At 38.5% G+C, this 230,686-nt stretch carries 212 protein-coding genes, 2 tRNA genes, 1 other RNA gene, 1 pseudogene and 4 riboswitches (2 of these 220 only partly in view); of the genes and pseudogenes, 30 read left to right on the forward strand and 186 right to left on the reverse strand.

Annotation, left to right across the window (positions count from 1 at the left end; genetic code table 11):
• From rpe to dapF, 16 genes are all read right to left on the reverse strand, one after another.
• Positions 1–92: the 5' end (the start) of a ribulose-phosphate 3-epimerase gene (gene rpe, locus LJD61_RS00625; RefSeq protein WP_255225566.1), read on the reverse strand. The gene continues 568 nt to the left of window position 1, outside the view; the window shows 92 of its 660 coding nt (coding positions 1–92); it begins with the start codon at positions 90–92; its stop codon lies beyond the left edge, outside the window.
• 1 nt (position 93) lies between these two features.
• A complete protein-coding gene (gene rsgA, locus LJD61_RS00630; RefSeq protein ID WP_255225992.1) occupies positions 94–963 on the reverse strand; it encodes a ribosome small subunit-dependent GTPase A in 870 nt (289 codons plus the stop codon).
• A gap of 15 nt (positions 964–978) precedes the next feature.
• Positions 979–2,868, reverse strand: a complete 1,890-nt coding sequence (gene pknB, locus LJD61_RS00635) for a Stk1 family PASTA domain-containing Ser/Thr kinase (protein WP_255225567.1) — start codon at positions 2,866–2,868, stop codon at positions 979–981.
• The gene (locus LJD61_RS00640) at positions 2,858–3,628 is read right to left on the reverse strand and encodes a Stp1/IreP family PP2C-type Ser/Thr phosphatase (RefSeq protein WP_255225568.1); all 771 of its coding nucleotides are present in this window, start codon (positions 3,626–3,628) and stop codon (positions 2,858–2,860) included. The genes pknB and LJD61_RS00640 overlap by 11 nt, the downstream gene beginning before the upstream one ends.
• 153 nt (positions 3,629–3,781) lie before the next feature.
• Complete coding sequence (gene rlmN / locus LJD61_RS00645; protein ID WP_255225569.1) at positions 3,782–4,810, reverse strand: 23S rRNA (adenine(2503)-C(2))-methyltransferase RlmN; 1,029 nt, start codon at positions 4,808–4,810, stop codon at positions 3,782–3,784.
• Between the two features lie 14 nt (positions 4,811–4,824).
• A complete protein-coding gene (gene rsmB, locus LJD61_RS00650) occupies positions 4,825–6,171 on the reverse strand; it encodes a 16S rRNA (cytosine(967)-C(5))-methyltransferase RsmB (RefSeq protein WP_255225570.1) in 1,347 nt (448 codons plus the stop codon).
• Positions 6,172–6,373: 202 nt separating this feature from the next.
• Complete coding sequence (locus LJD61_RS00655) at positions 6,374–7,066, reverse strand: zinc metallopeptidase (RefSeq protein WP_255225571.1); 693 nt, start codon at positions 7,064–7,066, stop codon at positions 6,374–6,376.
• An 11-nt stretch (positions 7,067–7,077) separates the two neighbouring features.
• Positions 7,078–8,010 carry a methionyl-tRNA formyltransferase gene (fmt, locus tag LJD61_RS00660; protein WP_255225572.1) on the reverse strand — a complete coding sequence of 311 codons (933 nt, stop codon included), beginning with the start codon at positions 8,008–8,010 and terminating at the stop codon, positions 7,078–7,080.
• Between the two features lies 1 nt (position 8,011).
• Positions 8,012–8,473 (reverse strand): peptide deformylase, encoded by a 462-nt coding sequence (def, locus tag LJD61_RS00665; protein WP_255225573.1) that lies wholly within the window; start codon positions 8,471–8,473, stop codon positions 8,012–8,014.
• Positions 8,474–8,504: 31 nt separating this feature from the next.
• On the reverse strand, positions 8,505–10,934 hold the full coding sequence (priA, locus tag LJD61_RS00670; RefSeq protein ID WP_255225993.1) for a primosomal protein N': 2,430 nt from the start codon (positions 10,932–10,934) through the stop codon (positions 8,505–8,507).
• Positions 10,935–11,217: 283 nt separating this feature from the next.
• Positions 11,218–12,429, reverse strand: coding sequence for a bifunctional phosphopantothenoylcysteine decarboxylase/phosphopantothenate--cysteine ligase CoaBC (gene coaBC, locus LJD61_RS00675; protein WP_255225574.1), 1,212 nt, complete (start codon positions 12,427–12,429; stop codon positions 11,218–11,220).
• Complete coding sequence (gene rpoZ, locus LJD61_RS00680) at positions 12,416–12,646, reverse strand: DNA-directed RNA polymerase subunit omega (protein ID WP_255225575.1); 231 nt, start codon at positions 12,644–12,646, stop codon at positions 12,416–12,418. Before rpoZ ends, coaBC begins: the two co-directional genes overlap by 14 nt.
• The gene (gene gmk, locus LJD61_RS00685) at positions 12,646–13,263 is read right to left on the reverse strand and encodes a guanylate kinase (protein ID WP_255225576.1); all 618 of its coding nucleotides are present in this window, start codon (positions 13,261–13,263) and stop codon (positions 12,646–12,648) included. Before gmk ends, rpoZ begins: the two co-directional genes overlap by 1 nt.
• Positions 13,264–13,286: 23 nt before the next feature.
• Positions 13,287–13,571 carry an extracellular matrix/biofilm regulator RemA gene (gene remA / locus LJD61_RS00690; RefSeq protein ID WP_255225577.1) on the reverse strand — a complete coding sequence of 95 codons (285 nt, stop codon included), beginning with the start codon at positions 13,569–13,571 and terminating at the stop codon, positions 13,287–13,289.
• A 15-nt stretch (positions 13,572–13,586) separates the two neighbouring features.
• Positions 13,587–14,465: a YicC/YloC family endoribonuclease gene (locus tag LJD61_RS00695; protein ID WP_255225578.1), complete on the reverse strand. Its 879-nt coding sequence runs from the start codon at positions 14,463–14,465 to the stop codon at positions 13,587–13,589.
• A gap of 337 nt (positions 14,466–14,802) precedes the next feature.
• Positions 14,803–15,654 carry a diaminopimelate epimerase gene (dapF, locus tag LJD61_RS00700; RefSeq protein ID WP_255225579.1) on the reverse strand — a complete coding sequence of 284 codons (852 nt, stop codon included), beginning with the start codon at positions 15,652–15,654 and terminating at the stop codon, positions 14,803–14,805.
• Between the two features lie 257 nt (positions 15,655–15,911).
• Between dapF and LJD61_RS00705 the strand changes: the two genes are divergently transcribed.
• Positions 15,912–17,678, forward strand: a complete 1,767-nt coding sequence (locus LJD61_RS00705; RefSeq protein ID WP_255225580.1) for an Rqc2 family fibronectin-binding protein — start codon at positions 15,912–15,914, stop codon at positions 17,676–17,678.
• A 46-nt stretch (positions 17,679–17,724) separates the two neighbouring features.
• Here LJD61_RS00705 and LJD61_RS00710 read toward each other — a convergent pair whose 3' ends face one another.
• The 18 genes from LJD61_RS00710 to LJD61_RS00795 form a co-directional block, all read right to left on the reverse strand.
• Entirely contained in the window at positions 17,725–19,134 is a 1,410-nt protein-coding gene (locus LJD61_RS00710) for a sodium-dependent transporter (protein ID WP_255225581.1), read from the reverse strand.
• A 263-nt stretch (positions 19,135–19,397) separates the two neighbouring features.
• Positions 19,398–19,973: an orotate phosphoribosyltransferase gene (gene pyrE / locus LJD61_RS00715; protein ID WP_303740613.1), complete on the reverse strand. Its 576-nt coding sequence runs from the start codon at positions 19,971–19,973 to the stop codon at positions 19,398–19,400.
• Entirely contained in the window at positions 19,966–20,880 is a 915-nt protein-coding gene (locus LJD61_RS00720) for a dihydroorotate dehydrogenase (protein ID WP_408614661.1), read from the reverse strand. The genes pyrE and LJD61_RS00720 overlap by 8 nt, the downstream gene beginning before the upstream one ends.
• A complete protein-coding gene (locus tag LJD61_RS00725) occupies positions 20,864–21,631 on the reverse strand; it encodes a dihydroorotate dehydrogenase electron transfer subunit (protein ID WP_255225582.1) in 768 nt (255 codons plus the stop codon). Before LJD61_RS00725 ends, LJD61_RS00720 begins: the two co-directional genes overlap by 17 nt.
• An 11-nt stretch (positions 21,632–21,642) precedes the next feature.
• Complete coding sequence (gene pyrF / locus LJD61_RS00730; protein WP_255225583.1) at positions 21,643–22,575, reverse strand: orotidine-5'-phosphate decarboxylase; 933 nt, start codon at positions 22,573–22,575, stop codon at positions 21,643–21,645.
• Positions 22,576–23,862, reverse strand: coding sequence for a dihydroorotase (locus LJD61_RS00735; RefSeq protein WP_255225584.1), 1,287 nt, complete (start codon positions 23,860–23,862; stop codon positions 22,576–22,578).
• Between the two features lie 42 nt (positions 23,863–23,904).
• Entirely contained in the window at positions 23,905–24,444 is a 540-nt protein-coding gene (pyrR, locus tag LJD61_RS00740) for a bifunctional pyr operon transcriptional regulator/uracil phosphoribosyltransferase PyrR (RefSeq protein WP_255225585.1), read from the reverse strand.
• Between the two features lie 171 nt (positions 24,445–24,615).
• Complete coding sequence (locus LJD61_RS00745; protein WP_255225586.1) at positions 24,616–25,533, reverse strand: RluA family pseudouridine synthase; 918 nt, start codon at positions 25,531–25,533, stop codon at positions 24,616–24,618.
• Positions 25,534–25,543: 10 nt separating this feature from the next.
• Positions 25,544–25,990, reverse strand: coding sequence for a signal peptidase II (lspA, locus tag LJD61_RS00750; RefSeq protein WP_255225587.1), 447 nt, complete (start codon positions 25,988–25,990; stop codon positions 25,544–25,546).
• Between the two features lie 58 nt (positions 25,991–26,048).
• On the reverse strand, positions 26,049–26,657 hold the full coding sequence (locus LJD61_RS00755; protein ID WP_255225588.1) for a TraR/DksA C4-type zinc finger protein: 609 nt from the start codon (positions 26,655–26,657) through the stop codon (positions 26,049–26,051).
• An 11-nt stretch (positions 26,658–26,668) separates the two neighbouring features.
• A complete protein-coding gene (locus LJD61_RS00760) occupies positions 26,669–26,932 on the reverse strand; it encodes a DUF5665 domain-containing protein (protein ID WP_255225589.1) in 264 nt (87 codons plus the stop codon).
• Positions 26,933–27,028: 96 nt separating this feature from the next.
• Positions 27,029–27,844, reverse strand: coding sequence for a 3-deoxy-7-phosphoheptulonate synthase (gene aroF, locus LJD61_RS00765; protein WP_255225590.1), 816 nt, complete (start codon positions 27,842–27,844; stop codon positions 27,029–27,031).
• 80 nt (positions 27,845–27,924) lie between these two features.
• Positions 27,925–28,374, reverse strand: a complete 450-nt coding sequence (locus LJD61_RS00770) for a DivIVA domain-containing protein (RefSeq protein ID WP_255225591.1) — start codon at positions 28,372–28,374, stop codon at positions 27,925–27,927.
• Positions 28,375–28,390: 16 nt separating this feature from the next.
• Positions 28,391–29,152, reverse strand: a complete 762-nt coding sequence (locus LJD61_RS00775; protein ID WP_255225592.1) for a YlmH family RNA-binding protein — start codon at positions 29,150–29,152, stop codon at positions 28,391–28,393.
• A gap of 5 nt (positions 29,153–29,157) precedes the next feature.
• Positions 29,158–29,409 carry a YggT family protein gene (locus LJD61_RS20640; protein ID WP_255225996.1) on the reverse strand — a complete coding sequence of 84 codons (252 nt, stop codon included), beginning with the start codon at positions 29,407–29,409 and terminating at the stop codon, positions 29,158–29,160.
• Between the two features lie 44 nt (positions 29,410–29,453).
• Positions 29,454–29,897 (reverse strand): cell division protein SepF, encoded by a 444-nt coding sequence (locus tag LJD61_RS00785; protein WP_255225593.1) that lies wholly within the window; start codon positions 29,895–29,897, stop codon positions 29,454–29,456.
• Positions 29,898–29,908: 11 nt separating this feature from the next.
• Positions 29,909–30,607 (reverse strand): YggS family pyridoxal phosphate-dependent enzyme, encoded by a 699-nt coding sequence (locus LJD61_RS00790; RefSeq protein ID WP_255225594.1) that lies wholly within the window; start codon positions 30,605–30,607, stop codon positions 29,909–29,911.
• Between the two features lie 15 nt (positions 30,608–30,622).
• The gene (locus LJD61_RS00795) at positions 30,623–31,873 is read right to left on the reverse strand and encodes an HlyD family efflux transporter periplasmic adaptor subunit (RefSeq protein WP_255225595.1); all 1,251 of its coding nucleotides are present in this window, start codon (positions 31,871–31,873) and stop codon (positions 30,623–30,625) included.
• A 191-nt stretch (positions 31,874–32,064) separates the two neighbouring features.
• On the opposite strand from LJD61_RS00795, the gene LJD61_RS00800 reads away from it, so the two are divergent.
• Positions 32,065–32,141 (forward strand) — tRNA-Pro (locus LJD61_RS00800).
• Positions 32,142–32,245: 104 nt separating this feature from the next.
• Here the strand turns inward: LJD61_RS00800 and LJD61_RS00805 are convergent.
• From LJD61_RS00805 to polX, 60 genes are all read right to left on the reverse strand, one after another.
• Positions 32,246–32,914: a hypothetical protein gene (locus LJD61_RS00805; protein ID WP_255225596.1), complete on the reverse strand. Its 669-nt coding sequence runs from the start codon at positions 32,912–32,914 to the stop codon at positions 32,246–32,248.
• 46 nt (positions 32,915–32,960) lie between these two features.
• The gene (locus tag LJD61_RS00810; protein ID WP_255225597.1) at positions 32,961–33,779 is read right to left on the reverse strand and encodes an EFR1 family ferrodoxin; all 819 of its coding nucleotides are present in this window, start codon (positions 33,777–33,779) and stop codon (positions 32,961–32,963) included.
• 155 nt (positions 33,780–33,934) lie between these two features.
• Positions 33,935–34,783: a hypothetical protein gene (locus LJD61_RS00815; RefSeq protein ID WP_255225598.1), complete on the reverse strand. Its 849-nt coding sequence runs from the start codon at positions 34,781–34,783 to the stop codon at positions 33,935–33,937.
• Between the two features lie 34 nt (positions 34,784–34,817).
• Entirely contained in the window at positions 34,818–35,783 is a 966-nt protein-coding gene (locus tag LJD61_RS00820) for a putative nucleotide-diphospho-sugar transferase (RefSeq protein WP_255225599.1), read from the reverse strand.
• Positions 35,776–36,717 carry a hypothetical protein gene (locus tag LJD61_RS00825; protein ID WP_255225600.1) on the reverse strand — a complete coding sequence of 314 codons (942 nt, stop codon included), beginning with the start codon at positions 36,715–36,717 and terminating at the stop codon, positions 35,776–35,778. The genes LJD61_RS00820 and LJD61_RS00825 overlap by 8 nt, the downstream gene beginning before the upstream one ends.
• A 117-nt stretch (positions 36,718–36,834) precedes the next feature.
• Entirely contained in the window at positions 36,835–38,193 is a 1,359-nt protein-coding gene (locus tag LJD61_RS00830) for a UDP-glucose dehydrogenase family protein (RefSeq protein ID WP_255225601.1), read from the reverse strand.
• 67 nt (positions 38,194–38,260) lie between these two features.
• The gene (locus tag LJD61_RS00835; RefSeq protein WP_408614664.1) at positions 38,261–39,028 is read right to left on the reverse strand and encodes a sugar phosphate nucleotidyltransferase; all 768 of its coding nucleotides are present in this window, start codon (positions 39,026–39,028) and stop codon (positions 38,261–38,263) included.
• A 205-nt stretch (positions 39,029–39,233) separates the two neighbouring features.
• A complete protein-coding gene (locus tag LJD61_RS00840; RefSeq protein WP_255225603.1) occupies positions 39,234–39,638 on the reverse strand; it encodes a polysaccharide biosynthesis C-terminal domain-containing protein in 405 nt (134 codons plus the stop codon).
• Positions 39,639–39,665: 27 nt separating this feature from the next.
• Positions 39,666–40,730, reverse strand: a complete 1,065-nt coding sequence (locus LJD61_RS00845; protein WP_255225604.1) for an NAD-dependent epimerase/dehydratase family protein — start codon at positions 40,728–40,730, stop codon at positions 39,666–39,668.
• 1 nt (position 40,731) lies between these two features.
• Entirely contained in the window at positions 40,732–41,730 is a 999-nt protein-coding gene (locus LJD61_RS00850; RefSeq protein WP_255225605.1) for an NAD-dependent epimerase/dehydratase family protein, read from the reverse strand.
• A gap of 128 nt (positions 41,731–41,858) precedes the next feature.
• Positions 41,859–43,337 carry a stage IV sporulation protein A gene (spoIVA, locus tag LJD61_RS00855; RefSeq protein WP_255225606.1) on the reverse strand — a complete coding sequence of 493 codons (1,479 nt, stop codon included), beginning with the start codon at positions 43,335–43,337 and terminating at the stop codon, positions 41,859–41,861.
• 92 nt (positions 43,338–43,429) lie between these two features.
• Complete coding sequence (locus LJD61_RS00860; protein WP_255225607.1) at positions 43,430–44,464, reverse strand: NAD(P)H-dependent glycerol-3-phosphate dehydrogenase; 1,035 nt, start codon at positions 44,462–44,464, stop codon at positions 43,430–43,432.
• 16 nt (positions 44,465–44,480) lie between these two features.
• Positions 44,481–45,074, reverse strand: a complete 594-nt coding sequence (gene plsY, locus LJD61_RS00865) for a glycerol-3-phosphate 1-O-acyltransferase PlsY (protein WP_255225608.1) — start codon at positions 45,072–45,074, stop codon at positions 44,481–44,483.
• A 13-nt stretch (positions 45,075–45,087) separates the two neighbouring features.
• On the reverse strand, positions 45,088–46,407 hold the full coding sequence (gene der / locus LJD61_RS00870) for a ribosome biogenesis GTPase Der (RefSeq protein ID WP_255225609.1): 1,320 nt from the start codon (positions 46,405–46,407) through the stop codon (positions 45,088–45,090).
• Between the two features lie 15 nt (positions 46,408–46,422).
• A complete protein-coding gene (locus LJD61_RS00875; protein WP_255225610.1) occupies positions 46,423–47,742 on the reverse strand; it encodes a DUF512 domain-containing protein in 1,320 nt (439 codons plus the stop codon).
• A 127-nt stretch (positions 47,743–47,869) separates the two neighbouring features.
• A complete protein-coding gene (gene phoU, locus LJD61_RS00880; protein WP_255225611.1) occupies positions 47,870–48,526 on the reverse strand; it encodes a phosphate signaling complex protein PhoU in 657 nt (218 codons plus the stop codon).
• A gap of 22 nt (positions 48,527–48,548) precedes the next feature.
• Positions 48,549–49,301, reverse strand: a complete 753-nt coding sequence (pstB, locus tag LJD61_RS00885) for a phosphate ABC transporter ATP-binding protein PstB (RefSeq protein WP_255225612.1) — start codon at positions 49,299–49,301, stop codon at positions 48,549–48,551.
• Positions 49,302–49,307: 6 nt separating this feature from the next.
• A complete protein-coding gene (pstA, locus tag LJD61_RS00890; protein ID WP_255225997.1) occupies positions 49,308–50,153 on the reverse strand; it encodes a phosphate ABC transporter permease PstA in 846 nt (281 codons plus the stop codon).
• A 10-nt stretch (positions 50,154–50,163) separates the two neighbouring features.
• On the reverse strand, positions 50,164–51,012 hold the full coding sequence (gene pstC / locus LJD61_RS00895) for a phosphate ABC transporter permease subunit PstC (RefSeq protein ID WP_255225613.1): 849 nt from the start codon (positions 51,010–51,012) through the stop codon (positions 50,164–50,166).
• A 120-nt stretch (positions 51,013–51,132) separates the two neighbouring features.
• Positions 51,133–52,017 carry a phosphate ABC transporter substrate-binding protein gene (locus tag LJD61_RS00900; RefSeq protein ID WP_408614666.1) on the reverse strand — a complete coding sequence of 295 codons (885 nt, stop codon included), beginning with the start codon at positions 52,015–52,017 and terminating at the stop codon, positions 51,133–51,135.
• 107 nt (positions 52,018–52,124) lie between these two features.
• Positions 52,125–53,897: a two-component system histidine kinase PnpS gene (pnpS, locus tag LJD61_RS00905; RefSeq protein WP_255225615.1), complete on the reverse strand. Its 1,773-nt coding sequence runs from the start codon at positions 53,895–53,897 to the stop codon at positions 52,125–52,127.
• Positions 53,897–54,613, reverse strand: a complete 717-nt coding sequence (locus LJD61_RS00910; RefSeq protein ID WP_255225998.1) for a response regulator — start codon at positions 54,611–54,613, stop codon at positions 53,897–53,899. Before LJD61_RS00910 ends, pnpS begins: the two co-directional genes overlap by 1 nt.
• Positions 54,614–54,625: 12 nt before the next feature.
• On the reverse strand, positions 54,626–55,426 hold the full coding sequence (gene pgeF, locus LJD61_RS00915; RefSeq protein ID WP_255225616.1) for a peptidoglycan editing factor PgeF: 801 nt from the start codon (positions 55,424–55,426) through the stop codon (positions 54,626–54,628).
• Between the two features lie 70 nt (positions 55,427–55,496).
• Positions 55,497–56,147 carry a serine O-acetyltransferase EpsC gene (epsC, locus tag LJD61_RS00920; protein WP_255225617.1) on the reverse strand — a complete coding sequence of 217 codons (651 nt, stop codon included), beginning with the start codon at positions 56,145–56,147 and terminating at the stop codon, positions 55,497–55,499.
• A gap of 429 nt (positions 56,148–56,576) precedes the next feature.
• The gene (nrdG, locus tag LJD61_RS00925) at positions 56,577–57,080 is read right to left on the reverse strand and encodes an anaerobic ribonucleoside-triphosphate reductase activating protein (RefSeq protein WP_255225618.1); all 504 of its coding nucleotides are present in this window, start codon (positions 57,078–57,080) and stop codon (positions 56,577–56,579) included.
• 4 nt (positions 57,081–57,084) lie between these two features.
• Positions 57,085–59,106: an anaerobic ribonucleoside-triphosphate reductase gene (gene nrdD, locus LJD61_RS00930; protein WP_255225619.1), complete on the reverse strand. Its 2,022-nt coding sequence runs from the start codon at positions 59,104–59,106 to the stop codon at positions 57,085–57,087.
• Positions 59,107–59,115: 9 nt separating this feature from the next.
• Entirely contained in the window at positions 59,116–59,571 is a 456-nt protein-coding gene (gene nrdR / locus LJD61_RS00935; protein ID WP_255225620.1) for a transcriptional regulator NrdR, read from the reverse strand.
• Positions 59,572–59,798: 227 nt separating this feature from the next.
• Positions 59,799–60,035 (reverse strand): YlmC/YmxH family sporulation protein, encoded by a 237-nt coding sequence (locus tag LJD61_RS00940; RefSeq protein ID WP_255225621.1) that lies wholly within the window; start codon positions 60,033–60,035, stop codon positions 59,799–59,801.
• 114 nt (positions 60,036–60,149) lie between these two features.
• On the reverse strand, positions 60,150–60,923 hold the full coding sequence (sigG, locus tag LJD61_RS00945; protein ID WP_255225999.1) for an RNA polymerase sporulation sigma factor SigG: 774 nt from the start codon (positions 60,921–60,923) through the stop codon (positions 60,150–60,152).
• Positions 60,924–61,047: 124 nt separating this feature from the next.
• Positions 61,048–61,797: an RNA polymerase sporulation sigma factor SigE gene (sigE, locus tag LJD61_RS00950; protein WP_255225622.1), complete on the reverse strand. Its 750-nt coding sequence runs from the start codon at positions 61,795–61,797 to the stop codon at positions 61,048–61,050.
• The gene (gene spoIIGA, locus LJD61_RS00955) at positions 61,775–62,701 is read right to left on the reverse strand and encodes a sigma-E processing peptidase SpoIIGA (protein ID WP_255225623.1); all 927 of its coding nucleotides are present in this window, start codon (positions 62,699–62,701) and stop codon (positions 61,775–61,777) included. The genes sigE and spoIIGA overlap by 23 nt, the downstream gene beginning before the upstream one ends.
• A 152-nt stretch (positions 62,702–62,853) precedes the next feature.
• Positions 62,854–63,411: an N-acetylmuramoyl-L-alanine amidase family protein gene (locus tag LJD61_RS00960; RefSeq protein WP_255225624.1), complete on the reverse strand. Its 558-nt coding sequence runs from the start codon at positions 63,409–63,411 to the stop codon at positions 62,854–62,856.
• Between the two features lie 114 nt (positions 63,412–63,525).
• The gene (ftsZ, locus tag LJD61_RS00965; protein ID WP_255225625.1) at positions 63,526–64,605 is read right to left on the reverse strand and encodes a cell division protein FtsZ; all 1,080 of its coding nucleotides are present in this window, start codon (positions 64,603–64,605) and stop codon (positions 63,526–63,528) included.
• 152 nt (positions 64,606–64,757) lie between these two features.
• Complete coding sequence (locus tag LJD61_RS00970) at positions 64,758–65,105, reverse strand: small basic family protein (protein ID WP_303740617.1); 348 nt, start codon at positions 65,103–65,105, stop codon at positions 64,758–64,760.
• Positions 65,102–65,830, reverse strand: coding sequence for a DUF881 domain-containing protein (locus LJD61_RS00975; protein WP_255225626.1), 729 nt, complete (start codon positions 65,828–65,830; stop codon positions 65,102–65,104). Before LJD61_RS00975 ends, LJD61_RS00970 begins: the two co-directional genes overlap by 4 nt.
• Before the next feature lies 1 nt (position 65,831).
• Complete coding sequence (locus tag LJD61_RS00980; RefSeq protein ID WP_255225627.1) at positions 65,832–66,548, reverse strand: DUF881 domain-containing protein; 717 nt, start codon at positions 66,546–66,548, stop codon at positions 65,832–65,834.
• A gap of 15 nt (positions 66,549–66,563) precedes the next feature.
• Positions 66,564–67,274, reverse strand: a complete 711-nt coding sequence (locus LJD61_RS00985) for a cell division protein FtsQ/DivIB (protein WP_255225628.1) — start codon at positions 67,272–67,274, stop codon at positions 66,564–66,566.
• A 54-nt stretch (positions 67,275–67,328) separates the two neighbouring features.
• Positions 67,329–68,588, reverse strand: coding sequence for a UDP-N-acetylglucosamine 1-carboxyvinyltransferase (gene murA, locus LJD61_RS00990; protein ID WP_255225629.1), 1,260 nt, complete (start codon positions 68,586–68,588; stop codon positions 67,329–67,331).
• A 142-nt stretch (positions 68,589–68,730) separates the two neighbouring features.
• Positions 68,731–69,837: an undecaprenyldiphospho-muramoylpentapeptide beta-N-acetylglucosaminyltransferase gene (gene murG, locus LJD61_RS00995; protein WP_255225630.1), complete on the reverse strand. Its 1,107-nt coding sequence runs from the start codon at positions 69,835–69,837 to the stop codon at positions 68,731–68,733.
• Positions 69,838–69,842: 5 nt separating this feature from the next.
• Positions 69,843–70,955 carry a stage V sporulation protein E gene (spoVE, locus tag LJD61_RS01000; RefSeq protein WP_255225631.1) on the reverse strand — a complete coding sequence of 371 codons (1,113 nt, stop codon included), beginning with the start codon at positions 70,953–70,955 and terminating at the stop codon, positions 69,843–69,845.
• A 13-nt stretch (positions 70,956–70,968) separates the two neighbouring features.
• Positions 70,969–72,315 carry a UDP-N-acetylmuramoyl-L-alanine--D-glutamate ligase gene (gene murD / locus LJD61_RS01005; protein ID WP_255225632.1) on the reverse strand — a complete coding sequence of 449 codons (1,347 nt, stop codon included), beginning with the start codon at positions 72,313–72,315 and terminating at the stop codon, positions 70,969–70,971.
• Between the two features lie 24 nt (positions 72,316–72,339).
• A complete protein-coding gene (gene mraY, locus LJD61_RS01010; protein WP_255225633.1) occupies positions 72,340–73,314 on the reverse strand; it encodes a phospho-N-acetylmuramoyl-pentapeptide-transferase in 975 nt (324 codons plus the stop codon).
• The gene (locus tag LJD61_RS01015; protein ID WP_255226001.1) at positions 73,307–74,689 is read right to left on the reverse strand and encodes a UDP-N-acetylmuramoyl-tripeptide--D-alanyl-D-alanine ligase; all 1,383 of its coding nucleotides are present in this window, start codon (positions 74,687–74,689) and stop codon (positions 73,307–73,309) included. The genes mraY and LJD61_RS01015 overlap by 8 nt, the downstream gene beginning before the upstream one ends.
• Positions 74,690–74,697: 8 nt before the next feature.
• Positions 74,698–76,155, reverse strand: a complete 1,458-nt coding sequence (locus LJD61_RS01020) for a UDP-N-acetylmuramoyl-L-alanyl-D-glutamate--2,6-diaminopimelate ligase (RefSeq protein WP_255225634.1) — start codon at positions 76,153–76,155, stop codon at positions 74,698–74,700.
• A gap of 173 nt (positions 76,156–76,328) precedes the next feature.
• Positions 76,329–78,302, reverse strand: coding sequence for a stage V sporulation protein D (locus LJD61_RS01025; protein WP_255226002.1), 1,974 nt, complete (start codon positions 78,300–78,302; stop codon positions 76,329–76,331).
• A gap of 31 nt (positions 78,303–78,333) precedes the next feature.
• Positions 78,334–78,828 carry an FtsB/FtsL family cell division protein gene (locus tag LJD61_RS01030; RefSeq protein WP_255225635.1) on the reverse strand — a complete coding sequence of 165 codons (495 nt, stop codon included), beginning with the start codon at positions 78,826–78,828 and terminating at the stop codon, positions 78,334–78,336.
• Positions 78,829–78,846: 18 nt separating this feature from the next.
• Positions 78,847–79,791, reverse strand: a complete 945-nt coding sequence (gene rsmH, locus LJD61_RS01035) for a 16S rRNA (cytosine(1402)-N(4))-methyltransferase RsmH (RefSeq protein WP_255225636.1) — start codon at positions 79,789–79,791, stop codon at positions 78,847–78,849.
• A gap of 244 nt (positions 79,792–80,035) precedes the next feature.
• Positions 80,036–80,467, reverse strand: a complete 432-nt coding sequence (gene mraZ, locus LJD61_RS01040) for a division/cell wall cluster transcriptional repressor MraZ (protein ID WP_255225637.1) — start codon at positions 80,465–80,467, stop codon at positions 80,036–80,038.
• Between the two features lie 366 nt (positions 80,468–80,833).
• Positions 80,834–81,556 (reverse strand): prolipoprotein diacylglyceryl transferase, encoded by a 723-nt coding sequence (gene lgt / locus LJD61_RS01045; protein WP_255225638.1) that lies wholly within the window; start codon positions 81,554–81,556, stop codon positions 80,834–80,836.
• 192 nt (positions 81,557–81,748) lie between these two features.
• A complete protein-coding gene (locus LJD61_RS01050; RefSeq protein WP_255225639.1) occupies positions 81,749–82,390 on the reverse strand; it encodes a V-type ATP synthase subunit D in 642 nt (213 codons plus the stop codon).
• Complete coding sequence (locus LJD61_RS01055) at positions 82,391–83,779, reverse strand: V-type ATP synthase subunit B (RefSeq protein WP_255225640.1); 1,389 nt, start codon at positions 83,777–83,779, stop codon at positions 82,391–82,393.
• Positions 83,772–85,535 carry a V-type ATP synthase subunit A gene (locus tag LJD61_RS01060; protein ID WP_255225641.1) on the reverse strand — a complete coding sequence of 588 codons (1,764 nt, stop codon included), beginning with the start codon at positions 85,533–85,535 and terminating at the stop codon, positions 83,772–83,774. The genes LJD61_RS01055 and LJD61_RS01060 overlap by 8 nt, the downstream gene beginning before the upstream one ends.
• An 18-nt stretch (positions 85,536–85,553) precedes the next feature.
• A complete protein-coding gene (locus LJD61_RS01065) occupies positions 85,554–85,862 on the reverse strand; it encodes a V-type ATP synthase subunit F (protein ID WP_255225642.1) in 309 nt (102 codons plus the stop codon).
• Positions 85,855–86,856, reverse strand: a complete 1,002-nt coding sequence (locus tag LJD61_RS01070) for a V-type ATP synthase subunit C (RefSeq protein ID WP_255225643.1) — start codon at positions 86,854–86,856, stop codon at positions 85,855–85,857. Before LJD61_RS01070 ends, LJD61_RS01065 begins: the two co-directional genes overlap by 8 nt.
• Positions 86,857–86,866: 10 nt before the next feature.
• Positions 86,867–87,424, reverse strand: coding sequence for a V-type ATP synthase subunit E (locus LJD61_RS01075; RefSeq protein ID WP_255225644.1), 558 nt, complete (start codon positions 87,422–87,424; stop codon positions 86,867–86,869).
• A gap of 21 nt (positions 87,425–87,445) precedes the next feature.
• Positions 87,446–87,925 carry a V-type ATP synthase subunit K gene (locus tag LJD61_RS01080; RefSeq protein ID WP_333783032.1) on the reverse strand — a complete coding sequence of 160 codons (480 nt, stop codon included), beginning with the start codon at positions 87,923–87,925 and terminating at the stop codon, positions 87,446–87,448.
• Between the two features lie 17 nt (positions 87,926–87,942).
• A complete protein-coding gene (locus LJD61_RS01085) occupies positions 87,943–89,889 on the reverse strand; it encodes a V-type ATP synthase subunit I (RefSeq protein WP_255225646.1) in 1,947 nt (648 codons plus the stop codon).
• Entirely contained in the window at positions 89,876–90,202 is a 327-nt protein-coding gene (locus LJD61_RS01090) for an ATPase (protein WP_255225647.1), read from the reverse strand. The genes LJD61_RS01085 and LJD61_RS01090 overlap by 14 nt, the downstream gene beginning before the upstream one ends.
• Positions 90,203–90,570: 368 nt before the next feature.
• Positions 90,571–91,179, reverse strand: coding sequence for an endonuclease III (nth, locus tag LJD61_RS01095; protein ID WP_255226003.1), 609 nt, complete (start codon positions 91,177–91,179; stop codon positions 90,571–90,573).
• Positions 91,180–91,192: 13 nt separating this feature from the next.
• Positions 91,193–92,911 (reverse strand): DNA polymerase/3'-5' exonuclease PolX, encoded by a 1,719-nt coding sequence (polX, locus tag LJD61_RS01100; RefSeq protein ID WP_255225648.1) that lies wholly within the window; start codon positions 92,909–92,911, stop codon positions 91,193–91,195.
• 226 nt (positions 92,912–93,137) lie between these two features.
• On the opposite strand from polX, the gene LJD61_RS01105 reads away from it, so the two are divergent.
• Both LJD61_RS01105 and LJD61_RS01110 read left to right on the forward strand, forming a co-directional pair.
• Positions 93,138–94,889, forward strand: a complete 1,752-nt coding sequence (locus tag LJD61_RS01105; protein WP_255225649.1) for a B12-binding domain-containing radical SAM protein — start codon at positions 93,138–93,140, stop codon at positions 94,887–94,889.
• A 64-nt stretch (positions 94,890–94,953) separates the two neighbouring features.
• On the forward strand, positions 94,954–95,373 hold the full coding sequence (locus LJD61_RS01110) for a ferritin-like domain-containing protein (protein WP_255225650.1): 420 nt from the start codon (positions 94,954–94,956) through the stop codon (positions 95,371–95,373).
• A 23-nt stretch (positions 95,374–95,396) separates the two neighbouring features.
• On the opposite strand, the gene LJD61_RS01115 is transcribed toward LJD61_RS01110, so the two are convergent.
• Complete coding sequence (locus tag LJD61_RS01115; RefSeq protein WP_255225651.1) at positions 95,397–96,101, reverse strand: zinc dependent phospholipase C family protein; 705 nt, start codon at positions 96,099–96,101, stop codon at positions 95,397–95,399.
• A 130-nt stretch (positions 96,102–96,231) separates the two neighbouring features.
• Here LJD61_RS01115 and LJD61_RS01120 point away from each other — a divergent pair, with 130 nt between their 5' ends.
• Positions 96,232–97,347 carry an aminopeptidase gene (locus LJD61_RS01120; RefSeq protein ID WP_255225652.1) on the forward strand — a complete coding sequence of 372 codons (1,116 nt, stop codon included), beginning with the start codon at positions 96,232–96,234 and terminating at the stop codon, positions 97,345–97,347.
• Positions 97,348–97,415: 68 nt separating this feature from the next.
• Here LJD61_RS01120 and LJD61_RS01125 read toward each other — a convergent pair.
• From LJD61_RS01125 to LJD61_RS01155, 7 genes are all read right to left on the reverse strand, one after another.
• A tRNA-Val gene (locus tag LJD61_RS01125) sits at positions 97,416–97,492 on the reverse strand.
• A 50-nt stretch (positions 97,493–97,542) separates the two neighbouring features.
• Complete coding sequence (gene mocA / locus LJD61_RS01130; protein WP_255225653.1) at positions 97,543–98,133, reverse strand: molybdenum cofactor cytidylyltransferase; 591 nt, start codon at positions 98,131–98,133, stop codon at positions 97,543–97,545.
• On the reverse strand, positions 98,130–98,876 hold the full coding sequence (gene yqeC, locus LJD61_RS01135) for a selenium cofactor biosynthesis protein YqeC (protein WP_255225654.1): 747 nt from the start codon (positions 98,874–98,876) through the stop codon (positions 98,130–98,132). Before yqeC ends, mocA begins: the two co-directional genes overlap by 4 nt.
• A gap of 72 nt (positions 98,877–98,948) precedes the next feature.
• Positions 98,949–99,353, reverse strand: coding sequence for a GerW family sporulation protein (locus tag LJD61_RS01140; RefSeq protein ID WP_255225655.1), 405 nt, complete (start codon positions 99,351–99,353; stop codon positions 98,949–98,951).
• Positions 99,354–99,401: 48 nt separating this feature from the next.
• On the reverse strand, positions 99,402–100,070 hold the full coding sequence (locus LJD61_RS01145; RefSeq protein WP_255225656.1) for a hypothetical protein: 669 nt from the start codon (positions 100,068–100,070) through the stop codon (positions 99,402–99,404).
• A 13-nt stretch (positions 100,071–100,083) separates the two neighbouring features.
• Complete coding sequence (locus LJD61_RS01150; protein WP_255225657.1) at positions 100,084–100,503, reverse strand: anti-sigma factor family protein; 420 nt, start codon at positions 100,501–100,503, stop codon at positions 100,084–100,086.
• 2 nt (positions 100,504–100,505) lie between these two features.
• Positions 100,506–101,075 carry an RNA polymerase sigma factor gene (locus LJD61_RS01155; RefSeq protein ID WP_255225658.1) on the reverse strand — a complete coding sequence of 190 codons (570 nt, stop codon included), beginning with the start codon at positions 101,073–101,075 and terminating at the stop codon, positions 100,506–100,508.
• A gap of 132 nt (positions 101,076–101,207) precedes the next feature.
• Here LJD61_RS01155 and LJD61_RS01160 point away from each other — a divergent pair, with 132 nt between their 5' ends.
• The 3 genes from LJD61_RS01160 (at position 101,208) to LJD61_RS01170 (ending at position 102,934) form a co-directional block, all read left to right on the forward strand.
• Positions 101,208–101,627, forward strand: a complete 420-nt coding sequence (locus LJD61_RS01160) for a CBS domain-containing protein (protein WP_255225659.1) — start codon at positions 101,208–101,210, stop codon at positions 101,625–101,627.
• 234 nt (positions 101,628–101,861) lie between these two features.
• Positions 101,862–102,557, forward strand: a complete 696-nt coding sequence (locus LJD61_RS01165) for a DUF421 domain-containing protein (RefSeq protein WP_255226004.1) — start codon at positions 101,862–101,864, stop codon at positions 102,555–102,557.
• Entirely contained in the window at positions 102,554–102,934 is a 381-nt protein-coding gene (locus LJD61_RS01170; RefSeq protein WP_255225660.1) for a DUF4363 family protein, read from the forward strand. Before LJD61_RS01165 ends, LJD61_RS01170 begins: the two co-directional genes overlap by 4 nt.
• Before the next feature lie 3 nt (positions 102,935–102,937).
• Here LJD61_RS01170 and LJD61_RS01175 read toward each other — a convergent pair whose 3' ends face one another.
• From LJD61_RS01175 to clpB, 7 genes are all read right to left on the reverse strand, one after another.
• A complete protein-coding gene (locus LJD61_RS01175) occupies positions 102,938–103,825 on the reverse strand; it encodes an RluA family pseudouridine synthase (RefSeq protein WP_255225661.1) in 888 nt (295 codons plus the stop codon).
• Positions 103,822–104,709 carry an RluA family pseudouridine synthase gene (locus LJD61_RS01180; protein ID WP_255225662.1) on the reverse strand — a complete coding sequence of 296 codons (888 nt, stop codon included), beginning with the start codon at positions 104,707–104,709 and terminating at the stop codon, positions 103,822–103,824. The genes LJD61_RS01175 and LJD61_RS01180 overlap by 4 nt, the downstream gene beginning before the upstream one ends.
• A complete protein-coding gene (locus LJD61_RS01185) occupies positions 104,690–106,090 on the reverse strand; it encodes a Na+/H+ antiporter NhaC family protein (RefSeq protein ID WP_255225663.1) in 1,401 nt (466 codons plus the stop codon). Before LJD61_RS01185 ends, LJD61_RS01180 begins: the two co-directional genes overlap by 20 nt.
• 127 nt (positions 106,091–106,217) lie before the next feature.
• On the reverse strand, positions 106,218–106,382 hold the full coding sequence (locus LJD61_RS01190) for a hypothetical protein (RefSeq protein WP_255225664.1): 165 nt from the start codon (positions 106,380–106,382) through the stop codon (positions 106,218–106,220).
• 410 nt (positions 106,383–106,792) lie between these two features.
• The gene (locus tag LJD61_RS01195) at positions 106,793–107,761 is read right to left on the reverse strand and encodes an RluA family pseudouridine synthase (protein ID WP_255225665.1); all 969 of its coding nucleotides are present in this window, start codon (positions 107,759–107,761) and stop codon (positions 106,793–106,795) included.
• A gap of 16 nt (positions 107,762–107,777) precedes the next feature.
• The gene (locus LJD61_RS01200) at positions 107,778–108,119 is read right to left on the reverse strand and encodes a cupin domain-containing protein (protein WP_255225666.1); all 342 of its coding nucleotides are present in this window, start codon (positions 108,117–108,119) and stop codon (positions 107,778–107,780) included.
• Between the two features lie 116 nt (positions 108,120–108,235).
• Positions 108,236–110,830 (reverse strand): ATP-dependent chaperone ClpB, encoded by a 2,595-nt coding sequence (gene clpB / locus LJD61_RS01205; protein ID WP_255225667.1) that lies wholly within the window; start codon positions 110,828–110,830, stop codon positions 108,236–108,238.
• Between the two features lie 270 nt (positions 110,831–111,100).
• On the opposite strand from clpB, the gene LJD61_RS01210 reads away from it, so the two are divergent.
• A complete protein-coding gene (locus LJD61_RS01210; RefSeq protein ID WP_255225668.1) occupies positions 111,101–111,301 on the forward strand; it encodes an alpha/beta-type small acid-soluble spore protein in 201 nt (66 codons plus the stop codon).
• 57 nt (positions 111,302–111,358) lie between these two features.
• Here LJD61_RS01210 and LJD61_RS01215 read toward each other — a convergent pair whose 3' ends face one another.
• The gene (locus LJD61_RS01215) at positions 111,359–111,982 is read right to left on the reverse strand and encodes a GNAT family N-acetyltransferase (RefSeq protein WP_255225669.1); all 624 of its coding nucleotides are present in this window, start codon (positions 111,980–111,982) and stop codon (positions 111,359–111,361) included.
• A gap of 133 nt (positions 111,983–112,115) precedes the next feature.
• A riboswitch (cyclic di-AMP (ydaO/yuaA leader) is annotated at positions 112,116–112,251 on the reverse strand.
• Positions 112,252–112,525: 274 nt separating this feature from the next.
• Between LJD61_RS01215 and LJD61_RS01220 the strand changes: the two genes are divergently transcribed.
• Entirely contained in the window at positions 112,526–113,239 is a 714-nt protein-coding gene (locus LJD61_RS01220) for a helix-turn-helix domain-containing protein (RefSeq protein ID WP_255225670.1), read from the forward strand.
• A 106-nt stretch (positions 113,240–113,345) separates the two neighbouring features.
• Here the strand turns inward: LJD61_RS01220 and LJD61_RS01225 are convergent, their stop codons facing one another.
• Positions 113,346–113,765, reverse strand: a complete 420-nt coding sequence (locus LJD61_RS01225) for a thioesterase family protein (RefSeq protein WP_255225671.1) — start codon at positions 113,763–113,765, stop codon at positions 113,346–113,348.
• A gap of 132 nt (positions 113,766–113,897) precedes the next feature.
• Between LJD61_RS01225 and LJD61_RS01230 the strand changes: the two genes are divergently transcribed.
• On the forward strand, positions 113,898–114,926 hold the full coding sequence (locus LJD61_RS01230) for a M42 family metallopeptidase (RefSeq protein ID WP_255225672.1): 1,029 nt from the start codon (positions 113,898–113,900) through the stop codon (positions 114,924–114,926).
• Here the strand turns inward: LJD61_RS01230 and LJD61_RS01235 are convergent.
• The 4 genes from LJD61_RS01235 to sigI form a co-directional block, all read right to left on the reverse strand.
• Positions 114,921–115,352, reverse strand: a complete 432-nt coding sequence (locus LJD61_RS01235) for an aspartate carbamoyltransferase regulatory subunit (protein ID WP_255225673.1) — start codon at positions 115,350–115,352, stop codon at positions 114,921–114,923. The two genes, LJD61_RS01230 and LJD61_RS01235, sit on opposite strands and share 6 nt — an antisense overlap.
• The gene (gene pyrB / locus LJD61_RS01240) at positions 115,345–116,280 is read right to left on the reverse strand and encodes an aspartate carbamoyltransferase (protein WP_255225674.1); all 936 of its coding nucleotides are present in this window, start codon (positions 116,278–116,280) and stop codon (positions 115,345–115,347) included. Before pyrB ends, LJD61_RS01235 begins: the two co-directional genes overlap by 8 nt.
• Positions 116,281–116,454: 174 nt before the next feature.
• A complete protein-coding gene (locus LJD61_RS01245) occupies positions 116,455–117,543 on the reverse strand; it encodes an anti-sigma factor domain-containing protein (protein WP_255225675.1) in 1,089 nt (362 codons plus the stop codon).
• On the reverse strand, positions 117,544–118,281 hold the full coding sequence (gene sigI / locus LJD61_RS01250) for an RNA polymerase sigma-I factor (RefSeq protein ID WP_255225676.1): 738 nt from the start codon (positions 118,279–118,281) through the stop codon (positions 117,544–117,546). It lies immediately after the preceding gene.
• A gap of 134 nt (positions 118,282–118,415) precedes the next feature.
• On the opposite strand from sigI, the gene LJD61_RS01255 reads away from it, so the two are divergent.
• Together LJD61_RS01255 and spoVB are read left to right on the forward strand one after the other, a co-directional pair.
• Complete coding sequence (locus LJD61_RS01255; protein ID WP_255225677.1) at positions 118,416–120,494, forward strand: S-layer homology domain-containing protein; 2,079 nt, start codon at positions 118,416–118,418, stop codon at positions 120,492–120,494.
• A gap of 106 nt (positions 120,495–120,600) precedes the next feature.
• Positions 120,601–122,154 (forward strand): stage V sporulation protein B, encoded by a 1,554-nt coding sequence (spoVB, locus tag LJD61_RS01260; RefSeq protein WP_255225678.1) that lies wholly within the window; start codon positions 120,601–120,603, stop codon positions 122,152–122,154.
• Here the strand turns inward: spoVB and LJD61_RS01265 are convergent.
• From LJD61_RS01265 to LJD61_RS01280, 4 genes are all read right to left on the reverse strand, one after another.
• Positions 122,112–123,293: an O-antigen ligase family protein gene (locus tag LJD61_RS01265; RefSeq protein WP_255225679.1), complete on the reverse strand. Its 1,182-nt coding sequence runs from the start codon at positions 123,291–123,293 to the stop codon at positions 122,112–122,114. The genes spoVB and LJD61_RS01265 overlap by 43 nt on opposite strands.
• 5 nt (positions 123,294–123,298) lie before the next feature.
• Positions 123,299–124,324, reverse strand: coding sequence for an ArsR/SmtB family transcription factor (locus tag LJD61_RS01270; RefSeq protein WP_255225680.1), 1,026 nt, complete (start codon positions 124,322–124,324; stop codon positions 123,299–123,301).
• Between the two features lie 76 nt (positions 124,325–124,400).
• Positions 124,401–125,117: a pseudouridine synthase gene (locus tag LJD61_RS01275; protein WP_255226005.1), complete on the reverse strand. Its 717-nt coding sequence runs from the start codon at positions 125,115–125,117 to the stop codon at positions 124,401–124,403.
• Between the two features lie 275 nt (positions 125,118–125,392).
• Positions 125,393–126,679: a LysM peptidoglycan-binding domain-containing protein gene (locus LJD61_RS01280; protein WP_255225681.1), complete on the reverse strand. Its 1,287-nt coding sequence runs from the start codon at positions 126,677–126,679 to the stop codon at positions 125,393–125,395.
• Between the two features lie 193 nt (positions 126,680–126,872).
• On the opposite strand from LJD61_RS01280, the gene LJD61_RS01285 reads away from it, so the two are divergent.
• Positions 126,873–127,988 carry a M20/M25/M40 family metallo-hydrolase gene (locus LJD61_RS01285; RefSeq protein WP_408614540.1) on the forward strand — a complete coding sequence of 372 codons (1,116 nt, stop codon included), beginning with the start codon at positions 126,873–126,875 and terminating at the stop codon, positions 127,986–127,988.
• Between the two features lie 87 nt (positions 127,989–128,075).
• On the opposite strand, the gene pckA is transcribed toward LJD61_RS01285, so the two are convergent.
• Entirely contained in the window at positions 128,076–129,653 is a 1,578-nt protein-coding gene (gene pckA, locus LJD61_RS01290; RefSeq protein ID WP_255226006.1) for a phosphoenolpyruvate carboxykinase (ATP), read from the reverse strand.
• 208 nt (positions 129,654–129,861) lie between these two features.
• On the opposite strand from pckA, the gene LJD61_RS01295 reads away from it, so the two are divergent.
• Positions 129,862–131,043: an MFS transporter gene (locus tag LJD61_RS01295; RefSeq protein WP_255225683.1), complete on the forward strand. Its 1,182-nt coding sequence runs from the start codon at positions 129,862–129,864 to the stop codon at positions 131,041–131,043.
• A gap of 95 nt (positions 131,044–131,138) precedes the next feature.
• On the opposite strand, the gene LJD61_RS01300 is transcribed toward LJD61_RS01295, so the two are convergent.
• From LJD61_RS01300 to LJD61_RS01335, 8 genes and pseudogenes are all read right to left on the reverse strand, one after another.
• Positions 131,139–132,203 (reverse strand): pyridoxal phosphate-dependent aminotransferase, encoded by a 1,065-nt coding sequence (locus LJD61_RS01300; protein WP_255225684.1) that lies wholly within the window; start codon positions 132,201–132,203, stop codon positions 131,139–131,141.
• A gap of 209 nt (positions 132,204–132,412) precedes the next feature.
• The gene (gene cbiB, locus LJD61_RS01305; protein ID WP_255225685.1) at positions 132,413–133,372 is read right to left on the reverse strand and encodes an adenosylcobinamide-phosphate synthase CbiB; all 960 of its coding nucleotides are present in this window, start codon (positions 133,370–133,372) and stop codon (positions 132,413–132,415) included.
• An 85-nt stretch (positions 133,373–133,457) separates the two neighbouring features.
• A pseudogene (locus LJD61_RS01310) lies at positions 133,458–134,213 on the reverse strand (cobyric acid synthase); the annotation flags it as partial.
• 108 nt (positions 134,214–134,321) lie between these two features.
• Positions 134,322–134,918: an alpha-ribazole phosphatase gene (gene cobC, locus LJD61_RS01315; RefSeq protein ID WP_255225686.1), complete on the reverse strand. Its 597-nt coding sequence runs from the start codon at positions 134,916–134,918 to the stop codon at positions 134,322–134,324.
• Entirely contained in the window at positions 134,918–135,649 is a 732-nt protein-coding gene (gene cobS, locus LJD61_RS01320) for an adenosylcobinamide-GDP ribazoletransferase (RefSeq protein WP_255225687.1), read from the reverse strand. The genes cobC and cobS overlap by 1 nt, the downstream gene beginning before the upstream one ends.
• 22 nt (positions 135,650–135,671) lie before the next feature.
• Positions 135,672–136,232, reverse strand: coding sequence for a bifunctional adenosylcobinamide kinase/adenosylcobinamide-phosphate guanylyltransferase (gene cobU / locus LJD61_RS01325; RefSeq protein ID WP_255225688.1), 561 nt, complete (start codon positions 136,230–136,232; stop codon positions 135,672–135,674).
• An 8-nt stretch (positions 136,233–136,240) separates the two neighbouring features.
• Complete coding sequence (cobT, locus tag LJD61_RS01330; RefSeq protein ID WP_255225689.1) at positions 136,241–137,308, reverse strand: nicotinate-nucleotide--dimethylbenzimidazole phosphoribosyltransferase; 1,068 nt, start codon at positions 137,306–137,308, stop codon at positions 136,241–136,243.
• 83 nt (positions 137,309–137,391) lie between these two features.
• A riboswitch (cobalamin riboswitch) is annotated at positions 137,392–137,585 on the reverse strand.
• Between the two features lie 74 nt (positions 137,586–137,659).
• Positions 137,660–138,589, reverse strand: coding sequence for a patatin-like phospholipase family protein (locus LJD61_RS01335; RefSeq protein ID WP_255225690.1), 930 nt, complete (start codon positions 138,587–138,589; stop codon positions 137,660–137,662).
• A 162-nt stretch (positions 138,590–138,751) separates the two neighbouring features.
• On the opposite strand from LJD61_RS01335, the gene LJD61_RS01340 reads away from it, so the two are divergent.
• On the forward strand, positions 138,752–139,087 hold the full coding sequence (locus tag LJD61_RS01340) for a hypothetical protein (RefSeq protein WP_255225691.1): 336 nt from the start codon (positions 138,752–138,754) through the stop codon (positions 139,085–139,087).
• Between the two features lie 57 nt (positions 139,088–139,144).
• On the opposite strand, the gene LJD61_RS01345 is transcribed toward LJD61_RS01340, so the two are convergent.
• The 5 genes from LJD61_RS01345 to LJD61_RS01365 all read right to left on the reverse strand — a co-directional run bounded on the left by LJD61_RS01345 (position 139,145) and on the right by LJD61_RS01365 (position 142,011).
• Positions 139,145–139,717, reverse strand: coding sequence for a manganese catalase family protein (locus tag LJD61_RS01345; RefSeq protein ID WP_255225692.1), 573 nt, complete (start codon positions 139,715–139,717; stop codon positions 139,145–139,147).
• A 3-nt stretch (positions 139,718–139,720) separates the two neighbouring features.
• The gene (locus LJD61_RS01350) at positions 139,721–139,993 is read right to left on the reverse strand and encodes a spore coat protein CotJB (protein ID WP_255225693.1); all 273 of its coding nucleotides are present in this window, start codon (positions 139,991–139,993) and stop codon (positions 139,721–139,723) included.
• 17 nt (positions 139,994–140,010) lie between these two features.
• Positions 140,011–140,193, reverse strand: a complete 183-nt coding sequence (locus LJD61_RS01355) for a spore coat associated protein CotJA (protein WP_255225694.1) — start codon at positions 140,191–140,193, stop codon at positions 140,011–140,013.
• A gap of 95 nt (positions 140,194–140,288) precedes the next feature.
• Positions 140,289–140,464: non-coding RNA, 6S RNA (gene ssrS / locus LJD61_RS01360), on the reverse strand.
• Between the two features lie 167 nt (positions 140,465–140,631).
• Entirely contained in the window at positions 140,632–142,011 is a 1,380-nt protein-coding gene (locus LJD61_RS01365; protein WP_255225695.1) for a uracil-xanthine permease family protein, read from the reverse strand.
• A gap of 227 nt (positions 142,012–142,238) precedes the next feature.
• On the opposite strand from LJD61_RS01365, the gene LJD61_RS01370 reads away from it, so the two are divergent.
• Positions 142,239–144,155, forward strand: coding sequence for an aldehyde ferredoxin oxidoreductase family protein (locus LJD61_RS01370; RefSeq protein ID WP_255225696.1), 1,917 nt, complete (start codon positions 142,239–142,241; stop codon positions 144,153–144,155).
• A 153-nt stretch (positions 144,156–144,308) separates the two neighbouring features.
• On the opposite strand, the gene LJD61_RS01375 is transcribed toward LJD61_RS01370, so the two are convergent.
• From LJD61_RS01375 to LJD61_RS01420, 8 genes are all read right to left on the reverse strand, one after another.
• The gene (locus tag LJD61_RS01375; protein ID WP_255225697.1) at positions 144,309–145,253 is read right to left on the reverse strand and encodes a D-2-hydroxyacid dehydrogenase; all 945 of its coding nucleotides are present in this window, start codon (positions 145,251–145,253) and stop codon (positions 144,309–144,311) included.
• Positions 145,254–145,264: 11 nt separating this feature from the next.
• Positions 145,265–146,326, reverse strand: a complete 1,062-nt coding sequence (gene mtnA / locus LJD61_RS01380; protein WP_255225698.1) for an S-methyl-5-thioribose-1-phosphate isomerase — start codon at positions 146,324–146,326, stop codon at positions 145,265–145,267.
• Position 146,327: 1 nt separating this feature from the next.
• The gene (locus LJD61_RS01385; protein WP_255226007.1) at positions 146,328–147,404 is read right to left on the reverse strand and encodes a DNA polymerase IV; all 1,077 of its coding nucleotides are present in this window, start codon (positions 147,402–147,404) and stop codon (positions 146,328–146,330) included.
• Between the two features lie 128 nt (positions 147,405–147,532).
• Positions 147,533–148,453 (reverse strand): peptidoglycan-binding protein, encoded by a 921-nt coding sequence (locus LJD61_RS20235; RefSeq protein ID WP_303740621.1) that lies wholly within the window; start codon positions 148,451–148,453, stop codon positions 147,533–147,535.
• A gap of 8 nt (positions 148,454–148,461) precedes the next feature.
• A riboswitch (cyclic di-AMP (ydaO/yuaA leader) is annotated at positions 148,462–148,597 on the reverse strand.
• Positions 148,598–148,893: 296 nt separating this feature from the next.
• Positions 148,894–149,742, reverse strand: a complete 849-nt coding sequence (locus LJD61_RS01405) for a bifunctional 5,10-methylenetetrahydrofolate dehydrogenase/5,10-methenyltetrahydrofolate cyclohydrolase (RefSeq protein ID WP_255225699.1) — start codon at positions 149,740–149,742, stop codon at positions 148,894–148,896.
• Positions 149,743–149,757: 15 nt separating this feature from the next.
• Positions 149,758–150,540, reverse strand: a complete 783-nt coding sequence (locus LJD61_RS01410) for a nitroreductase family protein (RefSeq protein WP_255225700.1) — start codon at positions 150,538–150,540, stop codon at positions 149,758–149,760.
• A gap of 63 nt (positions 150,541–150,603) precedes the next feature.
• On the reverse strand, positions 150,604–151,584 hold the full coding sequence (locus LJD61_RS01415; RefSeq protein ID WP_255225701.1) for a dipeptidase: 981 nt from the start codon (positions 151,582–151,584) through the stop codon (positions 150,604–150,606).
• Positions 151,585–151,689: 105 nt separating this feature from the next.
• Positions 151,690–152,544 carry a sensor histidine kinase gene (locus LJD61_RS01420; protein ID WP_255225702.1) on the reverse strand — a complete coding sequence of 285 codons (855 nt, stop codon included), beginning with the start codon at positions 152,542–152,544 and terminating at the stop codon, positions 151,690–151,692.
• Positions 152,545–152,824: 280 nt separating this feature from the next.
• Here LJD61_RS01420 and LJD61_RS01425 point away from each other — a divergent pair, with 280 nt between their 5' ends.
• Positions 152,825–154,186, forward strand: coding sequence for an alanine/glycine:cation symporter family protein (locus tag LJD61_RS01425; RefSeq protein ID WP_255225703.1), 1,362 nt, complete (start codon positions 152,825–152,827; stop codon positions 154,184–154,186).
• 45 nt (positions 154,187–154,231) lie between these two features.
• On the opposite strand, the gene LJD61_RS01430 is transcribed toward LJD61_RS01425, so the two are convergent.
• The 16 genes from LJD61_RS01430 to LJD61_RS01505 all read right to left on the reverse strand — a co-directional run bounded on the left by LJD61_RS01430 (position 154,232) and on the right by LJD61_RS01505 (position 183,788).
• On the reverse strand, positions 154,232–154,921 hold the full coding sequence (locus LJD61_RS01430) for a YczE/YyaS/YitT family protein (protein WP_408614549.1): 690 nt from the start codon (positions 154,919–154,921) through the stop codon (positions 154,232–154,234).
• A 113-nt stretch (positions 154,922–155,034) separates the two neighbouring features.
• A complete protein-coding gene (gap, locus tag LJD61_RS01435) occupies positions 155,035–156,048 on the reverse strand; it encodes a type I glyceraldehyde-3-phosphate dehydrogenase (protein WP_255225705.1) in 1,014 nt (337 codons plus the stop codon).
• Positions 156,049–156,235: 187 nt separating this feature from the next.
• Positions 156,236–157,585, reverse strand: a complete 1,350-nt coding sequence (locus tag LJD61_RS01440) for an ABC transporter permease (RefSeq protein ID WP_255225706.1) — start codon at positions 157,583–157,585, stop codon at positions 156,236–156,238.
• Entirely contained in the window at positions 157,578–159,956 is a 2,379-nt protein-coding gene (locus tag LJD61_RS01445; RefSeq protein ID WP_255225707.1) for a COG1361 S-layer family protein, read from the reverse strand. The genes LJD61_RS01440 and LJD61_RS01445 overlap by 8 nt, the downstream gene beginning before the upstream one ends.
• Positions 159,953–160,651: an ABC transporter ATP-binding protein gene (locus tag LJD61_RS01450; RefSeq protein WP_255225708.1), complete on the reverse strand. Its 699-nt coding sequence runs from the start codon at positions 160,649–160,651 to the stop codon at positions 159,953–159,955. The genes LJD61_RS01445 and LJD61_RS01450 overlap by 4 nt, the downstream gene beginning before the upstream one ends.
• A 106-nt stretch (positions 160,652–160,757) precedes the next feature.
• Positions 160,758–161,375, reverse strand: coding sequence for a cyclodeaminase/cyclohydrolase family protein (locus LJD61_RS01455; RefSeq protein ID WP_255225709.1), 618 nt, complete (start codon positions 161,373–161,375; stop codon positions 160,758–160,760).
• Positions 161,369–162,643 (reverse strand): imidazolonepropionase, encoded by a 1,275-nt coding sequence (hutI, locus tag LJD61_RS01460; RefSeq protein WP_255225710.1) that lies wholly within the window; start codon positions 162,641–162,643, stop codon positions 161,369–161,371. Before hutI ends, LJD61_RS01455 begins: the two co-directional genes overlap by 7 nt.
• Positions 162,644–162,655: 12 nt before the next feature.
• Complete coding sequence (locus tag LJD61_RS01465; RefSeq protein ID WP_255225711.1) at positions 162,656–164,683, reverse strand: urocanate hydratase; 2,028 nt, start codon at positions 164,681–164,683, stop codon at positions 162,656–162,658.
• Positions 164,684–164,919: 236 nt separating this feature from the next.
• Positions 164,920–165,339 carry a C-GCAxxG-C-C family (seleno)protein gene (locus tag LJD61_RS01470; protein ID WP_255225712.1) on the reverse strand — a complete coding sequence of 140 codons (420 nt, stop codon included), beginning with the start codon at positions 165,337–165,339 and terminating at the stop codon, positions 164,920–164,922.
• A 201-nt stretch (positions 165,340–165,540) separates the two neighbouring features.
• On the reverse strand, positions 165,541–168,591 hold the full coding sequence (locus LJD61_RS01475; protein ID WP_255225713.1) for an AAA family ATPase: 3,051 nt from the start codon (positions 168,589–168,591) through the stop codon (positions 165,541–165,543).
• Positions 168,592–168,734: 143 nt separating this feature from the next.
• Positions 168,735–169,640 carry a glutamate formimidoyltransferase gene (gene ftcD, locus LJD61_RS01480; protein WP_255225714.1) on the reverse strand — a complete coding sequence of 302 codons (906 nt, stop codon included), beginning with the start codon at positions 169,638–169,640 and terminating at the stop codon, positions 168,735–168,737.
• A 16-nt stretch (positions 169,641–169,656) separates the two neighbouring features.
• Positions 169,657–171,339, reverse strand: a complete 1,683-nt coding sequence (locus LJD61_RS01485; protein ID WP_255225715.1) for a formate--tetrahydrofolate ligase — start codon at positions 171,337–171,339, stop codon at positions 169,657–169,659.
• A gap of 209 nt (positions 171,340–171,548) precedes the next feature.
• Positions 171,549–172,421, reverse strand: a complete 873-nt coding sequence (sdaAA, locus tag LJD61_RS01490) for an L-serine ammonia-lyase, iron-sulfur-dependent, subunit alpha (RefSeq protein ID WP_255225716.1) — start codon at positions 172,419–172,421, stop codon at positions 171,549–171,551.
• Between the two features lie 13 nt (positions 172,422–172,434).
• The gene (sdaAB, locus tag LJD61_RS01495) at positions 172,435–173,091 is read right to left on the reverse strand and encodes an L-serine ammonia-lyase, iron-sulfur-dependent subunit beta (RefSeq protein WP_255225717.1); all 657 of its coding nucleotides are present in this window, start codon (positions 173,089–173,091) and stop codon (positions 172,435–172,437) included.
• 44 nt (positions 173,092–173,135) lie between these two features.
• Positions 173,136–181,133, reverse strand: a complete 7,998-nt coding sequence (locus LJD61_RS01500; RefSeq protein WP_255225718.1) for a GH36-type glycosyl hydrolase domain-containing protein — start codon at positions 181,131–181,133, stop codon at positions 173,136–173,138.
• A 189-nt stretch (positions 181,134–181,322) separates the two neighbouring features.
• A complete protein-coding gene (locus tag LJD61_RS01505) occupies positions 181,323–183,788 on the reverse strand; it encodes a sugar phosphate nucleotidyltransferase (RefSeq protein WP_255225719.1) in 2,466 nt (821 codons plus the stop codon).
• A gap of 168 nt (positions 183,789–183,956) precedes the next feature.
• Here LJD61_RS01505 and LJD61_RS01510 point away from each other — a divergent pair, with 168 nt between their 5' ends.
• Positions 183,957–185,513, forward strand: coding sequence for an ABC-F family ATP-binding cassette domain-containing protein (locus tag LJD61_RS01510; RefSeq protein ID WP_255225720.1), 1,557 nt, complete (start codon positions 183,957–183,959; stop codon positions 185,511–185,513).
• A gap of 98 nt (positions 185,514–185,611) precedes the next feature.
• Here the strand turns inward: LJD61_RS01510 and LJD61_RS01515 are convergent, their stop codons facing one another.
• A complete protein-coding gene (locus tag LJD61_RS01515) occupies positions 185,612–187,102 on the reverse strand; it encodes an ArnT family glycosyltransferase (RefSeq protein WP_255225721.1) in 1,491 nt (496 codons plus the stop codon).
• Positions 187,103–187,286: 184 nt separating this feature from the next.
• On the opposite strand from LJD61_RS01515, the gene LJD61_RS01520 reads away from it, so the two are divergent.
• Positions 187,287–188,357 (forward strand): DUF3810 domain-containing protein, encoded by a 1,071-nt coding sequence (locus LJD61_RS01520; protein ID WP_255225722.1) that lies wholly within the window; start codon positions 187,287–187,289, stop codon positions 188,355–188,357.
• Here the strand turns inward: LJD61_RS01520 and LJD61_RS01525 are convergent.
• Positions 188,340–189,719 (reverse strand): MATE family efflux transporter, encoded by a 1,380-nt coding sequence (locus LJD61_RS01525; RefSeq protein ID WP_255225723.1) that lies wholly within the window; start codon positions 189,717–189,719, stop codon positions 188,340–188,342. The two genes, LJD61_RS01520 and LJD61_RS01525, sit on opposite strands and share 18 nt — an antisense overlap.
• A 63-nt stretch (positions 189,720–189,782) precedes the next feature.
• Here LJD61_RS01525 and LJD61_RS01530 point away from each other — a divergent pair, with 63 nt between their 5' ends.
• The gene (locus LJD61_RS01530) at positions 189,783–190,076 is read left to right on the forward strand and encodes a YmaF family protein (RefSeq protein WP_255225724.1); all 294 of its coding nucleotides are present in this window, start codon (positions 189,783–189,785) and stop codon (positions 190,074–190,076) included.
• A 54-nt stretch (positions 190,077–190,130) separates the two neighbouring features.
• Here the strand turns inward: LJD61_RS01530 and LJD61_RS01535 are convergent, their stop codons facing one another.
• The 10 genes from LJD61_RS01535 to potA form a co-directional block, all read right to left on the reverse strand.
• Positions 190,131–191,090 (reverse strand): P1 family peptidase, encoded by a 960-nt coding sequence (locus tag LJD61_RS01535; RefSeq protein WP_255226009.1) that lies wholly within the window; start codon positions 191,088–191,090, stop codon positions 190,131–190,133.
• Positions 191,091–191,111: 21 nt separating this feature from the next.
• Positions 191,112–191,480: a large conductance mechanosensitive channel protein MscL gene (mscL, locus tag LJD61_RS01540; RefSeq protein WP_255225725.1), complete on the reverse strand. Its 369-nt coding sequence runs from the start codon at positions 191,478–191,480 to the stop codon at positions 191,112–191,114.
• Between the two features lie 30 nt (positions 191,481–191,510).
• Positions 191,511–192,407 carry a glutamate formimidoyltransferase gene (gene ftcD / locus LJD61_RS01545; protein ID WP_255225726.1) on the reverse strand — a complete coding sequence of 299 codons (897 nt, stop codon included), beginning with the start codon at positions 192,405–192,407 and terminating at the stop codon, positions 191,511–191,513.
• A 122-nt stretch (positions 192,408–192,529) separates the two neighbouring features.
• Positions 192,530–193,018 (reverse strand): LURP-one-related/scramblase family protein, encoded by a 489-nt coding sequence (locus LJD61_RS01550; protein WP_255225727.1) that lies wholly within the window; start codon positions 193,016–193,018, stop codon positions 192,530–192,532.
• A 268-nt stretch (positions 193,019–193,286) separates the two neighbouring features.
• The gene (locus LJD61_RS01555) at positions 193,287–194,150 is read right to left on the reverse strand and encodes a tRNA 2-thiocytidine biosynthesis TtcA family protein (protein ID WP_255225728.1); all 864 of its coding nucleotides are present in this window, start codon (positions 194,148–194,150) and stop codon (positions 193,287–193,289) included.
• 463 nt (positions 194,151–194,613) lie between these two features.
• On the reverse strand, positions 194,614–195,879 hold the full coding sequence (locus LJD61_RS01560; RefSeq protein WP_255225729.1) for a LysM peptidoglycan-binding domain-containing protein: 1,266 nt from the start codon (positions 195,877–195,879) through the stop codon (positions 194,614–194,616).
• Between the two features lie 88 nt (positions 195,880–195,967).
• Positions 195,968–197,014: an ABC transporter substrate-binding protein gene (locus tag LJD61_RS01565; protein WP_255225730.1), complete on the reverse strand. Its 1,047-nt coding sequence runs from the start codon at positions 197,012–197,014 to the stop codon at positions 195,968–195,970.
• Entirely contained in the window at positions 197,011–197,802 is a 792-nt protein-coding gene (locus LJD61_RS01570) for an ABC transporter permease (RefSeq protein WP_255225731.1), read from the reverse strand. Before LJD61_RS01570 ends, LJD61_RS01565 begins: the two co-directional genes overlap by 4 nt.
• A complete protein-coding gene (locus LJD61_RS01575; protein ID WP_255225732.1) occupies positions 197,796–198,620 on the reverse strand; it encodes an ABC transporter permease in 825 nt (274 codons plus the stop codon). Before LJD61_RS01575 ends, LJD61_RS01570 begins: the two co-directional genes overlap by 7 nt.
• Positions 198,617–199,663 (reverse strand): spermidine/putrescine ABC transporter ATP-binding protein, encoded by a 1,047-nt coding sequence (gene potA, locus LJD61_RS01580; RefSeq protein ID WP_255225733.1) that lies wholly within the window; start codon positions 199,661–199,663, stop codon positions 198,617–198,619. The genes LJD61_RS01575 and potA overlap by 4 nt, the downstream gene beginning before the upstream one ends.
• A gap of 426 nt (positions 199,664–200,089) precedes the next feature.
• Between potA and LJD61_RS01585 the strand changes: the two genes are divergently transcribed.
• The 5 genes from LJD61_RS01585 to LJD61_RS01605 all read left to right on the forward strand — a co-directional run bounded on the left by LJD61_RS01585 (position 200,090) and on the right by LJD61_RS01605 (position 208,100).
• A complete protein-coding gene (locus LJD61_RS01585; protein ID WP_408614671.1) occupies positions 200,090–203,518 on the forward strand; it encodes a pyruvate carboxylase in 3,429 nt (1,142 codons plus the stop codon).
• 264 nt (positions 203,519–203,782) lie between these two features.
• Complete coding sequence (gene argC, locus LJD61_RS01590; protein ID WP_255225735.1) at positions 203,783–204,817, forward strand: N-acetyl-gamma-glutamyl-phosphate reductase; 1,035 nt, start codon at positions 203,783–203,785, stop codon at positions 204,815–204,817.
• Between the two features lie 22 nt (positions 204,818–204,839).
• Positions 204,840–206,051 (forward strand): bifunctional glutamate N-acetyltransferase/amino-acid acetyltransferase ArgJ, encoded by a 1,212-nt coding sequence (gene argJ / locus LJD61_RS01595; protein WP_255225736.1) that lies wholly within the window; start codon positions 204,840–204,842, stop codon positions 206,049–206,051.
• 12 nt (positions 206,052–206,063) lie between these two features.
• Positions 206,064–206,918, forward strand: a complete 855-nt coding sequence (argB, locus tag LJD61_RS01600) for an acetylglutamate kinase (protein ID WP_255225737.1) — start codon at positions 206,064–206,066, stop codon at positions 206,916–206,918.
• A gap of 12 nt (positions 206,919–206,930) precedes the next feature.
• On the forward strand, positions 206,931–208,100 hold the full coding sequence (locus LJD61_RS01605; RefSeq protein ID WP_255225738.1) for an aspartate aminotransferase family protein: 1,170 nt from the start codon (positions 206,931–206,933) through the stop codon (positions 208,098–208,100).
• A gap of 27 nt (positions 208,101–208,127) precedes the next feature.
• Here LJD61_RS01605 and LJD61_RS01610 read toward each other — a convergent pair whose 3' ends face one another.
• Positions 208,128–208,322 carry a DUF378 domain-containing protein gene (locus LJD61_RS01610; RefSeq protein WP_255225739.1) on the reverse strand — a complete coding sequence of 65 codons (195 nt, stop codon included), beginning with the start codon at positions 208,320–208,322 and terminating at the stop codon, positions 208,128–208,130.
• Positions 208,323–208,483: 161 nt separating this feature from the next.
• Between LJD61_RS01610 and LJD61_RS01615 the strand changes: the two genes are divergently transcribed.
• A complete protein-coding gene (locus LJD61_RS01615) occupies positions 208,484–209,026 on the forward strand; it encodes a hypothetical protein (protein WP_255225740.1) in 543 nt (180 codons plus the stop codon).
• On the forward strand, positions 209,026–210,507 hold the full coding sequence (locus LJD61_RS01620) for an AAA family ATPase (RefSeq protein ID WP_255225741.1): 1,482 nt from the start codon (positions 209,026–209,028) through the stop codon (positions 210,505–210,507). Before LJD61_RS01615 ends, LJD61_RS01620 begins: the two co-directional genes overlap by 1 nt.
• Before the next feature lie 50 nt (positions 210,508–210,557).
• On the opposite strand, the gene glpK is transcribed toward LJD61_RS01620, so the two are convergent.
• The gene (glpK, locus tag LJD61_RS01625; protein ID WP_255225742.1) at positions 210,558–212,054 is read right to left on the reverse strand and encodes a glycerol kinase GlpK; all 1,497 of its coding nucleotides are present in this window, start codon (positions 212,052–212,054) and stop codon (positions 210,558–210,560) included.
• Positions 212,055–212,672: 618 nt separating this feature from the next.
• Positions 212,673–212,758: riboswitch (cyclic di-GMP riboswitch) on the reverse strand.
• A gap of 178 nt (positions 212,759–212,936) precedes the next feature.
• On the reverse strand, positions 212,937–214,193 hold the full coding sequence (locus LJD61_RS01630; protein ID WP_255225743.1) for a cysteine desulfurase-like protein: 1,257 nt from the start codon (positions 214,191–214,193) through the stop codon (positions 212,937–212,939).
• A gap of 149 nt (positions 214,194–214,342) precedes the next feature.
• Between LJD61_RS01630 and LJD61_RS01635 the strand changes: the two genes are divergently transcribed.
• On the forward strand, positions 214,343–214,870 hold the full coding sequence (locus LJD61_RS01635; RefSeq protein WP_255225744.1) for an amidase domain-containing protein: 528 nt from the start codon (positions 214,343–214,345) through the stop codon (positions 214,868–214,870).
• Positions 214,871–214,993: 123 nt separating this feature from the next.
• Positions 214,994–215,296, forward strand: coding sequence for a hypothetical protein (locus LJD61_RS01640; protein ID WP_255225745.1), 303 nt, complete (start codon positions 214,994–214,996; stop codon positions 215,294–215,296).
• Between the two features lie 28 nt (positions 215,297–215,324).
• Here LJD61_RS01640 and LJD61_RS01645 read toward each other — a convergent pair whose 3' ends face one another.
• The 14 genes from LJD61_RS01645 to LJD61_RS01710 all read right to left on the reverse strand — a co-directional run.
• On the reverse strand, positions 215,325–216,092 hold the full coding sequence (locus LJD61_RS01645) for a tyrosine-protein phosphatase (protein WP_255225746.1): 768 nt from the start codon (positions 216,090–216,092) through the stop codon (positions 215,325–215,327).
• Between the two features lies 1 nt (position 216,093).
• Entirely contained in the window at positions 216,094–216,780 is a 687-nt protein-coding gene (locus LJD61_RS01650; RefSeq protein WP_255225747.1) for a CpsD/CapB family tyrosine-protein kinase, read from the reverse strand.
• Positions 216,781–216,807: 27 nt separating this feature from the next.
• The gene (locus LJD61_RS01655; protein WP_255225748.1) at positions 216,808–217,464 is read right to left on the reverse strand and encodes a YveK family protein; all 657 of its coding nucleotides are present in this window, start codon (positions 217,462–217,464) and stop codon (positions 216,808–216,810) included.
• Positions 217,465–217,516: 52 nt separating this feature from the next.
• Positions 217,517–218,161 (reverse strand): exopolysaccharide biosynthesis polyprenyl glycosylphosphotransferase, encoded by a 645-nt coding sequence (locus LJD61_RS01660; protein WP_255225749.1) that lies wholly within the window; start codon positions 218,159–218,161, stop codon positions 217,517–217,519.
• 105 nt (positions 218,162–218,266) lie between these two features.
• Positions 218,267–221,002 carry a murein biosynthesis integral membrane protein MurJ gene (gene murJ, locus LJD61_RS01665; RefSeq protein ID WP_255225750.1) on the reverse strand — a complete coding sequence of 912 codons (2,736 nt, stop codon included), beginning with the start codon at positions 221,000–221,002 and terminating at the stop codon, positions 218,267–218,269.
• A gap of 37 nt (positions 221,003–221,039) precedes the next feature.
• Positions 221,040–221,960: an NAD-dependent epimerase/dehydratase family protein gene (locus tag LJD61_RS01670; RefSeq protein WP_255225751.1), complete on the reverse strand. Its 921-nt coding sequence runs from the start codon at positions 221,958–221,960 to the stop codon at positions 221,040–221,042.
• A 51-nt stretch (positions 221,961–222,011) separates the two neighbouring features.
• Positions 222,012–222,938, reverse strand: a complete 927-nt coding sequence (locus tag LJD61_RS01675) for an LCP family protein (protein ID WP_255225752.1) — start codon at positions 222,936–222,938, stop codon at positions 222,012–222,014.
• A gap of 135 nt (positions 222,939–223,073) precedes the next feature.
• A complete protein-coding gene (locus tag LJD61_RS01680; protein ID WP_255225753.1) occupies positions 223,074–223,739 on the reverse strand; it encodes a YveK family protein in 666 nt (221 codons plus the stop codon).
• A 51-nt stretch (positions 223,740–223,790) separates the two neighbouring features.
• On the reverse strand, positions 223,791–225,116 hold the full coding sequence (locus LJD61_RS01685) for a Gfo/Idh/MocA family oxidoreductase (protein WP_255225754.1): 1,326 nt from the start codon (positions 225,114–225,116) through the stop codon (positions 223,791–223,793).
• A gap of 34 nt (positions 225,117–225,150) precedes the next feature.
• Positions 225,151–225,900 carry a LicD family protein gene (locus LJD61_RS01690; RefSeq protein ID WP_255225755.1) on the reverse strand — a complete coding sequence of 250 codons (750 nt, stop codon included), beginning with the start codon at positions 225,898–225,900 and terminating at the stop codon, positions 225,151–225,153.
• Positions 225,884–226,561 (reverse strand): hypothetical protein, encoded by a 678-nt coding sequence (locus LJD61_RS01695; RefSeq protein ID WP_255225756.1) that lies wholly within the window; start codon positions 226,559–226,561, stop codon positions 225,884–225,886. The genes LJD61_RS01690 and LJD61_RS01695 overlap by 17 nt, the downstream gene beginning before the upstream one ends.
• Before the next feature lie 537 nt (positions 226,562–227,098).
• Positions 227,099–228,139, reverse strand: coding sequence for an NAD-dependent epimerase (locus tag LJD61_RS01700; RefSeq protein ID WP_255225757.1), 1,041 nt, complete (start codon positions 228,137–228,139; stop codon positions 227,099–227,101).
• Between the two features lie 105 nt (positions 228,140–228,244).
• Positions 228,245–230,002, reverse strand: a complete 1,758-nt coding sequence (locus tag LJD61_RS01705) for a GNAT family N-acetyltransferase (protein WP_255225758.1) — start codon at positions 230,000–230,002, stop codon at positions 228,245–228,247.
• Positions 229,993–230,686, reverse strand: the 3' portion of a protein-coding gene (locus LJD61_RS01710) for a polysaccharide deacetylase family protein (protein WP_255225759.1). Its footprint extends 329 nt past the window's final position; only the last 694 of its 1,023 coding nucleotides appear in the window; the start codon falls outside the window, past its right edge — the gene reads right to left on this strand; it ends in the stop codon at positions 229,993–229,995. Before LJD61_RS01710 ends, LJD61_RS01705 begins: the two co-directional genes overlap by 10 nt.

Here is a 230,686-nt window from a genome sequence, read left to right on the forward strand (position 1 = left end):
AGCATATCGGCTCCGGCCTCTTCAACAGTTTTAACATCCAAAGACATATTGGCAAAATCAGCAGACAGTATGGATGGCGCAACTTTTATCAATTTAATACCTCCTATTTTTCATTAATTCACACAGGATTTGTATATAATGTTCATATCTTATGGAATTGATGTTTCCTTCATCAACAGCCTGTTTTACCCTACATTCAGGTTCTTTATAATGCCTGCAGGATGGAAATCGGCAATTTAAATACTTTTGGAATTCCGGAAACAGATACTGAAGCTCAGCTTCATCAATATCTACTAAATCAAAGGCAGTAAAGCCGGGTGTATCAACGACCATACCTCCAAAAGCAAGCTTGATCAACTCTGCATGTCTGGTTGTATGAGTGCCTCTTTCGGTTTTACGGCTCAAATCACCGATTTTTAAATACAAACCCGGATTGATAGAGTTTAGCAGCGAGGATTTCCCGGCACCTGAAGGCCCTGCAAAAACAGATATATTGCCCCTCAACCTTTCTTTCAGTTCAAGAATTCCGATTTCATGCTTAGCGCTGGTGCAAATAAAATCATAGGGAATACTTCTTAACATAGCCTTTATAGGTTCTGTTTCATTCTCTTCATCCAGATCAATTTTATTTATACAAACAACAATTTTCAGCCCTACATATTCTCCATATACCATAAATTTTTGCAGCAAGCTGATATTTATATCAGGCTTTTTTGCGGCGAATACAATTATAACCTGATCGATATTAGCGACCATCGGCCTTTGCAGCTGATTCTTTCTTTCATGGATATTAATAACATAGCCCTGCTTCGTCCTGTCGTCGACTTCAATATCCACCCAGTCTCCTACCATCGGGACTATATGATCTTTTCTGAATCTGCCTCGAGCCCTGCATTCAAATATATGCTCGTCTGCATCCACATAATAAAAGCCGCCAATGCCTTTTGTAATAATGCCTGATATCATAGACATCCTCCACTAGAAGTTATATACTGCGCTATCATGAAAACTGTTATTTATATACACTTCAAATTTAACTTCACCTTTACCGCTTATTTCTATCCTCAAAGGACTGTCAGAAGCCGAATGGGTATTTTCATAGATCAAGGTGCTCTTATCCCCTTCAATTTTAAATATGGTCACTTTCATCCTATCCAAATTTTTCGGCAATTCGACATTCAGATACTTTTTTATAGGTTTCTCTTCAGGCCCTTTGCTCACCACGAAATCCACCACGCTTTTTTTGCTCACTTCCGTACCGGCCTTCGGGGTTTGGTTTATAACAACGCCCTTAGGAACATCATCGTTGAATTCAGGAGTTTCATTTCCCAAAATTAAATCTAATACGATTAGCTGCTTTTTAACGTCTTCAATATTTGAACCTATGAAATTCGTCATAAAAAACTTCTCCGGTCCGCCGCTTATGACATAATCTATCTTCGTACCCTCATCAACCTCGGTACCTTCAAGAATACTTTGTCTTATAACTATTCCGCTGGGATATGGGCTGTATTCCTGTGAAGGCTCTCCTTCTTCCAGTCCAACGCTTTCTAACAATATATCCACCTCATCATAATTCTTCCCGACGAGAGCGGGCACCGGAACCTTTTTCGGCCCTTTGCTCAAAACAACTCTGACTGGATTCGTAACCTTGTTTGATGTTTCAGGCTTTGGATCCTGCCTCACTATATGCCCTTCAGGAACATCTTTATTGAAGACCCTCTCTTCGACTACTTCCATGACAAAGCCTAAGGCTTCTAACTCTTTTCGTGCTTCTTCCTCACTATCTCCGATAACATTCGGTACATTTTCTATCTTAACATTAAATATGCTGTTCACTATTAAATAGCCGCCAAAAATAAGCAAAGCAAGAAATAGACCTGACAAGATTGCAATCACAGTGATTTTTTTACTGCTCCTGGGTTGAATCTTTTTCTCCTCCGGTTTACTTTCGACAGTCAGCTTCTCCTCAACATCAATATGCTTAATAGGCTCAATAACTTTTGTATTTTCATCTACATCCTTTTTCTTTTTTACGAAATCACCGTTAGGCATGATAAGGGATTGTTTAAGATCGGCAATAATTTCTCCTACATTGCTGTATCTTTTAGACACATCCTTCTCCATTGCTTTCATGATTATGTCTTCAAGACTTTTGGGAATCCTATTATTTATTTCCCTTGGGTTTACAGCTTCCTCCTGAATATGCTTCAGGGCCACTGATATCGGTGTTTCTCCTTCGAAGGGAAGCCTTCCTGTTACCAGTTCATACATTACTACTCCCAAGGAATAAATATCTGATTTTTCATCAGTATACCCTCCCCGGGCCTGCTCCGGTGAAAAATAATGCACAGATCCTATTATATTGCCTGTATTGGTTATGGTGCAGGAGGATACGGCCCTGGCAATTCCAAAATCGGTAACCTTTACAGTATTATCATCCTTTATCATTATATTATGTGATTTTATATCTCTATGAACGATATGATTCATATGAGCATGTTCCAAAGCCGCAGCAATCTGAAGCGCTATATTTGTAGCATATTCAACGCCCAAAGCCCCTTTAGACTTTATCAATTCCTTTAAAGTCTGACCTTTTATATATTCCATGACTATATAGTATATGTCGTCTTCCATCCCCACATCATAAATCCCTACAATATTAGGATGAGATAAACTGGCCGCTGATTGGGATTCTCTTTTGAATTTTTTTACAAATTCTTCATCTCCCGTAAACTCGGATCTCAATATCTTAACTGCTACGAATCTATTCAACAAGCGGCATTTAGCTTTATAGACGAGAGCCATGCCTCCGCCGCCAATTTTCTCCAATATTTCATATCTGCCTCCAAGGACCTTACCTATCATTATCTTCACCTCCAAGTTCAACTTCAATAACAATCACTGTTACATTATCAAGGCCTCCATTGAGATTAGCCTTGTCGACAAGTTCATGGCAAACAGATTGAATTTCCCTTTCGGAGGTTGCTGTGCTCAATATTTCATCATCTGATAACATATTTGATAAACCATCGGTACACATTAGAATGAAATCCCCATTTTCTATAGCAATCTTTTTTACATCGACCTCTATGGTCCTGGAGGTTCCCAGAGCTCTGGTTATCAGATTTTTCTGGGGATGATGGTTCGCCTCTTCCGGTTTGATGGTTCCATTTTTTATTAACTCTGCTACGTAAGAATGATCCTCTGTAACCTTTGACAGGCACCCGTTTTTTATTATATACATCCTGCTGTCTCCCACATGCCCTATTATCAAATTGTTTTCTACAATCAGGGCAAGTGTCAACGTAGTCCCCATGCCTAAACGTTCTTTATTCTTCATAGAGCTATTATAAATGCACTTGTTAGCAAATAAAAAGGCTTCTCTTACTAAATTCTCATAGTCCTCTATTCCATAGCCAACAGAATTCTTTATGGCTTTTTTTAAAAAACCCTTCACTTCAGTAACCGCCATTGTGCTGGCCACTTCACCTGCATTATGTCCGCCCATACCATCTGCTATCATGCAAATATATGGTTTGCTGTACTCGTATTTTTCTTGGCAGTAAAAAGAATCTTCATTTATTTTTCTGACCAAACCAACATGAGTAGCACCAAATGACCTCATTAAAACACCTCTATTTCTGGTTGGAATAGGATTATTAACAAATTTGCTTAAAACATTTATTTTCGACACAATATGCAAAAACCCTTTAATTTTATTATAATACCATTATACGATGGCATAAAGCCTCAATAGTATATTAATCTCAGCAATATTTTATCGGGCAATATAATTTTTTCTCAATTGACCGCATGCGCCCTGAATATCTGTTCCTAATTCCCTTCTTAACGTAACTTGAAGTCCATTGTCTTCTATTATTTTTTTGAATTCTTCCACTCTCTCATGCCCTGACCTGATATGTGCTTTCCCGGACACCGGATTTATCGGTATCAGATTTATATGGCAAAGCTTTCCCCTTAGCAGCTTGACGAGAGCATCAGCATCATTCGCACCGTCATTTACATCTTTTATCAGCGCGTACTCAAACGTTATCCTTCTATTAGTTTTGCTTATATAGTAATCACAAGCTTTTATCAGCTCAGATATATTGTACTTCCTGTTTATAGGCATCAGCATGCTCCTAACCTCATCTATAGCGCTATGCAATGATACAGCCAAGGTGCACTGCAGGTTTTCATCTGCAAAGCCATATATCCTCGGTACTAAACCGGAAGTAGATATGGTTATATGTCTCATCCCTATATTTATTCCGTCTTTACTGTTAATAATATTTAAGAATTTCATCAATTCATCATAATTATCAAAAGGTTCACCTATACCCATGATCACAATATTGGAAATCACAATTTTCCTTTCCCGCGCAGCTGCCATGACTTCTTCAACCATTTCACCGGCACTCAGGCTTCTCACTAAGCCGCCTTCTGTTGAGGCACAGAAGCTGCATTGCATCCTGCAGCCAACCTGGCTTGATATGCAAATGGAATAGCCATGCTTATATTCCATCAAGACACATTCTACCGCATTTTTATCATGAAGCCCAAGCAAATATTTTATTGTACCGTCCTTGGATTGCTGCTTATCAATCAATATCGCCCTTCCGATATAAAAATTCTCCTCCAAAAACTCAATGATATCGCCGGGCAAATTTTTCATATCCTTAAAGCTTGCCACATCTTTGTATATCCATTTAAATATCTGTACTCCCCTGAATCTCGGGTATCCGTTTTTTATCATCATTCCTTCCAGTTCTTTAACAGTGAAGTTTTTTATGTCAGATTTGTCCATTATTTCCCACTCCATCATCTTTTTATCAACCTCGCAATAAAAAAGCCATCCGTATTATGAATATGCGGGAAGAGTTCTAAATAACCTTCCTTAGCATCAGGGGCATATAAATTTTGAGGTATCAGGTTTTCTATATTATCTAAATAAAAACCGTCATTGGCGGCCAGAAATTTTTTTACTATTTCAATATTTTCATTTTTATTCAGAGTACAAGTGCTGTATATCAAAGCTCCTCCCTTTTTTACATATAGGGAAGCACTTTTAAGTATTTCATATTGAATATTTGAAAGACTGTCCAAGTCATCGGGCTTTTTCTTCCATCTCAGATCAGGCTTTCTCCTGAGCAAGCCGAGCCCGCTGCAAGGAGCATCCACCAAAACACCGTCAGCAACTCCTATATAAGCCTTGTCTATGCTCAGTGCATCAAACAACTGAGTTTTAACAATATTTATGCCTAACCTGCTGCAAGCCTTATTTATCAAATCCAGTTTGTGCTGATGTATATCCCTTGCGATTATTAAGCCTTTATTATCCATCAACTCAGCCATATGGGCAGCTTTTCCTCCGGGCGCACTGCAAACATCAATTATCAATGAACCGGATTCTGGGTTCATGACCTTGCTTACCAGCATAGAGCTCTCATCCTGGACTGAAAAAAAACCTTTATTAAAAATTTCTAAGCTTTCAATAGAGGATGTTCCTCTCACGCTTACAGCCTCTTCGTTGTATAAACCCTCAGAACATGCAATGCCGTGACCTTCAAGATCATCAATGACCTCCTGCTTATTTGTCTTAAGCTTATTAATCCTTATTGTTAGGGGAGGCACATCATTATTGCTTTTCATCAATTCTTCGGTGAATTTATCTTCAAAGTCCTTTAGCCATTTTTCTACCAGCCAGGCTGGGTGAGAATATTTAACAGATAAGTATTCTGCCAATTTACCTTTATCCGGATATCCAATCGTCTCTTTATTCCTCACAATATTTCTTAGCAAGCCATTTACGAACTTGGATGATCCTATATTCCCATATTTCTTGGCTAACTCCACGCTCTCATTGCAAACTGCCGAGTCAGGAATTTTATCCAAAAACATTATTTGATAGACCCCGCACCTTAGAATATTTTTTATATTGGCAGATATTTTTTCTTCTTTAATATTTGAAAACTTGCTCAGCACCCAATCGATATAGATCATATTTCTCAATGTACCGTTTACTATTTCCGTTACCAGGGCCTTATCTAGCTTTTCCAAGCCGGAGCTGTTCAATTTTTTTCTTATCTCAATGTTTGAATAAGCCCCTCTGCTGATAACCTTGCTCAAAATCAAATAGGCTTCTTCCCGGGCCCAGCTTTTATCCATATGATGCACTCCTTATCTAAGAACCTGTTCAGCATCTTCTTGTACCTTATCTTTTGGCAGTTTTTCCGCCATACTGCGTTAAATTTTCTTGGAATACCACCGGTATTACTGCGAAAATTTGCCTTGTCTGATGAAAAATCTGCTCAAAATCTCAGCCACCCGCAGATACTAAACAGGTTCTAAAAGACTGATAGCAATGCTATCAGTCCCTTCTCCCTCTTATAAGCAAAAGTCTTAATAATTGCAGTACAGCAGTAAGCGTAGCAGCTACATAAGTAAGTGCTGCAGCGGATAGGACCTTCTTCGCACCATAGACTTCGCCGCTTCCAACAAGTCCATAGTCCTCTAATGCAATTATTGCTCTTTTGCTGGCATTATATTCAACAGGCAAAGTCACTATTTGAAATAATACCACTGCACTGAAAAGATATATCCCCAGGGTAAATAGATTCATCATCCCTAATGCCAGTGCTATTATGATCAAGAACCAGGATGCCTGTGAGCCTATGGAGGCAATTGGGGCAATCGTATTTCTCAAAGTGAGAGGCGCATAGCTTTCGCTATGCTGTATTGCATGGCCACATTCATGGGCAGCCACTCCCGCCGAAGCCAGTGAAGCTCCATTGTAAACCTCCTGGGATAATCTGAGCACTTTAGTCCTTGGATCATAGTGATCTGTCAAATGTCCTCTGGTCTGTTCAATGGGAACATTGTAAAGACCATTTGCATCCAGGATTCTTCTTGCGATTTCATAGCCTGTATAGCCATTGCTGTTTCTGACCCTTAGAAACTTATTGAATGTCGATGAAATCTTTGTTTGGGCATAAAAGGCAAAAGCCATAGCCGGAATTAGCAATATAAATGTAGGATCGTAATATCCGTATCCGTAAAACATAACCATTCCTCCTAACCAATAGAGATGTTATTTTCTATGCTGTGGCCTCTCAAGTAGTCCTCAACTTTCATCCTCTTCTGGTTTTCAAACTGAATTTCAGAGATAGATAAAAAGCCTTTGCCGCAGCTGATGACTATGCTATCCTTGTTTACTTCAACAATTTTGCCCCAAGCAGTGTTAAGCCTTTCAGCATCAACAGGCTTTGAGGCATATATTTTAAACATTTTATCATCATAATAAGAAAAGGCGCCTGGCCAGGGATATGTGCCCCTTATCAGGTCATAAATTTTCTTGCAATCCCATGACCAATCAATCTTGCCCATATCTTTTGTAAGAATTGGCGCATATGTGGCCTCTTCGTGATTCTGCTTCGTCCTTATAGAACATCCGGATAATATATCGTCTATGGTCTTAAGCAAAACTTCTGCACCGACTATGGAGAGTTCATCATGCAGCTCTTTTGCATTTGTATCTTTCCCAATCCTGACTTCTTTTCTTGCAAGCATATCGCCCGTATCAAGGCCTATATCCATATACATCGTCGTTATGCCGGTGGCTTCATCTCCATTGATTATACTCCAGTTTATAGGAGCTGCTCCCCTGAGCTTCGGCAATAATGAAGCATGGACATTGATGCAGCCGAAAGCAGGTATATCAAGAATTTCTTTGGATAATATCTGCCCAAAAGCCACTACAATTATTATATCAGGCTTAATATCTGTAAGGAATTTTACAAACTCAGGGCTTTTTATCTTTTGCGGCTGATGCACCTCCAGCCCCATTTCCAGTGCGGCTGCCTTTACCGGAGGGGCTGCAAGCTTATTTCCCCTCCCTTTGGGCCTGTCAGGCTGTGCCACCACAGAGCATATATCATATCCCTTATCATATAATGCTTTTAAACTGGGCACCGCAAAATCGGGTGTGCCCATAAATACTATTCTCATATCATTCTCTTCCTTGTTCTTTTATCGTTATAGCTTTATCCGTAAATAATATCCCATTCAGATGATCTATCTCATGGCAAAGAGCAACGGCTAATAAGTCTTCCCCGGTAATCTCAAAGGTCTCTCCCTTTCTGTTCTGAGCTCTGACAATCACCTTCTCAGGTCTTTTTACAATACCTGATTTTCCGGGAATGCTCAGGCAGCCTTCTTCTTTGCACTGCTCACCTTTTTCATATACTACTACGGGGTTTATGAGTTCTATCAAACCATCCCCCACATCAATGACAACCACTCTTCTCAGAATCCCCACCTGAGGAGCTGCCAAACCCACTCCCTCGGCTGCCTTCATAGTTTCAGCCATGTCATCCAGGAGAGTAGTAATCCTATCATCTATATTATCTACTTTTTTTGAAATTTTTCTTAATATTTCATCTGAATCTTTTCTTATCTCTCTAATAGCCATCATATTCCTCCTACAAATATCCTTAGCAATACTATAGCATATTTAGCGGGTTAATATCCATACTAACGCTTACCTCTTCTGAATTTAAAAATGCTGAGTTATTAAAATCCCTCAGTATTTTAAGCACTTCTTCTTCTTTGACCGATTTTAAAACCAATTGCCACCTGTGCCTGTTATTTATTCTTGAAAGCGGAGCAGGTGAAGGACCCCATATTTCAATATTGCTATTATCGCCACGTAATTTATTCAGCGATCTGCCTGCTTCTTTGGCGGCTTTTACCACTGCATCTTCCCCTATGCCGCTTATTACTATATGTCCCAAATGAGAAAACGGAGGATAATTCATCTCCTTCCTCATCTTTATTTCATCCTTATAAAATCCTTCATAGTCATGATTTTTAGCATATAATAAGCTGTAATGCTCCGGTGAGTATGTCTGGATTATAACCGTACCAGGCTTATCACCCCTGCCTGCTCTTCCTGCAGATTGTGTGACCATTTGAAAAGTTTTTTCTCCTGCTCTAAAATCAGGCAGGTTCAAATATGTATCCGAGGTGATAATACCTACCAATGTGACATCCGAAAAATCATGGCCTTTTCCTATCATCTGTGTCCCAATCAACACGGAGGCTTCTTTATTCCTGAATTTATCAAGTATTAATTTATGAGAATTCTTCCTGGTCGTTGTATCTGCATCCATCCTTAAAACATCTATGTCATCAAAGGTGCTTTGAAATTCCCTTTCGACTCTTTGAGTTCCAATGCCGAAATACTTGATATAGCTGCTTTTACAGCTTGGACATTCCTTAGGGTTTGGGCGGGAATATCCGCAATAATGGCAGGTAAGATAATTGCCCTTAGCATGATAAGTCAGAGAAATATTACAGTTGGGGCATTTAGCCACAAACCCGCAGCTTCTGCAGGAAACAAAGGTGGAATAGCCTCTCCTGTTTAAAAATAGTATTATTTGATCCTTCTGCCCTAATGCGATTTTTATTTCTTCCGCCAGGCTATGGCTGAAAATACTCTTATTGCCCGCCTTTAACTCCTCTCTCATATCCACTATTTTTACATTCGGCATGACTTTGTTGTTAACCCTGGTATTAATAGATACCAGAGCCATATTATTCAGCTTATTTGTTGCCTTAAAATAGCTTTCAATGGAAGGCGTAGCAGAGCCAAGCAATAACCGGGCTCCTTCAATATCACATCTTTTCATTGCAACTTCCCTGGCATCATATTTGGGCCTGGTCTCTGATTTATATGTATTCTCATGTTCTTCATCGATTATTATTATTCCAAGCTTTTCAAAAGGAGCAAATATCGCGGATCTCGCGCCGATGGCCACCTTGGCTTTCCCCTCAGCAATCCTTCTCCATTCATCATATTTCTCCCCGTTTGAAAGGCCGCTGTGCAGCACTGCTACAGTATCGCCGAACCTGCTTACGAATCGCCTGATCATTTGGGGAGTCAGAGATATCTCCGGAACAAGAACAATGCCTTGTTTGCCCTTTTTCAATTCAGCTTCTATCAATTGAAGGTATATTTCTGTTTTTCCGCTGCCGGTAACACCATGAAGGAGTACATGCCTTCCTTTTTTGAAGCATTCCTCTATTTCCCCAAACGCTCTGCATTGCTCCTTAGTAAGGATTTTCTTGCTTTCTGCCTGAATTTTCTCCGGTACCAATCTGTAGGCTTCTTTTTCCTCGATTCTGATAAAGCCCTTGCTAAGCAGGTTATCAATAGTAGCTTTACCGATCGCATAATCTTTTTGCAAAGCTTTAATGCTGATACCGGGTTTAGAACCAACTATATCCATCAGCAGCCTCTGTTTTTTTGCATTGGCTGGAATTTCTGCTTTTTCAGCATCGGGATAGACAAATCTTTCATACATTATATTCTCTTGGCTTTTTACTTTTTGATGCCTCTTGAGTACTCCAAGCTTTATGAGCTTTTTGACGGCATTCTCTAAAATATTATCGTTAAAATTATCTCTTAGTTCTTCTTTTGTAGCCCTTCCGCCATTTTCCTCCATAAACTCCAAAACATCCATCAGCGCCTGGGGATTGCCTTCCTTCAGTAAATCTATATTCTTGCTGTCCTGGTTTAACTCATATATATATGTGTTTTTAATCCTTATATTAGCAGGCAGTGCTCCATGAATGGCTTCAATATAATAGCAAAGATATTTTTCCCGCATCCATTTTATGAGTTTAAGCATATCTGCGGACAAAAATATATCATTGCTGGGCAATCCTGCTATAGCTTTGAGCTTGTTTATTTCCAGCTCAGTATTGCTTTTTAAACCTACTACATAACCTGCAATTTTTTTATTTGCTCTTCCAAAGGGCACTATTACCCTGTGCCCAATTTTAATTTCCAGGCCTTGGGGAATTAAGTAGCTATAGACTCTGTCCGTTTCTTTGCATTTATTATCTACTATGATTTGTGCAATCTTCATCTCATTCAAAATATCTCCCTACCTCCCCCTTAAAAAACTCAAGATTTTTAACCACTGAAAGGCACTGAATTTTTCACGAAAAAACACGAAAGTATTTTTTATAATCCTAGGAAAGTATAATTTTAGCTTAATATAAATTTGACCTAATGAATTACGAAAAAGGCTTCCTTGATTGTTAAAATAGTTCCAATAGAAGCCTTTCTTATTTTATATTTTTATTTTTTATTGATTTTTGTTAATTATTATCAAACTTTCAGTGATTTTTGTGAAGTTTCCGTGTCTTTTAGCGGTTGACCTCTCCCAATTGCTGCAAATACATCACTCTATCCAATATCAGATCCGCCAATTGATGCTTTGACATCTTCGGCACGCTCTCTATATTTCCGCCTCTGTCAATTATTTTTACAATATTTGTATCGGTCGCAAAACCGGCCCCTTCCGTAAACAGATCATTGGCTACTATGAAATCAAGATTTTTTTTCAATACCTTTTCCTTTGCATTCTCTATAAGATTCTGGGTTTCCATTGCAAAGCCAACTAATATTTTATCTCCTTTTATTTTACCCAGCTCATATAATATATCAGGATTTTTCACCAGCTCTATGGTTAGATTTTCATCCTTTTTTTTAATCTTCTGATCATGGGCTACAGCAGGAGCATAATCCGCCACTGCAGCGCTTTTTATTATTATCTGAGCCTCGTCGAAATGCTCCATAATCCTTCTCTGCATGTCCTTCGCAGAATTTACAGAAATCAGACGGACACCCTTTGGAGCTTTTAACGCAGTAGGGCCTGATATCAGGTATACCTTGGCTCCTCTTTCCGCAGCTTTTTCTGCAATAGCATAACCCATCTTCCCTGTAGAATGATTGGAAATAAACCTGACCGGATCGATAGGCTCCCTTGTCGGACCTGCAGTAATAATAATGGTTTTATCCTGAAGATCCTTCTTTTTGTTCAATATTTCATTTATACAAAGCTCTATATCATAAGGTTCAGCCATCTTGCCTTTTCCGATATCACCGCAGGCAAGCCTGCCTTCTCCCGGTTCTATGAAATGGTAACCAAGCTCTCTCAAACGATCAATATTGGATTGCAGGATTTTATTTTCATACATGTTGCTGTTCATAGCAGGTGCAAATACCAAAGGTGCCGTTGTTGCCATTGCTGTGGTAGTGAGCATATCATCAGCTATGCCATTTGCTATCTTTCCTATGATATTGGCTGTAGCAGGCGCAATAACAACTACATCAGCTTTTTTGGCCAAAGATATATGCTGAATCTCCCAATATTTAGGTTCTTTAAACATATCGACGATCACTTGATTGGAAGACAATGCCTGAAAGGTTAACGGGCTTATGAAATTGATAGCATTCTCAGTCATTATCACATCTACATTGGCCCCCGCCTTGACTAAACGGCTTACTAAATCACAGGACTTATAAGCAGCAATCCCGCCGGTCACACCTAAAACTATATTTTTACTCTCTAGCATTATTTTCACCTGATTGCTTATTTTGTTTACCACTGATGCATTCAAGCTTGCCTTCTGCAATCTCATGTATAGCAATGGTTACCGGCTTTATGGAATTGATATCCACCAAGCTCGGCTGGCCGTCTACCAGCTGCCTAGCCCTTTTGGCCACTGCAACAACAAGTGTATATTTGCTGTCAACCTTTTGAAGTAATGTATTTATTGTAGGACTTATCATTATAATTCCTCCTTGAATCCTGATAAATCAATATGATATCTACTTAATCTGCACTTTTCCGCTTTAATTATGCAATAAATCTTTTCTACAGCGCTGTTTAAATCGTCATTAACAACAATATAATCGTAGTATTTTGCTTGTTGGACTTCTTCAAAAGCGCAAGTCATTCTCTTATCCATATCTTTTTGAGTCTCAGTTCCTCTTTTGACAATCCTGCTCTTTAGCTCTTTAAAAGAAGGCGGCATTATGAATATAAATATGCCATCCTCATAGTTTCTTTTAACCTGTTTAGCCCCTTGGATGTCAATTTCCAAAATAACATCTTTTCCATTGCTGATCTTATCCATTACATTTTTTTTAGGAGTGCCGTAATAATTATCATAAACACGGGCGAACTCTAAAAAATCTTCTCTTTCAATCATCTTTTCAAAAACTTCTTTTTCTTTGAAATAATAATTTATGCCATCAATTTCACCCTGTCGCGGTCTTCTTGTAGTGGCTGAAACAGATAGCTCCAAATTATCTATACCTCTTTTTACCAGCTCCTTGCAAATTGTACCCTTCCCAACAGCTGAGGGGCCGGAAATCACAATTAGCAACCCTTTATTATTTACCATAGATGCCTCACCTTACACAATACTTATTCTTCAACCGGCTCTTCTTCTTCCTCTTCCTCCGATTCAACCTTGTCTACCAATCGGTGGGCTACTGTTTCGGGCTGGACTGCTGATAATATGATATGATCGCTATCGGTAATGATCACCGCTCTTGTTCGTCTGCCATAGGTTGCGTCTATCAGCATCCCCCTATCCCTCGCTTCTTGCACTATTCTCTTTATCGGCGCAGATTCAGGGCTTACTATAGCTACTAGCCTATTAGCCGATACAATGTTGCCAAATCCTATATTGATAAGTTTAATGCTCATTCTAAATCCTCCTAATTATTCTATGTTTTGTATCTGTTCCCTAATTTTTTCTATTTCGGTTTTTAAGTTTACCACATTATTGATTATGTCTATCTCAGTGCCCTTTGAACCTATGGTGTTTACCTCTCTGTTCATTTCTTGAATTATAAAGTCAAGTTTTTTTCCGACAGTACCTCTGGAATCCATTGTTTTTTCAAACTCTGATATATGACTTCTCAGCCTTACTGTTTCTTCATCTATACTGCTCTTATCTGCCATTAATGCCACTTCCGTCATAAATCTGCTTTCATCAAGAGGTATACCTTTGCTCAATTCCAATATTCTTTCCCGGAGCTTATCCATATATGCATAGACCAAGCCTTCATCTTTTGCATCTATTTCATCAACTATCTCCTTTATATATCTCAACTTGTCTTTAATATCCGTAAAGAGTCTCTGGCCCTCTCTTTCTTTCATCTGAGACAAAGCTTCAAAAGCTTTTTCTAAAGCCGCTTTCAAAATCCTCCAGAGCTCATCTTCCTCTTTCTCAACCTTTTCTACTTTAATAATGTCTGAAAACCTGGTTAACAAAGAGAGATTAATATCGTCTTTAATATTGAATTCGTCTTTTATTGCATTTAAACAATCTATATAAGATCTAGTCAAATTAGTGTCAAGTTTTATTTCTACATCCTGCCCAAAGGAATCATAATTGATAAAGATATCAACTTTTCCTCTGCCTATCTTAGAGGCTGCATATTCTCTAACCTTCTCTTCCAAACCTGATACAGTTTTTGGCATCCTTATAGAGAAATCACTATATCTATGATTTACGGTTCTGACATCAACAGTAAAGCTTATATTATCTTCGCCATACTCTCCCCGTCCAAACCCTGTCATACTTTTTATCATCATATCCATCCTTCCAGATAGTTTTAAAGAAGCTGCCAGTTCACTAAGTTCTATATAATTTTATATAATTTTATCCAAAAACACAATAGGAAGATTTTATTTGTTGTATTAACTGATAACGATTGCAAAAGCTCCGGGACTAAGACTTTGTAAAACTTGTATAGGTTTGCGTCAAAACTCGCACAGAGTGTTTATCATTACTGTTAAGACTCAAGTAATTTATGAGGTTTTCTGATTTAACAAAATATAGGCTCAAACAGTTGACGCAACTTTTCCTATACTGCGCTAACAAACTCTAAATCCCTGCGCAATGCACTCTTGTATCAGTTAGCACAACATGCTAAATTATAGTTATTGCAGTAAAATCAAACTTACCCGAAAATACCTCCTTGGCTGTGCCTTCCATATATATATTATTCTGTCCATCCCATTCAATGATTAAATCTCCGCCTCTTAAATGAACCAATACCCTGTTGTCAAGCAGATCATTAACAATACCTGCAGCTACACTGGCACACGAGCCTGTGCCGCAAGCCTGAGTGTAACCTGCACCCCTTTCCCAAGTTCTTAAAATTATCTCACTTCTGCTGAGTATTTTTACAAAATTTACATTGGTTTTAAGAGGGAAAAAGGAGCTCTCTTCTATTTGTTTTCCTTCTCTGATGATGTCGCTGTCTGCCAGTTCATCCTTAAATATGACAGCATGGGGAACTCCCATAAGCATTGCAGTGATATCATATACTGCAGAGCCAATCTTAATTTTTATATTTTTAACCGTTTCGCATTCTATATTGCATGGAATAGCCTTAGGATCAAATGCCGGCTTTCCCATGTCAACTTTAATTTTCATTACCTTATCATTTTCTGTTTGAATTTCTGGTATTATCTCTCCAGCAAGAGTTTCAATATGTATTGTTTTTTTCTTGATTATGCCCTTCTCATACAAATATTTGGCAAAGCACCTTGTTGCATTGCCGCACATTTCAGCACTGCTCCCATCCGAATTATATATTACCATTTTCACATCGAAGTCTTTGCTATTCTCTGCCAATAAAATACCATCTGCGCCGATGCCAAAATTCCTATGACACAATGCTCTTATGGTATCTTTTTCAAATTTTATTTTTTCCTCCCTGTTGTCAATGATTATAAAGTCGTTTCCAAGTCCGTGATATTTATAAAAATCTATCATAATTACCCTCCTGCCTATCTCTTATTCGTATTATAGCATATATGAAAATTGTGAAGCAATTTTTATGCCTCCAGCTTCTAGTCTTTAGTATTAGGGTATTTATAATTCTCCTGACCTACTTTTCCGTGAAAAATTCCGTATCTTTCAGTGGTTTCCGCCTCTCCATCAGCCCATTTGCCTATTTGCCTATTTTTCGCATCATGTTATAATCTTATTAGCTTTACAAGAAATTTGTATATATTCCGGGAGGTAATGATATGCCCTTTGATGGTATAACCGTGAGCTCTGCAGTATCAGAATTAAATACTGCTATCCTAAATGGCAGGGTAGAAAAAATATATCAGCCTGAAAAAGATGAAATAACATTTAACATCAGAAATAATAAATCAAATTATAGATTGCTTATCTCGGCCAGTCCTATGTATCCCAAGATACATCTTACCGAAGATAATAAAAGCAATCCGATTAATGCGCCTGCCTTCTGCATGCTTCTTAGAAAGCACCTTACAGGCAGCCGTATAATCAGCATCAAGCAGCCAAGCCTGGAGCGGGTGATCGAAATAAACTTCGACTGCATAGACGAGATGGGATACAGCATTGAAAAGTCTATCATAGCAGAGGTAATGGGACGCCACAGCAATATTATATTTATTGATAGTCAAGGCATGAACATAATCGACAGCATAAGAAGAGTGAGCAATGATATGAGCAGCATAAGAACGATTATGCCGGGCTTAAAATATGTATATCCGCCCTCTGATAATAAGAAAGACCCGCTTACGATCTGCGAAAGCGAATTTTTATCAGATATCCATTCTCTGTCTGCAAGCATCAAAGCAGATAAATATCTTGTGAAAGCCTTTTATGGAATAAGTCCTATAGTTGCGCAAGAAATATGTTTCAGGGCAAGGATTGAATCTGATCTGGATATAAAGATTCTGAATGAGGAGCAGCTTCTGTGTCTTTTCAGCGAGTTTCACAGGTTAATAGAACAAATAAAGTCCAAGGATTATAAGCCCAATATTATAATGGATGATTCAAAAAATATAGACTTTTCAGCTATTGAATTAAGCGTATATAATGATTTTAAAAAAACTTATATGGATAGCATCAGCAAAACTATCGAAGCCTTTTATATTCAAAAAGATAAAATTGACAGAACAAAGCAAAAAACCGGCGATCTCAGCAGAATAGTAAAAATAAAGCTGGAAAGAGATGAAAGAAAACTCAGTATTTTGGAAAAAGAGCTCGCAGAAGCAAGAAACGCTGAATATCACCGGCTTTGTGGGGATATTATAATGGCCAACCTCTATAGAATCAATAAAGGGGAAGAAAAAGCAATCCTGCCTAACTTCTTCAACGAACAGGAGGAAAAAATAGAAATAGCCTTGGATCCTCGTTTATCTCCAGCAAGCAATGCTCAAAAATATTATAAGCAATATAATAAGTCGAAGGTTGCTCTAAAGCTCCTTTCAAACCAGATAGAACAGGTTTTGGAGGAAATAGTATACCTTGAAAGCATACAGGATAGTTTAAACAGAAGCTTAGAAGAACAGGAGATAAATGAAATCAGGATGGAATTAGCAGAAGGAGGCTACATAAGGAGAGGGAAGGAAAACAAGAAAAACGTTAAAGCCTCCCAGAAAGCTTCAAAGCCAATGCATTTTATTTCTTCATCCGGCTTTGATATATATGTAGGTAAAAACAATACGCAAAATGATTATCTTACATTAAAATTTGCATCAGCAAATGACCTCTGGTTTCACACAAAGGATATCCCCGGCTCCCACGTCATAATAAAAACGGATGGGAAAGCTGTTGATGACAATACATTGTCTGAAGCGGCAAATCTGGCTGCTTATTTCAGCAAAGGCAAGTTGTCCTCCAACGTACCTGTGGACTACGCCTGGAAAAAGAACGTTAAAAAGCCCTCCGGTGCCAAACCCGGCAAAGTGATATATGAAAGCTACAAAACAATTTATATAACTCCTGATGAAGGGAAAATAAGCCGTATGAGAAAATAAAAGGATCTGGCTCATAAACCAGGTCCTTTTATTATACATAAATATACTAAAGCTTTTTAGAGAACGCTGCAAGCACAACAATTACTAGAAGTCCAAATATCATTAAGCCTTTTTGAGCTATTGATGTAATTCCTACAAATGCAACTATGCCTATCAAAACCGGAATTACATATTTGATCATAATATACCATGCTTCAAATAGCCCAAATTTTAGTGTTCCTCCATTTGTAAGTTCGTCTCTGAGATCTTCTTTCTTCAAGAACCAACCTGCAAATATCGCTAACAGCATTCCGCCAATTGCCAGGAATATCTTGTCAGTCAGGATATCAAAGAAATCAAAAGCTCCAACCCCAAGTACAGTGGCCTTTGACATGACTCCCAGAGATAGTGAGGAAAGCACACATAATATAAGCATAACTACAGAAGTACCATAAACAGCAGATTTCCTTGACAATTTTCTTTCATCCATTAAATATGCAACAACCACTTCTAATAAAGATACTGATGAGGTAAGAGCTGCAATCATCAATGCTAAAAAGAAGAAAGCTGAGAAAATCATTCCGAAGCCGCCCATTCCCGCAAATATCTGAGGTGCCACTACAAAAACCAAACCGGGGCCTGCTGTAGGCTCCAATCCAAATGCAAATAGCGCAGGGAATAAAGCAAGGCCTGCCAGAATAGCAGCACAAGTATCCATTGTAACTACAATCAAAGCATTTTGCGGAAGTTTTTCTTGTTTATTCAGATAGCTTCCATAAGTGATCATACATCCCATGCCTAGGCTCAGCGAGAAGAACGCCTGCCCCAACGCGGCTAAGAAAGTATTGCCGTTTACTACAGACCAATCAGGTACAAACAAAAATGAAAGTCCTGCGCTTGAGCCTGGCAGAGTAAGCCCTTTAATAATAATTATTATAAGTAATCCAAAAAGCATCGGCATTAATATCTTTCCTGCCGTTTCAATTCCTTTGGTAACTCCTCTTGCAACGATATAAACGTTGATCAGCATATAGAGAACCGTCCAAATCAATGGCTGAATAGGGTCTCCAATAAAAGCACCAAATGCATCCCCAACTGCCGCAGGATTTGAAAGTAAGCCGGTAAAGGATTTTACTATATAAGCCATAGACCATCCGCCGACTACCGGATAGAAACCCATGATCATAAATCCGCTAAGAACTCCCAGCACTCCAGCAAAAGTCCAGCTTTTGCTGTTAGTCTTATAAGCTCCTACCGCTGCAAGGTGAGTCCTTCTGCCTACGGTAAGTTCAGCAAGCATAATGCTGAGACCAATGAAGAAAACACAGGCTAAATAAATAACAATAAATGCGCCACCACCGTTCATGCCGGTCAGGTAAGGAAATCTCCAAATATTACCGAGACCTATAGCAGAACCTGCTGCTGCCATAATAAAACCAATTCGAGATCCCCAACTTTCTCTCTCTTTTTGTTCCATCACTACACCTTCCTTCCTTTTTTATGAGAAAATTTAAGCATTTTTTTCCATATATCCCCCCCTTTTAAATATTTTTTTATTTATTCTACACAAACAAGCAAAACACCTGCTATATGTCAAAATATTTTTATTTTTCAGAATATATAAGATATTCTGCGTTATTCCATAAATATTCGCTTTTGTGAATTTTCAAAAAAGATATATTGTTTGAAATTATATATGATTCTCTGCCAATTTTCAACATTTGTTATTTATTTAACTTACTATTTAAATTTTCTGCTCCCTGGTTTGTATGGTGCGGAACCCAGCTTGCATAACGGACAATTTTCGGCATCATAAGTATCCACATCCATCTCTAAAACAGAATCAAAGGGCCTGTTAAACTCTGCTCTTTCACCGCTTCTATCGATCACTGAACCGACAGCAGCTACTATGCCCCCCAAAGCCTCTACAAGTTTTATGACTTCCTTTACAGACCCGCCGGTAGTGACTACATCCTCGACGACTATTACTTTCTTTCCTTTTTCTATTTCGAAGCCTCTCCTGAGTGTCATAACTCCATTTTCTCTTTCGGCAAATAAAGCCTTTAATCCCAGCTGCCTTGCCACCTCATAAGCAAGGATTATGCCTCCTATAGCAGGTCCGACCACAATATCCGCATCATATTTTTCCATTTTTTCTGCAAGCACTCGGGAAACAGATTCACTGTACTCAGGAAATTGAAATAGCCTTGCGCATTGTAAGTATTTGTTGCTATGCTTTCCGGAGGTCAAAAGGAAATGCCCTTCTAAAAGTACCTCACATTTAATAAGTATTTCATTTATTTCATTATTATTCATAATTTTTCACTCCTCTGTTTATTTTAATTTCTTCAATTTTATTTAATCCACTATATTCCATATAATTTCGTATACCATCAAGCACTTCTATAGGAGCATAAGGGTTATAGAAGTTTGCAGTGCCTATTGATATAGCAGCCGCTCCGGCCATAATAAACTCTATTGCATCTCTCCATGTGCTTATGCCGCCCATGCCGATTATAGGGATATTAACCTTTTCAGCAGCTTGCCATACCATTCTTAATGCAATGGGCTTGACCGCCGGACCTGATAAACCGGCAACAACATTGTCAAAATATGGCTTCCTATTTTCTATGTCCATTTTCATTCCTATCATTGTATTTATCAAAGATATACAATCTGCTCCTGCCCCTTCAGCGGCTAATGCCATTTCTGAAATATCCGTCACATTAGGAGAAAGCTTGACGATCAAAGGGATTCCGATGCGTTTTTTTACCGCATTTGTAACCTGGTATATCAATTCCGGTTTTGTTCCAAATGCAATGCCTCCTTCTTTGACGTTAGGACAGGACACGTTAAGCTCAATAGCATCAACACTATTGCACAATTCCTGTGCCATTATTGAATATTCTTCTATGGTATTTCCTGATATATTAGCTATAATAGGCACTTTGTACCTTTTCAGAAATGGCAGCTCCTTTTCCATGAAGCCATATAAGCCGGGATTCTCCAGGCCCACACTATTTAATATGCCGGCAGCTGTTTCTGCTATCCTTGGAGGCTTATTGCCTTTTCTGGGCTTCAAGGTTATTCCTTTTACCGCTATGCCTCCCAAAGAGTTCAGATCATAAAAATTCGAATATTCCCTTCCAAAACCAAAGGTACCAGACGAAACCAGCACCGGATTTTTTAATCTCAGTCCGCCTATATCAACGCTCATATCGATCATCAAACTTCACCTCTCTGCTATTAAATACCGGTCCGTCTACGCATACCTTTTTGTAATAATTTTCCTCACTGCTTTCACAAGCGCATACCAGGCAAGCTCCTACACCGCATCCCATTCGTTCCTCCATCGAAAGATAGCATTCAACAGAATTTGCTTCACATAGCTCCTTTACTTTACTCAACATCATCTTTGGTCCGCAGGCATAAACCACTTCATAGCTGCTTATATTTCTTGCAAGAGCCTCTATGGGATATCCTTTGCTTCCCCTGCTTCCATCTTCCGTGTAGAGGAAAAACGCACCCGAATGCTTTATAAATTCATCAACAAAGTACACCTCATCCCTAAAGCCCATATATATATCAGGAGAATTAAGGTTTTGGCAAAGCTCCAATAGTGGTGCTATTCCGATGCCTCCACCTATAACGGCGGCTTTTTTATCTTTTAATATAGGAAAGCCTTTGCCCAAAGGGCCTATAATATCCAAGCAATCGCCTTGCCCAAGCCCCCCAAACAGCCTTGTCCCTTTGCCGCAGACTCTATATAACAGCATTATATGACCTTTTACAGAATCTGCTTTACAGATGCTTATCGGCCTTCTCAGCAAAGGGTCATAATTCAAAGAAGGTTTTATATGAAGGAATTGACCTGCTGATGCCTCCTTAATTATACTTTTTGAATTGATCACTAATTTATATATGTCTTTTGCCACTCTGTCATTAGATACTATTGAACATATTTCACGTTCCATTCATATGCCTCCTACCAAGCCACTTTATCGTTTTTTTCCAAGTGGCTGTTGATTTCATCCCTCATATCCAAAGCTGCTCTCCTGGCTGCCTTACCATAAGATTTTTCATCATAGTCCCTTTTATACTTATACAATAAATAAGCTCCGATTATACCCCTTGATGAATTAATTATTGAACCCAGCCCATCTTCATTAAAATATCCGGGCAGATCTGATGCTGAACCGCCTTGAGCACCATATCCGGGAACGAGAAAATAATTGGCTTTCATTATGCTTCTCAACTTTTCTCCTTCTTCCCTGAAAGTACCGCCCACAACTGCCCCTATCGGATTATACCCTCTTGCGCCTTTATGACCTTTTCCCAGCGAAACAACCATTTCGGCTGCATGTTCATATATCCTTTTGCCATCACAAGTCAAATCCTGTATATCTACTGATGACTTATTAGAAGTTTTCACAAGTATAAATATTCCCTTATCGCCATTTATGCATTTTTCTATAAAAGGATCGATTGAATCTCTTCCCAGATAGGGATTTACTGTTATTGCATCGCAGGCCAGAGAGCCCGGGCCTTCACCTAAATAATAATGTGAATAAGCTTCGCATGTACTTCCTATATCGCCCCTTTTTACATCAGCTATAATAAAAAGCCCTTTTCTTTTAGCATAACCGCATACCCTTTCGAAAGCCCTCAACCCTGACGAGCCGTATCTTTCAAAAAAAGCTATCTGAGGTTTTACCGCCGGCACAATATCATAGATATGATCTATTATCTCTTTGCTGAATACATAAAGCAGCTCGGCCAAGTTTTCCGCATTTTCCTCTTCACCCTTCAAGTATTGATTCTTTAAATGATCGGGAATTATATTGTAATGGGGATCTATTCCCACTATACAGTGATTTTTCATCTCTATTATTCTCTCTATCAATTTATCTGTAAACATCTAATAACCTTCCTTCTCATATACTATTCTACCCTTTGATATGGTCAACAATGTTTCTCCCCATAATTTTTTGCCATGGTATGGCATATTTTTCCCCTTTGATATAAGCTTCTCTCTATCTGCAATAAACTCAGCATCTAAATCGATAGCTGTTAAATCTGCAATGCCCCCTTCAGCTATTCTCCCTTTTTCAAGGCTCAAAAGCTCAGACGGTTTATAGCTCATTTTGCTGATCAGCTCATTCAAACTTAATATCCCGGTCTTTACCAGATATGTGTAGCATACAGAAAAAGCCAGCTCGATTCCCGAAATACCGTTAGCCGCTTTATTAAAATCCCCCGGCTTATCAGACGTGCTATGCGGCGCATGATCTGTCGCAATAACATCTATAGTCCCATCCTTTAATCCTTCTCTAAGGGCTAAGACATCCTGAAACCTTCTCAATGGCGGGTTCACCTTAAAGCTGGTATCATGAGCCAAGATATCTTCTTCAGATAGTGATAAATGGTGAGGCGTGACTTCACAGCTCACTTTAATTCCATTTTGCTTTGCCTTTCTAATGATATTGAGGGAGCCCTCCGTGCTTATATGGGCAATGTGTATTCCAGCACCTGTATGCTGCGACAGCATTACATCCCTCATCACCTGCAATTCCTCCGCCAAAGCAGGTATCCCTTTCAAGCCCAGTCTTGTACAGGCTTCACCTTCGTTTATCACCCCATCTCCGGCTAAGTCGATGTCTTCGCAATGATCTATTATAAGAAATTTTTTCTTTAAAGATTGCCTCAAGCCCTGAAGCATTATAGAATTATTCATTACGGGGCATCCATCATCTGAGAATAAGCTGATACCTTCATCGGTCATTGCCTGGAGATCACATAATTCATGACCTTTCTGGCCTAAAGTCAGTGCCCCTATAGGTATGACCTCTATCTTACTGCTCTTATCAATTATATCCCTCAATACTTTAAACGCGTTTATATTATCTATAACCGGTTTTGTATTTGGCATGCAGCAAATCGTCGTATATCCTCCCCTGGCTGCAGCCCTGCTGCCGCTTTCAACAGTTTCCTTATATTCATAACCCGGCTCCCTAAGATGACAATGCATATCAATAAAGCCTGGCACGACTGCATTTCCTCTCAGATCTATGCTTCTTTCTGCTTCAAGTGCGATGATATCCTTATCTATCCGGGTTATCCTCCCATGCTGTATTAAAACATCAAACAATCCGCAGTAATCGTTTACACCATCTGCCAGCATACAGTTCTTCATCAATATTTTCATGCCTTACCTCCATGCTTTCAAAAAAATAGAGCAGTCTATAAACTACTCATTTTCCACCAGTAAAACAATATCTCGCCCATCTATCTCATTTAAATTCACAATAACTTCCTCACTTCTTGAGGTAGGAAGATTTTTCCCAACATAATCCGCTCTTATGGGAAGTTCTCTATGACCTCTATCTACTAATACGGCTAATTGAATAGATACAGGCCTCCCATAATCCATTATGGCATCCATAGCAGCTCTTACCGTTCTTCCTGTAAATAAAACGTCATCTACCAAGACCACTTTTTTGTCCTTTAAATCTAAATTTATAGCCATAATATCTGATTTTAACTCTACTCTTTTGCTTTCTAAATCATCCCTGTAATTCGTCACATCAATCTCTGCAAAGCTGACCGCCTGGCCCTCTATAGATAAAATCTTATTTGCCAGCCTCGCTGCCAAGGGCAATCCCCTTGTTTTAATCCCTAAAAAGCATAGATTTTCTACTCCTTTGTTTTTTTCTACTATTTCATGGGCAATTCTGGTCAAAGCTCTGTTTATTGCTTTTTCATCCATCAATTCATTCTTAATGATCATATTCTCACCTCCCAACCATACCAACAGTATCAGAATACGGCCGCCGGATAAACTAAAAAAGTCTGCCTGAGGGCAGACATAGGTATACAAAGCACTATCGCTACCTTTCTTGCCTCACAGGACCAGATTAAAGGATGTTTTTATTATGTTATCATAGGTCAGTGCTATTGTCTAGATATTATGTTTTAGTTTTTCTAAAATATTAATAAAATATTCAGGAAGTGGAGCAGTAAATTCCATGTATTCACCGGTCCTGGGATGCATAAAGCCTAATATCTTAGCATGAAGCATTTGGCCTTTCAGCTTAAATCTTTGCTTTTTATATCCGTAAACCGGATCCCCTACTACGGGATGGCCCAGATATGCCATGTGCACTCTTATCTGGTGAGTCCGGCCCGTTTCCAGGCTTGCTTCTATTAATGTATTAGCCTGAAAAAATTCTATTGCCTTATAATGAGTGACCGCTCTCTTTCCATTTTTGCTTACAACAGCCATCCTCTTCCTGTCCTTTGGGTCGCGGCCTATAGGAGCGTCAACAATTCCTCTTTCCTCTTTCAGTCTGCCTTCAAGCAGTGCAATATACTTTCTATTAATAGAATGTTCCTTCAGTTGTCGTGACAAATTCATATGAGCTTCATTTGTCTTTGCTACCACTATCAATCCCGATGTATCTTTATCAATCCTATGAACTATTCCCGGCCTTATCACTCCATTGATGCCGGATAGTCCCTCACATCTGTTCAAAAGGCCGTTTACCAGAGTACCGCTGTAATTTCCATGGGCAGGATGAACTACCATACCCTGAGGTTTGTTTATAACCAATAAATCATCATCTTCATATATCACATCAATATCGATATCTTCAGCTTTTACTTCTAAATTAACAGGGTCCGGCAGTATGATCAATACATTATCTCCGGCATTTAACTTATAGTTTGCTTTCTTAGTTTTTTCTCCAACAAGAACCAACCCGTCTTCTATCAGCTTTTTTATATAAGTTCTTGAATGGCCCTCTACTCTCTCAGCCAAAAACACATCCAACCTTTTATCTTTGTCTATATCCAGGGCCTCTAAATTTATGGTATTCATAAAAACCTCTCTATAAAGTAATGTTTTTATTAAATATTAATAAGCAGCTCAATATTATGGCACCACATACGATAGCCGAATCCGCCAGATTAAATACCGGCGGGAAAAATGTGAAATGAATATAATCAACCACATATCCCAGCCTTATCCTGTCTATAAGATTTCCAATAGCACCGCCGACAATCAAAGCCAAACATATGGTAATGCCGATATACCTTTTATTCAGTTTAAAAATATAGAAGCATAAAACTAAAGAAATAATCAATATCAATATAATAAAGATTGTTCTGTTGCCTTTAAATAATCCAAAAGAGATTCCGCGGTTTTCAACATATGTTATGTAAAATAAGTTTTTAATAACCTCCAAGCTTGAATACGGCATTATTTCTTCAATAACTTTGAACTTTATAAACTGGTCTAAAGCAATTATTGCTCCGATAATAATGATAGAATACAAAAACATACCCCCTTTATTCAAAAAAGATTATAGCACAAGCCGGAAAAAAATGCGATTTTTATTCCAGCTGTTTTTTATATTGTTCGTTGCTTATGGACTCTACATCCTCCACATACCCCATGCTGTCATCTTTAGAAAAGGGGTTGTCGGAGGTTACATCATTGTATACATTTACATCCTGCCAGGCATCTTCCCCGTCAAACATTACACCATCTTCCAGTGAATTATCCCTGAAAGATCTGCCGAAAGGGGGCGTAAGTATCTGCTCTTCAATAGGCCTGCCCTTTTCCTCATCATCAGTTTTGAGCTTGAATTCATTCTCGCAGGAAATACACAGCCTTGCATATGGCAGGATATCAAGCCTTTCCTCTGCAATCTCCCCTCCGCAATGCTCACACAATCCGTAAGAACCTTCTTCAATTTTTTTCAATGCATCATTGGCTTCACCGATAACAAATTTATCATTATTTCTAAAAGAAAAATTTTTTTCGGCTTCAAAGGTTTCTGTGCCTATGTCTCCAGGATGGTTATCATAAGAGGATAATTCGCTGGTATTATCCTTAATGGATTCCCCCAACCCCAGATGATCCTCTGCAAGAGATTTCTCCCTCTCGTTTTTTATATCCATAAGCTTTTTTTCTAAATCTTCAATCTTACTCTTGTCCATAATCATGCCTCCTATAAATGATCTTGTACGATCTTGACTATTTCAGCGATAAACCCTCCTATAAAGGGTAAATTAAGCATTACAGCCATACGCAAAAAATATAAAGCAAGAGCGCCAAGTAGGGTAAAGCCTATGGCCATTCCGAATCCTCGCGCAAGCCCGGCGATAAAATTCATAAACAGCAGCTTTCTAGGCTTTGACATCATATCAACGTACTCGCCCAATTTTGCTTTTTCCAGTGCAAGAGCAATTTGCTCAACTCTTTCTTCTTTCATTCTTATTCCTCCAAAAATATTATTCCCCAAAATTTTTCTTTTAAAAAACAATAACATGATGCGCATATACATCATGTTATTGTTCAGCAATCAACATTAGTGCTCCCTTATATCCCTAAAGCAGCTTTCTACCTCCATCAGCTTCTCCATTAATCTATCAAAATCATTAAAATCCAGAGATTGTTCTCCGTCTGATAACGCCTGGCTGGGACAGGGATGGACCTCAATCATCACTCCGTCAGCACCGGCAGCTAACCCTGCCAAGGTCATGGGAAGGATAAGGCTCCTCAATCCGGTGCCATGACTGGGGTCTATAATGACAGGGAGCATGCTCAACTCTTTGAGAAGAGGAACAGCAGAGATATCAAGCGTATTTCTTGTATAACTATCGAAACCCCTTATGCCTCGTTCACAGAGCACAATATCACTATTCCCCTCTACAGCAATGTACTCTGCCGCAAGAAGAAAATCTTCAATAGTCGCCGCCAATCCCCTCTTCAATAATACAGGCTTATCATGCTTGCCTACTTCTCTAAGCAAAGCAAAATTCTGCATGTTCCTGGAACCTATCTGAAACATATCTGTATACGGATAGATCTTATCTATATCCCTGGGATCCATGATTTCTGTCACTACCGGCATTCCAGTGAGCTCCGACGCTTCTTTCATATATTTAAGCCCTTCTATTTCTAAGCCCTGGAAGCTGTACGGAGAGGTTCTTGGCTTGAAAGCCCCACCCCTCAGCATTGATGTGCTTTTGAGCTTCAGATGCTTTGCCGTATCTATCAGCATTTCTCTGCCTTCAATAGCACAAGGGCCCGCTATAACAACAAAATTTCCATTTCCAAAAATCGCACTGCCTGCTTTTACTTGCTTTCTATTACCATTTTTCTTTATGTGCTTTAACTCCATAATATGTCCTCCCGCGTGTTCCATGAGCATAACTCCCAAACAAAAACTCTCTCAACCTCTTCAGGATGAAAGAGCATAGTCTATATCTCTTTAAAATAGGAATCCAGATTATTTAATTCAGATTCTAAAAAAGTCTTGTATCGGGTCTTGAAAATTTGAAGCTGCTTCCTCATTTCTTCATATTCCTTATTAACTTTAATTACATTCTGATTTGCATCATCAATAATCTTTCTTTTGTTTTCATCTGATTCCCTTATTATTATCTCTGCTTCCTTCCTGGCATTAGCAATTATATCCTCTGAAGTTTTTTGTGCAATTATCAAGGTATTCTGCAGGGTCTTTTCAATCTCCGAATAGCTTTCAAGCCTTTCATTGATAGAGTTTAGCTTATCCTTTAATTCACTGTTCTCTCTATAAAGCTTTTCATAATCATTGACCACTTTATCAATGAATATATCGACTTCCTCCTCGCTGTAACCTCTAAAACCCTTCTTGAACTCCTTATTGCGTATGTCCATAGGAGTCATCATGCAAATAACCTCCCGTTCATATATACTTAATTATATTAACTTTGATTCTATCCTTTTTCGTTGTTCCTATAACATGGTCCAGCTTAACCCTGCCTTTACCTCTCCATGATATTACATCTCCAACCCTTACTTCTTTTGAAGGTCCTCCTTCAGGTTTCCAATTTATAAATACCTTAGAGCTTTTAATCGCTTCTGCAGCTGTTGTTCTGGATACTCCAAAGCCTGCAGCCAGCAGGCAATCCAATCTCAAAGAAGCAACAACAGCCGAAGTGCTTTTCTGTTCCTGCTCAAGCTCAGGCAGGTCGTCGCAACATTCAATATCTATATTTGTGCTGCCAACCTCTTCCAAATTATTTACCAGATAACCGGCAATGTCTCTATGAACGAATACAAAAGCCTCATCATTATTCTGTATAATATCCCCAATTTTTTCTCTTCTTATGCCGGCACCTATCAGAGAACCCAATATATCCCTATGCTTAATTTTCTTATGGGATCTCCATGAAAGATGGAGTATGGCGATAGGGTACTCGTCTTTATCAAGCTCAGCACTCTTACAATATATCCCGCAGATTTTCCTCTCGGCTTCTTTATAGCCTCCATAAAAATCTATTGAAATAGTTTTATTATTTCTAAAATAATCGCTTGTTATGATTTGCTGCTTTGGATCCAAAAAGTCAGTAAAGCTTTGAGCCATTTTTCTGTCGGAGCTTTGCACCAGGTCTTCCAGCCTTTTTATAAACAGTTGTTCGTCATGCTTTGATTTTATATTTTCCATATGCGCTATAACTTCCAGAGTATTTTTATTATCAAGGTTTCTAGAAAATTAAAAACCAAATAAGCAATCAACGGCGAAAAATCTATCATTCCAGTGTTTATCCCAAGCCTGTCTATCATCCTTTGAAAAGGATCTAACAAGGGATCCGTAAGCTGATAAATAATATTTACTGCTTTATTATATGGACTTACCCTTATCCATGATAATGCTATTCTTATAAACATGAGAATATAAATTATGCTAAAAAACTTGCCCACTGACCAAATAAGTATCTGCTTCAAACAATATCACTCACAATCCTCTATTTTAACCAATCCATGAATTTTTCAAAATCAAAGCCCTCTTCACCAATATCTCCGATGCTCCCCATTATATCTACATTTGATGGGGCTGCAATGACAATACCATTAGATACTTTCTGTATGGTTCCATCAATAGCATATACCGCGCCGCTTACAAAATCCACCATTCTTCTGGCTATGTCTTTGTCAAGATTCTCAAAGTTTATAACTATCGGCTTTTTGTTCTTCAAATTATCGCATATATCCTGTACATCATCATAATTGGTAGGTTCAATAAGGACTAATTTCATCTGCCCCCCACCTGTCGGCATATTCACGATATTGCTTTTTCTGACAGGCTCCAAAACAGGTTTTTGAACGACATTCTCTGCTTCTTCCATTTCTTCGGCGTTTTCTCCAATTCCCATAAAATATAAAACCTTGCTCATTATCTTTCCTGCCATATGTAAACCTCCTATAAATTATAAATTCGTTTTCCAAATATTCCTGTGCCTACTCTGATCATATTAGAGCCTTCTTCTAAAGCTATCTTGTAATCATTTGTCATGCCCATAGATAGGAACTTCATCTCAATATTGCCGTAATCCCGCTTAGATAGTTCATCATATTTGCTTTTAAGGTTTCTAAATATAGATCTTGCCTCCTCGGCATCTTCAAAATACGGTGCGATGGTCATTAATCCCTGTACCCTTATGCTATCCAGCTTTGAAGCATATTCAATATAGCTGTCAAGCTCTTCTATGCCGATACCAAACTTAGTATCTTCGCGGGCTACATTTATCTGTATCAATATATTGGCGATGGTTTCAGCCTTCTTCGCCCTTTTGTTTATTTCATCCATCAGACTCAAGCTGTCAACAGAATGAATAAGCTTCACTTTATCTATTATATATTTTACCTTATTTGATTGTAAATGCCCAATTAAGTGAAAATTGGAAAGTTCCTTTAAATCTTCGTACTTGTCCATTATTTCCTGAACTTTATTTTCACCGATATCATTTATACCTGATGCTATAGCTTCCTTTATTCTCATGATGCCAATGGTCTTTGTCACTGCTATCAAAGTTATTTCATCATAATTCATCCCTTTTTTATTGCAAATTTCTTTTATTTCATTTTTTATTATTTCAATGTTTTCACTGATCGAATTCAACTATGCTCCTCCTTCTCATAAGACCCTTTGATTTGGCCTGACTTTATTAGTACTTTTTACAACCTCATCAAATATTTTTATGACACCGCTGCTTTGCGTTATGGCTCCTTCTTTATTTTCTGCATTTTTTATAAGAGCAAAGCCATTTTCAACAGATATGACATCAACAGCTACAAACCTTACCATTCCTTCTTTCATAATATAAACACCCTTCTGCTTTTCCAGCTCTACAATACATTTCTCACTTACTAAAAAGCCTTCATACTCGTGAGTAATAACTCTGACATCAGTCAGTCTTGTATTATAAAAGCTTTTAATGCTGTCGGTAATCTCGAAAGAAACCAATACTTCTCCATCAGTCGATTCTGATATATATTTAACCTTTGCTCTTACGGGTCCATTTTGATAATCCTTAAAATCAAGCTTAACTTTGCTGCCTTCTTTTAAACCATTAAGCTGTTTTTCTTCAACAACCGTACATAAAAACCAGGTAAAGTTGTCTATAACCTTCAATCCTTTAAGCTTTTCATCTTTATTTTTTACACTTACCAAAGAATTGATCAGGCTCTTGATATCTTCAATACTGAATTTAGATATATTCCCTGGATTTAGGTTCTGCTCTAAACCATCTAAACTAAAACTCACTATTCCGGTACTGTTGGCAATTATTGTATCCATATTATTGTTATACAATTCTTCTAACTGGTTTTTTTCTTTGTTCAATTGCTCTAAGTTTCTCCCTGAAAAACTATTTTCCCCGGATATCAAAGATTTTTTATATAAATCTGATGATAACTCGCTTTTAACCTCTGATATTTTCTCTAAATCACCTTCATCAGATAGTTTTTTTATGTAATCAACTTTTTCAGCTATGCTGCTATTCAGCTTTTCATCATCTTTTTGAAAAAGCTTATTCTCATTATTGCTGTTTTCTATTTCCTTGATACGCTCATTTAATTTATTGATTCTGACCTGCAAATCATCTTGAAGCTCTTCACCTTTCACTATCTCTGCAAGCTTCTTGCCAAAAGGCACCCTTTCTCCTTCCTTTACCTTGTATTTTACCTCAGCGTCTCCTGTAAAATTATAAGTCCACTCATTTCTTATTATAAGCCCTTTAGCATCAAAGGAATTATCCATCCCACCATATTTTATGATCTCAGTATCAATATTCAAAAAAACATATCTAAAAATATAAGACGCAATAATGACTAAAAATAATGCGGGAAAAATATAAAGTGAAGAAACTTTCTTTCTTTTTTTCATTTTTATTACTCCTATAGGCTTAATGTAATGGTTCACATAACCTCCTAATATATTTCTCCATTTTATTTTTATATCCTTCAAAAAAAAATTAAATAATAAATTTAATCCCATAATACTAAATAAAAATAGTTTTTGAAATATGTCTTGAAATTTAAGCAAGTGTATGATATATTTTTATATGTGGTTTTCATCTGGGTGTGGCGCAGCTTGGTAGCGCGCTTGAATGGGGTTCAAGAGGTCGCAGGTTCAATTCCTGTCACCCAGACCATTATTGAAAGTTATAAGCCTGTAATCGCAATGATTACAGGCTTGTTTGTTTCCGACTTAAAATAAGCAAAACCTGAAGCATTTAAGCAATTATGTTTTAAAGCATTAAGCGGCAGATGTTGATTTTTCCGTTTTTCCCTTTTTAGCAATTGCCAGCAGCAGGCCAAGAGCGATGGATAAAAATGCTGAAACCAGGACTCTATATTGGCCCGGCAGCAGAAACACTACAGTATGAGCAGGTATCCAGAAAAAAGGGCAAGTTTTGAGCCAGCTGAATTGAACAAGAGATTGCCAGTCATTTTTTTCTACCAGCTCGCTGAGTCCAACTTTACTCCTGCTTTTCTCGTATACAGCATCGATGTACATATCTGTAAATCTGTGAAATGCCATCATCATAGGACCGAATGTAAGGTTCATAATGGCACTCCCGAAAAATGCTTGTGCTAAATTTGAACCTTTAAGCGGAAGCCTTCCCGATGCCTGGGCAGCTGCAGTACCTCCCATGTATACCGTAAATACCAATGTAACCATAAGTCCAATGATCCCCCATATTATAACCCTATAAAAAAGGCCCTTCGGGATAATCCATTTTCCTTTTAGAACTCTTGCTCCCAATAAATCTCCCATAGTTGCTAATATAGCAAATTTAATAAAGCCTCCTATGTAGGGATGTGCATCACTAGCAGAAATAAATGCCGCACGTGTACCCGGCACTACCAAAACTACTATCCATATCAATAGGGCAAGTCCCCATAAAAAGTCACCTTTCTTCATTCTTATTCCCTCCCAGAAAAATTATATGCTCATCTGAGCAATGATCTTACAAAAATACTTCCGGCTCGCGCCTAAAAATAAAGTTGATCTCCAATTCCTCCTTATGGTGCAGATAATCCGGGTCATCAAAATATTTAGCTTGATTTGGACACTTCTTTATACAGGCACAGCATTTTATACAAATCCCCTTAAAATTTGATACTTCATCAAAGCTGATGGAACCCATGGGGCAAACCTTAGCGCACAATTTACAGCTTGTACAATTGCTGCTTGTCTTTGGAGTGACCTTTCTGATATCAACAGGTTGACCCGTTTTGTCTCTGGGCATGTAATATGGCCTATAGGGCCTTTGCCCTGGAACATCATGCTTCTCAGCATGGGATTTATTCGCCAGCTTGAATGCTATTTTGTCAGCAAATCCATTGATAATCTCTAAATCTTGACTGTCAGGCCTGTTTTTAGCAAGTATATCAGAAAAAGCATGCTCACCTATGAAAGCTCCTGAAGCAACGGTATTAAAACCTTTTGACTCCAGTATATCTTTTAATTCTATGAGAGCATCATCATAATTTCGATTTCCGTACACCACCATAGGTATAGACAATGCTCCATTGCCTTCAATTGATTTGAGGTACTTCAACAATATATTCGGAACTCTTCCGGCATAAACAGGAATTCCTATAATAACTATTTCATCATAGCTAAAAGATATAGACTCCTTCCTGACCTGCGGTAATGTAAAATCAACATATTTAATCATTGCTCTATTTTGTAATTTCTCTGATATTTTATCGGCTAAACAACATACTGCCTTTCTAGTTGTGCCGGTCGCACTAAAATACATTGCATTGATTTTAAATTCCATTGAACCGCTCCCCTCAAAATATTTCAATACAATTTCGCCAGGATACAGATGTTCTTATATATTCAAAAATTGTATAAGGCTGTTCTTTTCATTATATCAAAAAAACAGCCTTATAGTGCCTTGCTAAAATAATTGTATAGATTTAGAACATATATCTACAGATCCGAAAAGAAATATTGAGAAAAGCCTGGACTTAGCATTTCAATTTCATTGATTTTCTTTCTTAACACTTCTATATAATAGTCATATACAAAACCTTTGGCATCATACTTCCAACAAGTCGTATAAGCTTCCTTGTCCAGCATCCTCAAGCCGCTGAAATGAAAGAATATAAGCCTGAAATCATTTATATATATGATGCCGTCCATTACTTTTATATCATATAGTTTTTGATTCCAGGGAGCAGTATTCATACCTGGATGTTTCAAATAGTATACATTTTTATAAAGCCTTTTTAGCTTATCAAGATGCCCTTGATCTCCGAAATTGCCATTATCATTATATGCATAACACCAACTAATGCATTGTTCCTTCCACCAGTTTAGAGCCTCCAGTCCGTTTTTATCCCTCCTGAAGCAAACAAATCCTCCGTTTGCCTTTTCATTTATCTTATGAGTGGTTAGTATTACCGACCATCTTTTTATTCTTTTAATCAACACCATGGGATCTGCAAAGAAATAAATATCCCCATCTGCATATATAATTTGATCAATGGTGCAATAATTATCAAAAATATAGAGCAATGCAACGGGCTTAAGCGTCCAGCAATATTCGTTTTGTTTTCTCTCATTCTTTATACCCTTTAATACCGCTTCTTCCGGTTCAGAGAAATCAATAATATTGGTTCCATGGAGCTCCATTTTCTTTAATATAAAATAAGAGTCTTTATCTACACAAAAAATAAACAACTGTGCCTTTATATTGCTCTTCATCATAGATTCGTACAATGCTAAAATATGATGAACCCTTGATTTAGAAGTCAGTGAACAAATAGCCGTATCCATCTCATTAATCCTTTTAATCCTTATTTATATATTTTTAGATGAGTGTAGATTTACTTCCTTCGATCTTCATATAATTGCTTGCTGAATTCACATTATAGCTTTCCGGCAGAAATTTTGACAATTCTTCTCCTTGCCTTTTTATCAAGCTCATTCCCTTTAAAATGCTTTTAATATACGGTCTATAAATTATTTCTCTAATTTCTTCATTCAACTTCGGATAATCCCATTTCCATAAATCTAATTCGCTTTCACTGATAATAAAAAAACTGCTGAAATGAAAAAAGATAAGGATATCTTCATCAAGATAAACTTTTTCCTCTTTGAGCTCAAGTTTGCGGTTTTCAATATTCCACATTGCTGCATTTGCGACCAAGGGTTTTGCTATAAAAATCCTAGCATGCTTTCTGGGGATCACCTCTAAGTATTTCTGATCTGCAAATCTATTTGGAATCACTTGGTCATAGCACCATTCAACACATTTTGCCTCCCACCAATTCAAAATGTTCAAAGCCCTGATACTGTTTTTAAAGCCAATTATTCCTGCATTATATTTTCCTTTTTGCTTATTCAGATGTAAAAATTTATCCGAAAAGTTATGACAGGTGAGCAAAGCATCATTCTTTACCAATTGCTGAAAAAGCATTGATGGTTCTGAAAATAGATAAGTATCTGCATCCGTATAGATTATTGAATCAATGCCCCTATTGTGTTTGATTATAAACTTTATAAAGCTGGCTTTCACTGTCCAGCAATATTCAGTTATGCTCCTGTTGTTTTTCGCATTCAAAAGAAAATTGTTTTCTACAGACGCTATATCAATAATCGTTGTATTAGCGAGGTTTATTTTTCGCATTACGTCATAAGATGCATTATCCATCGCGCATATCCATAGATGAAAGCCATTACGGCTATGCCTGCATATAGAATCATAAAGAGCCAGGCTCTTTATGAAATATTCCTTTGATACTATGGTGCAATAATTATTGATTGTTTCATTCATGCACTAAGTCTCCATTTAATCTATAATAATTTTTATATATACATCCTTGAAGGCCTGCGCCCTTAAAAAGATTACTCTTAAATTTATTTACATAGTTGATCATCTGTTTATAGCTATTGACATAAGGTATATACAGCAGCTTCACCACATCTTCCTGCAGTTCAATGTAGGTGCATAATTCAAACTCTTCAGCATTCAAAGGTTTAAATCCGCTATAATGATAGAATATTAGCTTTTTGCCGTCTACATATATATCATCATTAAGCTTCTTTACCATACATCCTTGGATATTCCATGGCGTCACATTTATTTCAGTGTTTTTGCTGACTCTGATCCAGCCGGGGTTTCCATGTATTTTATTAAGATACATCTGATCGCTCCACTTCCCCTTATGGACTTTATCGTAACACCATTCAATGCATTTTCTCCTGTACCAGTTTATAAATCCAACGGCATTTTTGTCTCTTCTTAGGCCTATTAGCCCTGTATTATAAACCCCATAAACATTATTAAGCTTTATATTATTTCCTTTAAATCGCTCTCTGGTCAATAAAACCGAGCACAAGCTCAATTCACTGAATATTGGTTCCGGACTTGAATAGAATATTATATCACTATCCAACCATAAAATATGATCCAGTTCAGAATAATTATTGAACAAGTATAAGAATATCGAAGCCTTTGAAGTCCATGCATACTCTTTTTCATTTCTTCCTGCCTTTACGGAAGCAAGCTTGCGGTCCTGGCCTTCCACAGCCTTTATATGAATAAATACAGCCTTTTCCTGCAAGATTTTTTCCAGTAAATCTTTAACCTCATCCTGCATGCATATAAAAAACATTTTAAAGTCCATATCATATTTCTTTATAGAATCGTAAAGCATCAATCCTTTATGGAGATAATCTTTGCTTACAATTGTGCAATAATAATGCATGCTTTTAACTTCCTTTCTGCTAAAGTCTAATATAAGGTATGAAAAACAGCTTGTGTGAGTTACGATTTATAAGCCGGAAATTCCAATAAATTACCAACTTATAATGGTTAAGTTTATTCATTTTCTAAAACCTATGCCTATATACTTGACTCCGAAAAGCTTAGCCTTATCATGATCCAATGCCCTGCAGCAATCAAAAACAGCAGGAGCTTTCATAAATTTTACATATTCACTAAAGGGTATATCTGTTATGATCTTCCAATCCGTCATCAATATTGCTGCATCAGTTCCTGCAAGGGCTTCCCTATAGTCATTGAAGAATTCCAGCCCGTCACAGCCCAATAATTCCTTTTTTGCTTTTTCCACTGCTGCCGGATCATAACATTTAAGCTTTGCTCCTGCTTCCATCAGCTCCTTTATCAGCTTGATGGACTGTGATTCTCTCACATCATCGGTGTTTGCCTTGAAAGCCAGGCCAAGGATAGCTATTGTCTTATCTTCGATTCTTAACAGTTCCTTCTTCAGAGTGCATAATATTCTTCCAACCTGCAATTCGTTTACAGCTATTACAGATTTGAGTATTTTAGGGTCATAACCGATTTTGACGGAAAAGGATATCAATGACTTTATATCTTTGGGGAAGCAGCTCCCCCCAAAACCGCGGCCCGGCTTTAAATACTTCGTTGCATCGGGTTTGATAAGCTCGCCTCTCACTTTAGGAGTGAAACGTTTATCCAGTCCCACGCTTTCCATAACCTTTAAAGCATCAATGCCACCTGCTTCTTCAGAAATCGCAGCAATTTCATTTGAAAAGGATATCAAAGTTGCAAGCAGAGAATTCGAGGCATACTTTATCATTTCTGCCGTTCTGGGATTTACTTTTATTATTGGCGCATCAAAATGATATTGATATATATTTTTAAAAACTTCATAGCTCTTCTCATCAATAGCGCCTATGATTATCCTATCAGGATTCAAAAAGTCCTGTACCGCTTCACCTTCCTTTAAAAATTCCGGATTCATTACAAGGCCGAAATCTCCCAGTTCTTTGCCCGAAGCCTGCTTTAATATAGGCAGTACTATAGTATCTGTGGTTGTTGGCACTACTGTGCTTTTTATGCATACAACGTGATAGTCCTTTTTGTTTTTCAAAATGGCTCCCACTTCATATACAGCTTTTTTTATATATGTCAAAGCTATTTGACCTCCTATATAAGGAGTTCCGACAGCTATTATTGTTATTTCAGAGTCCATGACCGCTTGGCTTAAATCTGCAGTAGCTTTTAACTCATCATTCTTTATTACATGTGCCAGCATGCTATCAAGCTGCTGCTCGTAGATAGGGGATACCCCGCGGCTTATGCTGTCTATTATGCGCTGCTGCTTATCTACGCAAAACACCTTATGGCCTTTATAGGCTAAACAAACACCTGTTACCAGCCCCACATATCCTGTACCAATTATTGATATGTTCATATATAATTAACCACCCGCAAATATTTATATTATATAGCTCTGCATTGGAGATATCATTTATTACATGCTAATACAGTTTATCCCTTATCTCTTTCCAATTTTGGCAGATGCTCACATAATCCTTATAGGTGTCTATAGAAGCCCAGATGCCTTTATGCAAATATACTGCCAGCTGTCTATCCTTAACAAGCTTTACCAGTGATTCTTCCTCGAATACGCATTTACCTCCATCATCGTTTATATAATCAAAAATCTCTTTATTCATAACAAAAAATCCGCCATTTTGAATCTGGCCTGTTTCAGGCTTTTCGGCAAACTCATATGCAATTCCGTCATTTACTTGAAGCATACCGTACGGGCTCCTTGATATCACACCTGTCATAGTCGCTATCTTGTTCTTGCTTCGATGATAATTCAGCAGAGCATTAATATCAACGTTTGCTATACCATCTCCATAGGTCAGCATGAATTCTTCTTCTTCAATGTATGGCTGGACTCTTTTTATTCTGCTGCCGGTCATCGTGTCTTCGCCTGTATCTATGAAGGTTATTCTCCACTTCTCCGGCTCTCTTAGAAGCTTTATGCTAAATTCGCTTCCTGTATTATCAAATATGCAATCGCTGTTTTTCCATTTATCATGAAAAAAGTATTCCTTTATTTGATGCCCTCTATATCCAATAGGAAGAATGAAATCATTGAACCCAAAGCTATAGTAAATTTTCATTATATGCCAGACAATGGGATAACCTCCTATGCTTATTAAGGATTTGGGCATATCCTCTGTCATCTCCTTAATCCTGGTACCCTTGCCCCCGCAAAGTATTACTACCTTTATAATACTCACCTCCGGCTGCTTCTATCTCCTACTTCAGAATATGCTTTTCCAACTTTTTTTGCTACTGTTATTAATCTTGTCCTTTACACGAATTGGTTATGTCTATTATTGAAAGAGGCTTCATTCAGGGGAAATTCAAAGCCGCTCATCCTATTCTTTCAGAACCGGGATAAGCGGCCTGGAGCTATCAAGCTTTAACCAGCTATTATTCAAGAATTTCCAACCTGTATGTGTCATCATCCGCCGGATCATACTGTTTAGTAGCAACAACTAATATTATAAGCTCCTTTTCCTTCTCATTTTTGAACGCATGAGCTATAAACGGATGCACTGCAATTACAAGGTTATCCTTCTCATCTACTTCAAGCTCATCATAAAAGCCCGTATTAATATTTTTAACTGCAACTTTAGCAGTACCATGAACCACAAAGAAGTACTCAATATTCAGCTTATGATAGTGATTTCCCCTTACTGAATCTTTAAAGCTATATAATATATAAACCTCTTCCAATTGGCTGTGCTCTTCAGCAAAGCCTTTTTTATAGATCTTTTTTAGATAACCCCTCTCATCCTCAAAGGGCTTTATTTTTATCAAATCGAAACCTTCCACAAATAATCTTCCTTTACAAATTACTCATCAAATGCTACAGTTATTCATATACCATCTCTTAAGCCTTCTCAATCCTTCATCAATCGATATACGAGGGTTATAATCAATAAGGCTCCTAGATTTGCTTAAATCTGGACAGCGTCTTTGAGGATTATCTGTCAGATAGTCATGATCTTTGCTCTTAATATAATCAATAGTAATATTGCCCACTATGCCGGCGATTTTTTGTGCAAGCTCATAAATCGATATCTCTTCTTCATCATTTCCAATATTAAATGCTTCTCCATTATAATCGGACAGCAATGCCTTTATAAACCCGCTTACGGCGTCACTGATATAACAAAAACTCCTCTTTGGAGTTCCATCACTTAACACTTCAATTCTGCCCTGGTTGATCGCATCATTAAAAAAGTCAGGTATTACCCTTTTATCATCCAGCCTTAATCCAGGCCCATATATGTTGAACGGTCTTACAATTTTTACAGGCAATCCATACTGCTTATAATAATTTATGCACAGAGTTTCGCCCAATCTCTTCGATTCATCATAACATGCTCTGGGGCCTATACAAGACACATTACCATTATAGGTTTCTTTTGTAGGTATATTATCCGGTGATGGATCTCCGTAAATTTCACTGGTTGAAAAGAAAAGTATGCTTTTTACCTCTTTAGCCTTAGATAAATCCAGTAAATTTTTCAAGCCCCAGACATTTGTTTCTATTGTTTCAATAGGATACTTCCTATAGTAAGTAGGGGAAGCGATGCTTGCAGTATGAATCACATAATCAATATCCCCGGCAATCTCAAAAGGCTTTGAAACATCCATCGCTAAGAATGAGAAGTTATCATTGCCTTCCAGATGTTTAATTCTGGCCTGTGACCCGGTCTTGTAATTTTCAATACAAATTATATTTGCAGGTTTATCAAAAGCATTTCTATTGCAATAATCTATGAAATCGAGAAGGTATGCTCCTATAAAGCCTCCTCCTCCTGTTATAAGCATTTTTTTGCCTTCAAGCAGCTTGAATACCGCCTTAACATCCTCACTTATTGCAATGACGTCTTCAAGAATTATTTTATTTATGCACAATTTATCTACCCCGCTTTTCATAATAACGGTAATTTTCCTTATACCAGCTAACAGTACTTTTTATACCATCCTCTATTGATATTTTAGGTTTCCACCCTAGGATACTGTTTATCTTCTCTACATTTGGCAGGGGATTCCATAAGTCATTTTTTCTTTGCTCTAGTACGCCGTAGTTTATCTTTGCTGCACCATTAACTTCTTTAATGATTAAATCAACATAATATTTTAATGGCTGAGTAAACCCATTACCGATATTAAAGATTTCGCTTTTTATTTGTTGAGCCTGTGCAGCTATTAAAAATCCATCTATAATGTTTTCTACATAGCAGTAATCTCTATATTGCTCGCAGGAAGTGAGATTTATCTCCCCATTACTTAGTGCCGATAAGATAACTTGGGGAAAAAACTTATGGCTGCCTTCTTTTTCACCAAAAACACCAAAGGGTATTATTGTAGCGATATCTATCCCTAAATCAGCAGCCAGCTGGTGTGCTACAATTGTTGCGGCAGCTTTTGTGCTTCCATATATGTTGCTTGGGGTATAGCTTGAATCTTCATCAACTTTTCCTTCTTTATTTCCATATTGCATACTTGTTCCGGTATTGATGAACCTTGGACAGCCTGCTTTGCCTGCTGAAATCAGTATGTTTACAGTGCCGAGCAAATTGGAATTTATTGCATTAAAGGCGTCTTTCTGTCTGGAATCAACGCCATAAGCTGCCATGTGAAAGATAACATCCGGCTTTATTTTCTTTACACATTCATATAAACAGGTAAAGTCTCTTATATCAGCATTAAATATCCTTATGTTCTTTAGATGCTCTTCAATCCTCCATAGATCGGAGCTTTCACGGACAATTACGGATAAATCCGCATTCTGGCTTATCATTCTGCCCGCAATATGGGATCCCAAAAAGCCATTTGCCCCTGTAATCAATACTCTTTTCCCATCGAAATATCTTGTCAAATAAAACTCCTCCAAATAATATACATAGCCCATTTGATGCCTTAATTCAAAGTATGATCATTATAATAAAAAGTTCCTGCTTTACTCACACAAAAGCATAAAAATCATACTTCCCATGCATAATAAAAAAGCTCGAAATCGAGCTTTTAAAAATATTGATCCTATATTATTATGCAAATGATGCTTCCCTTGGTGTCATTTACTATCTTCTCTAAGGTCAGCTGCATTTTCCCTTGTATATCATCAGGCATTTTATACAGCTTGCTTTGGAGTTCGTCTTTCACCATGTCATAGAGGGGTTTGCCAAACACATTGGTTTCCCATATTTTTTCCGGATTGCTTTCAAATTCATCCATAAAATACCTGACAAACTCTTCGCTTTGCTTTTCTGTCCCCACAATAGGCGATACCTCAGTTTCAACATTTGTTCTTATTATATGCAGCGACGGTGCGCTGGCACGAAGCCTGACTCCAAATCGCCCGCCATGCTTAACTATTTCCGGCTCTTCCAGCTTGATTTCATCCACAGAGGGAGCTACGACTCCATAACCTATTTCCTTTACATCCTTTATGGCATCCCGTACCTTATCATATTCTTTTTTGGAATGCGAAAGTTCACGCATCAAAGAAATCAGCTGGTAATCTCCCTCTATGCCGTAACCTGAAATCTCTTCCAGGACTTTATAGAACAGCCCCTCTTTAAGGTTAAACTTCACGTCCACAGTTCCTTTTGCCGGATTCATATCTCTTATGCCGGCATTTTCAAGATTTTCTAATCCTGACAATGCATCTGTTGCCGCAGCTACTTCCCTCAGCCTAAATATATCTTTAGTATTATCTACTATACCGCTTACGATCTCCTTTTTCAGCCAATGATCATTTTCGAGAGAATCGATCCATCTCGGCATATGATAATTCAGTTCTCTAACCGGGAACTCAAATAATACCTTTGATAGAATACTGTTTACATCATTGATTTCCATGTTAAGGCAATCTACCAAAATTACAGGTGTTTCATATTTTGCTTCCAATGACTGCCGCAATTCCTCTGCTTCTTGACTGTCTGCCTTTGCAGAGTTTAATATGATTACGAAAGGTTTGTTTATCTCCTTTAGTTCATTTATTACCCTTTCCTCAGCCTGTATATAATTTCTTCTCGGAAGATCTGTAATGGTCCCATCAGTTGTGATTACCAGACCAATGGTTGAGTGCTCATTGATCACCTTTTTTGTACCGATTTCCGCTGCATCTTCAAATGGAATCATATTATCGAACCATGGAGTGTTTACCATCCTCGGGTTTCCTTCCTCCAGGTGCCCCATAGCACCTTCTACCAGATAGCCTACACAATCTACAAGCCTTACCTTAAATTTTGCATTTCCTTCAAGAGTCAACTCAATAGCTTCATTGGGCACAAATTTAGGTTCTGTAGTCATTATAGTCCTTCCGTTTGCACTTTGCGGCAATTCATCCTTAGCCCGGTCTCTCTTATATTCATTTTCAATGTTCGGTATTACAAGCAAATCCATGAATCTCTTGATAAAAGTTGATTTGCCCGTACGCACCGGGCCGACCACGCCTATGTATATGCTTCCTTCAGTTCTTTCGGCAATATTTCGATATAAATCAAATTCTTCCACGATTTTACCCCCTCTCAAAGGATTATAACCTTCAAATATTGCATTATATATATATGTCAGGTACATAATAATATTACAAAAAAAGATGCTTATTAAGCATCTTTCCAATTAACGGCTTCTATTTCCGGCAAGTCTTCCATCTCATGAGTTTTATTTCTTGTCATTAAATTAATAACAGAATTTCTTACTTCATAGTCATCGAACAGGACTCCATATATTTCTTCGGTTATCGGCATCTCAATGCCAATCTTTTTTGATAATTGGTAAGCTGATTTTGTAGTTCTCACCCCTTCGACTACCATCTTAGTCGAGCTCAGCACCTCTTCCAGAGTTTTACCTTGGCCAATGGCTATTCCGGCTCTCCTGTTCCTGCTGTGCATGCTTGTACAAGTAACTATCAAATCGCCTACGCCTGACAGGCCGTTAAATGTATTTTGCCGTGCGCCCATAGCAACCCCTAGCCTTGCAATTTCAACTATGCCTCTTGTCATAAGAGCAGTCTTTGTATTGTCCCCAAATCCCAGGCCATCTGAAATACCTGCGCCTAAAGCTATTACATTTTTTAAGGCTCCGCCTAATTCGACGCCGACAATATCGGGATTAGTATAAACTCTAAATCTTGGGGTCATAAAAGTATCCTGAATAAATTCTGCAACTCTTTTATATTTTGAGGATACTACCGTTGCAGAAGGTATATTCCTTGCAACTTCTTCCGCATGATTGGGCCCCGATAAAACTGCAATCGGATTGTCAGGCAGGTATTCCTCTATAACTTCCGACATTCTGCAAAGGGTATCATTTTCTATTCCCTTGGCAAGATTCACTATTACTTGCTCTTTATTTAAATAACTGCGAATATTATGGACCGTTTCTCTCACCGCATGAGAAGGAGTGCCTAAAACGATTATATCTGATTCCCTGCAGCAATACTCCAAATCGTTCGATATATGGATCTTATCGGGAAGCATAACGTCAGGCAAGTATGTAGTGTTTTCCCTTTTTTCATTTATGGTCTCCAACAGCTCCTTATTCCTCACCCATAGCTTTACGTTTAGACCTTTGCTTGCCAAGGAAATAGCATTAGCAGTCCCCCAACTGCCGGATCCTATAACGGAAACTTTAATCAACCTCCATCGCCTCCTACTATCTCTCAACTTTATCTCCAATTTTCGCTTCTGTTCCAGCAATCAACTTGCTTAAATTCGACTTATGCCTGTATATGGCCATGGCAGAAAGCAAAAAGCTGAATAATACCAGCTTACCCGGCTGCTTAGTCATGAGCATGGTTATAGGGAAGATGCCCATTCCTATAATAGAAGCCAATGATACATACTTTGTAATAAATATTATTATTAATCCTATAGGAACAATAGCTGCAACAATATAAGGATTTATAGCGATCATGACTCCGATTGTGGTGGCAATTCCCTTCCCACCCTTGAAGCCCAGAAGCATTGGCCAGTTATGCCCTATTACAACAAATATGCCCGCCGCAATCTGCCCGTCATCGTGGCCAATCAACTTTCCTAATACTACTGCAAACACGCCTTTCAGCGCATCCCCTGCAAAAGCAAGCAAACCGGCTTTAGCGCCTAAGGTCCGTAATACATTTGTTGCCCCTGCATTTCCGCTCCCGTGTTTTCTTATATCGATGCCGCCTTTATATTTTGCGATCAGATAGGATGCAGAAATATTGCCAAGAAAATAGGATATTATGCTTATGGTAATTATAGTCATTTTCACATACCCCCTATTCTTTATCTTTGCCTCTTATCAAAAATCTAAAGGGAGTCCCCCGAAATCCAAAAGATTTTCGTATTTGATTTTCAAGATACCTTTCATAGGAAAAATGCATAAGCTCGGGATCATTAACGAATATAGCAAAGGTAGGAGGCTTCACTGAAACTTGAGTGCCATAAAGAATATTCAGTCTCCTTCCGCCGGATACTGCAGGCTGATTCATCAGCACTGCTTCGCTTATCACATCGTTGAGCAAGCCGGTCTGAACCCTCAAAGCATGCTGGTTTGAAACAATGTCAACCATTTCAAGTATCCTAGAAACCCTCTGACCAGTCAGCGCGGATACAAACATTATGGGGGCATAGCTCATGAAAGGGAGTGCTTTCATTATATCCTCCTTGTATTTATTCATGGTTTTATCGTCTTTTTCTACTATATCCCATTTATTGACTACAATTATTGCCCCTCTTCCTTGCTCATGCATATATCCTGCTATTTTGCTGTCCTGCTCTGTGACACCTGCATCTCCATCGATCACCAATATGGAAACATCCGATCGCTCTATTGCTGTTAATGATCTTATTACGCTGTATCTTTCTATTGCTTCGTTTATTTTCCCTTTTTTTCTCATTCCTGCGGTGTCTATCAGCACATATTTCTGACCCCCTGCTTCGAAAGGCGTGTCAATGGCATCTCTTGTAGTACCCGGGATATTACTTACTATGACTCGGTCCTCTCCAAGTATTCTATTAATGATGGAGGATTTTCCCACATTAGGCCTGCCTACTAAGGCTACCTTGATCGTAAGATCATCATATTCCTCCTCATCTGCTTTTGGAAAGCCGCTGACTACTTCGTCAAGCAAATCTCCCAGCCCCAATGCCTGACCTGCGGATATACCTATCGGCTCTCCCAAACCCAAATTATAAAATTCATAGATATTGTTCATGTATTTTGGTGAATCAATCTTGTTGCAAGCTAAGACGACCTTCTTGCTGGTTTTTCTCAGCATATTTGCAACCTCTTGATCAGTAGAAGTAATTCCTTCCTGTCCATCTACAACAAAAACTATGACATTCGCAGTTTCTATGGCTACCTCTGCTTGCCTCTTCATCTGCAGCATTATTATATCCTGAGAAAAAGGCTCGATCCCTCCGGTATCTATCAGAGAAAAAGTTCTGCCGGTCCATTCCGCCTCTGCATATATCCTATCTCTTGTAACACCGGGTATATCTTCAACTATCGATATGCGTTTTCCGGAAATTTTATTAAAAAGCGTTGATTTGCCAACATTAGGCCTGCCTACAATAGCCACAACCGGTTTTGACATAAAAAAACCTCCATTTCATTTGCAGTATTCTACTATATTAGAAACTAAATCGCTTCCGTCTTGCTCACATATTATGATTTTAATGCCTAATCTTTCTTCAATATCTTTTACTGTTATATCATCTAAAAAAACTGTTTCTCCGCTTCGCAGCATATTATCAGGTATAAAAACACTTTCGGAAATATTTTTACCTTCAAGCTGAGATATTATATCTCCCCCGGTTATGAGGCCTGACACTTTTACAGACGGTCCGAAAAACTCATTCCTTATAGCAATGACATCAAGCTTAAATCTGGGAAGCTTATACATTATCTTCCGGCAAGCTTCCTCAAGTATAGGCATGGCATATTCTCCGGTGAGTATGGTTCCCCTTGCCGGCATGGCTGCATTGTTTTCTATTCTATCCAGAGAGCTTGCAATCTCATGATTGAACATGGCTATTATTCCTACACCATTCTCGATTTGAGAGAATTCTTCATAATTCTCATAGGCTTGAGTTTTCCTTCCTGCTATTATGTAGAATTCATCGGAAAGAAAAACAAATCTGGTACCTATCTTATCCATGTACTGCTCTTGGAGAGCTTCTACTTGATCTATTACCTCCCGGGCTGTATGTTCATTATATTCCTTTAGCGGAAAAAGCCCATCTCTATATCGTGTTAAGCCCACAGGCACAACAGCAACGCAGTTTAATTCCGGATAAAATTCATATAAGTCTGCTATGGTTTTCTTCAATTGGCAGCCATCGTTTATTTCCGGGCATAGGACCACCTGGCCCTTCATCTCTATATGGCCTTCTTTTAGCCTTCTCATATATTCTAAAAGCTTATCTGCATTTTTATTATTCAGCATCCTCTTTCTGAGTTCCATATCTGTTGTATGAACCGAAATATTTATGGGGCTTATTCTGAACCTAATTATCTTTTCAATATCCTTATCCTTTATATTAGTCAAGCTCAGGAAGTTGCCCTGTAAAAAAGACAATCTTGTATCATCATCCTTGAAATATAAAGTTTTTCTCATGCCCTTTGGAAGCTGGTCAATAAAACAAAAAATGCACTTATTGTGACAGGATTTAGGCTCATCTATAATTCCCCCAAACAGCAAGCCCAAATCTTCATCATATTCCTTTTCTATCTCAAGCTCCCATATCTCCCCGTCAGGCTTTTCTATCTCCAAAACCAGAACTTCATCGCTTATGAGATATTTATACTCTAAAATATCTCCCACTGCTTCGCCGTTTATGCTCAATAGCTTATCGCCCTTTTCTATTTCAAGCTCATCTGCAATACTTCCTTCTAAAACCTCTTGGATGGTTACTTTGCAGTATGACATAAATTTATCCTCCTGCCTTTCCATACTATTTATATATTATAACCATTGGCAGGATTAAGCACAACATAATTTTAGCCAATAAAAAAACAGGCTTGTGCTATATAACAAACCTGTCTTTATGGGTTTCTTATTCATTTAAATCAATATGCTCGCCTGTGACCCCGTATATGGTCCACTCGCATATGTTTGTGACATGATCTGCAATTCGCTCTATATACTGGCTTATAAATAAGAAATAGGTGCTTTGATTTATTTTCTTCGGATCTTCCATCATAAGCAGGAGCAGTTCTCTGAATATCTGGGCATGTAGCCCATCCACCTCATCATCTCTTTTTGATACCTCTTTGGCCTTTTCTATATCCTGCTTAACATAGGCATCTATGCTGTCCTTTACCATGCCTGTAACTATATAAGCCATCCTGGGTATATCGATGAGTTCCTTTATATATTTTTCCTTTGACAGCCGTTTTGTTATTTTGGCTATATCTACCGCATGATCCGCGATTCTTTCTAAATCAGTTATTATCTTTAGCGCAGTGGCTATTATTCTTAAATCTTTTGCAATGGGTTGCTGCAATGCGATCAGCTTCAAGCATTTGTCTTCAATTGCTATCTCCATTTTATCTACGATATCATCTGACTCAATAACTTTTTCTGCCAAATCCGTGTCCTGCCTTTTTAAGGCATTGATGGAATTTGATAGTGCGTCTTCAACTATACTGCTCATCCTTATAAGGTCCAGCTTAAGTTCCTGCAATTCATTATCAAAATAATTCCTTGTCATCATCATACCCTCCTATTCAATTTTAGCCGAATCTTCCTGTTATATAGTCCTCTGTTCTCTTATCTATGGGTTTGTAAAATATATTCTCTGTTTTATCATATTCAATAATTTCTCCATTTAGAAAAAAAGCTGTGTAATCCGATATCCTTCCTGCCTGCTGCATATTATGGGTGACTATAATGACCGTATATTGCTTTTTCAAATCTTCCATCAAGTCTTCTATTTTCATGGTTGATGCCGGATCCAAAGCCGAAGTGGGTTCGTCCATAAGCAAAACCTCCGGCTCTACAGCCATTGTCCTTGCTATGCACAGCCTCTGCTGCTGTCCGCCGGATAGGCCGATGGCATTATTCTTCAGCCTGTCCTTTACTTCATCCCATAGAGCAGCTTCCTTCAAGCTTTTCTCCACTATATCATCCAGAACAGCCTTGCTTTTAACTCCGTGTATTCTTGGGCCATAGGCTACATTTTCATATATGGAAATTGGAAATGGATTAGGCTTTTGAAACACCATGCCAACCTTCTTTCTGAGCAGGATAACATCATACTTATCCACATTTGTTCCGGCTATCTCTATTTTCCCATTCCTCCTCACATTTGGGATAAGATCATTCATCCTGTTGAGGCATCTAAGAAAAGTCGATTTACCGCAGCCTGAAGGACCGATCAAAGCCGTAACGGCTTTTTCATAAATATCTATGTTTATATCCTTCAAAGCTTGATGATCTCCATAATATAAATTGGTGTCTTCTACCTTTATTTTTATAGTCGACATAAAATCTTATCTCCTTTTAGCTATGAAAATATTTTTTATCAATCTGTTCGCAACAAAATTTATTATAAACACCAGAATTATCAGCACTACCGCTGTTGCATAAGTGTTTTCCCTGGATAAACCCTCAGAAGCCAAAGTATACAGGTGAACCGACAAGGTCCTCCCTGGCCTAAAAATAGAATGCGGAATACCCAATGAACTCCCTGCCGTATATATTACAGCAGCGCTTTCGCCTATAACCCTTCCCACGCCCAGTATCAAGCCTGTCAATATGCCCGGCATAGCCGTTGGAATTATTATTTTTCTTATTGTTTGAAGCTTTGTAGCCCCTAATGCCAGGCTTCCTTCTCTATAGGATTTAGGCACTGCCTTTATTGCTTCTTCCGAAGTCCTTACTATTGTGGGCAGTATCATCAAGGTAAGCGTCAAGGCGCCTGATAATATCGAATATTTCAGATTCAGATAAACTACAAAGAATGAATAGCCAAATAAACCATATATAATCGACGGAATTCCTGCCAAAGATTCGGTTCCGAATCTGATGATCTTCAGCATAATCCCTTCCTTGGCATATTCGGTCAAATACACAGAAGCACCAACACCCAGGGGAGCAGCAAAAACTGTAGATAAAGCAACAATGTAAAAGGTAGAAACAATTACTGAAAATATGCCCCCGGCCTTGCCCATTTTTCTAGGCTCCTCAAGCAAGAAGCCCAAGCTGAGATGGGAAATTCCATTTATTATTATATTAGCTAAAATAAGCACCAGAATGATTATCGTCATCACAGAAAATCCCCACAGCAGTGCAAAAGCAATTTTTTCTTTATTTCTGGAACTATTTATATTATTCATCGCATCCAAATTATTCACCCACCTTCTTAGGTATGAGATTGGCCATAAGGTTTAAAATCATAATAAATACAAATAGAACTATGCCTGTTGCAAATAATGCCTTCTGATGCTCTCCGTTGGCATAACCCATTTCTATCCCGATATTTCCCGTCAAAGTCCTTGCGGTTGATAAAATGCTCTCAGGGATAAATGTGCTGTTGCCTGTTATCATGATCACCGCCATGGTCTCTCCTATGGCTCTGCCCATACCCAATATCACTGCGGATAGTATGCCTGATCGCGCTGACGGAAGTATCACTCTTATAATGGCCTGCCAATGTGATGACCCCAGGGCCAGAGAGCCTTCCTTGTATTCCTCGGGCACTGCTTCTATGGAGTCCTTGGATATATTGATTATTGTAGGCAGAATCATTATGGCCAGGATTATGCTCCCCGCTAAAATGCTGAAGCCCTGATTATTAAAGACTTTCCTTATCATAGGCACTATAACGGTCATCCCGTACAGGCCATATATGACAGAAGGTATTCCCGCCAGAAGTTCAATACCTGGTTTTATGATTTCTGAAAGCTTGGGTGATGCGATTTCAGCCAGATAAACAGCGCAGCCTATTCCAATGGGCACTCCAATGATCAAAGCACCTAATGTAACATAGATGGAGCCAAGTATCATTGGGAAAATACCATATACTCCTCTTGTGGGCGCCCATACCTTGCCCCAAAGGAAGTTCATAATTCCGGTTTTATTGATAACAGGCCAGCCCTCTGCAAAAATAAATGCGGCTATAAGAGCTACTCCCAATACTGCTATACCGGCACAGATAAGGAGTAGTTTTTCTATAATTCTCTCACTAGTTCTCATCAGGCTCTTTCCCTTCTTTAAAAATATGAGTTGCTCTCTTGATAAACAATCATGACTAAGACTCCTGCCCAGAATTAAGCAGGAGTCTTAGCTATGCTAAGTTTCTTGATAATATATCAACTATTTAACAGCTTTCAAATAATTATTTTCAGCGACAATTTCCTGCCCTTCCGCACTCAATATGAAGTCAAGGAAAGCTTTTGCAAGTCCTGTCGGCTCATCCTTGGTAAGCATCAAGAAAGGTCTTGATATTTTATAAGTTCCTGTGGCTATGTTTTCCTCACTGCATTCAGCTCCGTCAATGTTTATAAGCTTTATATCAGTTTTGTCTTTAGCGCTTCCGAAGGAAGCAAAGCCTATTGCATTGGCATCACCTGCTACAGTGATCATAACAGCACCTGTAGAACCTTGGGTTATTGCTGAGGCTAAAGTTTTATCTACTTTCTTGTCCCCTTCAGTCACTTCCAACTTTACCAGTTCTATAAATGCTCCTCTGGTTCCTGAGCCTTCTTCTCTGGTCACAACTGTGATTTTAGCGTCTTTTCCTCCGACTTCCTTCCAGTTTGTTATTTGTCCTGTATATATTTTCCTCAACTGCTCAACGGTCAAATCCTTTACACCATTTTCAGGGTGTACTATAACCGCGATGCCGTCAATGGCAATTTTAAATTCTTTCAAGGATTTTTCTTCAGGCTTTAAATCTCTGGATGACATTCCGATATCAACCACGCCATCCTCAGCCGATTTGATCCCTACACCTGAGCCGCCGCCTTGTATATCGATAGTTGCATTGGGGTTTTTAGATTTAAATGCATTTGAAAGTTCTTCAGCTAAAGGTTGAACTGAGGTAGAACCGTTGATTACGATGCTTTGTTTTTCCGGTTCCTTAGGCTGTTCCGGAGTTGGTTCATTTTGAGCAGGTTGTCCGGAGCATCCGGCCAATATTACTCCAGTCACAAGTACTAAGCTTAGGATTCCTTTAATGTTTATTTTTTTCAATTTTATTCCTCCTCTTCTTTATTACAATTAGATGATAATAGAGCTATGTTAAACCACTATAAAGGTATTGTTAAATCCATGTTAAATATATAAAAAAGCCTTGATGTTCGTCATCAAGACTCTTTTCTAACCAGCGGAAATTTTATTTTAAATTTAGTGCCTTTTCCAGGCTGGCTCTCTACTGAAATCTCTGCGCCAAAACTGATGGCAATATGTTTTACGATTGAAAGTCCTAATCCCGTGCCTCCGTATATTGCCTTTGATCTGGCTTTATCTACCCTGTAGAAGCGTTCAAAAATCCTTGGTATGCTTCCCTCGGGAATCCCTATTCCAAAATCCTGTATTGAGATGACTTTTCGCTCATCTTCAACCAGCGCTTCAATCATCACTTTGCTGTTTTCACCGGAATATTTTATTGCATTATCGATAAGATTTATTATCATCTGCTTAAATTTATCTCTGGGCCCAAATAAAAAGCCTATATCTTCTTCTATATTTTTCTCAATTTTTATATTCTTTTTTTCTGCTTGAGACTTAAAGATCATAATAACCTCATCTATTGATGTCTCTATACTAAATTTCTCTTGAGCGGTTTTTTCTTTTTTGTTTTCCAGTTCGGAAAGCACAAGTATATCGGTAATTAAATTGGTAAGCCTCTCTGCTTCATAATCAATAATATTTAAGAACTTAAGAGCTGTGTTTTCATCCTTTACAGCGCCTTCTTTAAGGGTTTCTATAAAACCCTTTATAGAAGTCAGCGGGGTCTTCAGCTCATGGGATACATTTGCAACAAATTCACTCTTTATTCTTTCCAGCTTTCTTATCTGAGTCACATCCTGCAAGGTTATTATTATGCCGATGGTATTCGTCCCTTCATGCCCCATGATAGGGTTAGTATACAGCTTTATATTTCTTTCCTGGGGATAGCTTAACATCACTTCAGTTTCTTCAAATTTCTTATTTTCAATTGAATTTTTTAGATACTGGTTGATCTGATGATTTCGCAATGCATAGATGAGATACTGGCCTTTCAGATCCTCGTCCTCAATATTCAGCAATTTTTTTGCATATTTATTTATAAAGAGTATCCTTTGGTTATTATCTATGGCTATTATTCCATTTATTACGCTGCCAAGTATGGCTTCCATTTCCTCATTTCTTCTGTTCAATCCATTAATATAGTATTGAAGCTGCTCTGCCATATTGTTTATTGAGCCTGCCAGCTTTGCTATCTCGTCTTTTCCTTCAACTGCCAGCTTCAAATCAAATTTCCCCTTAGATATTTCCTCAGACATTTGTGTGATCTGGGATAAAGGCTTGGTTATTCTCTTTGAAGTATTGTATCCGATGATCAAAGCTATTGCCAATCCAAACCCAAAAGCTATCAGCAGATTTGACAAGTACCTCTTTTTGATCGCTTCAATATCCTTTAACGGCATTGACAATCTGACAATATAGCTATTCTCTATACCACTTTTCACCGGTAAAGCATAATATAAGTAATTAGCCTTTATGGTAGAGCTATATCTTTTTTCAAGAGCGCTTAGCCCATTTATTGCTTTTTTGACTTCAGAACGTTCTCTATGATTTTCCATCTTAGACGGATCCTCATATGTATCTGCCAATACAGTACCCTCTGTATCAATCAATGTGATCCTTATTTCATCAGAAGTCTTTATTTTTTTTATATAATCATTAATATTATCATAGCCGTGTTCATTCAATCTTTGGGCAATGATCTCGGCAGTCAGATAGGCATTGGATATAAGTTTGTCTTCGACACCTTTATTGTATGTAGATTCAATGGTGGTATATGATAGTAAGCCGCTGATGACAATACCGATCAAGAGCACATAATACAGATTGAGAAAGATCTTTTTTTGCATCATAGATCACCCGGCTCATCAAATTTATATCCTACGCCTCTTATAGTCTTTATCATTCCTTCCCCTTCATCTCCCCAAAGCTTCCGCCTCAAATGCCTTATATGGACATCTACCGTTCTCGTCTCTCCGCCATATTCATAACCCCATACAGCATCAAGCAGATAATCTCTTGTCATCACCCTTCCGGGGTTTTCCGCCAATATCTTCAGCAATTCAAATTCCTTTAATGTAAGGGTTACCTTTTTACCATTATTTTTTACCTCGTATTTTTCTTCGTCAATTTCCAGCTCTCCAAATCTGATCTTGCTTTTCTCCGTTTTTCCCTCCGAAGAATCCTTGCTTTCATTAAGTCTTCTCATAATGGCTCTTATACGGGCAATAATTTCTTTGATGCTGAAGGGCTTAGTTATATAATCGTCAGCTCCCAGCTCTAAGCCTAAAATTTTATCCAATTCCTCGCTTTTAGCAGTGACCATAAGTATTGGTATCTTCTTTACTTTTTCATTAGCCCTTATCATCTTGCAAACTTCCAAACCGTCAGCACCAGGTATCATTACATCAAGTAAAATGACATCCGGCATATTATCCAGCACCTTTTGAAAGCCCTCGTTGCCATCCCCCGCAACAATAACCTCATACCCGCTGTTTTCAAGATTATATCTCAGCAGCTCCTGTATATTGTAATCGTCTTCAATAATCAATACCTTCATGCTGATAAATTCACTCCTTTAATAATTAAGCTCCATAATGGCTGAGAGACTCCCGCTCTGTCCGTTATCTCTCCTGTAAGAGTAGAATAAATTGCTATTGCATTTAGTGCACATCTTGCTTTCGGTGATGAACTCCTTCTTCACACCTGTCTTTATGAGCATCTGCATATTTGCACTCCACAAGTCAGCTAAATATTTGCCATTTTTCTTGGGAAAAACAATGCTGTCATAGTCTTCAAAGCTTTGCTTAAATATTTCTGCAGTATCTTCGCCTATTTCAAAGCAATCTTTTCCGATAGAAGGCCCAATAGCTGCAAGGCAATTCTCCGGCTTCGTTCCATAATAAGCTTTCATTTTTTCCAGGGTCCTCTCCGCAATGTGGAGAGTTGTACCCCTCCAGCCCGAATGAACCAGTCCTATCGCTTTATTGACAGGGTCAAGAAGAAATATTGGTACGCAATCTGCATAAAAGGTCATAAGAGGAATATTGGGCAGATTTGTTATTAGAGCATCATAGCCATTGACAGTGTTATTTCGTATAGAATCTTCATTTACAACCCTCACATTATCGCCGTGTGTTTGCTTTGTCATAACAAGCTTCTTAGAGTCTATGCCAATAGCACTGCATATAATGTCCAGGTTTTTATTAGTTATTTCTGCAGGCTCATCCTTATATGGAGATGTGTTCAGGGATGCATACAGGCCTTCACTTGCTCCGCCCTGTCTCGTAGTAAAACAATGCCTTACTATCCCTGTATCTGTAAAGGCAGGGATAGTAAGGTATATTAATGTTCCAATCTTGTTAACTTTAAAAGCCATATTATATTATTCACTCCAACATGCAAATATTATCGTTCAATAATATATTAGCCTTTTTCGTCATCAATAATCAACAAGTTTCTTTCAAATCATCCGAAAATCTTAATGTTTCTTCCAGGCTTTTTATTCTTTCCTCCAACTCCTTAATCCTTGCCTCTACCGGATCCGGCAAATCTGTATGGTTCAGATCTATTCTTAGCAGTTCATTATCCTTTTTGGTAGTATGAGCAGGGACTCCAACCGCTGTTGTATTTGGGGGAACACATCTTAGAACCACAGCTCCGGCACCTATTTTGGCATTTTTGCCTACGGTTATTGGCCCTAATATTTTTGCTCCTGAGCCGATAGTAACATTATTGTGGATTGTAGGATGTCTTTTCCCTTTATCTTTGCCGGTTCCGCCAAGTGTCACTCCTTGGTATAGAGTGACATCATCTCCGATTTCGGTTGTCTCCCCGATTACTATGCCCATTCCATGGTCAATAAAAAGTCTTTTGCCGATGACTGCCCCGGGATGAATCTCTACGCCTGTAAAAAATCGCCCTATTTGTGATATGAGCCTTGCTGTCAAAAAGGCGCCTTTCTTATAGAAAAAATGACTGATCCTATAAAAAATTATTGCGTGCAGCCCCGGATAGCATAACAGGGCTTCCAATTTGCTTTTTACGGCAGGATCTCTCTCCATTACAGCCGAAATGTCTTCATTAAAATTTTTAAACATTATACCTCTCCTCTAATATTTATTGTAGGGGATCATTTGAAGCCCATGCACTGATGGTACAGGCTTTTAAGTCAATGGTATATTAAAAAAACAAATCTTTCTGCACATCAGAAAAGCCTCTTAATAGGAATATATTCCTACTAAGAGGCAGTTTTATTCTGCGGTTCCACTCTTAAAATACTTCATAGGTACCATCATACCCAAGCACTTATAACGGATGCATCCGTAACAGCCTAATAAATTTCGGCCTAAAGCTCCTGGAGGCACTTTCGGCAAATGCTTTTAAGATTGCTCGCAGCCTTGACAATCTCTCTCTTTAAAAGCAACTAAATACCTACACTTTCCAATCATAGCTTTTAAATATTTAATTCCGAGTGTTATAGTATGATTTAATTATAAGTGCCTTATATTTTTTTGTCAATATAGAATTTAAAGATTCATCAAAACAATTTTTCCCTCTGTCAGGCTTTCTTTTATATCAATTATTCTTTGGTTCGATGAGCCTCTAAAACATAGTGATAAGTCCTTCTTTTCTTCAATATATGGTCCGTCAACCAATACGTCAACATTTCCCAGCAGTTCTTTCCAGAAAGGCTTTTCTTCCTTATGTGAGATGATATAGTCATATTCATAGCCTGAATATGCCCATACATCCTTACCCATGGCCTTTGTTTTCTCTGCTATAAATGCAAAAGCTTCTGCCTGTTCAAAGCATTCTCCCCCGGAACAGGTTATCCCGTCAATATAAGCATTGCTTTGTATATCTTTGACAAGCTCATCAACTTCATAAATACTTCCACCATCAAAGGAGTGAGTTATTGGATTATGGCAGCCTTTGCATTTATGGGGGCAGCCCTGGGCAAAGATAACATACCGTATGCCTTTTCCGTCAACTATACTTTCCTTCTCCAGGCCCGCTACCTTAATAAACATGCGATCATCTCCAATGCGTTCTTCTGTCTAAGAGCTCGGATTTTTTGGCATCATTAAATCTGTCAATGGTAGACAGGTAACCTGTTATTCGCCTAATCCTTCTAATTTCAATACTGCCGCAGCTTGGGCAATCCTTTTCAATAATTCCTGAATATCCGCAGTTTTTGCACTCGTCTATAGGGAAATTAATTCCTGCATATCCCATATCGCAGTCAGCCATGTGATTAAGTATTTTTTCAAAGGCTTCTCTATTGCCATTTGGTGATGATTGAAGCTCTATGTATGAAATATGCCCTGCATTGCACAACTTGTGAAAAGGAGCCTCCCGGCGTATTTTTTCAAAAATACTTATATCGTAACCGACAGGGATATGATATGAATTTGTATAATATTTTTTATCGGTTATACCGGGAATTTCACCGAACTCCTCTCTATCCTTATTGGTGAATCTTCCGCTTAAACCTTCGGCAGGTGTCGCATAGCATACAAAATTCAGGTCATATTTATCCGAATAATAATCTGTTCTTTCTTTTATCCTTTCAATAATTCTATATCCTAAATCCATTGCTTCGTCCGATTCTCCATGATGCTTTCCCGTCAAAGCGATCAAAGCCTCCGCCAAGCCTAAAAAGCCTATAGCCAGACTTCCATTTTTTATTGCATCCCTGATGGAATCCTCATCCTTCAAATTCTCAGAACCCATATAAAGCTTTTGCCCCATAAGAAACGGAAGATCCTTGACTTTTAACGCCGCAATAGTATTGAATCTATGAAGGAGTTGTTCCTTGCAAAGCTCCATAAGCTTGTCCAACTGATTAAAAAAGCTATCAACTTCTTTATTTTTAATAGCCAGCCTAGGCAGGTTTATAGTAACCGGTGTAATATTTCCTCTGCCGGAAGAGATTTCCTCGCCGTGCCTATTACTTATAACTCTTGTGCGGCAGCCCATATAGGCTACTTCATCTCCATATTTTCTATTGAAAGACGAATCCATGAAGCTGAATGTAGGGTTCATCCTTTTTGAAGCTACCGCCATGGCTCTCTGGAACATATCATAATTTGGGTCACCTGGCTGAAAATTGATTCCTCTTTTTAAGCGGAAAACGAGATTCGGAAATATGGGGCTTTCTCCTTTGCCAAGGCCTTTGTCAAAAGCAGTTAAGATAGCTCCGATCACCATTCTCCCTTCAGGTGTAATATCAGTTCCGAGGTTGATGCTGCTGAAAGGCACCTGCGCACCTGCTCTGCTATGCATGGTGTTCAGATTGTAAACCAAGCCCTCCATCGCTTGATATACCTCTTCTTCACTTGTTTGAGGACATAGCTTTCTGATTATCTCACCCATGGTCTTGTCAAAATGGGGAAAGCTCTGGCCTCCGAACATATCATTCTGATTGCTTTGCAGTATAATCGCAGCTTGTGCTGCAGCAGTTGATATTCTTTTAGGAGGTCTTATATAGCCATATCCCGTATTGAAGCCTTCTAAAAGAAGCTTTGTTAAATCTATCTGGAGGCAATTTAAGGTTTTGCCATAATAATCAAGATCATGAATATGTATCTCACAATTTATGTGAGCTCTGCTCATTTCCTCGGGAATTACATTGTTCAAATAATATTGCTTGCTGGCAGCAGAGGCTATTTGAAGCATCTTAGCGGATGGTGAATTGCCTACATTTGCATTTTCCCTGCTGGTTTCAACTAAAATATCTTTTACTATATCCATCAATTCACTTTTTGCTTCTCTCATCCTGGTTCTCTTTGATCTATGCAATATATATGCCTTTGCAGTCTTTGCATGTCCATTTTCTATAAGAACTTTTTCTACGGCATCCTGAATCGTTTCAACATCAGGAACTTCATCAGTGTTATATTTTATCAAATAGGATATAACCTTCTCTGTTATGCTCTCAGCAGTTTCATAATCCTCCCCGCCTACTGCTCTGGCGGCTTTAAATATAGCACTCGCAATCTTCTCTTTTGTGAAATCTGTTATTCTTCCATCTCTCTTTTTTATTTTTTTAAGCAAAATCCCAACCTACCCTTCGTTCATTAGTTTATTGAGCTCCTCTAAAAATGTATTGATATCTTTGAATTGTTTATACACCGAAGCAAAACGAACATAGGCAACATCATCCAGCTTTCTCAATCTGACCATGACCATCTCTCCTATCTTCTTGCTGTTAATTTCCTTCTCCATCATATTGTACAGCTCTTTTTCAATGTTATCTGCCATATCTTCAATATCTTTAACAGAAACCGGTCTCTTTTCACAAGCCTTCAAGATTCCATTTACAATTTTGTTTCTCTGATAGAGTTCGCGGCGATCATCTCTTTTTACAATTACCAAAGGCATCTCTTCAACCTTTTCATAGGTTGTAAATCTTTTTGAACAGCTTTCACATTCTCTTCTTCGCCTTATTACTGTATATTCATCTGCAGGCCTTGAATCAACAACCTTGCTTTCATTGCAACCGCAATAGGGACATTTCACAGAAATTCCTCCTCACGCATTTTATTCATAATAAGCTAAAAATGCTGTAAAAAAAAGATGAAAAAGCGCTTATTATCGTAGTACTTAAAGCTCATTTAAACAATATATAGTATATAGAATATTATACTATACATTATATGGCTATTAACTGCGATTTTAGCTTAATTTGGTGAAATTATCCCATCCTTCTTTTTTTTACTTGTTCTTACGCTGTTATGCATATTCTGCTACGGATTTTTATCTATCAATATCACATCCAGCCCTATTTTCTTAATTTCCGTCCATGGTATTAAAATATCATTGTCCTTTGATAATACGCGAAATAATTTGCCTTCCGACGGTATTATTATTGCTTCTATGATACCCGTTTCCATGTTTATTTCCACATCTGATACAAAGCCCAGCCTTTTACCGTCTGATATGTTTATAATCTCCTTTTGCCTTAGTTCCGACGCCTTAAACATCGTAATCCCCCATTTCTAATACATGTCTTATATAAATATATAAGACATGTATTAGAAATAGAACCCGTAACTATATTAATGAGATCATAAAAAAGCTGCCATTTGGCAGCCTTCTCAGATATATTTTCTCATATGGCTTAGGGCAGTTTTTTCTAAGCGGGATACTTGAGCTTGAGAAATCCCTATTTCTTCTGCTACTTCCATCTGGGTCCTGCCTTGAAAGAATCTTAAATTCAATATCAGCTTCTCCCTGTCGTTCAACCGTCTCATGGCTTCACTTAGAGCTATGCTTTGCACCCAATTGTCATCTTTATTCTTATCATCGGCTACTTGATCCATAACATAAATGGCATCACCATTATCATGATATATGGGTTCAAATAACGATAAAGGGTCTTGTATAGCATCTAATGCAAATACAACCTCCTCTACCGGCAAGTTAAGCTCCTTAGCTATCTCCGATACTGTAGGTTCCTTTGAATGCTTATTGATCAACTTATCTCTTACCTGCAGAGCTTTATAGGCTATATCTCTCAAAGATCTGCTCACTCTTATAGAATTATTATCCCTCAAATATCTTCTGATCTCGCCTATTATCATCGGAACTGCATAAGTAGAAAATCTGACATTTTGTTCTAAATCAAAATTATCTATAGCCTTGATTAAGCCAATACAACCAACCTGAAACAGATCATCCACATACTCTCCACGGTTATTGAATCTTTGTATCACGCTTAAAACTAACCGCAGGTTGCATTTTATAAATTCTTCTCTGGATTCCATGTCACCTTGACGTATTTTCTTTAGAAGTTCCATCATTTTAGCATTTGACAGAACCGGAAGCTTTGAAGTATTCACACCACATATTTCAACCTTATTAATCATAATTCAGGCACACCCTTTATTTATAGTTGACATTTAAATTATTACCATAGCTATCATTTTTATTCACATAAATGCCTTCATTGATCACCAAAAAAAAATCCAGATTTCCATCTGGATTGCGAAAGCTTTATATCATTTTATTGATCTCTTTTTTCAGCCTCTTTATTATTCTTTTTTCCAGTCTGGAAATATAGGATTGAGAAATTCCCAGCATATCTGCCACTTCTTTTTGAGTTTTCTCTACGCCATCATTTAAGCCAAACCTTAATTCCATTATCCTTTTTTCTCTTTCATTTAATTTCCTCAAAGCCAAATCCAATAATTCCTTATCCGTCTCGTCTTCCAGATATCTGTATATCAAATCATTATCAGTGCCTAATATATCCGAAAGCAGCAACTCATTTCCATCCCAATCAATATTCAAGGGTTCATCAAATGAAATTTCTGATTTAACTTTACTATTTCGTCGCAGATACATTAATATTTCATTTTCGATGCAGCGCGATGCATATGTTGCCAGTTTGATTTTTTTATCCGGGTCGAAGGTGTTTACCGCTTTGATCAGTCCTATGGTTCCGATTGAAACTAGATCCTCCACACCGACGCCTGTATTCTCAAATTTTCTTGCTATGTAAACTACCAGACGCAAATTTCTTTCTATCAGCACTGCTCTGGCATTGCTTCCTGCTTCGTTAAGCCTTGATATCCAAATTATTTCATCATCAATATCCAGCGGAGGAGGCAGCGCTTCATTACCTCCTATGTAGTGGATCCAGCCTTCATCAGTGGGCTTAATATGCTGCTTTATTCTTATAATCAATAGTATAAGTTGAAGGGCTAATAATCTAAATATTTTATGCACTGTTTTTCCCCCCATTATAATAGCTTAATATGTCTGGATGCAGTAAAGCGTTATATTCACCATCTTTGGATAATTTTTTATTATATATTGCAATAATAATATCCTTGATATTTTTTTTTGTGTTTTTATCTTCAATGTTAATAGCATCCGGCTTAAATCCGATCAGCATACCATTCTCATTGCCTAAGGATTTAAATGGTATAAATCTGAATTTTGTCATCCATTCAGATTTTGATAAGACCGATGCTATTACATTTAAATTATTATCTTTGTTTTCTTCAAAAATCCTTTGAATTTCTGCCGGTAAAAGCTCTTTTACAATTTCGTATTCTGCTATCAATACGGGTAAATTTGTTATAGGGTCAGTAAGTGAATTGCCGGTGTCCACTAATGCTACTAAATAAATTCTCTTGTTTTCTTGAAGTACGGAAACATCCATTAATATTTTTTCACGCCGGATCTTCGAGACTATATAACCCCAGGAAAATTTTATTATTATATATGCCGATAAAATAGAAGCAAAGAGAAGCTTAACCGGAAAGCTCTCCATATAAAATATACCCTGGTATGAAAACTTAATTCCATTGATGAAATAAAAAACACCAAAGGCTGCTCCGCCAAATATCAGCGAGACAATATAAAATACTGCTACTGCTCTTCCGAATTCTTTTAAGTTATATGGATTGAAAGCCAAAGCGATTATAAATAATGAGAATATAAGCTTTAAAAACCAGGTGTAAAGATATTCATAGCCGGGGAAATAGTAGAAAACAGAATAAACAGACCCTATTATAGAAGCCAAAAAAATATTCAACTTCTTATACCGGCTCCTGGTTAGCTTAGCTGTGCTAAACAGTATTATGCAGTTCATCACTAAGTTTTCCACAAATATTACATCGCCATATACATATTGGATCATATTCCCACAAACCTTTATTAACAGTATTCTTAATTTAGGTGGAGTTCATATCAGCAGTATATATTATTTGGCCGCTATAATAATTATAGAAATATGTGAGAAAAATATTTGTCATTTTTGGTAGTCGAAATAAAAAAGTACATTTTATAAATCTACATAAAAATACCTTTTGAGCTAAGAGCACCGTTAATATTTAAATATCTGCTTATACCCTTTAAGATGCCATCAGAAATAAGCTCTTTAAATTTGTCCTGTTCAATTTGTAATCTCTCATGGGGATTTGAAGAAAAGCCAATCAAAGAAACTATAGAGATCTCGTTAGCCTTTAAAAGTGTGGTTATTTCATTGTTGGTTTTAGAATCACATCCGATTATTCCTCTATTGTAAAGATTTGTAGCCTTGATCAACTCTCTTTGAACCTTTTTAGCGAGTAAATCTCCTGTCTTACTTGCCGTATTGTAATATGTTTCAACACCTTTTTGATTTGCGTTCTCAGACCAGTTTGAATCTATGGAAATCAATATTTGAGCTCGGGATTCACGGATTTTACTTATCCTTTCCTCGAGGCTTATTTTATTCATATCCTCTGGCCTGATCTCAGCTTGAATGCCTATAGCCTCAAGTTTTTTTAATACTTTTTCTCCTATCGGGTAACTGCTGAAGATTTCATCCCCCATTCCATGGCCCCAATCAATATATACTTTTTGCATAAAATACCACCACTCAAAAATTATGTATAATATATGTATATTTTTATATGACTTATTTATGCTCACAATTTATCAATTAATAGCATAAAAAAAACTGGAGCTCATCCAGTTTTCTTATTTATACCTGTTTCTTAAAAAAGGCGGTATATCAATATCATCATTTTTATAATTAGATTTCTGCGGATCGGTTTTTTTATTAACTTCAATCTCTTCTTCAACGGCTGAAAAATTTCTTGGCTCAACTTCATCAAAACCGGTTGCAATAACAGTTATTCTTATTTCATCTTTCAAATTTTCATCTATTACTGCCCCAAAAATAATATTTGCATCCGGGTCTGCGGATTGGAAGACCAGCTCCGCAGCTTCGTTCACTTCAAAAATACCTAAGTCCGCACCTCCTGTTATATTTAAGAGCACACTCTTCGCACCCTCAATAGAGGTTTCAAGAAGAGGACTATGTATAGCCTGTTTAACAGCCTCGGCACTTCTGTTTTCACCGTTGGACTTGCCTATGCCCATATGGGCGAGTCCCTTGTCAGCCATTATCGTCTTTACGTCTGCGAAGTCAAGATTAACAAGCCCCGGAACGGCTATCAGATCCGATATCCCCTGCACGCCCTGTCTCAGCACATCATCTGCAATCCTGAAAGCGTCCATTATTGATGCCTTTTTATCAACAATTTGCAGCAATCTATCATTAGGTATCGTAACCAGCGTATCTACATGCTCTTTTAACTCCAGCAGCCCTTTTTCAGCTTGCAGTTTTCTCACTTTGCCTTCAAATCCAAAGGGTTTAGTTACAACCCCCACAGTCAGTATACCTAGCTCCTTAGAAACTTTTGCCACAATAGGGGCAGCCCCTGTCCCTGTACCTCCGCCCATGCCTGCTGTAACGAAAATCATATCCGCGCCATCTAAGGCCGCCTTTATTTCCTCATAATTTTCTTCTGCAGCCTTTTTTCCTATCTCTGGATTGGCACCAGCGCCTAAGCCTTTTGTCAGCTTCTCCCCAATCTGAATTTTGTTCTGCGCTTGGGCCATACATAGTGCTTGCTTATCTGTATTAACAGAAAAAAATTCTATACCCTTAAGCCCTGCAGCAATCATTCTATTAACAGCATTATTCCCGGCGCCACCTACGCCTACAACCTTTATACGAGCAACCGAATTAGCTTCAACATCAAACTCGAGCACATTACGACCTCCCTATTACATCCGTTATTCATAAAAATAATACCTATTGATCTCAAATCGCTTCAATAGAAGCCTTTCTTACATTTTTTTGTTGGTTTTCCTTATATATTGTTCAACGCAAATATCCAATTTCCTTTATTTTTATAAAATTTTTATTTGCTATTTTTTTTCATTTTAGCCAATATATATCTTCTTATTATGGCAAAATTTTGGAACAGCCTGACACCAAAGGCGAATATTGCCGCATAATATATGGGAACCCCCAGTTGATCTCCAATATAAGCCAATATAGCGGCTAAAATAGCATTGGCAAAAAAACCCGAAATAAATATTTCAATATCAAAGGTATTTTCCAAACTGGATCTTATACCTCCAAACACTGAGTCCAAAGCTGCCAGTATTGCTATGGACATATAGGTTGAATATTGTATAGGTATCGTGACCGGAGACAGCAAGCCAAGCAAAACTCCTAATAATAAACCTAATAATGGAACTATCATTTCTTTTCACCTTCTTTTATGCTTTTCTGATATTTCAACTTTAAGCCAGACTTATATCCATCCATTACAATCTTTTCTGCTTTTTCCACTCCAACTTGGATTCCGGTATACTCCATAAAATCAACATAGCTGTCTGGAGCCAGAACTGAAGCTTCAAGAGCTTTTGGATCTCCAATCGCTTTTATTATAAAGGGAGTAGCATGCCTGTTGCCATCTATCATAATTATCGGTCCTCCACATTCAATATCTGAGGTTCCCAATACTCTCTCACCATTGATTGAAATAGCTTCAGCACCTGCAGCTCTAAGTTCATTCACCACTTCTAATACATCGATGTCGTGAATAATATATAATGATGGATCATCCGTATCCCCAAGGTTTTCACTGCTGTCGTTCAAAGTAATGATAATGCCGGGCCCTTCTACCTTTTCCAATCCGGCATAATTTCTCATTTTGCTCCATTCGTCCAACATGGAGTCATATATGCTGCCGCTTTCATTTAAACTGGCCTCATATTCCCCCAGCTTCATCCCCAGCTCATTAACGGACTTCTTAAGGTTATTTATTTCAATCTCCACATTGCTGACATCTTTTTCCATTGCAAGCAGCTTGGGAATGGTAATTATTCCTTGTGAAGGTATATTTGATTTAAGCTGGATGGTTAGAAAAAAGCCTAAAATAACTGCTGCCGCAAGCAAATAGTAATTGGATAGTCCTCTTTTCATATTAACGGGTTTCTCCTTCTTTTACTACTTTGGAAAACTTTTTCTCGATTACGCCATCATATTTTTTTACAATAATTGATTGCTCCTGAGTTATAGATATTGCTATCCCCTTGCCCTCGATCCTCTGAATAATACCATCCCTCATTCTCAAAGCAGCTTCTAAAGTCTTAGGATCGCCTATGGCTTTAAATGTAAAAGGAGGCGCAAATTTGACAGTATTTATATTAATATGGAGTCCTGCTTGTCTGATCTCCGTAGTGGATATCACTCTCTGCCCATTTATTGATATAGCTTCAGCACCTGCTGCATTAAGCTCATTGACAAGCTCCAGCAAATCCGTATAATCAATAATATTATAATTATAATGCTCGGTGAACTTTAAGTCATCTACGAGCATAGTAATGCCGGGTCCTTCTACATCCACAAGACCCGCAATTATCCTGGCTTTATTCAGCTCCTCGCTCAAAAACTTAGCAGCACTATTCCCTTCTGCTTCAGCATTTTCATAATCTCTTAATTTTTTTTCTAATTCATTTTTTAAGGCCGCCAAATTATCCTTCTCTGTTGTGACTCTTTTTAATTGTGATGCTAATTCCCTGGCCCTATATTCAGTTACAGGGCCCACATTGTTTTTCACAGTCTTGAATTGTACAGCAACCATTATTCCTAATACCAAGCAGACAACTCCTATAGCTAGCTGCATTTTTATGTTTTTCATCGATAAACCTCCTGGCTAATCTCTCTTAAAAATTGGATTTCCCTCATGCCTCATATCAACTATTCCTATTTCGTTATCCTCAGTAAGATCCTCTACAATGGTCTTAGCCACGCTTATTTTATAATCCAGCTTATTATTTCCCAAAAGAACACGTATATTATTTCTTGTTATAATTACAATATTAGATGCATCTGACATGTCTATTGTTGCAATTATTTCAGTCATTCCTACATTTTTTAAATATTTCAAAATATTCATCATTGTATCCATTTGATCCTGATTCTCGATTTTCAGTTTTTCTCCTATCTTGAAATCACCAAATGTAATGCCTGAAACTTTAGGGAGGTTTAAATCCGTCTCCAAACCCACTACTTCTATTATTGTGCTCTCTTCGTCAATATTAATAAATGAACCTAGGTAAGGTATAAGGGCTACCCCTTCCCTTTCAATGATATCCAAAGCTATGCTGGAAGGCAATACTCTCTTTATCCTCACTGCTTTAATTTTGGGATTTTCAAACATCCCTCTGATGATTTTTTTTCTGTTTAATTTAAATATGTTTTGATTGTACTGTATATTAGATATTCTGATTATATCATCTTTTTGCAAAGTCTTATTCCCTGTAACATAAATATTTTTTATATTAAATAAATCTGATACCAATAAAAACGAAATAAGTGCAGCTATTATCAGAACCAAAACAAAAAATTTAAACCAAGATTTCATGCTTTCACCCCTAAGGCTTGTACTACATATAAATTTCTTGCAGCTAGGCTGCAATCAATTTTCATCTTTCGTAATATCTGCACCAAGACTTCTAAGCTTCATATCCAAGCTGTCATATCCTCTATCTATATGAATATCTACATTATCAACAATTGTAGTTCCTTCAGCCGCAAGTCCTGCCAAAACCAATGCAGCTCCCCCGCGCAAATCACGGGAGACTACATGGGCTCCCATGAGGTCATTAACTCCTTTGACTATGGCAGCTCTGCCTTCGATTTTTATATCAGCACCCATTTTTATAAGTTCCTCTGCATGCTTATATCTATTTTCAAATATTGTTTCAATAAAAATACTGGTACCTTTTGCCGTGCACATAAGTGCCATCATCTGTGCCTGCATATCTGTCGGGAATCCCGGATAGGGCATAGTTTTCACAAATTCCACAGCATTGGGTCTTTTGCTGCAGCTTATACCTATAGACTGATCATATCGGTATATCTTGCAGCCGCTTTCGCCAAGCTTCGATATTATGGGTTTTATGTGTTCAGGTATAATGTCCCTTATAACAACTTTGCCACCGGTAATAGCTGCTGCAACCATATAGGTTCCCGCTACTATTCTGTCAGGTATGACAGTATGCTCCACGTTTTGGAATTCTCTAACACCTTGTATTCTTATGGTGCTGCTTCCTCCTCCTGTAATTTTTGCACCCATCTTGTTCAAAAATTCCTGCAGGTCGGCTATTTCAGGTTCACGTGCAGCATTTTGTATTATTGTTACCCCTTCTGCCGAAACGGCAGCCAGCATAATATTCTCCGTTGCACCTACACTAGGGTAATCCAGATGGATTTCATTCCCATATAACCTATCACACTCACATAAGATATATCCATGGGATTCCACTATTTTTGCGCCTAGCAATTTCAATCCTGCAAGATGCAGATCGATAGGTCTCAAGCCGATTTCGCATCCGCCCGGGAAACTAATTTTTACCCTTTTAAATCTCCCCAGCATAGCACCCATAAGTATTATTGAAGATCGCATCTCTCTTACAGGCTTTTCAGGAATATTAATATTCAAGTCGCCTGAAGAGTTTACTATCATCGTGCTCCCCTCGAAAGAACAGCTGCATCCAATTGTATTTAAAACATTAAACAAGGTATTAACATCCTTCAGATAAGGAACATTATGAATTATTGATTCTCCGCCATTTATTATAGATGCTGCTAAAATCGGCAGCACAGCATTCTTTGAGCCTTCAATCTTTACTTCTCCCTCAAGCCTATTGCCACCGTTTATGATATATTTGCCCACTGCTCCGACACCTCCAGGAAGTGCTTATAGTAATCACACTAACATATTATGCAATTCTTCCTAAGGTGTTACCAAGGCAATTTAAACTCTTACTAATACATTATATCATATTATCTTTCCGTTGTTTTAGCCCTGATGAAGTCTAGTTCAACAAAGTTTCAATAGCTTCAACAATATCAGAAGCTGCATTCGGCTTACCTAATCGCTTACTATTCAACGCCATATCCTTCATTTTATCTGGATTTGAAAAAAGCTTTTTTACCTGTGAAAAAAGCAGGTCTTCATTTAAGCCACTTTCAAGTATAACATTAGCTGCCCCATATTTCTCTAGGGCTCGAGCATTATATTCCTGATGGTTATCTGTTGCATAAGGGTACGGAATCAATATTGACGGCTTGCCAAGAGCCGTAATCTCTGATATAAGGCCTGCACCGCACCTGCTTATTATCAAATCGGCTGCTGCCAATGCATACGGAGCATTATGAATATACGGCATAACCTTTAGGTATGATGTATTGTAAGGAATGCCCTTTTTCTTATACAATGAAATAACACTCTCATATTGGCTTTCCCCGGTCATATGCAGCAGCTGAAACTCTCTATTTTTTTCACAATCTGCTGCAATAAGCATGATGCTCTCATTTATTTTTTTAGCTCCTCTACTGCCTCCAATTATCAATAGGAGAGGCTTTTTTTCATCAAAGCCGAAGGCCGCCATACCATCATCTTTGCCTATCGTGGTTATCTCACCTCTAAGCGGATTTCCTGTAACTGAAATTTTATACTTGCTATGAAAATAATCAGATGCTTCCGGAAATGTTAATGCTATCTTGTCTACAAATCTTGATAGAATTCTATTTGTAATCCCGGGAAAGGCATTCTGCTCATGTATTAAAGTGGGAATACCAGATAGAGCAGCAGTCATAAGCATGGTGCCGCATACATATCCGCCCGTGCCTATTACAATATCGGGTTTAAAGCTTTTAATTATCCTGCGGCATTCTATAAGGCTCAATAGATTTTCCTTTACTGCAATAACATTTTCAAATGTCATCTTTCTCATAAATCCTCTCACTTTTATCTTCCTGAAAGGGAATCCTTCTCTCGGAATTATTGAACTTTCCATCCCTTTTTCAGTTCCGATAAAAAGTATATCGGCTTTTTCATATTTTTCTAATATCCCTCTTGCGATAGCTACAGCAGGGTAGATATGTCCGCCTGTCCCGCCGCCTGCCAGAATCACCTTCATTTGCTTCAACTCCCCTCAGTTTTGACACTTCTCGATATGTTCAACAAAATTCCTATATTTGACATAACAAATAATAAGGAAGAGCCGCCAGAGCTTATTAGAGGGAGAGTTACTCCGGTTGTAGGCATAGATACCGTCACAACAGCGATATTTATAGCCACTTGAATGCCGATCATACATGTTATGCCTGTGGCCAATAAGCACCCAAACATATCAGGAGCGTGAAGAGCAATCCTTATTCCTCTCCAGATCAAAAACAAAAATAAGAACAAAACTGTAGCTGCTCCAATAAATCCTAATTCTTCACCTATAATAGAAAAAATAAAATCATTTTGTGCTTCAGGTATATAGAAGAACTTTTGTCTGCTATTGCCGAGCCCTAGTCCAAATAAACCACCCGACCCAAGGGCTAAAAGGGATTGTATAGCCTGATAGCCTGTATTTAAAGGGTCAGCCCAAGGATCTCTAAAGGATAGCCATCTGTTTAACCTATAACTTTCCTTTGTTACCAGATAGATAACTGCCGGAAGAATAGGAACAGCCCATACCAGCAGATGGCCAATCTTAGCTCCAGCGGCAAACAGCATAACAAAAGTTATGATCAATATGCTTCCGGCCATACTAAGATTGGGCTGAATTATGATCAAAGCAAAATATACTATCATTAAAAGTATGTAAGGAACTACGCCTTGAACAAATTGTCTCACCTTGTCCTTTTTATTGCTCAAGCTTTTTGCCATAAAAATTATCAAGGCTGTTTTTGCAAATTCTGATGGCTGCATGGTCCATGGGCCTATTTTTATCCATCTGACAGCACCTTTAGCTCCATAGCCGAGTCCGGGAATGAATATGGCTATCAATAAAACTAGGCTGACCAATACGAAAAGCAATGCATATCTTCCCAGTATTTTATAATCAAGCTTGCTCAACACAAGCATGGCTATTATGCTTATAATAGCATATAACCCCTGGCTTTTCAGATACAAATAGCTGTCATTGTATTTCAGATAAGAAGATGCAGCACTTGCACTAAATACCATAGTGATCCCAATGGCTAATAATACAAAAACCGTCACCATCAAAGTAAAATCAATATTACCTTTACTTTTTGCAGGCATTGACCAGCCCCCCTTATAATCCCCTTACTATACTCTTAAATAATCTCCCTCTTTGTTCGTAGCTTTTAAACATATCCCAGCTTGCACATGCAGGAGACAATAATACACAATCGCCTGACGATGCAAGCTCTTTGCTCTTTATCACCGCTTCTTCCAGATCAGACACTTGATATATGTTATAAAAGCCTGCCTGGCGTGCTGCTGCATCAATTTTAGCTGCAGTCTCTCCAAATAACACCAGAGCTTTTACTTTTCCATCAAAATAGGATACGAATTCATCAAAATCTGTTCCTTTATCCATACCTCCTGCAATAAGCACCGTAGGTCTAGTCATCGTGATCAATGCTTGAATAGAAGAATCAGGATTAGTGCCTTTTGAATCATTATAGTATATAACTCCGTCAATTTCACATACATACTCTATTCTATGCTCTACACCCCTGAAATCTTGCAATATCTTTTTGATTATATTTTCATCCACGTCCATGCAGTATGCTATCAATGCAGCCGCTAATGCATTTTCCAAATTATGCTTTCCGGGTATAAATATATCCTTTATATCTATAACCCTCACTTTTTTGCCATTCAAGGATAAGGTCAAATATTCATCCTCTACATAAGCTCCCTCAGGAAGAATTTCTTTTCTGCTGAAGAATAATACTTTGCTTTTTGCTAAGCCCGATAACTTTCTGGTTTCAGGGTTATCCCAATTTAATATTGTATAATCCTCTTTGCTTTGGTTTGAAAAAATTTTTGATTTTGCGCTTATATAGTTTTCAAGGGTTTTATGCCTGTTCAAGTGGTCAGGTGTGATATTTAAAATTGCACTCACTGCAGGCTTGAAATCAATTGTTGTTTCCAACTGAAAACTGCTGGCCTCCAAAACAAATACATCTTCCGGTGATGCATTTTTTACTTCTGCAATCATCGGGCTTCCTATGTTGCCGGTAACAAAAGTTTTTCTTCCGCTGGCCTCCATTATCTCTCCCAATAAAGCAGTTGTAGTAGTTTTGCCATTGGTACCCGTTATGGCAATTATGGGGGTCTTTGTCATTCTATATCCAAGCTCTATTTCACTTATAACCTCTTTGCCTAGTTTTCTGGCTTCTTCTACAAGAGGTATATCTGTAGGCACTCCGGGGCTTATAACTATAAAATCACAGGTATAAGCCAGGTCAAGAGGATGATTCCCTGTAATTATTTCAATTGACAGCCCTTCAAGCTCACGTATAGATTCATCAAGCTCTGATAACGGCTTATAATCATTTATAATAACGTCATATCCCATATTATGAAGCTCGATTGCAGTAGGTATTCCGGTTATAGCAGCACCTAACACCAAGACATTTTTGTTTTCCATTTCGTAACTACCAACCTTTCCATATCAATTAAAAGCCAGAATTCCAATGAGGCATAGAATAATTGCAGTAATAATAAACACAGAAACAACCTTAGTTTCAGCCCAACCCGACAATTCAAAATGATGATGCAGAGGTGCCATTTTAAATACTCGTTTTCCTGTCCTCTTAAAATGTACGACCTGAATGATATCGGATAGGGCTTCCGCTACGTATATAGCTCCTACAATAGCCAGAAAAAGCGGCAGCTTCATAATAACCGCTAAGGAGGCAACAGCACCGCCTAGAGCCAAGGAGCCTGTATCACCCATAAAAACTTGGGCCGGATGAGAATTAAATCTTAAGAATCCTAATATGGCACCTATAAAAGAACCACAAAAAACTAAAATTCCAAGATTTCTTACAGCCAGTGAAATTACTGCAAAAAATCCCAAAACCACTATAGTGATCCCACCGGCAAGGCCATCAAGTCCGTCTGTCAAATTCACGCTATTTACTGTACCTAATATAATAAATACTATGAAAGGTATATAAAACATTCCCAAATCAAAGAATTTTCCGGTGAAAGGCACCAATATCTCTGTTCCCGTCTGATTAGTGCCACCAGCTATATAGCTTAAAAACAGCGCGGCTGCAAATTGGGCTAAAATCTTTTGCCAAGCTTTTAAGCCCAGCGACCGCTTTTTAACGATCTTTATATAATCATCGGCAAATCCTATTGCCCCATAGAGCAAGGTTGTGACCAAAACCAGGAGCATATCCTTATCCTTCGAAAAGGCCATGGAAACAATCACTGCAGGAATAATGAAAATTAAACCGCCGATAGTTGGTATCCCTGCTTTTTTTAAATGGCTTTGAGGGCCATCATCCCTTATATTCTGGCCAAACTTCATTTTCTTTAAGATTGGTATCAATATCGGCCCGGCAATCAATGCAAGAACAAAAGAAGATATTATGCATATAATAAACATTTTATATTCGCTGGCAAAAAATTTATTCATCCTTTGTGAAACCCCTCTCTCTAAGAGAATCTGCTATCTCTTCCAATTTCATTATTCTTGAACCTTTTATCAAAACAGTATCATAGGGCATAAGTATTTTTCTCAAATTGGAAATTGCATCATTATTGCTGCTGAAGCAATAAATATTTTCTTCCTTCATATCGTTATCCAGTGCCCCCTGCCGGATATCCTTGACCTTTTCACCTATGGTAATCAATATATCAACCTTTGATTGGACTGCTTTCTCCCCCACTTTGCGGTGCCCTATTTCTGAGTATTCCCCAAGTTCCATCATATCAGCCAATATCAAAACCCTTCTCCCTCTACAGGACATGTTCCTCAAGACCTCAATAGCCGCTGAAACTGAATCGGGGTTTGCATTATACGAATCATTTATCACTCTGATCCCATTTTTTGATGAGAAAATCTCCATCCTCATCTTGCCCGGGATAAACCTCGCCAGCCCTTTTTTGATCTTTTCTATCTCCATTTTCATTGTCAAGCCCACTGCAATAGAGCATAAAGCATTATAAACATTATGAACCCCTATTAAAGGTACGAAAAACGGCTCAGCATTGCCGTTTATGTTTAGTGTAAACTCCATGCCCTCATCACCTCGTTGTTTTACATCCTTTGCAGATAGGTCATTTTCGTTATTAATGCCGTATTTTATGATTTTGCAAGGCAAATCATGAATTGATGCAAGCATATCATCATCGCCATTTATTATAGCTGTATTGTTTACAGTAAAGTATGTAAATATCTCTTTTTTAGCCTTTAATATATTTTCTCTGGAGCCCAAAAACTCAATATGAGCCGTACCCACATTTGTTATTATGCCAACATCAGGCTTCACAATAGAAGCCAGGCTTTCTATTTCCCCGGGCTTATTCATTCCCATTTCAAAAACACAGATAGTGTGATGCTTTTCCATGCGAAATACAGTCATGGGCAGCCCTATTGTATTATTTAAATTTCCTTCATTTTTTAATACTTGAAAGCTTTCTCCCAAAACAGATGCTATCATTTCTTTAGTTGTGGTTTTTCCGGAGCTCCCGGTAACCGCCACTGCCGGTATATTAAACTTTGATCTGTAATACGAAGCAAGCCTCATCAAAGCAGCTTGAGTATCTTCAACCAATATATAGGGAAAGTTTGCCGCATTTAAATAATTGTGAGATATTGCTGCACAGGCGCCTGCATCCATAGCCTTATAAATAAAATCATGGCCGTCGAAATTTGGTCCTTTGATAGGTATAAACAACTCACCGGATTTTACTTTCCTGCTATCGGTATTTATCCCGTTCACCATAAAGCTTTCTTTACAGTTCATTAGCTTACCGTTCAAAGCCTCTGCAATTTCGGCAATGTTCATCGGTTCCACTATATACCCTCCTTGAGAAGTTCTTTTACAATCTCTCTTTCATCAAAGTCAATGACTTTATCCTTCAAAACCTGATAAGCCTCATGACCCTTGCCCGCTAATAATATAATATCTGAAGCCTCTGCCATCATCATCGCATGCCTTATTGCATCTTTTCTGTTCTCTATACATATATAATCACAATTCGTAGTCTTCATGCCTTCTTCTATTTGATCGATGATCATATTTGGGTCTTCGCTTCTTGGGTTATCTGAAGTAATTATAGCATAATCGGATAGCCTTCCGGCAATTTCGCCCATTATTGGCCTTTTTGTCTTGTCTCTATCTCCGCCGCAGCCAAATACAGTAATTATTCTGCCTTTTGCATAATGCCTTATGGATTTTAATATGTTTTCCAGTCCATCCGGTGCATGAGCATAGTCTATGATGATCTTGTAAGGCTTATCTAAAGGAAGCACTTCTGATCTTCCCGGCACAAAACCCGCCGCTTCAATCCCCCGGCATATAAATTCTTTGCCGATTCCTTCAACATAAGCAACACTCGCTGCTGCCAGTGAATTGTATACGCTGAATTTCCCCGGAATGCTGCTTCTTATAATTGCCTCATATTCAGGTGTCATCAAAGTGAATCTGATACCCTCATCATTTATCTCTATATCCTTGGCCATAATATTAGCTTCTCTATCTATACCGAATGTGAGCAAAGGTGTATCCTGCTCTTTAATTCTGCTGCAGATTATTCTTCCGTGCTCGTCATCGATATTTATGATATTTGCCTTAGTGGTCTTATAAAATAGTTTTTCTTTTGCTCTCCTATAATTTTCAAAATTTCCATGAAAGTCCAAATGATCCTGGGTCAGGTTTGTAAATATGCCTATTTGAAATCTGCATTGATCCACCCGTCCAAACTCAAGGGAATGGGACGAAACCTCCATGATGCCATATTCTGCTCCGTTAGAAAGCATATCCCTAAAAATCCTTTGCAAATCCACGGATTCCGGTGTTGTTCTGGAAGATTCCACCTTTTTGCTGCCTACATCAACAGAAATAGTTCCTATTAAGCCAGCTTCTTTTTCTGCATGCTGCATTATTGATCTTATAAAATACGTTGTAGTTGTTTTTCCGTTAGTCCCAGTTACCCCAATAAGCTTCAGTTCATCGGTAGGGTGCTCATAAAAATTTGCCCCTATTATAGGCATAGCCGCTCTTGAATTCTCTACTTGTATCACAGCAACATCAGCTCGTTCTACGGCTTTATCCACTATAACGGCAACAGCTCCATTTTCTACCGCTTTATCGATGAAGTCATGACCATCTGAAAAACTGCCTCTTATGCATATGAAAAGAAAGTTCTTCGATACTTTTCTTGAGTCATATGCGATGCCTTCTATCTCAGCATCCAAATTCCCGGAATATCTTATAATCTTCGTGTTTTCTAAAAGCTTGATCAGCTTCAATGCTCTCACCTCATAACTATTGTTTTCACATAATGGAATATATATGTAATTATTATACATCATTTCTGCTTTTACCTTTTTATTATGCTTTACCATCTGGAAAAAGGCAACTGGAATTAAAGAATCTCTTTAACTCCGTTGCCTTGTATCTAGTTATTACAATACTTATTCTTTTATTCTTTTGGTTTTGCATATATTATTACTACAGACCCTTCATCAACCTTTGCATTAGCCCTTGGGGTCTGATCCAAGATCAGGGAATCTTCCGTAGGCTCTCCCTGCTCCTCTTCCAATCTATATTGCAGCTTATTTTCACTTAAGAGCTTTCTAGCATCTTTCAATTTCATATTTCTTATTTCCGGCACTATAACTTTTCCTTTCATCAGCTGCTTTGCCTCTTCCTCTGTATATTGAGGCTTAACATCCATATACCTCAAAGTGTCGGAAATAATACTTTTTACCACTGGAGTGGCAATGACGCCGCCATAATAGCTTCCGCCGCCAGGCTCATCGATTACCACCAACACGGTAATTTTGGGATCATTGGCAGGTGCAAATCCAATAAAGGATGCAACATATTTTCCCGGCACATATCTGCCATCCTCAGCTTTTTGTGCTGTACCGGTCTTACCCCCTACCTTGTACCCTGGAATATAAGCTCCTCTGCCTGAACCTTCCGAAACAACCGACTCAAGAATTTTTCTCATTGTCGCAGATGTCTCTTTAGAAATAACTTGGCGCACCTCACGGGGCTGAAAGTCATGAATCGTATTGCCGTCTTTATCTACAAGTTTTTTTGCAATCCTGGGCTCCATAAGATATCCATCATTTATCACTGCGGATACAGCGGTGATCAGCTGTATAGGCGTAACGGTAATACCCTGACCAAAAGAGTTATTAGCCAGCTCTACGGGACCCACAGAATTTATATTCCTTACAATACCGGAAGCTTCCCCCAGTAGTTTTATGTTGGTAGGCGACCCAAATCCAAAACCCTGTATATATTTGTAGAACTTTTCTTTGCCCAAGCGCTGGGCGACTTCAATGAAAACCGGGTTGCATGAATTTTGAACACCTTGTATAAATGTCTCACTCCCATGAGGATTATAACTCCTCCAGCATTTTAATCTTCTTCCTGCCACCAGCACAGAACCGGAACAATAGAATCTGTCCTCAGGCCTTACCACACCTTCTTCTAATCCGGCAGCTGAGGTTATTGTCTTAAAGGTGGAGCCAGGCTCATAAGTATCTGAAATCGCCGGATTCCTCCAGACTTTAAATAAGGCATTATACTGCTCTGTGGAACTCATAGAATCCCATTTATCCTTTAATTCATCGGGAATCTTTCTGGGGTCGTTATTATCATAATCCGGCTTCACTGCCATAGCAAGGACATCTCCGGTTTTAGGGTCCATTACTATTGCAGTTACCCTTTTCGCATTAGTCTCAATAAGAGCACTTTCAACCGCTTTTTCAGCGAAATGCTGTATGACTTCATCTATGGTTAAAATAAGGTTTAAGCCATCCTCAGGCTCGTAATATTTTCTATCGCTTCCCGGAAGTTCCCTTCCTTGTGCATCAGTCATCTTAATATCCCTGCCGGGGAAGCCGTTGAGATATTTTTCAAAAGTTGCTTCTACACCATCTTGACCTTGATTATCATAATTTGTAAATCCTAGTATATAGGATGCAAAATTGCTTTGAGGATAGAACCGTTTGCTATCATCAACAAAAATTAGGCCCTTGATATTTTTCTCTCTCAAAATCTTTACCGTATCAGAGTCTACCTTTTTCTTGATTATTTGTGTATCTTTCTTTGCAGAAACCTTCTCCAACAGATCCTCTTTATTCATTTGAAGAACTTCAGAAAGAGTCTGCGCCACGATTTCCTTGTCCTTTACCTCTACAGGCCTGACATAAATTTCATAAGCCGGTGCACTTGTTGCAAGCTCCTTACCGTTTCTGTCATAAATAATTCCTCTTTTTGAAGGTACCGGCACATCCCTTGTCCACTGCTCCATAGCTTTCTGCTGATATTCTGCTCCATCTACCACTTGAATTTGAAACAGCCTTACGATCAGCAGTAAAAATAATATAGTAAACCCGCCTAATAAAAATAGAACTCTTCCTTTAACCTTTTTTGCCACTCCTGCCAAGCTAATACCCCCTTAGGGAAACTTAATCTAATAAACTAATAAAACTATTGATAAGAAGTTTTGCTTTTGTTATATATTTGTTTTCTTCTACATCTTCCTTTGAAAAATAGGATTTTTCATAGCTATTGTTTTTTACGACCGGCTTCGCTGCGGCCACATAAACTATTTGGTCAGGATCGGGGTATTGCATATTCAACTCTTCTACAGCTATCTTTTCCAGCGTCTGCAGGTTAATGGTGTGCATCAAGCTTACCTTAAGAGCTTCATTTTGCTTCAATGTTTCCTTATACTCCTTCTCAAGCTTGCTGTTATTAAAATTTATTTCAGCTATATAAGCATAGCGAGATATCATCAAAATACTCATGGAAAATACCATGATAATGGGAAGAATACGTGCTCTTGGCTTTGCTTTCTTTACCTTTTTAGCTATCGGTTTCTTCTCTTCATCAAAAAGGGGTGCATCATTTATATAATTTTCTCTGCTGTAATCATATGCTCTATTATCTGCTACTAACAATTTTATTCCCCCTTACTTTTATTTAGAACCCAGTCTTTCAGCCACTCTCAATTTAGCACTTCTAGATCTGGAATTTTCGTCCAATTCCTTAACGCCGGCAACTATAGGCTTTCTTGTTATAGCCTTTATTAAGGGAACCTGTCCACAAATACATTGCGGCATTCTAGGCGGACAAGTGCACGGCTTCTCCAATTTATTGAACATGGTTTTAACTATTCTGTCCTCCAGAGAATGGAAGGTAATAATACACAGCCTTCCATCAGGTTTAAGCAAATCTACCCCATCGTTTATTGTTTTTTCGAGTATTCCAAGCTCATCATTCACCGCTATTCTTAGAGCCTGAAAAGTCCGCTTAGCAGGATGGGGGCCTTCTCTTCTGGCGGAAGCCGGTATAGCCTTCTTAATTATTTCTACAAGCTTAAGGGTGCTCGTAATCCTTGCTTTTGCTCTTTCATTACCGATAAATTCGGCGATTCTTTTAGCCCATCTTTCCTCTCCATAGTCTCTTATTATATTAAAAATATCTTGCTCAGGCCACTCGTTGACAATTATTTCTGCAGTTAAAGGATTTCTTCTGTCCATCCTCATATCCAATTCTGCATCTTTCATGTAACTAAAGCCTCTTTCTTCTTCATCCAATTGATGTGAAGAAACTCCAAGATCCAGAAGTATTCCATCCACTCCATTTATCCCTAACCCGTTTACGATGGCCTTCATATTCTTAAAGTTATCATTTATAAGCTTTATTCTCTTCCCATATTCCTTAAGATTCTCTCTCGCAGCATTTATTGCATTTATATCCTGATCTATTCCTATCAATAAGCCTTCTGAGCCTATCAGTTTTGCAATTTCCTTTGAATGGCCTGCACCACCTATGGTGCCATCTATGTATATGCCTGATTTTTTTATGTTCAAGCCATTAATACTCTCATCTAATAACACTGGAATATGCACAAAATCCAAAATATCACCTTCTTCTATTTTAAAATGGTGAACGGGGAATACAAAAAGTCACTGAAACCACACAAAAAATCACTAAATTTTTATAATATTAAAGTTGCATGAAATTATTAATTTTGATCCTAGTAAAATACCCAAATGATAGCAATCAATAGTTAAAAGCTGCTAATTAACAATCAATAAATAAAAAACCCTTTATGTTTTTTCATGAAAAATTCCGTGTCTTTCAGTGGTTTCCGTCTCTTAACTAAATCCCCAGCTGAGACATTTTTTCAGCCACATCTTCATAGCTAATATTTGCATCACTGTTAAATTTATTCCATTCTTCAAGGCTCCACAATTCCAATCTTGTAGATACGCCGATGATTACCGCATCCTTATCAATTTTCGCAAACTCCTTTAAGTTTGATGGTATCAATACCCTGCCTTGCTTATCTATCTCACATTCTGTGGCACCTGCGAAGAAAAATCTTACAAAAGCTCTGGCATCTTTGTTTGTCATAGGCAATGTCTTCAGTTTATTCTCGATATTTTTCCATTCATCTCCGGAATAAATGAATAAACAGTTGTCCAGCCCTTTAGTAATAACAAAGGTCGAACCTAATTCATCCCTAAATTTTGCAGGCATGATAAGCCTGTTTTTATTATCCAGAGTATGTCTGTACTCACCAATGAACATCCTCGCCACCACTTTGCTAAATTACTTCACTTTTCTCCACTTCGACCCACTTCATCCCACTATCAATATAATTCTCTATATTATTTAAAAATCCTTCCAAAAAATTTCAAAAAGCCATAAAAAATCAAAATGGTACGTTAGAACTATATTCCAACGTACCATTTTATTATTTTGCTTCTGGCTTCTAGCTGCTAGCCTCTGGTATCAGGGTATTCCTCTAGGGTTTGAGCATAGAACTAAGGATTCAGAACCCAGTAAATTCTGGGGGTTCCTTTGGGTTCATAGTGTAGAGCACGAATTTATATGGGAATTATTAATAATTTCCCCTCCGTGTTTTTTCGTGGAAAATTCCGTGTCTTTCAGTGGTTATCTTCTCCTCATAATAAAATATAATACTAACCCGAAAGCGATTATAGCAATGCTTATGAGCTGGGCAGTCCTCATTCCCATAAACATCAGGCTGTCAGTCCTCAGGCCTTCAATCCAGAACCTTCCCGCAGAATATATTATGGCATATAATAAGAAAATCTCTCCATTAAACTTTTTATTTCTTCTATATATGATCAAGAATATAAATAAACCCAAATCCCATATGGATTCATATAAAAAAGCAGGATGCACCTTTACACCATCTACCATAATGCCCCAGGGGAGATCTGTGGGGCCTCCGTATGCTTCTCCGTTGATAAAGTTCCCCCATCTGCCTATCGCCTGGCCAAGTGCTATAGAAGGTGCAACAATGTCGGCGGTTTTCCAGAAAGGCATATTCTTTGCCCTGGTAAAAAAGTAGCCTACCAAAACTGCTGCGATAAGGCCGCCGTGTACAGCAAGCCCGCCTTCTCTTGTATTGAGTATTTTAAGGATATCGCCTTTGTAATACTCCCATTGAAAGGCCACGTAATATAGCCTTGCGCCTATTAAAGCAGCAGGTATAACCCATAAGGACAGGTCAATAATATCATCAGGATTATACCCTTGCTTTTTTGCCTCGTAATAAGCAAGAAAAATTCCCAGCAGCATGCCCATGGAAATCAAAATGCCATACCACCTGATGGATATTCCGAAAATATCAAATGCAACAGGATTCATTAGAATTCCTCCAATACTCAATATATGTCTTTTATGCTATAAAATAAATCCGCAGCCTCTTTTAGCTAGTTTTATCAGCTTGAAAGGAGCCAATTCAGATGCTGTTCATCTATAAATTATAATTATAAATCCTCAAAAATGTCAAGCTTAAGAGAAGATAATACAAGAAACCGCAGCTTTCGCTGCGGTTTCTTAAGCTTCTTTGCTGATAATATCTTTTACCTTCATCAAACGAGTGATTGTACTTCTTTCACTCTCATCCAATTTCATTCTAATAAACCTTATAGTATCTTCCAGGTCAGGTATAGTCCTATATTCCAGGGCGTTCACTCTTCTTCTGGTCTTTTCAATCTCATCGGCCATCAACTGGCAAGCTTTTTCTACCTCAGCCAATTCCAATAGCTTAGACATTATCCCATAAAGCTTGGATATGGCATCGTCCAGTTCTGATGAAGTCTGAGCGAATCCATAAGGATAAATACTCCCCTCATCGCCTTCAAGCTTCCTGATAAAATTCATAACAGGCACATTTACACTCATTACATTTTTTTTCTTTATATCCACCGTAATATTTTCCTTTGGAAAGGCCACAGCCTCCTCCAGCATCTCAGGAGACATGACTGCACTAGCGAGCAAAAAGTCCCTAAAGGAATCTTGCAATTCCTCTTCGACCTTCATCCTAAGAGACTTATTCTTTTTAATCAACTCGATAAATCTCCTCATGAGCTCATCTTGTTTGTCCTTAAGGAGCTTATGACCTCTCTTTGCAGTTGATAACCTCTTCTTAAGCCCGGTCAGCTCCATTCGAGTAGGATTCACATTCAGCTTAGCCATCTACTCAGCCCCTTTGTCTTCTTGTGGCAGATACTTGTCAAGGAACTCATCTCTGATTCTCTTGAGCTCACTTCTTGGGATGATCTTCAATAACTCCCACCCAAGATCCAAGGTGTCGATAATGCTTCTATTGTTTTGATATCCTTGATTTACATATTCTTTATCAAATTCTTCAGCAAATTTAGCAAATGCTTTATCAGCATCCGAAAGCGCAGATTCTCCCAGTATGGTAGCCAGCTCTCTTGCTTCTCTGCCTGAAGTATAAGCAGCATACAATTGATTCATTGTGTCAGCATGGTCTTCCCTTGTTTTTTTCTTGCCAATTCCTTTATCCTTAAGTCTTGAAAGAGAAGGAACAACGTTTATGGGAGGCTGCAAGCCCCTCTTATATAATTCTCTTGATAGTATGATCTGTCCTTCGGTTATATATCCTGTTAAGTCAGGAATCGGATGGGTGATATCATCCTCAGGCATTGTCAGTATCGGTATCTGCGTTATAGAGCCTTTCCTTCCTCTGATCTTTCCTGCTCTCTCGTATATGGTTGAGAGGTCGGTATATAAGTATCCCGGATATCCACGCCTGCCGGGAACTTCTTTTCTGGCTGCTGATGTTTCTCTCAATGCTTCAGCATAGTTAGTCATATCTGTCAGTATGACAAGTACATGCATATCCTTCTCAAAAGCTAAATATTCAGCACAGGTAAGGGCCATACGCGGTGTTGCAATCCTTTCTATAGCAGGGTCATTGGCCAAATTTATAAATAATACGGCTCTGTCTATAGCGCCGGTTTTTGTAAAGTCATCAATAAAAAATTCAGCTTCTTCAAAGGTTATACCCATAGCAGCAAACACAACAGCGAATTTCTCACCAGAGCCCAAAACGTTTGCTTGTCTTGCAATCTGAGCAGCAACTTCATTGTGCGGCAATCCTGAGCCGGAGAAAATCGGGAGTTTTTGTCCTCTGACCAATGTATTCAATCCGTCTATACAAGAAATACCTGTTTGAATAAATTCATCCGGATAATCCCTTGCTACCGGATTCATGGGCACACCGTTTATATCAATCTTCTTTTCCGGAATTATCTTAGGTCCATTATCCTTGGGGCGGCCTAAACCGTCAAACACTCTGCCTATCATATCAGGAGAAACGCCTAATTCAAGAGGCTTTCCTAAGAATCTTACGCTGGTGCTCTTTAGATTTATTCCCGAAGAGCCCTCAAAAAGCTGGATCATAGCTTTGTCTTCGTTGACCTCAAGAACCCTTCCTCGTCTCTTCTCACCGGTTTGCAATTCTATCTCAACCAGTTCTTCATATTTAACCCCTTCTACCCCTTCAACTATCATCAGCGGTCCTACTACTTCTCTAACTGTTTTATATTCTTTAAGCATTGAGGATACCTCCCTTGCTTATGAGATTATCTACACTGGCAATCAATTCTGCATCAATGTCATCGATTTTATCTAAATCTTCCTCGGCTATATACTTAGCACGGGCTATTTTATTTCTTACTTCCATTTTTTCTATATCCTTTAGATAAACACCTTGCTCCAGGGCTCTCTTCCCCTGATCAAAAAAGTTCAATATCAGTTTAAGCATTTTATTTTGCTTTGCTAATGAGCAGAAGGTATCAACTTCGTGGAACGCATTCTGCTGTAGGAAGTCTTCCCTTATAGACTTCGTTGCTTCAAGCTTTAGCTGATCCTCTTCAGATAATGAATCTCTTCCTACCAGCCTTACTATCTCTAAGAGGCCCGTTTCATCCTGGAGCAGATTCATTGCCTTTGCTCTGTTAGCCGCGAATTCAGGGTCTATATTCTCATTCATCCATTCATCTATTTTTGTTTGATATAATGAATATGAATTTAACCAATTTATAGCCGGGAAATGTCTCTTGTAAGAAAGAGCATAATCCAAGCTCCAGAATACCTTAACAATTCTTAAGGTAGCCTGGGAAACCGGCTCGGAAATATCTCCTCCCGGAGGTGATACGGCGCCTATAACCGTTACGGCACCTTCCCTATTATCACTGCCATAACATACTACTTTTCCTGCCCTTTCATAGAATTCTGCAGCACGCGATGCAAGGTAAGCGGGATAGCCTTCATCTCCCGGCATTTCCTCAAGTCTTCCGGACATTTCTCTTAGTGCTTCTGCCCATCTGGAAGTGGAATCGGCCATTATAGCTACAGAATAGCCCATATCTCTGAAATATTCGGCTATGGTTATTCCCGTATATATGGATGCTTCTCTGGCAGCCACAGGCATATTGGAAGTGTTTGCAATAAGAACTGTCCTCTTCATAAGTGATTCCCCGGTAGTTGGGTCGATAATCTCAGGGAACTCCATAAGAACGTCCGTCATCTCATTGCCGCGCTCACCGCAGCCTACATATACAACGATTTCGGAATCTGCCCATTTTGCAAGCTGATGCTGCACAACGGTTTTACCGGAACCAAAGGGGCCCGGAATTGCAGCTGTTCCGCCTTTTGATACAGGGAAAAATGTATCTATTACCCTTTGACCCGTTAGCAGCGGTACTGTAGGATTTAGCTTCTTCTGGTATCCTCTGCCCTTTCTTACAGGCCATTTTTGCATCATCTGGAGTTTAATTTTCCCATCCAGAATACATACATCATCTACTACCGTAAAATCTCCTTCTTTAATATCCGTTACTTCACCGGATGTCCCATAGGGTACCATTATTTTATGAAGAACTATGGGAGTTTCTTGTACGGTTCCTATCACATCTCCCTGAACAACCTTATCTCCAACCTTAACAGCGGGTGTAAAATGCCACTTTTTTTCTCTGTCAAGACTTTTTACTTCAGTGCCCTTTGAAAGAAAATCTCCGGCAATTGCTCTTAATGGCTCAAGAGGCCTTTGTATGCCGTCAAACATTGCTTCCAATAGGCCAGGTCCTAATTCTACCGATAGAGGCTCTCCTGTTGTATATACAGGGTCTCCAGGGCCTATTCCGGTTGTTTCTTCATATACCTGGATAGAGGCTCTGTCACCTCTCATCTCTATTATTTCACCAATAAGCTTATTATTTGAAACATGGACTACATCATATACATTGGCTTCGTCCATCCCCTCAGCAATGACCAAGGGGCCAGATACCTTTATTATCTTTCCAACTTTCAAGATAAGCCCTCTCTTTCTCTATAAAATATTTGATCCTACGGCTTTTTCCACATTATTGTTTATCCGGCTCATACCTATGTTTAATGTCCCTTGATTGCTTGGTATGAGTATTACCGCAGGGATTATCTCTTTATTATATCGTTCTATGGTATCTGGAATTAAACTAGCTATCTGCTCAGTGACAAATATAATACCATAGTTATTTCGGGCAATGGTGTCGACAGTTCTCCTGGCTTCTTCATGGTCGTAAACAGGGAAAACATCTACCCCTAATGCTTTGAAGGCAAGAATTGAATCTTTGTCTCCAACAACAGCAACTTTAAACATATAAATCACGCACCCTTTCCCTCGTGGCATCCGGTGAAAGCTTGTTCAGCTTTGAAACCATAATAATTCTCAAAGTTTTTATCTCTGCTTCCTTTGCCACTATATAAGAAAAAATGGGCTCAGGTCCAAAACTCACATATTTTGAAGGCTGATTAATCTCCACGAGATAATTATCCATATACTTTTCAAGGTCTGATAAACGATCGGTTGCCTTATAAGCTTCCAAACCCTTTATCAGTTTAGAACTAATCCTGGAGTTTTTAAATCTATTGATCATATTTTCTATAGAATCATTTAAGGTAAAAAGTATAGCATCCTTATCAATATTTCCATTGGGAAGAAGCACATCTTCAAAGAATCCCATATCTTTTCCCTGCTTCTTAAGCCGAATAGAAGACTTAATATTTATAAAGTCGATCATGTCCCGGACATAGTTTATGAATAATTCAATCCCGGTATTTACAGCCATCTTATACAAATGCTCGAAATAGAATTTGTCGAAAATCAAATCTATTCTCTGCGGGTCCTTAGTAAGTTCAAAATCCTTTATAACAGCTTCTATGGCATCTTTGAACTCCGGCTGCATATCTCTTAGGTTTCCTTCTAAAAATCCATCTTTTATCTTTTGGAAATCTGCAGTTCCAATGGGTATATAAAGATCAGACAGATCTTTATTTAATTTTCTCTCCTTAACCAGTACCTTTAAATTATGGTAATCATATTTTAAAGCCATTAAATCCACTACGATTTGATTTTTAGAAATCTCCCTCATCAACTTATATACTCTTTTCAGTTCATGAGATAGAATATTTTCATAATCCTCACTTCTGCTTATTCCTGCAACTGCGTTCGAGTATTCAGTTTCATTAAGAATTTTGAAAACTTCTTCAATATCCTTAGCTTCTATCATCCTATCTATTCTTGCCTTTGATAGGAGCCTGGTTTCAAGGACTCTGGTTCTGGTTACACCTTGGATAAAATCCATTCTATCCATGAAATCACTCCTATTCCTTAAAAAGATCTTGTGCTATCTCAGATTCAAGTTCTTCTCTTAAATAATCTACCAGGGAATCAAAGGAAAAATTCATTGTCACATCCTTATCCTTCAACATAAACCCTGATTCCACCGTTTCATCGTCAGATATCATCGGAACTACTCCCATGGATTTCACTTTTGACTTCATCTTTTCAGGTACTATCAATGACTCTGTGCCTTTTAAGTCCAATACTTTTATATTATTTCTTAAAAATTTTACATAATCATCTTCATTTAAATTTTTAAGTTTCCCTTTAGATAGTGTAAAAACTTTATCCATAACTTCTTGTTTTGCCTTTAATTTCTCATCTCTAACTTTTAACTCCGCATTGGAAATTATTCTATCCTTCATCATGGCAGCTTCGGCTGCAGCTTTTTCTATCAATCTCTTCTTTTTTTCATTTGCTTCGTTAACCTTTGAGCTAACTATTTCCTCATTAATCTTAGCTGATTCTTCCATAATCCTGTCAGCTTCTTTTTTAGCATCATCAAGAATTTTATTAATAAGGTTATCTAAATTCGACATATCTTCACATCCTTAGCTTTTCTAAAAACCAACTGCATTAACAAGGATTAGCGATGTAACAAAGGACAGCAAAGCATAGGTCTCAACCATTACAGCATATATTATACCCTTTGTGGATTGTTCTTCATTCTTTGCAAGTATTGCAATACCTGCAGCTGCAGTTTTGCCCTGAGCTATAGCCGACAGCCAGCCTACGAAACCTACCGGAAGACATGCAGCAAGTATATACAAGCCTTCATTCAAAGGCATTCCGACGCTCAGCTTTCCTAATACCAAAAGACCGATAACAAATCCATAAAGGCCCTGTGTACCTGGCAATAATTGAAGAACCAGGGATTTACCAAACTTTTCAGGCTCTTCGATCATAAGCCCTGATGCTGCCTCACCAACTATGCCAACGCCCATGGCAGATCCAATTCCGGAAAGAAATACAGCTACTGCGGCACCAAGGCCTGCAAAAAATACTCCACCGTTTTGAACTATAAATTCTGAAAAATTCATTAACATTTCCTCCTAACTTATTTTAAGTTTATATATTTAGGTTCGCTTCTGAATAAATTAAATGGTTTGCCTCCGCCTTCGTAGAATTTTCCAAAAAATTCAACGAAGATAAGTCTTATCGAATGGACATATGCGCCCAATGCACTAAGGAATATATTGAAAAATTGGCCGCCGATAAATACGACAACACCTGCTATTATTCCAACTATTCCAGAATCGAAAAGCATTCCGGCTATCATATTTATGGCACCGCCAATAAATCCGCCGGACAGCCCCAGAGCCATAAGTCTGGAATAGGATACAAAATCTCCTACATAACTTGATATGCCATATAAGCTGTATAAACCACCAACAGCTTTGCCGGCAATACTTTTTGATTCTCTTCCCCCTGTAGCAACTATACCTGCCATTCCTGCTATCATAACAACCAACGATACATTCTTAATAATATCGGGCAATGCAACAAAGCTGGACACGAGGAATCCGATTCCGCCTGTCAGTGCCATATACCAAAAACCTACATCAAATAGTGCATCCAGGTATTTTTTTTCTTTTATATATAAATAAGCTTTTAATCCCAATCCGAAGTATAAATGGAATATACCAAATACAATGGATATGATCAATATATTAAAGTACTCAGTCGAAGGATTGATCAAAGCCGGCATAGGTATAATACCGCCTAAGAATGATCCATATATCAAGCCCCATACGATAGTCGGGTAGCTTAAATAGTGAAAAAATCTTATGAAATTCTTTTGACTCTCTGATAAATTGAAAAATTTAAGTGCAACTATTGTACCAATAAGCAGTGCCAGGCCATAACCAATATCGGCCAGCATCATTCCAAAGAAAATAAGATAGAACGGTGCTAAAAACGGAGTTGGATCTATCTCATTATACTTTGGTAAGGAATACATACTGGTTAAAGACTCAAAAGCTTGTGCAAATTTCGAATTCTCCAATAGTATTGGCACGTTCGGATCATCCTTATCCACTTCGTTAACTTGTAAATAGTAAACATTGTTGAGGGCTTTTTTTACAGTATCCGTAAATTCTTCAACCATTTTTGAAGGAATATAACCCATTATAACATTTACGCTTTCTGTCATTAAGAAATTTTCTGAGGATGCAATCCTTAATTTTTGATTCATCAGATAATCATATACTACTTCCAGCTTAGGCAGATCGCTCGATAATCCTGCAATCTCTTGCTCATAACCCTTTGCTTCATTCTCTATGGCATTTATTCGTTTATCCAATTCAGAAATTTCTTCCGCCGGTTTACCTTCTATATTCAGCTTACTTTTAGAAAAGCTGCTGTTTCTTAATATCTCCATAACCATTTCCGATTCCGACTTAGAGGATAAAACTAAAATATATAAATTGTCTTTATCTTCGCTTATGACTTCAAAGTATGTGTACTGAGTACCCAATAAGTCGTTTTGCAGCTTTTCTCTAAGTTTTTTAGGTATGGTCCCCATGTTTACTTCAACCTGTTCAAAAGAATTCAAGTTTTTAATGGATGTATTCAGCTTAACCCAAGGTCTTAATTCATCTATTGAGGTATTTATCTTAGATGTCTCTTGGCTCAAAGCTTCTTTCTTTGTATTCAGCTCTCTCAGCTGATTATACAAAGGGGTATAATCTATGCTTGAGCCTCTTTCTTCAAGTTCAATGAAATTAAAGCTTTCCTTGCCCTTTTGCATGGCTTTGATGCCGGTATCTTTAATATAATATTTAGATAATAAATCGATGGCATATTTTACTTTTGCAATCTCTTCATCTACCGCAACCATGCTTTCAGGTACTTTAACATTCTTCAAACCTTCATTCTTGAGAGTTTCATCCTCATCTAGGTTAGTAAAATGAACATATTCAAATTTTTGAAGCTCATGGAGAAGATTTTCCCTTTCTGAATCAAAGGCAAACAAGCTGAAGTTACTCATCTTAACTATTGCCATTTGCGTTCACAATCCTCTCGATAATAATGTTAACAGCTGAGTCTAAATCCTCGTCTTTTAGGTTATTTAACGCTTTAGCTGCTTCAATGCCTTTTTCAATGATAGGCTTTGCTATAGCCTCTCCTTCTTGTACAGCTAATTTCTTAATATCTTCTGCCTCGGCTTTTCCATCTGAAAGTATCCTCTTATGCTCCTGTTCAGCCGAAATTTCTGCCTCTTGTTTTGAATTCTTAGAAGCCAAAATCGCATCCTGCAATATTTTCTTTGCTTTCTCTTCTGCCTCTTTTACTGTCTCAATCGCATCTTTTGCCATCTAGTCACCCCCTAGATTTATAATTTTGGGTTCCCAATATACCCTATATGCTTTGCCGCAGATCAATAAAGCAATATCATGTCATATACAGCAATACCTTCACCACCTCTTTCAGATTCTACTCTGACGCTGCGGATTATTCATATTGTACAAAGTACATTGGAAATATACAGACGAATTAATACAAACATTGGTATTTATTCGTCACTAATGTATAAATTCCTGCAATATAATCTGTTCAAAAAAAGAAACAATTATTATATTATTTTAATATCTAAAATTATAACATTTATGCTTAAATAATGACAAGTCAACACTTGCAATTTTAAACGCATCTATTGCATCTAAATGCAAATTTTCTTTCTTAATTAGCGTTTTTCTTTGTTATAATAATCACAAATATCCTTGATGTTGCATATTTCACATTTTGGTTTTTTAGCATCGCATATTCTTCTTCCATGCCATATCAAAAGATGATGAGCCAATGACCAGATGTTCTTGGGCAAAGAGTCCATAAGCTGTCTTTCTGTTTCGTCTACATTCTTGCTGTCAGCCAGGCCTATTCTATTAGATATCCTGAATACGTGGGTATCCACGGCTATGGCGGGAATACCGAAGCCATTGCTCAATACGACGTTGGCAGTCTTTCTTCCGACCCCGGGCAAAGAAATCAAATCTTCCATATTACCGGGAACTTCTCCGTTATGGTCACTGACCAGAATACTGCACATGTTTAATATATTCTTGGCTTTATTTCTATAAAGTCCAATTTTTTTTATTTTTTCCTCTAATTTAGATTGATTCATTGTTAAAAAGTCATCAGGCGTTTTATAATACTTGAAGAGCTCTGATGTGACCTCATTAACTTTTTTGTCTGTTGATTGAGCGCTTAGCATTGTTGCCACCAACAGCTGGAAAGTATTTCCGAAGCTCAGCTCGCATTTAGCTTCGGGATAAAGCTCTGACAGCCTATCCATGACCAATAAAGGCTTATCGTTTTTGTCTTTCAAAGTAATCCCCCAATTCACTGCATTCCATGCAATTTATTATATCTTTTGATTCAAGCCATCCTTTGCGCGCAATCCCTACACCAAGCTTAACATTTCTCATGCCTTCGATGCTATGTGCATCGGGATTTATCGCAAACGTGACACCCCTGGCTTTTGCGTATTTTATGTATCTCCAATCCAGATCAAGCCTATGCGGATCGCAATTGATTTCAATGATTTTCCCGTTATCAGCCGCAGAATCTATAATTGAATAAATATCCATATCTGACGCCTCGCGGGCCAGAAGAATCCTTCCTGTAATGTGGCCTATAATAGTAGTATGCTTGTTTTTTATAGCATTTATTATTCTGACTGTCATCTTGTCCTTCTCCATGCCTAAGTTCGAGTGGACAGACGCAATGACAAAATCAAACAGGGATAATATCTCATCGCTGTAATCCAAAGAACCATCCGGTAAAATATCCGATTCAATCCCTTTAAATATTTTGAAGCCTTTGGACTTAAAGTTGTACTCATCAATTTCTTCAATCTGCCTTCTTATGTCATCTTCTTTCAAGCCATTTGCATAAAATGCCGAACAGCTATGGTCTGATATCCCTATATAACTAAGGCCCATTCTTTTTGCCGCATCTGCCATTTGAGCTATTCCGGAGGAGCCGTCGCTATAGGAGGTATGTATATGAAATGCTCCTTTCAAATCCTCATAAAGCACTAAATCAGGCAAAGTCCTTTTTTCCGCCATCTCAATCTCACCAGTATTCTCTCTCAACTCAGGCGGAATGAAATCCAGCCCCAGGGCATTATAAACCTCAGCCTCATTTTTGCAATCGATTAAATCATCAGCTTGAAATAAACCATACTCATTTATTTTAATTCCCTGAGCCTTAGCCCTATGCCTTAAAGCCGTATTATGTTCCTTGCTTCCGGTAAAATGGTGCAGGGCGTAAGGAAATTGAACATCCTCCACTACCCTCAAATCCATCATTATCCCTTTTTTCAGTCTTACCGAAGTCTTTGTCTCTCCCTTGGATACGACCTCATCTATCTCTTCAAAAGCAGTAAAATAATCCATAAGCTTCAATGGCTGATTTGTGCTTGCCAAGATATCTATATCCTTTACAACTTCTTTCTTTCTCCTTAAGCTTCCTGCTATATCACATCGGATGGTCAAAGGAGATTTAAGAAGCTTATCCTTTATGGATTCCGCATCTTCTATGACATATCCGTAAAGATACTGTCCGCTGAATCTCTTTATGTCCTGTATACCTTTCAGTATCTTGCTTTGAGTTTTTTCACCGAAACCCTCCAAGCTCAGCAAGCGGTTCTCCATGCAGGCGTATTCAAGCTCACCGACGGTTTCTATGCCCAGTTTTTCATACAGCACCTTTGCTTTCTTGGGTCCTATGCCTTGAATTTTTAAAATATCAAAAATTCCCGGCGGTATGCTGTTTTTTAGATTTTCATAAAACTCCAGCCTTCCTGTCCTGTGAAGCTCAATGATTTTTCCCGACAAGGCCTCTCCTATTCCTTTTATCCCTACAATTTTATCATCTTCAATATAATCATCCAGTTCTCCTTCCAGCATTTCCAAAATCCTTGCCCCGTTCACATAGGCCTTGATTTTGAATGGATTATCACCCTTTATCTCCAGCATAAGCCCTATTTCTTCCAATATCCGGCCTATTTCTTGCTTATCCATATATCCTCATCACCTCCCGATATTAATTACATTCTAACAAATTATCCTCTATTAGCAACCATGTGATATACTTTTATACATTGACAGTATTCTTATTTAAGATAAAATTTATGACTTTTTTTAAACATGAAAAGGAATAAAAGCGATTGCCTGGGGTTTAGCCATCATAATTATTAAAATTACTGTTATAATTAATATTATAACAATATTTAGACGGAGGCGTACTATGGATATACAAAAGCTCTCTCTCATAGCTTTAAATTCTAAATTTATACACTCTAACCTGGCAGTAAGATACTTAAGCAGCTATCTTCAAAAGAAAAATATAAAAGCATATATATTGGAATTCAGCATAAACGACAGCTTCGATAGCATAATAAAAAAAATATATTTGAGCAATAGTGATGTAATCGCTTTCTCATGCTACATATGGAACAGGGAATTGGTGATGAAGCTGGGGCCGAGCCTGAAAAAAGTAATGCCGGATTCCATAATTGTATTAGGAGGACCTGAGGCCTCCTACGATGTCGAATCCACTATGAAGGAAAATCCTTGGATTGACTACATTATCTCTGGGGAAGGTGAAGAAACTCTCTATGAATTTGCATCTTGCCTCAAATCAGGGCATGAGGCCGCTCAAAGTATAGATGGCCTTGCATGCAATAAAAATGGAATCATCCGTATAAACAAGCCGCGGAATCCTATATACGACCTTGACCGGCTTCCTTTCCCATATGATTCGTTCAATGGCTTGGAGAATAAAATACTTTATTATGAAACCTCAAGAGGCTGCCCGTTTAAATGCCAATATTGCCTCTCTTCTTTGGAGCCGGGTGTAAGATATTTTTCTCTGGAGAAAGTTTATAATGATATCGATTTATTTATAGAAAATCATGTAAGGCAGGTTAAGCTCGTCGATCGGACTTTTAACTGCAGCAAGGAAAGATGCCTCAAGATAATGGACTATATACTCAGTAAAAAGGGCAATACCAATTTTCATTTTGAAATCTCCGGCAAGCTTATTGACTCTGATTTTTTAGATATGGTAAGAAGGGCACCAAAAGGAATTTTCCAGTTTGAGATAGGAGTTCAGTCTACAAATGATGATACACTTGAAACCATAAGCAGGATGGAAAGCTTCGAGAGCATAAAATACAACATAATAAAGCTTATTGATATAGGAAACTGCCATGTGCATTTGGACCTCATCGCAGGGCTGCCTTGCGAGGACATAAAAAGCTTCGAAAAATCCTTTAATGATGTTTATTATTTAAGGCCCCATATGCTTCAGCTTGGGTTTTTGAAGCTCCTGAGAGGTTCAGGGTTGAGACAGGACGCTGATAAATATGGTATTTTGTACAATGCTCACCCTCCCTATGAGGTCCTGTCAACAAAAGAAATAAGTTATAAGGATATACTGGAGTTAAAAGTAATAGAAGAGCTTGTGGAAATATTCCACAACTCTGCTAGGTTTAGTAAGAGCTTGTCATATTTGATTGAAGAGCACAATATTAAGCCTTTTCAATTTTTTAAAGCCTTAGGCGCTTATTATGCTGATAATGATGGGTTTAGCAGAACTTTAAAAATATCTGACCATTATGAGCTTTTATACGGTTTCGCATCAAAAACCATAGGAAGCTCTTGCTTATTCAATGAATTATTAAAATTTGACTACTTTAAGTCAATCGGCGCCAACATGCCGGCTTGTATCCAAAGGTTCAACAGCGCAGCAATCAAGGGGCGAGTCACCAGCTTTTTGAAGAATGAAGAAAATATAGCCAGTCATATGCCTGAGCTGATCTCCATGGATGTGAGACAGAAGCTTAAATATATAAGGTTTGAAATATTTGATGCAGATATGCTGGGCGGTCTGAACCAAGGCAAGCATATCCTGTTTTCAATAAAAGACCCAAAGGGCAGTGCCGAAGACAGGCTAATGTCCTTTCCCTTGGATGAATTTATGAAAATAAGCATGTAAAGTAAACTTTTCTATGTAATTTCATATAATATACTAATGATTCTTTAAGGGGGTCATATGGTATATGGATAACTATGATGACAACAGCAAACTTTTGGACTTGCTCAGAGAAGCTATGAAAGATGAAAGGCATGATTACCTTAAATACAAAATGATGATGGAGGCGGCACCAAGCAGAGAAATAGCGGATCAAGTACGCTTTGCCCATGAGGATGAAGGAAAGCACTACAGGATGTTTCAAAAAATATACAAGGATTTAACGGGCAGAACTATAGAAATTCCCATCCCGCAGGTAGAAAAATACGAAAACTATATTGATGCTGTTAAAAGCAGCATCAATGGTGAGCTAGAAGCTGTGGAACTATACAGAGATATACGCTCCATGCTGAACTCAAAAAAGCACAGAGATATGCTTTTCGAGATTATAACAGATGAGCAGGAACACGCCACTCGCTTTGTATATGTATTTTCCATGCTTAAATAATTATTTGGCGCCACACAGGCGCCTTAGATTTTTTCTCCGACCTCGTTATAGAAATTTAAAAAGCATCCCGCTGTGGTTCTTTGAGCCATTGGAAATATCTGGCCTGCAATCCTATAGAACCTGTCCCGTCTACGCTCGATCAGAGAATATCTCCTATATATTGCGATGGCATCTTTAGCGTTTCTTTCAATATAGTCATATGGATTCTCAAGATATATGCCTCCTTGAAAAGCTGCATAATTTTCAAAACTATCATGGACTGCTTTAATCCATTGTTCAAAACGTCTATGGCTCTTTAATAAATATATATCACCGTGCTGCGGCACTGTAGAATCCTGTATAAGGTGCACTGCTGCTCCAAGATAAGTCATTGCCATCTCTTTATCCCCCGAGTCCCAGTATACCTTGGCGCAGCCATAATAACGCGCGAATCTTTGCCTTGAGTTTTTACATCCGTATAAGCCTCTATGCGTATATGGATTATAAAAATGCTCTCTGCTTCTGAAATCCTGATCTGCCCAATAAACACCTTTATTTATTTCATCCAGATATTGTAGGAAAAATTCATAAGCTTCCCTATGACCGTCATTTTTAAGTATTTCTAAGGCCCGCTTATTGATAAACATATGAACCTGGCAAAAAGTCTGAACAAAATATTTCTTAAAAGGTACAGCAAACCATAATATAGTTTTAAAGCTTCTTCCATATACTTTTTCAACAACGCTCATTTTTTCAACCCCAATCGTAGCTATTACATGTGATAATTATATGTTTTCCACATGAATATTCTATATACCTATATTATATTGTGATATAATTTGATTAATATAAAAGTGCAATCGAATTGGAGGAGAGAACTTGAAAGATCCTAGAATATCTCAATTAGCAAAAAATCTAATAAATTACTCAGTAAGCATAAAGCCCGGTGAAAATCTTCTCATTGAGCTATTTGATTCAGGCGATGAATTAGCTTCAGAGCTTATCAGAGAATGCTATAGGGCCGAGGCCAACCCATTTCTTTCAATTAAGAGCAGAAAGCTTATGAAGGATCTGATCATGAACACAAGTAAAGAACATATGCTTGCTCTATCATCCTTTGAAGCCGACAGAATGAAAAAAATGCATGCTTACATAGCTATCAGAGGTGCTCTCAATTCCTCAGAATGGTCGGACATCCCGGAAGATAAGCTGAGCATCTATATGAAAAATTGGTCGAAGCCTGTTCATTCGGACATAAGAGTCCCCCACACCAAATGGTGCGTTATGAGGTATCCAAGCCATGCTATGGCTCAAATGGCCGGCATGAGCATGGAAAGGTTTGAGGACTTTTTCTTTGATGTTTGCTGCCTTGACTATTCAAACATGGATAAGGCAATGAATCCTTTGAAGGAGTTAATGGATAAAACCGATAAAGTCAGAATTACAGGCAAAGATACGGATTTAAACTTCTCTATAAAAAATCTGCCTGCAATTAAATGTTCAGGCGAAGCCAACATTCCTGACGGAGAAGTTTATACCGCCCCGGTGAAGGATTCAGTCGAAGGATATATAACCTATAATACCCCTTCAGAATATCAAGGCTTTACATACGAGAACATCAGGCTGGAATTTTCAAAGGGAAAAATCGTAAAAGCAACAGCAAACGACACCGAAAGAATAAACAAAATATTTGATACTGATGAAGGAGCTCGCTATGTGGGTGAGTTTGCCATAGGTGTAAACCCGTATATAACAAAGCCGATGAAGGATACCCTATTTGATGAAAAGATTATGGGAAGCTTCCATTTTACCCCCGGCAGCTCTTATGATGATTGTTTCAACGGAAACAAATCTGCTGTGCATTGGGATTTGGTATTCATTCAAACTCCTGAATACGGCGGCGGAGAAATATGGTTTGACGATGTGCTGGTGCGAAAAAACGGTATGTTTGTACTAAAAGAACTGGAAGGCTTAAATCCCGAAAATCTAAAATAAGAATGGCCTATTATTCAAAAATTGCGGTGCATAACACCGCAATTTTTAATGCTCATAATTTTATGTTTTGGTGGGCGGTATTGGGATCGAACCAACGACCTCCACGATGTCAACGTGGCACTCTAACCAGCTGAGCTAACCGCCCATTAGATTTCGAATTATATTATATCATTATAAAAGGGATTTAATCAATACCTATATTATTTTTAGCGTCTCATTATATTCTTCAGGAGTATCAATGTCAAATCCTGCCATTGTGTCATAAAAGTCAACAAACATCACCCTGTCGGAATTGCCTTGTATAATCGTTCTTCCTCCGGTATCACCTGTGATGTTCATAAGCTCTTGTCTGAATTCCGCCGGGAATATTGTGGGCATTCCTTTTTTTCCGTCATAGCAAGGTACAATTATGGAGTTCTGATTTTTCTTCCAAGCATTTATAAGCGCTTCGATAATATCTTTGGTTATAAAAGGTTGGTCTCCTGCTATAAACATATAAGCCTTTGCATCCGGATCAGAATTTTTTATTCCTTCAATTACCGAGGTGCTCTGTCCGTCTTTTGCCTTTGCATTATAGACAGTTTTCACATCATATTTTTTGATCCTGTCCATCACTTCTTCAGACTGATAAACCACAAGTATCTCCCCAAATGCTTTACAGCTTTTAACCGTCTCTACTGCATTTTCAACTATAGTGCTGTTTTTCAGAGGCAAGATCAGCTTTTGTTTTCCCATACGCTTCGAACTTCCGGCAGCAAGTATAATACCCGTTATGATATCAATCACATCCAATACATCTTATTTCTAAGTGAAGCAATGACAAACCCGATATTTTCATCTTCTGCCATGCTTTTTATTTTTAATCCTGCTTCTCTTAAACCGGAATTATCCGCTTTATTAAGCAGAACTATCTTCTTTGCATTATCAGGTGCGTTTTTAAACAATCCTTGAGGGTGCCTGATCAGCTTGGCTAACATGATCGTGTCAATTTTATCACCAGGGCGGCATCCGCAGATGATGCAAAACTCATCCAATCTGTGAACTGTTTCTTCTCCCGCAGCCCTGCCCAGTGAATCCATGCCGATCACTCCGATCAGTACTGTAGTTGATTGCGGCACCGCCGGTTCCCACTCTGCCGGCGCCTTTATTGGTTTCTTTTTTCCTCCATCTGCTTCGATCAGCATAAAGTCAAAGACGCCAACGCCATATAACTCATCTGCAAAATGAATGTCTATACCCTTTATTTTATTTTCATTTGTGATTTCGCTCCCGATGACATAGACGCCTTTATCTCTAATAGCTTCAACATATCCTAACAAAGCTTTCCTATCCTTGCTTATGATCAAATCATTATTAATATCTTTTGGCGGTATGTATATATGAGTAGTAGTAGATAATAATATTTTTTTATTGAACTGCTTCAATTCTTCTGACAGATTATATAGCAGAGTGGTCTTCCCTCCGGCACCTACAATAGAAATCACATGTTTTTTATTTATATCGATATTCAAAGCCTTAATCATGTCCATAATATACTAACCCCGCTTCCATCATTAGAATATCACAAAATTCTGTTCAATAAAAGAAAAGCCCTAACGGGCTTATTCTTCTTTCTGCTCTTCTTCAGAGGTATCACTGCAGCAGTTTTTATTTGCTTTCTTTAGGTCTATCTTTTTTATTAATTCAGGTACCATCTCAATAAGCTTCTCCAGGTTATGCTTTTGCTTTATGGGTAAAATACTGACTTCTCCATCCTTAATGACCAGCATAGCATCAGGTGATACTTTAGCCCCTACTCCAAGCCCGCCGCCTGCGCCATCGGACCCTTTGGAGTCTTTGCCCTGACCGGAACCGCCGCTGCAGCCAAAAGAAACTGTGATAATTGGGATCAAGGTAATTTCTCCAATTGCAATGGGTTCACCTATCACTGTCTCAGTTTTTAAGAAATTCTCAAGTTTATTGAATACTAGCTCCAAACTGTTGTCAATCGGTAATTTATTATCCATTTTTTTCTCTCCTCTCAATCTTTATCTCAATAATATTTACACATATACCTAGCTAAAAGTTTCAGCTTTAATTAAATTTTTTAATTTATTTCTCACATCTTTTTTAAATAAAAATCTGATCAATTCAACCATAAAAGTGCCAAGAGTGAGTTTGCCGCCGGCAACCATTTCAAAATCAGCAGTTACTTCATCAAATACAGGACTAATATCATAATCTGCGTCAGGAAAAATGCTCTCCAGGAAATAGACAACCCCTGACACTGAGCCTGTAATGAAGGGATCATCAAATCCATAAACCAGCTTTATTTTTAACTGCTCCGGCTTAATGACTACAAGTATTTTTTTTAAAAATGCCATTAATTCTTCAAGGAAATACTTATCCATAATATCATTGATCTTGAATTTCCGTTTTTTATGTTTTTTACGTTCACCTGCTTTGCCTTTTTGCTTTCTCTCCTGTTTTATTTTGTTCTTTGGCTTCAGTATTATTTCCTTACCGAATATCGAAAACTTCGTTACAAATCCAGTATCATTGTTATAGATACCATTTAAGCAAAACCTCTTAGCCCACCTTACTTTCAGATCTAAGGCCATACCTTTATTATATGCCAAATCGATATGATAATAAAAGGGTACCAGCAGCAGAACCGCAGCTATTATAAGAAATAATAATACTAACAAAAGAAGCAGCTTTAACAAAAAAGTCAGTAAAATCAAATTTTTCCCCTCCTCATTTTGCTTTTTTTCTATGAGGTATTGCATAGCTTATTATCCTATCTTTATAGGTCCTCCCCATCCTTCTCAGCAATGGTATCCCGGGCATAAATTCAAGAAATCTCGATGAATTTTCAATAATCAAGCCGCTCATTTTCGCAGAATCATTGATAATGTCCTTCAGCTTCTTTTCTTCTTCTAATTGAGCAAACAGATTATCTATCACCAGTTCAGTTTTTGATGAGAGTTTATCCATATATTCATTATCTTCATTGAACAGAGACTTAAGGCTTTGATCAATAGAATAAAGCATTTTCAGTTCATCCATACAGCTTTTGCATACTTTCAAATGTTCAGATAGAAAAATCAGCTCTAAGGGTTCGATATTATCATCAATCAATGCCTGCAGCAGTGATGTATCAAATTTACACTTCATATTCATACCTCCATTTCTCTGGATAAATATTCTTTCAGCGCATTTCGTGCTCTGTATAAATCTGTTTTAACTGTCCCTATCGGTTGATCCAGAGCTAAAGCGATATCTTTATACGTCAAATCTTCATAGTATCTTAATGATATAACCATTCTTTGCCGTGGTGTCAATTCTTTTAACAGCTTCTCAATCGTCATTTTCAACTCTATCTCTTCTATCTTATATTCCAAATCCTCACATGAAGGCAATATTTCCTCAAGAGGCACATTATTATCAGCTACGGCGTTTAGGGATATGACATTGCTTTTAATCTCTCTTGTAAAATTCAGGCAGGTATTAACCGCAACCTTTCTAATCCATGGATGAAAGGGTTTGTCGATATTGTATTTATCAATAAATCTAAAAATTTTTATATATATTTCCTGTACTAAATCCAATGCATCATGTTCATTTCCTGCATATCTGAAGCATAATGTGAAAAGATATCTTTCGTATGATTTGCACAGTTCTGAAAATGCCTGCTTGTCTCTTTTCTTACAGGATAAAAGCAGTTCTTTGCTAATTTGATCGTTCACGCCATCACCTCCATGTATAAAGAATACAATATTTTCATAGAAAATGTTTCAATTTAAACTATTTTTTTATACATTTATTTAAAATTCTAATGGAAAAAATATATTCAGACTACTATTGAAAGGGTGATTGATTTGAAAATCAGAGAGATTATGAGCCGCGATGTAAGAACTATTTCATCGGATGCGACCATAAAAGACGCTGCAAATATAATGAATACAATGGATATTGGATCTGTCCCTGTCCTTGAAGACAACAAATTGGTGGGAATCATTACTGACAGAGATATTGTGCTCCGCTCTGTAGCACAAGGCCAGGACTCAAATCAGAAAATATCTAATGTTATGACGAGAGATATAGAAACCGTCTGCTCAGACACTGAAGTCCATGAAGCAGCCGATATAATGTCCAAAAAACAGATACGCAGGCTACCCGTTGTTGACGGTGACAGCTTAGTAGGCATAATAGCTATCGGAGACTTGGCTGTCGAAGGCATGTATGCGGATGAAGCCGGCGAAGCCTTGCATGATATATCAAAGGATACCTTGTCTTAGTCCGAAAAGTCTCCGGCTTAGCCGGAGGCTTATTGCTTTGATTGATATGAATATAAATCTGTTATCAGGTTAAAATGTATATGTTGAACGAGACTTCATTCAGTGGGGTATGGGAGGCCCCACTGAATGTTAGTCGAGTCCATGCTGGACTTAACCGCCCTTTGGCGCCCGCCGCCTTTAGAGGCGGGAGGCTTAGGGCGGGTTAGTTCAGTGTTGAAGATGAGGTGCTTTATAATGCTAATCGTTTTTGTTAGAACTATAATTCTATATTTTTTAATAGTATTGATAATGAGGCTGATGGGCAAAAGGCAAATAGGACAACTTCAGCCTTCAGAGCTGGTTGTGGCCTTAGTTATAGCAGATCTGGCAGCAATCCCTATGGGGAACGTCGGCATACCGCTGCTCACAGGCATAATACCAATTCTCACCTTATTTATCTGTGAGGCATTGCTATCTTACATATCCTTAAAGAGTCAGCCGGCCAGAAGGTTTATATCGGGCAAGCCCAGCATAGTGGTTGAAAAAGGAAAAATACTTGAAAACGAATTGCGAAAACAGCGATTCAATATTGACGATCTGATGGAGCAGCTTAGGTTAAAGGATGTAAGCGATATAAGCGATGTAGAATATGCCCTGCTGGAAACAGGGGGGCAAATCAGCGTAATTCTCAAGACTAATAAAAAGCCGGTAATCAGGGAGGACCTGAATATAAATGCCGCATATGAAGGTCTGCCCATATCATTGATCATAGACGGTCATATAAATTTACAAAATCTTTCTATAGCAGGCCATGATAAAAATTGGTTGGCAAAGCAGCTGGATAACAGCGACATAAAATCCTCCGATGATGTTTTATTTGCTTATATCTCCCAAGACAACAAGTTTATGTTTCAACTAAAAGACAAAACAAAAGGTGATGATGATAAATGAAACCATTATTATATACGGTCATACTGACATTGGCAATAATAGGCTCAGGCATATTTACAATAAATATGCTGAAAAAGGACGCAGAGGCATTATATAACTTCGTACTGGAAATGGAAAGCGATATAATGGCTGAAAAATGGGAGGATGCCGGCGAAAAAGGTGATAAGCTCCATAACCAGTGGAAAAAATATAAAAAGGTCTGGCCAATGCTCATTGACCATTTGGAGATAGATAATCTGGACATTCAGATTTCCGAACTGGAGTCTTTTTTGATAAGCAGGGACAAAACTCAAGCCTTATCAAAATTATCTATATTGAAGCTGCTGGTAAAACATATACCTGAGAAAGAATCCTTTACACTGCAAAATATCCTGTAAAGGCTAAAAACCCAATACATCACATAGCAGCTTTATGTCCCTGGGTATTTTTGCATGCAACTCTATATCTGATCCTGTTGCAGGATGGATAAAAAATATTTTTTCTGCATGGAGCGCCTGCCTTTGTATCATCTCTCTGCTGCCTCCGTACAACTCATCCCCAAACAAGGGATGACCGGAAGAAGACATATGGACCCTTATCTGATGTGTGCGCCCTGTGACAAGGTTGACCCTAAGCAAAGTTGCTGCTTCCTTCTTTTTAATCGACTTATAAGAAGTAACTGCCCTTTGTCCATCTTGGCTTACTGTTCGCCTTATGGTGTGACTGCCCTCCCTTTTTATAGGCAGGTCGATAATGCCGACTTCTTTTTCCATTAAGCCCTCAACAACAGCAATATACTCCTTCCGAAATGAAAATTTCTCCTTGGACATCATATACTGAACATGAGAGTTTTTTGCAAAAAGCACAAGCCCTGATGTATCCTTGTCAAGCCTGTTTATAGGTCTGATTTTAATATTCTTACCCTTATCCCGCCAGTAGTAAGCCAAAGCATTGGCAACAGTTCCCGTAAAATGGCCTTTCGTGGGGTGCACCGGCATCCCTGCTTCTTTATTTACAACAATGAGATAATCATCTTCATAAATTATATCAAGGGCAAAAGCTTCCGGTAAAATATTTTCTGATCCCTTGTCCATCAAAAAAATCTCGACTCTATCGCCCATTGTCAGCCTTGCATTGACATAAGCTGCTTCGTCGTTTAATAGTATAGCCGAATTCTTCTTCAGATTGACCAGGTTCCTATGAGAAACTCCTAATTTATTTATCAGAAAATCCTTTATGCATCTGCCTGAATATTGCTCATCAATGATATATTCATTATGCTCCTTCAATTTAATAAATCCTCCTTAAGCCCTTTCAGCAGCATCAAAATATCGGAGGGAAGCTGAGATTTAATGGCTATACGCTCATCTCTGACCGGATGTGTGAAGCTGAGTTCAGATGCATGAAGAGCCTGTCTCTTTATTCTAGCATCGTCCCCTCCATATAGGGTGTCACCTAATATAGGATGTCCCAAACCGCTCAAATGAACTCTTATTTGATGGGTTCTCCCGGTTTTTATAGATAGGGCTAAAAGCGATGCAGAAGCATACTCTTCTAATACCTCATATTCAGTAACTGCAAATTTTCCCTCATCTGATAGATATCTTTTACCGGCCTCATCCGGATGATCGCTTATAAGAGATTCTATCCTGCCTTTTTTATTCTTCGGTATTCCCGAAACCACAGCCATATATTTCTTTTCCAGGCTCCCGGCAGAATATCTGTCCATCAAGCTATGTATTCGAGAGCTCTTTGGTATAATAACTATTCCTGAGGTATTCATATCAATTCTGTTAAAAAACCTCACGGGCTCATTTATATCCTTCTCATCAAAATAGTATCTCAGCCCATTTGCCAGAGTCCCTTTCTTGTGGTTTTTTGTTGGATGAACTACCATATAAGGCGGCTTGTCGACTGCTACTATATCATCATCTTCATATAAGATGTCAATCTCCATCTTCTGTGGAGCTATATTATCTTTTTTCAGATCTTCTTCAATGAGAAGAAGGTCGCCGTCTTTCAGCCGCGAATCTCCATACGCTTTTTTCCCGTTAATTTGAATTCCTCTCCCCAATAGAGCCTTAGCTCCTCTTGAGGATAGATCCATATCTTCCTTCAAGTATGCTATCAACGATTTCCTGCTCATACCTAATTTAACTATGTGATTTTTCATTTATATTACCTCTTTTAAGCTCTAAACTATTATTTTGAAAAAATAGTATGTTTGCTGCTGATATTATAGGCATGATATAGGATAAAAATGCATATGGCAAATAGCTTATCACCGATACCCCCATAATAGATGCCGGCGTCAAGGCTGCAACATTCCAAGGTATTATGGAGCTCACCATGACTCCTGAATCTGAAAGCAATCTGGCAAACTCTTTCTTGTCGATTCCCATAGCTTTATATCTCTCCAACAGCACTCCGGATGGTATTATTATTGATATCACCTGATTGCACATAAACAATGCCGAAACAATACTAAAGCCTACAGTAAAGAGCATAAGCTCTCTTGATGTTTTGATCCTTTTCAATACAGGCTTGATTAAGGTTTCCACCATTTTGGTACCTTCAAATACTCCATTTAATGAAGTAGCACATACGATCACAATGAGCATGGTTCTAAAAGAAACAAGTCCTCCTCCTGCAAGGACAACACTGTATTCGGCAGGTATTGAGGGATGGAATCCCACAAATGCCGCCTTTACCAATTCAATAATAGAAATCCTCTGGTAGGCAATAGAGAAAATTGCTCCAATAGCAACTGATGCTGCCATAGTATACAAAGGCGTAAACTTTAAAACATAGAAAACCATCAGTATAACAGGAGGTATCAAAAGCAAAGGCGATATACGTACATATTGGGTCATCAAATTTTTATAATCTATGATATTATCCGCATTGGCGCTCATATCAGCATAATTCAGCCCTATGACAAAATAAAAAATGATGGCCAATGCCGCTCCTATAGATATAGTTTTCAATAAATATTTGAAATTTTCATGGGGATTTGTTTCGGTCATGGTTGAAACAAGATTGAATACACTTGATATAGGTGATGACCTGTCCCCAAAAAAGGCTCCGGATACTACCGTACCGGCTATAGCAGGAAGCGGGATATTCATTGCGCTTCCTAATCCGAGCAGGACGATACCAACACTACTTACCGTACCGGTAGAAGTTCCCATGAGCATAGATATTGCTGAGGATATAATAAATGAGGATACAAGAAATATCCTCTCGTTTATCATTCCAAAGCTGTAATACAGCATAGCAGGTATTACACCGCCGATTTTCCATATGCCTATCAGCATAGCTATCATTGATAGCATGATCAATACCTTGGAGCTTTTTTTCAAGCCTGCATATGCAAAATTGATCAATATCCTTATATCATATCCGTTAATAATTCCGACAATAAATGATGCAATTAATCCTATAATAAGTCCAAAATACAACGGTTTATTAAAAACAAATATATTAAGAATCAGAGAAACGCTCAAAGTTACTATTACAGCCACGCACTGAAAGTATGGTATATTTTTTTTCATATAGACTTCCCCTATTCCCTAATAGGATAAATTCACTATTTAAACAGCCATAATAATTCTAATACATATGCTATAAAATATACAAGGCAAAAAGATAAAAAGCAGATAAATCATCTGCTTTTTTAACTTAAATTATTGGATTAACTGCTGTACAGCTCTTACTTCCATTTTGCATCTGCTTTGCACGCTTCAATGTCTCGTCAGAAGACAACCGCTCTTGTAGCTTTAATAGTCTGATTATGTTTTGGTAGGCTTCCGGTTTTGAAAGTAATGCTTTATTATTATCCTTCATCATAACACCTCGCTTTAAATCCGACTTTGATAATAATAAAATGCCTTTCAACCTTGATAAACACCTCCGAAATTCTGAAAGCATTTAATTCACTTTATATATGATTTTACTGCAATAGCTCTTTACCAACAGTTTGTAAATTTCTGTTGTGTTGGCTGATAACGATTGCAGAGCTCCGAAACTAAGACTTTGTAAGCTCCTTCACAATGTACTCTTTTATCAGCCAGCACAGCAGATTGAAATCTAAATTTTGCAATAAAATTATATATTAATTATATACTATTGTTAGGATTTTTTCTCGGTGTTCAGCCTTCCATAGCCGTTGTTATAGCTCCCAATAGTCATTAATCCCTATTTATTCGAGATAGGATATTGACTTTATATGAAGTCCTCTGTAATGTTCCGTCTTCCTATAGGGTTCGCTGACCGAAGAGATGCTTAATTATTGCTTCATATTCTTCTGGCATGCTGCTGTGCCATGTCTTGTTTTTTAAATATTGCAATTCTTTAGGAGGATTATTGAAGATTAATATATGAGCCATTAGAAATTGATGGTTCAGTCCAAACCTCTTCTCAAAATATTCATTAACCCTTTTATCTCCATATTTGGCATCGCCTATTACAGGATGGCCGATGCTTGATAGATGAGCCCTTATTTGATGGAATCTCCCTGTGACCAGTTCAACCGAGAGCAAGGAATATTCAACATTATCACACTTTTTCTCATAATATGTTTTGGCTTCCTTTCCTCTTTCATCCCCTTCCCCTGCTAAAAATGCTTTTCTGCTGTTTTCATTCTTTTCTAATAGACCTATTATTTCCCCATTTGCTTCCGTAATGCCCTTTACTACACACAGATAAAGCTTTTTCAGGCTTCTCGCCCTTATCATCTCGTTGATGGCTTTGAGACTTTTGTAATTTTTTGCAGCAATAACTAAGCCCGCAGTATTTCTATCCAACCTGTTGCATATAGCAGGCGAAAATGTTGGAGAGCTACTAAGCCCTTCAGCAGATTCTAAATAGTGCTGTATCCTGTATATAAGCGTGTCCTTATCCTGGGCGCTTTGAGGATGGCTTAGCAGTCCGGCAGGCTTATCAACAATTATAATATTTTCATCCTCGTAAACTATTTTGATATCCCCGCATTTGGCCGCCTTCTTCTTAGGCAGAGGCTCGACTCCCATATCGATATTATTCAAAGTAACTATGTCTCCAACAACAAGCATATTGGCTTCCCTAGATTTCTTACCGTTTACTTTTATCTTGCCTGTTCTTATGCGTTTGTATATTTCGCTCAAGGATGCTTTTTTCAACAGCTTCCTCAGGAATCGATCCAGCCTTTGGCCTGCTTCATTTTCTGTGATCCTTATATCCCTCATTTGATCTCCGCCTTAATCAACAATTCGCCGGTGAAAACACTGCATATAAAAGTATTTCCCCTTCACCTGTGTTAATAAGCCCATGCTCTTCTCCCGGATGGGCTATGATGCAATCTCCGGCTGCGGCCTTTACCCTTTCTCCATTTGCCAAAACCAGGCCCTCGCCTTTCATTATATAAAACACCTCAAGTATTTCGTGGGTGTGAGGCACAATTTCTCCATCCTTTTCTATTTTCACTATATGAGCTGATAATCTGTCATTTTCTTTGGAAGTAGCCAGATGCCTGAGGAATACATCCCTATGCTTAGGATTCCTAATCCACTCCAGTGACTCTTGATTTCTTATTATGGTACTCATATTATCCCCTCCAGTATTATATTAATCTATATATTTTGAATTATATCATATAGAAGGAAGCAAAAATCATCTCTGCCAGAATATATCCAGTGGAGATGATCTTATCTGTAGCAGCCTTACAGCTTTTTAAAATTCAGTTTATCTCCGTCCCTGCTGATCAATACCTTTTGACCTTCTGCGATTTCGCCTGAAATCAATGCCCTGCCTATAAATGTTTCAATGCTCTTTTGCAAATACCTCTTTATAGGTCTTGCTCCATATACAGGATCATATGCATTTTCAAGAATGAAATTCTTGGCATCTTCACTCAATCGGATTTCTATTTCTCTGCCCTTCAAGCGCTCGGCAATGCGCCTAAACTGCAGATCGATTATCTTTAATACCTCATCTTTGCTTAAGGGCTTAAAGAATACTATATCATCAACTCTGTTTAAAAACTCCGGCCTGAAATGCTTTTTCATCTCAGCTACAACAGCATCTTGTGTCTTATCATCCAATGCTCCTTTTTTGTCTATGCTTTCCAATAGATATGAGCTGCCGATATTTGAGGTCATTATGATGACCGTATTCTTGAAATCAACCGCATGACCATGGCTGTCGGTGACTCTTCCATCATCCAGGATCTGCAGCAGGATGTTAAAAACATCGTGATGGGCTTTTTCGATCTCATCAAATAGTATTACGGTATAAGGCTTTCTTCTCACTGCCTCTGTCAGCTGTCCGCCTTCATCATATCCTACATAACCTGGAGGAGCTCCGATAAGCCTGGATACAGTATGCTTCTCCATGTATTCGGACATATCTATGCGGACCATATTATCTTCGGTATCAAACAATGCTTGAGCCAAGGTCCTTGCCAACTCCGTCTTCCCGACTCCTGTGGGTCCTAAAAATATAAATGAACCTATGGGCTTTCTTGGATCCTTCAGACCGCTTCGCGCCCTGATCACCGCATCTGCTACTGCAGATACCGCCTCGTCCTGGCCGATAACTCTTTCATGCAGCACCTCATCCAATCGCAAAAGCTTATCCTTTTCATTCTCCATAAGCCTGGTCATCGGGATTCCAGTCCATTTTGAAATTATTTCCGATATCTCATCATCTGTCACTTCTTCTTTCAGAAGCTGCTCTCCTTTTTGCAAATCCTCCAGCTTGAGCTTCTCTTCATTCAGCTTCCTTTCCAGTGCTGTGAGTTTGCCATATTTAAGCTCCGCTACCTTGTTTAAATCATATTCCCGCTCAGCTTTTTCTATCTGGGCCTTAACACTTTCAATTTCTTTTTTTATTTCCCTTATGCTTTTAATACCTGCTTTTTCCAGTTCCCACTGTGCTTTCATAACATCACTTCTGCCTTTCAGATCCGAAAGCTCCTTATTCAGCATTTCAAGCCTTTCCATGGACTGTTTGTCATCTTCCTTTTTTAATGCTTCCCTCTCTATCTCCAGCTGCATTATTCTTCTCATTATTTCATCGAGTTCCGCAGGCATGCTGTCAATCTCTGTCCTCAGCATAGCTGCTGCTTCATCGACCAAGTCGATTGCCTTATCGGGCAAGAATCTGTCGCTTATATATCTGTTTGATAAAACTGCAGCGGATATTAATGCATTATCCTGTATCCTTACTCCATGATGTATCTCAAACTTTTCTTTCAATCCCCTTAGAATCGATATGGTATCTTCTACGGTAGGCGGCTCAACTACAACGGGTTGAAATCTCCTCTCCAATGCGGCATCCTTTTCTATATATTTCCTATATTCATCCATGGTTGTCGCACCTATGCAATGGAGTTCGCCCCTTGCAAGCATAGGCTTCAGCAGGTTTCCGGCATCCATAGCGCCTTCTGTCTTGCCCGCTCCAACTATATTGTGTATCTCATCAATAAAAAGTATTATCCTGCCATTGGAGCTCTCGATCTCTTTTAAAACTGCTTTAAGCCTTTCTTCAAACTCTCCGCGATATTTTGCTCCGGCAATAAGCGCTCCCATATCCAGGGAAAATATGGTTTTGCCTTTCAATCCCTCAGGCACATCGCCCTTCATAATCCTCTGAGCCAGTCCTTCGGCTACAGCAGTTTTACCCACTCCCGGCTCGCCTATCAATATCGGATTATTTTTTGTTCTTCTTGAAAGTATCCTTATGATGCGCCGTATTTCAGAATCCCTCCCGATAACAGGATCAAGCTTTCCTTTCTTCGCATCTTCAACCAAATCTCTTCCGAATCTCTCCAAAGCTTCATAGGTCTCTTCGGGATTTTGGCTGGTGATCCTTTGATTGCTTCTGATCAAGGACAACTCTTTCAGAAATCTTTCTCTGTTTACACCATATTTTTTTGCTATTTTCTCTGAAGGACTATTCCTCTCATCTATAATAGCTAAATAGAGATGCTCAACGCTTATAAAATCATCCTTAAATTTTTTAGCCTCTTCCTCGGCCTTTATGAATACTTCTTCAAACCTTCTGGTGATTGAAATATTGCTATTGCTGCTATATATCTTCGGCATTTTGAATAATTCATCATTTAAATCCTTATAATAAAAATCAAATGGAATATTCATTTTGGTCAATATTTTGGAAATCAAGCTATCCTTTTGCGACAGCAAAACAAGATGCAAATGCTCTGTATCCATAGATTGATGGTTAAGCTTGATCGCCAGATTCTGTGCTTCAAAAACTGCTTCTTGGGCTTTTTGTGTCAGCTTGTTTATATCCATAATCCTCACCCCTTTGACTTTGACTTTCTTTGACTTTCATATATTATTTATATCATATTGATAGTTTAAATTAAAGATTCTTATTTCGTCTTTATTTTGATTATTCAAGGATTTATCGGGAAATATGCATAATATATCAGGTTTTCTTGGCTATGGTACTTTTTATTCTAAATATAAATACTTTCCTAAGAAATACTTAGCACCATATGCAAAATATAACACTAATATTTTAATTAAAAAAGTAAAATATAATAGCAGGAGGTGATATTAATGGCAAGAACAAATCGTAAAGTAGTACCTCAAGCTACAGCCGCTCTTGATAGAATGAAATATGAAGTAGCTTCTGAAGTAGGCGTAAATCTGAAGGAAGGCTACAATGGTGACTTAGCAGCAAGAGATGCCGGAAGAGTTGGCGGAAACATGGTTAAGAAGATGATAGAACAGGCTGAAAGAAGCATGTCTGGAAGATAATTGAATAATGAATATAATAAAAGCACTCCATATGGAGTGCTTTTATTATATTCATTATTACTCTACCTTTTTGTGGTATATCAGATCTGTATATAGATTGTTGTTATAATCTTCATATCGCATTCCAGCAAGGCTATACTTTTGTTTTTTTCTGAACTGAAGAGAAGCAAAATTGGGTTGAGGGCTTATTATTGTCTCCGCAAAGATATTGTGGATACCCTCACTTTTCAGATCAGATAATAATCTTGTATAAATAAGACTACCTATACCTTGCCCTGTCAAGTCTGCCTTTATAGCAGTTTTATCTACAACAACGAAATTATCCAGCTTGCTTTTATCAAAATCCGGCCTCCAATACACCTCTGTAAGCCAATCCGGATTATCTGCCAGCCATTGCTCTTTCGTATATGTCATCATAAAACCGTATATTTTATCATATTCAGCAACATAGAAGTGATCAAGGCTGTTGATGCCTTTCAATAGCTTCTTCTTATAAAATTTCGGATTGGATCTATAATCGTCCACCAAAAAACCCTGCTCGGATACTTTTTCTGAGCTGCCCACAGAGCAGGCGATGCCATATATTTCGTTCAAATCATTTTTGTTTGCTTTCCTCACTCTTAAAAGCTTTTTCAATATGAAGTGATTCAGTTCTACACTGGTTTTATTAACTACAACCATAGTTATACCTCCTTTATTATTAGTAAAATAAGATTGTCAGGGGAGGCAGGAGCTATAAAAAAAGCCGCGGAGGAATCCACGGCTTAAGGTTTTTCAATACACTTCATAAAGCGTATAAACCTTATACACCCAAACCTCCTCTTCCCACGCTTACGAGGTTAGCTGACGGATTCGGACCGAAAGAGAATGGCCCTACCCACAAAAGTGGGATTCACCCCATATTATTGGTTCCCCCGTTTCCTCTCAAAGGAATTCAGCGAAAGTATGAGCATTATTCAATTTTTATTATGTTATTATACTACATAGACGTAAAAAAATAAATAATGTTTCAGGCTGTTACAAAAAGTTTACAATTATTTACCAAGCTTTCATCTATAGTGATATTATGATAATATAAATAATATGCATTTACAAGTAAATTTATTTTATGGCTTATTAATTTTTTTTAACATTGAGTCTACTGCAATGACTCATTTGTGAATCTCTGTTGTTCATACCGATAACGATTGCAGAGAAATCAACATTAATAATGGAGGCTTTTAGATGAGTATCATTGGTACAAATATAAGAAACACAAGAAATAAGAAGAATTTATCTTTAAAAGAGCTTGCTAAGAAGTCCGGGGTTACTGAACAGTACCTGGCTGATATTGAGTCTGGAAAAAAGATTCCCAATCAAAAGCTCATTGAATCTATTTCCAAAGCCCTTGGTATAAGCGTTGACTTGCTTGAACCCTCATATTTTTCCCAATACTTTGAAGAAGATGATGAAAAAAACGAACCCAAAGCACCAAAACATAAAATTACTGATAAAAAGCCTATTGAAGAGGATAATGCCATATCATCAGCATTGTCCAAGGCTGTCAGGAAGATTCCCGTTATTGATAAAATGACCTCAGTAAAGGATTTTCCTAATAAAAATGATATAGTGGATTACAAATATGAGCCGGTGTTTCAGAACAAGGCAACCAATGTTCCCGTTGGAGAATTCGTTTATTATATTGCACAGGATAATGCCATGGCTAATTCAAGAATTTTAAAGGGTGATCTGGCTCTTGTCTTTATCACAGATTCCATAAGAAATGGAGATATAATATTATATACGGAGAGAAATAAATGCTATATCAGGCGCATAGCTTTTCTGGAGAAGGAAGATATTCTTCTTTATGCCGACAATTATGAATATCAGCCCATTTTATCAAGTCAGAGAAATATTAATATAATGGGCAAAGTTGTTAGAGTAGAATTCAAAATATAATCAATGAGGCTGTCGCGAAATTCCAATTTTGCCATTCTGAGCACAGTGAAGAACCTTTAAGATGTTGAATGCGTTATGCAACAGCCCAATCTTAATCTCCTTATATTTATGGCTGAGGCTGTAACTCTTCTATTCTCTTGCTGACCTTTTCTCTGAGCAGGCTATGATTGACAATATGTCGCTCATGATGTCCACTGCCAATCTCGCCTAGCTCATCGTATGCTTTAAGTTGGAAAACGATTCTGTTATTTTCAATCTCTGATATGGAAGCATTGACCGTAACCGTCATATCCTTTACCGTCGGCTGGAAATGATCGATGCTTAAAAATTTGCCGATAGTGATGTAATTGTCCGGGAGAAGGGGGTCTACTACAGAAACCGCAGCTTCGATCATCAAGGCCGATAGTACGGGCGTAGCCAGCAGATCCTTTATGGAGCCGCTGCCGAAATACAGCGCTGTGTCTTCTTCGGTTATTTTCTTTTGGATAGTTTTAGACATGCCTATATTTAGTACTGGTAATCTCATATAAAACACCCCTTTTATTTTATTATATCATATATTCGGTAATAAGTCTAAATATTCTGAACAATCATCCTGCTCCACTCTTTTCTTCCTTTATGCTATAATGATTTTGTTAAGAAACGGAGGCGATGCAAAATGAACATTGATTATATTGTGTCCTTTATGAAAAAATTATGTGAGACCCCCAGCCCTTCGGGTTTTACTCAAAATGCAATAGCATTGGTCGAAGAAGAACTGAAATCCTTTGGTATCATCACAAGCTTAACAAATAAGGGATCTTTGTCAGCCTTGATACCAGGGAAAAATTCCGTACCTCAAAAAGCTTTAGCTGCTCATACAGATACGCTGGGAGCCATGGTAAAAAAAGTCAAGGAAAACGGCAGAATTTCATTTGCAACTATCGGCGGGTATTCCATGGGTTCTATTGAATGCGAAAACTGTTCCATCCACACTTCCCAAAATACTTTGCACACAGGTACAATTTATACAATTAAGCCATCAGTACATATCCATGAGGATTGCAAAACCTTGGAAAGAAGCTTGGAAAATATGGAGATCGTAATCGATGAAAAAGTATTTTCTACCGATGAGGTAGCTGAACTAGGCATTGAAGTCGGTGATTTTATCACTTTTGATCCCAGATTTGAATATACCGAAAGCGGTTTTATTAAATCCAGGCATTTGGATGATAAAGCGAGCGTTGCCATTTTAGTAGGATTGTGCAAGCATATCACTGATAACGATATATCCCTCGAAAATTCAGTACAAATCCTTATAACCAACTATGAAGAAGTTGGACATGGGGCAAGCTCCGGTCTTATGCCTAGTGTCAGAGAGCTATTGTGCCTTGACATGGGTGCCCCCGGAACAGGACAGAATTCAAGCGAATATGCCGTATCAATATGCGCTAAAGACAGCGGCGGCCCCTATGACTTTAGCCTTAGAAGCCGCCTTGTTAAACTGGCGAAGGATAATGATATAGATTATAAGGTAGATATATATCCTCACTATGGTTCTGATGCAGGTTCCGCTCTGAGATCCGGATTTGATATCAAGTTCGGCCTTATAGGACCGGGAGTATATGCTTCACATTCCTATGAAAGGACTCATAAAGACTCAATCGCCAATACTGCCGAACTTGCATTGAAATATATCCTTTTATAGCATATAGGACGTATGCTCCTCGCAATATTCACATGAATACTCCACCGTTCCATTGACTTTAACCAATTTGAAAAGCGGGCTAATATTATCCTCCGCATTGCTTATGCAGCGGGGGTTTTTACATTTAAACAATCCATGGACTTCCTCTGGTATCTCAACCTTCATCTTTTTAGTTATTGTTTCATTTTCAACTATATTTATGGTTACATTTGGATCAATGAGGCCTAATATGGTCATATCAACATCTATGCAGTTTTCAATTTTAATGATATCCTTTTTACCGTATTTGCTGCTCGTTACATTTCTAAGCAGCACCACAGGGAAATCAGCTTCACCAAGGTTCAGCTTGTCAAATATTTTTTTACCTTTTCCTTGAGTTATATGGTCGATCACTATTCCATAATGGATGCTTTCAACTTTAAGCATTGATATTCACCCCCAATTGTGATGCCATCAGTGCCATTCTGGCATATACGCCAAATCGGGCTTGTTTAAAATAAGCAGCTCTCTCATCATCATCGACGTCATAGCTTATTTCATTCACCCTTGGAAGGGGGTGCATTACCAGCATATCCTTTTTAGAGTCCCTGAGCTTGCTTCGGTTCAATATATAACTATCCTTAAGCCTTACATAATCAGCTTCATTAAAAAATCTTTCTTTTTGAATCCTTGTCATATATAGAATATCTATGTTGTTGATTATGGCTTCTAAGTCTTCTGTTTCTAATATCTCTGCATGTGCTTCATTCTGCAGCACGTGCTTAATATGATCAGGCAGTCTCAATTCCTTTGGTGAAACAAGTATAAATTTATTATCGGAATATCTTGACAAGGTCTTAATCAAAGAGTGGACCGTTCTTCCAAACTTTAAATCACCGCAAAAAGCCACAGTATTTCCTGATATGGATCCTTTAAGCATCTTTATAGTCAGCAGATCTGTTAATGTTTGGGTCGGATGCTGATGGCCTCCGTCGCCTCCGTTTATGACGGGTATATCGGAATACTTGGATGCCAATCTTGGTGCACCTTCCTTCGGATGCCTTATTACGGCGATATCTGCATAAGAAGATATAACTCTTATGGTATCTGCCATGCTTTCACCTTTAGCTGCCGAGCTTACATTGGCATCAGAAAAGCCAAGTACCTTTCCACCCATTCTAAGCATAGCTGCCTCAAAGCTTAGACGTGTTCTCGTGCTTGGCTCATAAAATAAAGTTGCGAGTATCTTTCCTTTGCATATTTGAGAGAATTCTTCCCCATTTTCAATCATTTTTTCTGCCAGACTAAAAATTGAATCCAGCTCTGACAATGAGAAATCTCCCGGATCAATAAGATGTCTTCCTTTTAAATTCATAATCTCTCCTCCTTCTTAGTCTCACAGGACTAGTTTAAAGGTAATACAAAAACCTTCCAACATCGGCTGGAAGGTTGATAATAACATAAGTAAAACAATTATTCATCACCTTCCCAGCCTCGCAGGACTAGTTTAAAGGTACTTAAATAAAAATAACACAAATCTTTTCCCTTGTCAATTTCTATTTTTTGTATTTTTATTGCTATCGCTCTTTATTTTTTCATTACCTTGCTTGTTATACTTATCCTTTTGCTTTAATTTAGAATTATTCTTTTTAGTTTCTATGTTCATATCCTTATATTTATTTTTTATGGATTCATATTTTTTATTGTTATCCTCAAAAGCACCGGGCTTATTCTTTTTTATATTGTTATTGTTATTATTATCTTTTTTATCTTTAGCACTTTTATCTTCTTTTTCTTTTTTGTATTCAGCATCTTTATCTGCTTTATCCTTTTTATATTCAGCAGCTCTGTCTTCTTTGATTTTCTTGTATTCGGCAATTCTATCTTCTCTGTCTTTCTTATATTCGGCAGCTTTATCTGCTTTATCGTTTTTGTCTTTTTTGTATTTAGCAACCTTATCTTCTGCTTTAGTTGTCTTTGCTTTTTTAGATATATACTGTCCTACCGATACTCCCATTTTATCTGCTTTATCCTTAACCTCTTTATCAGAAACAAATGCATTGATTTTTCCATCTATGCTATGAGCCACTACTTCTTCTTTTATAGCATTTTCCATTTTTTCTATCAGCTCATTTCCGTTTTGGTTGTTTTCTTTTTCCATGATTGCGTACAAGGTTATTTCATTGCTTTCATTCTTATCCAAGTAGTTCATATCGATGGTTTTTGCAATTATCTGTTTAACACCTTCAACGCTGTCCATTTTTTTTATATTTATTTTCTCCAGCAGTTCTTTGCCTTCATCATCCAGTCCTCTGCTGCCAATAATTATTCCTTTCTTATTCAGGGCTAGCTCGATGCTTGGATTGATATCAATGCCCACATAAGCATATGCAGCTATGTTTTCTTGATAGAAGCTGAGGAAAAGGTAGCTGCAGAAGATCAAAAGCATAAAGCAGGCAGCATTGACATATCTATTGGCTTTAAAAACAAGCCTTCTTTTCAAGATATCCACGTCATTAAAGCATACCTCCATACCCTGGTACATCCCTTTAAAAGCTTTAATATCGCAAAATGTGCAATCTTCAGCCATTAAAGTTGCTTTGTCCTTGTTTAATTTAATCACCACGCCTTTTCTCATCTAATCCACTTCCTTCAGCAAGTTATACACATAGCCTTTTATTATTTCATTATTGCTCAGCAGTATAAGGCATACAGCCAGAATAAATTTTTTATTTTTATGCAACACTTTTCTGCTGATATGTAAATTTCTTTCAATCTCTGCAACCGGAATTTTTCTGCTGTCCATTATTTTTTTCATTAGAATTTCGTCCTTGACTATTTGCGAGGCAATTCTTGCTGAATTTTTTCTGGAATCTAAATGCTTTGGACTGCTTTCAACCAAATCTTCTATCGAGATCCCAAAGCCATGCAGCTTTTTTATAAAATCTTCCATCTCTTCTGAAACATCTTGGTCTTCCCACTGGCTGCTATCTACAAATAATCTCTCTTCAATATCTTCTCCTTCATAGATCTCATTTAAATATGAGATAGGAATTGTATCAAAATTCTTTTTTTCCTTTCTATAGAAATCAATAAGCCTATTCTTTATTACTCTCTCTGCAAAGCTTAAAAAAGATTTTGATCTTTCAATATCAAACCTGTCTATTGCTTCATTAAAAGCTATCAGGCCTACGCTAAGCTCATCACTGTCACCATCGGAAACAAATCTCCCGGTCTCTTTACTTACTACATTTATAATAAAAGGCTTATAATCCTGTATAAGTCCATTTCTTTCGCATAAATCACCATTTTTACTCATTCGGACTCTATCATGAATGTCCTTTTCCTTTTTAAATGGATTTTTGAGCAATATCATCACCCGACTTCTTATTATATTAATACGACTTTTTTTTTTTTTTGGAGCCTAATTTACATTGTTACCTAAAATTATACTGTGTTACGTATTGTATAGCAAATAGTTAAAAAAAACTAATAAGGAGGAGATTGACAATGAAAAATATGAAGATTACAGCCTTATGCTTATCGGCTGCCATAGCTATATCAGCGGTTACGACTCCTGTTTTGGCTTATGCAGACAATGATAAGGCGAAACTAGAAGTAAAGGGAAAAATGACTATCAACATGGGTAAAACCAGCAAATCAAAGAACTCAAAGCTAAATCCAGGGAATTTAAACTTCAAATTCTGCGACTCAAAAGATTATATGGAGAATATGGCCTGGGCAATGAAAGCTATTGAGAAGTTGGGGGCAAAAGGCATCATAAGCGGCTATTCGGACAAAAGCTATAAGCCTCAAAATAAAGTCACAAATATGGAGGCTTTGACTTTGATATTAAAGCTGACAGGCCGCGAAGACGAGTCTGAGAAAAATAACAAAGTCCATCCTATTTTTAATCAATATCAGAGCAATTGGAACCTTCAGTGGGGTTGGGGCTACCTATTTGTAGCCGTTGATAAGGGTATTTTGCTACCTGAGGAAATTAAAGGCTTCAATCCAAACCAGCCTATAAAGCGCCATGAATTAGCAAAATACTTGATAAGAGCAATAGGCAAATCAAAGGATGCTGAAGAATATATGAACAGCAAGCTTGATTTCAAAGATGCTGATGCAGTTCCTAAAGCATCCAGAGGCTATGTTTATTTGATAAATGACCTTGGCATAATGACAGGCAACGAAAACAGACAGTTTAAACCCAATGAACCTTTGACAAGAGCAGAAATTGCAGTATTGATCGACAAAGCCGGCGACTATCTTGATGATTATGAAGATAATCAAAATGAAGCAAAAGTTGTCTTTAAGGCTTATGATGATACCAATAATAAATTGACCGCCATATATAATGGTAAAACAGTATACTATAAAACTATAGATAATGTAATAGTATATAAGGACAACGAATATACAGACATATATGATTTATCTGAAGGCGATGTACTTGATATAGTGCTTGGCAGTGACAAGCAAGTCATATTCATCGAAGTAATCGGCTATACAGATGATGAAGATGACGATGATGAAGATAGGGAGTATATAGATTTTACTGATGTAAGCTATAGCAAGCTTCCTGCTTCTATACAAAGATATATCGACACTTCAAGGGCAACAAAGGGATATAAAGCTTATAAGTACAATGATGCTATATATCTTGCAGCCTTCATGGGCAGAAAGAATACCGGAGGCTACAGCATAGAAATTGAAGATATTCAAAGATATAAGCTAAACGGAAAATATATCGTTGAAGCAGTTGTCAAAGAAACAGAGCCGGATAAAGACTCATTCGTAACTCAAGCACTAACTTATCCCTATACTGTTGTTAAATTTGACAGTTTTGATAACATATCAAAAGTAAACTTTGTAGATGAAAACGGAAATGTTTTGTCTCAAAAATCCATTGAAGCTTTGAAGGATGAAGCAACTACAGCAAGTGGGATTTTCTCCAAGGCAGATGATGCCTACATATATATAAAGGCAGGAACTAATTCCGTGCTTACAAAATACGAAATGGCAGAAGACATACAAGTATATATCAACAATAAAGAAAAGTCCCTTGATGATTTAAAATCAGGTATGAAGGTAAAGCTTACTATATTGAATGATTTAGTGACTAAAATATCTGCAGATTATGAAGTGAAAGATGCCGAAGGCACTATCCAACTGGTGGACACAGCAAAAAAACAGATAAGGATAAAATATGAAAATAGATTCACTACCTATTCTATTGAGGAAGATGCAGAGGTCACTCTGGATGGCGAAGCATCAGAGCTTTCAAAATTAGAATTTGGCATGAAAGTGAATCTGGAGCTATTAAACAGCAAAGTAGTTCGTATAGACGCAGTTAATTTTGAAGAAACCTTTGAAGGAAAAATTAAAAATATTGAAATTGCAAACAAAAAAGTAAAAAGCATCACGCTATTAGTAGATAAGTCACAGATGAAATTTGACATTACTGCAGACACATCCTTTGATATGCTTGACAGTGACGCAGAACCAACGGATTTAGCCATAAACAGTGAAGTAAAAATAAACCTTCTAAATGGAAAAGCTATAGAGGTTATAGAGCTAAAATAGTTCTCGATCTGAAGCAGCCCTAGTGGGCTGCTTTTTCTTTTGCCCATTTCATTAATATTTTTGTTGAACCATAAATATTATATAGTGAAAGGGGTTGAGAAGCTTTATGACATTGGATAATATGACTTATCTTCAAGGTGCCTTTATACTTACATTGGTAAATCTTGTAACTGGAATACTATCCTTCATATATAGAATATTCTTATCAAAATCCATAGGCGCTGAGGGTATGGGCGTCTATCAGCTGATCATGCCTCTTTACATGCTTTTCATCCAGCTGGTATCCGGCGGCCTTTCTACCTCCATATCTAAGCTGGTTGCAGAAAACAAGGCCAGGCACAATTATTCTAATATTGGTAAGACTATAAAGATTGCTGTTCTGATATCAGGGTTATGGAGCGTAACTTTCAGCAGTCTTATTGCATTTAATGCCGGCTTTTTAGCAAACAATATTTTAAATGATGAGCGTACTTTTTATTCAGTAATTATATTCTCTCCCGCTATAATCTTTATTGCTTTAGCAGCTGTGCTTAAAGGCTACTTTTATGGTACCGAGCAAGTAAAGATTCCTGCGCTTATCGATATTGCGGAAAAACTGATCCGGCTTGTGGTGCTGATAATGACTACAAATTATCTTATAGATTATGGCATAGAATATATATGCGCAGGAGCTATGACGGCCATGGTGACAGGCGAACTGCTCAGCTTGTTCCTGCTCTACATAACCTATAGAAGGAAAAAAATCATAGCTGCAGCAGCTATGAGAACAGATTCCGCCATGTTTATCATAAGCAATATGCTAAAGGTCGTTATTCCCTTATCTATAAGTGGTGCAGTGAATACAATTTTAGACATGCTGGATGCGGCATTGATACCGGATCAATTGATAAAGGCAGGCTTTACCAAGCAATTATCCCTTTCATTATACGGCCAGCTGACAGGTATGGTTCTGCCTCTAATATATTTCCCCATGATAATAATCGGCTCCTTATCAATAACCCTTATACCCTCAGTGGCATTTTCTTTTACATATAAAAATTGGGCTGTATTGAATAAAAAATATAATGATTCCCTTACCATTGCTTCCATAATCGGCCTCGGTGCAACGATTGCCTTTATGCTATTTCCAAAAGAGCTTTGCAGCGTATTGTTCAACTGCCCGCAAGCGGGCAAACTGCTGTTTTGGTCTTCTATTCCATGTGTCTTGGAATATTGGCTTTTCGTCTTGATGGCGATCATGAACGGCTTAAATTTTCAAGGAAAGGTTTTAGAGTCCACTATCCTTAATATAATAATAATGGTTACAAGTATTATTATTCTCATGCCAATGCCTAGGCTGAATATCTACGGTTACGTTATTGGTCTCGGAATAAGTTCATTATCTGTGATACTAAGCTGCCTAAGGATAATAAACAAAAACACTCCAATCAGAGTCGATACGAAAAAATGCATTTTAAAGCCGATATTGTGCGCCATTCCTATGCTAGCATTTATTTCGCTGGCAAATTTTCATCTTACTTCTTACACAAACTTCAGGTACAATATGATGCTTTCTTATATATTGGGCTCAGGGATATATGCTATTATGCTGCTTGCTACAGGGACTATAAGACCAAATCAGCTTTTAAGCGTAATAGGCTTAAAAAAGCCTGATGCATAACATGCCAAACTATAATAATTCATCAGTATCAGCGTCAAAGTGGGGACCACTATAACAGCATCGATCAAGCCGTGTATCATAATGGCAACACTGGTTCCTATCGTGCCTAAAGCCGCAAATCTTTCCAAGCTGCCGCAAGCATTTTTAATCTTCTTCATCGATCCTGCCATAAGGCTATGAAATATGCTAACAAATGATACCAGTCCGATAATCCCCGTTTCTGCTGCAAAATGCAAAAAAATATCATGTGCATGATAAACAACACCCCAAAGCTTTGGGGATACTTGACTTAATGAATACCATAAAGTTCCTACACCATTGCCGACAAAAGGGTGCTCCATGAAAATACGGAGACTGGTACGCCATATCTCAATCCGGTAAACACTGCTGCTATCACTGTTTATTCTTGCAATATTTATTCTTTCATAGCCTGCTCCTTTATTGAACAGCAAAAAAAGTATGATCATCGCAGCGCTGTACAATATGAATCTGCTATCTTTTTTCAACGCATACATTATCACCAGCGCGGCAATTAAAGACACAAATGCTCCCCTGGAATAGGTGAGTATAAGGCAAAATGAACATAAAACCAGAGAAATATACTTCGAGGGCTTATAATCCATATAAATAATCCAGGATAGTATAAAACAAATATTTATGACTAAATAAGCTGCAAAAATATTAGGATTATACAAAGTTGAATAAATCCTGGTCAATGATGATAAAGATTCACTATACCCTGTCCAATGCTCATTGATTTCTAAATTTCCGGTTAAAAACTGAAATAAGCCGAATAAAGAAGTAATTATCGCCATATAATTCAGCACATTAAACAGGTTTCCGATGCCTCTATTCTTTAAATAGTATTGTGCCATAGAATAATAAAGTGATTGCAGAATTACAAATACTAAAAAAATAGCGCTTGATACAAAAATTTTTGAAAACAAGGCAGACACCGATATAGATACTATTAACAAAAAGAAAGGCTTGTTTTGTATAATCGGATCCAATAATTCTTTGATTCTATCCGAAGCAATGAATGCTATCAGCAAGCCCAATACTGCAAGATAACCTAAAGGCGGTACTATAATGCCCGCTACTAAGGCAAATAATATAAATGATGTTAAAGTTTTTCCCATATAGATTACTCTGCATTAAAAAAGTATTTATTTATATCATCAATTATTTTTTTTAGCCGATCCTTATCTGCATAGAAATATTTAATATTGCGCAGCTTTTCTTCTTTTACAAGACCTGCCTGCTTCAGTACTTCAAGATGATGGGATATAGTGGGAGTTGAAATCCCTATTATATCCGACAAAGCTTTACCATAACTTTTACCGTTCACCAAAATCCTTAATATCTCCATCCTGGATTTATCATCTATTACCTTAAGGAGACCGGAAAGTTCATCCAATAGCGCTTCCTTCTTGTCTCTTGTGACCCTGCAATCAAAAACCACGTAGAGCTTATCGTCGGAGTATATCCTAATAAGCCTGGGCGATACAAAATAAGATGGTATAATGTAATATTCCCTATAGCCGCTGAAAACCCGTTTAGGCTTTCCTGTGATCTTCTCCAATACCACTTCAATAGTATCCTTACCAATAAAATCATTGACATAGGAAACCCCTTCTCCAAGCCTGTCCGCTCCCTGGTCCAGCCTATCAAGAAAGCCCTTTTGATAGACAGCTTTCAAGATTGCTACCGCTTCATTCTTTATTTCTTCAGGATTATCGAAGAAATTCATCAGCATATCTTCTTCTACAATCCATTTAATTTTTTCCTGAATCTTATACCTTTCATTTTTGTTGTTAAAGGCTTTTTTTATTCTTTCCTTGTCTATGCTTTCATTTAATAAATAATAGAAAAAATCCGCTTTATCGGAGTTATTTATATAGTAAATAAAATTTTCTATACTCAGCAACTCTTTGCTTTCAAGCACATAATTGAGAAATTCTATGCCTCCGTTAGGATAATGCCTTATATTCTCCAAGGCCTCGAGTTCTTCTGTACCGAGCATTGATATCATTTCTTCCGCCCACTTTATCTCATATTGATGATGAGCTGGATCTGTAAGTAAATGCACTGCGCAAACCAATTCTATGACAGGTGAATAAAAGACCTTTATCTCAGGAGTCCTTAAATCACTGTAAATCTCCATAGGCATAAAAATTCCCCCTAAATTAGATAGAAATCTAATATAATAATATCAACAAATCATTTTCTATACAATACCATATATCCTATATGAGCGACCTTAATCTTTCTACTTCTTGATCTGTCAACTCTCTATACTCGCCCGGCATCAAAGCTTCATCCAATTTCAAATTGCCCATACTCAGCCTTTTAAGATAGACTACCTTTTTATCGACAGCTTCAAACATTCTTTTTACTTGATGATATTTGCCTTCTCTTACTATAATATTGACCCTTGAGATTGCAGCCTCCTCCAATATTTCCAAATCGGCCGGCAAAGCTTTGTACCCATCCTTTAAGGTTATGCCTTTTCTGAACAATTCAACATCTTTCATGCCGACCCTGCCGGCAACCTCTGCAAGGTATACCTTGTCAATATTCTTTCTGGGGGAAGTTAAACCATGATTCATCCCGCCATCATTTGTAAGTATGAGCAAGCCTTCTGTATCCTTATCCAGCCGCCCTACGGGGCTTGGGCAGAAATTCAGATGCTCTTCATCTATCAAATCTAATACTGTAGTCGATCTTGTATCTTCAGTTGCCGTTATGACACCCTGGGGCTTATTCATCATCAAATATACGTATTTTCGATAGTTTATTACAGATCCATTCACCTTTATTGCTTGTTTTTCAGGATCTACCTTAATCTCTGCATCTGTCGCAACAGCATCATCAATTTCTACTGCTCCGCATTTTATCAGCTTTTTTACTTCTTTCCTGCTGCCAAACCCCATATTTGCCAGCACCTTATCCAGTCTCTGCATATCGCCCATCTTTATCCTCCAAAGTGACTTAATACATTTAGTATATTCAACAAGATTTTATCAATTCCCTTCAATGATGAGCAGAAATATATCTCTGCAGAAATAAATTATGGAATCCAGAACTGTAAACCTTTCTAAAACGCAATTTTTCAGCAAATTAGGTAATGGTTCAACCCCGTCTGAGATTCGCAACAAAACCTCTGCAGAGATACATTAATACTTATTCCCTGATCTGTGGCCAATCATATCGCTTAACATATAGCTGTTATTCTTGCTTATAATCTTTTCACAATATTGAACATATTGTCAAGAACAGTCCAGTTTTGCACAAAAGGCTCACCCAATACCCAATAGCTGATGCCCTTTAAGCCCATACTTGCAGCCAGCATATTCTTTGCTTCCGCGCTTCGTGCATCCTCGAACCAGACTTCATGACCTACCCCGCTGCTATCAGTATAGTTAAAATGAGGGGATTGAGCTTCTTCATCATATTGGATCTCGGCACCAACACTTCCTGCCAACCTGACAGCTTCATCAGGGCTTATCCTCCTAGCCCATTCACCGCCCGGAGTATAGGGCAGCGACCAATCATAGCCATACAGAGGTGCTCCCATCATAATTTTATCTCTTGGTATGACAGAAACGGCATAATCCAGCACTTTCCTTACCTCATTAATTGGCGCAACTGCCATAGGCGGTCCTCCGGACCATCCCCATTCATAGGTCATGATAATAACAAAGTCCACTATCTCACCATGAGCCTTATAATCATGGGCGCCATGCCAAGCTCCCGTTGTTACATCAGTGGTTTTCGGAGCTAATGCGGTTGATACTACAAAATTGTTGCTATGAAGTTGGGGAGTTATTTTTCTGAGAAAATTGTTATAGAGCTCTCTATCATTTGGATCTACCCTCTCAAAGTCTATATTGAGCCCATAATAGCCCTTGTTTTTCATGGTTGTAATTATATTGTCAATAAGAGTTTGTTGTATATTCTCATTCGTCAGTATTTCATGGGCCAGCTGTGTATCAAAATTTCCGTTTCTGAAGTTTGTGACAATCATCAAGGGCGCTACTCCATTATTTCTGGCAGCCTCTATTATAGGTTCATCATTTATGCTGTTTAAAGTCCCGTCAGGATTGACCTGATAACTGAAAGGGCTTGCATAGGTCAGATATGGGGCTACTTCTGCAACATCCTGAGCTGCTTGGGCTCCGGCTTCCTGCTCTGCATATGCGTTTATTTCCATATCTCCGTACATTTTATCTTCGCTTGGTATTCTGATCTGCATACCTGGGTAAATCAAAGCGGGATTTGAAATTCCATTGTACTCCGCAAGCCTGGCAGCTGTGGTACCGAATTGATTTGCTATGCTCCACAAGGAATCTCCCGGCCTTACTGTATACACTGTTGACTCCCTTGGTATTGCCAAAGCCTGACCAACAACCAAAAAAGGTAAATCAGCAATACCATTGGCCTCAATAATTGCGTTTACCGGGACGCCAAATTGTCTGGATATGGACCAAAGGCTATCTCCCCTTTTTACTACATAAATAGTCATCTAAACACCCCTAACAAAAATACTTTTTGAATTCTTTTTAAACCTTATTATCATAATATTCATAGAAACGAAAACTGTTAAAAAGCTTGACTTTAACATTGAATGAAGTCTTCTTCAATATAAATGGAAATTTCATATAAGCTTAAGGAACTACTATATGCTATAATATGGACAATTATAATATTTGGGAGGTATGGGTTTGAATAGAGAACGCTTGATTTCAACTTTCTTTGATATTGTAAAAGTCGACAGCATCAGTAAAGACGAGAAAGCTTTGGCTCTCAGACTGAAAGCGATGCTGGAGGAAATGGGCTTTGAAACTAAAATTGATGATGCGCATATAAAAGCAGGTTCAAATACCGGCAATCTCATAGCTAAAATATCCGGAAACAAAAATGTACCGGCTATTATGCTTGCAGCCCACCTGGATACGGTAAACCCGGGGCTTAATATAAAACCTCAGATAATTGACGGCGTTATCAGAAGCGACGGAACCACCATTTTAGGAGCAGATGACAAAGCAGGCATTGCAAGCATTCTTGAGGGAGTGAGATCTATAATTGAAAAGGATATATCTCACGGCGACATTGAATTAGTATTTACGATATGTGAGGAAATCGGCCTTTTAGGTGCCAAATATCTGGATCATTCTATGTTAAAATCAAAAACCGCATTTGTTTTTGACAGCAGCGGTGACGTAGGTACAGTCATAGTTCATGGCCCTGCACAAAAATTGATAAACGCCAGAATAGACGGTAAAGCCGCCCACGCAGGCTTAAGCCCGGAAAAAGGGATAGATGCGATTGCAACGGCAGCCAGAGCCATAAGCAATATGAAGCTCGGCCGCATAGACAAAGAAACAACAGCTAACGTCGGCATAATACGCGGAGGTCATTCGACCAATATAGTGTGTGATCTTTTAAGCTTGGAGGCAGAAGCCAGAAGCCTCGATCCTAAAAAGCTGGATGATCAGGTGAACCATATGATTAAATGCCTTGAAGATGCCTGCAATGCTGCTGATGCAAAGCTGACGATCGATGTTCAGGATTGTTATACCGGATTTTCTATCGACAGCAGCGACCCTATATTGAAGATTGCCGAAGCTGCAATGAGGAGATCAAATATAACCTACACTCCAAAATCCACAGGAGGCGGCAGCGATACCAACATTTTAAACAAAGCAGGAATTAAAGCTGTGACTCTAGGCGTTGGAATGAGCAACTCCCATAGCACAGAAGAATTCATAACAGTTGACAACTTAGAGAAAGCGGTCCTTCTGGTTGAAGGCTTGATCCAGGAAATGAAATAAGAAACGATAATTATATGAGCAGCGGCTAAATAATTATCCGCTGCTCTGACATCTTACGATTAAATTAAGCTGAATTGCTTATTGAGCTTAAACTATATAATCTTCAGGCATTTTTTCCGGCTCTGCATCCAAAATATCTTCGGGTACATCTTTGAATTGCTTGAAATTGCTTTTAAAGCTCTCAGCCAGATTATTAGCCTTTCTATAATATTCATCAATACTATACCATGTATTAGGAGGATTCAGAACAATATTGGGAACATTAGGGCATTCTTTCGGAATGGCAAGGCCAAAAATAGGGTCTATATAATAGTCTACTCCATCCAATTGCCCATTCATTGCAGCTCTTACCATAGATCTTGTATATTTAAGCTTCATTCTGCTGCCTATTCCGTATGAGCCGCTCGCCCAACCGGTATTAACCAAGAATACTTTCACATCATATTTGTCAATCTTCTCACCCAGCAGCTTCGCATACACCTGAGGCCTGAGAAGCATAAAAGGTGAGCCAAAGCATGTGGAGAAAGTAGCTTTTGGATCCACTATGCCTCTTTCTGTGCCAGCTAGCTTGCTGGTATAACCGGACATAAAATGATACATGGCCTGCTCCTTGGTCAGCTTGGATATAGGAGGCAAAACCCCTGTTGCGTCTGCAGTAAGAAATATTATGGTTTTGGGTATACCGCCAACACCTTCAAGTATGGAATTATCAATATGTTCAACAGGAAATGCAGCTCTGGTATTCTCCGTATGCCTGCCATCATCATAGTCAGGTTCTCCGGTAGCGCTATCTATTACAACGTTTTCCAGCAAAGCACCTTCCCTAATAGCATTCCATATTTGAGGTTCGTTCTCCTGGGAAAGGTTTATACATTTTGCATAGCATCCGCCTTCAAAATTGAACACACCTTTATCTGTCCATCCATGCTCATCATCGCCTATAAGCCTTCTGTCATGGTCTGCAGATAATGTGGTTTTTCCTGTTCCTGATAAGCCGAAAAACAATGTCACTTCGCCATCCTGTCCAACATTTGCGGAGCAGTGCATCGGCAAAACACCCTTAAAAGGCAGCAGGTAGTTCATCACTGTAAATACAGATTTCTTTATTTCACCGCAATACTTTGTTCCGCCAATCAACACCATCTTTTTATCAAAATTAAGTACAATAAATACCTCGGAATTTGTTCCGTCTACCTGTGGATCGGCTTTAAAGTCAGGGACTACAATGATAGTAAATTCAGGTTTAAAATCACTGAGCTCTCCTTCCTTAGCCTTTATCAACATCTGTTGGGAGAACAAATTCTGATATGCAAATTCATTTATCACCCTTACCGGCATGCGGTAATCCTTGTCTGCTCCGGCAAATCCATCAAAAACATATATTTCTTTTTCCTTAATATAATCTAAAATCTTAGAGCAAAGTCTATCGAAATTCTCCATAGTCATGGGCATATTAGCCTTATTCCAGTTTATGTGATGATGTACAGACGGACTGTCGACAATGAATCTATCATTAGGTGACCTTCCGGTATATTTGCCCGTATTAATGCACAAAGCACCGTTTTTTGCTATATAACCGTCTTCTTTTTCAACTGCAATGCCGATGAGCTCTTTAATCGGCAGGTTATAATGTATTTTGCTGCATTGGATTTCCTCCGCATCCATAGAAGCATATAGCCTGTTCAAGATTTTTACCCCCTAAAAAGCTAAAATTTATGTTTTTACCTTATATATTATATCATAATATAATATTTGTGCTATACTTTTTACGCAGTTATTGTATAATCTCCCTATTTTATATTTCACTGCCATCTGTTATAATTATTTCTGGACTTGACCACTGAATGAAGTCTCGTTCAAGAGGTGATATGCTATGGAAAAAAAAAGGCTTAATAGGAATTTGTCATTTTTATTTTTTGCGGTATATTGGGTATTCGCCTGCTATACCCCATTTTTGCTGCTTTATTTGCAAGATCGCCGGCTTTCCTATATACAAATAGGCATTGTACTTGCCCTCAATTCAGCGATAAATATTTTATTTCAGCCCTTATGGGGTTATTTAACGGATAAATACATAAGCATAAAAAGGGCTGCTTACATTTCAGCGATCATAAGCGCTTTGGCTGTAATCTCATTTACTCTGGCGCATGAATTCTATGGAGTCATGTTCTCCATTGTGCTTTTCGTTATTTTTCAAAGCGGCTTGCTTCCGTTAATGGACTCTTTGTGTTATAAGATAGCTCATAACTACAGCAATATAAAATATGGGAAAATAAGATTGATGGGCTCTGCAGGCTATGCATTTTCTTCATTCTTTTTAGGCATGATTATTGCCAGAACTTCCATTGATATAATATTCTATTTATATTCATTATTCAGCCTGTTTATATTGCTTTTCCTATCTAAATTAAATTTTAGAGAAGAAAATACCGAACAGGAAAAAAGCAAAATACAACCTTTAAAAGTGCTGAAAAACACCGGTTTTATGATATTCCTTCTTTCCGTTACAATAGGAAGTATTTCTTACGGAGCCAATAACAGCTATATAGGAGTGCTTCTTCAAGAAACAGGAGGAAGCACGCAGAATCTGGGGCTGCTGTGGTTTATAGTAGCAATAACTGAAGTTCCTATTTTTTTTGTAATAAACAGGCTTATTGCCAGAATCGGCTCATTGAATACATATTTGCTGTCTCTGGCATTATTCTCAATTCGTTTCTTCTTGTGCACCCTTTGGAAAAATACTAGCATAATAATAATGATCCAGTTCTTGCAGGGACTTACTTTTCCCTTATTCATGGCAGGAGGCTTAGACTATTTATGCAGTCTGGTCCCTGTAGAAGCAAGGTCCTTCAGTATATCCTTGATGTCCGCATTGATATTCGGCTTAGGAGCTCTGATAGGCAATCTGGCAGGAGGCATCATAATAGATTTCTTCAGCATATTCTCTCTTTACAGAGTTATCGCTGCTGTATCCTTGGTTTCTCTGGCAGTGGCATTAACCTTGAGGAAACGTAAACCACTGAAAGACACGGAAGCCTCACAAAAAGACCACTGAAGGGAATGGATTAGGAGTTAAGAGTTAAGAGTAAAGAATCAGGAATGAAAAGTAGGGGACGCCGCCCTCGGCGTACTGTGTTCCCAGTTCCCTATCTATCTCGGTAAAATTCCCCTCAATGCTGAAAGCAAGGCAGTATTTGCCCCTCCATCCAAAACAGCCAATCTGAAATACTTGTTAGTGAGAAAAGAAAAGCCGTCTGGTGTCCTTATAAGTATACCACGGCCCGCCAGCGCTTCCCTCAATTTATATGCATCAAGCTCCTCATCAGATATTCTTAACAAATGGAAATTAGCTCTCGAGGGGTATACTTCTATACTTTCAAAATTGGATAAGCCCTTATAAAGAAAATCTCTCTCGGATTTTATCCACTCATGAGAATTTATAATATATTCTTTATCGCTAAATATACAACTGGCAGCTATTACGGCTCCGGTATTCACATTCCACGGATGCTGTAAATCATTGATTCTCTTATAAACTTCATCGTTGCAGGTCAATGCGTAACCCAATCTAATCCCGGGCATGCCAAAAAACTTTGTCGCAGCTCTTATAACAATAGTGTTGGGGAAGTCCAAAAGCTTTGAAACAAAAGAACTGTTAGGATAATCATCCGTGAACTCGATAAATGCTTCATCAATAATTAAAATGCATTGCTTTTCTCCAAGCTTTGAAGCAATTTGCTCCAGCTTAAGCTTATCGAGTAAAAATCCGGTAGGATTATTGGGATTGCACAAGAGGACTGCTGTGCGCTTCTCAACTCTGTCTAAAAAAGAGTCAATATCTATCTTTGAAAAATCTTGATTATATGCAAAAACCTCATCATACTCTATTCTATTATTCAATGCAGCCTTCTTATATTCAGAAAAGGTTGGCCCTATTGTAAACAGCTTATGCGCATCAAGGGCTCCCAAAATAGAATATATGATTTCTACCGCTCCGTTTCCCACAAGAATGTTTACGCTCTCAGGTACATTTATGTAACTTCTTATATTATCCTTTAAATCAGCGTAGCGGATATCAGGATATCGAGTAAAGCTATCTATGTCATCCATCAAGGCTTTCTTAAAGCTATCAGGCACCCCGAGAGGATTGATATTAGCGCTAAAGTCATATCGGATATTTTTGTAATTATAGATATTCCCTCCATGAAAATTCATCGTAAAATCCCCTTTATTAGCAGTTTGTGAATCTCTGTTGTGCTAACTGATAACGATTGCAGAGTTCCGAAACTAAGAGTTTGTAAGCTTGTATAGGGTTGCGTCAAAACCAACAAATTCTAAGTCACTTCACAACGCACTCTTTTATCAGTCAGGACAACTAAGGTGAATTACTCCGCAAGAGCAAGAGAAGATTCCCTGGAGCAAGGTTAAATTAGAATTATTCCGGTAAAATAACTATTGAAAATTGAAAAAACGATTAGCGAAATTATCCAGGCAGCATACATCAAGGAGATCATCTTTTTTATATCCTCACCATCTATATCCTTAAGCTTATCTCCAATGCTTGGTTTAACTACAAGTTTCCCGAAGTATAAGTTAGCTCCTCCAAGCATGATCCCAAGGGCACCTGCCGCTGCTGCTTCCGGGTATCCGCTGTTTGGGCTTAAATGATTCCTGCAGTCTCTTTTCACTATCCTGTGCGAATTTTTATAATCCAGTCCCAATACAAAGGCCCCGCATATCATGAATATGGAAGTAAGCCTCGAAGGTATAAAATTCGCTATATCATCCAGTCTTGCGGACGCCCAGCCAAAGAATTCATATTTTTCATTCTTATAGCCTACCATGGAATCCATCGTATTTATCGCTTTATAAGCCATTGAAAGAGGTGCGCCACCTAAAAACATATAAAAAAGCGGTGCAATTATCCCATCACTTGCATTTTCTGATACAGTCTCTATTACAGCCCTGGAAATATCATTTTCATTCATATGAGCCGTATCTCTGCCGACTATATATGAAAGAAGTTTCCTGCTTCCATTTATATCATTGTTTTTGAGGCTGGCTGCTATCTTTGAGGCTTCTTTTGCCAGGCATCTTCCTGCCAGGCATGTATACAATATGAAAGCATTTACAAAAAGCCTCAAGCTCCCTCCTATATAATAAGCTGCCCTTAGCAATGCCCAAACAGTCATATAACTTAGAAATACCGTAGATATAGTCAGGAAAACCCCTGCAAGCTTTAATGATTTATTATCCTTGCAAATCCTTCTTGCTATTTTCTCAAAGGCAGATATATATAAGCCTATCAACCTTACAGGATGAGGAAATCCGTATGGGTCTCCGAAAGCTAAATCGGCTAAATTAGCGATCCATATGCTGATCATTAATTCCTTCCTCCAATATTTTATATACCTTTGACATATCCAAGTTCTTCCTTATAACATCAGCCAGTATATCAAATTGATCTCCTATATCAATGCTGTCATCGCCCTTATCTTTTAAACTGTCACATAAACTGTCTTCTTCAGGAAGGTTATGTACAAAATAGGGAATAACGCCGAGAACCGGTATATTTATTATATCTTCAAGCATTCTCAAACCTGGCTTCAGCAGTTCATAGCTTCCTCTGAATTTATTTATTATGACTCCCTTGACCCTTCTCTTCTCATCTTCATCAAGGAGCAACATCGTACCTGCCAGTGACGCGAAAACTCCGCCCCTGTCTATGTCTCCCACCAGAACAACCGGAGCCTTGGCGATCTTGGCCATGCCCATATTTACAAAGTCCTCCCGCTTCAGGTTGATTTCCGCCGGACTCCCGGCTCCCTCAATAACTACAATATCGCTGCGGTTGGACAAATTTTCATAAATATCTGCAATCCTATGCTTTAATTGGGGTTTAAAAGAAAAATATTCTTCTGCATTCATCCCTCTAAATGCTTTGCCCGATATTACGACCTGAGAGCCTTTATCTGTTAAAGGCTTAAGCAGGATGGGATTCATGTCCACAGAAGGCTCTTTTTTGCATGCTTCTGCTTGCATGGCCTGAGCAACGGCCATTTCCAGGCCATCCTTGGTGATATAAAAGTTTGAAGACATATTTTGAGATTTAAAAGGATTTACCTTATAGCCATCCTGTGTAAATATCCTGCATAATGCGGCGCATATAAGGCTTTTCCCTACTGATGAGCCGGTGCCCTGTATCATAATAGATTTGTTTTTCATCGTATCCTCCTCTAATATCAGTTGTATTGACTGATAACGATCGCAAATGCGATGCACTCTTTTATCAGTCAGCACAACAATTTAAGCAAAGTTATTGCAGTAAAATCCCTATTCTATAGAATTAATCTTTCTTATAGTACAATGACCCTCTTCTATTTCAAACAGGCTGTACTTACCGTGTTCAAAATGAAAATTCCAAAATCCATCCATACCTAAATTGAGCAAAAAGGATGCTATGACCTTCATGGGGCCGTCATGGCTTATCAAGGCAACTTTTTTCCCTTCTTGCATTTTTAAAAGCTCTTTGCCAGCTTCAGAAACTCTTGTATAAAAGTCTCTAAAGCTTTCTCCTTTTGCAGGATGCATATCCTTCCAGTTGTTCACACCTATAGACCATTCTTTGGGATACTGCAAACTTATATCCCTATGATGCATCCCTTCCCATAAACCAAAATCCATCTCTTTGAATCCCTCTGCAATATTGATGCTTAAACTTCTTCCGGAAGCAATGCAGGCTGCAGTATCATAGCATCTTTTTAAAGGGCTTGTGATAATGCAATCCAGCTCCTTAGTCTTCATAACCTCCCTTATGGTTTTTGACTGCTCCATCCCCAGGCCGTTCAAAGCCTCATCCCGACTGCCCAAGAATACCCCTGCTTTATTTAGCTCTGTTTGACCATGCCTTATCAAATATAAAGTTACCATCAATATATTAACCTTTCCAATAAATATAAAGAAACCATAAAGCTTATCTCAGACACTTCACTTGCCGCACCCAATGTATCTCCGGTCATTCCGCCTATCTTGTCATCTACAATTTTTTTGAAAGCCAAAACAAGGATAAGGCTCGGTATTAATACAGCAAGTGTTTCCCATGAACCAATAAATAAAATTATTAAAATCCCCGAAAATATGCCTGCAATAAGCCGCTTTAAAGACATATGGGAATAAAAAAGCCCTCCCATGCCCCCATTAGGCCTTGCATATTTTGATATGCCAAACAATAGAAGAACAAAGGCTTTTGCTGCAACAGGCGCCAGTATAATAGCCGGTGCTTTCGCAGCATTGGAAAGTGTATAGAGCATGCCAAACCTCAATAGAAAATCCAGTATTATTCCGATCACTCCATTGGTGCCGACTCTGCTATCTTTCATTATTTCCAGAATTCTTTCCTTGCTCCTCGCAGAAAACAGACCGTCGCAGGAATCAGCAAGACCATCTATATGAATAGCTCCGGTTATGAAAATGTTTGAAATCAACCAGAATATAATCCCTAATATCTCATTGCTGAAGGAGCCGACCAAAATATAAATTCCATAATTGAATAAACCTACAATAAGACCTACAAAAGGCATATAAACTATACCATTTGAAAAATCCTCACCCTTTGCATTGATATTAATTTTTATCGGTATCCGGGTAAAAAATTGAATCATTAAAACTAAACTTCTCATGACATCACTTTATCCTAATGGGTATGCCCGATACTGTCAGATATACCTCATCAGCCTTTTGACCAATAATCTGATTTATTCTTCCTGAAATATCCCTAAACGCTCTGGCTACAGGATTTTCCGGTACAACTCCCCAGCCCACCTCATTTGAGACAAGTATTGCATCTGCCGGCGACTTTGATATGGCCTCCAGCATATTGCCGATCTGAACTTTTATACTCTCTTCGGCCCTGTTATAATCTTCTATCCTGACATACTCCATATCATAATTAAAATATTCCAGCATCTGATTGGTTACCATGACCGTGATGCAATCCAGCAAGAAACAATCATATTCCTCCCCATATCTATGTATTATTTCATCAATACCTTTAAAGGCTTCTATGGTAAGCCATTCCTTAGATCTGGATTCCTTATGCTTTTTTATCCTGTCTTCCATCTCACTATCAAAGGCTATAGCAGTAGCTATATATATCACCTTCTCCCCATAGCTTTTTGCCATATTCTCTGAAAAGCTGCTCTTCCCGCTTCTGGCTCCGCCCGTAACCAAAATACATTTACCCATAAATATCCCTACCTTATATCAATTAAATAATCATTTTTTATTGAGGCCTCTTCAAAAGTAGCCATGTTTGTAATAACTTTATCAGCCGCCTCCAGAATATTGAAAGCTATGGCGCAGCCGCTTCCTTCACCCAGCCGCATATCCAGATTAAGCATAGGCTTTAATCCTAATATTTCTATTATTGTCTTATATCCGGGCTCTGCCGAACAATGAGAAGTGAACATATAATCCGCAGCCAGAGGATTCAACTTATATGCCAATAACGCGGCTGCCGCAGATATCAAGCCATCGATCAAAATAGGCAATCTATAATATGCAGCCCCAATAAAACAGCCTGCCATACCGCCTATATCGAAGCCTCCAACCTTTGACAGCACATCTATGGGATCATTTTTGTCCGGCTCATTGATCCTTAATGCCTGGGTTATAATTTTCTTTTTATTTTCAAAGCCTTCTTCCGTAAGGCCGGAACCTTTGCCTACGATCCTATCTGCATCGTATCCTGTAAAAGCCATTATAATGGCGCTTGAAGTGCTCGTGTTGCCGATGCCCATCTCACCGGTGCCTAAAACCTGCGCCCCTTCCCGCACCGCTTCTTCAACCATATCTATGCCTGTCTCTATAGCCTTTAAGGCCTCTTCTCTCGTCATGGCATGGCCTTTGGCCATATTCCATGTGCTTTTCCTGATTTTTCTTTTATATAAGCCGGGATAATCAATATCTGCATTGATTCCTATATCAACAACCTTGAGCTTGGCTCCTGCATGCTTCGCCAATACCCCCACACCTGTAACCCCTCTTATGAAATTGATCGTTTGAATTGCCGTTATATTCTGAGGGCAGCTGCTCACTCCTTCTTCTACTACACCATTGTCTGCCGACATTATTATAAGCTGCTTATTGATCATGGGATTGCTGATCTTACCTGTTATGCCTGAAAGCTTTATTGCAATTTCTTCTAATTGCCCTAAGCTTCCTAAAGGTTTTGCCAGATTGTCCAATCTTTCTTTTGCTTTAATTTTAGCATGCTCGCAGCTTCCTTCTATGCCTTCCAGTATTTCATTTAAATCCTTCATTCAAACTCTTCTCCTTAAATCAAAATAAAAAAAACACACCTGCAGTGTGGGAATATGAAAAGATGATCATCCCCTCCCTCCGAAGGTTGAAACGATAATTGGCAGGTTTCCTGGCTCATGGTTCATCTTACTCTCCTGCCTTCTCGATTTCCCAATGGCATAGTCGGATTTCATCCCATATACAGTAGCGGGGGCTGCAGCAGGTTTTAACTGCTTTCCCTTTTAACCTTATGCACTTTTAATATATGCCTAAGGCACCAAAAATGATATTCTATTGCTTTAATTATAATGTTTTTAAAAAACTGAGTCAATCTATTAATTCGCTTTGCGGTTCACGCCAGCCTATCTGCATCACCCGTATATAAATTCCAATATATCATTAGCATATTTTTTTGTAAACTCATATCCCCTTTCTACCATCTCCGGGGCTCTTTTTGTTTCCAATATCGAAGCATCATATATACCGGGATTTAAAATCAGTATTTCCTTTTTATTTCCTGCATGCCTCAAATTCCTTTTTCTGAAGCTGTTCAAATCGTCAATCCCATACTTCTCTTTTTTTAGCGATGTGATTGTATAACTAAAAATACTTAGAGACTGGGATGCTATCTCGAAAATATTGTCTATGCCCTTCTTTAATTGCCCGTTATATCCCAGATCATAGCATAATATTTTATCAGCACCCATTCTCATGATTATTTCAAAGGGCAGGTTATCCTTTAACCCTCCATCCACCAATTCAAGAGAATAATCCCCAAATTTTTTTGGACAGAATATCACAGGTATTGAGATGCTTGCTCTTATAGCTTCCGATATTTTAATTCCATCGATATATAATGCCTTCTCATTCTCTTGCGGCACTTTACGGCTGACAAACATTACAGTCCTGCCTCTGTTAATATCTACAGCCGGTATAGCAAGAAATATATCTGCTTCATACATCTTCTTGCCATTCAAAATATCATCTATTGTTTTTTCAATTCTATCACCTTTGATAAAGCCGCTTAAGGTCCCCTCTGCATTTTTATTTGCAATTAAATTCTCGATGGCTTTAAATATCCCTTTATAATCTAGATCAATGATATGCGCAATATTCTTCAGTGCTAACATTTCCATATCTTTTGGAGCTATTCCTGCTGCATATAATCCGGCAATGATGCTTCCTGCGCTGCAGCCTGAAATCATCTGCGGTTTTAGTCCATATTTAATCAAACAAGTTAAGGCTCCTATATGAGAAAGCCCTCTAATTCCGCCTCCGGAAAAAACTAAGCCTAGTTTCATTTCTTAAACCCCCTGTATTTAAAATTGGTAATTTACTAATAAGTCCAAAATTTATAAAAAGACTTGTAACACTTTAGGCCTGTAAAAATATTATAGTATTAGAGGTGAACAACACCTGCATCAGCAAGTGAAGGGCGCCTACAATTAGGAGGTGAATTGTATATGGGCAAAGACTGCTGCAAAAAAGAATCTAGGGATTACGAGAGCAGAAGAGAATGCAAAGAGTTCAGAGTAAAGAATTTTCCCGATAGCATAAGAGAGCTTCTCTGCTTATTGGCAAAAGATGATGAGAATAGGGTTACTGCCATACTAAAAAATACTTGTGAAGACTGCATTTTGGAAGATGCATGCCTGGTAGCGGTAATAGGTGATTTAGCAGTATTCCGTTATCATGATAAATTCAAATTTGTAGATATGGATTGCATCTGCTCTATCATAGTAGATTGCGAAACAATATTAGATGAACTTCTGGAATCAAGCAATCAATGCAAATGCTAAAAAGATAGGCATTAATGCGACAGACTATTAGTAAATCCGGCTTTTCAGCCGGATTTATCAATAATACATCTTTCTATCCAAATATTCCTGAACCAGGCGCAAAGTCTCACCAAACCTCTGGAAATGAACAACTTCTCTCTCTCTTAAAAAGCTCAAGGTCTCAATCACACCCCTATCATTGGTGGATTGGATCAGATGCTCATATGTGGTTCTGGCTTTTTCTTCTGCTGCCAGATCTTCATGCAAGTTTGCTATAGGGTCTTCAATAGCCTGAATGTATGCTGCCGTCCATGGTACGCCGGATGCATCATGGGGATAAAGGTCCCTGCCGTGCTGAACATAATGAGCTCCCAGGCTTGCTTCCTCCAGTTGCTTTGGAGTTGCTCTTTCTATAATTTTATATATCAAGGTCCCAATTATCTCCCAGTGTGCCAATTCTTCAGTGCCAATATCTGTAAGAACTGCTTTTGCTTCAGGTATTGGCATATTATATCTTTGACTCAAATATCTTAAGCCTGCAGATAATTCACTATCAGGCCCTCCATATTGAGCAAATAGTAACTTTGCAATTCTTAAATCGCAGCTTTCAACCCAAGCCGGATACTGAAGCTTTTTTTCATATATCCACATATATTATTTTCCCCCCATCTCATAGTCGATTTGCCAGGGCCATGGTTCTTCAATCCATTTCCACTCACTGTTCGCTGCTCTATCGGGAGTCAACGGTCCATACTCATTTTCGTATTTTTCTTTCAGGTCTTTTAATCTGCAGCTATATTGTGCAAAAATCATAAGCGGTTTTTCGTCTCTTGGGTGAGTATCCAGATATAGATTTAGGTCAATCATGGAAAATTCAAGAGCCATTATTTCTTTTAAAAGCTCCAGCCTTTCCTTATTTATTTTCATGAAACACACCTCCATTATTAATCTTCTTCGGATCTCTTTTTCTTTGGATAAGGGTCATAAAGTTCCGGAAAGATCGTTCCTTTCATAAGCGCTTTTTGAGGCTCGAATATTTTACCAAATACTTGAAATGGCACATAGGCACGAGCCAACCTAAAACCAGGACCCATAGGCGGCATAATATTTATGTCATATTTTTTCATGTTCTTCCCTCCTTAATATATCTCCATACCATAGTATTCAGAAGGAAAAGGCTTTGCTACAAAAAAACAAAATCAGCAGGCAAATGCCTGCTGATCCATGCCCCAAAATGCCGTTAGATTTAACCTTACACCTGCACTCACGCAGGTGGGTGTCTTAATTCATACTTCAATCCACCAACAAGACGAAGGCTCGATTTTCATATGGATACACAGACTCCCGTATACTCATTGTAGGTTAAGGTTAAACATCCAACCAACATCTCAGGTAAAATAGTTTCCTACTTATAGTATAAATAACCGGACTCGAAAAATCAACATTGGACCAAAGGTAAATATTATTTAGATACATTTAATATAACAGATCCACCATATTTTATACTTTTTATCACTTTAGTAAAAAACGCTGCAGGCTCTAAGCTGCAGCATTTTTTCATTGGTTTATTCTTTTAATGGCTGCCCATCTTTTGGCTTAAGGACATAATTTACCAATAAATTCATCACTATACCCACTGTCACTGCTATGAAAACATTGTTGTTCATATACATTTTGGGGAAAGAACTCATTGTGCTTACCCATTTTGCACCGGTAGTAGAAGCAAAGAAAGGAACCATTACAGCAGCACCTATAGTTGTTCCCGCTATTAAGTTATTTTCAAAGCTCTGAGTCTCTGAGAATATAACTTCCAAACCTGAGAACATTATTAAGCTGGCACTTATTGCAAATACTCCGCCTACAACAGACCTTGGAATGCATGCCAACGCCATAGCGAGCTTCGGTGAAAGTCCATAGAACAAGAACATTACTGCTGCTACCTGAGTTATAAATCTGCTTGCAATACCTGTAGCTGCTATGATACCGATGTTCTGAGTATAAGAGGTAACAGGCAAAGCCCCTAAGAAACCACTGGCTATGCATCCTAATCCTTCTGCTGCTATGCCCTTGTTTATATGCTTAACTCTATAAGTTTCCCCGGATACAGCACAAGTGGCTGCATAATCTCCTAATGACTCAAACATGGAACCTATATATCCCGTAAATCCTCCAATGATTGCAATTGGTATTAGTACAAATGCATTGCTGGTTCCGTCGAATCCTTTAAATGGGAATAATCTAGGGAAAGCAAACCAGGGCGCTGCGGCTACTTTAGCCCAATCATATTGGCCTAATATAGTGGACAATACAACTCCCACTGCCACTACGGAAATAAGTATGAAGCCTTGAGACCAAACACCTTTTCCTTTATACTTCAATATTAAGGCAAGCAAAAATGCTATTAAGGCTAATAATAAATGCAAAGGTTTAGTTGAACTAAATATCCACGTAATGGATATTTTGGCGGCTACAAAGCCTATAGCTGTTACAACAGAACCTGTCACCACAGGGGGAATGAAATTACGAATCTTGCCTAAAATCCTTGATGCGCCAATAATCATTTCAAGCAAACCGCCTACCAGCACTGCGCCCCACATTGCAGGAAAGCCATATATAGCGGTCACTCCGCCCATAGCTGTCAATACTGAAGATGAAGGTCCTTGTACAATAGGAAGCCTATTCCCTATGGTTGTCTGAATTATTGTGCCTATACCCATTGCAAGGAAACAAGCACTGATCATTGTCGGTATTACTGTATCCGGCAGCCCTGCCAAGGAGACAAATGCACCCGCCCAAATAAATGGGGTAAAGTCAACCAGGGTTACCTGCCAGGCATAAAATAGGGTTTCCCACCACGTCTTAGGCCTGTCTTCTACACCATATAGAAGTTTAATCGATGATTTGACTTCTGTTTCAAAAACCGGCTGTTCTGGATTATAAGCCATAACAAAACTCCTCCTTTAAATGTTATTAATATGATGTATTCTGTTACTTTTGATATATTCTTGACAATAGCAATGAATTCCTCTGTATAAAAACTATGAAAACATTGTTGATAAATGTCGAAATTTTGTGTAATATTAATATAGAATATTATGTACAGTTCATTAATAATTAATTCATACCCGTTTTATAAATATTGCAGCTACAATTAAACTTGTGAGGTGATAAAATGGATAATATAAAAGGGAATGTCATCAGAGTAAACTTGAGCCTTGGAAGCATAAATTTTTTTACAACGGAAGATTTCTACAGATTCCTTGGAGGCAGGGGTTATGGAGACTGGGTACTTTTAAATGAAGTCTCTAAAGATGCCGAGCCTCTTTCTGAAGAAAACAAAGTTATAATAGCTACAGGTTGTTTTACCGGAACTTCTTTGCCGGGCTCATCAAGGATTGCATTGGTGACAAAGAATGCACTAAGCGGAGGTATATCCTATTCCAGTGGCGGAGGGAATTGGGGTCCGGAATTAAAAAAAGCCGGCATTGATGCCATAATAATAGAAGGAAAATCTTCAACACCAAAATACCTTTTTATAAACAACGGAAATGTTGAGCTTAGAGATGCTTCACATCTATGGGGCATGACAACCTGGGATACGGAAGATGCCATAAAAGAAGAATTGAAAGATGATGGAATCAGAGCTATATCAATCGGTCCGGCAGGTGAAAACCTGTCAAAAGTAGCATGCGTCATGATAGATAAAGCTCATGCACTTGCCTGGGGCGGAAGCGGTGCCATATTAGGCTGCAAAATGCTCAAGGCAATAGCCGTTAAAGGCGATAAGGATTTAAAGATGCATGACAAAGCTCTCTTTAATGATTTAGTAAAAAGCTACAGCCATATTTTACTCTCATCTCCGGCTTCAGCGTCATTGAGAAAAGGCGGGACCCACGGCATGGCAGGCGTAGGCGGCTGGAGCGGCAAAGTACCTACTTCGGTCAGAAATCTTCAGGAAGAATACTGGGATCCTGATAAAGCAAAAAAGGTTTCTGAAGAAGCCTATAAGCCATATGAGAAGAAAAGAACCCGCTGCTATAACTGCCCCCTTGCCTGCCTGCACTATTACGAAATGGAAAGAGACGGAGAAGTACTGTCCTGCGAAGGTATGCATGCAAATTCAGTCAGAGGCTTTGCCTCCAACTGGGATATTGATGATCCCTTTGAGGTGCTGAAGATTCACTCTTTATGCAACAAATACGGCATGGATGTAGACGGCGTTTCGGCATCAGTGGCCTGGGCAATTGAGTGCTTTGAAGAGGGAATAATAAACGAGGAGGATACTTTTGGCCTTAAGCTGAAATGGGGAAATTCAACGGATTTGATCACACTTGTAGAGCAAATGGCATTTAGAAAAGATTTCGGTGATTTATTATCGGAAGGTGTCAGCAATGCCTCAAGGATAATTGGGAGAGGCAGCGAAAAGTATGCTATGCAAATTAAAGGTGTAGGAATCAATGAACAAGGCGTTCATTCACATAAAGCTTGGTCTCTGGCCATAGCAACCAGTACAAGGGGCAGCGGTCATCTAAGCGGTGCTCCGCAAACCGAGAATCGTCAGATACCAGAGCAAGTTGGCAAATGGCTTTTTAATTGCGAAGAAGCCGGGATTCCAGGCTCCTATAAAGGCAAAGGCAAATTGGTTGCCTGGTATGAAATTTATAAAGCTATTATTGACTCAATAGGCATATGCTATTTTGATGCAGGTTGGTATGAGGTTGCGCTTGCTGACATCAAGCATTTTACCAGAATGTATCAAGCATTTACAGGAAAAACTATTACAGATAAGGAAATGTGGAATATTGCTGAAAAAATTTTAAATCTGGAGAGAGCATTTAATACAATTCATGCAGGATTCACGAGGAAAGATGACTATCTGCCTGAACGGATAATGGAAGAACCTCTCAATGTAGGCCCCTTTAAAGGTGAGTACATGGACAGAGAAAAATTTGATGCTATGTTGGATGAATATTATGAAACTCAAGGTTTATGTAAGGAAACAGGCTTGCAAAAAAGAGAAACTATTGAAAGATTAGGCATGGACTATCTGATAAAGTATTTTTCATCAAATAATGTAAGCATAGAATAGCAGCTGTGTTAGCTGATAACGATTGAGGATGCCCCGGGGCATCCTCTCTTGCTATACTTCGCTAAAAAACTCTAAGTTACTTCACTATGCACTCTTTTATCAGCCAGCACAACAAATTAGAACAAAGTTATTGCAATGGAATAAAGCATCTAATTAATACCCTTTATCTATATTAACTAGATTAACATAATCGCCCTTGCCTTTAAAAGCCGCCAAATTATGTTCAATTATTTCTAATGCTCTGTCAAAATACCTATCAGATTGTCCGCAGATATGAGGGGTTATTATTAAATTATCTGCATCCCAAAGAGGGCTGGATTCGGGCAACGGCTCCTTATAGAAGACATCTGAAACTCCAATTCTTATCTTCCCGTTTTTTAAAGCTTCTGCAAAATCCTCATCATTTACAGTGCTTCCTCTGCCCATATTTATGAAGCAAGCTCCTTCCTTCATAAGAGCAAAATATTTTTTATCTATAATTTTATTGGTATTTTTGGTGCCGGGCAAAAGATTAATTATATAATCGCTCTTTTTAAATACTTCTTCCATAGCCTCTTGGGAATAAACCTTCTCCACATAAGGAACAGCGGTCGAATCCCTTTTAGCGCCGATAACATGCATGCCTAAAAAGCTTGCTTTTTGGGCAATTTCACTTCCTATGCTTCCCAAGCCCAATATTCCCAAAGTCGCACCGTTTATTTCTCCCTGATGGACTTTTGGATCCCACACCTTGTTCCTCTGCTTCTCATACATTAAATAAAAATTCCTAGCCAGCATAATCAAAACTCCTATGGCATACTCTGCCATATGAATCTTATGTATGCCTCTGCCATTGGTCAATATTATTCCCCGTTCTTTTATCGCACTCAGCGGAAAGCTATCCACTCCGGCACTCAAAGCTTGGACCCATTTCAAATGATCTGCACTTTTCAGCATTTCTTCAGTAAATGTAAAAGATATAAATACTTCTGCAGACTCAATCTCTCTTTCCATTTCTTCTTTGTCTGTACAAGAATAAAAATTATAATCCGGAAATTTTTCTTTCAAATACTTTAAATGATGTTCAGTTATATTATGATAAATCAATACATTTGCCATTTTCATCCTCCTTATACCTGCTTTAACAATATTTCTTTTATAGCTTCGCTATAGGGGGGAGTTAATATGCCTTTCTCTGTCACGATTGCAGTGATAAGATGACAGGGCGTTACATCAAAAGCAGGATTATAAACTTTTACGCCTTTAGGTGCAGTTCTCCTCCCAAAGCCGCAGCATATCTCATCCCCATGTCTCTCCTCGATTACTATGTCCTCACCATCAGAAGTATCAATATCTATAGTTGAGCTTGGAGCAGCGATATAGAACGGTATATCATGAGCCTTAGCCAGTACCGCCAATCCATATGTACCGATTTTATTGGCAGCGTCGCCATTGGCGGCAACCCTGTCGCAGCCTGTTATAACGGCGTCAATCCAGCCTTTGCTCATAACATGGGCAGCCATGTTATCACATATAAGGGTCACATCTATTCCATATTGCATAAGCTCCCAGGCAGTAAGCCTGGCCCCCTGAAGCAGAGGTCTCGTTTCATCGGCAAAAACTTTTATGTTCCAGCCCTTGTCCTTAGCCAGAAAAACAGGTGCCAGAGCTGTGCCATATTTAGCTGTAGCCAGACCTCCTGCATTGCAATGTGTCAAAACAGTCATTTCATCCTTAAGCAAAGTCAAAAGGTTTTCTCCTATTGCCTTGCACATTTGCTCATCTTCCTGCCTTATATTATGAGCTTCCTGAAGCAAATCCTCTTTTATTTCTCCCATGTTTTTTTCTTTACTGCTCAAGGCTCTTTTCTCCATACGTTTCAATGCCCAAAACAAATTTACTGCAGTAGGTCTGGAAGATGCTAAATAATCCTCATTATTTCTAAGCTCTTCATAAAACTCTTCAAAGCTTTGTGCCTTTGAAGCTCTGACAGATATATAAAGACCATAAGCAGCAGCTATCCCGATGGCAGGGGCACCTCTTACCTTTAGCTTAAAGATTGCATCCCAGACATCTTCTACAGTTTCCAATAAAATATACTCCGTCTCCATGGGAAGCTTGGTCTGATCCAGTATTACAAGATTGCCGTCTTCCCATTTTAAGGAGAGCATGCTCTTCTTTGTTTTATCCATATTACCCCTCCTCAAGCTGTTTATCCATATGCAAATCAAAAAAAGATAACTGCTCATATCTTGCATCACTAAAGTTAGATAGTGAAAGGCCTATAAGCCTTATACTTCCATTTATATTGTAATTATCTAAAATATCAAAAGCAGTAGCTTTGATTTCTCCATAAGTATTTATATACTTCTTTAGTGTTTTGCTTCTTGTATGAGTTTTAAAATTATCAGTCTTAAATTTTACAGTAACGGTTTTGGCGAATAAAGCTTCTTCATCCAAAGCCCTTGTCAATTCTTGGGCAAAATCCGACAAAACAGCCTTCAAAAAAGATTTATCAGTCGTATCATTATCGAAGGTTGTTTCTCTTCCTATAGATTTTGTTTCTCTTTCCACGCATACAGGCCTGTTGTCATAACCTCTGATCCTATTATAGATTTCTATTCCATACTTTCCGAAATAGTAAACCATTTCATCCTCTGTAAGATTAAGAAGCTGGCCTATTGTATATATGCCTATCTCGTTCAGCTTTTCAATAGACTTTTCACCTATGCCATGCACTTTTTTTATAGGGAGAGGCTTCAAAATCTCAGGCACCATATCCTCTGTTATGACCTTTAAACCATCGGGTTTATTCCATTCTGATGCTGTTTTTGCCAGAAATTTATTATAGGATATTCCGGCCGATAGCGTAAGACCTAATAACTCTTTGACCTTTTTCTTGATCATATTAACTATCTCTACTGGCTCATCCTTTAGAGTGCTTACATCAAGATATGCCTCATCAATGGATACGGGTTCGACCATATCAGTCACTGAATGCAAAATGTCAAATACTTTATGGGATATTTCCTCATAACGCTTATGTCTCACAGCAAGATAAATGCCGCCGGGACATAATTGCTTTGCAATAAAAATCGGCATTGCAGAACGAACCCCATATTTGCGTGCCTCATAAGAGCAAGTGCTTACAACCCCCCTCGGACTATTTCCACCGACAATAACCGGTTTGCCCTTCAGTTTTGGATTATCCATTTGCTCCACAGAAGCAAAAAAAGCATCCATATCGACATGGATTATCAATCTTTGAATCAATTTTATGCACCTGCACAAATATTATTATCATTGCTTTTAGTATACTAAAATTTTCTATTTCATACAACCTGAAAAGCATTTGCATAATAAAGTTAGGACAAGGCTTAAGCCTTGTCCTAACTTTATTATTTATAAAAAACGTGATTGCCTATTCTTGTCACATAGATCTTATTCTTCACTATCCAATTTCCGGCCGACTTAGCCGGATTGAAGAAATATGTGCAGTTTCCCACAGGTTTAGATCCGCTCAGTGCTTCCTTTGCCGCAGCAATACTGTCAGCATCCGGAGTGTTGTATATTGTTCCTTCTGCCACAGGGCTGAATTGAGGTATGCCCTGATAATATTCGAATATTACACCTTTTACGGTATCAGGAAATTCGTTTGAATTCACCCTGTTCATTATAACATTGCCAACGGCAACTTTACCTTTATAAGACTCAGCGCCTGCTTCTGCGTTTATTATTCGGGACAACCAGTAAAGATCTGTAGACATTTCCTGTGTATTGCTTGTCCCTCTCGAAGGCGTTGCAGCAGCCGTCGCATTACCATTGGAGTAAGATAGTTTTGTTTGAGTTATTGGTCCGGCAATACCGTCAGGTGTTAAACCATTTGCCTTTTGAAAGCCTATAACTGCATTCTGAGTTTTGTACCCAAATATTCCATCTGCGCTACCTGCAGAAAACCCTTTATTATTCAAGCTTGCCTGCAAATTCGCGACTGAAGCTCCTCGGCTTCCAATTTTCAATGTGGAATTTATCTCCGCCATGCCGAGTTTCAGCAAAGTCCAATAACCTGTGATTCCATCTGCCACAAGCCCATTTTTGCTTTGAAAATACATTACGGCGCTTTTAGTGTTGCTGCCGTAAACGCCATCAGGAGCGGCGCCTGTATATCCCCAATTCTTCAGCTTTGTTTGAATAGTATAAACTTCGCTTCCTCTGGAGCCGGGTTTTATCAATGAATCTGCATTTACACCCATTGAAAGCATAGATATGCATCCAGCCATGATTGCACAAGCTGAAATTTTTTTCAATATTCTTTTCATAAGTATTACTCTCCTTCTATATTCGCTTCCGAAGTTAGCTGACGGGTTCGGGAAAGAAGGCTCCCTACCAAGATATTTCTCGGACTAACCCCTCTATTTGGTTCCTCCGTACCCGGCATCACCGGGATTCAGCTTAGTGTAGTTTACATAATATTTATTATAGACTGTATGTCCATCTTTGTCAAAATTTCTGTCCATGTAATACTATTTGAGTAATACCAAAGCTTAAGGCAGTTTTTAATAATAGATATCCAGATATTACATCCTTCCTATATATGTACATTCTGCTGTATTATGTTAATTTAATAAAAATTCAGCTGAAATATCTAATTTTTAGCTCTGTTGTGCTAACTGATAAGGATCGCAAAGCTCTGAGACTAAGACTTTGTAAGCTTGCATAGGTTGGAGTTTTTGCAGTAAAATCAATACAAAAATGATGCTTACCGCATCATTTTTGCTCCTTTTATTACATTTTTCAATAAAACCGCTGTTGTGACAGAGCCAACACCGCCCGGAACAGGAGTAACATAAGAAGCTTTATCTATAACAGCTTCGAAATCTACATCTCCGCACAGCTTGCCATTCTCATCAACATTTATGCCTACATCAATTACTGTTGCACCTTGCCTTATATATTCAGCTCCAATAAACCTTGCCTTGCCTATTGCAGCAACGACTACATCAGCACTTGCTGCAGCCTCCTTTAAATTTTCTGTTTTGGAGTGGCAAATCATAACAGTTGCATCTTCCTTCAAGAGCATCATTGATAATGGCTTTCCTACAACCATGCTCCTGCCCAATACAGCAACCATTTTGCCTTTGATATCAATATTAAAATGCTTCATTATCTCCATTACAGCAGCCGGTGTGCAGGGCGAATAGCCTTCCAGGTCTCCCTCAAAAACCTTGGCTAAATTAAGAGGGTTCATGGAATCCACATCTTTGTCAGGGCTTATTATATGCTTTATTATGCTTTCGTCCAGATGTCTGGGCAATGGCCTGAATATCAAAATCCCATGAACGGACGCATCTGTATTCAGTTCTTTAATAAGCCTTACAAAACTGTTCATATCAATATCTTCGTGACATTCGTGCACCTTGCCTGTTATTTCTACCTTCTCGCAATTTTTTAAGATGCCTTTTTCATAGGCGATGTCATCTTCTCTTTTCCCTACCCTGACAATCGCTAAAGTAGGGTTTATTCCTTTATTCTTAAGATCCAGACTGTCTTTTTTTATACTCTCCAAAAAGATTTTTGCTGCTTCTCTGCAATCCAGTACCTGTCCCATATATACGCCTCCATCTTACTTTATTTTTTCACTGCTCCAATTTTTTAATGCTTCCTTCACCGATCTGGCCATTTCTTTTGAAAAATCTGCGCCGGTTTTAAAAGCATAATGCAATTGCCCCATATTATCTGCACCATATTTATTCTCCGCATTGAAGCGTTTTTCTATATCTGCAAATGTCTCTTTAAAATTTTCTTTATACAAGTCAGAGTAATTATCAGTATGTACAATATATTTTTTGTCGAATCTTCCTCTTTTAACCCTGGTGTAACCTTCCGGATAATAACCCATGCAAAGCATCCCAACGGGGAATGCCCATTTGGGCAGATTAAGAAGCTCTTTGTGAGTTTCATAGTTTTCCATTATATCTCCTATATAGCATGAGCCTATGCCCAGTGCTTCACCTGCTATCACTGCATTCTGGGCTGCTATGATCGCATCGCATAATGCCAGCAGCAAATTTGCCTCACTTGGACCTTCAAAATCTATTCCTTTTGATTTGCAATATGAGTGTACATCAGAATTAACATAATAGTCATACCATCTCTGATAATCAGCTAAAAAAATAAGCACTAGCGGAGCATCAGCTATAAAAGGCTGGTCATCACAGGTTTTGCTCAATATCTCTTTTTTATTTTGATCTTCTACATTGATTATGGAATAAAGCATCATATTTCCTGCTGTAGGAGCTCTCATTGCGCATTCCAGGATAATATCTGCATGTTCCTTAGATATAGGCCTTTCATCATATTTTCTTAAAGATATCCTGTTCATTATCACATCAATGGCATTATTCATTATATATACCCCCTAAATAATTATTCTGCACAAACCTATTCAATCCTTCTGCGTTAACACACATCAATAGATGATCTCTCTGATCACTCTCAAGAAATTTCCATGTGCTATTTTTTCGATATCTGTTCCGCTGAAGCCCCTTGACTTCAAGCCTTCCAGCACCGCTCCTCCGGTTCTGACATCCTCAAGGCCTTCTACGCCTTTGCTTATCTTTTCATCAGAGCCTAATGAACCGCTCCTTAAAAAATCACAAAAATCAAATCCTATTCCTACTGCTTCCAACCCGGCTACATTTACAAAATGTTCAATGTTGTCCAGATAGCAGTTGATATGCGGCTTATTCTTATGCAGGAATTCTCCGCAGGCATTTACCCCTATTACGCCACCGGATTTGGAAATGGCTTTGGCCTGCTCGTCGGTGATATTTCTTCTATGCGGTAAAATAGCCTTGGAGTTTGAATGAGAAGCGATCATGGGTTTCTTCCATATTTCGGTTACCTCCCAGAAGCTCCTCTCATTAAGATGGGATACATCAAAGATCATGCCAAGATCATCCATAAGCTTTATAGCCTTCTCACCTAAAGCAGTAACGCCTTTAGAACCATCCTCTATGGCCGCACCGGCTGCGAGGTGATTTTCCTCATTCCATGTCAGGCTGGCATGCCTGAAGCCCAGGTCATATAGAGTATTGATTTGCTCAATATCTCCTTCTATCCCGCTTAAACCTTCGATCCCCATAATAGCAAAAAAATGTCCTGCTTCTATTGCTGTTTCTATTTCTCTATAGGATTTTACAAAATCAATGGGAGCATCCTTCTTTCTCAAAGCTCTGATCTCCCCCATTACACCGCCTATTTCCCTCCAGAGGTAGCGAACTGAGTCAACTTTTTTATCTGTTCTTGTATATACTACAAAAATTCCGCCGGATATTTTTCCTTCCTGAAGCTTGGGAAAGTGTGTATCCATAAAATAATCCATATCACCCAATCTTCTTTCTTCCACCGATTTCATCCAAATGTCTGAATGGGCATCAAATATGTACATTCTATACCTCCTATGTCCTTTTTCTCTATTTTATCACAAAAAAGTTTGCAGCCAAAAGGAATAGTTTGTATTGATTTATACATAACAATTTTATATGACAGTTTATTAAACAGAAGTCTTTTTCGAGGCCATGCTGAAATTAAAAAGCTGTTTTGCCTTTATGCTCTTCGCTGCCCTGTTCACAGGCAATCTCAATATAAATCTGCTGCCTTTTCCCTCAGTACTCTCTGCCCACAGTGTTCCGCCCAACTCCACGGCCAAGTGCCTGGAAGCATAAAGACCGATGCCCAGGCTTAACTCCGCAATATCTCCATCTCTGCCTGCCCGATAATGTTTATCGAAAGCCCTTTCTAATTCATAATGGCTCATTCCCTTTCCATCATCGATAACACTTATGTCCAGCCAGTCATCTTCACTATGCATTGATACCAGAACTTTTCCTCCATCATAGGAATATTTGATCCCGTTCATTATAATATTATTTAGAATTCTTATGACCTTCTCTCTGTCAAGTTTAAGAAGCTTTCCCTGCCATTTTGTTTCAATTTTTACATCAATATTTTTCTTTTTTGCATAATGATTATTCAATATGACGGCTTCCTCCACCAGCTCAGCTATATCTTCTTCGGTATCATCGCTCCCGGGCTTTTCCCAATGCTTTATTATCTTGGAATAGTTTTCAATAAGCCCATTCATCTCCCGGCAATTTTTGTTTATAACCTCCAAATGCTTGGACAAAACATCACAGCTGGTGCCCTTCTCTTCATTTTCTGCTATTGCTTTCAGTATTTGACCTGAAGCATCAATATTTACACTATAATTTTTTATATCATGAATCGCCATAAGAAAGCTATCATTCATAGCCTTCAATTGTTTTGTCTTTTTATAATACCTGAAAATAATACAGGCTAACATGGATATATATAACACATATAAGATAATAATACCTGCTTGTACCATTTTATCCCTCCTTCGATCATTCAAATTTATTATCTTTATATATATATGTCCATCTTTTAGCCATATATACCTCATTATTCTTTTTTTCTATACAAAGCAGCATGATCATTAATCAAATCTATAGCTATTTATTAGAAAAAATGCAGAATAAGAAAGTTGGACGAGATAATAGAGAAAAACAGCATGATCGGATTATGATATTTTTTTAACAATCGTGTATAATTTAATTATACAAATCAACAGTTTTGTATAATTAAATCAACATGAGGAGGCTTAGTCTATGGATATTATGTCAATTCTAAAACAAATCAACGGAGTATTATGGGGACCCATAATGCTATTCTTGTTATTAGGAACAGGTATATTATATACCTCGAAACTCCGATTCCCTCAGGTAAGAAGATTTAAAAACATTTTCAAGCAAGCTTTCGGCGGTATATTCAAAAAAGAAAAAACCGAAGGCCAAGAAGGCGGTATATCTTCATTCCAGGCTCTTGCTACAGCTATCGCAGCCCAGGTCGGCACAGGAAACTTAGCCGGAGTTGCTACAGCTATCGCTTCCGGAGGTCCGGGCGCTGTATTCTGGATGTGGATTAGCGCTTTTTTTGGCATGGGAACAATATTTGCAGAAGCGGTTTTGGCACAAACTTATACAGAAAACATAGACGGAGAAGTCACAGGCGGACCTGCCTATTATATTAAAAAAGGTCTGGGCAGCAAATTTCTTGCCGGTTTCTTTGCAATCACTATAGTAATCGCTCTCGGCTTTGTAGGAAACATGGTCCAATCCAACTCAATCGGAGAAGCCTTCAATTCTGCTTTTGGGATACCAAACTTATATGTAGGAATAATAGTAGCTATTTTAGTCGCAATGATAATCTTTGGCGGTATCGGCAGAATTGCATCCTTTGCAGAAAAAGTCGTACCCTTTATGGCCTTGCTTTACATTGTAGGTGGACTGGTCATTGTTCTTAAAAATGCTGATATGATATTGCCGGCATTTAAAATGATCATATATGGAGCTTTTAATCCGGCTGCAGCTACCGGCGGTATCATAGGTGTTTCAGTCAAGGAAGCCTTCAGATATGGTATTGCGAGAGGCTTATTCTCCAATGAAGCAGGTATGGGTTCAACTCCTCATGCTCATGCTGTTGCAAAGGTTAAGCATCCTGCTCAACAAGGCCTCGTAGCCATAATGGGAGTCATTATCGATACTTTGGTCATTTGCACATTTACAGCATTAGTAGTTTTGATGACAGGAGTTATAGATACAGGCCTTACAGGGATTGCGCTTACACAGGAAGCCTTTGCCAGAGGTTTCGGAGCTTTCGGCAATCCTTTTATCGCAATATGCTTGCTGTTCTTCTCCTTTACAACCATAGTAGGCTGGTATTTCTTTGGAGAAGCCAACATGAAATATTTATTTGGTAAAGGAAGCCTTACTATTTATAGAATAGCTGTATTGGCATTTATTGTCTTTGGAACTACAATGAAAGTGCCTGTTGTATGGGAATTGGCGGATATGTTTAACGGCTTGATGGTAATCCCCAACTTGATAGCATTGCTGGGGATGATTTCTCTGGTAGTTAAAACCTTCAATGACTACGAATCCAAATATGACAAGCTGGGAAATCTGAAATAGATCTTCATAAAAAATTGTGGCACTTCAAATGGAGTGCCACAATTTTTATGGTATATGCTCCTCTTGTTTTTTCTTAAAATTATCAGCCATCATCAGTAAGTTCTCATGCTCAACTGATTTGGAATCATATTTCCCCATTCTGAAAGCCAATTGAACCGAGAGACCTATCGTAAAGGCGATGATCAAAGTACCTACACCTATCGGGCCTCCGAGCAGGTATCCTATGGTCAGCACTGTGAGCTCAATAGCACCTCTTATCAACCAAACGGGCTTATTCATTTTTTTTACCAGGCCTTCCATCAAACCATCCCGGGGACCTGCTCCAAGCTGCACCTTTAGGTAAAAGAATGTGGCCCAGCCAATCATCAATATTCCAAGCATAAGCAGAGAAAGCTTACCTAAAATAGTGTCCGGAGTTTTATAGAAACCCGATCTATCTATCAAGTCAATAAAAAATCCGATAAAGTACATGTTCATTACGCTTGCCAGTCCGGGTATTACTCCAATAAAATAAGATAATGCCAGTATGCATAAGCCTGTTACCTGTGAGGCTTGCCCAAGGGTCAGGGGCGTATGGTTTACAATGCCCATATGAAATACTTCCCAAGGGCTCATTCCCAATCTGGAGTATAATGTTGCCACTATTCCTGCAGAATATAAGAATAATCCAAATAAAAGCATAGGCATCTTTTTAAGCAAAGAAATTAAATACTCCTTATTTCCCAAACGGGTCACTCCTATCAAATTTATGGGTTATATATAATTCTACCTATTATTTCTGATAAATAGAAGTGTTATATTTTTATCAAAATAAAAAGGATTATCTGCTCGGATAATCCTTTTTCAAATTACATTCTCTTTGCTATATATTCAACCAAATCAACTGTTCTGCAGGAATAGCCCCATTCATTGTCATACCAGGCAACTACCTTTGCCATCCTGTCCCCTATCACCATGGTGGACAAGGCATCCACTATGGAGGACCTGTCGTCCCCTTTATAATCTATTGATACCAAAGGCTCTTCAGAATAGCCTAATATTCCCTTCAGTTCACCTTCTGAGGCTTCTTTAAGAGCTGCATTTATTCCCTCTGCGGTAACCTCTCGGGAGAAATTGCAGACCAGATCCGTAACTGAAACCGTAGGAGTAGGAACTCTTAATGAAAATCCGTTAAGCTTGCCCTTCAACTCAGGCAATACCTTTCCAACAGCCTTTGCAGCTCCTGTAGTGGTAGGAATTATGGATTCCGCGGCAGACCTTGCTCTCCTCAAATCCTTATGGCTCTTATCCAGTATTCTCTGATCATTGGTATAGGAGTGTATTGTAGTCATAAGTCCCTGCTCTATGCCGAACTTTTCATGCAGCACCTTGGCGAAGGGAGCCAGGCAATTTGTTGTACAGGAAGCATTAGATACAATCACATGCTTCTCAGCATCATAACCCTTTTCATTTACTCCCATAACAACCGTCACATCTTCATCTACAGCAGGAGCTGTGATCACAAGCTTCTTTGCACCCGCATTGATGTGTTCCATTGCCTTTTCTCTCTTGGTATATGCGCCGGTGGATTCAATCACAATGTCAATTCCAAGCTCTCCCCACGGAATATTGGCTGCTTCGGATATTGCAAATACCTTTACTCTTTTCCCATTTATCACCAGAGCATCCTCTTCAGCTTCTATGGTTCCATTAAATTTCCCATAGGCAGAATCATACTTCAGCAGGTGAGCCAAAGTCCCGGTATTTGCCCTTGCATTGACTGCAACCAGTTCAATATCACTGTCCTTCCACTTGTCAGCAACTATACGGGTTATTTGCCTTCCAATCCTTCCAAAACCGTTTATGGCAACCTTAATACCCATTATACATCCTCCAATCACGTAGATAATAAACATATATATTAATGAGCAACATATGGTACTATTGTTTATATGTGCTATACTATTTATAACAATAAGATATACTATATGTCAAGTAGCTGCCACTCCCTATTTGTGTATTTCTTATATATATCTTACCCTATCATTAGAATCCTTTTATTTTCATTTTTTATTCTGTTTTTATTGCTTCAAGAGCACTGAGCTTCATAGCTCTTTTCGCAGGATAGTATCCGGAAACCAAACCTACAAGTGTTGCAAACAATACCGAAGCACCAGCAAGCCATAGCGGTATGACAGATATCTTGCTTCCCTCCCCCATGGGGCCAAAAAAGTTCATGAAGGATACTCCAAATTTATTTAGAATAAACGACACTAAGAAGCTAAAGCCTATACCTACAATACCGCCTGAAAAACCGATAAGCCCTGCTTCAAATAAGAATAGTCTTCTTATTGAACCCAGTTCTGCTCCTAATACCTTCATAACGCCTATTTCTCTCGTTCTTTCATAAATAGACATTATCATCGTATTCGTAATCCCCAATGCAGCGACAAGCAAAGATACTGCTCCAATGCCGCCTAAAACTGCCTGTATGCCTGCTGAGGTCTTTTGCATGGATTCCAAAATATCCGTGAGGCTATAAGCACCAAAACCCATTGCTTTGATTTGTTCTTGAATCTTTTTTACATCCTTAATATCTTTAACCTTTACCATAGCATTGTCGTAGCTGGTCTTTGAAACCTCTCTGTAACGATACCTTCCTCTCGCTTGCCTGTCTTGAACTTTATTGCTTTCCTCCTGGATTTTTTTAAGATAGTTGATATCCATATAAGCATTATAATCTTTTTCATCATTGCTTTGCTTTAATATTCCCACACCCTTAACCTTATACTCCGGTGGGGGCTTCTCGCTGCTGTCACTGGGTCCGGTTCTCCTTCTTTCCCCATATTCCTGATTCATGGTCATTATAAGCTTATCGCTGATCAAATCAGCCTTGGGCGGCGGACCGCCGTAGTAATAGCTAGCCTTGGGATTGTAAAACATTTCCGGCACATAGGAACCAAAAACCAGAGCCCCTTTATCTCCTTCGTTGAGGAGCCTGCCTTCTTCAACTTTAAAATCAAAAGCTTCCATGGATTTTGTATCTATTCCTATAACGCTTACACCGCCTATATACTTGCCTGCTCCAAATTTCCAATAAGTACGCATAATGGGTGTTACAGCATCCACCCCATCTATCGCTTTAAATTTTGCCAATGCTTTATCATCCAGGCTGACCTCTTTAGGCCTCTTGCCCATATTTCCTTCAGGGGGTACATAATATGTATTAACTTCAATGATATTAAGACTTCCCATGCTCTCTATCTCTCTCTTGAAATTCTCGTTCATTCCAATTCCCAGAGATAGCATGGTTACTATGGAAGAGGTTCCGATTATTACTCCCAAAACGGTAAGGATGGTTCTGGTTTTTCTCCTCCACATATTCCTGAGGCCCATATTGACAATATCAATACTATTCATCGAAAGTCATACCTTTCCTCTTTTTATGTATCTTTCTGGCAATAAAAACAACGGCTGCAGCTAATATAATAGAACCTGCTATAAAATACGGGCTTTTAACCATTTTCATAATTTTATTCTTTTCATTCTCCTCGGGGTTTTCTCCCATGCCGGGTTGAGGCATAGGCTCCATTGGCATTTGTATTACATTTGCTTGTATTTCCTTTACTTCTTCAAAGGCTTCGCCTACTGCGTTTTCATAGCTAAAAATTATCTTGCCGTTTATAGTCCCTTCCTCTTCCGGTGTTATTCCAACTTCATAGCTGTCTGTTTTGCCGGATTCAAAATTGCCTACATAATAATTTGAATTCTGTGTGGTAAAGTTTCCTTCTGTCTTTATCATCAGATTATACAGCGTAGTTTTACCCATGTTATAAAATTCCACCGAAGCGGGAAAGGTCTGCCCCACATAGGCTTCAGGGGGAATCATCACATCGCCTAATACCAGCTTCGCCTGCTGTATTACAGGTACGGATATCATATCCTTTGAGCTTAATTGAGTTCCCTTTTCATCCTCATAATCTATATTTACAGAGATGCCATAGGTCTTGTGCTCTGCATCTCTCTTAGGAGTCAATGTGAAAACTTTTTGCATGCTCTCCTTTGGCCCTATGCTTTCGATATATATGGTATTGCTGCTGTTAACAGGGCTAAAAACCCCATCATCACTTACAAGAGATACTTTTATATTGCTGACTGTTGCATAGGAGCTGGTGTTTAAAAGTGATATGGTAAGCTGAAAAATATCTCCTGCCTGTATCGTATAAGGCTCTATATTATACCTGTCCACTATTATCCTTGGTGTGCCCTTACCGCTGCCTCTATCGACATAGACTCCGACATATTGGCTTATGGTATTTTTGGTTTTCTTCTCTCCCACTCCATTTTCATAATCCACATTTATTTGAATGGGATAGTTCTTGGTAACTGCTTCTGAAGTAGCATAAAGCTCAAATTCCACTCTTTTTTTATCGTCCTTTACCAGCTTGCCAAGCTTCTTAATATTCAAGGATTTACATATTATTTCCTTGTCTGTGGTCAAGCTTACCTTTACTTCATCGGCCTCTATATCACTTTTATTCACTATATCAAAAGCTATAAAAAAACTTTCCTCGCTTTTTATCTCTTCCTTGGGCATTTCTATGTTCTCTATTATTATGTCGGACATGGTTGTATCCAAGCCCTTCACAGGCAGAAAAAAGCTGAATTCATCCGTAAAAGAGTTTTGCTTGCCGTCCTTGTAATCCACCTTCAGCTGTAAGTCGTGATTCCCCGTAGCCATGGCTATGGAAGGTATCAATACATAATCGATCTGCATGACCTTATTGCCGGGAATGTCCTGAACCTGCTTTACATCAGGAGAATTATGCAATGTGAAGCCATCTGTCTTAAGTCCCTTCAAGGAAATCTTCACATCCCGAGCATCAAGATTTCCGTTGTTTCTCAGTATCAGCGAAATGGTTCTCTTTTCTCCTGCTGTAAGTGGTGTATCTCCGTAACCTATAGCGGATAAAACAAGCTTTGCAGGCTTCTTGGAATTTTGGACTCTTATTGGTATAGTGAAACTTCCTTGTTCTTTGTTAATACCAGACAATGTATAATAAATAAGTTTTAAGCTTCCTGTATATACCTTTTCTGCCGCACTGTCTGATACCTTTACTACAAATACAGCTTCATCGGTTTTTTTACCATTTATCCTGTCAATATAATATGTAAGACTAAGTTTATTAATTTCAAAGGGACTATCATCTGCATCGAATTCTAGAGTCGCTTGAATATCTTTAGCTGAAACCGATGACAGGTTTTCCAGAGGAATACGTATCCTGGCTTCTTCTCCCGCATTGACTACAGGCATATCGACCCCTCCAGAAACCACAATATTGGGGCGTTTACTATCTGTATTTGGTGGAGGTGAAGTATCAGCTATAATATCCATATAAATTGGCGGTCCCGCAATTTGATTGCCATCTTCATCTTCAAATCTAGTATTTAAAGTTGTATCTTCTCCACCCTTATAATATAAGGGAATTTTCACAGTATCATTTTGTCTATATTTTTTATCTTTATATTCTCCATCTATTGCCTCACGTGACATAAAAGAAGAATTTTCTTCTAAAATTAATTTGTATTTTTTTGTCATACCTTCCAAGCTCAGCTCCAAATCAAAACTTTGATAAGGACTTACTTTTGAAATATACTCTACGCTTGAAATTTTATATTTTTGACTCGCTATTGTAATCTTATCTTCCTGGTATCCATAAGCCACTCCAATGGCTGAAATCATCTGAAACATCATCAGAAAAATAATTATACCTGCTAAACGTTTTTTCAAACTATTTCCCCCTCTGCACTAACCGTCTTTTCTATTTTTTCTATGTTGCCGTCTAATATATATACTATTCTGTCCGCATATTTTGCAATATTTACATCATGGGTAACGATGATCAATGTCTGATTGTTTTCTCTCGCAATGCCCGTAATCAGCTTCATCACCTCTATCGTAGTCTTTGAATCAAGATTTCCGGTAGGCTCATCCGCAAATATTATCTCCGGCTTTCCCACAAAAGCTCTCGCTATTCCAACCCTTTGCTGCTGTCCGCCGCTCATCTGATTCGGCTTATGCTTCAGATGCTTTTCCAGGCCTACCTGCGCCAGCAGCTTTTTAGCTCTTTCATTTCTTGTTTTTTTGCCGACACCCCTGAATATCAGAGGTAAACTGACATTTTCTACTGCAGTAAGGGCAGGCAGCAGGTTATATGATTGAAATACAAAGCCTACATAGTTTTGTCGAAACTTAGCCAAGCTGTTTTCACTCATTCTTTCAATGTTTTTACCTTTGATCTTGATATTTCCCTTTGTAGGCCTTTCAAGGCCGGCCATGAGATTGAGCAAAGTTGATTTGCCTGAACCGGAAGTGCCCAATATACAACAAATTTCTCCTTTAGGGATTTCTAAATTTATATTCTCCAGTGCAACTACCTTTTCAGTTCCTATGCGATAGATTTTGCTGATATCTGTTAATTTCATAATAGCTTCTATAAAACATCACCCCCATCAAATATATTTAGACGTATTATAAGTGGAAAAGTTTTCAGGAATTTTAAAAGCCCAGACAATCGTCCGGGCTTTTCGATTAAAGCACAACTTTCTCCAATATAGCCTTTTCCGTCTCAGCAGCCTTCTTCTCAATATCTGCCACTTCTTTGCCAAGCCTTTCAACAAACTCAGCATCTTTTATGGAGCTTAAATTGATTTTAACATTGTATAAGGCTGATAGAGACGCTGTTCTTGCCATCATCGCCGCTACAGCGCCGTCTGTCACAGCATTCTTATTGCCTTTTTCCACCGCTTTAGCAATGATATTCATCATTTGCAGTGCATTCTTCGCAACCTCAAGGGGAACTATCGCAGCATTCTTAAGGCCTGTCTGGATGCTGCCTTTTCTTGATTCTTTTTCCTCTTCCGTTTCCTTTGGAAGCCTGAAGGCAGCCATTACCTCATTGAAAGATTCACAATCCTTGTCTATATATTCTAAGAATTTTTTTCTATACCCATCTGCTTCATCAGCTATAGCTTCCATTTCGCCCTCAAGACCTTCATAGCCTTTTTTGCCTATGGTGAGATTTGCTACCATCGCTGTAAGGGCTGCTGCAAGACCGGCGCTGAGAGCCGCTACGCTCCCGCCTCCCGGCACCGGAGCGCTTGATGCGGTTTCTTCTAAAAAAGCTTTTATATTTTTATCTGCTAACATATCCTGCCTCCTTTTTTCTTATCAAAGGCTAACCTACCGTTTTTTATTACCTTTTCTACAGTGCTTACGCCAATATGATACGGAATAAACTTATATGAGGGGAACTCCAGTATAAGTATATCACCTTTTTTACCCGGGTCAATGCTTCCTATTTCATGAGCCCTATCAATAGCCGCCGCCCCATTTATCGTCAGCGCCGTTATAGCCTCTTCAATACTAATATTCATCTGCAGAGCCGCCAGAGCGAAAACCAAAGGAATGGATTCGCAAAAGCAGCTTCCGGGGTTGAAATCTGTGGCAAGAGCTACAGCACATCCCATATCTATCATTTTTCTTCCCCTGGCAAAGCTCTCCTTGAGGCTGAAGGCGGTGCAGGGAAGCAAAGTTGCAACCACTCCTGCCTTTGACATATCCTCAATACCTCTATCAGATACCTGGAGCAGATGGTCTGCAGATGTGGCGCCAAGCTCCGCTGCCAGTTCCCCGCCTCCAAATTGCACGATTTCGTCAGCATGGAGCTTTATTTTAAATCCTAATTCCTTGGCTTTATTCTGTATCCTTCTGGTCTGTTCTATAGAAAATACATTCTTCTCACAAAACACATCTGAAAACTCCGCAAGGTTTTCTTTGGCGACCAAAGGCATCATATCTTTTATGATATAATCTACATACTCGTCTGTTCTCCCTTTATATTCTACAGGCGTAGCATGAGCTCCCATAAAAGTGCCGATGATGTCCAGAGGATGGCATGAATCCAACTTCTTCATAACCTTTAATTGCTTTATCTCCGTTTCTAAATCCAGGCCATAGCCGCTTTTGCCTTCTACTGTGGTAACTCCAAAGGAAAGCATGGAATCAAGGCGGCTCATCCCAACCTCAAGCAGCTCTTCAGACGGAGCTTCCCTCGTTGCTTTTACCGAATTGACTATGCCTCCGCCCCTTTGCATGATGTCCATATAGCTGTCTCCGCGAAGCCTCCATGAAAACTCTTCTGCCCTATAGCCTCCAAAAACAAGATGAGTATGAGAATCCACAAATCCCGGCAATACGGCTTTGCCTGCAGCATCAATGACCTCATAGCTTTTCTCATCAAAGCTTTTAAGTATTTCATCATTTTTCCCTACTGCTTTAATCCTGCCTTCTTCTATAACCACCGCGCCATCTTCAATTATGTGCAGATCAGACATATCTCTTCCCTGCTTTGCCGTAAAACCACTGCAGGTAACTATTTCCTTTGCATTCTTTATCAGCATGTTATTATTTTCCATAATTATGCACCATCACTTTTTCAATGCTTTTTCCACTGCATTCTTAACCAGCTCTTCCTTTGGTATAAAGGGCAGGGTTATGTGATCCTTGCCTTCCTGAGTCTTATTGTATTCAATGGATGTGGTTATAGAATTCTCATTTCTTGCCCAGGCTCTCCTTGCTACTCCGCCCATGACATCCCAAAGCATTGCATCCTTGATTATATTGTCTATTCTTTCGCTTCCGTCTAAGACCAAACCAAAGCCGCCATTGATGGCCTTTCCGATACCTACTCCACCGCCATTGTGAAGGGCAACCAGGCTCATTCCTCTCGCAGCATTGCCTGCAAAGCACTGGACGGCCATATCGGCCATTATATTGCTTCCATCCTTGATATTGGAAGTCTCCCTGAACGGAGAATCAGTGCCGCTTACATCATGGTGGTCACGGCCAAGCATCACAGGACCTATCTCACCTTTTCTTACCATTTCGTTAAATCTTAGCGCGATCCTTGTTCTTCCCCAGGCATCCTGATAGAGTATTCTAGCCTGGGTTCCTACAACCAGCTTGTTCTTTTCCGCATCTCTTATCCATACCCAGTTGTCTCTGTCCTGAGCTCTTCTGTTTGGATCGATACAATCCATTGCAGCATGGTCTGTCTTTATAAGGTCTTCGCGCTTTCCGCTCAGGCATACCCATCTGAAAGGCCCATAGCCATAATCGAAAAGCTCAGGCCCCATTATATCTTCTACATATGATGGAAATATAAATCCATCCTTTTCATCTACTCCGTTTTTAGCAATTTCAGTAGCTCCTGCATCATAGACAGCCTTCATAAAGGAGTTTCCATAATCAAAGAAATATGAACCTCTCTTTACAAGCTCCTTTATGAGCTGGAAATGATGCTGCAAGCTCTTATCTACGAGAGTACAGAATTTCTCTCGATCTTCTTTGAGCATCTTAGTTCTTTCTTCAAAGTTAAGTCCCTGGGGACAATAGCCTCCATCATACGGCGCATGACATGAGGTCTGATCCGACAGGAGATGTATATGAATGTTGTTTTTAACCGCATACTCCAGCAGATCGACAATGTTTCCATGGTAGGCTATCGATATGGGTTCTTTCCTTCGCATATACTCGGCAGCTGTTTTGAATACCTCTCCCAAGTCTGCAGATACCTTGCTTACCCATCCCTGATCATGCCTTGTTTCTATCCTGGAATAATCCACTTCTGCTATTATTCCTACACCATTAGCAATTTCTATGGCTTTAGGCTGAGCGCCGCTCATGCCCCCAAGGCCTGAAGTGACAAATAAATATCCGCTAAGATCTTCATCTGCTCCTATGCCAAGTTTTTTTCTGCCTGCATTAAGAATGGTGTTAAAGGTCCCGTGTACTATCCCTTGAGGCCCAATATACATCCATCCTCCGGCTGTCATCTGGCCGTAATTTGCAACGCCCATCTGCATTGCATAATGCCAATCCTTGCCGTTATCGAACATTCCTACCATAAGTGCATTAGTTATGATCACTCTTGGGTCGGTAGGCTTTGAATGGAAGAGTCCCAGAGGATGCCCTGATTCTATTACCAGAGTATGATGATCCGTCAATGCTTCCAGATACTTCTTTATAAGCCTGTATTGCATCCAGTTCTGGCATACCTGCCCCGTCTCGCCGTAAGTCACCAGTTCATAAGGATATAAAGCTGTCTCAAAGTCCAGATTATTGTCAACCATTACTTGAAAGGCCTTGCCTTCTATGCAGTTTCCTTTGTACTCTTCAATAGGCTTTCCGTAAATCCTTCCTTGAGGTCTGAAACGATAACCATAAATCCTTCCTCTTGTAACCAACTCCTCCATGAACTCAGGAGCCAGTTTTTCATGAAGCTCTTCTGGAACATATCTGAGTGCATTCTTCAGAGCAATTTCTGCCTGTTCCTTTGTTAAAGTGAAGCCTCGATCCGGAGCCCTCCTTATGCCTTCAACGAAAGCAGGCATTTGGGGCAGTTCATTTTCCAGCTTTATTGTCATTGCGCCGGAAATATCATAATTTGTAAACATCAAAGTCCCTCCCATCTTTTTATTTAAAATTATTTATTAAATTCCAATATTACTACATGCTGTCAATATTATATCACTTTTATGCAATAAAGACCTCTATTGGGAGTTTTAATGAAATTATACTTCCCTATGCATCACAAAATAATCATAATATTGAGAATTTAAAAAGATTACCTTATCTATGATTATAACTGTTGAACGTCATAAAAACGTCAAATATTAAAGCAGGAGGTATTTCATACCTCCTGCTTCTTTAATCCCTCTCTGTCAACTATTTCGCTCAAAACCTCCGCAGCAGCAGAGACAATGCGACTGCACCTTATTTCATCATTCCTGTACAATTCTTTAAGCTTTTTGCAATTATCTGTTGATAGCTTGTCTTTAAATTTCTGAAAAAACTCTTTCGTGAGCTCCTTTATCTTATCACTTTCATGAGCCCTATCCTCAACATATAGTATTCCCAACACTGCCAGTGCACCTGTAAGAGCACCGCAGGTCTCTTCAATTGCCATACCGCCTCCAAAGGCTGCCATGGTCTTTAATGCTTTCTTATCAAGATTTAATCCGTAAGCTTCATTGGCTGCATACAATATTGTCTCAGCACAATTCAAGTCATAGCTTTTGTCATAGTATTTTTTCACAGCATCTGCCAACATTCTACTTCCCCCTTATATATTGCCTCCAAATTCTTATAATAAAATTAACACTTTTTTTTCTTTAGTACAAGAATATTTTTCTGCATAACCTCTCTTTCAAGAAATTATCAACCCCAGGTATTTCGAGAACTAGTGGCTTACCTCCAACTGCTACTACTTAAGAGATCAATAAAAAGAAAAGGCAGGGTATAAAGCTCTGCTCTATCTTTGCTCCGCAAACATATTGAGTATGTCTATTTGATATTTGTCATTGACTTCTTTCAGGCACCTTATGCCTTCTTCACAATAGTAGCTCCTGTTCATATTAAGATATACGATAAAAATCTGGCTTAGCTTATTGTTGGACTCCATTTTGTATCTGATCTCTGCTTTTATTCTATATATAAGACCTATCTCATAGGGATTCTTGATTTTATCCGAATATCGGTCAGCCCTTTTGAGACTTTCTAAAGCTTCCTTATAATTGCCCTCGGCCATAAGAAGGAGAGTCATATATCCTTCAGCTGTACCTCTGCCCCATATAGAATCCACCTTTTTATATGTTTCAAAGGCGCGTATGAAATAGCTTTTAGCTCTAATATAATCACCGGCATCAAAGGCTGCTTGTCCTGCATTTGTACAGAAGGTTGCTAAGCTGCTGCCCGCCATTTTACTTTCGCATAAGGATATGGCTTTGTCATAGTATTCTAAGGAGCTTTGAAATCTCATATTATACCTTCTTATATCTCCCAGATAGCTGTATGCTGCTGCAATATGCATGGAATATTTATCCTTGCAATTTTCAATGGATAAAAATCTGTTGATGCATTGTTTAAGCAATTCCTCAGCCTGTTCATATTCTTTGTTCATTATCTTGTACAATCCACAGAGTCTTAAAAACATTCCAATATCGGCATTCAAGCTATACTCTCTTGCCATTTTCAAGCCTGCTTCTATATTCTCTCCCATAATCTTCATGTCCCTGGTTTGTATTCCGTAATAAATCATCTGTCTATATCCTTTTAAGGCATAATCTATCTCGCCAACCCTAAGAGAACTGCTGATCATATCCTTTATAAGCTCTATTCCCCTCTCATATTGGCCCTGCCTTATAAGATACCTCCCCTTCATATGATAAAATGCTATTCCAAGCAGTGTTATCTGATCCATAATAGGGTAGGATTCTTTCAGCTTCACAAACTGCTCTTCAATATTATTTAAATATTTCAAGCTGTCTTCTGTAGTAAGATAAGGATGATAAGTGTCTATACTGTAATTTCCATACAGCGTTGGAAAAAGCTCATGGTTGAAATCAAGATAAAAATTCGCTGTCTTTATGTTATATTTCAAAGCTGATTCCATATCACCGCTTTTTGAAAAATGATAAATCAGCTTGGGATATAGAACAATATCCCTGTCATCACCCATGAGCCTGGTTTCAAGAATTTGTCCTATTCTGTTATGAAGTATCTGCTTCCTGCTGTCAGATTGTATATTGTATATAAATTCTCTGAGTTTTTGATGTGTAAATATTATACTTGGGGACGATTTGTCATCTATTTCTTTTATAATAAATCGATTTTTTAAATCATCGAGTATGTCTAGAAGCTTCAATTTGTCCACACCGCTGATCTCTGCTAGTATCTCAATAGATATTTCATCAAAAAACATAGATGAGATGTTTAGTATTTTTACTCCTTCTTCGCTTATTCCGATAAATCTGCTTTTCAATATGTCTGTCATTCTCGCAGACATCATGTCCATCTCTCTATTTTCACGTAAAGAGTTGATATATTCCACTATAAAAAATGTATTGCCTTCTGTTTCTTTATAGATGTTTTCATATATGTCATCTTCAAAGTTATAATCCGGCAAGGCCTTCCTTGCAAAATCAACGACTTCTTCTTTGGTGAACCTGTCAAGCTCTATTTTGTTCAATCTGTTATGCTTTACCATCTCAACAATAAAATCCTCTACCCTTTGTGAGTAGCCGTTTCTGCATGCTGCAATAACCATAACACCCTCGGTAATATGCAGCAATATGCCTGATAGAAGTGATATGCTCAAATTATCCATCCATTGTATATCATCAAATACAACAATGGTTTTTTTTAATCTTGAGATCTTGCTAAGCAAACTTATTATTGTCTCTTCCAACATTTTAAGCTTCAATGGATTCGCCTTTATATTAATGGTCAACTCGGATTTTTCATCATAGGATGCAAAGGAAGGGAAAAAAGCCTCCAATATATCTCTCCACGCAAATGGAAGCTTAAGCCTTTCTTCCTCACTTATATTGAACACTTTACTCAAAATACCGTTCCAAGGCCTTAGCGGGAATCCCTCTTCTGCCTGGTAACAGCTTGATTCCATTATGAAGTTATCATCTTGCCTGATTTCTTCAAGGAATTTATCTTTTAGTGCCGTCTTTCCTATCCCTGCTTCCCCTATAATCAATATTGAATTATAATTCCTTCCGTTCTTCAAGTCATTATAGTTGCTATGAAGTTCAGCAAGCTCCTGCTTCCTTCCGTAAAATATTTTTTTGCCTTTGTCTATCCTTTCTGTTTCAACGCTGTTTCTTATCTCTTGTATGTTTTGAAAAAGTGTTCTGCTTTTAATATCAGGAATAATGCCTAAATCCTTTTCTAGTATCTCAGAAAGCTTATTATATATATCTATGGCTTTATTATACATATTCATTTCAGCAAAAGCTTTCATCAGCACTCTATATGCTTTCTCGTCATATTCATCAATTTCAATAAGCCGCCTCGCACATTGCTCTGCACTTTGGTAATCTCTGTATGTAAAATCCTCTTTTATCTTCTTATATAGCTTCTGGACATAAAGGCTTTTATACTTCTCCCTAGAATTTATTATCCAATCCTCAAAAGCTTCCTCGTCTTTCACTGCAAAACCCTGTAAAAAATCTCCTGCATATGCATCAATCCATTCATCATCGCTTAAAAGCCTGTCCAGATCTAAAGAGATTTGGGCTTCAGGATTGAGCGTTACTAGATACCTGTTTGGAGATATGATTATGTCCATATCAAGACTCTTCTTTATATAGTAAAGAGCATTCCTTACATTTTTTCTTCCTGTCTGAGCATTGGCATCCGGCCACAACAGGCTGGATAATTCTTCTCTTGCAGCTTCTTTATTGACAACAATATAATAAAAAAGTGCCTCAATTTTTCTAGATGGAAAAACAATTCTTGTATCTTTTCTGGTTACGGACGGAGTACTAAAGAGCTTTACATTTATTGGCTCCATAAGCTCACCTCTCTATAAATAAGCCTTTAAGATATTATACCTCACCATCTGGTTAAAAGAGAAATTTATTGTTCCCTATAGCTTATAAAAAAACCCAGACGTTATGTCCGAGCTTTTTGCAGAATTTCTCTTTTTTCTCTATTTTACTCCATCAATCTTGTCTCAAGAATCTGGTTCATAGTAAAATTCTCTACACCAAGATAATAAACAGCTGTATCGATCAAAGCTTCCATTGGAATAGTCCCTACTATCTCACTTCCTATAGGATGGATTCCAAATCTTCTGGCTTCAATCTTAATCAATTCATACGCTCTGTAAAGAGCTGTTTTGGTGTAATCAGTCATATTCATGGAGACCTGAGCTATACCCTTGTCTGATAAATCAATGGCTATTGCCTTGCAAAATCTTAAGCCTCCATTGAGATGCCTAATATTTTTTGCAATCTGTGCGGCAATTTCCTTGTTATTAGTACTCAAATTTACATTAAAGGCAACAAGGGGCATTCTCGCTCCAATAGCGGTTACCCCAGCAGTCGGATGAACCTTATCAGAACCAAAATCCGGCTTCCACTCAGGCTGCTGAAGCTTTTCCGCCATCCCTTCAAATTGTCCTTTTCTCACTGTTGCAAGGTTTTCCCTCTCAGGGCTTGTTGCAGATTTTTCATATAAGAATATAGGTATATTATATCTTTCGGCAGCTTCTTTTGCTACTTCCTTTGAAAACTCTATGACTTCAGTCATACTTACATTTCTAACAGGAATAAAAGGAATTACATCTGTTGCGCCCATTCTCGGATGCTCTCCTGTATGTTTCGTCATGTCTATAATCGAAGCTGCTGTTCCCATGGCTTCAATGACTGCATTTTTGACTGGTTCCATTTCTCCTACTATAGTAACAACAAGCCTGTTATGACTTTCATCCGCTGAATAATCAAGAAGCTTAACTCCGTTCTTGCCTCTGAAGGAATCCATAATTTTTTCTATTTTTCCCTTATCTCTTCCTTCGCTAAAGTTAGGCACGCATTCAATAAGTTTTTTGTTAGTGATCATATAAAAACCGCCTTTCTTAAAATAATCCTGTAACCATACCATTTTCGTCTATATCTATAAGCTCTGCTGCCGGAACTTTAGGCAGCCCCGGCATTGTCATGATATCGCCTGTAAGACATACAATAAACCCGGCCCCTGCTGACACCCTAATTTCATTAACAGTAATTTCAAAGCCTTTGGGAGCACCAAGAAGCTGTGGATTATCTGAGAGCGAATATTGTGTTTTAGCCATACATATTGGCAGCTTGTCCATACCCAGTTCTTCAAGCCTCTTCATTTCTTTTATAGCTTTTGCTGAGAACTTAACGCCGCTCCCTCCATAAATCTCCTTAACTATTGTCCCTATCTTATCAGATATTGAAGCCTCAGTTTCATATATAGGCTTATAGCATGATTTTTCATGTTCAATAAGGCTGATAAGCTTTTCCGCCATTTCAATTCCGCCTTCTCCGCCCTTTTCCCACACTTCATTTAAAGCAGCTTCAACTCCATATTCTTTGCACTTTCTAAGCAGAAACTGTATCTCAGCCTCCGTATCCATTGCAAAACGATTTATCCCCACCATAACAGGCACACCGAATTTCCTTATATTTTCGATTTGCTTTGCAAGGTTTTCAAAGCCTTTATTAAGAGTATCCAGATTTTCCTTGCTAAGCTCGCCCTTGGCTGTCCCTCCATGCATCTTTAGAGCGCGTATCGTTGCAACTATGACAACTGCCGAAGGCTTAAGGTCTCCATATCTGCATTTTATGTCAAGAAATTTTTCTGCGCCAAGGTCTGCGCCAAAACCTGCTTCTGTCACTAGATAGTCAGCTAATTTAAGCCCCAGCTTGGTAGCTATTATGCTGTTGCAGCCATGCGCAATATTGGCAAAAGGCCCTCCATGTATAAGGGCCGGAGTATTTTCAAGGGTTTGTACAAGGTTAGGCTTGATAGCGTCTTTAAGAAGCAGCAGCATAGCTCCATCAACTTTTAAATCCTTTACAGTGACAGGCTGACCATCCATATTATAAGCTACTATTATTTTCCCTAACCTATTTTTCAGATCCATCAGATTATCTGAAAGGCAAAGCACCGCCATAACTTCCGAAGCAACTGTTATTGTAAAGCCATCCTGCCTTACAAAGCCGTTGGCTTTCCCTCCAAGCCCTACAACAACCTCCCTCAAGGCTCTGTCATTCATATCAAGCACTCTTTTCCAAACAATCTGTCTTGTATCAATATTTAAGGGGTTCCCTTGATGTATACTGTTATCCATTGCTGCTGACACAAGATTATTAGCAGCAGTAATAGCATGCATATCACCTGTAAAGTGCAAATTAATATCTTCCATTGGAACAACCTGGGCATATCCACCTCCCGCGGCTCCGCCTTTCACTCCAAAAACAGGACCTAAGGATGGTTCTCTAAGGGCTATTATAGCCTTCTTGCCAATCTTATTCAGTGCTTGTCCAAGACCTACCGTAGTTGTTGATTTTCCCTCACCCGCTGGTGTAGGAGTAATGGCTGTCACTAATACAAGCTTTCCGTCCTTTTTATCTTTCAATCTATCTAATATATTGAGAGATATCTTCGCTTTGTATTTACCATATAGTTCAAGTTCATCCTCAAGTATTCCGCATTCTTTGGCTATATCACAAATGTCTTTCATTTTTGCATGCTGTGCTATTTGTATATCACTAGGAACTTTTGTATTCATTATCATAATCCCTCCCATAAAAATTAAATCGTTCATATCTTTATTGTATTTTTCAGGCGTCCTATAAACGTCAATAAGTTGAAAAATGCAGCATTTTAAAACAGTTCATGCATAAAACAAAACGGTTCTAGAACACCTAGAGCCGTTTTGTTTTATATATAAAGTTTTTATTATTATGAGAGCTATACACTCTCGTGCATCAAAATCTCTTATTCTTTCTTCACCAGCTTCTCTTCCAATGCCCTCCCGGTGCTTGTAGCCGCAAGACCGCCCATGGAAGTTTCTCTGAGTTCCACAGGCATGGCATGACCTACCTCGCCCATAGCCTTAATGACCTCATCAACAGGTATTACGCTTTTTATTCCAGATATGGCCATATCTGCTGCAAGTATAGCCTGGGCTGCGCCAAAGCTGTTCCTTTTGATGCAAGGGACTTCTACTAAGCCAGCTACAGGATCGCAGACAAGACCCATGACACCCTTCATAGCTATAGCAGCCGCATCTCCGGCTTGAGACGGTGTTCCGCCTGACAATTCGACCGCTGCTGCAGCAGCCATAGCAGAAGCAGCTCCGCATTCTGCCTGGCATCCCCCTTCAGCTCCGGCCAGGGTCGCATTCTGAGCGATAACCTTGCCTACAACGGCAGTGGTGATCAAAGATTCTGCTATCTCTTCATCGGATTTGCCCAGTCTTTCTCCTACGGTCATCAGCACTCCCGGAATAATCCCGCAGGAGCCGGCTGTCGGAGCAGCTACTATCTTGCCCATAGAGGCGTTGACATTAGAAACAGCCATCGCCCTGGAAGCCGCACTCAATATCGTCTCACCTGACAGCCCTTTATCCCTTTCCTGCCATAGCCTGTATCCTTCTCCCCCGGTGAGGCCGCTTACTGAGGGTATTACCTGACTAATGCCATTGGATACGGAATCTTTCATCACAGCATAATTGGAATACATTCTTTTCTTTATTTCTTCAGCAGACAATCCGCTTTCCTTGCTCTCCATCTCTAAAGCAATATCCGATATTTTTGCACCTTTTTGTTCTGCAGCTTCAATTATTTGCTGCATAGTATACAGGGACATATATTCATCCTCCTCAAATAGTGGATAGCACTATCTTATATATGCCATCATGGCCTTCCAGATCTGTCTTAACCGATTTCGGGGGTATTTCATCTGTTTCAATGATCATCAATGCGGTATCACCCTTGGACTTCCTTGACAGTTTCATCTGCGCAATATTTATATTTTTTTGTGCCAAATAGGAGGCTGCAAAGGCTACAATGCCGGGCTTATCATGTTGTATGGCTATTATGGTATTATATTCACCTGTAAATTCAGTTTTAAACCCATCGATGTCCTGTATCATCACTCTGCCTCCTCCCAGGGAGCAGCCTGTTATGCTCATGGTGCTTTTTTCTCCGAATAATTGTATCTTGGCTGTATTCGGGTGAACTTCCCGGTTGCTGTCCTCAAGTCTGAAATTTATCTCAATTCCGGCTTTTCCCCCTATCTCAAAGGCATCCTTTATACGCTCATCATCAGGATCCATACCCATTATTCCGGCTACAACAGCCTTATCCGTTCCGTGGCCCTTGCCTGTTTTGGCAAAAGAATTATACAGGGTTATATCCGCCCTATCAAAGCTTGCCCCAAATATGTTTCTTGCCAGCTTTCCAAGCCTTGCCGCTCCGGCCGTATGTGAACTGGACGGACCAATCATAACGGGACCGATGATATCAAAAAGATTCACTTTATCATCCTCCTATCTTCTCAATATATAATAGCATTTACTAATTATTCTTTACAACCCATCAAAACCACAATCTCATGTTTCTTCCCATCATCGGAGAGCTCTATCCCTTCGCTGTTTATCAATTTTCCGTCCAGGCTGAGTGATGCTACTCCCCGGCTCCTGCTTTCCGGGTTTAAGACATTAATGCTGTAAATTGTACCTGCGTTATTGTAAGTCACCTTATATCCATGCCAGTCCTGAGGTATGCATGGCTCTATGAATAATCGGCTTCCTCTCTTTTTTATACCCAATATATATTCAATACCCGCTCTGTATATCCAACCGGCAGCTCCCGTATACCATGACCATCCGCCTCTTCCTGTATGGGGACTTACAGCATATACATCAGCAGCTACGGCATAAGGCTCCGTCTTATAGACAGCGCATTCAAGGGGCGTTCTGGCATGATTTATAGGATTTATCATATGAAATAATTTGTGAGCCATGTCACCTTCACCCAGTCGGGCAAAGGCACATATGACCCAGGCTGCAGCATGGGTGTACTGCCCGCCGTTTTCTCTTACTCCCGGCACATAGGATTTTATATAGCCCGGGTTTTTATCGGTTTTATCAAAAGGCGGCGTAAAAAGAAGTATCAATCCCTCATCCTCTTTTACCAAATGTCTTTTCACAGACTCCATGGCAATTGATGCCCTTTCAGGCGATGCTGCTCCGGATAATACTGCCCAGCTTTGTGCGATGGAGTCTATCATGCACTCCATATTTTCTGAAGACCCGAGAGGGGTACCATCGTCATAATACGCTCTCTTGTACCAATTTCCATCCCAACCATCGTCCTCAATAGCTTTTTTTAGCTTATCCATGGCTGTTTCATATTTTATCGCTCTTTCCGAATCCCTCATCAAAGCGCATATGGGAATAAAGCCCTCCAATATTTTATACAAAAAGAATGCCAGCCATATGCTTTCTCCGCTTCCTTTATTGCCGACCATATTCATACCGTCATTCCAATCTCCGGAGCCCATCTTCGGCAGATCATGAATACCGAAATTCAAGCTTCTGTCTATGGCTTTTATACAATGCCCATAAACAGTATCCATCATAGAAGAAGCCTGCGGTATGCCGTATTTTTCATCCTCCCCTTCTTTAAGGGGCTCCGCCTTGATGTATGGCCTCTCAATTTTTAATACACTATTGTCCTCCGTAAGCTTTATATACTCAATAACCGCATAAGGAAGCCACAGCAGATCATCAGTAAATCTTGTTCTTACGCCTTTATCTCCGGCCACAGGGTGCCACCAATGCTGCACATCACCTTCCTCAAATTGATGGCTGCAATGAAGCAGGATCTGCTCCTTAAGCGAATCCGGCATCAGCATCCCAATATTCACGGCATCCTGAAGCTGATCCCTGAAGCCATATGCTCCCCCGGACTGGTAAAAGCCTGACCTGGCCCATAATCTGCAGGATATGGTCTGATATGCAAGCCATCCGTTCAATAGCAGGTCCATGGATTTATCAGGAGTTTCAACCTTGATTTTCCCCAAGATTGCCTGCCAGCTTTGCTTTGCCATTTTCAGTTCATGCTCTGCTGTAGAAATATCCTTATATCTTTCCAAAATAGCCTTGATTTCCTTGTATTCACTGCTCTGCCCCAGGTAGAACCCGATTTTTTTCTCCTCCATAGCCCCCAGGCTTATCTCAATCTGGATCACTCCGCAAGCTTCATAATCTATGTCCGCATCAGCATCTTCTTCTACCATGTTTAAAACTTCAAGCCTGTTTGTCTTATACTCCTTTATGGGTTCTGAGGATGCCATAAATGCTACTCTTCCCGGGAAATCGCTATTATAGCTGTTCCTTAAGATCAACGCGTCAAACTCAGCATCATGATCAACGACTATATGCGGCTTTGTTTCTTTTTTATTTACCCCAAGCACAGGTTCAACATAGTAATAAAGCTTCAACTTTTTCTCTCTGTCCTCTTTATTGCTCAGCTTCAGGATATTCACCTTAAGCTTCTCATCTAAAGGTGTGAACATCTCTAACTCCTGCTTAATTCCATAGCAGTCCATGTTGAATACCGTATAGCCCCAGCCATGCCTTACTGCCCAGGGTTCAGCATTTTTCGAAGCGCTTGGTGTGATGGTCCATATTTCTCCTTTCTCCATGTCTTCCATATAAATTATCTCCTGTGGCTCATCTGCAACCGGATCATTTGTCCAGGAGGTAATCTTGTATTCCCTGCTATTCTCTGCCCAGGCATAGCCTCCGCCGCTTTCAGATATTATAAATCCGAATTTAGGATTTGCAATCACATTTATCCAGGGAGCAGGCGTAATATGCCCTTTCTTCAGGTTCATGACATATTCACTTCCATCTCTGGCAAATCCGCCATAGCCATTGAACATAAAAACATCATTTATAGCAGGGAGTTCACATTTTTTCGTTCTTTCACCATTGTCCGCTTTTTTATTTTCAGCCTTCCTTATGCTTATTTCAAGCAGCTGCTTTTCTATAGGACCCTTTTCAGCCTTAAATGTCAAAGCAGAAGCAGCAAGCAATAAATCCTTATCTTCGCGAGGAATATTAGAAGCATTAATGATGAATATTCCGCCGGAAGTGCCTAATAAATATCTGCCGTTGCTATCCTCCACCAAATTGAGGATGGCTGTTCTTAAAGGCTGCAAGTAGTTGCTTTCGTCTAGATTTAAAATGACCAGGTCCATGCTTAAGCCTTTGATTCTCAAAAATTCATGAGCTCTGACAGCTTGCCTGAGGATAGGAATATCTCTCTCATCAGCTATGGACATCAGCATAATCGGCAAATCTCCCGATATACCATATGGCCAAAGCGAGGGCTGGCCTTTTCTATTTCGCCTTATATATTCCCGATTTGCACTTCTACCGGGGCTCCCATAGATCAAATGTGATATAAGCTTTTCAAAATTCACAATATCTTGAGTGTCCAGGTTTAAAAAAGAACCCTCCACCTGGCTTCTGGTGGCTGACAGTGCATAAGCCCTCTGTATGGATGAAACTTCTCTATATTTGACTATCAATTCTCTCATTCTTTCTCTTGACATACCGAAGCCTGTAACGAAAGATATTTCTCCGGAGCTTCCGGCATTCAGCCGGATCACTCTTCTTATGCTCATCACCGGGTCTAGCACTATTCCGGAAGTATTTGACAGCGGCTGATGAACAGCTAAAGGATTTTTGATGCTCCTCCCTCTTCCTATAAAGTTCACCCTGCTGGTTTCATATTCCATAGACCCCGAAGCGTTGCCTTCTACTACGGAAGTATGAAAAGCCCACCTCTCCCAGCCATCCGTTTCTCTTGGTTTTCTCACTGCCAAAAGGCTCTTGTATTCCTCCAAATACTCTGTCCTGACAAATAAATTTGAAAAAGCCCTATGAGCTATATCCGCCGCCTCAGCAGTAAGCGTTACTTCCATGAAGCTGGTCAATTCTAAAGAAACAGGAGTGTGTCCGTGATTTTCTATCCTTATCCTCCTGATTTCCACATGGTCTTCGGGAGACACAAATACTTCCATCACTGTTTTTATATCATTATCCGTTCTGGTAAACTCTGCTTTTGATTGATAAAAATCCACATTATATGCTTCAGCATCCTCATTGAAGGGCTCGTAAGCTGCAGACCAAACTTTGTCTTTGCTCAAATCTCTGATAAATATATAGTTGCCATATCCGCCCTCTATGCTATCGGCTCTCCACCTATTTATCAATGTTCCGTCTATTTTGCTGAAGCCTCCGCCTCTATTGTTGATAAAAACAGAATGTTTCCCATTGGTAAGAATCTGGCAGGGTGGAGGCAATGCATTGATAGAATCATAGCTTCTTATACCCTCCTGATACAGTCTTTTCTGTCTGTCCGCCCCAGGCATGCTTTCCTTATATTCCTTAGTGATCACCGCATTTGCTGGAATCCTTTCCTGCAGCATTATCTCCCCCGCTTTTATTACTGGATGGCTGTGAAAGCGCTTTATCAATATATCATCATTTAAATAGTTGTTTATAGCCAGCAAGCTCATGCCTTGATGATGAGCCATATAGCTTTTTATTATCTGGTGATTTGCTCCCGCAGGCATGCGTCTCAGAGTAAAATCTACCGCTTCATAGAGCCCATATTTGCCTTCCATTCCCATTTCAATAAGCCTTCTGATATTTTCAGCGGCTCCTTCAGGATCAAAATTAATTGCCAGGATAGTCGAATATGGAGATATCACAACTTCCTCAACAAGGCCTCTTTTTAAGCCCAGATCAGGCACGCCAAAAGCTTTATATTGATAATTCAAATCCAGGTCAAAGGCGTAATAGCCGGATTCAGAGGTGCCCCAAGGCACATTATTCTTGCGTCCATAGCTCTTTTGGGCTTTTATCACACCTTTATAAGTCTCATCCATAATGGTCTTGCTATAGTCCTTCATTATTAAAGCAGGCATAAAGTATTCAAACATAGTACCGCTCCAGGAAACCAATGCTTTATTTCTGCCTATGTGCGTCAAAGACCTTCCCAGCTTATTCCAATGCTTAAGGGGGACCTCTCTTCTGGCTGCTGCCAGATAGCTTGTTATCCTGGCTTCAGAAGCCAGCAAATCGTAATACGAGTTTGTAAGGCTTTCCTTATCCACATCATAACCTATGGAAAATAAATTTTTTTTCTTATCGTAAAGGTAAATAAATTTAGTCCTTTCAATAATCCGCCCTATCCTCTCTTTCATGTCTGCCGCCGTGCTCCTATTATCACTGTTTTCAAGCGGCTCGCTCAACGCCTGCTCCAGCAGGAGCATATAAGATATGAAATTTCCGCTGTCAACCGTTGATACATAATGGGGCCTAAGAACCTCCAGAGTTTTAATATCATACCAGTTGTATAAATGGCCTTTCCAGCTTTCCAGCTTCTCCACGGTATCCATAGTATTATTGAGCCTTTCCAATGCCTGGGACATTGTAATATAGCCCAGATCAACGGCTGCTAAAGTTGATACCATATATAAGCCTATGTTTGTAGGAGAGGTTCTCGGGGCTGCTCCCTTCAGGGGGTATTCCTGATAATTGTCAGGAGGCAAGAAATTAGATTCTTTGCATACCAATTTCTCATAATAGGACCAGGTATTTCTGCCGATCCTCTCAATATTTTCCCTATCCTCTCCGGATAAAACAGGCTTTTGTTTTATGGAATCATTGCTTATCCTGTAAGCAATATAAGGTGAGGCAATCCATAGAATTATAAAGAATACAGATGCCGCGTCATATCGTGCTCCTGATATGGCAATAGCCGCTGCATAGAGCAGTGATAAAGTCGGAGCCTGTCTCATTTTCCAAAGGCATCCCCTGAAATTCAGCTTGATCTTTTTCTCAGCATCTGCCGCTGTAAGCCATTCCAGCAAATTTTTACGGGAATAAAATACTCTATACAGGGTCCTCACTATTGCATCTGCCATCAGATAAGCATTATAGGGCAAAAAAGCAAGGATTATAAAAAGCTGATATGCAGCTGTTTTTAATTGTTCTGTATACCGGCCCACATCTCTGTTCCTTACTATATCTAAAGAAAAAAATCTCAGTATGTGGGGGAATAAGATTATAAGCAGTATAATATACAAGAGCTTTGAAGCCGCAACAGGCAAAAAGGCTGTACCCAGCAGCAGCAAGTATAGAGAAGGCTGCAGCATGCTCCTTCTGAGATTATCTATCATCTTCCATCTTGAAAGAGCCGACAGAGGTTTTTTGCCAAAGATCCATTTGATCAGCTGCCAGTCCCCTCTCACCCATCTATGCTGTCTGGCGGAATAAGAACCGTATTTCCCGGGGAAACCATCTATGAGGCTGATATCTCCAGCCAATCCGGTTCTAAGAAGGCTTCCTTCTAAAAGGTCATGGCTTAAAATTGTATTATCCTCTATCCTCTTCTCTGTCACTTCATTAAATAGCTTTAAATCATAGATTCCCTTACCGGTAAATATGCCTTCTCCGAAAACATCCTGATAGATATTTGATACGGCTGTTGTGTATGGATCGATCCCCCCGTCTCCCGCAAATATTTCTGCAAACAAGGTTTTCTGAGAATCCATAATATCTATTTCGATCCTGGGCTGAATGATGCCGTAGCCATCCGCAACCACACCTGAATCCGGATCGTAAACAGCCCTATTAAGCGGGTGAGAAATGGTGCCTATAAGCTTTCTTGCACTATCCATAACAAGATTTGTATCGGAATCTATCGTTATGATATATCTGATGTCCTTTAAAGCGTCCGTATCAGAGGATTTATATATAAAGGAGGTGTTTGGCCTGCCCGTAATCAGGTTATTGAAGTGTATGATCGCTCCTCTTTTCCGTTCCCAGCCCATCCACTTGCCTTGTTTTGGGTTGTATTCTCTTTTCCTGTGAAAATAGTAGAACTTTATTCCGCCTTCTTCATCATACTTCTCATTCAGATGCTTTACTCCTGCCATGACAGTATCTATGATGGCTTTATCGTCAGGGTTTGTCTCAGCTTTATAGTCCTTGAAATCGCCAACCAAACCGAAAAAAACATTTTTATCTTTATTGGCCAGGTAGTACACTTCCATTTTTTCAATCAATTCCCGGGCAGATTTTTTATCACTCAATAAAGCGGGTATGATAACCATCGTTCTGGCTTCATCAGGAATGCCTCCGCCATATTCAAGCCGTGGAAGCATAGCAGGCTTATAAAGCTTCATAAATATATAGTTTGCCAGGCTGACTCCGATTTCTGAGGCCGGGATAAGCAATAAAGCGGATAGCAGCAATATTTTCTCATTGCTCCAGCCCTTATTCATCATATTGACCCCAAATATGATGAATAAGGCTGTAAGAGATATAATGGAAACTATATAGGAAGCTATAGATTTTAGCCTGGATTCCCCTTTTTTAATCTTTAGCTGTGAAAACAGCTCCTGTCTGCCTTCATCGATAAGGTAATATCCTACATGGGTTGCCTTGAAGGCTTTGCCCGAATCCTTCGCCGCTTTGCTCAGGCTTATTGCAATGTTTGCAATTCTTGTTTCTGAAACTCCCCAGCTTCTTGATATCTTTGCTATTGCCTTTCTGTAATAATCCCTTGATTCAAAATCCATGAGTGAGTATATGCCTGCCGGGTCCTTCGAAAGCTTTTCCTCAACTATGCTTATGGATTCGAATATATCATTCCAATCCATTGTGGATATGCTATGCAGGCTTGTGATGGAATTTCCCAAGGAAACCTTCCTTACGGCATACTCTTTGTGCCCGTATTGAACCAAATCTCCTATTGTAGTGTTATATTCATCAAGCCTTTTTTCCAGATAGCTATAAATCTCTCCAAATTCAACGCCCGATCTTCTGATGCAAGCCAGCATATGCTCTATGTAAGGGGTGTTGAGCCTGCTCCTTATCTCCAGACTTTCCTCTATGGCATCAAGCAGCTCATCATTATTAAGCTTCAAATCTTGTTCTGCTTTATTCCATTGAAGCTGAGTATCATATATTGCAGTACAGATTATTCTTATATTCTCCACCAAAGCAATCCTGGTCACCAGAGATAAGGCCCATACCTCCGATATCGTCAGTATCTGATTCGATTGATAGGCCTTTATAAAATCTATGAACAAATTTGTATCTATGCTTCCGTCTGTATGGGAAACATACTCCAATGCGAGGGAATATACCCTCGGATAGTCCCTCAGATACCCGGATGCTAAAGCATTTAGCCTATAAAACCGTTCATGATCTATGTTCAATCTTGCATCCTTGACCTGCTCTTCTATTTTATAAAAATTGTCCATCAGCCATTCTGATGCGGTGGCCATATCAACATTATCCTTGGATATGCTGTCCAGCTTTTTATATATATCAAAAATAACATTATAGTTTTCTTCCAATCGCTTCTTAAGCCTTTTGGTGGATTCCTTTCTTTTCTTAAGCCTATGCTTTTGCCCTATGTTGCATCCGTGTGCCAGCAGTTCCTCCCTGTTTAAAAGAACGTCTTTGATCTCTTCAATTTCATTCATTGATTTTCCCACACCTCTCTATAGCTAAAAAATCAAAGGTTCCACTGCAATAATTCATTGCTGAATCTATTGTGCTAACTGATAACGATTACAGAGCTCCGGAACTAAGATTTTTTAAGCTCCTTCTCAATGCACTCTTTTATCAGTAAAGACAACAGATTAATTAGAGTTATTGCAGTGGAATCAAGGTTATCCTCTCTGATTTTTTAAAAGCTCAGCTATCTTCTCACTTAGATCCGCTGATAATTCCCTGGCCATTTCCTCTGTATAGCCCTCCGTGTAAATATTGAATAAGGGTTTTTCACCATCGGGCAAAAGCAGCGCCCATCCCCTGGAATCGTTTATCTTTACGCCTTCAATGAGCTCTATGTCTTCCAGATTTGACCCAAAAGCAATTTCTCTGATGATCCTGCCTTTATCCTTCCAATCGCAGCTGATTTCCTTTTTTAGATAGTAATATTCGGGTATTTCATCCATCAGCTCGGCTACGCCTATGTTCTCCCTATTCATATACTCAAGCAGATAGCCCAAGGTCCATATGCTGTTGTGATTTAAAACAAATTGAACAGATGGGCTTTGCAGTTCCACCATCTTTCTCATTATTTCTGCTGTGCTTGAAGAAGTTCTAAAAATCCTGGCTCCGTTAAACTCTGCAATCTTTTCCGCAGCTCTCGGAAAAGCATGAGGAAAAACAAGATTCTCCGCATTATAACCTTTTATAGCTATTAACTCTGCCAACAGAAGATATTCTTCATCTTTTATTACTCTGCCCGTTTTATCTATCAGCATGAGATTTTCTCCATTTTCGTGGATTATTACCCCTAAATCCGCCTTTTTTCTCAATATCAATCTAGCCATATGCTTGTAGATTCCCGGCTCCTTTATATTATCGGCGTCGCCCCATACCAGGCTAACGCTGCAGCCTAAATTCTGCAAATACTTATATGCAATGGTTGAAGCGCTCTCAGATTGTGACGCAAGAATTATTTTGTAATTTCTTCGTCTTATTTCATCTATGTTCTGTATAAGGTTAACTCCTTGCCTGATAAATATCTCTTGAAAGTTCTCCATCCGCATTATGGTTTTTACATCCTCAGCCTTGCATCTATCATAATCATCTTGATTTAATAGGTTTTCTACCCCTCTCTCTTTGCTTCGCCCTATATTTATTCCATTTTCATCAAAGAATTCAATATAGGTTTTATACGGCTTTGCCTTGGAGGTGTGTATATGAACGCCTCCGTTTGCTCTATGATAGTTAACTCCAAACCTGCTCATAGGAGCTATAGAGTTATCAAGCAGTATTGTTTGGCCTCCCAAGGATAAAACACCGGCTGCAAAAGAGCTTTTAGCGATATAGGATTGGGTGCTATTGTCACTTCCTACTACCAGTGTTGCATTTTTTCCTATTGCTGCAGCAAAGGCAGACCCCAGGCTTGAGCAAAATTCAGGTGAAATTTCTTGATTCAATATCCCTGATACGCCCCTTGAGCCGAATATATTTTTAGTCGCTTTGGTTCCCCATATTATATTGTGATTCACAATAGTATTCTCATATATCTTCTTGCCGGGCCATATCCTCACATCAGGCTTGATTATACAGTTTTCCAGTATTATAGAATTCTCCCCTGTCACTGAATTTTCAAAGATTTTTACATTATTTTTTATTGATGAACCTGAGCAGATCACACCTCCGCTTATACCGCAGTTTTCGCCGATGTCGACACTCTTCCATACCACGCTTCTTTTGACCCTGCTCTTTGAACCTATTCTGCAATTTTGAGATATTACAGAATAGGAATCTACCAGAGCATTATCCTCTATGGCAACATCCCTCCCTATATAAGCGGGAGAAGCCAATCTTACACTGCTGCTTATATTAATCCCGGAAGAAAGCCATATGCCCTGGGGGCTCTCAACAGCATCCAAATCTACCTTTGCCTTTTTATCCAATATATCGAAATGCACCTGCCTGTAGGAGCTCAAATCACCTATATCACACCAGTAGTCCTCGGTAATATACCCATATATGGGCACCTTGTCTCTAAGAAGCTTAGGGAACAAATCTTTGCTGAAATCGAAATTCACGCCGGGCTTATAATACTCCAGCACCTCCGGCTCAAGTATATAAATTCCCGTGTTGACAGTATCGCTGAAAACCTCTCCCCAGCTTGGCTTTTCCAGAAACCGTACTATAGAGCCATCACCATCGGTTATTATAACTCCATACTCGATGGGTACCGCTTCTCTCTTCAGCACAAGGGTTGCTTTTGACTTTTTGTTTTTGTGAAACTCTAGAGCTTCATGCAAATTCAAATCTGTAAGAGCATCACCGCTCATTACTATAAATGTGTTCTCCAAAAAATCTCCCGTATTTCTTACGCTTCCGCCAGTGCCTAACGGTGCATCTTCTATAAAATAACGAAGCTTCACTCCATAATCTGCTCCATCGTTGAAATAATCCATGATAACCTGCGGTAGATATGCAACTGTGACCCCAATACTTTCAATGCCATTTTTCTTCAGTAACTTTATTGTATATTCCATGGCCGGCTTATCAAATATAGGAACCATCGGCTTAGGAATTCCACAAGTCAACGGCCTCAATCTGGTTCCTTTTCCGCCGGCCATTATCACAGCTTTAATATCAATCACTCCTTTTAATATACCGGCAAAATAACAGTCATTAATTATTCTATGAATTATGGCCGTATATATTCATAAAAAGTGCAAACCGAAAAACGAAATTACTCTTTGCAAGAGACATGCTCTCATATATAATGATGGATATATGTTTTTATTAGAATTATGTGAGGGATAAAGATGAGCATATTAACAGTAAAAAATTTAAGCCACGGCTTTGGTGATAGAGCAATATTTAAAAATGTGTCTTTTCGTTTATTGAAAGGCGAGCATATAGGCCTTATCGGAGCCAACGGAGAAGGAAAATCTACTTTTATGAATATGATCACAAACAAACTGGAGCCCGATGAAGGCCATATTGAATGGTCTAAAAGGGTAAGAGTAGGATATCTGGACCAGCATGTTGTTTTAAAAAATGGAATGACCTTGAGAGATGTCTTAAGAGGAGCCTTTCAATACCTGTTTGATCTGGAAGAAGAAATGAATGAAATATGCAATAAAATGGCTGATGCGAAAGAAGCTGAGCTGGAAGCCCTTCTGGAAGATATGGGCAATATACAGGATATTTTAACCCACAATGATTTCTATGTCATAGACTCCAAAATAGAAGAAATAGGAAGAGGACTTGGATTAACAGATATAGGTCTTGATAAAGATGTAAATGATCTCAGCGGTGGGCAGAGGACAAAAGTTTTGATAGGAAAGCTCCTGCTGGAAAAGCCTGATATACTTCTTCTCGATGAGCCCACCAATTACCTGGATGAGCAGCATATCGAATGGCTGAAGAGATACCTGCAGCAATATGAAAATGCCTTTATCCTGATCTCTCATGATATGCCATTTTTAAACAGTGTTGTAAACATCATATATCATATGGAAAATCAAAGCTTAGACAGGTATGTGGGCGATTATGACAATTTCAAGCAGATATATGAAGCCAAAAAGCTTCAGCTGGAAGCCGCATACAAAAGTCAGCAGCAAGAGATTGCCGAGCTTAAGGATTTCGTAGCCAGAAACAAAGCAAGGGTATCCACAAGGAATATGGCGATGTCAAGGCAAAAGAAGCTTGACAAAATGGAGATAATAGAGCTGGCTAAAGAAAAGCCAAAGCCTGAATTCAACTTCAGAAAAGGCCGGTTATCGGGAAAATCCGTGGTAAGCACCGAGGGCCTGATCATAGGATACAATGAGCCATTATCAAAGCCCCTGGATATATATATTGAAAGAGGGCAAAAAATTGCTCTGATAGGTGCAAATGGTTTAGGGAAGACCACTTTGCTGAAGAGCATATTGGGTGAAATCCCTTCACTTTCAGGAACTATAGAATTAGGAGATAATTTGGATATAGGCTATTTCGAACAGGAAATGAAGGAAGCAAATTATAACACCTGCATAGAAGAGGTCTGGACGGAATTCCCCTCTTACACTCAGTATGAGGTAAGGGCAGCCCTGGCCAAATGCGGCCTTACCACCAAGCATATCGAAAGCAAGGTGGTTGTATTGAGCGGCGGGGAACAGGCTAAGGTCAGGCTGTGCAAGCTTATAAACAAGGAAACCAACTTTTTGGTGCTGGATGAGCCCACCAATCATCTTGATCAGGATGCAAAGGAAGAGCTCAAAAGAGCTCTTAAAGAATACAGGGGAACAATCCTCCTCATATGCCATGAAAAAGAATTCTATCAGGATATAGTCACAGAGGTATGGAACTGCGAAGATTGGACCACTAAAATTTGCTAAGAGTAAGGCACGGCCCGCCGTGCCTTACTGCTTATGCAGTTTATAAAAGCTATAAAATCTATCTGATTATATGTCGCCGTAATCTTATACTCCATGCACTATCTTTTCTTTCGCAAGTCATAGATCACACATTCGCTGCTGGCGGTGTGTACCATAAAATTGTCTGAAAGATGCTTTCGATATCGCTCATCCGCCTTCGTTGTCTCGCCTGTTAAGACAAAATAATCAACTCCATGCTCAATAAAGTACTGCACTTCTTGTATAGGCTCTTGTGGGATATATTCATAGTATTTGATATTTGCGCGGTATCCGTTCCGATCTGCCGCCGCAAAGATATCAGTACACATCCGATCAACAGCGATGACGGCAGAAGTCTCAGTATTTTCGGCGATAAAGCTTCCCAATTTTGAAATATATTCGTTGGTTTTTGCTGTCCTTTTCAGTGTTGCATTTCCCAGCGCAAATGTTACGATGCAAACAACAAAAACCAATCCGAAGCTTTGGGTTCTGCCTAATCGAAACAGTTCATCCACTGCTGTGCCGCACAGAAGCGCAATCGTTGGTGCAATAAAGATCAGATAATATTGAAGTTTTATCATGGCAACAATCGTTGTGCATTCCAAAATAAACGATGCTGCCAAAAACAAAAGAAACAGCCGTGATTTCTCTTTCTTAAACGTGCAAATAAATCCTGCTATCGCAATCAGAATCACAAGGTTTCCAAATGATCCGGGCAAGCTTTCTTTGAAAAATTCTGCGGAGCTCGGAGCTAGCAATGAAAATATCTCCCATGTAAACGCATGCTTTACAGCAAGATTATTGACCATCTTAAATTCCGAAAACCGTGCAACAATTGCATAGTATATGGCAGATGGAAGAAGGGTGACCGCCGCATAAGCGTAAACATGAAGTTTCCGGAACATGGAATATTGATATTTCATTGCCATCACAGCTAATATCAGAACGCCGATAAACATAATCGGCAGTTTTTCCATGATAGCAAAAGCAAAAAACACCGCAGACAGCCAAAATGGACATTTCTCGTCTGTTTGCTCGCAAAGAAACCAATCTGCAAGAAAAAATATCCCGCCGCACAAAAAGAATAGTGCGCAGGTTTCCGGCATGATAGCCCGCGAAAATGACATGGTAATCGGCAGGAACATATAAACAAACATTGCAGTGAAAGCAGAAAGCGTATGCATCAGTTTCTTCCCGATCAAATAGACAAAAATCGCCGAACCATAGAAAAACATCAAGCTGATCAGCCGGGGGACAGCAGGAGTTACTTTATTGTAGAGGTTGCAAGTGATTACGCCAAGAGCGGGTAAAATTTGCAGCTCAAGCTGAATGATGTTCGGACCGGCTCCGTCATAATTAACCTGCGGACGAAAAATGTCAATGCCGTTTTTAATATAATTCATCATTATGGAATATGTATCGCTCTGCCTCCATGCCTCCAAATTATCCCACGGTTGAACATAAAGCGAACTGTATGTCAAGGCAAAGGAAAGCATAAGGAATGCCAAAACGACAGCTAAATTGCAAAGAGATTGACGTTCCGACATTTTCGGAGGTTTTCTATTTGCCATTTATTATTTCTCCCTCGCGTAACAAATCTATACATCACCGGTTAGCCGATGTAATGTTCTTCTATATTATGTGCCATCAAGCACTTTATAAACTGTTTCTTTTTATCTTATAATATATTTTGACACGTTCTCAAATCGGGTATAATATATTTTAATGATGCTCTTTTTGGAGGAATACAGAAATATGTTTTGGTTTGCTGTTTTAATCCCCATATCCTTTATCCTTGTCTCCCTGGCTAAGGCTTCGCCCCAGGCAGTAGAAGACCTCTACTCTCTGGGAGTATATAGATATATAAGCCAGCCGCTGAGCAAAATCACCGGCGTTGCTTTTTTGTCTCTGGGCGAATTGCTTTTTTATACATTTATAGCTTGGGTAGTGCTTAAGCTCTTCGCTTTAGCCAGGGCATTGTTTCTAAAAAATAAAGAGCTGCTATCAAAAACCATAGCTCAGATGATTGCCGCCCTCAGCATTTTATTATTCCTGTTTGTAATGCTATGGGGCTTAAATTACTATAGGATGCCTCTTTCCCAATTTGCAAATCTGGATACGGAAGATCATACCGCAGAGGATCTGAGAAAGCTGTGCAATTATCTGATCAAAGAGGCCAACAGCTATAGGGATAAAATAAAAGAAGACTCTGGAGGAGTCATGAAGCTGTCCCAGAATAAAAATATCACTATATCAAGAGCTCATCTGGGTTATGAAAGCATATCCTCCCAATACCCCATGCTTGAGGGCAATTATGGAAAGCCTAAAATAGTTTTAGGCTCAAAGCTGATGTCCTATGCAGGAATAGCAGGCATTTTTTTCCCATTTACGATTGAAGCAAATGTGAACGGCGATCTGCCTGAGGTCACGCTTCCCAGCACTATAGCCCACGAAATGGCTCATCAGAGAGGCTACGCCAGGGAGGATGAAGCGAATTTTATTTCTTTTCTAGCCTGTATGGCTAGCCCTGATATAGAATACAAATACTCGGGCACCATCCTTGCCCTTATCCATTCTATAAATGCATTACATGGAGTTGATAAAGACAAAGCCCTTGAGCTGGCTGAGGAGTATAATCCAGGCCTTGAGAGGGACCTGGCGGACATCAATGCTTATTGGAAAAAATTCGAGGGTCCGATAGAAAGAACCTCTACCAGGCTCAATAATACATACCTGAAAGCAAATAACCAAAAGGACGGAGTAAAAAGCTATGGAAGAATGGTCGATCTGCTCTTATCATATTATAAATCAAAAATTCTTGACTAGATTATTGAGCCATTTGCCCGAAACCAGCCTATACATGCAGAATATAAACTTGCCTGCTTCTTCAAGGGTGGTCAATGCGACTACCCAATATATGGGCAGTTTGAACAAAATGGCTCCCGCAAAGGCTAAGGGCACGCCAATAAACCACATTGTGGAGGCTTCAATAATGAAGGCATGTTTGGCATCTCCCCCTCCTCTAAGTATCCCAACAATAATAACTATATTGAAAACCCTGAGAGGCATTATCAAGGAATTTATCTTTATTATTTGATAGGAATCTATCAATACTCTCTGGGAAACATTAAAAAACCCTAATATAAGAGGCCCGCTTACAAGAACCATGAATCCGATAAAAATACCTGTGAAGATGGATAGCATAGCAAATCTGTGGGCATAATCCCTTCCTTCCCCTTCATCTCCTGCACCAATTCTCTTTCCAATCATTACTCCTGAAGCATTGGCCATTCCGAAGCAAAGGATCATAAACAAGTTCTGTACCGTGTTGCTTATTTGTATGGAAGCAATAGCTTCTTTTCCTATACGGCCATATGCTACGGAATATATGACAAAGGCTAAACCCCAGCACACTTCATTGAGCAATACGGGAACAGTGGTTCTATAAATTTTTTTAAAGAAAACACCATTTATAATAAATATATCTTTTAAGTTAGGGGCTAAAATTTTATTTTTCCTATACACTATTGCAACTATCAAGGCTGCTTCAATAAACCTGGCAATAACTGTTGCCAATGCGGCCCCTTCCACCCCCATAGCTTCAAATCCAAAATGTCCGAAGATAAATACATAATTCAAAAACGTATTTCCCAGGAGTGCAACAGCACTGACTATCATCGGATACACCGCTTTTTCCGTACACCTTAATGCAAAGCTGAAGCAGAAGGTCACAGCAGTAAAAGCATAGCTTATGCTCACAAGCCTTAGATAGCTGCTGCCATATAAAAGAACCTCTGCATCCTTGTTAAATATTCCTATTATATTCACTGAAGAGAATAAAGCTGCTAAAGTAAATACTGCAGACACTGTAAGAGTAGAAAAAATTTCTATTCCCACTACATGCTTAATATTCTCCGTATCTTTTTTACCCCAGAATTGTGATATAAATATACCGCTGCCGCTGCATATTCCAAATAAAAACATGCTGAACAGCATAAAGAACTGATTTGCTATTCCTACAGCTGCAATCTGAGTTTCTCCAACCATCCCAATCATAACCGTATCCACCGTATTTAAGGATGTGCTTATAAAGTTTTGAATTATTATGGGTGCCGCAATGCTTGCAAGATCTTTATAAAATGCTTTATCTTGGATTAAGCCTTTCATTATCTGTCTTATATGGTTCAAAATTATTTCACATCCTCTCACTTTTTCGCCTCTGCAGCATAAATATAATATGAGGTGATTTTTATGTACAAAAAATTGCATCTCCACGAATTCGAAGGCACTACAAATAAAGTATTTGCCCACATGCACAAATATTCAGGCACTTCAAGCAAAAACCCGGATTTTGATGGCCATAGCCACTACTTTTCAGGATATGCAGAAGAAGTCCAGGGTCATGTCCACTACTATTCATTGATCACCGGGCCCAATATTGAGGTAGAAGGCGGGCATATCCATTATTATCAATGCTTCACCACTATGAACAAAAGGCATTGCCATATACTCTGGGGCTATACCTCAGTATACTCTGATTACTAAAAAAGGTATGTATTGCATCTATATAGGGAGGCAATACATACCTTTACTACATGATCATAGCTGTAAAAATGATTTTATGCCGTACAGCTCCGAGGCCTTTCTTACTCCGTTCACTACAGCCTGCTCCACTGCCTTTGCTGCCAATACTCCTATTTGATTTACATCAGCATCCACCTCACCTGTTGCCAATGTGAATATGGTATCTCCGTCATGCATGGTATGAGCGGGTCTTATACTTCTCGCATAGCCATTGTGAGCCATGGAAGCAACCTTATTTGCTCCTGCCTTGGTCAGCCTTCCGTTGGTGATGACAGCACCTATGGTTGTATTCCCGGTAAAGGGATTATTCTCTTTTTTTAAGCTCTCCATCATAGCCATTTCAGTGTTTATAAACATTTTATCCTTATAGGAATATGCCCCTGCCAATATTTTGCCTGTTTCCGGGTCAATCACATCGCCCAGGCAATTTACTGCCACAACAGCTCCTACATACAGCCGGTCTGTTTTGATGCAAAAAACGCCCAAGCCGCCCTTCATGGCCTTATCCATTCCCAGGATTTTTCCCACAGTGGCGCCGGTGCCTGCGCCCGCACTGCCTTCTGAGAACTTGCCCGCTTCGGAATTAAGACAAGCTTCATAACCCATTTTTTTATCAGGCCTGCACTTGGAATCCCCTGCCGCGAGGTCAAAAAGAACTGCCCCCGCAACTATGGGAACCTTGGTCACGCCCACATCATAGCCAATTCCTCTTTCCTCCAGATACTCCATAACACCGGCAGCGGCATCCAATCCGAAGGCGCTTCCCCCAGCCAGCAATATTCCATGGACTTTGTCAACCAAGTTCATAGGATTGAGCAAATCTGTCTCTCGAGTTCCCGGGGCTCCGCCTCTCACATCCACTCCTCCGGTGCCGCCATTGCTGCACAGAATAACGGTGCACCCGGTTCCCCCGTCAAAGTCCTGAGCATTCCCAATCTTTATCCCGGGGATATCCATAATATTTATATAATCCAATCTCAATCTGCACTTCCTGTTCTATCTATGATCTCTCAAAATATCTCTGATCTCTGTCAGAAGCACTTCCTCCGCCGGAGGTGCTGAAGGTTTTTCCTCTTCCTTCTTCTTAAACCTGGTGACAGCTTTTATAAACAGAAATATGGAAAAAGTAATGATAAGAAAATCTACAATGCTCTGAATAAAAGCGCCATACTTGATGGCAGCATCACCTATGGAGATCTCCAAACCCGAAAAATCGACTCCGCCTAAAAGCAGCCCGATGATAGGCATCAAAACATCATTGACCAAAGAAGTAACGATTTTGCCAAAGGCTCCTCCTATTATTACGCCTATAGCTAAATCCAATACATTCCCCTTTAGAGCAAATTTTTTAAATTCCTGCAACATATAATCGCCAGGCCCCCTTTTGTTCAAATGTTACTCTACAATTCTCTTTTCCAGCACCTGATCAATACTGAAGTCTTCAATTTGCAAATAGTATTCGGCACAATCAATGAGAGCCTTCATAGGCAATAAGCCTATTACCTCAGTGCCCACCACCGGTACACCATAGCGCTGAGCTTCCATCTTGACCATCTCATAAGCCCTGTACACTGCCGTCTTTTCATAATTAACAAGGTTCATCGAAACCTGAACTATATTTCTCTCTTCAAGCTTCACTCCCATTGCCTTTACGAATCTGAGACCGCCGCCTAAAAACCTCACAGTTTTAGCGATCTTGTCCGCAATCTCAATATTTGAAGTCCCAAGATTCACATTAAAGGCAACAAGGGGCACCCTGGCACCTACAGCCGTAGCTCCTGATTTTGCATTCATTTCATCGGGACCAAAGTCCGGTTTCCATTCCTGCTGCCTGATCTTATCAAAGAAGCCTTCATACTGACCTCTCCTTACATCTGCCAAGTTTTTCCTATAATCGGCAGATGCAGCATCTTCATATAGATAAACAGGGATTCCCAATTCCTCGCCTATTCTCTTTCCTACCTCCCTGGCAATCTCTATGCAATCCGCCATAGCTACATCGGATACGGGTATAAAAGGCATTACATCCGTTGCCCCCATTCTTGGATGCCCGCCCTTATGTACTCTCATATCTATGAGCTCTGAAGCTTTCTTTGCCAGATTAAAAGCAGCTATCTTAACATTTTCAGGATCTCCTACAAAAGTCACCACCGTCCTGTTGTGATCCTCATCCGGTGAGTAGTCCAGCAGCTTTACTCCATTTACCCTTCTTACTTCATCAACGATGGCTTCTATCACTTCCTTGTTCCTGCCCTCACTGAAATTTGGAACACATTCAACTATGCGTGCCATATACTAACCCCTCCATTTATGATTTTATTTGCCATAAAGCCAATTATCAGAATTATTGTCCCTTTCAACTATTATTGTAAATAATCCATTGCTCACTTTCAAGCAGTGATAAACCAATTTTTTTAACCGTTATTATGATTATTGTCATGTATGACTTGATCTATAACGATGACCAGGGCTAATATAAAGGCGGAATTCTCTCCTTCTGCTATATCCACTCCATAGGTGTCTCTGAATGTAAACCACTTCTTGGATACTTGTGCAGCAATACATCCGTCCTTTACTATGTCAAAATCCATGCCCCAGTAGTTGCCCTCAATGGTGTAATTTCCTATAAAGCTTTCTATATTGAATCTTGGTTTGAAGAAGGTAAATTCCTTTTTTACCCTTGCAGCAGGGCTTCCATTATAATAGATAGTATATTCGGGAAGCAGCTTGAACAGCTTTTGTTCAATATAAACCAGCTCATTTCCCTGCATATCATATATCCGCAGCTTATCTCCAAAGGAAAATACTTTTCCTCGCACCTGATAATGAGGATTGCCCATCTCATCATCTATTGTAAAATTATCGCCAAAAGAAAAAAACTTCTGCTTTATCATAAAGCGCATAAATAGCCCTCCCATAATTTATTTTATATCCAAACTTTTTTAATTGTCCTCCTTAGTATAATATCACCTTTAAAAGCTATATATTCCCATCATATCAAAAAGAGGATCGGCTCTCAATGCCAATCCTCATATATATTGAACGAGACTTCATTCAGAGGGGGATTCAACCCCCACTGAATGTTAGTCGAGTCCATACTGGACTTAGCCGCTCTTGGCACCCGCCGCCCATAGAGGCGGGGGTCTTAGAGCGGGTTAGTTCAGTGATAAATCATTCATCATAAAAATCCAGGTAGGAAAAGCGCTCTCGTCCTTTTTGCCAGCCCAGGATTGCTTCCATATTTACATTTTGAGTTGCTCTCATAATATTTACCTCTAAATTATCTATTTTCCCGCTGAGCTCCTTTATCAAATCCTTAACTTCATACCGCTTGTTCCCTGTCCTCTCCGCTGCCACCATGCAGGCACAGTTGAGAGGGGTTATCCCGCTGCTCCGGGTAAAGCGCTCTATGTGCTTCTCTTCTATATAATACATGGGCCTTATCAGCTCAAGCCCTCTGAAATTTGTAGATCTGAGCTTCGGCAGCATGGTCTTGAAGCTGCCGGTATAGAGAATATTCATCATCGTTGTCTCTATTACATCGTTAAAGTGATGGCCCAATGCCAGCTTATTGCATCCCAGCTCCTGAGCTTTGGAATACAAAGCCCCCCTTCGCATTTTGGCACACATATAGCAGGGGTAATCCTGGGCAATCTTATCAACTATTTTAAAGATGCCTGAATCAAAAACTTTAACGGGTATATTCAAATATTCGCAGTTTTCCAGCATAAGCTTTTTTATTTGCTGATGATAGCCCGGATCTGCTACTATGAATTCCAATTCTATCTTCATATCACCGTAACGCTGCAGTTCCTGAAAAAGCTTGGCCATAAGGATGCTGTCCTTACCGCCTGAGATAGCTACGGCAATCTTGTCGCCTTCCTCTATGAGCCTGAAATCCTTTATTGCTTTAATAAATTTTGACCACAAATATTTCCTGTACCTCTTTATTATGCTCTTTTCTATTTCTTCTAAGGGCTTTAATTCATTATCAGGCAGCAATGTCTTGCAGCCCGGTCCTTTTACGCTATCCAATTGATCACCTCATCATTAACAGTCTTATTTCAATTTAATTCGGCTAATTTAAAAAATGCGATGGGAACGGCAAACACGAAAAGTCACTGAAACTTCACAAAAAATCACCGAATTTTTTATAATATCAAAGTTACGTGTAATTATTGATTTAGATTATAGCGGAATACCCCAATGATAGCAGTCAGCTCTTAAAAGCTATAGAACATCAGTCAATAAAAGGAGAAACTCGTATAATTAACAAAAACCTTTAGAAAATCAAAATGATAAATAAAAAATCCTCCCGTGTTTCTTCGTGAAAAGTTCCGTGTCTTTCAGTGGTTTCCGTCTCCTCTTTTGTCGCATTATTTATATTTTGTAAATCTAGTGTTTCCCTTCAATAGGATAACATAAAGAAATTCGGCTATCAAACATATATATTTTAAAAAATAAGTTGCGCACCTGTAGGATGCGCAACCTATTACAATCAATATTTCAATACTCTGAAATTGCCAACCAGCACAGGCCAGTTCGGAGGGGTTTGAAGGTTTAATGCCCAATAGCTGGCGCCTCTCAAACCATATTGCCTGATGGTATCGTATTTCGCCTGATAACTTCGGGCATCGTCAAACCATACCTCGTGCTCCGCTCCTGATTCGTCCCAATATCTATAAAATGGAGATTGATACACAGTATTATACTGAATTGGAACTCCGTGCCGCAAAGCTCTATCTATGGCTTCATTATAGCTCACCGTCTCGGCAATGGTGGTTCCGGCTACGTATGGAAGCTTCCAATCCCTGCCGTACAGCGGTATTCCCATCAGTATCTTGTTTCTGGGTATTACAGTCACTGCATAATCCAGCACTCTTCTCACTTCATTTATGGGAGCTATGGCCCAGGGAGGCCCGCCTGCCCAACCCCATTCGTAGGTCATAAGCACAACAAAATCTACAATACGTCCGTGTGCGGGATAATCATGGGCTTCATACAGCAATCCCGGCTGATCGGCTCTGACCTTTGGGGCCAATGCCGTCGATATGGAAAAGCCATTTGCATGCATCCTATCTGCAGCTCGCTGCAAGAAAGCATTATAGAGCTCTCTATCTTGCGGATAGACATATTCAAAGTCAATATTTAAGCCTTGATATCCCTTTTCCTTCATTGTATTTACTATATTAGACAATGCCCTTTCCTGTACGGCCGGACTTGAAAGAAAAGTATGAGCCAAATCTGAGCTGAATCCTCTTCCCTCAAAATTTGTCAAGCACATCAACGGGATCACGCCTTTTGATCTTGCCGCATCAATCACAGAAGCATCATCCAGCATCGTCAGATCTCCTCCTGCTGTTATGCGATAGCTAAACATGGCAAAATAAGTAAGATAATCTCCCGTTCCTTCCAATATGCCCACTCCCACAGGTCCGGTTTCTGTCAGGTATCCGTTTACCTCTATAGCGGGTTTCGGAATCACGATTCTTTGCCCTACATATATGAGATTTGGATTGGGTATATTATTCTCTCCGAGTATATCAGGGATTGATACATTGTACATTCTGGATATTTGCCACAGGGTTTCGCCCGCTTTTACTACGTGCACATTATCGGGTGTGGGTATTACCAGTGATTGACCTATTATAAGCCTGTTTGGATCTTTTATTCCATTGGTTTCAACTATGCTGTCTATGCTTACATTATAAGTCCTGGAAATCCTCCATAAGGTATCACCGCTTTTAACAATATAAATAGTCATACACACCACTCCATATTGATTTATTATTCAATATCAAGATATTATATGAAAACTGTTTCTATTCATGTTGCGGCTTAAATTTTTGTCCTTATTTGGATTTAACTTCAGTCCATATCCTATCATACTTGGGCAATGAACCTGCCAGATCTTCGAATACTTCACTGTTTTTTAGGTCGCCATCTTCCGGATATGCCGATTTGTCCGAGGTCAAATCTACAGGAAGCATCTTTTTAGCTTCTACATGGGGTGTTGCATAACCGATAAAATCAGCATTCTTGAAGGCCACCTCAGTCTCGCATAAATAGTTGATGAACAGCTCCGCCTCTTTTTTATGCTGGCTTGACTTCGGTATGACCACTGCGTCAAACCATATATTTGAACCTTCTTTCGGGATAACATATTCCAGGTCCGGGTTTTCCCTCTTCATATAGATCGCATCGCCTGACCAGACCACTGCCAGCGCTGCTTCTCCGCCTATCATCTTATCCTTCACTTCGTCGCCTACATAGGCCAGAACCAGCGGTTTCTGCTTGATCAGCAGTTCTTTGGCCTCGTTAAGCTCTTTTTCATCCTTTGTATTCAAGGAATATCCCATCATTTTCAAGGTTATTCCTATAGAATCCCTCAAGCTGTCCAGCATCAGAATCTGCTTGCTGTATTTTTCATCCCAGAGTATCTTCCAGCTGTCAACGGGTTCCTTTACCATGGTCTTATTGTACAATATTCCTACGGTTCCCCACATATAAGGAACAGAATATTCATTGGTAGGATCATAAGCCAGATCCTTAAATCTGTCATCTATATATTTATAATTTGGTATATTGCTCATATCAAGCTTATAGAGCATATCCTCATCTATCATTCTCTTTATTGCGTAATCAGAAGGCACCAAAATATCATAGTCATCGGCGCCTGCTTTGATCTTTGCATACATTTCTTCGTTAGTGGCAAATTCATCATAAACCACATCAATATTATACTTCTTCTCAAAATCTCCTATAACCGATTGATCGATATAATCCCCCCAATTGTAGACCTTGAGCTGTACCTTTTTTTCCCCGCCGCAGCCTGCCAGGCTGAGCACCATAGAGATTGCAAGAGTAAACACCAATAAGCTTTTTAATACTTTCTTCATACCACATTCTCCTTCCTTCCATTATCCCTCGACATTCTATTGTTTATCACCAGAAGCATCAAAATTACCCCTGCAAACATAAGGCTTAAGAGCGCATTTATCTTCGGGCTCACGCCCTTTCTCGCCATAGAATAGATGGTTATGGCCAGATTAGACACTCCGGGGCCTGTTGTAAAAAAGCTGATTACAAAATCATCTATAGACATAGTCATCGCCAGCAAAAATCCGGTAAATATACCGGGTGATATCTGGGGCAGTATGACCTTCATAAATGCATATCCGGGAGTAGCGCCCAAATCCAATGCAGCGTCATAAACCTGATTGTCCAACTGCTTCAGCTTCGGCATGACTGATAGTATCACATATGGCAGATTGAAGGTGATATGCGCCAAAAGCATAGAAAAAAAACCTCTCGGAAGCTTCACCAATATGAACAGAATCATCAAGGATATCCCCGTAACGATATCGGGATTCAATACGGGCAAATAAGTCAAATTCGTCATTATTGCCTTTGGCAGCTTCTTCATATTGTGTATTCCTATAGCTGCAACAGTGCCTATTACCGTAGCAATGAGAGAAGCTGTCAGCGCTATGATAATGGTATAGTACAAAGAGGTCATAATCTGCTGATCACGAAACATCTCCGCATACCATTTAAGGGTGAAGCCGGTCCAGTGAGCCCTTGATTTTGAGCTGTTAAAAGAAAAAATTATCAAAACTATTATGGGAGCATACAAAAATAAAAAGATTAAAAAAGTATATATTCTTTTTATCGCTGTTTTCACCACAAGCCGCCCCCCTCGTTTTCTTTCTCATACCTCATGGCAATACCCATGCTGAACATTATCATGAGCATAAGCACTACCGAAAGAGCAGCTCCAAAGCCCCAATCCCTGGTCGTCAGGAACTGCTGCTCAATGAGGTTTCCGATAAGAGTAAAATGAGCCCCTCCTAAAAGCCTGGAGATTACAAAGGTAGTCAATGCCGGCATGAATACCATTATGACACCTGATGAAACCCCGGGAAGGCTCAAGGGGAATATCACCCTTCTGAAAACAGTCATGGGAGGTGCGCCTAAATCCTCGGCAGCCTCCAATACAGCTTTATCGATTTTTACCAATACCGAATATATCGGCAAAACCATAAAGGGAAGGAAATTATATACCATCCCAAGAATTACTGCATTTTCAGTATATAGCAAAGATGGGACGCTGATGCCGAAAAAGCCCAGTGCCGCCGCTATAAGACCATTTTTCTCCAGCAGGGTCATCCAAGCATAGGTCCTTGCAAGAAAATTCATCCACATGGGAATAACGAATAAAACGACCAGAATGCTCTTCTTGCTCAGATTCTTTCCCGCCAGAATCATTGCCATGGGATAGCCCAACAGCAGGCACACTATAGTGCTTATGGCGGCAATCTTTATTGAACGCAGGAATACTGAAAGATATATTGGTTCAAATACTCTTTTAAAATGCTCCAGAGTAAAATGAATACCCGCAGCATCAGTGGTGAATACACTGTAAAAAACGATCAATGCCAGAGGTATTATGGTGAATATCACGATCCACAATCCATAGGGATAGGCCAGCAGGTGCTTTTTCATTCTGCTATCACCTTCTTCATTATGTGAATATCATAAGGTATGACATTCATACCCACCTTGGTATTCACAGGCTCCATCATTGTGCTGTGCACCATCCATCGCAAGCCTCTTGCATTTATGAGCATTTCATAATGAACGCCCTTGAAGATGACCGATTCCACCACGCCTTCTATCATGCCTTGATCAACAGGCACCAATTTTATATCTTCCGGCCTAATGACTACATCAACCTTTTCATTCGGTTGGAATCCTTTATCTACACATTCAAATCCGCCTTCAGCGAATTCGACATAATAATCTTTCACCATCACTCCGTCAATTATATTGCTTTCCCCGATAAAATCAGCAACAAAAGCATTGACGGGTTCGTTATATATGTCTTGAGGAGCTCCAATCTGCTGGATCTTTCCGTCATTCATCACCACTATGGTATCCGACATCGTAAGAGCCTCCTCCTGATCATGGGTCACATAAATAAATGTGATGCCCAGGCTCTGCTGAATCTTTTTAAGCTCTAACTGCATGTCCTTTCGAAGCTTTAAGTCCAAAGCTCCCAGAGGCTCATCCAGCAAAAGCACCTGTGGCTCATTTACCAAAGCTCTTGCAATGGCTATGCGCTGCTGCTGCCCTCCGCTTAGAGAATCTATGTCTCTAGTCTCATAACCGCTCAAATTGACCAGCTTAAGAACTTCCTTTACCTTTCTGTCAATGTCTTTGCTGTCCATTTTTTTAATCTTTAATCCAAAAGCAATATTTTCATAAACATCCATGTGGGTAAATAGGGCGTATCTTTGAAATACTGTATTCAGCTTTCTTTTATAGGGAGGAAGATTATTAATCTTTTTTCCTTCAAAAATAACATCACCTGTGTCCGAAATTTCAAAGCCCCCGATAATCCTTAATGTAGTGGTCTTGCCACAACCGCTTGGTCCCAAAAGAGTAACAAATTCATTTCTGCTGATGCTTAGATTGATATCCTGTAAAACTTGCTGCTCATTAAAGCTTTTAGATACATTGACCAATCTGATAATTTCCTCATACATTTATCTTCCTCCATTATCAAATTAGAATTTTATATAACAATGTATTTTTATCACATTGGAAATGTAAAGTCAATATACCTTATCTGTGGGAATTCCTACAATGCTTCCATCAGATTGGTTATTTATTAATACCTTTTTCATCCATTTTTTCGCAGCAAAAGTCTATTGAATAAATAGCATATATATCCATCACATCTTGGAAATAACGGTTTCTTCAATTATGCAGTAAAAGGCCCCAATTCAGGCTTTTCACGGCAATTGGCTTTTTTGCAAATTTCATTTTATGAAAAGCACAAGCCAAAGAATCCCTGATTTTTTTATTCGTTATAAAAATAATGCTTGAAACCAAAAGCTTAGTTTTTATATAATATGATTTAATATACATTTTTATTTATAATTATATATATGATAGGATGTGAAGCCATGATAAAGAAATTTAAAAAAGTACTTGTAGCCAACAGAGGAGAAATTGCAATAAGAATATTCAGAGCCTGTCAGGAATTAGGGATCAGAACCATAGCCATATACTCTAAAGAAGACAAATATGCCTTATTCAGAACCAAAGCGGATGAGTCTTATCTGATAGGCGAAAGTAAAGGACCTATAGAGGCTTATCTCGGTATAGAAGATATTGTGCAGTTGGCTTTGAGAAAGGGTGCGGACGCAATACACCCGGGTTATGGCTTTTTATCTGAAAATCCTATGTTTGCAAAACGCTGCGAGGATGCAGGCTTAGTATTCTTAGGCCCTAAAAGCTATATGATCGAAAGCCTGGGAGATAAAATAAAATCCAAAAGCCTTGCAAAAAAAGCCGGAGTCCCAACTATACCCGGTTCGGAAGCTCCCTTAAAAAATGAAAAAGAAGCAATGGAATTTGCTAAAGCATGCGGTTATCCCATCATGCTTAAAGCGGCGGCCGGAGGCGGCGGCCGAGGTATGCGAGTCGTACATGATGAAAAAGATATGATAAACGCATTTAGAAGCGCAAGAAATGAAGCGAAAAAAGCCTTTGGAATTGATGATATCTTTATTGAAAAATATTTGGAAGATCCTAAGCATATTGAAGTACAAGTGTTGGGTGATATTCACGGCAATATCGTCCATTTATATGAAAGGGATTGCTCCATACAAAGAAGGCATCAAAAGATTGTAGAGTTTGCTCCTGCAATAACAATAAGCAAAGAAATCCGGGATAGCATCTGCAGGGATGCTTTGAAAACAGCAGGGGCCTTAAAGTATGAAAGCGCTGGCACGGTAGAATTTCTGGTGGATAAAAACCAGAATCATTACTTTATTGAAATGAATCCCAGAATCCAAGTAGAGCACACCGTTAGTGAAATGATTACAGGCATAGATATCGTGCAAAGCCAAATTCTTATCGGGCAGGGATACCCTCTGCATTCAAAGGAAATAGGCATCCCGTCTCAGAAATCCATCAGCACGAGAGGATATGCAATTCAATGCAGAGTTACCACTGAAGACCCTTCAAACAATTTTGCTCCCGACACAGGCAAGATAAACGATTACAGAACAGGCTCGGGCTTCGGAATAAGGCTGGACGGCGGCAACGGCTTTACCGGCTCCTTAGTGACTCCTTACTATGACTCCTTATTGGTAAAAATAATATCCTGGTCAAGAACCTTCGAGGATGCTGCAAGAAAAGCTTCCCGCTCCATAAAAGAATTGACGGTAAAAGGAGTTAAGACAAATGACGGCTTTCTTATCAATGTATTGAATCACCCCACCTTCCTGTCCGGCAATTGCACCACCGGCTTTATCGATGATACGCCGGAGCTTTTTCATATCAAGCCCAAGAAGGATAAGGAAACAAAGCTTCTCAGGTTTATAGGAGAAAAAATAGTTAATGAAATCAAGGATACTAAAAGAGATTATGACATTCCGATGGTGCCAAAGACTGAGAAAAGCGTCCCCATATACGGCACAAAGCAAATACTTGATGAACGGGGCGTCGAAGGCCTTATCCAATGGGTAAAGGATCAGAAAAAACTTCTGCTGACGGATACTACCTTCAGAGATGCCCATCAATCCCTTGTTGCAACAAGGATGAGAACCAAAGATATGGTAAAGGTTGCGGATGCTACGTCTGTTTTGGCAAAAGATCTCTTTTCCCTGGAGATGTGGGGCGGAGCCACCTTTGATGTCGCCTACAGGTTTTTAAAGGAATCTCCATGGAGAAGGCTGCAAATCCTGAGGTCGAAAATTCCAAACCTATTATTTCAGATGCTTATCAGAGGAGCAAACGGAGTAGGCTATACAAACTATCCCGATAATGTAATAAGGGCTTTCATAAAAGAGTCTGCCGACAGCGGAATAGATATATTCAGGATTTTTGACTCCCTCAACTGGCTTAAAGGCATGGAGGTCGCAATTGACGAGGTGTTAAAGACAGGCAAGATTGCCGAGGCAGCCATGTGCTATACGGGCGATATTCTTGATGAGAAAAGAGATAAGTACTCCCTCCAATACTATATAAATACTGCAAAGGAAATAGAAAAAATGGGTGCTCATATCCTTGCCATTAAAGATATGTCCGGCTTGCTTAAGCCCTATGCGGCAAGCAAGCTGATAAAGGCTTTAAAGCAGGAGGTTTCCTTACCTATACACCTTCATACTCATGACACCAGCGGCAACGGCATAGCAACTATATTAATGGCAGCCGAAGCCGGAGCAGATATTGCCGATACAGCCTTCAGCTCAATGGCAGCCCTTACCAGCCAGCCTGCATTGAACTCAATTGCTGCCGCTCTGGAATATACGGATAGGGATACGGGCTTGATAGCTGATGATATGCAAAAACTAACAGATTATTGGCATGATGTAAGAAAAATATATGAACCCTTCGAATCGGGACTAAAATCCGACAGTACCGAAATATATAAATATGAGATTCCCGGAGGCCAGTATTCCAACCTTAAATCCCAGGTAGAGAGCTTTGGCATGGGGCATTTGTTTAATGAAGTAAAAGAAATGTATAAGGATGTCAATGAGTTATTGGGTGACATCGTAAAGGTCACTCCTTCTTCCAAGGTAGTTGGAGATCTTGCCATATTTATGGTAAAGAACAATCTGACCAAAGAAAATATATATGAAAAAGGCAAGAACCTAACATACCCTGATTCAGCAGTATCATATTTCAAGGGTATGATGGGCCAGCCTGTAGGAGGCTTTCCAAAAGAACTTCAGGAAATTGTTTTAAAGGGCGATAAGCCTTTGACCCAACGGCCTGGAGAAATACTGCCGGATGAAGATTTTGACAAAATTGCTCTTGACTTAAAGGAGCATCTCCATGATGAGGCCAATATGAGGAATATACTGAGCTATGCATTATACCCGAAAGTTTATAAGGACTATTTGAAAAGCATTGATGAGTATGGAGATCTCAGCAATCTGGAAAGCCATGTATTCTTCTATGGGCTGAAGGAAGGAGAAACAAGCGAAATAGAATTGGAAGAGGGCAAAACTCTGATGGTAAAGCTGGTAGAAGTTCAGAAAACTGATCTGGAAGGCAATAAAACCTTGGTATTTGAGGTCAACGGCAACAGACGTGAGATAAAGATATTTGATAAGGCTTATGGTCAAACCAATAAAGTGGATCCTGCACTAATGGCTGATCCCGGAAATATCAGTGAGATAGGTGCTTCAATACCCGGCATTGTTTCTAAAATTTTGGTTGACGAAGGCGATGAAGTAAAAGAAAATCAAGGCTTAATAATAATAGAAGCTATGAAAATGGAGACAAATATATCAGCCCCTATTGCAGGTAGAATTGAAAAACTATTAGTTAAAGAAGGCCAGCAAATAAAATCAGGGCAGCTATTGATAGAAATAGCTTAAGCTGGTTCAACACTTAAAGGGTGTTATGCTCATGTTTTGCATAACACCCTTTAAATATTTATACACATCTTCTATATCAAAATATTTATATGGCTTAAAACCCTATGCATCAGCTCTTACCATATTATCTTGCTTAATCAAATGCGGCAAAGAAATTCAACTTTAAACTTTTTTGAAAAAATAAATATTTCTTATTGCATATTTATATATATGTGTGTATAATTATGTTCATTACTTAATTATATTACGCAAAGGAGAATGCTTATGGTTAAGGTTGGAATCATCGGCTCTACAGGATATGTAGGAGCTGAACTTATAAGACTCCTATTAAATCATAAAAAGGTTGAACTGTCCGCTATAAGCTCAAACAGCTTCGAAGGCCAGCATATAGAAAATATCTATGGCAATCTGAAAAAAGCCCTGTCCTTAAAATGCACCGCCGCAGAAGAGGTTGTTTCATCATCCGATGTCATATTCACAGCTCTACCCCATGGTTTAAGCGAGGAAATAGCAGAGAAATGCTTTCAAGAAAACAAGGTTTGCATAGACTTAGGTGCAGACTTCAGATTGCAAGACGAGAATGAATATTCTAAGTGGTATGGTAAAGCTTTCTCCAAGCCTCATATACATCCGTTGAGTGTCTATGGCTTGCCCGAATTGAACAGAAACAAGATTAAAAGCTCTCACATAATAGCAAACCCGGGCTGCTATCCTACCAGCATCGAATTGGCGCTGATGCCTGCACTTAAAGAAAAGTTCATAGATACCGATGGTATCATAATAGATTCTAAATCCGGAACAACGGGAGCCGGCAGAGGATTATCCCAAACCACGCATTTTCCCGAATGCAATGAGAACATATTGCCTTATAAGATAAATGAGCACCGGCACCTGCCCGAAATACAACAGATCCTCAGCGAAATGGCAGGCACCTGTATCAAAGTCACCTTTGTCCCTCATCTTCTGCCGGTAAATAGAGGAATACTCTCAACGATATACTGCTCCCTCAATGGAGCACAACATGCTGATAAGATATATGAAATATATAAAAAGTACTATGAAAAGGAAAGCTTCGTCAGAGTATTAAATGTCGGTGAAACAGCATCAATAAGAAATGTAAAATACTCTAACTTTTGTGACATATCCCTGCATATGCAGGATGAAAGCAACAGGCTGATAATAGTAAGCGCTATTGATAATATGGTCAAAGGCGCTGCAGGCCAAGCTATACAGAATATGAACATAGTTTTGGGCTTTGATGAGAAGGATGGTTTAGAGTTCATCCCTCCAGCCTTCTAAGGATAGAAAGGGGATTTATGATATGAAAATAATCAAAGGCAGCGTTACAGCAGCAAAAGGTTTTTATTCCTCAGGCATTCATTGCGGAATAAAAAAATCCAAGAAAGATTTAGCATTAATATATTCTTCCAAATTGTGCAATGCAGCAGCAGTATATACTACTAACCAGGTAAAGGGAGAGCCTTTATATGTAACCATGAAGCATATAAAAGACGGCAAGGCTCAAGCCATAATCATAAACAGCGGGAATGCCAATACTTGCACCGGCGAGGACGGTAAGAAAAAAGCTTTTATGATGACAGATTTAACATCAAAAGCTCTGGGCATCGATAAAGAAAATGTTCTTGTTGCTTCAACAGGAGTGATCGGCGTACCCCTTCCTATCGGAACAATAGAAAATGGTATGGATAGATTAGTCGGAGCCTTAGGCAAGGATGAAGAGGGAAATGCTTCTGAGGCCATCATGACAACTGATACCATCAATAAAACCATAGCATTGGCCTTCAGCATAGGGGACAAAACAGTAACAATAGGCGGTATGGCCAAGGGCTCAGGAATGATCCATCCCAATATGGCTACCATGTTGTCCTTTATCACTACAGATTTAAATATTGAACAGCATCTGCTGCAGGAGGCATTGAGAGAAAGCGTCAATAAATCCTACAACCGAATCAGCGTTGACGGAGATACCAGCACAAACGATATGGCAGTGATTTTGGCCAATGGCGAGGCCCAAAATACTTTAATAACTGAAAAAAATGATCATTACAGCGTATTCTTAGATGCATTAAACTATGTAAACACTTATCTGGCAAAGCTCATAGCCAAGGATGGAGAAGGAGCTACAAAGCTTATTGAGTGCCAGGTCATAGGTGCAAATTCTGAAGAAACCGCAGAGATCCTATCAAAATCAGTGATCAAGTCAAACCTGGTAAAGGCAGCATGCTTCGGCGCCGATGCCAACTGGGGAAGGATATTGTGCGCCCTTGGATATAGCAACATTGAGCTTGACATCCATAAGATAGATGTGGGCTTTGAAAGCCCCGAAGGGAGTATGACGGTATATCAATGCGGAATGCCCATCATATTTGATGAAGTCAAAGCAAAAAAAATCCTCAAGGCTCCCGAAATAAAAATATTAGTCAACCTGAACCAGGGAGATAAAAGTGCTGCAGCATGGGGATGCGACCTGACTTACGAATACGTAAGAATAAATGGAGATTATCGCTCATAGGTGGTGGACATTATGGAAAATTCTAAAAAAGCTGAAATCCTGGCAAAGGCATTACCCTACATGCAGCAGCATAAGGGCAAGACTATTGTAGTAAAATATGGCGGAAATGCCATGATCAATCAAAGTCTTAAGGAAGCGGTAATAAACGATTTAGTCCTTATGAAATGCATAGGCATAAATTTGGTGGTGGTACACGGCGGCGGGCCGGAAATTAATGATCTACTGAAAAGAATAAACAAAGAAAGCAAATTTATAAATGGTTTGAGATACACGGATAAGGAGACAATGGATATAGTTCAAATGGTTCTTGCAGGAAAAATAAATAAGGATTTGACAGCCATGATATATAAAAAAGGAGGCAAAGCCATAGGCCTCTGCGGTGTAGACGGTAACATGCTTCAAGCAAAAAAGCTTGAAGCAGATGATGATCTAGGCTTTGTAGGGGAAATTTCAAAGGTTGATACAGATATAATCAACAGCAGTATCAATGCAGGATATATACCGGTGATAAGCAGCATAGCTTTGGGAGAGGATAAGGAAACTGTATATAACATAAACGCAGATACAGCCGCATCCAGTATAGCATCTTCATTAAATGCCGAAAAGCTTATACTTCTTACCGATGTCCCGGGAATATTGACAGATCCCTCAGACCCGTCCACTCTGATATCTCAGCTGGATCTCAATGGAATTTCTCAGCTGACATCCAATGGTGTATTAACAGGCGGGATGATACCCAAAGTAAAATGCTGCAGCGATGCAATAAAAGCAGGGGTCAAAGGGGCCCATATAATCGACGGAAGAGTGAAGCATTCATTATTGCTGGAACTATTTACAGATGAAGGCATAGGCACAATGATTAAGTAGGGGGTATTAACAATGGAATTGATCAATAAGGCAAATAAATATTTTATGGAAACTTACGCTCAATTGCCGGTGGTTTTAGTTAAAGGCAACGGGTCTACTGTGTATGATACCAAAGGCAACAGCTACATAGATTTTACCAGCGGTGTCGGCGTTAATAGCTTAGGCTATGGAGATACAGAATGGATAAAGGCTGTAGAAGAGCAAAGCAAAAGCCTCTCTCATATTTCAAATATTTTTTATAACCTCCCCTCCATCCAACTGGCTGAGAAATTGGTTGATAATGCATGTATGAGCAGGGTATTCTTCTCTAACTCCGGTGCTGAAGCCAATGAAGGAGCCATTAAGCTGGCGAGGAAATACAGCTTCGATAAATACGGCAAAGACAGATCGTCTATAATCACCCTAAAGCAATCCTTTCACGGAAGAACTGTGACCACGTTGTCAGCAACCGGCCAGGAAAAATATCATAATTACTTCTTTCCCTTTACGGATGGGTTCAAATATGTAACAGCCAATGCCTACGATGATTTCATCAATAATCTGGACTCCGGCGTATGCGCTGTAATGATGGAGGCTATCCAGGGAGAAGGCGGTGTAATACCCCTTGAAGCGGATTATGTCAAAAAGGTTGTTGCAAAGTGCAGGGAAAATGATATCGTAGTCATCTTCGATGAGATCCAGTGCGGCATAGGAAGAACGGGCTTATTGTTCGGCTACAACCACTTTGATGCAGAACCGGATATTGTAACCATTGCAAAGGGCCTTGCTTCCGGCCTTCCCATAGGAGCAGTGCTATGCAATGAAAAATTAAGCAAGGTATTCAAACCGGGAGATCATGGCTCCACCTTCGGTGCCAACCCTGTGGCTTCAGCAGGGGCTCTGGTTGTTTTGGACAAGGTTTGCAATAAAGCATTTATGGATAGCGTAATAACTAAGGGAGATATCATAAAAGGATTCTTAAAAAACAAGTGTAATACTATACTGGAGGTCCGAGGAAAAGGACTTATGATCGGCATACAGATTCAAGGAAACGCTGCAAAGATTCAAAAGGAAGCCTTATCTAATGGATTATTGGTACTCACTGCCGGACCTGATGTAATTAGACTGCTGCCTCCGCTTATAATAAATGAAGGAGAATTGGTTAAAGGGCTTGAAATACTATGCCAAGTTATAGATAAATAGAACCTCCGAAATTCGGAGGTTCTTCTTTTAAGCCTTTTGACGGTCTCTGAACAATAAGCTTATTGACCATAGACCTGCTAGACCAACCAATGTATAGATAATACGGCTTAACACAGAATTATACCCTCCAAAAAGAGCAGCTACCAGATCAAATTGAAATAAACCTACCAAAAGCCAATTCAAAGCGCCTATAATTACCAATATTAGTGAAAGCCTATCCATGCCATTCACCTTCCTTTCCTAACATCAATTTCACATTATGTATATCCATCTATGATAATTTTTCCCAACGCTTGCTATCCTTATACTGTCTATTCTATTATTTGTCATTAGTCCACAAATAAAAAACATGTTATAATATTATGTAAACATGGAGGTGGATTATGAACATCAAAGCCCCAAAAATAATCAAGGGCACATTAGCATTTATTGCTACATTGCTCGTTTTATATGGAGCACGTTTCCTATGGCAAAATTATTCTGTGGTCATGCCTTTGAACGAGGGACTTATGAGCATACAGGGAGTTCAAGGCATTGTTTTAGAAAAACCATCAAAAATATACGAACCTATAATCATCAATATATCTTTAAATAATATTTCCAATTTCCAAAAAACATATGCGGAAATCAACGAAGAAGCTGTACAAGCATTGAAAGGCAAAGCCTATAAGATAAACATCAAGTATAACGGCAGCGATGAATTGGAAAAGCTTTATTCAGATATAAGCATTTATGTCGAAAAAGCTTTAATAGACGGCAGTTTTCCAAGCCTTGTAGAAAAGAGTGACGAAATAGCAAATGCTATCGGTGCCGAATCCAAAATATTTATTGACAGCAAATATATATACCTGCATATGACTAAAGGCGATAAGTCCTTGTACAAGCTTATACCAAGACAGGCACAGAAAGCAGGTGATTCAAAATAATGAAGCATAAAGAATATATCATTGGTGCTGCAGCGGCAATAATTGCATTTTTAAGCCTTCTTGGATTTGATATATTGCCTTTAATCTTTCTTATAGGATTGGCAGGAGCAATATATTTTATCACTGATAGCAAGCTATTAAAAGTAAAAAGCTCTTCTGTAGGCGAAGGAAGAAAGGATAGCTCCATTTCTTTCAACGATATAGGAGGACAAGAAATAGCTAAAAATGAGCTGCGTGAAGCCCTTGAATTCATAAAAAGCAATGACAAGCTAAAAGCCTTGGGTATTCGCCCGCTGAAGGGTATATTATTGAACGGACCCCCAGGGACAGGAAAAACTCTATTAGCAAAGGCTGCAGCCCAATACACCAATTCCGTATTTTTATCTGCCAGCGGCTCTGAGTTTGTGGAAATGTATGTGGGTGTAGGCGCAAAAAGGGTGCGCCAGCTATTCACCCAGGCCAAACAAGCTGCAAAAAGGATGAACAAGCACAGTGCCGTAATCTTCATTGATGAGATCGAGGTGCTTGGAGGAAAAAGGGGACAAAACCACAGCCATCAGGAGCATGATCAGACACTCAACGAGCTTTTGGTTCAAATGGACGGAATGACCTCTGACGACGAGGTAAAGGTCCTTGTGATTGGAGCAACCAATAGATCGGACATGCTGGATTCGGCACTTCTACGTCCCGGAAGATTTGATCGCATTGTAAAGGTTGACTTGCCTGACAAAAAAGGAAGGGCTCATATTTTAAAACTTCACACAAGGAATAAGCCTTTATCCGCGGAAGTCGAAATAGAGGCTATAGCAAGGGATACCTTCGGCTTCTCTGGAGCCCAGCTGGAAAGCGTAGCCAATGAAGCAGCCATATTGGCAATGCGGGATGAATCAAAAGAAATATCTCCTGTGCATTTTAAAAATGCTATTGAAAAGGTCATGATGGGAGAAAAGCTTGACAGGCTTCCCAGCGCCGATGAGAAGCTTAGAATTGCAATACATGAATCAGGCCATGCTCTGATAGGAGAGCTTTTATTTCCTCATTCCGTAGCCAGTGTAAACGTTGCATCCAGGAGCAATGCTCTGGGTTATGTGCGCAATACACAGGAGGATGATATGTTCCTTTATACCTGTGACTACCTTAATGGCCGCATCGCAGTATCCTTAGCCGGAGCTCTGGCCGAAGAGGTTCTGTTAAGCTCCAGGAGTACAGGAGCGTCAAGCGATTTTCAGAATGCGTCTGACCTTGCCCGTCACATAGTATATGGAGGCATGTCTGAATTAGGCATAATATCGGCTGAAGATTTGCCAAAGGAAAAGCTTCACAATGCTATTTCATCCATATTGGGAGAGGTAGAAAAAAGCACCCTTTCTCTATTGAATGAAAATATGCAAATATTGAAGGATGTATCCAGCGAGTTATTGGATAAAGAAACCCTGTCCGGTGACGAGCTGAGAGGTTTGATCAAAAAAGAAGCCGCATGAAAAATATTGTCATTCTATAGGCTATAGCCTAAGGATGACAATATTTTTGCTTATTTGCACCATTCCATAGATCTCTCCACAGCCTTCTTCCATCCCATATATTTTTCATTTCTCATCTCGTCACTCATGCATGGTATGAATATCTTATCAAGAGCCCATTCCCTTTGTATTTCATCCTTACTGTTCCAAAGGCCTGAACCAAGGCCCGCCAAATATGCGGCACCCAATGCAGTTGTCTCTATTATTCTTGGGCGTTTAACATTTATATTTAAAATATCGGCTTGAAATTGCATTAAAAAAGAATTGGCACAAGCTCCTCCGTCTACTCTCAGCTCCTTCAGCTCAATCCCGGAATCCAGCTTCATCACTCTTAAAACATCCATGCTCTGATATGCTATCGACTCAAGGGCTGCTCTTATTATATGCTCCCTTCTGGTCCCTCTCGTAATACCCGCAATAATGCCTCTGGCATACATGTCCCAATATGGTGCACCTAAGCCTGTGAAAGCAGGCACTACATATATGCCTCCGGTGCTTTCAACCTTTTCTGCCTCTATTTGAGATTCATGTGCAGTCTTTATCAGTCTCATCTCATCTCTAAGCCACTGAATTGCTGAGCCTGCATTAAATACGCTGCCTTCCAGGGCATATTCCACCTCATCTCCGATAACCCAGGCTATTGTATTTATCAAGTTATGTTCTGATTTTACAGGCTCTTTGCCAATATTCATGAGTATAAAACAGCCTGTACCATAAGTATTTTTTGCAGTCCCTACCTCAAAGCAAGCCTGTCCAAATAATGCCGCTTGTTGATCTCCGGCTATTCCGCTGATAGGTATTTTGACTCCAAGCATTTCCTCTGAGGTATATCCTGCTATTCCGGATGAAGACACTACATGCGGAAGCATGGCTCTTGGTATTCCCATATGCTGCAGCAATTCTTCATCCCATTCAAGCCTTGTTATATTAAAAAGCATAGTTCTGGAAGCATTAGTATAATCCGTTACATGAGCTTTGCCCCCAGTCAGGTTCCATATAAGCCAGCTATCTATTGTTCCCGCTAACAGCTCACCTTTATTTGCCCGTTCCTTTGCACCCGGTACATTCTCTAATATCCATTTAATTTTTGTGCCGGAGAAATAAGCATCGATGACCAAACCGGTTTTTTTCTTTATTATTTGGTCCAAGCCTTCATCTTTTAGCTTATCGCACAAATCAGCGGTCCTTCTGCACTGCCATACAATCGCATTATAGATAGGTTTTCCCGTGCTTTTATCCCATACGACAACGGTTTCTCTCTGATTTGCAATGCCGATGCAAGATATGTACGAGGCATCAATCCCTGATTCAGCTATCACATCTCTGATGACTTCCAACTGCCCATGCCATATTTCTTCCGGATCATGCTCCACCCATCCCGGATAGGGATATATCTGTCTGAATTGCTTATTCTTTACAGCCTTAATGCTTTTGCTTTTCATGTCAAAAAGAACTGCCCTTGAGCTGGTGGTTCCCTGGTCTATTGAGATAATATATTTTTTATCCATTTAGACACCCCTCGGTTAATTTTTTCTACATTAATCTGTTGTGCTAACTGATAACGATTGCAGATGCTCCGAAGCTAAGACTTTGTAACTAAGCTCCTTCACAATGCACTCTTCTATAAGATAGCACAACAGATTGATTTAGCTTTATTTTAGCATGATTCTAGCTTCAATGCTATCCTTCCGTGTATCTTGGAGCCAAAAAAAGGAAAGGATATCCTTTCCTTCCAAACACCAATAATTCCTATTCTCATGTCAGCCGCATTTCCCCGGATTCATTTTACATATTACTCTGAAAAATAAGTGCATCTTTTTTCATTCTTGAAGCTATACAATCTCTTTACTGTTTACTATAAGATAAGTAGATATAAAGAATAAAGCAACAAAAATAAAAAATGATGCTGCAATAACTATTCCCAATACTTCTCACCCCTTCCCCATGACGGCGAAAAAAGCCTTTCATAATGCCGACAGCAACGCTTCATCATATGCAAATTCAATTTCTGCCTTTCTGTTCAACCTGCTATTCATCATGTCTTATAAGAAAGGCTTTTATTAAACTAAACAAAGCCGCCAATCGTAAGACGGCGGCTTTATAAATAACGCATCCACATTATTTATCACGGCAACTGGCTGGCTTAGTGCTCTTCACTGTAGCCCCTATAGCTTTGCGTCGCCACCTTTCGATGGGTTTGCCTTTATCAAGTTCTGTTTAATTAGATTATATACCTGTACTCAATGCGTGGACATATGTCTAAATATTCATTTATTTAGAACTCAGGACCCTGTTTTTTTTACATAATTTACAGGTATTATAGGCTATTATTTATAAGACTATCAGTATATTTATCCAGCTTTAGCACTAAAATGAGCTGCATCGGAATTCTATTTCTCCGCTAATTCTCTGATAGCCTTCAGAGTTCTATCTATCTCTTCCATCGTATTGTATGGAGCAAGCCCCACGCGCACCAGCCCGCCGCTCTCTCTCAAGCCTAAAACCCTGACCAGCTTTGAAGCGTAAAAATCTCCATCCCATACAAATATCCCTCTGTCTGCAAGATATTCGGCTACTTCTCTCGGAGATTTGTTTTTCATGGTAAAGGATACTGTAGAAGTTCTTGGATATCCCTTTGGAGGCCCATAAACCCTAACTCCCGGTATCCTTTCCAATTCATCTATAAAATGCGCTGTTATCGGCTGCTCATAAGCCTCCAGAGCCAGCATGCCAGCAACCACATTTCTTCTTCTGCCGCTGAAACCTTTCAACTCTTTTTCAAATTCACTTCCGTAGGTCTCGCCTATGGAAGCGATAAACTCTATAGCTTCCGCAGCTCCTGCTATGCCTTCGTGATTTAATGTCCCGGTCTCAAATTTATAAGGTGCAAAATCATCCTGTTCTTTAACCTTTATAGTCCTTAGTCCTTCTAATTTCTCCTTTTTGGAATATAATACCCCAATATGCGGACCAAAAAACTTATATGCAGAGCAGAAAAGGAAATCCGTATCCAGATCTTTAACATCTATTGGACCGTGGAGAGCATAGTGAACTGCGTCCACAATAGTAAGCACCCCTGCTTCATGGGCCATGGCAACCATTGCCTTCACATCACTGACTGTACCTACACCATTTGAAGCATAGTTGAACGCTGCGACCTTAGTTTTATCATTGAGCTTGCTTTTAAAATCCTCCATATCGATTATGCACTTTTCAAGATCCACTTTGACATTATGTATTATTATGCCCCTTTCCTCCAGCATCTCCCAGGGTCCTCTATTACACTCATGATCAATATCAGTAATTATTACTTCGTCTCCGGGCTTAAGATCTCTAGCTATGGCAGAGGAAAGATTGAAATTTATTGTTGTAGAATTGGCGCCAAAGGAAACTTCCTCCCAGGAGCATCCAAAGAAGTCCGCGAAAGCTTTTCTGGTTTCCATCAGCATATCATCAGTCTCAATACTGGTGGCAAAAGCTCCGTGAATATTGCAATTATGCCATGTAAGATAATCTACTACCTTATCGATAACCCTTTGGGGTACCTGTGTGCCTCCTGGCCCATCGAGATAGGCGGCAGGATATCCGTTTATCTTCCTCTCCATAGCGGGAAACTGTTTTCTCATAGCCTCAACATCATATTTCATCGTACATCCCCCTAAGTTTTATTTAAATATTCAGTTTTATTATACAATTTATCTCATTTAAAAGCTATAGAAGAAGGACATTGAATTTGACGAACATATTTCAATCTCATTCATAAAATAGTAATATGAATAACTATAAGGAGGTCGCTATGATTTCAGACAGACAAAACAGGTATAACCGAGCACGTGCGGTAAATTATGCGAAAACTTATGCTTTGTCTCCAAACCCGAGCTTTAAATATTTTAAAATATACGAAAACCTGGGCGGAGACTGCACGAATTTTATCTCTCAGTGCCTTCTTGCCGGCGATGCGCCTATGACATATGGTACGGAACACGCTTGGTGGTATAATAAGGCAGGTACCTATAATACAAATGATGACTCGTGGTCGGTGCCTTGGGCTGTTGCTCACTCGTTATACTGGACCCTAAAGGTGAATAACGAAGCCAATGCCAATGCTGTAAAAGGCGTTGAAGTGAGCAGTGTAGCTATGCTTGAGCTGGGAGACATAATTTTTTTTGAAGATGAAAACGGAGTCATATTCCACTCAACTATAGTAACCGGCTTTTCTCCAACCAGCACCCTCGTATCTCATCATACTTATGACGCATTGGATGTACCCTACACCAGATCATGGAGAGCTAAACGATACCATTACTTAAAGATAAGGATATAATCTCATCATGTTTTAAATAATAATGCTGTCCTCTTTGAAAGCGGACAGCATTATTTAAGAATATTTAATCGTTCAATAGGGATAATATTAATGTTTAATCTTTACTGAAAGAGGTAATGACTGATGACTGGCACTATAATATGCCCTATATGCAAGGGCAATAAATTTGCTGCAAAATTTCAAGCTTCTTACGTCTACTCCTATAGTATCGATGCCAATGCTCCCGGCAGCGAAAATGAGGACGAGTTTCTACCTTTTTTATTTGATAATAGAAAAAAAATAGACTCTGAGGAGTATCTAGAATGCCTGCAATGCCAAAACAGGTTCCCATGCCATTTCAATGAGGGCACCAAAGGGGTTTCACTTACAATACTCCAAAAAGCCATTCGCTCCGATCATACAATCGATCCGGAATTTTTAGGATAATGGTTGATGACTTATATAGAATAAAAGATCAATGATAAAAAAACAAAGCCTTTTTGTTATATTTAACAGGTTCATCAATAGTTAGTTCTTCATCATTAATTACCTTCAAAGGATTATCATAAAGAAATTTCTCCAGATTCTTCTTACTGGTATACCTGCCTGCAATTTCAAAGGTATGTATTAATGATAAGTTGTATTTACTGCTAGAGTGAGCATCTGAAGCTATAAAATGTACCATGCTATTTTCTAATAGAATACCTGCTGTTTTACCGATGCTATCCTTGCTCCCTTTCTCTAAACTTGAGAGATTTATCTGAACTAAAGCTCCTCTTTTAATAAAATCATATAGAATATTAGGATTTTTGATTATCTTTAAATTTCGCTCTGGATGTGCAAATATTGGATAAATCCCCTTTAATCTTAGGGAAAATATTATTTGATCAATATAGCCGGGTATATCAACCATAGGTAGCTCTATCAATATATATTTTGTTTTGTTTATTGTAGCTATCTCATTATTTTCTAGTAGTTCAATAGTATTAGGTGTAATAAACACCTCATTTCCAAGTAAAATTTCAATTTTTATTTGTCTATTTAATAATTCATTTTTTAAGTTATTTAATATTTCCAAATTATATAGATAGCTTTTATACCCTTCACCTTCTATATAGTGCGGTGTAGCCACGATAACCTTTGTTCCGTTGCTCTCAGCACGTTTAGCCATTTCAATTGATTCTTCAACATTACCAGGTCCATCATCGATTCCGGGTAGTATATGGCAATGTATATCAACCATATTATTCACCCTCATAATAGGAATAATAATCATCTGCTTTATTATAACGTCCGGCTTTTGTTACCATTTTATTTAAGACAACTCCTATAATATTAGCATTTACTTTATTCAGTAAAGCTTTAGCATTTTTTGCATTCTCAATTGTAGTTTGTCCTGCTGCACAGACCAAGATGACTCCATCTGCTATTGTTGATAAAACTGCAGCATCCGTAACTAAGCATGCGGGAGGTGAGTCAAAAAGCACCATATCATATACGGTCTTTAACTCATCCAGTAATATTTTTATTCTGTTTGATCCTAGAAGCTCAGAAGGATTAGGTGGAATTGGACCTGATGATAATATGTCCAAATTTTCCACATAAGTGCTTTCTATTATTCTTATATATTCTACATCTTCTGATAATAAATTAGTAAGGCCCTTTGTATTACTCACTTGAAAAAACGTATGCACATTGGGCTTCCTTAGATCAGCGTCTATCAATAAAACTTTTTTATTATTCCGTGCTATGGCTACAGCAAGGTTGGCAATAACAGTGCTTTTCCCATCCCCTTGCCCGGGACTGGTTATTACTATGCTATTTATAGTTTTGTCAATGTTTGCAAACTGTATATTTGTTCTTAATATTCTATATGCTTCTGCTGAACGTGATTTTGGATTAATATTCGTGATAATATTTCTTTTATCCATTTCTTACCTCCAAATACTGTTTGTATTTCATGGTATCATGCCAATAATAGGCAGCTCTATATATTTAGTTATATCCTCAGGTGTTTTTATAGTATTGTCCAGGTAGTCAATTAAAATAACAATTAGTGCTCCAATTATTATCCCCAATATTCCAGCTGCGGTCATATTCATAACTAGAATTGGCCTTATATTCTTTTTCGGTATTTCAGCCCTATCAATTATCTGGACGTTTTCTACATTCATAATTTTGACCACTTTTTCCATGAACACCTCAACTATTCCATTGACTAGCTTAGCAGCAACTTCCGGATTTTCATCCCTTGATTCAATCTTAATTATTCCCGTATCTCCAACTTGCGTAATATTTACCTTTTTTCTTATAGCATCGTATGTTATATCTAAACCCAGATTTTTTATTACTTCATTTGATACAGTTCTGCTTTTTGCAATTTCACTGTATGTTGATACTAACTTCTGACTCAGTAATATATCATTATATTCTATGGCTTCATAATAGCCTTTGGGCTTTCCTATCATCAAGGTTGAAAAAGCTTGGTACTCGGGCTTAATGATAAAAAAGCTAAAAATTCCGCTTATCATCAATAACAAAACCGTAGATGATATAATAATCCAAAGCTTATTTCTAAGTATTTCAATATATTCTATCAATTGCTTTCTAAACATAAGCCATATCCCCTCTATCTCAATAAGCTATTTGTAACATTTATATGAATCCTTATCTGGCTCCATAACCAGATAATATAATCTTTACTGTCTTTAAAATAATTTTGATATCCAGCCAAATAGACTGATTATTTATATAATACAAGTCCTTTTTCAGCTTTTCCTGAGGAGTCAGCTCATACCCCCCATTTACTTGAGCCCAACCTGTTAATCCTGGTTTAACTGCCAATCTGTAATTATATTCTGGAATTTCTTTACAAAACTCATCAATAAAGCATGATCTCTCAGGTCTTGGCCCAACTATGCTCATGTCTCCTTTAATTATATTAATGAATTGAGGGATTTCATCTATTCTGGTTTTTCTAATGCATCTGCCGATTTTGGTAACTCTGGCATCATGCTTCTGTGCCCACTGAGGCCCATTCTTTTCAGCATCAATATACATGGATCTTAGTTTATAAATTTTAAACTGTCGGCCATTCTTCCCTACCCTTATTTGACTGTAAATGAATGGACCCTCAGACTCCAGTTTTATCAATGTTCCGAATATAATTAATAAAAAAAATGCAAATAAAAATCCAATGAATGCAATAGAAATATCCATCAATCTCTTAAATAGTAAATATAGCGTTTTCTTTTCGGATTCTACTTTAATTACAATTGCTTCATTACTTTTCACTTCATTAGAAATAAACATCATAACTCCCCTTAAAAATAATAAAAAGGTACTAAAAAGCTCAATCTTTAGTACCTGTAATGCTCTTGTCTTAATTCATAATATATTGTTCTTGTAAAAGTGTGACTATATTTTCATTAGTAATTCATACTCGCTTATCATTTTTTCTTTGCTGAATTTTCTAAATGCCATGGACTTTCCATTATTTCCCATAACTTTTTTTAAATGATTACTTTTTAATAGTTTCTCAATATTTTTTACCGCTGTGTTTACATCCTGTTCTTTAATAATATATCCGTTCCTACCTTCTTCGACCAATTCTGATAAAGCACCAATACCATTTGCAATAATAGGTTTTTGTGCGAACATTGCCTCAATCACCTCAATAGGCACTTTTTCTTTGTTAGAAAAATATGAAAAAATATCAAAGTCGTTGATCTGCATTGATTTGTCTCTGCAATGACATATAATATTAACATATGAACTCAAGCCAAGCTCATTTATCCGCGTTTCGCATTTATACACTTGAGATCTGCTAACCATAATTATGAGTTTAAACCTGTTTTCCCGTTGCTTTAGCTCATTAAATATATCCATTACGTACGCAATGCTATCAAAGTCATCTAGTTCAGCAAGCATGCCTATTATAGGGATTTTTTTGCTGATTTTTAACTCTCTTCTTAATGTAGGAGTTCTAAATACATTTTTTTCAATACCATAGTAAATTATAGATGCATTTTTTATGTTTATCCATTTCTTGTTTATTCCCACACTTAAATGAAATTTAGAGACGCATATTATATTAGTTGTAATTTTAGCTAAAAGTCTCTGAAAAAAATTATATGCAGAGCTTTCGTTAATGTGCCATCCATGCACTGTAAAAAGTATCTTAGGTACTTTAAGCAACCGTGCTGCTATACATCCTAATACTCCTAATCTGAAGCTATGGAAATGAACAATATGAAATTTTCCAACATATATAGTTTTCAATATAATGAAAAATGTTTTTAAATTACTCAATGCCGAAATACCTAGCTCAAACGACGGTATAACCACTATATTTACCTTTGAAGAGCTGTTTTCATTAAATTTCTTTGCTTTATCTACTATAGCACTACCTTCTGCAGCAATTAATGTTATATCATATTTTTCTGCAGGCAATGAAGAAATCAAATGATATACAACTTTAGACGCTTCATCTTCTGTTGGTGAAGAAACACCCAATAGCAATTTCAGTTGTTTTGGAGAAGCTATATTTTTATGCAATGCCTTTCTACGCCAAATAGATCTTTTTAAGGTGTCTAACTTATTATTTAAAAAATGCATAGCACCGGTTTTATTCTTAAGATATGTAATCAAAACCCTTGCTTCTTCTACTCTCATAAGTACAATTGAAAATAAATATATTAAGCCGCCTAATAATATACAAGAAAAAAGAATCATAATTTCATTAAGGAATCCGCTGCCTAATGCTTGTGAAAATAAAATATATGATACTTTCAAGCCAATCGCCATGAATAGCGAGGATATACCTGCTTTGATAATTAAAACCAGTATTTTTCTTTCTTCGAAGCATTTCATCCTAGATTTGAGATTATTAAATAGCAATATTGTGCCTATAATAGATGAAATACTGGTAGCAAGAGCAAGACCCCCGTGCCCTAGAGGTTTTATCAAAATGAAATTAAGAAATATATTTACAATTATTGCAATAAATCCATTAAACATCGGTGTTTTAGTATCCTGCAAAGAGTAGAATGCTTTCGATAATACGATTCTAAGGCCGGACGCCGTTATCCCTATAGAGTAATAAAACAGGGCAATAGCGGTGTTGTGAGTAGCTCGCTCATCAAAATAGCCCCTTTGAAATAAAGCTTTAACTACAGGAGTGCTAAGGCACATTGCTCCTATAGAAACAGGTATCAAAAGCAGCAACATAAAGCTTACAGACTTTTGAATTGTATCATAAAAAGCCTTCCAATCCTCTTTTGCAGCTAATTGAGATATAATAGTATATATAACCATTACTAAAGGTGCTGTAAAAATTCCAAATACGAATGAGCCCAGCTTGTCGGCGAAATTAAGAGCAGCTATGCTGCCTTCGCTTAATGTTGATGCTAATGTCTTGTCAATAAGAACATTCAACTGCTGCACAGTCATGCCCAAAAAAACAGGTATAATTAAGTATCCTAAATTTTTTATATCACTATCAATGAGTTTTCTTTGAATTTTATATGTATATCCACCCTTCAAAGCAAAATATAATTGATAAGCCAACTGGCTTGCTATTCCAAGCAACGTTCCGTATGCTAATATGCTTTTATTCCAAAAAAAACTTAATACCGTAGATAAGATTATAACGATATTTTTAGGAAATGCTATAAATGCTGTCACATAAAAATTTTTGTTTGCTTGTAAAAATCCTGTAAAAACATAATTTATACCAATAAGAATTATTCCCGGCAGCAATATATTTGTAAAGCTTACTGCTAATTCTAATGTTTCTCCTTTAAAGCCAATTGCAAAAATACTTACCAAAGGCCTTGTGAATATTACCCCAAATACGCTTAATATCACCGTTATCAGCACTATTAAGTTTAGAACATTATTCATAAACTTCAGCGCTTCATCTTTATTTTTTTTCTCAGCGATATATGAATACATAGGAATAAAAGTGGTGCTTAGTGACTCGCCCATGCTTGCAAATACAACCAAAGGAATCGTGGTTGCAATTAAGTAAGCATCAGTATATGAGGTTGCTCCAAATACTGATGCCATTGCTATTTCTCTAACAAAACCAAGAACTTTAGCTGATATTGCTATAAGCATTATTATTAATATTCTTTTACTTTCATTAAGCATTTTATCTGCCCCAATACTATCCTATTGGAAAACTATTTTAAGCAAGAAGCTTTGAATACCATTGAATTGTATTCTCCAAACCTTCTTTTAACATATATTCAGGCTCCCACCCTAATATACCTGATGATTTTCTAATGTCAAAATAGCAATACCTAATATCTCCTTTCTTTTCTTTCTTGTATAAAGGAATACAGTCTCCAATTATACTGCTTAAGGATTTTAATAAATCATTAATACTTACTTCTATTCCGGTGCCTATATTAAATATTTCATTATCACCCTTTTCCAATGCAAGAATGTTAGCTCTGGCAACGTCATCAACATAAATAAAATCTCTAGTCTGGTCGCCATTGCCATAAATCGTTGGTTCTTCGCCCTTTAACATATGCATGATAAAGCACGGTATAACTCCACCTTCCCCTGAAATGCCCTGGCGTATTCCATATACATTGGAATATCTGAGTATTGTATATTTCAACCCATAGAGAGCATTAAACAATTTTATATACCGTTCTGTAATATATTTAGATATTCCGTAAAATGAGATAGGGTTTAACTCATGCATTTCATCTATCCCCAGATATAATGGATTACCGTATACTGCAGCAGTTGATGAATAGATTATTTTCTGAACTCCGCTTCTCCTGCAGCATTCCAGAATATTTATGGAGCCCATAATGTTTATATTTGCATCAGAAATCGGATCCTGTATTGATTTCTCAACATTGATTTGGGCTGCCGCATGAATGACATACTGAGGCCTTTCAATCTCAAAAATTTTGGATAGCTTCAAATCAGTTATATCCATATTATAATATGTTGAAGCTTTGTTCACGTTATCCATATTGCCATTTGATAAATTGTCCACTACAACAACCTTATGACCATTTGATAATAGCAGATCAACAACAGCAGATCCTATAAAACCTGCCCCTCCTGTGACTAATACCGTACACATAAAGGCTTACTCCCTTAACAGAATAAATATATGAAATATTAAGTGCTTTAATTATTCCATTTCTAAAATATTTTTTTTATAAACGTAAAAAATAGTTTTGATAAGTGCCTTTGTCTCAATTGGATCATGAAAATAAAATGACCAGTTTTTGCCTCCAAACTCTTTGTATTCCGCTTTTCCCGGTAGAATCCTCATTGATATATTTTCTTCTTTTATTCCTTTCAGTTGTTTGGCGTATGCTATTGCTTCCTCCAATGACATATCTGTTTTTATTGAACCATAGCCAGCTTTTATAATTTCTAAAAAGCTTGAACTCAAGAATTTATTTATAGCTTCATCAATAAACTTCTGATGCACTTTAATTCGCCCTAAATCCCCATCTCTATATCCTTTTCTGAATCTTAAGAATTGGAGAGCTTGCTTCCCATCTAATTTTTGCAGCCCTTCATTTATTTCTATTCCTCCAACCTCCATATGGCATGGAACCTCTATCTCTATTCCTCCTAAAGTATCTATTAAAGCCTCTACTCCTTCGTATTCTATAGCAATATAATTATTTATAGGTAAACCTCCAAGTATCTTCTCTACTGCTTCCATGCTTCCTTTTTCCTTTTTTCTTCCATAGGCTGCATTTATTTTTCTTTGATCACCTCTTTCATATCCTTTTTCATAATAATATGTGTCCCTTGGTATAGATATTATATCTAAGTTATTATATTTTGGATCAAGACTTAAAAATATAATAACATCTGTTCTTGCCTTACCCTCTATGCCAAGGACTAGCAGGTTTTTCCTTTTGCTGTCTATTATCGACTTTTTATAAGCACTTAAATTGTTAGAGCCTGCATCGCTTTTATTAATATATTCGTATATCTCAGCTGTAAAGTTTGGATGGCCTTGATAACCAAACCTGTTGCCAAACCATATAAGCAGAATTGTAATAAAGGTTACACTCAAAACAGCAAGATATCTTCTCATTGAAAATCCCTCTTCCCGCATACTCTGCTCACAAAAATATACACTTGTATATGTTATATATATTTCTAACAATAATAGCTTTGATACAATATATTCAGGGATAAAGCTATGTGATTGTCAGGCAAGCTGATTGATTTATGTAATCTTTGGTATGATGCCAATGATAGGTAGACCTAGATTTTTCTCTATATCATCAGTGGTTTTTATAGTGTTGTCAAAATTCTCATAAGCAAATACAGAAATGATACCTAACATGCTCCCTAAAACTGATGCAATCGCCATATTAATAACTGGTTTAGGTTTATAAGGCTTTAACGGTACTACAGCTTTGTCGACTACTTGTATGTTTCTTATCTTCATCACATTAACAATGTTCTTTATAAACACTCTGGCAAGCTCGTCGGCAATACGAGCAGCAACTCCACCATCCTTATCTTTTACTGTTATCTTAATTATCTCAGTGCTCTTTATTATTGCTACTTCAATTTTTTTATCTAGCTCTTCATCGGTATAACTCAATCCCAAGTTCGATATTAACTCCCTTGCTACCATTTTGCTTTTCGCAATTTCACCATAGGTAGAAACCAGCTTTTGATTTAGCAGCACATCTTCATACTCAACCTTTTCCTTATAGTCACCTATTCTTCCAATAACTAAGGTTGTATATGTTTGATATTCCGGTTCTACAATAAAAAAGCTTATAAGCCCGCTTATTACAGCAAATGTAACAACAAATACGGCAATAAACCAAAACCTTTTTCTAAGGATCAATAACAGCTCTATAATATTAATTTGCTCCATTACTAATCCCCCTTAAAGTTTATGCTTACCATGGTTAGCTTATTTTAAATATCAGATGCTGCACACATTTTCTTTATTTCTAAACCTTTCAATAATCCAAGCAATTTTAACCGATTCATTTTGATTCAATTTGTATGTTGTTAATTCTTTATTATTTATCATTGATATAAACTCAGCTAATTCATATCTTAATCCATAGCCTTCTAATTTATAATAATGCTTCTTGTTATTAGCGAAATTATCAAAACGTATTTCAAAATACTCTGTCTTCCACCATGGAGCCGGTACATATATATACCCTTTTGTTCCTGAAATAATAAGGTCTCCTTCAGATTTTACCCCTGAACCTATCTTTACGGTTGCAATAGCATCCTTATATTTTAAATTGATTTTAGTAAATAAATCTAACTCTTTTTCACTGTCCCAATAAGAATAGAACCCAACCTTCTCTATGTTTTCACCTAATATTTTAATTATTGCTAATAAGGGATATGATGCTAGCTCCATTACACTCTTTACCGCAGCGTTTATATCTGATCTTGTAATTGTTACATCAATATTTTTTATACTGCCTATCAATCCTGTTTTAGCAACACTTATCAGCCTTAAAAACCCTGGGAAATATGCGGTTTCTATCGCCTCTAAAAGTACGCATTTCTTGTCTCTTGCTAGCGTATAAAGTTCATCTGTTTCTTTAACTGATAAAGCCATAGGTTTATCACATAATACATGTTTCCCTTTTCCCAGCGCTCTTTTTACATAATCATAATGAGTAATATAGGAAGTTGTTATATAGACAGCATTTACCTTATCAAGAAATTCATCGAAATTTATAGAGAAAAAAGCCAATTCATTTTTTTTAGTAAAGTACTTGAGTGAACTCTCATCAGCTTCATATGCTCCTTCAACATTTACACCGCTAACGAACTTAGCTTCTGAGATAAGTCTTTGAGCAATTCTTCCGCATCCAACTATGCCTAGCTTAATAATTCCATATTTATCGGCTCTTAATTGAGTGCTTGATATTCCTTTTGTTCTTTCTAAATAGATCACGTCGCAATACTCTTTGAGGTAATCAAATTTACCTAACCAATCTGAGCCAATTGCAAAAACATCAATATTATATTTTTGGATATCATTAACCTTTTGCCCTTCATATTCTTCTACAATTATTTCATCAGCAAAGCCACTATTCTTAACATTTTCTATTCTTTTCATCAAGCTCTCTTGAACATTTAACTTTCCACGGCTATTATCATAATTCTCCGTAGTAACTCCTACTATTAAATAATCACCTAATTCCTTTGCCCTCTTAAGCAGATTATAATGTCCTTCATGAAATAGGTCATAGGTTCCATATGTTATAACTTTTTTCATAAAACCACCATCATCTTTATATTTCAGTAACTTTTTACGAATTGTCTTGTATCGGGGTCATATAGTCGCCATATAGATGGGTTAGGTAAGCATCCCATTTCTCCGGCACTGGGAGGGCAAGGCCCTCAAATTCCAGGAAAACCGGTTCACCTAAATATTCTTTTGGAATTAGTTCTTTATATCCATAACAACCGCAAATATTATAAATAGTGTCAGATTCTTTTATATGATATAAAGTGCTTAGCTTATCAAATATCAATTTTATTAATCTGGCAGGTACCGGCTTAAGCAGCAGCTTTACTATCAAAGTAATTATTCGCTTTTTTTTGTTACCTTTGTAATTGACATTGATACTAACTTTTTTAACGAAATAAGATCTGTACAAAATATGACAAATATTACAAAAGAGTTTGCGGCCTGTTATAGATTTGGGCACTCCAACTATAGGAAATATATCAATATGAATAATATGATGAAAATATTTTCTAAGACTAATTCTTGCTTTTAGCGAATCATAATTTAGGTCTTGGTCTGCAGAATATAAAACATAATCATCTGGAATTTCATGCCGGATGATATCGCAAAACCTTTTATAATTGTCAATGTCCACTATAATATCAATATCATCGTCCCAGGGTATAAAGCCTTTATGTCTAACGGCTCCTAGTACGGTACCATATGCCAAATAATATTTTAAGTTATTTTTTTTGCATATTCTATCCATCTCCATCATCATATTCAATGACATAAGCTGTATGCTGCTTTTATTAATCGGATCTTCCATTTAATAGGCCTTCCTTCCCTAAGCTGCTATACTTAACAGCATTAGTATTAATATCTTCTCCGCTTATTGATGCAACCAATATCCATAATAATGTATTTCTTATGCCATTATGGGTCAACCCATATAGAAAAATAAAGAATATTATATATGCATCTTTCCATCCATTATTCTTAATGGCAAACATGATTGAAGCCAAGTATAAGAACAGGCCAATTATACCATAAGACATTAATACATTTCCTAATGTTGAGTGAAACTCTATATAATATCCAAACCTTGAGTATTCACCTTCACCTGCGCCGAATATCAGATATTGAGGATAATGTATCAATCTATAATATCCTCTTCCCGCTAAATTATCATCCCTGTCCATCCCTATTGTTGAAACTCTATTCATAACTGAAATATAAAGTTGATTCGAAGCAATGACTTCCCTATTAAAATAATATGCTGCTGATATTATCAATGTAACAATAAGCAAATAAATAAATACTCTTTTATCAAAAGTTTTCGCCATAATTTTAATAAACGAATAGTAAAACAGCATGCCGGCATATGCAATAATGGCAGCCTTTGACAAGGATGAAAAACATAAAATCAGAGTTGAGAATACGCTGGTCAAGTACAACCCTGCCTTAAGCTTTTTTCTTTGGCTAATCATAATAAGAAATGCAAGCATTAATAGATTGTGATAACCAAGCTGATTAGGATTATTAAAAAAACCTAGTGATCTCGTTCCATCAAATCCGCCGCTAGCTAAGTAGATAGCTAACTGCATAAAAATAGATATCAGAATTGATTTGTACATATAATTAAAGAAAACATCTTGGTATTCATGGTATAGCATCAAAACCATCACGCTTGCAAGAAAGTTATATATATAAAACGCAGATGCTGTGAAAATTTCTAAATTTCCATTAAGTATTAATGACCATATGGTATTTACGAATATTACATATAACACAGATATCAAGCTGGTACAGATAAATATTTTAGATTTGTTTGAAAAACTGATGATAAATCTGTCCTTAAATAAATAAATGACTATCATAATCAATAATATGGCATCAGAGACCTGCGGTAACCCGCTGGCCCAAAAGTAGAATGGTTTAAGTATGAAATATAAACAGAACAGAAATAATATTATCTTGCCGCTCAATACCTTTTTATTGTTAATATCAATATCATATTTCATATACTACCTCTGATAATATTCTTTGTACCATTCAACAAACTTTCCTATCCCGATATTAATATTTGTTTCAGGCTTAAAGCCTACATCCTTAATTAAATCATCCACTTCGGCATAGGTCATTGGCACATCCCCATCTTGAAGCGGCAGAAATTCTTTTTTTGCCTTTTTGCCTATTTTTTCTTCTATAGTCTCTATGAATTCCATTAAATCTACAGGTCTATTATTTCCTATGTTGTATATTCTGTAGGGTGCACTGCTGGTTCCAGGGTCTGCCATATGCATATTCCATTCCTTATTTGGTTTTGGAGGCTTGTTTAATAAGCTTACTACCCCCTCCACAATATCATCTATATATGTGAAATCCCTTTTCATTTTTCCATTGTTAAACACCTTAATAGGCCTATCATTTATTATTGCATCTGTAAATAAAAATAGTGCCATGTCAGGCCTTCCCCAGGGGCCATATACGGTAAAAAACCTAAGGCCAGTTGTCGGCAGCTCATATAGATGGCTATAGGTGTGTGCCATGAGTTCGTTTGACTTTTTGGTGGCAGCATACAGACTTATTGGATGATCTACATTATGATGCACTGAGAATGGCATATTGATATTCATTCCATACACTGAACTGGAAGAAGCATATACTAAATGTTCTATGTTGTTATGTCTACAAATCTCCAGTAGATTTAAGAAACCTACTATATTGGATTGTATATAGATATCAGGATTTGATATACTATATCGCACTCCTGCTTGTGCAGCCATATTAACTACAATATCTATTTTATTTTCTATAAATACCTTCTCTAAAGCTTCTTTGTCCTGAAGATCTGCACATATGAATTTGAATGAGTCATAGTTCTCAATAATCTCAAGTCTTGCTTTTTTAAGATTAACATCATAATACTCATTGAGATTATCTAGTCCTATAACGGTGCAGCCTTCATCAAGCAGTCTCTTGGATAAATGAAACCCAATAAAGCCGGCTGCACCTGTTATTAAGTATGTTTTGTCTATATTCAATTTTGCATATTTACCTCTCATAATATGGCAGCCCCCACTAGAATCAGATTATCTTGCTACTCAATACATATCTTTTATTCCTTATACATAATATGCTTAATTTTTCATTTGTGTCCTACTCTCTATTTAGCTTTTATCTGCTAACTTCAATTCAACAATATTATGCTTGACTGTATGGAGTAGTCTTTTCTCAAATACCTTATAGCTAGGATGGAATATTTTTTTATATATTTCATTTTCAAATGATTTTTCACTACTATTTACAGTAATATAACATTTTCTAAAACTGTTCCTATACAAGAGATTGAAAACATTTGATAATATATATTCATAATTATTTTTATATTTCTTTTCTACAAAGGCCTCATATATGTGTACCTCTGACTTCCCAACTGAAATGCTTAATTTTATATTTGAAATTTTAATACTTGAGCAGTCTATCCAGCAATAATGAATAATCTTGCCATCATGTAAAGCAATGTAACATTTGTGTTTATTTATAAATCTTCTTATTATACTACTTGGAGATTCATTCATCGCCTTTGATAGAGCGTCTAAATCATCTATTGCAGCTTCTTTAACTTGCATATTGCTTTGAGGCAGTCCCACACTCTCAAGATTTTTTTCTAATATCAGATATTGTTTATGGCTAAATATTTTACCGGTTAAAGAAATAAAAAACTTTATAATAATTGATAATAGTCCATCACGCTCTACTGCTCTCTTTATTTTCGTAATTTTATCCGAAATATTTTTACTGGTAAATAAATATTTGATTTTTCCTAAATAATACTTTCTAAAATTATAAATTCTTTTATTCTTTTTTAATGTAATTATTAGTTTTATTCTAGTCCAAAATTTAATGTAAAAAATTAACCTAGATAGCAAATTGTCCGAAGGCAATATTGTATTATAAGCTATCTTGTAATAATCGGTCCATTTAGCTTTATATGGTTCATAACCTAGTCCAAAGTCAAAAACATCTATTTGGGAAGAAAAACATTCCTCCATTTTTTTCTTAAATACCAATTCACCGGGGCTTAAAAAATAAAAGTCATCATCATGGGCAATTCTGATGAATAAATATTTATTGTTATATTCAAATCCGTACATGAAACTAATAATTCTATTATTTAATGTAATAGCATCTACGTTTATATTAAATTTCATATTTTTGTTTGAAGCCAGTTCTTTATAAAATTCTTTAGTTCCTCCCTTTGAAAAACTGCTATTGCCTACTTTCCTCAACCATCTCTTTTCATGTATCTCAAACACCTCATCTATTTCAGAGGTTGCGACTCTTTTATAAGCCAGATTGCCAAGATTCTTTAGCTTTTTTTCTTTGCTATTCATTGTCTGCCTGGTTTTTTTACCAAATCTATGTTCAAAGTGATTCTTAAAGCCTTTATCTTTTAAATTAAGAAAGTAACTTATAACATCTTTCGAGATGAATGGTACTTTATTAACTTTTAAATATTTATTCAGCAATGCATAATTAGCAGATCGCTCAGATATTACGTCAAAAGCAATAATATTCTTTCCATTTAAATTTCTGAGAAAATTGCATATGCATTCAAAAGCTTCTTCTCTATATTTATCTCTTAAAATAAAATCATTGCTGCTAGATTCTCTATTACCAATAAATCTTATTTCATTATAGATTGCCTTGTTTGTTATCATTAGAGGGCAAATGCCTGCAATCTTATCATCATTAAAAGCCATCAGTACAAACAGCTCGTGTTTGTCACCGAAGAATTTCCACCAAAATAAAATCCAGTCTAGTTCAAGAAATAATATGTCATTATTGATCTCTTTGAGGATACTATCCCACTCTGTCTTATAAAGCGTGAGTTCATCAATGCTGTCAATAACCTTTATTTCCACTGCCACCATTCCTTTGATACAAATTTAGCACTGAATGAAGTCTCGTTCAATAAATCAACTAGCTCACCCATGCTTCTCGTTTCCAACTCTCCATTCTCTCTCTTTGATTGTACTTCTTTAAATATTTCCTCTAATCCATATAAAAGTTTTTCTTGATTGGTAGCTATATTGAAAGGATGAAACCACAAATGAAATACTTTTTTGTCCTGGATTGCCTTTCTAATCCCTTTTTTTGCTTTGTATATTCTAAATCTTAACGGTATCAAACTTCTAAATCCGTTCATTGGAAGATAGAACATGGAGGCCGGTATATTGTACAGCCCCTGCTTGTATTCCGGTATACTAACAGGAGGGGATATGGCTAAAAATTGATCTATCATATGACAAGCTTTTCTTATCTTTTTGGGAAAAGCCTTATACCATGAAGGCTCTGCACCCCTATAAGCTTTAAATCCAAAGCTGTTTAGCTCATCAATATATCCTACATCATTTCTTGGAAATACAAAGCTTCTTAGCTTTAAATCATGTTTCTCTGCTTCGCAAATGCAATTTGCAAGATCAGCTCGAACAGTAGCCCTTTCAGTGTTTTTATCTCCATAAGGTATGTGTGCAAAACTATGGCAGCCAATTTCCTGCTTGACTCTGCAGTTGATTATCTTTTGTATGATATCCTGACCATACCAT

The sequence above is a fragment of the Lutispora saccharofermentans genome (assembly GCF_024363565.1).
Taxonomy (GTDB): Bacteria; Bacillota; Clostridia; order Lutisporales; family Lutisporaceae; genus Lutispora; species Lutispora saccharofermentans.

Bases quoted from the DNA above. Each gene is read 5' to 3' on its own strand.
- pknB (WP_255225567.1), bottom strand. From the start codon at position 2,868: ATGATAGGTAAGGTCCTTGGAGGCAGATATGAAATATTGGAGAAAATT.
- LJD61_RS00640 (WP_255225568.1), bottom strand. From the start codon at position 3,628: ATGAGGTCATTTGGTGCTACTCATGTTGGTTTGGTCAGAAAAATAAAT.
- rlmN (WP_255225569.1), bottom strand. From the start codon at position 4,810: ATGGACAAATCTGACATAAAAAACTTCACTGTTAAAGAACTGGAAGGA.
- rsmB (WP_255225570.1), bottom strand. From the start codon at position 6,171: ATGGATAAAAGCTGGGCCCGGGAAGAAGCCTATTTGATTTTGAGCAAG.
- LJD61_RS00655 (WP_255225571.1), bottom strand. From the start codon at position 7,066: ATGTTTTACGGATACGGATATTACGATCCTACATTTATATTGCTAATT.
- fmt (WP_255225572.1), bottom strand. From the start codon at position 8,010: ATGAGAATAGTATTTATGGGCACACCCGATTTTGCGGTGCCCAGTTTA.
- def (WP_255225573.1), bottom strand. From the start codon at position 8,473: ATGGCTATTAGAGAGATAAGAAAAGATTCAGATGAAATATTAAGAAAA.
- priA (WP_255225993.1), bottom strand. From the start codon at position 10,934: ATGAAGATTGCACAAATCATAGTAGATAATAAATGCAAAGAAACGGAC.
- coaBC (WP_255225574.1), bottom strand. From the start codon at position 12,429: ATGCTAGAGAGTAAAAATATAGTTTTAGGTGTGACCGGCGGGATTGCT.
- rpoZ (WP_255225575.1), bottom strand. From the start codon at position 12,646: ATGATAAGTCCTACAATAAATACATTACTTCAAAAGGTTGACAGCAAA.
- gmk (WP_255225576.1), bottom strand. From the start codon at position 13,263: ATGGTAAATAATAAAGGGTTGCTAATTGTGATTTCCGGCCCCTCAGCT.
- remA (WP_255225577.1), bottom strand. From the start codon at position 13,571: ATGAGCATTAAACTTATCAATATAGGATTTGGCAACATTGTATCGGCT.
- LJD61_RS00695 (WP_255225578.1), bottom strand. From the start codon at position 14,465: ATGATGATAAAAAGTATGACAGGGTTTGGACGGGGAGAGTATGGCGAA.
- dapF (WP_255225579.1), bottom strand. From the start codon at position 15,654: ATGATAGATTTTTATAAATATCACGGACTTGGAAACGACTTTATAATC.
- LJD61_RS00705 (WP_255225580.1), top strand. From the start codon at position 15,912: ATGCCCTTTGATGGTATAACCGTGAGCTCTGCAGTATCAGAATTAAAT.
- LJD61_RS00710 (WP_255225581.1), bottom strand. From the start codon at position 19,134: ATGGAACAAAAAGAGAGAGAAAGTTGGGGATCTCGAATTGGTTTTATT.
- pyrE (WP_303740613.1), bottom strand. From the start codon at position 19,973: ATGAATAATAATGAAATAAATGAAATACTTATTAAATGTGAGGTACTT.
- LJD61_RS00725 (WP_255225582.1), bottom strand. From the start codon at position 21,631: ATGGAACGTGAAATATGTTCAATAGTATCTAATGACAGAGTGGCAAAA.
- pyrF (WP_255225583.1), bottom strand. From the start codon at position 22,575: ATGTTTACAGATAAATTGATAGAGAGAATAATAGAGATGAAAAATCAC.
- LJD61_RS00735 (WP_255225584.1), bottom strand. From the start codon at position 23,862: ATGAAAATATTGATGAAGAACTGTATGCTGGCAGATGGTGTAAACGAT.
- pyrR (WP_255225585.1), bottom strand. From the start codon at position 24,444: ATGATCATTAAGAATGAATTGATGGATGAAAAAGCAATAAACAGAGCT.
- LJD61_RS00745 (WP_255225586.1), bottom strand. From the start codon at position 25,533: ATGAATACCATAAATTTAGAGGCCCTGGATATAGACAAAGATAAAAGG.
- LJD61_RS00755 (WP_255225588.1), bottom strand. From the start codon at position 26,657: ATGGACAAGAGTAAGATTGAAGATTTAGAAAAAAAGCTTATGGATATA.
- LJD61_RS00760 (WP_255225589.1), bottom strand. From the start codon at position 26,932: ATGAAAGAAGAAAGAGTTGAGCAAATTGCTCTTGCACTGGAAAAAGCA.
- aroF (WP_255225590.1), bottom strand. From the start codon at position 27,844: ATGGAGTTAAAGCACATAAAGAAAAATGGTAATAGAAAGCAAGTAAAA.
- LJD61_RS00770 (WP_255225591.1), bottom strand. From the start codon at position 28,374: ATGATGACTCCTATGGACATACGCAATAAGGAGTTCAAGAAGGGTTTT.
- LJD61_RS00775 (WP_255225592.1), bottom strand. From the start codon at position 29,152: ATGGAAAATATAAAATCAAAGCATGACGAACAACTGTTTATAAAAAGG.
- LJD61_RS00785 (WP_255225593.1), bottom strand. From the start codon at position 29,897: ATGGCAGGAAAGATAATGAGCAAGGTTTTATATTTTATGGGAATTGGA.
- LJD61_RS00795 (WP_255225595.1), bottom strand. From the start codon at position 31,873: ATGAAAAAAAGAAAGAAAGTTTCTTCACTTTATATTTTTCCCGCATTA.
- LJD61_RS00805 (WP_255225596.1), bottom strand. From the start codon at position 32,914: ATGAAGAAAGGTGACTTTTTATGGGGACTTGCCCTATTGATATGGATA.
- LJD61_RS00810 (WP_255225597.1), bottom strand. From the start codon at position 33,779: ATGGAATTTAAAATCAATGCAATGTATTTTAGTGCGACCGGCACAACT.
- LJD61_RS00815 (WP_255225598.1), bottom strand. From the start codon at position 34,783: ATGGATACGGCTATTTGTTCACTGACTTCTAAATCAAGGGTTCATCAT.
- LJD61_RS00820 (WP_255225599.1), bottom strand. From the start codon at position 35,783: ATGAATGAAACAATCAATAATTATTGCACCATAGTATCAAAGGAATAT.
- LJD61_RS00825 (WP_255225600.1), bottom strand. From the start codon at position 36,717: ATGCATTATTATTGCACAATTGTAAGCAAAGATTATCTCCATAAAGGA.
- LJD61_RS00830 (WP_255225601.1), bottom strand. From the start codon at position 38,193: ATGAACATATCAATAATTGGTACAGGATATGTGGGGCTGGTAACAGGT.
- LJD61_RS00850 (WP_255225605.1), bottom strand. From the start codon at position 41,730: ATGGGCTATGTATATTATTTGGAGGAGTTTTATTTGACAAGATATTTC.
- plsY (WP_255225608.1), bottom strand. From the start codon at position 45,074: ATGACTATAATTACCATAAGCATAATATCCTATTTTCTTGGCAATATT.
- der (WP_255225609.1), bottom strand. From the start codon at position 46,407: ATGTCAAAACCGGTTGTGGCTATTGTAGGCAGGCCTAATGTTGGCAAA.
- LJD61_RS00875 (WP_255225610.1), bottom strand. From the start codon at position 47,742: ATGTCATACTGCAAAGTAACCATCCAAGAGGTTTTAGAAGGAAGTATT.
- phoU (WP_255225611.1), bottom strand. From the start codon at position 48,526: ATGACAAGGAATTATTTTGATAATGAATTGCAGGAACTTAAGCTGGAC.
- pstB (WP_255225612.1), bottom strand. From the start codon at position 49,301: ATGTCGACTATAAAAATAAAGGTAGAAGACACCAATTTATATTATGGA.
- pstA (WP_255225997.1), bottom strand. From the start codon at position 50,153: ATGAATAATATAAATAGTTCCAGAAATAAAGAAAAAATTGCTTTTGCA.
- pstC (WP_255225613.1), bottom strand. From the start codon at position 51,012: ATGAGAACTAGTGAGAGAATTATAGAAAAACTACTCCTTATCTGTGCC.
- pnpS (WP_255225615.1), bottom strand. From the start codon at position 53,897: ATGCAAAAAAAGATCTTTCTCAATCTGTATTATGTGCTCTTGATCGGT.
- pgeF (WP_255225616.1), bottom strand. From the start codon at position 55,426: ATGGCTTTTAAAGTTAACAAGATTGGAACATTAATATACCTTACTATC.
- epsC (WP_255225617.1), bottom strand. From the start codon at position 56,147: ATGTTTAAAAATTTTAATGAAGACATTTCGGCTGTAATGGAGAGAGAT.
- nrdG (WP_255225618.1), bottom strand. From the start codon at position 57,080: ATGTTTATTAAGGTAGCGGGCCTGGAGAAGGAAAGTATAGTTGACGGA.
- LJD61_RS00940 (WP_255225621.1), bottom strand. From the start codon at position 60,035: ATGTTTAAGGCGTCGGAACTAAGGCAAAAGGAGATTATAAACATATCA.
- sigE (WP_255225622.1), bottom strand. From the start codon at position 61,797: ATGGGGGGAAAAACAGTGCATAAAATATTTAGATTATTAGCCCTTCAA.
- spoIIGA (WP_255225623.1), bottom strand. From the start codon at position 62,701: ATGATCCAATATGTATATGGCGATGTAATATTTGTGGAAAACTTAGTG.
- LJD61_RS00960 (WP_255225624.1), bottom strand. From the start codon at position 63,411: ATGCAAAAAGTATATATTGATTGGGGCCATGGAATGGGGGATGAAATC.
- LJD61_RS00970 (WP_303740617.1), bottom strand. From the start codon at position 65,105: ATGATAGTTCCATTATTAGGTTTATTATTAGGAGTTTTGCTTGGCTTG.
- LJD61_RS00975 (WP_255225626.1), bottom strand. From the start codon at position 65,830: ATGAAAAGAGGACTATCCAATTACTATTTGCTTGCGGCAGCAGTTATT.
- LJD61_RS00980 (WP_255225627.1), bottom strand. From the start codon at position 66,548: ATGAAAAACATAAAAATGCAGCTAGCTATAGGAGTTGTCTGCTTGGTA.
- LJD61_RS00985 (WP_255225628.1), bottom strand. From the start codon at position 67,274: ATGAAATCTTGGTTTAAATTTTTTGTTTTGGTTCTGATAATAGCTGCA.
- murG (WP_255225630.1), bottom strand. From the start codon at position 69,837: ATGAAGGTGATTCTGGCAGGCGGCGGGACAGGCGGACATATCTACCCT.
- spoVE (WP_255225631.1), bottom strand. From the start codon at position 70,955: ATGCCTGCAAAAAGTAAAGGTAATATTGATTTTACTTTGATGGTGACG.
- murD (WP_255225632.1), bottom strand. From the start codon at position 72,315: ATGGAAAACAAAAATGTCTTGGTGTTAGGTGCTGCTATAACCGGAATA.
- mraY (WP_255225633.1), bottom strand. From the start codon at position 73,314: ATGAATAAATTTTTTGCCAGCGAATATAAAATGTTTATTATATGCATA.
- LJD61_RS01015 (WP_255226001.1), bottom strand. From the start codon at position 74,689: ATGAACATTGCCGAAATTGCAGAGGCTTTGAACGGTAAGCTAATGAAC.
- mraZ (WP_255225637.1), bottom strand. From the start codon at position 80,467: ATGTTCATTGGTGAGTACAGACATACTCTGGATAATAAAAACAGGCTT.
- lgt (WP_255225638.1), bottom strand. From the start codon at position 81,556: ATGAATCCTGTTGCATTTGATATTTTCGGAATATCCATCAGGTGGTAT.
- LJD61_RS01050 (WP_255225639.1), bottom strand. From the start codon at position 82,390: ATGGCTAAGCTGAATGTGAATCCTACTCGAATGGAGCTGACCGGGCTT.
- LJD61_RS01055 (WP_255225640.1), bottom strand. From the start codon at position 83,779: ATGCTTAAAGAATATAAAACAGTTAGAGAAGTAGTAGGACCGCTGATG.
- LJD61_RS01065 (WP_255225642.1), bottom strand. From the start codon at position 85,862: ATGTTTAAAGTTGCTGTTGTTGGAGACAAAGATTCAATTCTTGCCTTC.
- LJD61_RS01070 (WP_255225643.1), bottom strand. From the start codon at position 86,856: ATGGATAGAATGGATTTTATCCAAGGTGTAACCAGAACCAGAGTCCTT.
- LJD61_RS01075 (WP_255225644.1), bottom strand. From the start codon at position 87,424: ATGTCGAATTTAGATAACCTTATTAATAAAATTCTTGATGATGCTAAA.
- LJD61_RS01080 (WP_333783032.1), bottom strand. From the start codon at position 87,925: ATGAATTTTTCAGAATTTATAGTTCAAAACGGTGGAGTATTTTTTGCA.
- LJD61_RS01085 (WP_255225646.1), bottom strand. From the start codon at position 89,889: ATGGCAATAGTTAAGATGAGTAACTTCAGCTTGTTTGCCTTTGATTCA.
- LJD61_RS01090 (WP_255225647.1), bottom strand. From the start codon at position 90,202: ATGGCAAAAGATGCGATTGAGACAGTAAAAGAGGCAGAAGAGAAAGCA.
- nth (WP_255226003.1), bottom strand. From the start codon at position 91,179: ATGGATAGGCTGTCAGAGCTTTATCCCGAAGCTAAATGCGAGCTGAGC.
- polX (WP_255225648.1), bottom strand. From the start codon at position 92,911: ATGGATAAGCAAGAAATAGGCCGGATATTGGAAGAAATAGGGCTTATG.
- LJD61_RS01105 (WP_255225649.1), top strand. From the start codon at position 93,138: ATGGATATACAAAAGCTCTCTCTCATAGCTTTAAATTCTAAATTTATA.
- LJD61_RS01110 (WP_255225650.1), top strand. From the start codon at position 94,954: ATGGATAACTATGATGACAACAGCAAACTTTTGGACTTGCTCAGAGAA.
- LJD61_RS01115 (WP_255225651.1), bottom strand. From the start codon at position 96,101: ATGAGCGTTGTTGAAAAAGTATATGGAAGAAGCTTTAAAACTATATTA.
- yqeC (WP_255225654.1), bottom strand. From the start codon at position 98,876: ATGGACATGATTAAGGCTTTGAATATCGATATAAATAAAAAACATGTG.
- LJD61_RS01140 (WP_255225655.1), bottom strand. From the start codon at position 99,353: ATGGATAATAAATTACCGATTGACAACAGTTTGGAGCTAGTATTCAAT.
- LJD61_RS01150 (WP_255225657.1), bottom strand. From the start codon at position 100,503: ATGAAGTGTAAATTTGATACATCACTGCTGCAGGCATTGATTGATGAT.
- LJD61_RS01165 (WP_255226004.1), top strand. From the start codon at position 101,862: ATGCTAATCGTTTTTGTTAGAACTATAATTCTATATTTTTTAATAGTA.
- LJD61_RS01170 (WP_255225660.1), top strand. From the start codon at position 102,554: ATGAAACCATTATTATATACGGTCATACTGACATTGGCAATAATAGGC.
- LJD61_RS01180 (WP_255225662.1), bottom strand. From the start codon at position 104,709: ATGAAAAATCACATAGTTAAATTAGGTATGAGCAGGAAATCGTTGATA.
- LJD61_RS01185 (WP_255225663.1), bottom strand. From the start codon at position 106,090: ATGAAAAAAAATATACCATACTTTCAGTGCGTGGCTGTAATAGTAACT.
- LJD61_RS01190 (WP_255225664.1), bottom strand. From the start codon at position 106,382: ATGAAGGATAATAATAAAGCATTACTTTCAAAACCGGAAGCCTACCAA.
- LJD61_RS01195 (WP_255225665.1), bottom strand. From the start codon at position 107,761: ATGAGGGATATAAGGATCACAGAAAATGAAGCAGGCCAAAGGCTGGAT.
- LJD61_RS01200 (WP_255225666.1), bottom strand. From the start codon at position 108,119: ATGAGTACCATAATAAGAAATCAAGAGTCACTGGAGTGGATTAGGAAT.
- clpB (WP_255225667.1), bottom strand. From the start codon at position 110,830: ATGGATATAAACAAGCTGACACAAAAAGCCCAAGAAGCAGTTTTTGAA.
- LJD61_RS01210 (WP_255225668.1), top strand. From the start codon at position 111,101: ATGGCAAGAACAAATCGTAAAGTAGTACCTCAAGCTACAGCCGCTCTT.
- LJD61_RS01215 (WP_255225669.1), bottom strand. From the start codon at position 111,982: ATGGTTGTAGTTAATAAAACCAGTGTAGAACTGAATCACTTCATATTG.
- LJD61_RS01220 (WP_255225670.1), top strand. From the start codon at position 112,526: ATGAGTATCATTGGTACAAATATAAGAAACACAAGAAATAAGAAGAAT.
- LJD61_RS01225 (WP_255225671.1), bottom strand. From the start codon at position 113,765: ATGAGATTACCAGTACTAAATATAGGCATGTCTAAAACTATCCAAAAG.
- LJD61_RS01230 (WP_255225672.1), top strand. From the start codon at position 113,898: ATGAACATTGATTATATTGTGTCCTTTATGAAAAAATTATGTGAGACC.
- LJD61_RS01235 (WP_255225673.1), bottom strand. From the start codon at position 115,352: ATGCTTAAAGTTGAAAGCATCCATTATGGAATAGTGATCGACCATATA.
- pyrB (WP_255225674.1), bottom strand. From the start codon at position 116,280: ATGAATTTAAAAGGAAGACATCTTATTGATCCGGGAGATTTCTCATTG.
- LJD61_RS01245 (WP_255225675.1), bottom strand. From the start codon at position 117,543: ATGAGAAAAGGCGTGGTGATTAAATTAAACAAGGACAAAGCAACTTTA.
- sigI (WP_255225676.1), bottom strand. From the start codon at position 118,281: ATGATATTGCTCAAAAATCCATTTAAAAAGGAAAAGGACATTCATGAT.
- LJD61_RS01255 (WP_255225677.1), top strand. From the start codon at position 118,416: ATGAAAAATATGAAGATTACAGCCTTATGCTTATCGGCTGCCATAGCT.
- spoVB (WP_255225678.1), top strand. From the start codon at position 120,601: ATGACATTGGATAATATGACTTATCTTCAAGGTGCCTTTATACTTACA.
- LJD61_RS01265 (WP_255225679.1), bottom strand. From the start codon at position 123,293: ATGGGAAAAACTTTAACATCATTTATATTATTTGCCTTAGTAGCGGGC.
- LJD61_RS01270 (WP_255225680.1), bottom strand. From the start codon at position 124,324: ATGCCTATGGAGATTTACAGTGATTTAAGGACTCCTGAGATAAAGGTC.
- LJD61_RS01275 (WP_255226005.1), bottom strand. From the start codon at position 125,117: ATGCAGAGACTGGATAAGGTGCTGGCAAATATGGGGTTTGGCAGCAGG.
- LJD61_RS01280 (WP_255225681.1), bottom strand. From the start codon at position 126,679: ATGACTATTTATGTAGTAAAAAGGGGAGATAGCCTTTGGTCCATATCC.
- LJD61_RS01285 (WP_408614540.1), top strand. From the start codon at position 126,873: ATGGGTTTGAATAGAGAACGCTTGATTTCAACTTTCTTTGATATTGTA.
- pckA (WP_255226006.1), bottom strand. From the start codon at position 129,653: ATGGATGCGGAGGAAATCCAATGCAGCAAAATACATTATAACCTGCCG.
- LJD61_RS01295 (WP_255225683.1), top strand. From the start codon at position 129,862: ATGGAAAAAAAAAGGCTTAATAGGAATTTGTCATTTTTATTTTTTGCG.
- LJD61_RS01300 (WP_255225684.1), bottom strand. From the start codon at position 132,203: ATGAATTTTCATGGAGGGAATATCTATAATTACAAAAATATCCGATAT.
- cbiB (WP_255225685.1), bottom strand. From the start codon at position 133,372: ATGATCAGCATATGGATCGCTAATTTAGCCGATTTAGCTTTCGGAGAC.
- cobC (WP_255225686.1), bottom strand. From the start codon at position 134,918: ATGGTAACTTTATATTTGATAAGGCATGGTCAAACAGAGCTAAATAAA.
- cobS (WP_255225687.1), bottom strand. From the start codon at position 135,649: ATGATTCAATTTTTTACCCGGATACCGATAAAAATTAATATCAATGCA.
- cobU (WP_255225688.1), bottom strand. From the start codon at position 136,232: ATGGGTAAATGTATTTTGGTTACGGGCGGAGCCAGAAGCGGGAAGAGC.
- cobT (WP_255225689.1), bottom strand. From the start codon at position 137,308: ATGAAGGATTTAAATGAAATACTGGAAGGCATAGAAGGAAGCTGCGAG.
- LJD61_RS01335 (WP_255225690.1), bottom strand. From the start codon at position 138,589: ATGAAACTAGGCTTAGTTTTTTCCGGAGGCGGAATTAGAGGGCTTTCT.
- LJD61_RS01340 (WP_255225691.1), top strand. From the start codon at position 138,752: ATGGGCAAAGACTGCTGCAAAAAAGAATCTAGGGATTACGAGAGCAGA.
- LJD61_RS01345 (WP_255225692.1), bottom strand. From the start codon at position 139,717: ATGTGGATATATGAAAAAAAGCTTCAGTATCCGGCTTGGGTTGAAAGC.
- LJD61_RS01350 (WP_255225693.1), bottom strand. From the start codon at position 139,993: ATGAAAATAAATAAGGAAAGGCTGGAGCTTTTAAAAGAAATAATGGCT.
- LJD61_RS01355 (WP_255225694.1), bottom strand. From the start codon at position 140,193: ATGAAAAAATATGACATAAATATTATGCCGCCTATGGGTCCTGGTTTT.
- LJD61_RS01365 (WP_255225695.1), bottom strand. From the start codon at position 142,011: ATGGCTTATAATCCAGAACAGCCGGTTTTTGAAACAGAAGTCAAATCA.
- LJD61_RS01370 (WP_255225696.1), top strand. From the start codon at position 142,239: ATGGATAATATAAAAGGGAATGTCATCAGAGTAAACTTGAGCCTTGGA.
- LJD61_RS01375 (WP_255225697.1), bottom strand. From the start codon at position 145,253: ATGGCAAATGTATTGATTTATCATAATATAACTGAACATCATTTAAAG.
- mtnA (WP_255225698.1), bottom strand. From the start codon at position 146,326: ATGGATAAAACAAAGAAGAGCATGCTCTCCTTAAAATGGGAAGACGGC.
- LJD61_RS20235 (WP_303740621.1), bottom strand. From the start codon at position 148,453: ATGAAAAGAATATTGAAAAAAATTTCAGCTTGTGCAATCATGGCTGGA.
- LJD61_RS01405 (WP_255225699.1), bottom strand. From the start codon at position 149,742: ATGGGACAGGTACTGGATTGCAGAGAAGCAGCAAAAATCTTTTTGGAG.
- LJD61_RS01410 (WP_255225700.1), bottom strand. From the start codon at position 150,540: ATGAATAATGCCATTGATGTGATAATGAACAGGATATCTTTAAGAAAA.
- LJD61_RS01415 (WP_255225701.1), bottom strand. From the start codon at position 151,584: ATGTACATATTTGATGCCCATTCAGACATTTGGATGAAATCGGTGGAA.
- LJD61_RS01420 (WP_255225702.1), bottom strand. From the start codon at position 152,544: ATGGTACAAGCAGGTATTATTATCTTATATGTGTTATATATATCCATG.
- LJD61_RS01425 (WP_255225703.1), top strand. From the start codon at position 152,825: ATGGATATTATGTCAATTCTAAAACAAATCAACGGAGTATTATGGGGA.
- gap (WP_255225705.1), bottom strand. From the start codon at position 156,048: ATGGGTATTAAGGTTGCCATAAACGGTTTTGGAAGGATTGGAAGGCAA.
- LJD61_RS01440 (WP_255225706.1), bottom strand. From the start codon at position 157,585: ATGAATAGTATTGATATTGTCAATATGGGCCTCAGGAATATGTGGAGG.
- LJD61_RS01450 (WP_255225708.1), bottom strand. From the start codon at position 160,651: ATGAAATTAACAGATATCAGCAAAATCTATCGCATAGGAACTGAAAAG.
- LJD61_RS01455 (WP_255225709.1), bottom strand. From the start codon at position 161,375: ATGTTAGCAGATAAAAATATAAAAGCTTTTTTAGAAGAAACCGCATCA.
- hutI (WP_255225710.1), bottom strand. From the start codon at position 162,643: ATGGAAAATAATAACATGCTGATAAAGAATGCAAAGGAAATAGTTACC.
- LJD61_RS01465 (WP_255225711.1), bottom strand. From the start codon at position 164,683: ATGTTTACAAATTATGATATTTCCGGCGCAATGACAATAAAGCTGGAA.
- LJD61_RS01470 (WP_255225712.1), bottom strand. From the start codon at position 165,339: ATGTTGGCAGATGCTGTGAAAAAATACTATGACAAAAGCTATGACTTG.
- LJD61_RS01475 (WP_255225713.1), bottom strand. From the start codon at position 168,591: ATGGAGCCAATAAATGTAAAGCTCTTTAGTACTCCGTCCGTAACCAGA.
- ftcD (WP_255225714.1), bottom strand. From the start codon at position 169,640: ATGATCACTAACAAAAAACTTATTGAATGCGTGCCTAACTTTAGCGAA.
- LJD61_RS01485 (WP_255225715.1), bottom strand. From the start codon at position 171,339: ATGAATACAAAAGTTCCTAGTGATATACAAATAGCACAGCATGCAAAA.
- sdaAA (WP_255225716.1), bottom strand. From the start codon at position 172,421: ATGTCCCTGTATACTATGCAGCAAATAATTGAAGCTGCAGAACAAAAA.
- LJD61_RS01500 (WP_255225718.1), bottom strand. From the start codon at position 181,133: ATGAATGAAATTGAAGAGATCAAAGACGTTCTTTTAAACAGGGAGGAA.
- LJD61_RS01510 (WP_255225720.1), top strand. From the start codon at position 183,957: ATGAGCATATTAACAGTAAAAAATTTAAGCCACGGCTTTGGTGATAGA.
- LJD61_RS01515 (WP_255225721.1), bottom strand. From the start codon at position 187,102: ATGGCAAATAGAAAACCTCCGAAAATGTCGGAACGTCAATCTCTTTGC.
- LJD61_RS01520 (WP_255225722.1), top strand. From the start codon at position 187,287: ATGTTTTGGTTTGCTGTTTTAATCCCCATATCCTTTATCCTTGTCTCC.
- LJD61_RS01530 (WP_255225724.1), top strand. From the start codon at position 189,783: ATGTACAAAAAATTGCATCTCCACGAATTCGAAGGCACTACAAATAAA.
- mscL (WP_255225725.1), bottom strand. From the start codon at position 191,480: ATGTTGCAGGAATTTAAAAAATTTGCTCTAAAGGGGAATGTATTGGAT.
- ftcD (WP_255225726.1), bottom strand. From the start codon at position 192,407: ATGGCACGCATAGTTGAATGTGTTCCAAATTTCAGTGAGGGCAGGAAC.
- LJD61_RS01550 (WP_255225727.1), bottom strand. From the start codon at position 193,018: ATGCGCTTTATGATAAAGCAGAAGTTTTTTTCTTTTGGCGATAATTTT.
- LJD61_RS01560 (WP_255225729.1), bottom strand. From the start codon at position 195,879: ATGACTATTTATATTGTTAAAAGCGGTGATACCTTATGGAGGATTTCC.
- LJD61_RS01565 (WP_255225730.1), bottom strand. From the start codon at position 197,014: ATGAAGAAAGTATTAAAAAGCTTATTGGTGTTTACTCTTGCAATCTCT.
- LJD61_RS01575 (WP_255225732.1), bottom strand. From the start codon at position 198,620: ATGAAAAAGCACCTGCTGGCCTATCCCTATGGATTGTGGATCGTGATA.
- potA (WP_255225733.1), bottom strand. From the start codon at position 199,663: ATGTATGAGGAAATTATCAGATTGGTCAATGTATCTAAAAGCTTTAAT.
- argC (WP_255225735.1), top strand. From the start codon at position 203,783: ATGGTTAAGGTTGGAATCATCGGCTCTACAGGATATGTAGGAGCTGAA.
- argJ (WP_255225736.1), top strand. From the start codon at position 204,840: ATGAAAATAATCAAAGGCAGCGTTACAGCAGCAAAAGGTTTTTATTCC.
- argB (WP_255225737.1), top strand. From the start codon at position 206,064: ATGGAAAATTCTAAAAAAGCTGAAATCCTGGCAAAGGCATTACCCTAC.
- LJD61_RS01605 (WP_255225738.1), top strand. From the start codon at position 206,931: ATGGAATTGATCAATAAGGCAAATAAATATTTTATGGAAACTTACGCT.
- LJD61_RS01610 (WP_255225739.1), bottom strand. From the start codon at position 208,322: ATGGATAGGCTTTCACTAATATTGGTAATTATAGGCGCTTTGAATTGG.
- LJD61_RS01615 (WP_255225740.1), top strand. From the start codon at position 208,484: ATGAACATCAAAGCCCCAAAAATAATCAAGGGCACATTAGCATTTATT.
- LJD61_RS01620 (WP_255225741.1), top strand. From the start codon at position 209,026: ATGAAGCATAAAGAATATATCATTGGTGCTGCAGCGGCAATAATTGCA.
- glpK (WP_255225742.1), bottom strand. From the start codon at position 212,054: ATGGATAAAAAATATATTATCTCAATAGACCAGGGAACCACCAGCTCA.
- LJD61_RS01630 (WP_255225743.1), bottom strand. From the start codon at position 214,193: ATGAAATATGATGTTGAGGCTATGAGAAAACAGTTTCCCGCTATGGAG.
- LJD61_RS01635 (WP_255225744.1), top strand. From the start codon at position 214,343: ATGATTTCAGACAGACAAAACAGGTATAACCGAGCACGTGCGGTAAAT.
- LJD61_RS01640 (WP_255225745.1), top strand. From the start codon at position 214,994: ATGACTGGCACTATAATATGCCCTATATGCAAGGGCAATAAATTTGCT.
- LJD61_RS01645 (WP_255225746.1), bottom strand. From the start codon at position 216,092: ATGGTTGATATACATTGCCATATACTACCCGGAATCGATGATGGACCT.
- LJD61_RS01650 (WP_255225747.1), bottom strand. From the start codon at position 216,780: ATGGATAAAAGAAATATTATCACGAATATTAATCCAAAATCACGTTCA.
- LJD61_RS01655 (WP_255225748.1), bottom strand. From the start codon at position 217,464: ATGTTTAGAAAGCAATTGATAGAATATATTGAAATACTTAGAAATAAG.
- LJD61_RS01660 (WP_255225749.1), bottom strand. From the start codon at position 218,161: ATGTTTATTTCTAATGAAGTGAAAAGTAATGAAGCAATTGTAATTAAA.
- murJ (WP_255225750.1), bottom strand. From the start codon at position 221,002: ATGCTTAATGAAAGTAAAAGAATATTAATAATAATGCTTATAGCAATA.
- LJD61_RS01670 (WP_255225751.1), bottom strand. From the start codon at position 221,960: ATGTGTACGGTATTAGTCACAGGAGGGGCAGGTTTTATAGGATCTGCT.
- LJD61_RS01675 (WP_255225752.1), bottom strand. From the start codon at position 222,938: ATGAGAAGATATCTTGCTGTTTTGAGTGTAACCTTTATTACAATTCTG.
- LJD61_RS01680 (WP_255225753.1), bottom strand. From the start codon at position 223,739: ATGGAGCAAATTAATATTATAGAGCTGTTATTGATCCTTAGAAAAAGG.
- LJD61_RS01685 (WP_255225754.1), bottom strand. From the start codon at position 225,116: ATGAAAAAAGTTATAACATATGGAACCTATGACCTATTTCATGAAGGA.
- LJD61_RS01690 (WP_255225755.1), bottom strand. From the start codon at position 225,900: ATGGAAGATCCGATTAATAAAAGCAGCATACAGCTTATGTCATTGAAT.
- LJD61_RS01695 (WP_255225756.1), bottom strand. From the start codon at position 226,561: ATGATTAGCCAAAGAAAAAAGCTTAAGGCAGGGTTGTACTTGACCAGC.
- LJD61_RS01700 (WP_255225757.1), bottom strand. From the start codon at position 228,139: ATGAGAGGTAAATATGCAAAATTGAATATAGACAAAACATACTTAATA.